The organism is Spirosoma radiotolerans, from assembly GCF_000974425.1.
GTDB lineage: Bacteria > Bacteroidota > Bacteroidia > Cytophagales > Spirosomataceae > Spirosoma > Spirosoma radiotolerans.
In genome coordinates this window covers 461,372-692,057 of record NZ_CP010429.1, presented here as the reverse complement: position 1 = coordinate 692,057, position 230,686 = coordinate 461,372, and the positions used below count along the sequence as shown (strand labels likewise).

The 230,686-nt window shown below is 49.1% G+C and carries 172 protein-coding genes, 1 tRNA gene and 1 riboswitch (2 of these 174 cut by a window edge); of the genes, 81 read left to right on the top strand and 92 right to left on the bottom strand.

Annotated features, from left to right (window positions below):
• The 5 genes from SD10_RS02645 to SD10_RS02625 form a co-directional block, all read right to left on the bottom strand.
• Positions 1 to 1,915, bottom strand: the 5' portion of a protein-coding gene (locus tag SD10_RS02645) for a SusC/RagA family TonB-linked outer membrane protein (protein WP_046375563.1). It extends 1,118 nt beyond the left edge of the window; only the first 1,915 of its 3,033 coding nucleotides appear in the window; the start codon lies at positions 1,913 to 1,915; the stop codon falls past the left edge of the window.
• Between the two features lie 350 nt (positions 1,916 to 2,265).
• Positions 2,266 to 3,900, bottom strand: coding sequence for a RagB/SusD family nutrient uptake outer membrane protein (locus SD10_RS02640; protein ID WP_046375562.1), 1,635 nt, complete (start codon positions 3,898 to 3,900; stop codon positions 2,266 to 2,268).
• A 23-nt stretch (positions 3,901 to 3,923) separates the two neighbouring features.
• On the bottom strand, positions 3,924 to 7,136 hold the full coding sequence (locus SD10_RS02635) for a SusC/RagA family TonB-linked outer membrane protein (protein ID WP_046375561.1): 3,213 nt from the start codon (positions 7,134 to 7,136) through the stop codon (positions 3,924 to 3,926).
• A gap of 737 nt (positions 7,137 to 7,873) precedes the next feature.
• Positions 7,874 to 8,653: a patatin-like phospholipase family protein gene (locus tag SD10_RS02630; RefSeq protein WP_046375560.1), complete on the bottom strand. Its 780-nt coding sequence runs from the start codon at positions 8,651 to 8,653 to the stop codon at positions 7,874 to 7,876.
• Between the two features lie 151 nt (positions 8,654 to 8,804).
• On the bottom strand, positions 8,805 to 9,668 hold the full coding sequence (locus SD10_RS02625) for an MBL fold metallo-hydrolase (protein ID WP_046375559.1): 864 nt from the start codon (positions 9,666 to 9,668) through the stop codon (positions 8,805 to 8,807).
• A gap of 148 nt (positions 9,669 to 9,816) precedes the next feature.
• On the opposite strand from SD10_RS02625, the gene SD10_RS02620 reads away from it, so the two are divergent.
• The 6 genes from SD10_RS02620 to SD10_RS02595 all read left to right on the top strand — a co-directional run bounded on the left by SD10_RS02620 (position 9,817) and on the right by SD10_RS02595 (position 14,436).
• Positions 9,817 to 10,692, top strand: a complete 876-nt coding sequence (locus SD10_RS02620) for a helix-turn-helix domain-containing protein (RefSeq protein ID WP_046375558.1) — start codon at positions 9,817 to 9,819, stop codon at positions 10,690 to 10,692.
• Positions 10,693 to 10,780: 88 nt separating this feature from the next.
• Positions 10,781 to 11,335: a carboxymuconolactone decarboxylase family protein gene (locus SD10_RS02615; RefSeq protein WP_046375557.1), complete on the top strand. Its 555-nt coding sequence runs from the start codon at positions 10,781 to 10,783 to the stop codon at positions 11,333 to 11,335.
• A 50-nt stretch (positions 11,336 to 11,385) separates the two neighbouring features.
• Complete coding sequence (locus SD10_RS02610) at positions 11,386 to 11,985, top strand: peroxiredoxin-like family protein (RefSeq protein WP_046375556.1); 600 nt, start codon at positions 11,386 to 11,388, stop codon at positions 11,983 to 11,985.
• Between the two features lie 91 nt (positions 11,986 to 12,076).
• Positions 12,077 to 12,859, top strand: coding sequence for a cytochrome b/b6 domain-containing protein (locus SD10_RS02605; RefSeq protein ID WP_046375555.1), 783 nt, complete (start codon positions 12,077 to 12,079; stop codon positions 12,857 to 12,859).
• The gene (locus SD10_RS02600) at positions 12,856 to 13,674 is read left to right on the top strand and encodes a molybdopterin-dependent oxidoreductase (protein WP_046375554.1); all 819 of its coding nucleotides are present in this window, start codon (positions 12,856 to 12,858) and stop codon (positions 13,672 to 13,674) included. The genes SD10_RS02605 and SD10_RS02600 overlap by 4 nt, the downstream gene beginning before the upstream one ends.
• A gap of 24 nt (positions 13,675 to 13,698) precedes the next feature.
• Positions 13,699 to 14,436: a DUF1223 domain-containing protein gene (locus SD10_RS02595; protein WP_046375553.1), complete on the top strand. Its 738-nt coding sequence runs from the start codon at positions 13,699 to 13,701 to the stop codon at positions 14,434 to 14,436.
• Between the two features lie 267 nt (positions 14,437 to 14,703).
• Here the strand turns inward: SD10_RS02595 and SD10_RS02590 are convergent, their stop codons facing one another.
• Entirely contained in the window at positions 14,704 to 17,127 is a 2,424-nt protein-coding gene (locus tag SD10_RS02590; protein WP_046375552.1) for a family 78 glycoside hydrolase catalytic domain, read from the bottom strand.
• A gap of 103 nt (positions 17,128 to 17,230) precedes the next feature.
• Here SD10_RS02590 and SD10_RS02585 point away from each other — a divergent pair, with 103 nt between their 5' ends.
• Positions 17,231 to 18,715, top strand: a complete 1,485-nt coding sequence (locus SD10_RS02585) for a xylulokinase (RefSeq protein ID WP_046375551.1) — start codon at positions 17,231 to 17,233, stop codon at positions 18,713 to 18,715.
• 361 nt (positions 18,716 to 19,076) lie between these two features.
• Positions 19,077 to 19,628: a fasciclin domain-containing protein gene (locus SD10_RS02580; RefSeq protein WP_046375550.1), complete on the top strand. Its 552-nt coding sequence runs from the start codon at positions 19,077 to 19,079 to the stop codon at positions 19,626 to 19,628.
• Between the two features lie 63 nt (positions 19,629 to 19,691).
• Here the strand turns inward: SD10_RS02580 and SD10_RS02575 are convergent, their stop codons facing one another.
• The 8 genes from SD10_RS02575 to SD10_RS02545 form a co-directional block, all read right to left on the bottom strand.
• Positions 19,692 to 20,258: a hypothetical protein gene (locus SD10_RS02575; protein WP_148562373.1), complete on the bottom strand. Its 567-nt coding sequence runs from the start codon at positions 20,256 to 20,258 to the stop codon at positions 19,692 to 19,694.
• A complete protein-coding gene (locus SD10_RS29015; protein WP_082111495.1) occupies positions 20,258 to 21,286 on the bottom strand; it encodes an AAA family ATPase in 1,029 nt (342 codons plus the stop codon). Before SD10_RS29015 ends, SD10_RS02575 begins: the two co-directional genes overlap by 1 nt.
• An 87-nt stretch (positions 21,287 to 21,373) precedes the next feature.
• Positions 21,374 to 25,159: a methionine synthase gene (metH, locus tag SD10_RS02565; protein ID WP_046375548.1), complete on the bottom strand. Its 3,786-nt coding sequence runs from the start codon at positions 25,157 to 25,159 to the stop codon at positions 21,374 to 21,376.
• A 106-nt stretch (positions 25,160 to 25,265) separates the two neighbouring features.
• Positions 25,266 to 25,373, bottom strand: a riboswitch (SAM riboswitch).
• A 73-nt stretch (positions 25,374 to 25,446) separates the two neighbouring features.
• A complete protein-coding gene (locus SD10_RS02560; protein ID WP_046375547.1) occupies positions 25,447 to 25,809 on the bottom strand; it encodes an SxtJ family membrane protein in 363 nt (120 codons plus the stop codon).
• A gap of 4 nt (positions 25,810 to 25,813) precedes the next feature.
• The gene (locus SD10_RS29800; RefSeq protein ID WP_012928744.1) at positions 25,814 to 25,963 is read right to left on the bottom strand and encodes a DUF5989 family protein; all 150 of its coding nucleotides are present in this window, start codon (positions 25,961 to 25,963) and stop codon (positions 25,814 to 25,816) included.
• Between the two features lie 18 nt (positions 25,964 to 25,981).
• Positions 25,982 to 27,136: a hypothetical protein gene (locus tag SD10_RS02555; protein WP_046375546.1), complete on the bottom strand. Its 1,155-nt coding sequence runs from the start codon at positions 27,134 to 27,136 to the stop codon at positions 25,982 to 25,984.
• Between the two features lie 16 nt (positions 27,137 to 27,152).
• A complete protein-coding gene (locus SD10_RS02550) occupies positions 27,153 to 29,015 on the bottom strand; it encodes a carbamoyltransferase family protein (protein ID WP_046375545.1) in 1,863 nt (620 codons plus the stop codon).
• A 189-nt stretch (positions 29,016 to 29,204) separates the two neighbouring features.
• Positions 29,205 to 30,170, bottom strand: a complete 966-nt coding sequence (locus SD10_RS02545) for a hypothetical protein (RefSeq protein ID WP_148562372.1) — start codon at positions 30,168 to 30,170, stop codon at positions 29,205 to 29,207.
• Between the two features lie 471 nt (positions 30,171 to 30,641).
• Between SD10_RS02545 and SD10_RS02540 the strand changes: the two genes are divergently transcribed.
• Positions 30,642 to 31,520, top strand: a complete 879-nt coding sequence (locus SD10_RS02540) for a Ppx/GppA phosphatase family protein (protein WP_046375543.1) — start codon at positions 30,642 to 30,644, stop codon at positions 31,518 to 31,520.
• Between the two features lie 66 nt (positions 31,521 to 31,586).
• Here SD10_RS02540 and SD10_RS02535 read toward each other — a convergent pair whose 3' ends face one another.
• The gene (locus SD10_RS02535) at positions 31,587 to 32,288 is read right to left on the bottom strand and encodes a hypothetical protein (protein ID WP_148562371.1); all 702 of its coding nucleotides are present in this window, start codon (positions 32,286 to 32,288) and stop codon (positions 31,587 to 31,589) included.
• A gap of 288 nt (positions 32,289 to 32,576) precedes the next feature.
• Between SD10_RS02535 and SD10_RS02530 the strand changes: the two genes are divergently transcribed.
• From SD10_RS02530 to pfkA, 14 genes are all read left to right on the top strand, one after another.
• Complete coding sequence (locus tag SD10_RS02530; protein ID WP_046375542.1) at positions 32,577 to 33,524, top strand: GNAT family N-acetyltransferase; 948 nt, start codon at positions 32,577 to 32,579, stop codon at positions 33,522 to 33,524.
• A 160-nt stretch (positions 33,525 to 33,684) separates the two neighbouring features.
• Complete coding sequence (locus tag SD10_RS02525) at positions 33,685 to 34,587, top strand: hypothetical protein (RefSeq protein WP_046375541.1); 903 nt, start codon at positions 33,685 to 33,687, stop codon at positions 34,585 to 34,587.
• 77 nt (positions 34,588 to 34,664) lie between these two features.
• Positions 34,665 to 35,681, top strand: coding sequence for a UDP-N-acetylglucosamine 4,6-dehydratase (inverting) (gene pseB, locus SD10_RS02520; protein WP_046375540.1), 1,017 nt, complete (start codon positions 34,665 to 34,667; stop codon positions 35,679 to 35,681).
• Positions 35,682 to 35,762: 81 nt separating this feature from the next.
• Complete coding sequence (pseC, locus tag SD10_RS02515; protein WP_046375539.1) at positions 35,763 to 36,938, top strand: UDP-4-amino-4,6-dideoxy-N-acetyl-beta-L-altrosamine transaminase; 1,176 nt, start codon at positions 35,763 to 35,765, stop codon at positions 36,936 to 36,938.
• The gene (gene pseF, locus SD10_RS02510) at positions 36,935 to 37,624 is read left to right on the top strand and encodes a pseudaminic acid cytidylyltransferase (protein ID WP_046375538.1); all 690 of its coding nucleotides are present in this window, start codon (positions 36,935 to 36,937) and stop codon (positions 37,622 to 37,624) included. The genes pseC and pseF overlap by 4 nt, the downstream gene beginning before the upstream one ends.
• Complete coding sequence (pseG, locus tag SD10_RS02505) at positions 37,621 to 38,649, top strand: UDP-2,4-diacetamido-2,4,6-trideoxy-beta-L-altropyranose hydrolase (protein ID WP_046375537.1); 1,029 nt, start codon at positions 37,621 to 37,623, stop codon at positions 38,647 to 38,649. Before pseF ends, pseG begins: the two co-directional genes overlap by 4 nt.
• Positions 38,650 to 38,711: 62 nt before the next feature.
• Positions 38,712 to 39,233 carry a GNAT family N-acetyltransferase gene (locus SD10_RS02500; RefSeq protein ID WP_046375536.1) on the top strand — a complete coding sequence of 174 codons (522 nt, stop codon included), beginning with the start codon at positions 38,712 to 38,714 and terminating at the stop codon, positions 39,231 to 39,233.
• Positions 39,230 to 40,309 carry a pseudaminic acid synthase gene (gene pseI, locus SD10_RS02495; RefSeq protein WP_046375535.1) on the top strand — a complete coding sequence of 360 codons (1,080 nt, stop codon included), beginning with the start codon at positions 39,230 to 39,232 and terminating at the stop codon, positions 40,307 to 40,309. Before SD10_RS02500 ends, pseI begins: the two co-directional genes overlap by 4 nt.
• A gap of 57 nt (positions 40,310 to 40,366) precedes the next feature.
• A complete protein-coding gene (locus tag SD10_RS02490; RefSeq protein WP_046375534.1) occupies positions 40,367 to 41,866 on the top strand; it encodes a lipopolysaccharide biosynthesis protein in 1,500 nt (499 codons plus the stop codon).
• Between the two features lie 108 nt (positions 41,867 to 41,974).
• Positions 41,975 to 42,781, top strand: a complete 807-nt coding sequence (locus tag SD10_RS02485; protein ID WP_046375533.1) for an FkbM family methyltransferase — start codon at positions 41,975 to 41,977, stop codon at positions 42,779 to 42,781.
• A gap of 181 nt (positions 42,782 to 42,962) precedes the next feature.
• Positions 42,963 to 43,943 carry a hypothetical protein gene (locus SD10_RS02480; RefSeq protein ID WP_046375532.1) on the top strand — a complete coding sequence of 327 codons (981 nt, stop codon included), beginning with the start codon at positions 42,963 to 42,965 and terminating at the stop codon, positions 43,941 to 43,943.
• Positions 43,940 to 45,262 carry a glycosyltransferase family 4 protein gene (locus SD10_RS02475; protein ID WP_046375531.1) on the top strand — a complete coding sequence of 441 codons (1,323 nt, stop codon included), beginning with the start codon at positions 43,940 to 43,942 and terminating at the stop codon, positions 45,260 to 45,262. The genes SD10_RS02480 and SD10_RS02475 overlap by 4 nt, the downstream gene beginning before the upstream one ends.
• Before the next feature lie 57 nt (positions 45,263 to 45,319).
• Complete coding sequence (locus tag SD10_RS02470; RefSeq protein ID WP_046375530.1) at positions 45,320 to 46,090, top strand: glycosyltransferase family 2 protein; 771 nt, start codon at positions 45,320 to 45,322, stop codon at positions 46,088 to 46,090.
• Between the two features lie 233 nt (positions 46,091 to 46,323).
• A complete protein-coding gene (gene pfkA, locus SD10_RS02465; protein WP_046375529.1) occupies positions 46,324 to 47,298 on the top strand; it encodes a 6-phosphofructokinase in 975 nt (324 codons plus the stop codon).
• Between the two features lie 43 nt (positions 47,299 to 47,341).
• Here the strand turns inward: pfkA and SD10_RS02460 are convergent, their stop codons facing one another.
• Positions 47,342 to 48,154: a YdcF family protein gene (locus SD10_RS02460; protein WP_046375528.1), complete on the bottom strand. Its 813-nt coding sequence runs from the start codon at positions 48,152 to 48,154 to the stop codon at positions 47,342 to 47,344.
• 102 nt (positions 48,155 to 48,256) lie between these two features.
• On the opposite strand from SD10_RS02460, the gene SD10_RS02455 reads away from it, so the two are divergent.
• Positions 48,257 to 49,735, top strand: coding sequence for a TlpA family protein disulfide reductase (locus SD10_RS02455; RefSeq protein WP_046578960.1), 1,479 nt, complete (start codon positions 48,257 to 48,259; stop codon positions 49,733 to 49,735).
• A 51-nt stretch (positions 49,736 to 49,786) separates the two neighbouring features.
• Here the strand turns inward: SD10_RS02455 and SD10_RS02450 are convergent, their stop codons facing one another.
• Together SD10_RS02450 and SD10_RS02445 are read right to left on the bottom strand one after the other, a co-directional pair.
• The gene (locus SD10_RS02450; RefSeq protein ID WP_046375527.1) at positions 49,787 to 50,698 is read right to left on the bottom strand and encodes a DUF58 domain-containing protein; all 912 of its coding nucleotides are present in this window, start codon (positions 50,696 to 50,698) and stop codon (positions 49,787 to 49,789) included.
• Between the two features lie 177 nt (positions 50,699 to 50,875).
• A complete protein-coding gene (locus tag SD10_RS02445) occupies positions 50,876 to 51,310 on the bottom strand; it encodes a septal ring lytic transglycosylase RlpA family protein (RefSeq protein WP_046375526.1) in 435 nt (144 codons plus the stop codon).
• Positions 51,311 to 51,583: 273 nt separating this feature from the next.
• Here SD10_RS02445 and SD10_RS02440 point away from each other — a divergent pair, with 273 nt between their 5' ends.
• Positions 51,584 to 51,910 carry a DUF3276 family protein gene (locus tag SD10_RS02440; protein ID WP_046375525.1) on the top strand — a complete coding sequence of 109 codons (327 nt, stop codon included), beginning with the start codon at positions 51,584 to 51,586 and terminating at the stop codon, positions 51,908 to 51,910.
• A 273-nt stretch (positions 51,911 to 52,183) separates the two neighbouring features.
• On the top strand, positions 52,184 to 53,284 hold the full coding sequence (ychF, locus tag SD10_RS02435; protein ID WP_046375524.1) for a redox-regulated ATPase YchF: 1,101 nt from the start codon (positions 52,184 to 52,186) through the stop codon (positions 53,282 to 53,284).
• A 55-nt stretch (positions 53,285 to 53,339) separates the two neighbouring features.
• Here the strand turns inward: ychF and SD10_RS02430 are convergent, their stop codons facing one another.
• Positions 53,340 to 54,614: a type IX secretion system plug protein gene (locus SD10_RS02430; protein ID WP_227699123.1), complete on the bottom strand. Its 1,275-nt coding sequence runs from the start codon at positions 54,612 to 54,614 to the stop codon at positions 53,340 to 53,342.
• A gap of 169 nt (positions 54,615 to 54,783) precedes the next feature.
• On the opposite strand from SD10_RS02430, the gene SD10_RS02425 reads away from it, so the two are divergent.
• Positions 54,784 to 55,728, top strand: a complete 945-nt coding sequence (locus SD10_RS02425; protein ID WP_046375522.1) for a bestrophin family protein — start codon at positions 54,784 to 54,786, stop codon at positions 55,726 to 55,728.
• Between the two features lie 16 nt (positions 55,729 to 55,744).
• On the opposite strand, the gene SD10_RS02420 is transcribed toward SD10_RS02425, so the two are convergent.
• Both SD10_RS02420 and SD10_RS02415 read right to left on the bottom strand, forming a co-directional pair.
• Positions 55,745 to 56,803 (bottom strand): PA0069 family radical SAM protein, encoded by a 1,059-nt coding sequence (locus SD10_RS02420; RefSeq protein ID WP_046375521.1) that lies wholly within the window; start codon positions 56,801 to 56,803, stop codon positions 55,745 to 55,747.
• A 122-nt stretch (positions 56,804 to 56,925) separates the two neighbouring features.
• Positions 56,926 to 58,917 (bottom strand): ABC-F family ATP-binding cassette domain-containing protein, encoded by a 1,992-nt coding sequence (locus SD10_RS02415; RefSeq protein ID WP_046578957.1) that lies wholly within the window; start codon positions 58,915 to 58,917, stop codon positions 56,926 to 56,928.
• A 96-nt stretch (positions 58,918 to 59,013) separates the two neighbouring features.
• On the opposite strand from SD10_RS02415, the gene SD10_RS02410 reads away from it, so the two are divergent.
• Positions 59,014 to 59,086, top strand: a tRNA-Thr gene (locus SD10_RS02410).
• 317 nt (positions 59,087 to 59,403) lie between these two features.
• Here the strand turns inward: SD10_RS02410 and fabF are convergent.
• A complete protein-coding gene (fabF, locus tag SD10_RS02405) occupies positions 59,404 to 60,651 on the bottom strand; it encodes a beta-ketoacyl-ACP synthase II (protein WP_227699264.1) in 1,248 nt (415 codons plus the stop codon).
• A 114-nt stretch (positions 60,652 to 60,765) separates the two neighbouring features.
• On the opposite strand from fabF, the gene SD10_RS02400 reads away from it, so the two are divergent.
• From SD10_RS02400 to SD10_RS29600, 3 genes are all read left to right on the top strand, one after another.
• Entirely contained in the window at positions 60,766 to 61,368 is a 603-nt protein-coding gene (locus SD10_RS02400; protein WP_046375519.1) for a TetR/AcrR family transcriptional regulator, read from the top strand.
• A gap of 81 nt (positions 61,369 to 61,449) precedes the next feature.
• Positions 61,450 to 62,994 (top strand): DHA2 family efflux MFS transporter permease subunit, encoded by a 1,545-nt coding sequence (locus SD10_RS02395; protein WP_046375518.1) that lies wholly within the window; start codon positions 61,450 to 61,452, stop codon positions 62,992 to 62,994.
• Positions 62,995 to 63,013: 19 nt separating this feature from the next.
• A complete protein-coding gene (locus SD10_RS29600; protein ID WP_158500534.1) occupies positions 63,014 to 63,157 on the top strand; it encodes a hypothetical protein in 144 nt (47 codons plus the stop codon).
• Positions 63,158 to 63,293: 136 nt separating this feature from the next.
• On the opposite strand, the gene SD10_RS02390 is transcribed toward SD10_RS29600, so the two are convergent.
• Positions 63,294 to 63,968: a GNAT family N-acetyltransferase gene (locus tag SD10_RS02390; RefSeq protein WP_046375517.1), complete on the bottom strand. Its 675-nt coding sequence runs from the start codon at positions 63,966 to 63,968 to the stop codon at positions 63,294 to 63,296.
• 28 nt (positions 63,969 to 63,996) lie between these two features.
• A complete protein-coding gene (locus SD10_RS02385) occupies positions 63,997 to 64,407 on the bottom strand; it encodes a winged helix-turn-helix transcriptional regulator (protein ID WP_046375516.1) in 411 nt (136 codons plus the stop codon).
• Between the two features lie 105 nt (positions 64,408 to 64,512).
• Here SD10_RS02385 and SD10_RS02380 point away from each other — a divergent pair, with 105 nt between their 5' ends.
• The 7 genes from SD10_RS02380 to SD10_RS02350 all read left to right on the top strand — a co-directional run bounded on the left by SD10_RS02380 (position 64,513) and on the right by SD10_RS02350 (position 72,453).
• The gene (locus SD10_RS02380; protein ID WP_046375515.1) at positions 64,513 to 65,142 is read left to right on the top strand and encodes a nitroreductase family protein; all 630 of its coding nucleotides are present in this window, start codon (positions 64,513 to 64,515) and stop codon (positions 65,140 to 65,142) included.
• A 13-nt stretch (positions 65,143 to 65,155) separates the two neighbouring features.
• Positions 65,156 to 65,452: a putative quinol monooxygenase gene (locus SD10_RS02375; RefSeq protein ID WP_046375514.1), complete on the top strand. Its 297-nt coding sequence runs from the start codon at positions 65,156 to 65,158 to the stop codon at positions 65,450 to 65,452.
• A gap of 48 nt (positions 65,453 to 65,500) precedes the next feature.
• Positions 65,501 to 66,241: an SDR family oxidoreductase gene (locus SD10_RS02370; RefSeq protein WP_046375513.1), complete on the top strand. Its 741-nt coding sequence runs from the start codon at positions 65,501 to 65,503 to the stop codon at positions 66,239 to 66,241.
• A gap of 481 nt (positions 66,242 to 66,722) precedes the next feature.
• On the top strand, positions 66,723 to 67,712 hold the full coding sequence (locus SD10_RS02365) for an amidohydrolase family protein (RefSeq protein WP_052731049.1): 990 nt from the start codon (positions 66,723 to 66,725) through the stop codon (positions 67,710 to 67,712).
• 43 nt (positions 67,713 to 67,755) lie between these two features.
• Positions 67,756 to 68,436 carry a 4'-phosphopantetheinyl transferase family protein gene (locus SD10_RS02360; RefSeq protein ID WP_046375512.1) on the top strand — a complete coding sequence of 227 codons (681 nt, stop codon included), beginning with the start codon at positions 67,756 to 67,758 and terminating at the stop codon, positions 68,434 to 68,436.
• A 369-nt stretch (positions 68,437 to 68,805) separates the two neighbouring features.
• Positions 68,806 to 71,328, top strand: a complete 2,523-nt coding sequence (locus SD10_RS02355) for an outer membrane beta-barrel protein (protein WP_082111493.1) — start codon at positions 68,806 to 68,808, stop codon at positions 71,326 to 71,328.
• A 45-nt stretch (positions 71,329 to 71,373) separates the two neighbouring features.
• Positions 71,374 to 72,453, top strand: coding sequence for a serine hydrolase domain-containing protein (locus SD10_RS02350; protein WP_052731048.1), 1,080 nt, complete (start codon positions 71,374 to 71,376; stop codon positions 72,451 to 72,453).
• Positions 72,454 to 72,456: 3 nt separating this feature from the next.
• Here the strand turns inward: SD10_RS02350 and SD10_RS02345 are convergent, their stop codons facing one another.
• The 14 genes from SD10_RS02345 to SD10_RS02280 form a co-directional block, all read right to left on the bottom strand.
• Positions 72,457 to 73,479: a S41 family peptidase gene (locus tag SD10_RS02345; RefSeq protein ID WP_046375510.1), complete on the bottom strand. Its 1,023-nt coding sequence runs from the start codon at positions 73,477 to 73,479 to the stop codon at positions 72,457 to 72,459.
• A gap of 8 nt (positions 73,480 to 73,487) precedes the next feature.
• Complete coding sequence (locus SD10_RS02340) at positions 73,488 to 74,294, bottom strand: hypothetical protein (RefSeq protein WP_046375509.1); 807 nt, start codon at positions 74,292 to 74,294, stop codon at positions 73,488 to 73,490.
• Between the two features lie 28 nt (positions 74,295 to 74,322).
• The gene (locus tag SD10_RS02335; protein WP_082111491.1) at positions 74,323 to 75,033 is read right to left on the bottom strand and encodes a thioesterase II family protein; all 711 of its coding nucleotides are present in this window, start codon (positions 75,031 to 75,033) and stop codon (positions 74,323 to 74,325) included.
• 32 nt (positions 75,034 to 75,065) lie between these two features.
• Positions 75,066 to 76,979 (bottom strand): TauD/TfdA family dioxygenase, encoded by a 1,914-nt coding sequence (locus SD10_RS28565; RefSeq protein WP_082111490.1) that lies wholly within the window; start codon positions 76,977 to 76,979, stop codon positions 75,066 to 75,068.
• 44 nt (positions 76,980 to 77,023) lie between these two features.
• Positions 77,024 to 78,697 carry a cyclic peptide export ABC transporter gene (locus SD10_RS02325; RefSeq protein WP_046375507.1) on the bottom strand — a complete coding sequence of 558 codons (1,674 nt, stop codon included), beginning with the start codon at positions 78,695 to 78,697 and terminating at the stop codon, positions 77,024 to 77,026.
• A 1-nt stretch (position 78,698) separates the two neighbouring features.
• A complete protein-coding gene (locus SD10_RS02320; protein ID WP_046375506.1) occupies positions 78,699 to 82,568 on the bottom strand; it encodes a non-ribosomal peptide synthetase in 3,870 nt (1,289 codons plus the stop codon).
• Positions 82,569 to 82,572: 4 nt separating this feature from the next.
• Positions 82,573 to 89,001, bottom strand: coding sequence for an amino acid adenylation domain-containing protein (locus SD10_RS02315; RefSeq protein ID WP_046375505.1), 6,429 nt, complete (start codon positions 88,999 to 89,001; stop codon positions 82,573 to 82,575).
• Positions 88,982 to 89,737: an aspartate/glutamate racemase family protein gene (locus tag SD10_RS02310; protein WP_082111488.1), complete on the bottom strand. Its 756-nt coding sequence runs from the start codon at positions 89,735 to 89,737 to the stop codon at positions 88,982 to 88,984. The genes SD10_RS02315 and SD10_RS02310 overlap by 20 nt, the downstream gene beginning before the upstream one ends.
• Positions 89,738 to 89,796: 59 nt before the next feature.
• Positions 89,797 to 97,497: an amino acid adenylation domain-containing protein gene (locus SD10_RS02305; protein ID WP_148562370.1), complete on the bottom strand. Its 7,701-nt coding sequence runs from the start codon at positions 97,495 to 97,497 to the stop codon at positions 89,797 to 89,799.
• Between the two features lie 57 nt (positions 97,498 to 97,554).
• On the bottom strand, positions 97,555 to 110,253 hold the full coding sequence (locus tag SD10_RS02300) for a hybrid non-ribosomal peptide synthetase/type I polyketide synthase (RefSeq protein ID WP_046375502.1): 12,699 nt from the start codon (positions 110,251 to 110,253) through the stop codon (positions 97,555 to 97,557).
• Entirely contained in the window at positions 110,250 to 116,618 is a 6,369-nt protein-coding gene (locus SD10_RS02295) for a beta-ketoacyl synthase N-terminal-like domain-containing protein (protein ID WP_046375501.1), read from the bottom strand. The genes SD10_RS02300 and SD10_RS02295 overlap by 4 nt, the downstream gene beginning before the upstream one ends.
• 781 nt (positions 116,619 to 117,399) lie before the next feature.
• Positions 117,400 to 117,951: a DUF4256 domain-containing protein gene (locus tag SD10_RS02290; protein ID WP_046375500.1), complete on the bottom strand. Its 552-nt coding sequence runs from the start codon at positions 117,949 to 117,951 to the stop codon at positions 117,400 to 117,402.
• A 55-nt stretch (positions 117,952 to 118,006) separates the two neighbouring features.
• Complete coding sequence (locus tag SD10_RS02285) at positions 118,007 to 118,480, bottom strand: SRPBCC domain-containing protein (protein ID WP_046375499.1); 474 nt, start codon at positions 118,478 to 118,480, stop codon at positions 118,007 to 118,009.
• 6 nt (positions 118,481 to 118,486) lie between these two features.
• Entirely contained in the window at positions 118,487 to 118,810 is a 324-nt protein-coding gene (locus SD10_RS02280; protein WP_046375498.1) for an ArsR/SmtB family transcription factor, read from the bottom strand.
• A 456-nt stretch (positions 118,811 to 119,266) separates the two neighbouring features.
• Here SD10_RS02280 and SD10_RS02275 point away from each other — a divergent pair, with 456 nt between their 5' ends.
• The 5 genes from SD10_RS02275 to SD10_RS02255 all read left to right on the top strand — a co-directional run bounded on the left by SD10_RS02275 (position 119,267) and on the right by SD10_RS02255 (position 124,585).
• Positions 119,267 to 119,647: a DUF805 domain-containing protein gene (locus tag SD10_RS02275; protein WP_046375497.1), complete on the top strand. Its 381-nt coding sequence runs from the start codon at positions 119,267 to 119,269 to the stop codon at positions 119,645 to 119,647.
• A gap of 399 nt (positions 119,648 to 120,046) precedes the next feature.
• The gene (locus SD10_RS02270) at positions 120,047 to 120,868 is read left to right on the top strand and encodes a hypothetical protein (RefSeq protein ID WP_148562369.1); all 822 of its coding nucleotides are present in this window, start codon (positions 120,047 to 120,049) and stop codon (positions 120,866 to 120,868) included.
• A gap of 3 nt (positions 120,869 to 120,871) precedes the next feature.
• Positions 120,872 to 121,654 (top strand): response regulator, encoded by a 783-nt coding sequence (locus SD10_RS02265; RefSeq protein WP_046375495.1) that lies wholly within the window; start codon positions 120,872 to 120,874, stop codon positions 121,652 to 121,654.
• Positions 121,654 to 123,624: a tetratricopeptide repeat-containing sensor histidine kinase gene (locus tag SD10_RS28560; RefSeq protein WP_052731046.1), complete on the top strand. Its 1,971-nt coding sequence runs from the start codon at positions 121,654 to 121,656 to the stop codon at positions 123,622 to 123,624. Before SD10_RS02265 ends, SD10_RS28560 begins: the two co-directional genes overlap by 1 nt.
• A 556-nt stretch (positions 123,625 to 124,180) precedes the next feature.
• Positions 124,181 to 124,585, top strand: a complete 405-nt coding sequence (locus tag SD10_RS02255; RefSeq protein ID WP_046375494.1) for a VOC family protein — start codon at positions 124,181 to 124,183, stop codon at positions 124,583 to 124,585.
• A gap of 96 nt (positions 124,586 to 124,681) precedes the next feature.
• Here the strand turns inward: SD10_RS02255 and SD10_RS02250 are convergent, their stop codons facing one another.
• Positions 124,682 to 125,653, bottom strand: a complete 972-nt coding sequence (locus SD10_RS02250) for a GlxA family transcriptional regulator (protein ID WP_046578946.1) — start codon at positions 125,651 to 125,653, stop codon at positions 124,682 to 124,684.
• Positions 125,654 to 125,954: 301 nt separating this feature from the next.
• Here SD10_RS02250 and SD10_RS30420 point away from each other — a divergent pair, with 301 nt between their 5' ends.
• The 3 genes from SD10_RS30420 (at position 125,955) to SD10_RS02240 (ending at position 127,364) form a co-directional block, all read left to right on the top strand.
• On the top strand, positions 125,955 to 126,008 hold the full coding sequence (locus SD10_RS30420; protein WP_394330483.1) for a hypothetical protein: 54 nt from the start codon (positions 125,955 to 125,957) through the stop codon (positions 126,006 to 126,008).
• Between the two features lie 43 nt (positions 126,009 to 126,051).
• Complete coding sequence (locus SD10_RS02245) at positions 126,052 to 126,492, top strand: SRPBCC domain-containing protein (RefSeq protein WP_046375493.1); 441 nt, start codon at positions 126,052 to 126,054, stop codon at positions 126,490 to 126,492.
• Positions 126,493 to 126,578: 86 nt separating this feature from the next.
• Complete coding sequence (locus SD10_RS02240) at positions 126,579 to 127,364, top strand: SDR family NAD(P)-dependent oxidoreductase (RefSeq protein ID WP_046375492.1); 786 nt, start codon at positions 126,579 to 126,581, stop codon at positions 127,362 to 127,364.
• 188 nt (positions 127,365 to 127,552) lie between these two features.
• Here SD10_RS02240 and SD10_RS02235 read toward each other — a convergent pair whose 3' ends face one another.
• A complete protein-coding gene (locus tag SD10_RS02235) occupies positions 127,553 to 128,575 on the bottom strand; it encodes a LacI family DNA-binding transcriptional regulator (RefSeq protein ID WP_046375491.1) in 1,023 nt (340 codons plus the stop codon).
• 621 nt (positions 128,576 to 129,196) lie between these two features.
• On the opposite strand from SD10_RS02235, the gene SD10_RS02230 reads away from it, so the two are divergent.
• From SD10_RS02230 to SD10_RS02205, 6 genes are all read left to right on the top strand, one after another.
• The gene (locus tag SD10_RS02230) at positions 129,197 to 132,448 is read left to right on the top strand and encodes a SusC/RagA family TonB-linked outer membrane protein (RefSeq protein WP_082111487.1); all 3,252 of its coding nucleotides are present in this window, start codon (positions 129,197 to 129,199) and stop codon (positions 132,446 to 132,448) included.
• Positions 132,449 to 132,462: 14 nt separating this feature from the next.
• Positions 132,463 to 134,277 carry a RagB/SusD family nutrient uptake outer membrane protein gene (locus tag SD10_RS02225; RefSeq protein ID WP_046375490.1) on the top strand — a complete coding sequence of 605 codons (1,815 nt, stop codon included), beginning with the start codon at positions 132,463 to 132,465 and terminating at the stop codon, positions 134,275 to 134,277.
• Positions 134,278 to 134,446: 169 nt separating this feature from the next.
• Positions 134,447 to 135,535: an endo-1,4-beta-xylanase gene (locus tag SD10_RS02220; protein WP_046375489.1), complete on the top strand. Its 1,089-nt coding sequence runs from the start codon at positions 134,447 to 134,449 to the stop codon at positions 135,533 to 135,535.
• 115 nt (positions 135,536 to 135,650) lie between these two features.
• The gene (locus SD10_RS02215) at positions 135,651 to 138,158 is read left to right on the top strand and encodes a glycosyl hydrolase 115 family protein (RefSeq protein WP_046375488.1); all 2,508 of its coding nucleotides are present in this window, start codon (positions 135,651 to 135,653) and stop codon (positions 138,156 to 138,158) included.
• A 156-nt stretch (positions 138,159 to 138,314) separates the two neighbouring features.
• Positions 138,315 to 140,261, top strand: a complete 1,947-nt coding sequence (locus tag SD10_RS02210; RefSeq protein WP_046375487.1) for a sialate O-acetylesterase — start codon at positions 138,315 to 138,317, stop codon at positions 140,259 to 140,261.
• 23 nt (positions 140,262 to 140,284) lie between these two features.
• Positions 140,285 to 141,838: a glucuronyl esterase domain-containing protein gene (locus tag SD10_RS02205; RefSeq protein ID WP_046375486.1), complete on the top strand. Its 1,554-nt coding sequence runs from the start codon at positions 140,285 to 140,287 to the stop codon at positions 141,836 to 141,838.
• A 266-nt stretch (positions 141,839 to 142,104) separates the two neighbouring features.
• Here the strand turns inward: SD10_RS02205 and SD10_RS02200 are convergent, their stop codons facing one another.
• Positions 142,105 to 142,926, bottom strand: coding sequence for an alpha/beta fold hydrolase (locus tag SD10_RS02200; protein ID WP_046375485.1), 822 nt, complete (start codon positions 142,924 to 142,926; stop codon positions 142,105 to 142,107).
• A gap of 659 nt (positions 142,927 to 143,585) precedes the next feature.
• On the opposite strand from SD10_RS02200, the gene SD10_RS02195 reads away from it, so the two are divergent.
• Positions 143,586 to 144,803, top strand: coding sequence for a GAF domain-containing sensor histidine kinase (locus SD10_RS02195; RefSeq protein ID WP_046375484.1), 1,218 nt, complete (start codon positions 143,586 to 143,588; stop codon positions 144,801 to 144,803).
• A 222-nt stretch (positions 144,804 to 145,025) separates the two neighbouring features.
• On the opposite strand, the gene SD10_RS02190 is transcribed toward SD10_RS02195, so the two are convergent.
• From SD10_RS02190 to SD10_RS02155, 8 genes are all read right to left on the bottom strand, one after another.
• The gene (locus SD10_RS02190) at positions 145,026 to 145,424 is read right to left on the bottom strand and encodes a T9SS type A sorting domain-containing protein (RefSeq protein WP_046375483.1); all 399 of its coding nucleotides are present in this window, start codon (positions 145,422 to 145,424) and stop codon (positions 145,026 to 145,028) included.
• Positions 145,425 to 145,637: 213 nt separating this feature from the next.
• Positions 145,638 to 146,324 (bottom strand): CAP domain-containing protein, encoded by a 687-nt coding sequence (locus SD10_RS02185; RefSeq protein WP_046375482.1) that lies wholly within the window; start codon positions 146,322 to 146,324, stop codon positions 145,638 to 145,640.
• A gap of 117 nt (positions 146,325 to 146,441) precedes the next feature.
• Complete coding sequence (locus SD10_RS02180) at positions 146,442 to 147,347, bottom strand: alpha/beta hydrolase (RefSeq protein WP_082111486.1); 906 nt, start codon at positions 147,345 to 147,347, stop codon at positions 146,442 to 146,444.
• Positions 147,348 to 147,389: 42 nt separating this feature from the next.
• The gene (locus SD10_RS02175) at positions 147,390 to 148,226 is read right to left on the bottom strand and encodes a TIM barrel protein (protein ID WP_046375481.1); all 837 of its coding nucleotides are present in this window, start codon (positions 148,224 to 148,226) and stop codon (positions 147,390 to 147,392) included.
• 86 nt (positions 148,227 to 148,312) lie between these two features.
• The gene (locus tag SD10_RS02170) at positions 148,313 to 149,854 is read right to left on the bottom strand and encodes a TolB family protein (protein WP_046375480.1); all 1,542 of its coding nucleotides are present in this window, start codon (positions 149,852 to 149,854) and stop codon (positions 148,313 to 148,315) included.
• A 27-nt stretch (positions 149,855 to 149,881) separates the two neighbouring features.
• A complete protein-coding gene (locus SD10_RS02165) occupies positions 149,882 to 150,577 on the bottom strand; it encodes a 3-keto-disaccharide hydrolase (RefSeq protein ID WP_046375479.1) in 696 nt (231 codons plus the stop codon).
• A gap of 253 nt (positions 150,578 to 150,830) precedes the next feature.
• Positions 150,831 to 151,193 (bottom strand): hypothetical protein, encoded by a 363-nt coding sequence (locus tag SD10_RS02160; protein WP_046375478.1) that lies wholly within the window; start codon positions 151,191 to 151,193, stop codon positions 150,831 to 150,833.
• Between the two features lie 112 nt (positions 151,194 to 151,305).
• The gene (locus SD10_RS02155; RefSeq protein WP_046375477.1) at positions 151,306 to 153,594 is read right to left on the bottom strand and encodes a T9SS type A sorting domain-containing protein; all 2,289 of its coding nucleotides are present in this window, start codon (positions 153,592 to 153,594) and stop codon (positions 151,306 to 151,308) included.
• Between the two features lie 107 nt (positions 153,595 to 153,701).
• Here SD10_RS02155 and SD10_RS02150 point away from each other — a divergent pair, with 107 nt between their 5' ends.
• From SD10_RS02150 to SD10_RS02140, 4 genes are all read left to right on the top strand, one after another.
• Entirely contained in the window at positions 153,702 to 155,024 is a 1,323-nt protein-coding gene (locus tag SD10_RS02150) for a UDP-N-acetylmuramoyl-tripeptide--D-alanyl-D-alanine ligase (RefSeq protein ID WP_148562531.1), read from the top strand.
• Between the two features lie 63 nt (positions 155,025 to 155,087).
• Positions 155,088 to 155,708 (top strand): hypothetical protein, encoded by a 621-nt coding sequence (locus SD10_RS29935; RefSeq protein ID WP_227699122.1) that lies wholly within the window; start codon positions 155,088 to 155,090, stop codon positions 155,706 to 155,708.
• Positions 155,709 to 155,712: 4 nt separating this feature from the next.
• A complete protein-coding gene (locus SD10_RS02145) occupies positions 155,713 to 156,372 on the top strand; it encodes a GDSL-type esterase/lipase family protein (protein WP_046375475.1) in 660 nt (219 codons plus the stop codon).
• A 55-nt stretch (positions 156,373 to 156,427) separates the two neighbouring features.
• Positions 156,428 to 158,089, top strand: coding sequence for a beta-N-acetylhexosaminidase (locus tag SD10_RS02140; protein ID WP_046375474.1), 1,662 nt, complete (start codon positions 156,428 to 156,430; stop codon positions 158,087 to 158,089).
• A 680-nt stretch (positions 158,090 to 158,769) separates the two neighbouring features.
• Here the strand turns inward: SD10_RS02140 and SD10_RS02135 are convergent.
• From SD10_RS02135 to SD10_RS02120, 5 genes are all read right to left on the bottom strand, one after another.
• Positions 158,770 to 159,402: an NAD(P)-dependent oxidoreductase gene (locus SD10_RS02135; RefSeq protein ID WP_046375473.1), complete on the bottom strand. Its 633-nt coding sequence runs from the start codon at positions 159,400 to 159,402 to the stop codon at positions 158,770 to 158,772.
• 13 nt (positions 159,403 to 159,415) lie between these two features.
• The gene (locus SD10_RS29310; protein WP_148562368.1) at positions 159,416 to 159,580 is read right to left on the bottom strand and encodes a dienelactone hydrolase family protein; all 165 of its coding nucleotides are present in this window, start codon (positions 159,578 to 159,580) and stop codon (positions 159,416 to 159,418) included.
• 147 nt (positions 159,581 to 159,727) lie between these two features.
• Positions 159,728 to 160,627, bottom strand: a complete 900-nt coding sequence (locus SD10_RS28555; RefSeq protein ID WP_052731045.1) for a helix-turn-helix transcriptional regulator — start codon at positions 160,625 to 160,627, stop codon at positions 159,728 to 159,730.
• Positions 160,628 to 160,804: 177 nt separating this feature from the next.
• Positions 160,805 to 162,208, bottom strand: a complete 1,404-nt coding sequence (locus SD10_RS02125; protein WP_052731044.1) for a DUF1593 domain-containing protein — start codon at positions 162,206 to 162,208, stop codon at positions 160,805 to 160,807.
• A 268-nt stretch (positions 162,209 to 162,476) separates the two neighbouring features.
• Positions 162,477 to 163,877 carry a Gfo/Idh/MocA family protein gene (locus tag SD10_RS02120; protein ID WP_046375472.1) on the bottom strand — a complete coding sequence of 467 codons (1,401 nt, stop codon included), beginning with the start codon at positions 163,875 to 163,877 and terminating at the stop codon, positions 162,477 to 162,479.
• Between the two features lie 484 nt (positions 163,878 to 164,361).
• Between SD10_RS02120 and SD10_RS02115 the strand changes: the two genes are divergently transcribed.
• Both SD10_RS02115 and SD10_RS28550 read left to right on the top strand, forming a co-directional pair.
• Positions 164,362 to 164,784, top strand: coding sequence for a BLUF domain-containing protein (locus SD10_RS02115; RefSeq protein WP_052731043.1), 423 nt, complete (start codon positions 164,362 to 164,364; stop codon positions 164,782 to 164,784).
• Positions 164,785 to 164,834: 50 nt separating this feature from the next.
• Positions 164,835 to 167,381, top strand: coding sequence for an ATP-binding protein (locus SD10_RS28550; RefSeq protein WP_052731042.1), 2,547 nt, complete (start codon positions 164,835 to 164,837; stop codon positions 167,379 to 167,381).
• A 73-nt stretch (positions 167,382 to 167,454) separates the two neighbouring features.
• On the opposite strand, the gene SD10_RS02105 is transcribed toward SD10_RS28550, so the two are convergent.
• From SD10_RS02105 to SD10_RS02095, 3 genes are all read right to left on the bottom strand, one after another.
• On the bottom strand, positions 167,455 to 168,357 hold the full coding sequence (locus SD10_RS02105; protein WP_046375471.1) for a helix-turn-helix domain-containing protein: 903 nt from the start codon (positions 168,355 to 168,357) through the stop codon (positions 167,455 to 167,457).
• Between the two features lie 15 nt (positions 168,358 to 168,372).
• A complete protein-coding gene (locus SD10_RS02100; protein ID WP_046375470.1) occupies positions 168,373 to 169,236 on the bottom strand; it encodes an NmrA family NAD(P)-binding protein in 864 nt (287 codons plus the stop codon).
• Between the two features lie 494 nt (positions 169,237 to 169,730).
• Positions 169,731 to 170,105 (bottom strand): winged helix-turn-helix transcriptional regulator, encoded by a 375-nt coding sequence (locus tag SD10_RS02095; RefSeq protein ID WP_046375469.1) that lies wholly within the window; start codon positions 170,103 to 170,105, stop codon positions 169,731 to 169,733.
• Between the two features lie 84 nt (positions 170,106 to 170,189).
• Between SD10_RS02095 and SD10_RS02090 the strand changes: the two genes are divergently transcribed.
• Positions 170,190 to 171,281 carry a zinc-dependent alcohol dehydrogenase family protein gene (locus SD10_RS02090; protein WP_227699121.1) on the top strand — a complete coding sequence of 364 codons (1,092 nt, stop codon included), beginning with the start codon at positions 170,190 to 170,192 and terminating at the stop codon, positions 171,279 to 171,281.
• Positions 171,282 to 171,534: 253 nt separating this feature from the next.
• On the opposite strand, the gene SD10_RS02085 is transcribed toward SD10_RS02090, so the two are convergent.
• From SD10_RS02085 to SD10_RS02070, 3 genes are all read right to left on the bottom strand, one after another.
• Positions 171,535 to 172,380 carry a sialate O-acetylesterase gene (locus SD10_RS02085; protein ID WP_046375468.1) on the bottom strand — a complete coding sequence of 282 codons (846 nt, stop codon included), beginning with the start codon at positions 172,378 to 172,380 and terminating at the stop codon, positions 171,535 to 171,537.
• 25 nt (positions 172,381 to 172,405) lie between these two features.
• Positions 172,406 to 173,017, bottom strand: a complete 612-nt coding sequence (locus tag SD10_RS02080) for a TetR/AcrR family transcriptional regulator (protein WP_046375467.1) — start codon at positions 173,015 to 173,017, stop codon at positions 172,406 to 172,408.
• A gap of 682 nt (positions 173,018 to 173,699) precedes the next feature.
• Positions 173,700 to 175,379 carry a sulfatase family protein gene (locus SD10_RS02070; RefSeq protein WP_046375465.1) on the bottom strand — a complete coding sequence of 560 codons (1,680 nt, stop codon included), beginning with the start codon at positions 175,377 to 175,379 and terminating at the stop codon, positions 173,700 to 173,702.
• A gap of 363 nt (positions 175,380 to 175,742) precedes the next feature.
• Here SD10_RS02070 and SD10_RS02065 point away from each other — a divergent pair, with 363 nt between their 5' ends.
• Positions 175,743 to 176,516 (top strand): NUDIX hydrolase, encoded by a 774-nt coding sequence (locus tag SD10_RS02065; RefSeq protein WP_046375464.1) that lies wholly within the window; start codon positions 175,743 to 175,745, stop codon positions 176,514 to 176,516.
• Between the two features lie 275 nt (positions 176,517 to 176,791).
• Entirely contained in the window at positions 176,792 to 177,364 is a 573-nt protein-coding gene (locus SD10_RS02060) for a hypothetical protein (RefSeq protein WP_046375463.1), read from the top strand.
• 328 nt (positions 177,365 to 177,692) lie between these two features.
• Here SD10_RS02060 and SD10_RS28545 read toward each other — a convergent pair whose 3' ends face one another.
• Both SD10_RS28545 and SD10_RS30210 read right to left on the bottom strand, forming a co-directional pair.
• Entirely contained in the window at positions 177,693 to 178,106 is a 414-nt protein-coding gene (locus SD10_RS28545) for a DUF3592 domain-containing protein (RefSeq protein WP_052731040.1), read from the bottom strand.
• Between the two features lie 50 nt (positions 178,107 to 178,156).
• Positions 178,157 to 178,282: a hypothetical protein gene (locus SD10_RS30210; protein WP_262507358.1), complete on the bottom strand. Its 126-nt coding sequence runs from the start codon at positions 178,280 to 178,282 to the stop codon at positions 178,157 to 178,159.
• 319 nt (positions 178,283 to 178,601) lie between these two features.
• On the opposite strand from SD10_RS30210, the gene SD10_RS02050 reads away from it, so the two are divergent.
• Positions 178,602 to 179,579, top strand: coding sequence for an amidohydrolase family protein (locus SD10_RS02050; protein ID WP_046375462.1), 978 nt, complete (start codon positions 178,602 to 178,604; stop codon positions 179,577 to 179,579).
• A 188-nt stretch (positions 179,580 to 179,767) separates the two neighbouring features.
• Entirely contained in the window at positions 179,768 to 180,688 is a 921-nt protein-coding gene (locus SD10_RS02045; RefSeq protein WP_046375461.1) for a helix-turn-helix domain-containing protein, read from the top strand.
• 143 nt (positions 180,689 to 180,831) lie between these two features.
• On the opposite strand, the gene SD10_RS30415 is transcribed toward SD10_RS02045, so the two are convergent.
• Positions 180,832 to 181,074, bottom strand: coding sequence for a hypothetical protein (locus SD10_RS30415; protein ID WP_394330461.1), 243 nt, complete (start codon positions 181,072 to 181,074; stop codon positions 180,832 to 180,834).
• A 204-nt stretch (positions 181,075 to 181,278) separates the two neighbouring features.
• Here SD10_RS30415 and SD10_RS02040 point away from each other — a divergent pair, with 204 nt between their 5' ends.
• The 7 genes from SD10_RS02040 (at position 181,279) to SD10_RS02010 (ending at position 186,309) form a co-directional block, all read left to right on the top strand.
• On the top strand, positions 181,279 to 181,608 hold the full coding sequence (locus SD10_RS02040) for an ArsR/SmtB family transcription factor (protein ID WP_046375460.1): 330 nt from the start codon (positions 181,279 to 181,281) through the stop codon (positions 181,606 to 181,608).
• A 62-nt stretch (positions 181,609 to 181,670) separates the two neighbouring features.
• Positions 181,671 to 182,558, top strand: a complete 888-nt coding sequence (locus SD10_RS02035) for an arsenite methyltransferase (protein ID WP_046375459.1) — start codon at positions 181,671 to 181,673, stop codon at positions 182,556 to 182,558.
• A gap of 22 nt (positions 182,559 to 182,580) precedes the next feature.
• Positions 182,581 to 183,006 carry an arsenate reductase ArsC gene (locus tag SD10_RS02030; protein WP_046375458.1) on the top strand — a complete coding sequence of 142 codons (426 nt, stop codon included), beginning with the start codon at positions 182,581 to 182,583 and terminating at the stop codon, positions 183,004 to 183,006.
• 2 nt (positions 183,007 to 183,008) lie between these two features.
• Positions 183,009 to 183,443 carry an arsenic resistance N-acetyltransferase ArsN2 gene (gene arsN2, locus SD10_RS02025; RefSeq protein WP_046375457.1) on the top strand — a complete coding sequence of 145 codons (435 nt, stop codon included), beginning with the start codon at positions 183,009 to 183,011 and terminating at the stop codon, positions 183,441 to 183,443.
• Between the two features lie 11 nt (positions 183,444 to 183,454).
• Positions 183,455 to 184,516: an ACR3 family arsenite efflux transporter gene (arsB, locus tag SD10_RS02020; RefSeq protein WP_046375456.1), complete on the top strand. Its 1,062-nt coding sequence runs from the start codon at positions 183,455 to 183,457 to the stop codon at positions 184,514 to 184,516.
• A 979-nt stretch (positions 184,517 to 185,495) separates the two neighbouring features.
• On the top strand, positions 185,496 to 185,798 hold the full coding sequence (locus SD10_RS02015; RefSeq protein WP_046375455.1) for a DUF2695 domain-containing protein: 303 nt from the start codon (positions 185,496 to 185,498) through the stop codon (positions 185,796 to 185,798).
• 70 nt (positions 185,799 to 185,868) lie between these two features.
• Complete coding sequence (locus SD10_RS02010) at positions 185,869 to 186,309, top strand: hypothetical protein (RefSeq protein ID WP_046375454.1); 441 nt, start codon at positions 185,869 to 185,871, stop codon at positions 186,307 to 186,309.
• A 336-nt stretch (positions 186,310 to 186,645) separates the two neighbouring features.
• Here SD10_RS02010 and SD10_RS02005 read toward each other — a convergent pair whose 3' ends face one another.
• Positions 186,646 to 187,398 carry an SDR family NAD(P)-dependent oxidoreductase gene (locus SD10_RS02005; protein WP_046375453.1) on the bottom strand — a complete coding sequence of 251 codons (753 nt, stop codon included), beginning with the start codon at positions 187,396 to 187,398 and terminating at the stop codon, positions 186,646 to 186,648.
• A gap of 104 nt (positions 187,399 to 187,502) precedes the next feature.
• Here SD10_RS02005 and SD10_RS02000 point away from each other — a divergent pair, with 104 nt between their 5' ends.
• A complete protein-coding gene (locus SD10_RS02000) occupies positions 187,503 to 187,898 on the top strand; it encodes a winged helix-turn-helix transcriptional regulator (RefSeq protein ID WP_046375452.1) in 396 nt (131 codons plus the stop codon).
• Positions 187,899 to 188,179: 281 nt separating this feature from the next.
• On the opposite strand, the gene SD10_RS01995 is transcribed toward SD10_RS02000, so the two are convergent.
• A complete protein-coding gene (locus SD10_RS01995; protein WP_227699120.1) occupies positions 188,180 to 188,428 on the bottom strand; it encodes an RES family NAD+ phosphorylase in 249 nt (82 codons plus the stop codon).
• A gap of 379 nt (positions 188,429 to 188,807) precedes the next feature.
• On the opposite strand from SD10_RS01995, the gene SD10_RS01990 reads away from it, so the two are divergent.
• Both SD10_RS01990 and SD10_RS01985 read left to right on the top strand, forming a co-directional pair.
• Positions 188,808 to 189,143, top strand: a complete 336-nt coding sequence (locus SD10_RS01990) for a PadR family transcriptional regulator (RefSeq protein WP_046375451.1) — start codon at positions 188,808 to 188,810, stop codon at positions 189,141 to 189,143.
• Positions 189,140 to 191,845, top strand: coding sequence for an ABC transporter permease (locus tag SD10_RS01985; RefSeq protein WP_227699119.1), 2,706 nt, complete (start codon positions 189,140 to 189,142; stop codon positions 191,843 to 191,845). Before SD10_RS01990 ends, SD10_RS01985 begins: the two co-directional genes overlap by 4 nt.
• A 278-nt stretch (positions 191,846 to 192,123) precedes the next feature.
• Here the strand turns inward: SD10_RS01985 and SD10_RS01980 are convergent, their stop codons facing one another.
• On the bottom strand, positions 192,124 to 193,020 hold the full coding sequence (locus SD10_RS01980; protein ID WP_046375450.1) for a helix-turn-helix domain-containing protein: 897 nt from the start codon (positions 193,018 to 193,020) through the stop codon (positions 192,124 to 192,126).
• Positions 193,021 to 193,171: 151 nt separating this feature from the next.
• Between SD10_RS01980 and SD10_RS01975 the strand changes: the two genes are divergently transcribed.
• Positions 193,172 to 194,185 (top strand): aldo/keto reductase, encoded by a 1,014-nt coding sequence (locus SD10_RS01975; RefSeq protein ID WP_046375449.1) that lies wholly within the window; start codon positions 193,172 to 193,174, stop codon positions 194,183 to 194,185.
• A gap of 297 nt (positions 194,186 to 194,482) precedes the next feature.
• On the opposite strand, the gene SD10_RS01970 is transcribed toward SD10_RS01975, so the two are convergent.
• The 13 genes from SD10_RS01970 to SD10_RS01910 all read right to left on the bottom strand — a co-directional run bounded on the left by SD10_RS01970 (position 194,483) and on the right by SD10_RS01910 (position 205,562).
• Positions 194,483 to 194,908, bottom strand: a complete 426-nt coding sequence (locus tag SD10_RS01970) for a VOC family protein (RefSeq protein ID WP_046375448.1) — start codon at positions 194,906 to 194,908, stop codon at positions 194,483 to 194,485.
• Between the two features lie 98 nt (positions 194,909 to 195,006).
• Positions 195,007 to 195,774, bottom strand: coding sequence for an AraC family transcriptional regulator (locus SD10_RS01965; protein ID WP_046375447.1), 768 nt, complete (start codon positions 195,772 to 195,774; stop codon positions 195,007 to 195,009).
• Positions 195,775 to 195,798: 24 nt separating this feature from the next.
• Positions 195,799 to 196,983 (bottom strand): DUF1624 domain-containing protein, encoded by a 1,185-nt coding sequence (locus tag SD10_RS01960; protein WP_227699118.1) that lies wholly within the window; start codon positions 196,981 to 196,983, stop codon positions 195,799 to 195,801.
• On the bottom strand, positions 196,964 to 197,383 hold the full coding sequence (locus SD10_RS01955; protein ID WP_052731039.1) for a VOC family protein: 420 nt from the start codon (positions 197,381 to 197,383) through the stop codon (positions 196,964 to 196,966). Before SD10_RS01955 ends, SD10_RS01960 begins: the two co-directional genes overlap by 20 nt.
• 99 nt (positions 197,384 to 197,482) lie before the next feature.
• Positions 197,483 to 197,842, bottom strand: coding sequence for a nuclear transport factor 2 family protein (locus tag SD10_RS01950; RefSeq protein ID WP_046375445.1), 360 nt, complete (start codon positions 197,840 to 197,842; stop codon positions 197,483 to 197,485).
• A gap of 199 nt (positions 197,843 to 198,041) precedes the next feature.
• On the bottom strand, positions 198,042 to 198,875 hold the full coding sequence (locus SD10_RS01945; RefSeq protein ID WP_046375444.1) for a hypothetical protein: 834 nt from the start codon (positions 198,873 to 198,875) through the stop codon (positions 198,042 to 198,044).
• A 250-nt stretch (positions 198,876 to 199,125) separates the two neighbouring features.
• Positions 199,126 to 199,698 carry a dihydrofolate reductase family protein gene (locus tag SD10_RS01940; protein ID WP_046375443.1) on the bottom strand — a complete coding sequence of 191 codons (573 nt, stop codon included), beginning with the start codon at positions 199,696 to 199,698 and terminating at the stop codon, positions 199,126 to 199,128.
• Between the two features lie 161 nt (positions 199,699 to 199,859).
• Entirely contained in the window at positions 199,860 to 200,333 is a 474-nt protein-coding gene (locus tag SD10_RS01935) for a hypothetical protein (protein ID WP_046375442.1), read from the bottom strand.
• Between the two features lie 351 nt (positions 200,334 to 200,684).
• The gene (locus tag SD10_RS01930) at positions 200,685 to 201,398 is read right to left on the bottom strand and encodes a LytR/AlgR family response regulator transcription factor (protein ID WP_046375441.1); all 714 of its coding nucleotides are present in this window, start codon (positions 201,396 to 201,398) and stop codon (positions 200,685 to 200,687) included.
• Positions 201,370 to 202,434, bottom strand: a complete 1,065-nt coding sequence (locus SD10_RS28540; protein WP_148562367.1) for a sensor histidine kinase — start codon at positions 202,432 to 202,434, stop codon at positions 201,370 to 201,372. Before SD10_RS28540 ends, SD10_RS01930 begins: the two co-directional genes overlap by 29 nt.
• 102 nt (positions 202,435 to 202,536) lie before the next feature.
• Positions 202,537 to 203,415: an MBL fold metallo-hydrolase gene (locus SD10_RS01920; RefSeq protein ID WP_046375440.1), complete on the bottom strand. Its 879-nt coding sequence runs from the start codon at positions 203,413 to 203,415 to the stop codon at positions 202,537 to 202,539.
• A 290-nt stretch (positions 203,416 to 203,705) separates the two neighbouring features.
• Positions 203,706 to 204,491: a carboxylesterase family protein gene (locus tag SD10_RS01915; RefSeq protein ID WP_046375439.1), complete on the bottom strand. Its 786-nt coding sequence runs from the start codon at positions 204,489 to 204,491 to the stop codon at positions 203,706 to 203,708.
• Between the two features lie 291 nt (positions 204,492 to 204,782).
• Positions 204,783 to 205,562 carry a hypothetical protein gene (locus SD10_RS01910; RefSeq protein ID WP_227699117.1) on the bottom strand — a complete coding sequence of 260 codons (780 nt, stop codon included), beginning with the start codon at positions 205,560 to 205,562 and terminating at the stop codon, positions 204,783 to 204,785.
• A gap of 687 nt (positions 205,563 to 206,249) precedes the next feature.
• Between SD10_RS01910 and SD10_RS01905 the strand changes: the two genes are divergently transcribed.
• A complete protein-coding gene (locus SD10_RS01905) occupies positions 206,250 to 206,819 on the top strand; it encodes a carboxymuconolactone decarboxylase family protein (protein ID WP_046375437.1) in 570 nt (189 codons plus the stop codon).
• Positions 206,820 to 207,712: 893 nt separating this feature from the next.
• On the opposite strand, the gene SD10_RS01895 is transcribed toward SD10_RS01905, so the two are convergent.
• Positions 207,713 to 208,969: a hypothetical protein gene (locus SD10_RS01895; RefSeq protein WP_046375435.1), complete on the bottom strand. Its 1,257-nt coding sequence runs from the start codon at positions 208,967 to 208,969 to the stop codon at positions 207,713 to 207,715.
• Positions 208,970 to 209,219: 250 nt separating this feature from the next.
• Between SD10_RS01895 and SD10_RS01890 the strand changes: the two genes are divergently transcribed.
• The 5 genes from SD10_RS01890 to SD10_RS01870 all read left to right on the top strand — a co-directional run bounded on the left by SD10_RS01890 (position 209,220) and on the right by SD10_RS01870 (position 214,934).
• The gene (locus tag SD10_RS01890) at positions 209,220 to 210,110 is read left to right on the top strand and encodes an alpha/beta hydrolase (protein WP_046375434.1); all 891 of its coding nucleotides are present in this window, start codon (positions 209,220 to 209,222) and stop codon (positions 210,108 to 210,110) included.
• 71 nt (positions 210,111 to 210,181) lie between these two features.
• Positions 210,182 to 211,819 (top strand): carboxylesterase/lipase family protein, encoded by a 1,638-nt coding sequence (locus tag SD10_RS01885; protein ID WP_046375433.1) that lies wholly within the window; start codon positions 210,182 to 210,184, stop codon positions 211,817 to 211,819.
• A 192-nt stretch (positions 211,820 to 212,011) separates the two neighbouring features.
• A complete protein-coding gene (locus SD10_RS01880) occupies positions 212,012 to 213,307 on the top strand; it encodes a CitMHS family transporter (RefSeq protein WP_046375432.1) in 1,296 nt (431 codons plus the stop codon).
• Positions 213,304 to 214,626, top strand: a complete 1,323-nt coding sequence (locus SD10_RS01875; RefSeq protein WP_046375431.1) for an acyclic terpene utilization AtuA family protein — start codon at positions 213,304 to 213,306, stop codon at positions 214,624 to 214,626. Before SD10_RS01880 ends, SD10_RS01875 begins: the two co-directional genes overlap by 4 nt.
• Complete coding sequence (locus SD10_RS01870; protein ID WP_046375430.1) at positions 214,623 to 214,934, top strand: AtuA-related protein; 312 nt, start codon at positions 214,623 to 214,625, stop codon at positions 214,932 to 214,934. Before SD10_RS01875 ends, SD10_RS01870 begins: the two co-directional genes overlap by 4 nt.
• A gap of 97 nt (positions 214,935 to 215,031) precedes the next feature.
• Here the strand turns inward: SD10_RS01870 and SD10_RS01865 are convergent, their stop codons facing one another.
• The 12 genes from SD10_RS01865 to SD10_RS01810 all read right to left on the bottom strand — a co-directional run.
• The gene (locus SD10_RS01865) at positions 215,032 to 216,147 is read right to left on the bottom strand and encodes an endo-1,4-beta-xylanase (protein ID WP_046375429.1); all 1,116 of its coding nucleotides are present in this window, start codon (positions 216,145 to 216,147) and stop codon (positions 215,032 to 215,034) included.
• A gap of 257 nt (positions 216,148 to 216,404) precedes the next feature.
• The gene (locus SD10_RS01860; protein ID WP_046375428.1) at positions 216,405 to 218,330 is read right to left on the bottom strand and encodes an alpha/beta hydrolase-fold protein; all 1,926 of its coding nucleotides are present in this window, start codon (positions 218,328 to 218,330) and stop codon (positions 216,405 to 216,407) included.
• A 76-nt stretch (positions 218,331 to 218,406) separates the two neighbouring features.
• Positions 218,407 to 219,516: an alpha/beta hydrolase-fold protein gene (locus tag SD10_RS01855; protein WP_046375427.1), complete on the bottom strand. Its 1,110-nt coding sequence runs from the start codon at positions 219,514 to 219,516 to the stop codon at positions 218,407 to 218,409.
• A 135-nt stretch (positions 219,517 to 219,651) separates the two neighbouring features.
• A complete protein-coding gene (locus SD10_RS01850) occupies positions 219,652 to 220,731 on the bottom strand; it encodes an alpha/beta hydrolase (protein ID WP_046375426.1) in 1,080 nt (359 codons plus the stop codon).
• A 12-nt stretch (positions 220,732 to 220,743) separates the two neighbouring features.
• On the bottom strand, positions 220,744 to 221,904 hold the full coding sequence (locus SD10_RS01845; protein WP_046375425.1) for an esterase: 1,161 nt from the start codon (positions 221,902 to 221,904) through the stop codon (positions 220,744 to 220,746).
• A gap of 56 nt (positions 221,905 to 221,960) precedes the next feature.
• Positions 221,961 to 222,914: an alpha/beta hydrolase gene (locus tag SD10_RS01840; RefSeq protein WP_082111483.1), complete on the bottom strand. Its 954-nt coding sequence runs from the start codon at positions 222,912 to 222,914 to the stop codon at positions 221,961 to 221,963.
• Between the two features lie 182 nt (positions 222,915 to 223,096).
• The gene (locus SD10_RS01835) at positions 223,097 to 223,954 is read right to left on the bottom strand and encodes a sialate O-acetylesterase (protein WP_046375423.1); all 858 of its coding nucleotides are present in this window, start codon (positions 223,952 to 223,954) and stop codon (positions 223,097 to 223,099) included.
• Positions 223,955 to 223,993: 39 nt separating this feature from the next.
• On the bottom strand, positions 223,994 to 225,577 hold the full coding sequence (locus tag SD10_RS01830) for a glycoside hydrolase family 43 protein (RefSeq protein ID WP_046375422.1): 1,584 nt from the start codon (positions 225,575 to 225,577) through the stop codon (positions 223,994 to 223,996).
• 33 nt (positions 225,578 to 225,610) lie between these two features.
• Positions 225,611 to 226,144, bottom strand: coding sequence for a VOC family protein (locus tag SD10_RS01825; RefSeq protein ID WP_046375421.1), 534 nt, complete (start codon positions 226,142 to 226,144; stop codon positions 225,611 to 225,613).
• 16 nt (positions 226,145 to 226,160) lie between these two features.
• Positions 226,161 to 228,446, bottom strand: a complete 2,286-nt coding sequence (locus SD10_RS01820) for a glycoside hydrolase family 127 protein (protein WP_046375420.1) — start codon at positions 228,444 to 228,446, stop codon at positions 226,161 to 226,163.
• 134 nt (positions 228,447 to 228,580) lie between these two features.
• A complete protein-coding gene (locus tag SD10_RS01815) occupies positions 228,581 to 230,263 on the bottom strand; it encodes a glycoside hydrolase family 43 protein (RefSeq protein WP_046375419.1) in 1,683 nt (560 codons plus the stop codon).
• Positions 230,264 to 230,343: 80 nt separating this feature from the next.
• Positions 230,344 to 230,686: the 3' end of a glycoside hydrolase family 95 protein gene (locus SD10_RS01810; RefSeq protein WP_046375418.1), read on the bottom strand. Its footprint extends 2,117 nt past the window's final position; 343 of the gene's 2,460 nt are visible here — the last part of the coding sequence; the start codon falls outside the window, past its right edge; the stop codon is at positions 230,344 to 230,346.

Below are 230,686 nucleotides of genomic sequence, written 5' to 3'. Positions count from 1 at the left end.
TTAGATCGCTCAGGAACCGGAAACGTTCCATAAACTTTTCGCTCGAAATACGCCAGGCAAACGATGCAGATGGAAATACGCCGAACCGCTTACTCTGTCCGAAACGCGACGAACCATCGTAGCGAGCGGTTATTGTTGCCAGGTATTTCTCATCGTAGCTATAGCGAACTTCACCAAACGACGAGAACAAGCCATTATTTACTACAGACGAGCCCCCCTGATCAACAATACCGGCTGAGCTTATGTACGTGAAGTCATCGCTGGGAAATAACCTTCCCTGAACATCCCCACTCCGCTGTGTACGCTCCAAGATTTCTACCCCTGCCAGTGCATTAAACTGATGTTTTTCGGCTAGCTGAAAATTGTAGGTTAATGTGTTTGTATTGACAAAAGTTGATGTAGCTGTATTTATAAAAACACCGTAGCCCTGCCCACCGACACTGGTCAGAAAACCACCAATAGCCGTCGTCGAGGGTTCAAACTGATCTTCAGTTACGTTATTATAGTCAATACTTACCTTCGAGCGGAAGCGTAGATTCTGTAGAATCTCATATTCAGCGTATAGCCCACCAAGAAGTTTCACAGTATAGGCATTAAAGCGCGGTAACAAAGCCTGAGCCACCGGATTGAAATTAGGAAACCCCGGGTACTCGGCATCAGTCGGGACATACAAACGGCCCTGTTCATTATAAGGTGAGTAGTATGGAAGACTCTTCACTGCTCCAGAATAGACACCGTCCAGAAAATTATCGCCCTTGACGCGCTTGTTCAGCACCCTAGATAAAGTCAGGTTCGTTCCAAATGAAAGCTTATCCGTAGCCTTATGATCCAGCTTTAATTGACCTGTAAGACGGGTAAACTGATTATTCAATTGAACGCCCTGTTCGTTGCGATAGCTACCACTAAGGTAGAACTGAGTACGGTCATTACCACCCTGGGTCGATACCTGATACTGCTGGTAAACGCCTTTCCGAAGCACAGCATTCACCCAGTCGGTATTTTGCCCATCGGTAACGCCTTTAATCAACCCCAACTTATCCGGATCCAGTCCAGCATTAGTGACAGCCTCCCGTTGTAGATCAAGCAATTCCGTGGCATTCAACAGGTCGGGCCGACGAACCACGTCCGTTATTCCTCGCTGCACATCAGCAGTGAAGGTTGTTTTCTGCGCTTTACCCCGCTTAGTCGTTACCAGTACTACACCGTTAGCTGCTCTTGACCCATAAATGGCTTTTGCAGAGGCATCTTTTAATACTTGGATAGACTCAATATCGTTGGGGTTAAATAGGGCAAACGCGTTATCCGTCTGGCCACCAAAATCACGACCAGATAATGAACCATCTTCCACGGGGACACCATCGACAATGAACAAAGGACGGTTGCTGGCCGAAATGGATGTATTCCCCCGCACCCGAACAGTAAGTCCTCCACCCGGTGTACCAGACGATTGTGTTACCTGCACACCAGCCGCCTGCCCTTGTAAAGCCTGGTCGAAACTGGTTACGGGAATATCTTTAAATTTGTCAGGCGAAATAGACGCAATAGAGCCAGTAATGTCTTTACGCTGAGTTGTGTTGTAACCCGTAACGACTACCTGTGTCAACTCATTGACGGCCTCCTGCATTTTCACATTGATAACCGTGCGGTTACCCACCGTTACCTCCTGCGATACTAGGCCAATAGAAGAAAGCAATAATACAGCCGTCGGACCAGGGGCCGTAATGCTGTACTTACCATTCGCGTCGGTGCTGACGCCGTTTGTTGTTCCCTTTACGATAACATTGACGCCGGGAATGGGCAAGCCATCCTGAGCCGATGTAACCGTACCTGTTATACGCTGACTTTGGGCGAGCAAATAGCCCGGCAGCAGGAGCAGCCATGCTGACCAGATAATACCACAATAAAATTTCCTCATGTATACGTTATACTCCAAGTAAAGTCTTTTAAAGTTCTGGCACCCAAACAAACAAAACAATATACTAGAAAACGTAGCAAGCTACTATTTTTTCAAACGCAAAAATCACCTCCATCGTATAAATATACGGCCTCAGTCGGGTAGTTTACTGAACCTGTCTCCATCCTGATCTGGCGTGTTAGTTTACCTGATTTTACTGCCTATACGTCAATTTTCTCCTGTTCGATTCAGAACCGTTTCTGTTTTACAAACAATATGCATCTTAGTATACCAAAAAGGCTCCCTGCCAGTAGCAGAGAGCCTTCGTAACAGTATAATCTATGTATTATTGAAACAGTATGCTTTTTGTATTACTTCGGGTTCTTTATGGGTGCACTACCTGCAGCAGCCGGATTGTACGCTAACTCGTTATCCGGAACATCCCAATAATCGAGGAAGTTATACTGAATGGTGGCATTGGTGTTCACTTTACCAGCTTTGTCAACCACAACAGCCCCTGTGCGACCCTTGGTGATGACCTCCCAACGACGTGCATCGTAAAAAGACAATCCGCGGAAGACCAGACCAACCCGACGTTCTTTGCGAAGAGCCTCCTTAGCGTCGGCGAGAGACAGGCCACTCAGCGGTGCCAAACCAGCTCCCTGAAATGACCGTACAGCATCGATAGACGCCAGCCCACCAGCAATATCACCCGTGTAGATTTTAGCCTCGGCCTTCATCAGTTCATTTTCTTCGTACGTGCTGGCCAGGTAGAGTTCATACGCACCAACCGTTAAGTTACTCAATACAACTACACCTGCTTGTCCTTTGCCGCCACTTACTAACTGCCAGCGCGTGTTGAATGAGTTACCACGGTCGGAGTTGAACAGCGCCGGAGCAGCCAACTGCGTAAAATTATTAGTCAACCGTTTATCGCCCGCGGGGAAGTCCTGTATCAAGCGTTCGCTGATTTTATACGTAACCGTACCCGGTACGCCGGTCGATTTAGCGGCCATGCTGCCATTTACGCTGGAGATAAAATCGGCGTTATCGGTCGACCGGCCCGTAAATACATTGTCCGTCGATTTTACGCCATCATTTGTCAACGTCAGAATCTGCCCCCATTGAGCGGCCGTCATAGCAGCGGCCGTTGTATTCACCAGAATGTTACGGGCTTTGAGCGTATTGATGCTCCGTTTCCACATGTCTGTTGTTGGCGGAACACCTTTGCCAACTTGATTAAACTGCGGAATCAGGGCGGTAATCGTGGCGGTATAATTTGCATCTGTACCCAGCGCGGTCAATAACGCGGCCGCCTGATCGAGGTTTTTGTTGGCTTCGTCAATGATTTTCTCTTTTGTGACATAGTTGGCATTCGTAGCCGCCGTTTTGTCATTGATTAAGCCCGCGTAGTAAATCGAACCAATCCGCGAATAGGCATAGCCTTTCCACCAGTAAGCCCAGGCCAAAACCGTATTCTTTTTGGCTGCCGAGCTAGTTGCATCACCCGAAAACGTCGTTGTCTTGGCAATGTCAATCACGTTATTCATGGCGTTATTCAGGTTGTACATATACCCCCATTCATAGAATAGCGGGTTGGCACCTGCATTGGCGTTCGTATTGATGGTCCGGATCAGCGCAATCTGACTGTTGATCGCACTGGGGTTAAGTACTTTTGTGCCGTCATCCAGGATTACAACATCGGGCATGCCAATCTGATTGCCATATACGTTGGCCGCTTCTTCGCCAACCACATCGCCCATCATTTCATGGAACCCAACAGCACCTGTCCAGAAATAACCAGGGATACCGTCGTAATACTTAATTCCATCTTTGAATCCGTTGATGTACACACTACCCTGAGCCAGGCCAATGACCCCTGTTTCGGTGGAGGCACTCGACGGCGTAGGCTGATTGGGATTTTTTACATCCAGTTGCTCCTTACAGGCACCCAAAAGGCTAACCAGCGCAAGAGACAAAACCGTATTTTTTATATATTTTTTCATGAGTTGTTCGTGCTGAAAATGAATTAGAAACCGAAGTTGAGGGAGACCTGGTACGAGCGGTTGTTTGGCGTCGTGTTGTGATCTGTGCCCCGGTCCCATGCGGAGTTTTCGCCACCACCACTCGACAAGTTGCTACCCGTTGTCTGGCCTGAGCTTATTTCAGGATCAAAGCCGGTGTACTTCGTAAAGGTCAGGATATTACGACCGCTAAAGACGACCTGTAGGCGACGCATAGGTAACTTGATGAGTTTCGTCAGCTCGACCCCTAAGGCTACGTTACGCAGCCGAACAAAAGAAGCGTCTTCGTAGAAGTAGTCCTTCGTTCCATTGTTGGCACCAGCCTGATAAATACCCCGATAGAAAGCTGTCCAGGCACCTGTTTGACCGTTGATCGTAATTGGCGTTGTGTAATCCTTATGGATACCATCACGATACATCCATTCTTTCGTTTGGTTGTACAAATGGCTTCCCTGGGTCCAATCGAACTGGAAATTCAACGTCACGATGTCACGGAACGAAATATCATTGATGAACGACGAAACAAACGTAGGATTCGGGTCACCAAAGCTGTACTGACCTGAGCTAAAGAGCGGCTGCTTGGTCGCTTTGTTGACGACATATCCATTGCTGGCCACTTCGTAGTTAGGTTTGTTGGCTTCCGAAATGGCGGGGGTGCCGTCGGGCAGAATCTGATCGAGGCTGTGAATGCCTAAATAACCGAACAACTGTCCAATTTTCTGGCCTGCTTTCAGCACGTAGTTGGTGCTACCGGCGCTGGACGTAACAACAATTTGCTGATTCCCTTTTACTGCGTCGATCTGTGAACTCTGGTGCCCAAAATTGGTCGTAAAATTCCAGGTGATGTTGTTACCCCGGTAAACCGTTGCGTTTAACGAGATCTGTGTTCCTCTGGAAGACAGTGAGAACGCATTATCTTTAACCGTACCCACCCCTGTCGATGGAGCCGAGTTTACGTTATAGATAGCGTTATCGGTCGAGCGATTCCAGTAGCTGAACGAAAAATTGAGCCGTTTGAGCCAGTCGCCGTTCCCGCCTTTCACCGTAAAGTCAGTGCCTATTTCGAGTTCTTTCGAGACTTCTACACCCAGATCCGGGTTGCTTTGCGTAGTGGTATTATAAAATACGTTATTAGCACCAAATGTCCGGGTACCTAATGTCACGTAGCGGTCGAATGGTTTTGGCTGAATACCCGCTTCACCATATGCTGCCCGTAGCTTGAATTCGGGTACGTATGTTCCTAAAGTGCTATTCTGCCAGAACTTAAGCGACGAAGGACGAATGTATCCATCGGCGTGTGGGAACGTGAACGGTGTTGACCCGCGACCAAAAGCAGATGAATAATCCGAGCGAAAACCAGCCGTAACGCCCAGGAGTTCACCATATTCGATATGCTGATTAATCAGGTAGCCATACGTGACAAACGGCGTGCGGTTATCAAGTGATATCCGGTAAGTACTAGCCTGCGCACCTGTATAGGGTGTATAGGTAGGAAGACCAAGACCGTATGTATCAAACTCACTGTAGTTATTTTGCCGGTAATCGAAAGATACCTGCGTCGATGTCCGAATGGGAACATTCAGTTTGAAATCTTCCTGGAAATCCGTTTTGATGAACGCGCTGGCCAGGAAGTTCTGGAATACCGTTTTGTATTCGTACGTTGAAACCTCACCTTTCGCATCACTGGCATTTGTGCTCGTAGCATAACCTGCTCCGTTGGCAATGATATTCCGATTCAGGGTCTGGTTTGCGTAATTATACCGTTCTTCCTCCTGCGTATAGTTCAGGCCATATTTAGCGTTGAGATCCAGGTATTTAATGGGCTTATAATCCAATTCCACGCTCTGAATAACATCGACCTTATTATCAAAATGGTTCCGGTACTGCAGGCGATAATTTGGATTATAGCCGTTTACGCCTGAAGCACTACCATAATAAGCAGCATAGTTTCCATCGGGATCCTTGTAATCGTAATTGTTGAACGGACGAGTATTGTTGATGTCATACCATACGGCCCGGTCGTAGGTGTTAATCGTATTTTTGGTATAAACCAACTGCGTAACACTGCGTAGGGTCAGGTTCTTAGCCAGGGTCATGCCTATGTTGCTGACGAGGTTACTCCGGTTGTAGGCTCCGTTATTTTTCAGAATAGTGGTCTGATAACTATTTGAGGCCGTAATGCTGTAATCAGCCCTTCCACTTCCGCCCGATATGTTCAACGAGTTGTTGATCGTTTCGGAAGGTTTGAAGAACATGCTATAGTAATCGTAGAACTTCAGATTTTGATCGTATGGCTTGTTGGCCTGGCTGTTAACATCCAATGCATTGTATTGAACGTTTTCACTCCAGGTACTAGTCGCCGGATCGAACGTAAGTGGCTTGCCGGATACACCGATAACATTGTTGCTGGCATCCGTCACGAAAGCATGCTTGTCGGCCTGTCCAACACCGCCCTGATTGATATACGAGTTCGTGGCATAGCTGTTAGAAAAACTAATTTGGGCCGGGCCATCTTTACCCCGTTTGCTGAACAACTGAATAACACCGTTGGCGCCCTGGGCACCATAAAGCGTACCGGCGGCTGCTCCCTGAATGACCTCTACCCGATCAATTGTATTCAGATCCAGCGAGTTAAGGTCAGTAGAACCAACCTGTACACCATCCATCAGGACGATAGGCGCCGTACCACGGTTGATTGTGTTGATTCCCCGAAGCAGAATATTCGCTTTTGAGCCGGGTGTACCGTTGGCGCTGACAATCTGAGCGCCCGCAATTTTACCAACAAGCGCCTGGTCAATGGAGGCTGTTGGCGCGGCTGGCAAATCTTTCGCCGAAACGGATTCGACGGCGATACCAAGTTTAGCCTTAGAGGTGGCCACCCCGACGCCGGTTACGACGACTTCGGATAACTGACGGGAGTCGGATACCAGACTTACGTTTATTTCCGACTCATTACCAACTTTTACTTCCTGTGTGACAACGCCCACGAAGCTAAATACCAGCGAGATACCTTTCGTGCTCGGTATTGAGATGACGTACACACCACTTGCATCCGTGTTTGTTCCTTTCGTTGTTCCTTTTACGACAACTGAAACCCCCGGTAGGGCTGATCCGTCTTCGGCCGATATAACCTTACCGACGACTTTCCTTTCCTGCGCCCACGCGGTGGACAATACTGAGTTAACTAAAAGGAAACTCAATAATAGAATTCTACTCATAAGTGTTGTTAGTTAGGTTAAAATACTTTTCCGTGTCTACAAAACTATAGCCAAAAAAATGCAATACAAAATTCCTAATATTGTAAAGTATTCAGCTTTTTATAGTGACTACTCATAGTAATGCAGAATATAATTTTACATATATCAAAATAAGGCTATTAACTATATGCCCACATGATAAATTTTTCGCTGATTCCAGAACAAAGTATAACTGAGTATTTTTAACATAGTATTAGTAAATAGAAGAATAATATAAAATATACACACTTAAATACAACTTATATGAGTATTACAAAAAATCAATAAATAGCATTTTTATTATATGCGAATCAACCGTGTCTCACTGGTTAAAATGTAACGCTACTTAGAATGAGGCTTTTCTACACGTGCTTAGTTAACTTCATGACAAGTGTAATTTAATTATTACCTTATGTATCTGCGAGTTGCTTGTTACTCCTTTAGAAAAACAACTGCCTATACCACAGGAATATTACCTAAGTAATATCTGTAGCCATTAGTAAACGCAGGCCGAATTGGGGCAAGGTATTTCGCTATTACTGGTAGCTGTGGGGACTTTAAGCAGACCGCTACGGGTTACAAGCGGTTAAGCAATTGTAACCCGTAGCGTCAAGCAGCTGTTGGTGAGCAACCTACTCCCCTTATTAACAGGCTAGTTAACAAGGGAAACAAGCGTAAGGATTATATAGGAGGCTTTGATGAGTGTATCAGATGATACGCTATGAGAGTTCGAGCGTTGTTCGCTCCAGGGCTTTGCTAATATCTGCCGCCATCGAGCGGGTATATTGATGACCGATCCGAAATAACTCGCGGGCTTTGCTGATGTCCGTTGTTGTATACTGCGAAAGTTGGGGCGGCTCAATCAGCACGTTACACTTGGCGAAGCGGTCTCTTGTTTTGCTTTGCACGGCAAGCACTAAGCTACGCTCAATAACTCCCCGCATGGAGGTAATCGGTTTACGGGGACCCAATACATTGCAATGCGATCCGATCAGGAAATCAACTTTGTTTTCGATCACATCAACCGGCAAGTTATTCAAGACACCTCCATCCACAAACTGGCGTTTGTGAATGAGCATTGGCTCAAAAATACCCGGTAAACAGCATGATGCCAGTACAGGTCGGATCAGTTCTCCTTTCTCGAAAACGACCTGTTCGCCAGCATTCAAATCGACCGCAACCACGTGTAACGGAATTTTAAGCCCTTCAAATGAGTCGTGCGGAATGTACTTTCTGTATAAGTCGACGACCATGTCCAGACGCAGCAGGCCCATTCGGTTCCAGGCAGGGCGCAAGTGGCGCATAAACGAAGACGATTCAATGATTTTCAGACTTTCGTCGGGTGTGTACCCCTGAGCCAGCAAAGCACCGGTAATGGAACCGGCACTAGTTCCGGCAATCTGGTCGAACGGTATGCCCATTTCCTGCAAGGCTTTTATGACCCCCAGATGAGCAATGCCACGAGCCCCTCCCCCTGATAACACCAACCCTATTTTCATATATTTCAGACTATTGATTAGATAACGGTCTGTCTACTTTTTTGGTTTTTGTCAGGTAGACGACTGGTCCGCCAAGCCGCAGGTGAGCAGGACATAGGTCTTAACAAGCCAGGCGTCATTGGTTTCCGGCTACGCGGACCAGTCGTCTACCTTACGACAAAAATTCCGCTAATGTTCCGGTATCTTTTACCCGGACGCCCTTGTCGGTGCGCTCCAAGGTGGCGGCTTCGACGGTTGGGTCGTGATCGAAAACAAGCACCCAATCTTCCGCAACAGCCCGGTTAAGAAACTCCGTTTTTTCATTGAGTGTCAGGAGCGGGCGCACGTCATACCCCATTACATAGGGAACGGGAATGTGCGCCACCGATGGTATAAGATCGGCACAAAAGGCTACGGTACGCCGTTGTCCCGTACGGCCCGTAACCTGAAACGTGGGCAACGTCATTTTTTCGGTGTGTCCATCCACATAAAGCAAGTCAACACCGGGTATAGCCAGGTCTTCCTGATCGATAAACCGAAGCTGGTCGTTCTCGTGCAAGGGCATAAAGTTTTCGCGCAGGTACGTGGCCCGTTCACGGGGATTAGGGTTCGTTGCCCAGTCCCACTGACCACTATGGCTCCAGTAGCTTGCCCGCGGAAACGTTGCTTCGAGCTTCGTGCGGCTGGCATCTGTGTACTGCACAGCCCCACCCGCGTGATCGAAGTGCAGGTGCGTCAGCAGGACATCGGTAATATCATTGATGGAGTACCCGGCCTGTTCAACCGCCCCAACCAGCGTTTTCCCGTTGGGCAGGTCATAATAGGCGAAGAATTTAGCGTCCTGCTTGTCGCCCGCACCGGTATCGACCAGCATAAGCCGGTTGCCTTCCTCAACAAGCAGGCAGCGCATGGCCCAGTTGCATAGGTTTCGCTCATCGGCGGGACTTTGTTTTTGCCAGATCGACTTCGGAACCACGCCAAACATAGCGCCACCATCAAGTTTGAAAAGTCCGGTATCAAGGGGTTTGATCAGCATACAGACAGGATAAAGTTACCGGACAAATATAAATGCATTCCCTGACAACCCGGAACGGCGGGCGAATCAGGGACTGTAGGCTTATGCCCTAATTCATGTTACTTTTGGAACTGGATATAGGTTCAGACCGAAATTACTTATCGTTTGTATGCTACATACGTATCAGGACCCAAAAACGGCGGGCATACTGAACCTGATTTGTCAGGAGCCTGGCTTCGAACGTTACTTCTTCCGGGAACCACAAAGCCGTCTACTGACCATTGCCTGGAACGTTGGCGACGACCAGGCCGTCCTGATCGATGGCATCAACTATCTGTTTCCCCGGCAGACTATGCTGCCCCTGATGGTCAGCCAATCGGTCAGTTTTGAACACCCCGACACCATTGTTGCCTGGCAGTTTGATCGGGCCTTTTATTGCATTGTGGATCATGATAAGGAAGTATCCTGTGTTGGTTTTCTGTTTTACGGCGCTAAAGACCCCCTTTTCCTGGCGCTTAGCTCCAGCGAGCAAACGAAGTTCGATGCCTTGCTGACGGTATTCCACGATGAATTTTCGACCCATGATGCCATACAGGGCGAAATGCTCCGCATGCTGCTGAAGCGGCTGATCATCAAACTTACCCGGTTGGCAAAAGAGCAATACCTTGATCCAACCCTCAGTGAGAAAGACCTCGACCTGGTTCGGCGATTCAATCTGCTGGTCGAAATTCATTACCGGAAGCTTCACGCCGTTAGTGACTACGCGGAGCTGCTTAATAAATCGCCCAAAACGTTGTCTAATCTGTTTGCGATCTATAATCAGAAAAGTCCGCTGCAACTTATTCACGAACGAATCGTACTGGAAGCCAAGCGGTTACTACTCTATACCGACAAATCGACGAAAGAAATTGCCTATGAGCTAGGCTTTGAAGAAGTCCCCCATTTTAGTCGTTTTTTCAAGAAGCAGGTCAACCTGCCCCCATCCGAATTTAAGGAACACATAAAAAGTAACCTGTCAATACCGTTACCTCTCGGGAAGAATTGATAATAGGTCGGGCAGTACGGTCATTTTCGACTGCGTTTAGGCGCTGCACCTTTGCATTGTCAAAACGACAACGTAAACCAACACGAAAATGGCAAGTTTCACAGTACCAACACGAGATCAGGTTTCAGCACAAAATCAACAACTATTCGATACGTTACAAAAAGGGCTCGGTTTCGTTCCGAATCTCTATGCTACCTTCGGCTTGTCTGACAATGGCCTGGGCGCATATTTAGCTTTTCAGCAGAGTCAGACAAAAGGGGCGTTCAGAGCGAAAGAACGCGAAGCGATCAATTTGGTCGTTTCGCAGGTCAACAAGTGTGTCTATTGTTTGGCGGCCCACACAGCTCTAGGCAAAATGAACGGTTTTTCAGACCAGCAAATGCTGCAACTCCGCGCTGGGTATGCTGACTTTGACCCGAAACTCGATGCTCTGGTTAAACTAGCGCAAGCCATTACCGAAACCAAAGGCCATCCGGCCACTGAACTGGTTGATGCCTATATAGCGGCTGGCTATGCACAGAGCAGCGTCATTGATCTGATTCTGATGGTTGGCGATAAGATCATGTCAAATTATCTGCACAGTATGACTAACATTCCTGTCGACTTCCCTGCGGCCCCCGCTCTCGAAAGCATTGAGGCCTGATTTCAACCAAAGTCCTTACTATCAGCCTATTCTATTCATTCTCAGGAATCATGAAAAACAGTCTTTTTATTGGCTTATTTATCCTTTTACTTGCCTTTACAACAGGAGATTCCATTCCCCAAAGGCCAGAAGACATCAGCCCGCTGTTGATTGGCGAGACAATCCCCGACGTTCGCCTTCAATCCGTTGACAATCAAGCCGTTTCTCTACTATCGGAGGTCGCTAAAAAGCCGACGGTTTTGGTCTTTTACCGGGGCGGCTGGTGCCCTTATTGCAGCCGACAGTTAGCGGAACTGCGCACGCTGGAACCGGATCTGAACAAAAAAGGGTATCAGCTTATTGCTGTCAGTACGGATAGTCCCGAAAATTTAAGGAGCACCCTCGACAAAAATCAACTTCCGTACACGCTTCTTTCCGACTCCGACGTAACCGCAGCCAAAGCATTCGGACTGGCTTTCAAGGCACCAGCTGCCTATGGCTCGACACTGGAAAAAGGGAGTGGCGGAAAAAATGTCGAGAAGTTATTACCAGTACCCGCCGTTTTTTTGCTTAATCGACAGGGAGTTATAAAATTTGAATACATTAACCCCAACTTTAAGGAGCGGATGCCGGGCAACTTGCTGAAAGCCGCGATTGAATCGGTTAGCTAGCTGACCTTTTGCGCATGAACTTTGTTATAAAGTTGATCATCGATCAACTTTATTTTGTATACTCGACTCATTCCTTCACTCACCTAACTATATGAAACGCATCGTTCACAAACACCCGCTGGCTATCCGGTGGTTTCACTGGATCAACTTCCCGGTTCTGTTCGTCATGATCTGGAGCGGTCTGCTGATTTACTGGGCGTATGATCCGTATAAAATTACGATCGGTGGCTATACGCTTCTTTCCTTTTTCCCGGATGGCTTTTACAAATTCCTGAACGTTCCGCGCCGGCTGGCCGAGGGCATGGCCTGGCATTGGGTATTCATGTGGGTGTTTATGCTGAACGGGCTGGCCTACGTCATCTACACCTTTGCCTCGGGTGAATGGCGGCACCTGGTGCCCGACCGTCGCTCCTTTCGGGAAGCCATTCAGGTGACCTTGTATGATTTGGGGCTTCGCAAAACGCAACCGCCTTTTATCAAATACAACGGCGCGCAGAAAATAGCCTACTTTGCCATCATGCTCATGGGCGTGGGGTCGGTACTGACCGGCTTTGCCATTTACAAACCCACCCAGTTTTCGTGGCTGACCCGTTTGTTGGGCGGATATGAAGCCGCCCGGCTGGAACACTTCGTGCTTACCGTTGGCTATGTGTTGTTTTTCTTTGTTCATATCGGTCAGGTAATCCGGGCAGGCTGGCGCAATTTCCAGTCCATGGTAACGGGTTTTGAGGTCGTTGAAACCGTTGCTCCGGCCAAAAAACAGGCAATGCCCGAACCACCCATAACACCCGTCCTACCCACGCCCCAACCGAATGGGACACAACCCGTCGGACCATCGGAACCCTTGTTAACGCCTAAACCCTCTCTGTCGTGAGCCAGTCAAACGAACCTAAATTACCCGAAAGCGACGTGCCTGAATCAGCCGTTCGTCGGCGCATGCTGAAATCATTTGGCTGGTTTGCGCTGGCCGCTGCCGTGCCCGTCGGTATCTACGAATGGATTACGAATAGCCCTAAATTGCTAGGCGTTAAGAAGCCGTTTCGGCGGGTACTGGACGCCAATGAACAGGTGGCCCGAACGTATTTCAGCAATACGCACTTAGTCCGTACATATCCTGTAAATCAGGCAGCCAAGAAAGCCAGGGTCAATGGCTATGATGGTATAAAAACGCCCGTTGCCGAAGACTGGAAATTACAGATCGACCGAAAAGCGGGCGCTCCGGCCGAGCCAAGTCAGCCGCTCCTGCTGACCATCGATGACATCAAGGCGCTGCCAAAGCATGAAATGGCCTACGAATTCAAGTGCATTGAAGGCTGGAGCCAGATTCAGCATTGGGGCGGAGCACGGCTATCTGATTTTCTGGTGGCTCACAAACTCGGCACCAAAAGCGGCAATGCGCCCAATCCGGATAACACCGATGACCTGTTCAAGTACATCGGCATGGAAACGCCCGATAAAGGGTATTACGTCGGCATTGATATGGAGAGCGCTATGCACCCGCAGACGTTGCTGGCTTATGAACTGAACGGCGAACCGATTACCGCACCGCATGGTGCCCCGCTCCGGCTGATTATTCCGGTGAAGTATGGTGTTAAAAACCTCAAGCGCATTGGCCGGATCTTCTTTTCGGATGAGCGTCCCCGCGACTTCTGGGCCGAACGAGGCTATGATTACTACGTAGGACTTTAGGTAAACAACCCTCTTCATTTTCTTATGAATTACCTCCTTTTGCTCCTGACCGCTTGTGGGATGGCCTTTTGGGCACCCGACAAAAGCCCGATAAAACCCGCCCCTCAGCCGGTTGTTGTGCTGGAATTATTCACCTCGCAGGGCTGTTCCAGTTGCCCGCCTGCCGACAGAGCCTTGCAGGAAATAACCCGGCAGGCCGCCAGTACCGGGCAGATGGTTTATAGCCTATCGTTCCATGTCGACTACTGGAATCGCCTGGGCTGGCAGGACCCTTTCAGCAATAAGCTCTTCACCGACCGCCAGCGCCAGTACGACCGCGCTTTGAACAGTCAAACCTATACGCCCCAACTGGTTATCAATGGGAAACAGGATGTGATTGGTGGGCAAAAAGCGAAAATTGAGCAAGCGATTCAGAGCATTCAAAAACAGCCTGCTTCGGAGTTTATTGGTGTGGAGGGAAGCGTAGCCCGCGAGGCCGGACAGGTGACCATAAAATACGAGCTTTCGGCTGCAGGGCCTTACCGGGTCAATGTGGCGCTGGTCCAGAAGGAAGCCCATACGGCGGTAAAAAACGGGGAGAATGGCGGCCGTACTCTGACTAATACGAACGTTGTCCGGCAATTTAAAACCATTGACCAAGCGAGTACATCGGGCCGTTTATCCCTTCCTCTACCTACGGGTCTTTCGGCCGATCAGACAGCCGTGCTTGTGTATGTCCAGCGAACGGACAATGGGCAAGTCGTGGGTGCCAAACAGTTATAGCAGGCAGGCTATCATTATAGGTTCAATGGCTCGAAATCTGTTACCTAAACCTATATAACGAAGTCGCTCAACACTATTGAATACATAGTTATAGCACATAACATCGCTCTATCATCGAATTCGATACACAACAAATTCGCGAAAGCCATTTGGTGGAGCTTCCGAGCGTGGAGCACATCCCGCCTGTGCAGTCGCGGGATGTGCTCCACGCTCGGAAGGCCATTTTAGCCTTTCTGGCAAACTGAATTTCAGTTACAACCAGCGTCCTTACAAGCTTACCGGCTGTTTTCCCGATTTAAGCGGCAACGATTTTCCTTTCCAGCGCAACGTCCCCGTCAGGTTATTGGGCAGGGTAACCGTGCCGGTTAGGCCGCCCGTTGGTGTCTTCTGAAACTGAACGGCTATCTCGCCTAACGGATGCGGCATTTTCCCATCGACCGTTGTCAAATCAGCCATAAATGGCTCAATCCGCACCGACTTGAATCCGGGTTCAGCGGGTCGAATGCCGCAAGTAGTCGACATAAATTCATAGAGCGGAGATGCGCTCCAGGCGTGGCAATCGGAGCGCGTCGGCTCGGGGTTTTCGGCAAACGTGGTTAGCCCCATGGCCAGCATATCGCGCCAGGGCTTCAGTTGGGCAATAAACTGATCGCCGAGTCCAGTCTTTTTGAGGGCTTCGAACAAATAGAACTTGAAGTAAAAGGTAGCCTGGGTCAGGGACGTATCCGCGATTGTTTTCTGAACCAAACCAGCCTGCTGGGCAACGGGTACAGCATCGGTCAGAACAGCCAGGATATTGGCATGCTGACTGAAGGACGTTTTATCGGGTGTGTCGGCGAACAGTCCACGCCCGGCATCCCAACACTGCGCAAAAACCGCTTTATTTAACCGACGGCCCAGCTCGCGGTAGTGTTCGGCGAGCTGATTCTGGCCATAGTGCGCCAGTAAATCACCCGCCCGGAAATACGTGTAGGCCTGCTGCAACGACAAAATACTCGAACCGCCCTTGCGTGCACCCGCCGGAACGCCACCCGCAATTTCGTCTTTCGCATTCTTCCAGGCTGACCAATCTACGAAATTCCACCATTCGAGCGGGCCGTTCAGCCCCGTTTTGGCAATCCGTTGCTCGTGCCAGTTCAGTACGCTCAGGATGCCCGGCAACATCGACTTCACAAAGGCATCGTCCTGCCGATGCATCCAGTAATCATGAACCATGCAAACCCAGAACAGTGAAAAGGTTGGGATCACCTGAAAATCGGCCGATGGGTAGCGACTCTGCGTCAGACCGTCGTTGAATCGACTATGGTCATAATCGAGAATGGCCTTACGCATCAGCCGGTCATCGCCCGTCACATACAGCGAAATCAGGGATTGAATCCGGGTGTCGCCGGTGTATTGCAGTTGCTCGTAGTACGGACAGTCGTAATAGGTTTCGCCCGCACACAGCCGGGCCGTTCGCCAGCCCACCTCCCAGATGGCTTTCAGCGTTGTGTCGCCCGGCATGGACGTGCCCGGCATGGAGGTGCCCAGCATGGAGGTGCTGGTAGCAAACTGTGCTTTTTGCTGGAAAGGATAGCCCGTAAACTGCCCAGCCAAATCCTCCAGAACAAGCGGTTCTCCCTTCGTCTCGACCGTGACCTGCAAATAACGATACGTCCGAAACCAGAGCGGCCGGAACGTTCGTTTGCTGCTGCCGTCGGGCAGGAACTGATCCTCAAACCCGAGCAATGTTCGTCCCTCTATGTCGTTCCGATTGCCTTTTTTGTTCTTAGCATCCACCAATGCCTCAGCATAGCCCAACGTTATGGTAGCTCCTTTGCCCTGGCTCACCGTCAATTCGGGATAGGCATTGGTCAGATGGCCCTGGTCGAACAGAAACACAGCCTTTGTGTTGGCCGGCACCGTAACCGGCGATTTTCCCTGAAGAAAAGCAGCGTCCATCTTCCCGTTTTCAGTGCGCCGAACGCTCGCCAACCGAACGGTACTTTCTTCCATCATGGGAATAGCTCGCGGCACGAGCCCCCAGTTACCATCAGTTCCCAGACCACGGGGTTTCGTCGGGAAGCCCAGCGGTTTGGCGGCTACCCAGGCTTTATCATCAAAGTTGGGTTGCTCCCAGCCCCACGGATATTGAGCCGCATCAACCCGATCGCCATCCCCCGCAACGATGTAGGTTTTCAGTTTCGGAATATCATTCTTAACGGGCGAATAGGCGGGGTTATGGAAGATTTTCCAACTGGCATCGGTGTTGACGAGTTTTTCGGCCTCACTGTTTCCCTGTACCAGAAACCCAAGCTGGTAGCTCATCTGCGCGAAAGGCGCCCCCTCCCCCATATACCACACCTGAGCGGCCAGCACATTGCGGCCCGCCTGCAGGTAAGGCGCCAAATCGATCGTTTCGTAATTCCAGTTTTGGGTATCGCTGCGAGCGGGTCCTATAGCCACCGATTTGCCATTCACGAACAGCCGATAGCGGTTATCGGCCGAGACATGCACCACAAAGCGGCCGGGCTTTTGGACCAGGTCAATGGCTTTTCGGAAATGATAAATACCATATTGACGAGCCGGTGCGGTTGGGTGAAGTATCCAGCGGGCCGTCCAGTATTGATTTGTCCAGTCGGGGGTAGTTGATTGGGCATAGCTCGCCGAGAGCGTTACTAAAAAGAGGGCCGTAAACAGAAACCGTTTCATAGAAGCAGAATAATGTGCAAGATAAGGTACATTTTTTCTTGACTTACTGATTATCGCCTTCTGGTTGTACTTTCGTGGTAGATTTCCTAACTCGGATAACCACATGTATCTTCTTGGATTTGACCTCGGCAGTTCGTCCGTCAAAGCGTGTTTAGTTGATGCCGATAGCGGCAAGGCTGTTGCGTCGGCCTTTTTTCCGGAAACGGAAATGATTATTGAATCTCCCCAGGCCGGTTTTGCCGAACAACAACCGGAAAACTGGTGGAAGAATGCCTGTCTGGCCAGCAAAGCCGTTATGCAAAAAGCGAATGTGCAACCCGCTGATGTAAAGGCGATTGGCATATCCTACCAAATGCACGGCCTGGTCGTTGTCGATAAAGACTTTAACGTCTTACGGCCCTCGATCATCTGGTGCGATAGCCGGGCGGTTCCCTATGGCAACCAGGCATTCGATGCGCTTGGCCACGACCGTACGCTGCATCACCTGCTTAATTCACCGGGTAATTTCACGGCCGCCAAACTCGCTTGGGTAAAAGCGAATGAGCCGACTATATACGCGCAGGTGGATAAGTTTATGCTTCCCGGCGACTATCTGGCGGCCCGCATGACGGGCGATATCGTCACTACGGCATCGGGTTTATCAGAAGGCGCTTTCTGGGATTTTCAAGCGAACCAGCCTGCCCAGTTCCTGCTTGATTATTTTGGCTTCGATGCCTCGTTGATCCCAACGATCAAACCAACGTTTGCCCCCCAGGGTGAATTGATGGAGTCGGCGGCTAACGAACTGGGCCTTGCCGCCGGAACGCCCGTCACGTACCGGGCAGGCGATCAGCCGAATAACGCGCTTTCGCTCAACGTCCTGGAACCCGGCCAGATTGCCGCCACGGCTGGTACGTCGGGTGTGGTCTATGGCGTTAGTGACCAGGCCAGCTACGACCCAAAATCGCGCGTCAATACTTTCCTGCACGTTAGCCATACCGTCGAAGCCCCGCGCTATGGCGTTCTGCTATGCGTAAATGGCACCGGAATTTTGAACAGCTGGCTGCGAAATCAGATGCTGCAACGATCGATCAGCTACCCCGACATGAACACCCTGGCGCACGAAGCCCCGGTTGGTGCCGATGGACTGGTTTGTCTGCCGTTTGGCAACGGTGCCGAACGCATGCTCGAAAACGCTGATCTGGGGGCCTCTTTTCAAGGATTGAATCTAACACGGCATGGCCTGCCACACATGATTCGGGCGGCTCAGGAAGGCATCGTTTTTGCCTTGTATTACGGCATCCAGATCATGGAAAGTGTTGGGGTAGGTCTGCAAACGATCCGTGCTGGCGAGGCCAACATGTTTCTCAGTCCACTCTTCCGCGACACCCTGGCCAACCTGACCGGCGCTACAATAGAACTGTATAATACTGACGGTGCCCAGGGGGCAGCTCGGGGTGCCGGACTGGGCTTGGGTCATTATAAAAATGCGCAGGAAGCCTTCGCCGGACTTCAGGTAACCAGGACAATCGAATCTGACATGCGCGCTCAGGAAGGCTACCGGAATGCCTACGAGCGTTGGCTAGACCTGTTACAATCCAGAAACTGAAGTAAATAAACGCCATCGGCATTCTTAAAAAAAGTGGGCTACAAACTGAAAACTTTCGGTTTGTAGCCCACTTTTTTTAACGCAATAAATAAAATAAGCGAGTCTTATAAACTCTCTGCATCCTGTAAAAAATACTTACTTCCTACGAACATTTTCGTTAATCATTTATAGTGAACCGTGCATGCATTAAGTTCCGTCCCTCAACAATAACCCTGATCAACCTACTCATAATCAATAGACTAAAAATATTTTCAATTAAATTAAATCCAAATGATATAGTACTGCCGTAAGTCTTCATGTTGTCGACAAACAGAGTAAAAACATTCAGTACACATTTCAACTTCTTAAAAAGAATAGCAACATGAAGACGCTTAAATTATTATTTTCTATAGTCGCCTTGTCGGCAATTAGTCAAGTTTCATTTGCACAGGAAAAAACAGTAATGGTTGGTGGTGCTCCCATGTACCCATCGAAAAATATTATTGAGAATGCTGTAAACTCGAAAGACCACACTACTCTGGTGGCTGCTGTTAAAGCGGCTGGTCTGGTTGAAACGTTGTCTGGCCCAGGTCCATTCACGGTCTTTGCTCCTACCAATAAAGCGTTCGACAAACTGCCTAAAGGCACCGTTGAAACACTAGTGAAACCAGAGAATAAATCAACGCTGACGGGTATTCTTACTTACCACGTTGTACCGGGTAAAATGAGTGCAGCCGACTTGATGAAAGCCATCACCGACGGCGGTGGAAAAGCTATGCTGAAAACAGCATCGGGTGGTACACTGACCGCCATGATGAAAGGTAAGAAAATCGAATTGATGGACGCTAAAGGCGGCACGTCTACGGTTACGATTGCCGATGTGAACCAGTCTAACGGTGTTATTCACGTTATCGACACGGTATTAATGCCTTAATAAGACATTACTCTTTATCCAACTGCCAAAAAAGCCCGACCAGACGGTCGGGCTTTTTTACGTTTAGGCCTGATCTAATAATCGGTTTGTTTCTTCTCCAATAAACTTTAAATCAACCAAATAAGGGGTTGACTTTAAATGGCGAATCCAGAATGAGAGAACCAGCCAACTGCGAGGCTCTCTACGTCCTATTTCTTTGAACAGTTGCTGAAAATTTGGTGAGTATGGATCATCATTTTCACTTTTCGACGTTTTCGTAATTTTACTAAGTTTTTCGAAGTCATGCGGAAGACCAAAATCTGTAAGGGATAAACCTGCCTCTTCTGCCGTAGCGATCATCCACTTTTCAGGGGCGGGACAGATAAAAATTAAATAATGGTGTCGCGTTGGATGTTTAAATAGCTGAAGATTATTAGGTACATCAACAATAAGATCAAACTCCGATACATATTTCAAAATCACCTTATCTTTATCAATAATACCCAAAGCGAAATCATTATGCAGTTTTTCCTGCATTAGTTTCACCACATTTGGACATCCTTTCTGGTGGTTGTATCGCCCTTTCGGCGGAACAGCTATTTTGAGGAGTTTAGTATCAATGTAACACTCAGGAATAACGTGCAAGTCCATTAGCTCAAATAGGCTTCATTATTGAAAAACAAATCGACGCCATACTTATGTACGTCTTGGATTTCATCCCTAGTTAGTGGTTTTGCTACCGTTTGCCCATCTTTGAAATCCACCATAAAAATAGCCAGATCATCGATAGCTCCCTCCAGGAAATCATTGACTATCAATGGGCTATGGGTAACAATGAAGAATTGATTTGTCTCTGACTTAATAACTTCCTGCGTAAATTCAACAATGTACGGAGGATAAGCATGAGCCTCTGGTTCTTCAAACAGCAACACTGAATTTTCATTGGAAGCAACGGCCGTTTTATAGAAAATGATCCGTTGTAACGTATCGGCTACAGATGAGTAGGGCAGCTGGAAAACCTCATCATCCCCTTTCTCTTTTTGTATTTTTAAAGATTGACTTGCAGTATCTAATACTAAACGTAAACCGTATTGCCGGAACCATTGGGCAAATTGTTTTCGTAACTTAGGCATCAACTCTAGCACATACAAGATATTATTTCCAAAGGGTGGTAATAGAAATGACACATGCTTCTCAAAAAGCTTAACATCTGACTTAAACGTGTATTTCTTTATCTCGTCAATAAAGATAGCATTAAAGCCACTGGGCTTAAACACATCAAATTTATCGTTGATTTGATAGGCCGACTTATCATTGATGTGAATGTTATCTGGCTGAGAAGTACTCTTTCTTGATAAGCCAACGGTGGTTATTCCCATCGACCTTAGAAATACTAATTCACAAGTCTCTACAAAGTCTTTACTAACCTCTCTTTTTATGCTTACAACTACTTTTTCATTGACCTCACCGTTGTAGTGAAGCTCGCGTAGATTCTCAACGCGAATTATGTCAGTCAACTTGCTCCAAGAAAAACTAAACAGCGATAACGCTTCCAGAATATTAGACTTACCAACATTCGGTCTACCAATAAATAAATTGATGCGCTTGAACCCACTTACGTTTAGCTCCCGAATGGACTTGAAATTACGGATTTCGATATGGTCAATAAAGTGATCCATGTGCAGTTGACGATTACACGCTAAAGTTAATAACAAAAAAGATGGTCGCTTGCACAACCATCTTTTCACTTGTCGGGCTAGTAAGCCCTACACATCATAACTCAGCACTGGGCTAAGCCATTTTTCAATCTCTTCGACAGGCCTATTTTTCCGTTGTGCATAGTCCAGTACCTGATCTTTGTTGATTTTCCCAACGGCAAAATACTTCGATTCGGGGTTTGAGAAATAGAAACCGCTCACCGACGAAGCCGGATACATGGCGTAACTTTCGGTCAGTTCAATATCTATTTTATTGGCATCCAATAGATCAAATAAGGTTTGCTTTTCCGTATGATCGGGGCAAGCGGGATAGCCCGGCGCGGGCCGGATTCCTTGGTACGCTTCCTTGATCAATTGCTCATTGGCCAGATTCTCGTCGGTTGCATACGGCCAGAATTCTTTCCGAACGCGCTCGTGCATCCGTTCAGCAAAGGCCTCGGCCAGCCGGTCGGCAATGGCTTTTACCATAATGCTGTTGTAATCGTCATGGTCACGCTCGTATTTGTCGAGCAGAGCTTCGATGCCGATTCCAGCCGTTACGGCAAATCCGCCGATGTAATCTTCCCGACCACTTTCCAGGGGAGCAATAAAGTCTGCCAGGCAGTAGTTCGGCAAACCCGGTGCTTTTTGATTTTGCTGACGCAGGAAATGAAGCACCGTCTTTGTGTCGTAAATTAACTCACCAGCCGGACTCACTGCCGTTTGAGACTGCGCTTTGCTGATTTTATACTCGATATGCTGGTGAGAGCCATGCCGTTCGCAGGGAACGTCGCGAGTGTACTCTTCGAAGTCGTGTAACAGCACATCATCGTCGGCCGAGTTAGCGGGATAGAATCCAACCACCGCTTTAGCCTTTAACAACTTCTTATCGATGATTTCCTGCAAAAGCTGATTGGCATCGTCAAACAACTGCTTCGCTTCTTTGCCAACAATAGCGTCGTCAAAAATAGCGGGGTATTTTCCATGCAACTGCCACGTCTGAAAAAACGGTGTCCAGTCAATATAATTGGCCAGTTCGGCAATGTCGTAATCGTCAAAATACCGATTGCCCAGGAAGGCTGGCTTGGTTGGCTCGAAGGTCGTCCAGTCTATTTTCGTACGATTCTCCCGCGCTTTCGAAATGGTCAGACTAGCCTTCTCTTTTTGCCGCTTCGCATGGTCATCGCGAAGTTTGACGTATTCAGCTTTGATTTCCGTGAAGATTTTTTCCCGCGTGCCATCGGTTTCACTAACGAGTTTGCCGGCAACGGGCACGCTCCGGCTGGCATCCAACACATGGACCACCGGCCCTGAGTAATGTGGATCAATTTTAACCGCGGTATGAATGCGCGATGTGGTAGCGCCACCAATCAGCAGGGGCATGGTGAAACCCTGCCGTTCCATCTCCTTAGCGACCCCAACCATTTCGTCCAGCGACGGTGTAATCAGGCCGCTTAACCCAATAATATCGACATTGTGTTCGCGGGCGGCATCCAGAATTTTCTGGGTAGGCACCATGACCCCAAGGTCAATGATTTCGTAATTATTACAGCCCAGTACCACGCCAACAATGTTTTTACCAATGTCGTGCACATCGCCTTTAACGGTTGCCAGCAGGATTTTCCCGGCAGAAGAGGACCCCGCGCCCGACTTTTCCGCTTCGATAAATGGCGTTAGGTAAGCGACCGCTTTTTTCATCACCCGTGCCGATTTAACAACCTGCGGAAGGAACATCTTGCCCGCGCCAAACAGATCGCCCACAATGCTCATACCATCCATGAGCGGCCCTTCAATGACGTGTAGCGGCCGTTCGACCTGTAGGCGGACTTCTTCTACGTCCTGATCAATATAATCTGTGATTCCTTTAATCAGTGCATGTTTCAGCCGTTCGCGAACGGGTTCGAGCCGCCAGCTTTCATCCTGTACTATCTCTTTCCCTTTCGCTTTCACCGTTTCGGCAAACTCGACCAGGCGCTCGGTGGCATCCTCCCGGCGATTGAGCAATACGTCTTCACAACGCTCCAGCAGTTCTTTAGGAATGCTATCGTATACTTCCAACTGGCCCGCATTCACGATGCCCATGTCCATACCCGCCCGGATGGCATGGTACAGAAAGGCCGAGTGCATGGCTTCCCGGACAACATCATTGCCCCGGAAGCTGAACGAAATATTCGATACACCACCGCTTACTTTAGCCAGCGGCAGGTTCTGCTTAATCCACCGAGTAGCATTGATGAAATCAACCGCATAGTTATTATGCTCTTCGATACCCGTGGCAACGGTCAGGATATTGGGATCGAAAATAATGTCCTGCGGAGCAAACTGAACCTTGTCGACCAAGATCCGATAAGCGCGTTCGCAAATTTGGATACGCCGTTCATAGGAGTCGGCCTGGCCACTTTCGTCGAAGGCCATCACAACAGCAGCGGCCCCATAGCGCTTCACCAACTGAGCCCGTTCAATGAAGGCCTCTTCGCCTTCTTTGAGCGAAATGGAGTTGACAATCGCTTTCCCCTGAACGCACTTCAGACCCGCTTCAATGACTTCCCATTTGGACGAATCGACCATGATGGGCACACGGGCAATATCAGGTTCGGCGGCAATCAGGTTCAGGAACGTGGTCATGGCCTCCACCGAATCCAACATGCCTTCATCCATGTTGATGTCAATCACCTGAGCGCCCCCCTCAACCTGCCCTCGGGCAATGCTGAGGGCTTCATCGAAGTTCCCTTCTTTAATGAGCCGGGCAAATTTCTTGGAACCCGTTACGTTGGTTCGCTCGCCAACGTTCAGAAAGTTGGTCTGCTCCGTAATTTTTAGCGGCTCCAGCCCACTCAATTTCTGATAAGGCTCCGGCTCCGGTAACTGCCGGGGTGGGTATTTGGCGGCTACAGTGGCAATAGCCCGAATGTGATCGGGCGTTGAGCCGCAGCACCCCCCAACGATGTTGACAAAGCTACTTTTAATAAAATCTTCGATTTGTGACGCCATCATATCCGGCGTTTCGTCATACTCTCCAAATTCGTTGGGCAAGCCCGCATTTGGGTAAGCTGACGTGAAGAAAGGTGCTTCTCTGGAAAGCGTTTGTATATACGGCCGCATCAGAGCTGCTCCCAGCGCACAGTTCAGTCCTACGCTAAGCAGCGGCAAATGCGAAACAGAATACAAAAAGGCTTCCGTTGTTTGCCCCGATAAGGTCCGACCACTGGCATCCGTAATGGTGCCCGAGATCATGATCGGAAGGGCCGTCTTCTGCGGATTTAAGTTGAAATACTTATCGATGGCGAACATAGCCGCCTTCGCATTGAGTGTATCAAAGATGGTTTCGACGAGCAGCAGATCCGAACCGCCATCAACCAACCCACTGACCTGTTCATAATATGCATTCACCAGACCATCGAACGTAATGGCACGGTAAGCGGGGTTGTTTACATCGGGCGACAGTGACGCCGTCCGGTTGGTTGGCCCCATGGCCCCGGCCACAAAACGTGGTTTGTCGGGTTGCTGCCCGGTCATCTCAACCGCTACCTCTTTAGCCAGCCGGGCCGACTCATAGTTGAGCTCGTAGGCCAGTTCCTCCATGTGGTAATCGGCCATAGCGATGGACGTAGCACTGAAGGTATTGGTTTCAATAATGTCAGAACCGGCTTCGAGGTACTGTTTGTGAATCGCCTGAATGATATCGGGTCGAGTCAACGACAGCAGGTCATTATTTCCCTTCAGGTCATGCGGCCAATCCCGGAATCGCTCGCCCCGATAGTCGCCATCCGTCAGGTTATACCGTTGAATCATCGTTCCCATTGCCCCATCGAGGACAAGGATACGTTCGTGAAGAAGTTCGTGTATCGTTTTCAAAGGCAGTAATAGAAGGCATGATTCGTAGTGTACCAACAGTTGATACCCTAAAAAAAATCCAATGAACAAAACAGCTTAGATACAGCCAGACAGATAGCGCAGAGCTAACTTATCTATCCCGCTATAAAGCGGGAGGAAATTGGCACCATTTCCTTGGGGTGGTTGGTTGCCAAGACATCATCGGGTCCGTTCCCTCCGTCTTTCTGGATAAGCCTACACAAAATTAAACAAAAAATCGGGCACCCCGACAATCGAGACGCCCGAAATCAATATACGCTTCTTCGTAATTACCAGGCGTCTTCCATATCCTCTTTCGTATACAGATGGTTACGCTCGGTATAAAACGACGTGTTGCCGGTGCGTTTGATTGCCAGCGGATTCTTGGCCGTCATGCGATACAACAGGGCGATGGGAAACAGAAAGACAAAAAACAGTACCGACAAAATGATTTTGCCGTTTATATTTCCCAACACCTCAGCCAGTTTGAACCACGCTTTTACGATAAGGTCACCGACGGCCGGAACAGCCAGACTCAGCACCCCTACAGCCGCAGCTCCATACAGAAACCAGGGCGACTTGGTTATAAAATACAGCACTACCAACCCAGTTACGATAACGAGCTGGGCTTTTACTTTTTCGGTAATATCCATGTGTTTAGAACAATGTGTAGATAAACGGAGCTACCGCCGAACCACCGCCAATGACGATCAGAACCCCAATGAGCAGCAACAGAATAATCATTGGAGCCAGCCACCATTTCTTGCGCTGCTTCATGAACTTAAAAATATCCTGTAAGAATTCCATACATTTATTTGAGTTTACTTACTTAATACTAGTTACCAGTTGACCCGTTCCTGGATTCGATTGTACCAATTTGAATAGCGCATCGCCTACCCGTTGGTTTACAATCGAACTGGCATGGCCATCATTTCGGCCCACAACCCGATCCTTGGGGGCAATATCGACCATTAGTTTTCCTACGTCTAGCATCGGTACGTTGTTGGTCTGAAAAAGATTCACAACCGGCTTAACATACTCAGCTGTTTTCTCGATGTTGTGCGAAAACGGGAACATAACCACGTAGAAACGGCAATTGTGTTCTTTGGCGTAGGTAATAAACTTTGTGAGATCACTCAGGTGGTCGTTGATGATTGCCGGTGTGCCATAAGCCGTCCGGGCATACACATCAAACGGGGCAAAGTTACCGTGCGGAAACTGCCAGTACAGGTAATTTAGCAGATACGACCGCATGAACAGCGACTGAATATAGCGGGGCAGATCGGAATAAGGTCTAAATCCCTGCGGGATCAGGCCATGCTCCAGCGCCACTTTTTCGATATCGTTTGGAAAATACTGTAAAATCAGTATATCGGGCGTTTTCCCAAACTTCAACAGCCGGGCATATTCATCGCGGGTGTCAGAACCGGATATGCCGAGGTTGTAGGTCACGTATTGTTTGGTACCCAACTTTTCGCCCAGAATATTGCCGTAACGCTCTTCGGCGGTTTTCAAACCGTGTCCCGCGCTGAACGAATCACCGACGATAAATACTTTCTTTTTCCCCAGCGTATCGGTTTTGGGTGCGTCGCGGTAATCGCCCGTCATGGGCGGCCAGTAGCGTTCAAACCAGATATGCGACGCCAGCGTAAGTCCGCCTTCCTGGCTTTGCGAAATGAACATAAATGCCATCTCGACAAAGAACATCAGCACAATCAGGGGCACAAACAAAGTGGCGACGTTACCGAGTAATTTAGGTGGATTCGGGTTTTTGACAACACCGTAGTAATACACACGCAACAGCTCGATAGTCAGCAACAGAAACAGACAGCACTTGATCAGACGAACGTATATGTTGTCGAATAACCCTTTGTGAGGATAGTCGAAACTTACCCCGAAATGGTCGCCGTAGAAAACAAAGAAAGTTAAAAACCCCAGCAGAAACAGGCGAATGGCACTGGAAACAAGTTTTGATTGCATTAAAACAGATCGTTCGTTAGTCTAAAACAAATTCTTCTTTCCAGTTATCTTTTTCCTGCCATTCGGGCTGTTTGCGTTTATCGAAGAGGTAATTACCGACAGCCAGATAATCCATTTCGGTACGCATAAAACAGCGATAGGCATCGTCGGGCGTACAGACAATTGGTTCACCACGCACGTTGAAGCTAGTATTGACGATGACGCCATATCCCGTTAATTTCTTAAATGAATCGATCAATTCGTAATACCGGGGATTGGTATCTTTATGGACAGTCTGAATACGAGCCGAATAATCGATGTGCGTAATGGAGGGTAAATCTGACCGCTGGTAGTAAAGTTTTTCACGCAGGGGGAAGCTGGCGTAATCGGCCGGTACCGGTGTCCGACGCTTCTGCGCAACCGGATGAACGAGTAGCATATACGGCGAGATGCCATCGTAGTCGAAATACTCGGCGCAATCCTCTGCTAATACCGACGGCGCAAAGGGCCGGAACGATTCGCGGTACTTAATTTTGAGGTTCAGTTTCTTCTGCATTTCGGCGTTGCGCGGGTCGCCCAGAATGCTACGGCCGCCCAGAGCCCGTGGTCCAAACTCCATTTGTCCCTGAACCCAGCCCAGCACATTTCCTTCAGCCAGCAGTTTGGCGGCATCCTGGGTCAAGTCCGAGAAGTTGGTGTAATGCGTAGCAACAGCTTTGTATTTTTTAGCCATCAGCTCCACATCCAGGTCAGAGAAGGTTGGCCCCAGATAAGAGCCCCGCATGGCATCCCGTTCGGTTGTGACAATCCGCTCCTTGCCAAAATAGATATGGTAGGCAGCGAGTGCGGCACCCAACGCGCCCCCGGCATCACCAGCGGCCGGCTGAATGAAAATATCCTTGAACAGACCCGATGCCTGTAGCTTTCCGTTCGATACGCAGTTGAGAGCAACCCCGCCGGCCAGTACCAGCGCATCGGCATTGGTCAGGCGCTTGGCCTCTTTGCCCATATTCAGCACCACCTCTTCGGTTAAATACTGAATGGCCAAACCCAGGTTACAATGCTGAGGTAATAATTCGTCTTCTGGCTGACGTTTGGGAAAACCAAACAACTCGGCCCATTTAGCTTCATTGACCATTTTCAGGCCGGTGGCGTAATCAAAGTATTCCTGATTCAGCCAGACAGAGCCGTCGGGTTTAAGGTCGGCCAGTTTGTCTTTGATAATGGCCATGTAACGGGCTACGTCAGGCGAATTTGGATCGCCATAGGGAGCCAGTCCCATCAGCTTATATTCGCCGGAGTTGACCCGGAAGCCCAGAAAATAGGTGAAGGCAGAATACAAAAGGCCCAGTGAATGCGGGAACCGCATTTCCTTGAGAATGGAAATATTTTTGCCTTCGCCTAAACCAATTGAGGCTGTTGCCCATTCGCCTACACCGTCGATGGTCAGGATGGCCGCCCGCTCGTAAGGCGACGGATAAAAGGCACTGGCACCATGCGAGAGATGGTGTTCGGGGAAAAGCAGTTTTACTTTACGGGATGGGTCATAACCCAGTTTCTCCAACTCCTGTCGGATCAGCCGCTTCAGGAACAGCTTTTCTTTAAGCCAGACCGGAATCGACATCAAAAAGGACCGTAATCCCTGAGGAGCAAACGCATAATACGTTTCGAGCAACCGCTCGAATTTGAGCAATGGCTTGTCGTAAAAGACAATAGCATCTAACTTATTGAGGTCTGCTCCACTATACTGGAGACAATATTTAATGGCTTCAGCCGGGAAACCGGGATCATGCTTTTTACGGGTAAACCGCTCTTCCTGAGCAGCGGCAATGATACGTCCGTCTTCAATTATTGCGGCTGCTGAATCGTGGTAAAAAGCAGAAATGCCTAATATGGTCATGAACTATGTTACTGGTCAAACAAGGCCAAAAGTAACGGTTTTTTTTGGCATACGAATCATTTGACTCAGTACCAATTACTTTCCGGCCCACTAGCAGAGTATATTAATCGCAATTTCAGTTACTTAAAAGAACAAAAGCGATCAACCAATACCTTTTATCCAAAGAAAAAGCAAAAAGGGATAAAGCGCTTAAATAGACTTGATGGGCAGGTCGTTGGCCAGCTTTTCGGCTACTCGCTTATAAGCCTCTCCATCCGGATGCATCCCATCATAGGTTGTTTTCCAGGAAAGTAAGGCCGAATAATCAATTACTTTCAACTGAGCGCGCTGGAAAAGTTGGCGCAGTTCGGGAGCCATCGGATAGGCCGGAAAAATAACCACGTAGAAATTGTCATTCCCAAACTGATTGCGATACAGTTGCTCCGATTTTTTCACAATCGTAACAAATTGTTCATACTGCTCGGTGCTATACCGCCGGGGAAAGTTGATGTTGAAGAGGTTAACGATGTTGCTTTTATACATGCCGTTAATCAACTGTAGGTTGATAGGATGTTTTTCTCCGTAAGTTCCTTCGACGGCCACCGTTTTGGGGTTAACGTAAGGCCAGTATCCGTTCGAATTATAAATCCATTTGGTACTGGGCGCGACTCGGGCTAAATGATCCTCGATGTACGTATAGATGGCGATTCCGTCTTTTTCAGCAATCTCGTTCCGCATATTCACCGATTGCTGAAGCGCGATCATGTGGGCAGGTGAATATCCTGATACGCCGTAATTGTAGGGCCGAAAACCGGTTGCTTTACCAAAATAATAGGGCATCGTACTTGTATCCGAGACCGCTTCGCCATAGGTGAACGAGCAGCCCAGAAACAAAGCGTATTTACCAGCGGCCCGCTGGTTATCAAAAGGGGTAATCCGGCGCGACAGGCTGTCTATGTGGTAGGTAATAGACACCTGTTTCGCGGATTGAGACAGATGGGCGCCCCCCGTGGCCGGTTGCTTTATGCGGTAACTTACCTCATACGGACCGGGAGCCGGCCGAACAATGCCCAAGGCGTCATTTCGCACTAACACGAGCGAGTTTTTCAACGGCTCGGCCTTGTCTGCCTGTGTATTATACTCAGCCTCCCTTTGGTACTTTTGTTTCCAGTGCAACAAAAGACTGGCTATTCCTTCAAGAGCTAACCAACTAAAAATGAAAGTTAGAAATGATACTGCAATTCCTTTAACCCATACTTTACCGTAGAGCATAATATATTACCAACGGAGACTCCTATACTACTATTTTACAGATGCACAAAGTGCTTTATAAATGAGCTAATGCTATTTTGTGTAATCTATTAACTAAATCTAACCCGAACCGCTTCGTCTTTACTTACAGTGGCAAAAATAGCAAGAAAATGGTCCGCGCGAATGAGCTAATGATTCAATCGTTTATCTAGTGATCCATAGTTCACGGATAAGATAAACCGTTTATCAACCTGAGTCTACTCATTACACCCCTGATGTTTACACCAAAGGATATTTGCAGGGATAATGGTCTGGCACCGTCGAAAATAAAGGATAGCGCTTCGCTCATATACGCAAAAAAATTACCTTTGGCCCATTCACAAAGCTCTATTGATATTGAAACTAGCAGCTATTGATATCGGCTCAAACGCAGCTCGTCTGCAAATCTCGACGGTATTGCACAACGATGACCTGGTTAGCTTTAAACGGGTTGAATACGTACGGTTCCCCCTTCGGCTCGGTCACGACGTATTTAATTACGGATCTCTGACACCCGAAAGTGAAGCACGGACAACCAAACTCATGCAGGCCTATAAGCTTCTTATGGAACTGCACGAGGTTGAAGGCTATATGGCCTGTGCTACCTCAGCCATGCGGGAATCGTCTAACGGGCAGGAGGTCGCCAAACGAATTGAAGAAGTAACGGGCATCAAAATTCATATAATTGACGGCCGCAAAGAAGCCGAGTTGATTAATGACGTCGTTGTACATGCACTCGACGACCGGCAATACTTACACATTGACGTTGGTGGCGGCAGCACCGAGTTGAACGTATACCTAAACCGGGAAAAGATCAATTCTAAATCCTTCAAAATCGGGTCAGTGCGCTTACTGGAGGGCAAGGAACACAAAGGAGCCTGGCGAAAAATTGAAGATTGGGTCGAAGACAATATCGATTCTTTTCAGGAGGTAACCGCCGTTGGTACGGGTGGCAACATCAGCAAGCTGTTCAACCTGGCCTCTAAAATTTCGGAAACCGAAACTACCCGGTCTGAAATCGAGCGCATCCGTGATTTCATTGCGGGCTTTAGCCAGGAGGACCGCATCAACAAACTTCGCCTGAACGCCGACCGAGCCGATGTGATCGTGCCAGCCGCTGATATTTACATCTCTGTCATGAAGTGGGCGGGCGCTAACAAGATTATTGTTCCTGATCTGGGCCTGAAAGATGGCATTATTCAACAGGTCTACGCGCAGGTGAAGAAACGAAAGTAGTTTTACCCCATATAAGGAACCCCGGCCTGAGTTCGTCAGGCCGGGGTTTTCTGTAAAAACAAGAGTTTATTTCGAGACTCTGCCACTTTTTACTTTTACAATGACGATGGGTACGCAGTGTGTATTGGCACAGGTGCACAACGCATTTGTCATGGTTGTCGAACGATCGGCATAGCACCCCAACGAATTATAGATTCGCACCGTGTATGTTTTGGGAATTCCCGTTCGGCTGATACCACCAACGATCACACCATCAGCCGGTATGGCGCTCCCCCGGCCTGAGAAGGTCCCATTGACGGCCATCTCATACGTTTCGGTTGGTTGATATCCGGTTATTGACACTTGCCCATCGCGTTGCGTTTCTGTAGCATAACAGGTGGCCTCTTTGATAACGACCGAAGCCATGGGATTGGCTCTGATGAATACCGTAATTAAGGCAAACGGGGTACAATTGGGGTCAGCAGATGCCGTTTTCAGGCGGGCATACACGTAGTAAATCCGGTCGGGGAGGTCAAAGTGTGCGGGGAAAATCACATTCCGTAACGTGGCCTTTCCCTGTCCAGGCATGACTTCGCCCACCGGCACACCGCCCCGTTCTGCATAGGGGTTTGCCTGATACGTATCAAACCGCACAAACTGAATGGTATCAGAGGGCAGAACCGTTGTGCTGACCTCTAATTTATCAATGGCACTTTCAGTACAAACCGTCAGGGATGTCGGGCTGGCGTTGGTGATACTCGGGCAAAAACTACCCTGCGCCTTTAGCACGGAGGTAATCAATAAGGCGGATAAGCTCAGAAAACTAATCCGAAGCCATCCTAACCAAGACCTTCGTCCGCCATTCCGTATCATGAGAGCTACCCCCATATTCTTTCTATCGGATATCCAGTCTATATGGCCGGTCAGTGAGAACCCCGACGCCGAATCAGCCTGTATTGATGTATGTATATACTATGTTTCGACTTCAGAATAACCGGTACGTCACGCCGATGCGAAATTACCCTCGTTACTTTTCGTTTGTATAGGCCGTCTGTACACGCATTATACCTGCGCGATATGGCCAACTATGTCTTTTTACATCAACAAAACCCAACTCCGTCCGACGTTCTCCCATTTTACGAACCTGGATTTTTCTTTAATGAGTATGCCCATCTGCGGCAGCAGGCTGAAAATTTTATTCTACTCTCGGCTGTAAACCAGGAAACTCAGCAAACCGAGGCCCGCTGTGCTTTTTTTATCCAGGCTGATGAAGCCTGTAGTCCGGCGGCTGCACCTTTTGGTTCCATCGAATTTTCGGAAACGTTGCCCGATGCGGTTCTGGATAAGTTCCTCTTCGAATTAACAGCAGCCGCCCGCAATGAAGGCGTAAAAAAACTACGAATCGTCAGTTATCCACATTGTTATGCACAGCAACAGGCAGCGCGGCTAATGAACCGGCTTTCCGCCCACAATTTTGTGCAACAATCCGCTCATCCTACCTATTATTTACCCATCGGTCGTCATTCCTTTGACGACCGGATTGTTCCAGCCGAGTGCCGACGGCTGCAACGATGTCGGCGAACTGGCCTCCAGTTTAACCAGTGGGCATCGACAGACGTAGCTGAAGTTGTGGATTTCATTCAGGAAACCCGGCAGCAGAAAGGGTATCCAATGGCCGTCAGCAGTCGTCGCGTGACTAAGTTGTGTCAGCAGTTTCCTGATCAATTCGTGGCCTTTGCAGTAACTGACGGGCCACGGCTAGCGGCAGTGACGATAACTGTACGCGTCCGGCACGACATTTTATATAATTTTCTGCCCGCATCGCACCCCGATTATCAGACGCTTAGCCCCATGGTGATGCTCATCGATGGGCTTTTCGATTATTGCAAGAAAACGGCGATACGGCTACTCGATTTGGGCGTGTCGCTCGATGCCAATAAACAACCAAAACCTGGTCTGATACGATTCAAGCGCAATCTGGGTGCGCAGGAGTCACCAAAGCAGGTATTTGAAAAGATATTATGAAAGAAGTCATAGGATTTTGCTAGCGATTCTATAAGCTGATCCAAAAGTCAGAACGGCTAAATTAACCAGTCGTCAAAACGCTCATTCCGACCTCTCACTTCCGGTCTGCTGTTTTTTTCGTTGTTTTGTAGAAAAAAGCACGCGAATAGGTGCTGTTTGCATGGTCGAAGCTGGTTTTAATCACATTAGTCAATTTCTGGGCGACTTGTTCGCATCGCTGGTATCGTTGCTGAAGGTGGCAATTCGTGGTCGGCATGCTACCCGCTTACCGGATCGTCAACTCCCTGTCTGCTCTGTTTTGGGCAACGGCCCATCGCTCAACGAGTCCTTAGCGGATCAATTCGACTTTATCCGACAAACCGAAATTGTATGCGTCAATAACTTTGCTCACGCGGAGGTTTTTCTCCGGCTTCGTCCGCAGGATTACGTTATCTCTGACCCTAATTATTTCGTCTTTACCGAACAGACCACCGACCGCGACGACATCCGGAAAACCCTGTCGATTTTTCAGGAGCAGGTTACCTGGCCCATGTTTCTGTATGTACCTCATTTTGCCAAAGGCTCTTATCTGCTGAACGTGATTGAACGGAGCAACCCGCACATCAAAGTCGTCTATTTTAACTACACGGTTGTTCGTGGTTTTCGAAAATTGACCTACTGGCTCTATTCGAAGGGGTTGGGCATGCCTCAGGCGCAAACGGTTATCATTGCCGCCCTGACGTTGATGATCAACCGAAAGTTCGATACCATTTACCTGTTCGGGGCCGATACATCCTGGCATGAACAGATCAGGCTGAACGACCAGAACCAGCTATTGATCAAGCAGATACATTTCTACGATACCCCCAAAGATTTAACGCATCAGCCCGTCTATTCCGATGCGCAGCGGCAGCGCACCTTTTCGATGGCCTCGCAGTTCTTATCCTTACACAAAGTCTTTCGGGGCTACGAAGTACTACGCAACTATGCCGACTATCGGGGTGTTCAACTTATAAATGCCAGCGCCAAAAGCTATATCGACGCGTTTGAGCGGACTACTCTAAACCAGCCGATTCGCCACTAAAAGCTGGTCAGCCAGCTTTTAAATTCGCGCTTTCACGCATACCGAACCGCCCAACTTGACTTATTTATTATCAACTCATGCTTGATCTCAGCAATAAATCCATTCTAATCACCGGTGGTACCGGCTCTTTCGGCAAGAAGTTCGTAGAGATGATGTACCAACGTCACCCGAACCTCAAACGCCTGGTTATCTACTCCCGCGATGAACTGAAGCAGTTTGAGATGTCGCAGCATTACCCACAGTCGAAATACAAGTCCATTCGGTTCTTTATTGGCGATGTGCGGGATGGCGAGCGGCTTAAGCGCGCTTGCGAAGGCGTCGACATCATTGTGCACGCAGCCGCGCTGAAGCAGGTCCCCGCAGCCGAATACAACCCAATGGAGTGCATCAAAACCAACGTTTTCGGAGCCGAAAATGTCATCAACGCGGCCCTGGATAATGGCGTACAACGGGTTGTGGCTCTTTCGACGGACAAAGCTGCTGCACCGATTAACCTATACGGAGCGACCAAACTTTGCTCCGACAAGTTATTTGTAGCCGCCAATAACATGAAAGGTAGCCGCGATTTGCGGTTCTCGGTTGTTCGGTATGGCAACGTCATTGGGTCGCGGGGCTCGGTCGTGCCCTTCTTCCTCGAAAAACGCAAAGACGGCGTCCTGCCGATTACGCACCCCGACATGACACGCTTCAACATTTCTCTTGAAGAAGGGGTTGAAATGGTCTTTCACGCGCTCGAACACGCCTGGGGCGGTGAGATTTTTGTTCCCAAAATACCCTCCTATCGCATCACCGATGTCGCTATGGCCATTGGTCCCAACTGCGAACAGAAACTAGTTGGGATTCGCCCAGGCGAGAAACTTCACGAGGAAATGATTACCGAAACGGACTCGCTCAACACCGTCGAGACGGATAAATACTACGTTATCACGCCCTCGACACCTACTTGGAGCGTTGACGATTACATGAAAGCCTTCAACGGGCGTCAGGTCGATATGGGCTTTAAATATAATTCCGGCACCAACACCGAATGGCTCAACGTAGACCAACTCCGGGAGCAAATCCGGGAACATGTCGACCCAGCCTTTTCGGTTTAATTACTTGTTCTCCGAATGAAAGTCCGGCGCCACTGACCCTCTTTGATTAGTTGCGTCGGCCTTGAACTCAGCAAACAAACTATGAATCAACCCATCCCCTACGGTCGTCAACACATTACGGACGAAGATATTGCCGCCGTTGCTGACGTACTGCGCGGTCCATTTCTGACCCAGGGCCCACATATCGGTGCGTTTGAGAGCGCCTTTGCCAAGTACATTGGCTGTCACTATGCGGTAGCCGTAGCCAATGGTACGGCCGCCCTACACCTGTGTTGCATGGCGTTGGGCGTAACGGAAGGCACACGGGTGATCACCACACCCATCACCTTCTCGGCCTCGGCCAACTGTGTTCGGTACTGTGGCGGAGAGGTGTTCTTTGCCGACGTTGACCCCGCAACCGCTTTACTCGACATACATGCCGTTCGTGCGTTGCTCGAACAGCATCCAAAAGGCTACTTCTCGGGCATCATCCCGGTTGATTTCGCTGGTTATCCGGTCGATATGGCCGCTTTCCGTGAACTGGCCGATGAATATGATTTATGGCTGCTGGAAGACAGTTGCCACTCGCCGGGCGGCTCGTTTACCGATAGCCAGGGCGTAGCGCACCGTTGTGGCGATGGGTCGTTGGCGGATCTTGCCATTTTCAGTTTTCACCCGGTTAAGCACATTGCGGCTGGCGAAGGAGGCATGATTACCAGCAACGACGAAGCCTTGTACAAACACTTGCTCCGACTCAGAACCCACGGCATCACCAACAAGCCAGCCGAGTTTACGGAACCCTATCCGGGTGAACCGGAGCGCGGTGGCTGGTACATGGAATTGCAGGAATTGGGGTATAATTACCGCCTGACTGATATGCAGGCGGCTTTGGGAAATAGCCAGTTAACCCGCGTCGACGCGATGCTAGCCCGTCGGCAGGAAATTGCCCGACGATATGACGATGCCTTTGCGGGAACCGCTGTAGACATCATTGTGCCGCCCACGGATGTCGTTCATGCGTATCACCTGTACGTGATTCAGATCGACGACCGGAAAGGGCTGTACGACTTCCTGAGAACCCGAAACATCATGGCGCAGGTGCATTACATTCCCGTTCATTTGATGCCTTACTACCAACAGTTCGGCTGGAAACCCGGCGATTTCCCGAACGCCGAGCGGTACTACGCCCGTTGCCTGAGCCTGCCCATGTTTCCGACCCTTACGGATGATGAACAAGCTTACGTGATCGAGTCGGTTAAGGAATTTGTGGGCGCATGAGTAGCATAGCGATCATCACGGCGCGGGGCGGCAGCAAACGCCTTCCCCGGAAAAATATTCGCCCGTTTCTGGGTAAGCCTATTCTGGCTTACGGCATTGACGCAGCCTTGCAGTCGGGCCTGTTCGATGAGGTCATGGTGTCTACTGACGACGACGAAATTGCCGATATTGCCCGGCAATATGGTGCATCGATTCCGTTTCTCAGAAACTTCGAAACAGCTGATGATTATGCCACTACGGCTCAGGTTCTTGATGAGGTTTTAGCCCAATATGCCCGGCAAGGACAGGTGTTCGACTATGCCTGCTGCCTCTACCCTACCGCTCCGTTCGTCACTGCCGACCTTTTACAAAAGGCATTCACGACCCTTACCGAAAAACAGTTCGATACGGTTTATCCAGTCCAGCCGTTTAGTTTTCCCATTCAGCGAGCCGTATTCCTGCGCGACGACAAGGTGCAGTGGTATCAGCCCGAACATGCGCTCACTCGCTCGCAGGATCTAGAACCCGCGTATCACGACGCCGGGCAGTTTTACTTTTTTCGGGTAATGTCATTTCAGAAAAATCAGCGCTTGATTACCAATAACTCGGGGGGCATTGTTATTTCCGAGATGCAGGCGCAGGACATTGATACGGAAACAGATTGGCAGCTAGCCGAGTTGAAGTTTAACCTACTGACCAGTCAATGACACAACTTCTTTTCCGGGCAGACGGAAACGCGCAGATCGGCCTGGGCCACGTTATGCGCTGCCTGGCGCTGGCCGATATGCTGACAGGACATTACACCATGCGGTTTGCCCTTGTTAAGCCAGCCGCCAATGTTAACGCTATGATCGAGCAAGCGGGGCTGTCCGTCATTCTCCTTCCTGAAAGCGGGCAGCAGGACGCTTTTTTAGCACACATTGCCCCTACTGACATTGTTGTGCTGGATGGCTATTCGTTCGATGAACCGTTTCAGCAGTCCGTGCGCTCCCGGGCAAAGAAGCTGGTTTTTATTGACGACTTGGCAACCGGCCATCAGCTTGCCGATGTATTAATTAATCACGCGGGTGGCATTACGGCTGCCGAGTATGATGCCTCGCCGGATACGCAGTTTTGCCTGGGACCACACTATGCCCTGCTCCGACCCGCGTTTCTGAACCCGGCAGGTTTCGGGCCAGTACCAGCCGACGGCCCCATCTTCGTCAGTCTGGGCGGTGCCGACCCGCAAAACATATCCCAAACGGTACTGGAGGCTATTTGGCAGGTTGACTCAACACTGCCCGTTCATCTTGTTCTAGGGCCCTTTCATCCAAATCGGGCCGCTATCGACGCGTTTCAACACCAGCTTCCGAACCTAACGATTCTGCAAAATCTGACAGCTCAACAAATGGTTGAGGAATTGACGGCCTGCCGTTTAGCCATCACGGCCTGCAGCACGATAGCCTACGAAGTGTGTGCCATCAACCGGCCCCTCATCACCGTCGTGACGGCCGATAACCAAGCACGGCTGGCACAGTTTTTATCCGAAGAAAAACTAGCCTTATCTGTTAATTTCCCGTCGTTATTGACGCGTTTGACGCCAGTTATTGCCCTGGATCAGATGCTGAAGCTCGCGATTCAATCCTTTGAGTTCTCGCCCGAAATCGTGGCCGACTCGTTAGCCAATCAACGCCGTTTTTTTGATGGCCGCTCGCCCGAACGATTCCGGGAGCTATTCCAAACTTTACGTTAAGATTAGTTAGTTGCTCCAATTAAATGCGTAATTCGGTATGTCAAGACGTTCCGGCTACGACTATGCTCACTTACCGAATTGCCCAACCTGCTGATGCCCGACTTTATTTTGATTGGGCAAACGACCCTGATACCCGTCGGCAGTCGTTCCATTCTGCTCCTATTTCGCTGGAAACGCATACGTCCTGGTTTTCGCGCAAAGTAGTCGACCCAAATGCGTTGCTGCTCGTCTTCACGGATGAAACAAAGCAGCCCGTTGGTCAGGTACGTTTTGAGCGCACACCCGTTGCCGATATGCCCGATGAAATCATCATCGGCCTATCGGTCGATGCCCATTATCGGGGAAAAGGGCTATCCGTTCAACTCATTACGGAAGGGTGTCGCGTGTGCCGGAACCAGTGGGGAGCTGTGACGATTCATGCCTACATCAAACCTGCAAATCAGGCATCGGTGCGGGCCTTCGAACGGGCTGGTTTCAGATTGTCGGGGGAAAGCGGTAAATTTGACGTTTCCAACCTGACCAATCCAGGCGGGGCCGCGTCAGGCCGGGATAAGCCGTGTTTGCTTTACGTAAATAGTCAATGAGTAGTAACCAACCGATTCAGGTTGCCCAATATACCATCAGCCCAGCGCATCGGCCGTTTGTGATTGCCGAGATGTCGGGCAACCACAACCAGTCGCTGGAACGCGCGCTGGAAATTGTCGACGCCGTGGCCGATGCCGGGGCGCACGCGCTCAAACTCCAAACCTACACCCCCGATACTATTACGTTTAACGGGGCATCGGAGGAGTTTTACATTCGCGACACTAAGTCGCTTTGGGCCGACAAAAATCTGTACAAACTCTACGCCGAAGCGTACACGCCCTGGGAATGGCACAAACCTATATTTGACCATGCGCAAAAGCGCGGCATGATTGCGTTCAGCTCGCCCTTCGACACTACTGCTGTTGATTTCTTAGAGTCGCTCGATGTGCCGCTGTATAAGATTGCGTCCTTCGAGAATACGGATCATATTCTGCTTAAGAAAGTGGCTCGTACTGGCAAACCAGTCATTATGAGTACCGGGGTTGCTTCCGTTGCCGACCTTGATGAATCCGTTAAAATTTTGCGGCAAAACGGGTGTAAAGACCTGATCTTACTCAAATGCACCAGCACCTACCCCGCTACGCCCGAAACCACCAATTTACAGACCATTCCACACATGCGGCAATTGTTCGATGTGCCCGTGGGTTTGTCTGATCACACCATGGGCATCGGGGCAGCTGTGGCGGCTGTAGCGTTGGGCGCTGTCGTTTTGGAAAAGCACGTAACGCTGCGCCGGGCCGATGGAGGTGTCGACTCTGCCTTCTCTCTGGAGCCGGACGAGCTGAAAAACCTCGTCATCGAAACCGAACGGGCACATCTGGCAATGGGGCAGGTTAGCTATACGCTTACCCCCAAAGAAGCGAAGAGTTTGCAGTTCAAACGGTCACTATATATCGTGCAACCGATGAAGGCGGGTGAGCGGTTCACCCCCGACAATGTCCGCAGCATACGCCCGGCCAATGGCCTGCACACCCGCTACTACGACGACATCCTTGGCAAAACTGCCACCACCAACATTCCCGCAGGCACAGCACTGACGTGGAATTTAATAAAGAGCGAAAGAGTGAAAGAGTGAAAGCGAGGCACCAACCGAAACGCTCTTTCGCCATTCACTCTTTCGCTCTTTCACTACATGGGTATCATTAAACGGCAAACCATTCAGAGTTCGATTTACGCCTACGCGGGTGTAGCCGTTGGCTTTTTTACGCAAGGGCTCTGGTTTCCGAATTTATTCGAAGGAACCCAGGTGGTGGGGTTGCTAACCCTCTTGATTTCGCTGGCGCAGGTGCTTTCCCAGGCATCGAATCTGGGCGTGAATGGCGCGGGAGGACGATACTTTCCGTTTTTCCGTGACGTTGAAAAACAGCATAACGGGTATTTGCTCATTGCCTGCCTAACGACGCTCATTGGTTTCAGCTTGTGTGTACTGGCCTTGTGGCTGGCGCGTCCCTGGGTCATTGACTGGTACCAGAAAGAGTCGGCCCTGTTTGTCGAATATTATTATCTGCTTATTCCGCTCACCTTCTTTACGGTCTATTTCACCGTTTTTGACAATTACGCCCGGTTGCTCTACGACCCCGTTACGGGAACCCTCTTACAACAGTTCGTTCAGCGCATATTGATCCTCCTGGCGGGTGGCCTGTACTGGCTGGGCTGGGTTACGCTGCCCCAGTTTCTGGGCGTTTGGTTAGTAGCGTTTCTGGTTCCGCTACTACTGATGGTTGTTAGCGTTGCGCGGGATGAGGCTTTATTTTTCAACCGTACGTTTGTGTTCGTCAAAGCGGATTTACGCCGAAACATGATACGTTATGCTGGCTTAACTTTCACCTCGGCCCTTTCGACGCAGATTGTCTGGACGATTGACAAATTCATGATCAACAGCAGACAGGGACTTGGCGACACCGGAATCTATGGCACGGCTTCCTACTTTGCCACAGTTATTGCGATTCCGGCAACGACCTTATATAAAGTTTCCGGTACACTGATTGCCGAATCATGGAAAACGAACGACCTGAAAAACATTGCCAGTATTTACCGAAAGAGCTGTTTAAATCAATTGATTGCGGGCTGTCTGGTTTTCGTCGGCGTGGCTGCTAACCTGCCCAGTGTCTTCCGGTTTTTACCCGCCAGTTACGAAGCAGGTTATTACGTGATTCTGTGGCTTGGCCTGGGTAAACTGATCGACATGGCAACCGGCGTAAATGGCGTTATTCTGAATACGTCCCGCTATTACACCTACGACTCGTTATTTTTTGTCGCCCTCGTTTTCATTACGATTGGGGCCAACCTCTATCTGATTCCTCGTTTTGGTATCAATGGAGCTGCCATAGGGGCCGCACTGGCAACAACGCTGTTTAACCTTGCTCGAACGCTGTTTGTGGGATTTGCTTTTAAGATGCAGCCGTTTACCTGGCGAAACCTCGTTGTCATTTTACTGGGCCTCGCCGTATGGTGGATTGCGGTACAAATTCCTTATCCTGCCAAAAATGCACCGACATGGCGCTTCATTCTCGACATTGGCTGGCGGTCGGCACTGATCACCGGTCTGTTTGGCGGGTCAGTCGTTGCGCTCAGGCTGTCATCGGATATTGATCAGACAGTGGCGGGGTTAAGAAAACGTTATTTAAACTAGTAGTTGGTTTATGGTTTGTAGTTTACGGTTGGCTGACGCATTAGCACATTTTGCGTCAGCCAACCGTAAACTACAAACCATAAACCGGACACCGTAAACCGTCTTCCCATGTGGATCTTTCGCTTTTTATTTACGGAAACAGCCCGGCTCCTGCGCTCAGCGGAAGGCCGCCGGTTGCTGGTTTTAGCCTTGCGCTACGGCAGTAAGCCGCGCAATCAGGCTACGGATGTTACGTTCGGAAAATACCGGTTTCGGGTACCGGATGCGCTGTCGTTTGTCTGGCAGTTCCGGGAAATTTTTGTGGATGAGTTCTACCGGTTCTACACCACCAGCCCCGCTCCCGTCATTTTCGATTGTGGTACGAACATCGGCACGAGCGTCGTGTACTTTCATCAGGCCTACCCCAACGCCCGAATTGTGGCTTTCGAAGCCGATGAGCAAATCAGTGCCATTTTGCAGGATAACCTTCGGAAAAATCAGATTTCGGGTGTCGACGTCGTGACCAAAGCCGTCTGGACAAATGACGAAGGCATCTGGTTTGGCAGTGACCAGGCCGACTCTGCGTCGATTTTCTCGCAAACCGACCGTAAGTTGGTTCCCTCTGTCCGGCTGCGGGATGTTTTACTGCGCGAAACCCGAATCGATATGCTCAAGATGGACATCGAAGGGGCCGAAACAGCGGTGCTCACCGATTGTCGGGATGCGCTGGCCCATGTTCAGAACCTTTTCGTTGAATTCCATGCCTACCTCGACCATCCGCAAACGCTGGCTGAGGTTGTTCAGGTGCTGGAAGCCAGTGGTTTCCGGTATTACATCAACACTAGTCAGTACCGCCATGCACCCCTGGTCAACCATCGTTACAAAGGCAACGACAGCATGGATTTACAATTGAATATCTTTGCGTACAGAAAATAGATTGGTGGTTTGTAGTTTACGGTTTGTGGTTGGCTAACGCGACCCACAACCATCCTATTCCATGGCCTGTGTCCTCACAAGCCACACGAGCGTCAGCAACTGTTTCTATTGGCAGGAGTGGCCTGTGAGGATACCAGGCCATGGAATGGAGGCTAATCACAAACCACAAACCACAAACCAAATGATCGATAAAATACTTTCCCGTCCTGAGTTTCAGACAGAGCCGCCTGTGCTCGTGGATATTGGCGCATCGGGGCAACTGCATGGTCGCTGGAAAGCATTTGCAAAATACGCTGTATGTATTGCATTCGATGCCGACGACCGCGATTTTGGCTATGTAGAAAGTGAATCCGGACACTTTCGGAAGCTTTATACGTTTAATAATATTGTTACCGGACCAACGTCGGACGAGGATGAAAATACCGGTTTAGGACACGCAGACTTCTACCTGACGGTGTCACCGCACTGTTCCAGCCTATTACGCCCCCGGCCCGATCTGATTCAGGAGTATGCCTTCGCGCCCAAATTTGAGCCCACTAAAGTGGTTCAGTTAAAAACGCGGAGCCTTCGATCAACGCTCGATAGCCTGAACATAAAGCAGGTTGACTGGTTCAAAACCGACTCGCAGGGCACCGACCTCCGGCTGTTTCGTAACCTCGGCGAAGCGCGGGCAAAACAGGTGCTCACGGCCGAATTTGAGCCGGGTATTGCGTCGATTTACGATGGCGAGGACAAACTCTATCAGGTACTGCAATTCATGGAGGCAACAGGCAGTCACTGGCTTGCCGAACTGATTCCAAAAGGCTCTCCCCGCATCACACCCGCGTTGTTAGACAGCTTCACCAGCCAGCCATTGGTGAAGAAGTTTGTTTTGTTCTCGTTAAAAAACAGCGCCGTTTGGGGTGAAATGACCTACCTGAACCGCTTCGCTGACGAAACGACGCTCACACAGCGAAATCTGTTGCTGGGCTGGGTTTTTGCGACAACGCTGAAGCAGCACGGGTTTGCATTGATTTTAACGCAGAAAGCAAAAAATATTTCTACAGATCCAATCTTCGCTGAAATGGAAGCCTATTCGCGTCGGCGGATTTGGGGACGTGTGTTTGGGCTGGGCTTCTGGCCCGAAGTTGTCAAAAAGTTCGATAAACTACTAGGGCGGTGAGAGTTACGCACCTAAGCAACTACCACTTATTTGGCGGGGCGGCTGTGGCGGCTAACCGGCTCCACCGAGCCTTGCAAAAACAGGTATGGACAACGCACAGCATCGAGAGTACGATGCTCGTGGGCGTTCCCAATCGACTCGAGAAACATCGACCAGCGCCGGGCGTGCTTTATCTGGCTAATAATTTTCTGGCCGAACAAACGGCCTTTGGACGATTCGTGGCCGAACGATTGTATTTCCTGCCTCACGAACGTGACCCTTCGGTACGATTTCAATTTTCGCCCGCTAAGTTTGGCGCTAATCTCAATTTTCATCCGGCCATTCAACAAGCCGATGTGTTGCATCTGCATTGGATCAATTTCGGCTTTTTGTCGATAGAAGGGTTGCGGTCGCTGTTTGCCTTACAAAAACCCATTGTCTGGACATTACACGACCAGTGGGCCTTTACGGGTGGATGCCATTACTCGCGCGGCTGCGATCACTTCCTGAGTCATTGCCGCAACTGCCCTTATCTGAAAAAGCCCGATGAGCATGATTTATCAGACAAAATTTTTGAGCAGAAAAAGGCACTTTTCCAGAACGCCCATGTGCATTTTACCCCGCCCAGCCATTGGTTAGCCAGCGAAGCACAGCGCAGTGCGTTGCTCCGTACGTTTCCGTTCACGGTCATTCCTTACGCTATCGACCAAATGGCGTTTCGGCCTATGGAGCGCACGGAGGCTAATGCTCAGCTTAACCTGCCGGACACAGATCAACTGACAGCCGTTCGCCCAGCCCGGCTTTTATTCGGCAGTGCTAACGTAACCGATGTTCGTAAAGGCTTCAGGCAATTTGCCGAAGCGCTGGCACTACTCAACCAGCAATACCCGGAGTTGGCCCCAGAAATAATACTGTTTGGCAAGGGCCGTTCTTATTTGTTCAATGAGTTGCCCTATACCATTCGGCACCTTGGCCTGTTAACTGCAGAAGACGATATTGTGGCGGCTTACAACGCAGCCGATGCCATGGTTGTCCCTTCGCTGGAAGACAACCTTCCCAATACGGTCATCGAAGCGCTGGCCTGTGGTACGCCGGTGGTTGGTTTTCGTACGGGTGGCATTCCCGAAATGATCGACCACGGGCAAAATGGCTATCTGGCCGATGTGGGGTCGGCGCAACAGCTGGCTGACGGACTGGCGTTCATTCTAACCCACCCTAGTCCCCAGGAATTGCGTCAAAACGCCCGTCAATCAGCCGAAGCTCGTTTTTCAGAAGACGTCGTCGCCCGGCAACATATAGATTTGTACGATAAATTAATGAGTGAAAGAATGAATGAGTGAAAGAGTGGTTCCTTGTAGCGCTCTTTCACTCATTCATTCTTTCACTCATTCACTTTTATGTCGCCAACCATCTCCATCATCACCATTACCTACAATGCCGAGCGGTTTCTGGAGCGCACGATCAGGAGTGTCGTCGACCAGCAGGCAACGGATATTGAGTATATTGTAATTGATGGAGCCTCTACGGATGGCACGCTAAGCATTATTAAGCAATATCAAACCAGCATTACCCGCTGGCTTTCTGAGCCTGATCAGGGTTTGTATGATGCGATGAACAAAGGGCTCCATCAGGCCACAGGGCAGTATGTCTGGTTTATGAATGCAGGCGATGAAATCCACGACCCGGATGTAGTGTCGAAACTACTGGCGCGGATCAAGGCGACTGAGGCCGATGTGTATTATAGCGATGCGCTTTTTGTTCGGGACGTGGTCGATCAGGTCGCTGTTCATACGGTTCCAGTAGGTTTGCGCAGCCAAGTGACTCCCCATGTTTTGCCCAAAAACCTGACCTGGCGCGATATGGCACTCGGTATGAAAGTATGCCATCAGGCCTTTGTTGTTAAACGGGATCTTGCCCCCGACTATCTGCTTACGAACCTGAGCGCCGATTTAGACTGGGAAATCCGTTGTCTGAAAAAGGCCCAAAAAATAGAGTTTTTGCCTTTTGTCTTATGTAGGTACTTAGTTGGCGGGGTTTCCGTGCAGCAGCACCGCCGGTCGCTCACGGATCGATTCAAGGTCCTTGTCCAGCATTTTGGCCTCCTGACAACGCTACGCAATCACATGATGATTCTGTGGCGGGCAGGACGATTTAAAGTCAATATATAATGTGCAGCAAGGTGACAGCCGAAACACAATAATTGGTCAGGGTTGATAACCGGGCATGTTAAAATAGACGCTAAAGCCAGTTTGTTTTAGCCTTTTTGTGAAATTTGTGCGAAAACAATGGGATAATTCCCAGTTCATTGCCCATAGATTGATAAATGCGGATAAATTTGCGGGGTTTAAAACGATACCCTCGTAACCTTTTGTGAAATTTCCCTAAATAATTGATTTAACCTATGAAACGAGTAGCTGTTTTTACCTCGGGTGGGGATGCACCGGGTATGAACGCCTGTATCCGGGCTGTGGTTCGGGGGGCGGTCTATCACGGGCTGGAAGTTTTCGGTATCCGCCGGGGGTACAGCGGAATGATAAATGGCGACATTTTTCAGATGTCTTCGCACTCGGTCAGTAACATCGTGCAACGCGGAGGTACCATTCTGAAATCGGCCCGCAGCAAAGAATTCATGACCCCCGAAGGTCGTGCCAAAGCATACGATCAACTTAAGAAATTTGACATTGAAGGCTTAGTGGCCATTGGCGGCAATGGTACGTTTACGGGCGCTACTCTCTTTTTCGATGAATACGGTATTCCAACCGTTGGTGCGCCCGGCACCATTGATAATGACCTCTACGGAACTGACCACACGATTGGCTTCGATACAGCCGTTAACACGGCGCTTGAAGCTATTGATAAAATTCGGGATACTGCCGACTCCCACGACCGGATTTTCTTCATTGAAGTAATGGGTCGCGATTCTGGCTACATCGCTATTCAGTCGGGCATTGCTGGTGGTGCCGAAATGGTGATGGTACCTGAAGTTCTTACGCCCATCTCGGAGGTCATTGAAACGCTGAAATCGGGATGGAGTCGCCAGAAATCCTCCTCTATTGTGGTCATTGCAGAAGGTGAAGAAGCAGGAAACGCTACAGAGATTGCCGAAAAAATACGTGCGCAAATTCAGTCTGATATCGATATGCGGGTAACAACCCTGGGGCACATTCAGCGGGGCGGCATACCCACTGCTTACGACCGGATTCTGGCCAGTCGGCTGGGGCTCGGTGCACTGGAAGGCTTGATGAATGGTGAACAAAACGTAATGGCAGGTATTATCAACAACGAATTGGTCTATACGCCGTTCCGCGATACCATTCGGCTTCCCAAACCAATCAGTGAAGATTTACTCAGAATGGTAAAGATTCTGTCCGTTTAACGAATACAAATGGCCCTACAGGGTTTTCAAAAACCTTGTAGGGCTAGATATAGCCTGCCAGTTTATACGTCAGGTAACCTACCAACTCCCGAATCAGGTAATACGAGTCGAAAAAGGCGGATTCGTGCGGCAGCAGCCATTCACCCGGCAGAAATGACCGTTCCCGACTTAAAAAACTACCCGCAAAAGGCGTCACCTGAATGCCCTCTTTCTGAAAGCAGCCTACTGCCCGACGCATGTGCCAGGCCGAGGTGACCAACACGCACTGATTGGTTTTAAAACGCTGTCGAAGCAATTGAGCCGTAAACTGCGCATTCTCATGCGTATTTAGCGACTTACGCTCCAGAACAATGTCGTTTGGATTAACGCCCGCCACTATCAGAAATTGAGCTGTCATTTCTCCTTCATCACTCGCTCGTTTAGCCTGTATGGGCAAATCGCCGTTGCCCCCACTAATTAAGATTTTTTGCACGACCCCTGTTTTATACAGAAACAGGGCCTGACCAGCGCGGTCGATTTCCCGACCCAGTAAAAACCGAGACGGGCCGTATTTCGTGGGTACGGATGCCGGCACCTCTTTCAGGCTGTTTATCAGGCTACCCGTCAGGACAACGGCAATTCGATTCGAGGAATCAGTTGACGCAGCCAGATTCGGTTGAATCGGATATTCCCACCACAACGCCAGTTCATTCATCAAAAACGAATTGCCGAATACCCAGAAGATCGCTAGTCCTAGGCCAATCAGTCGGCGTCGATAATGCACTTTTTTCGTAAAGAAAGCCAGTAACAAGGTGGTTATGAGCCACCCAGCGGGCGTGAGCAGATACGTAATCGTTTTAGAAAAGAAATAAAACATAGACTATAGTGGACATGGCAAGCGTTTTGATAGATGATAACCGTACCAGCAAAATACCGTAAATTTGACGCTATTCTGTTGCGAAGATACGTACCACCCTGTATGAAAAAACTCCTTCTAGCCACCCTGTTTGGGTTCGCGTTACTGCCTCAAGCCTGGGCGCAAGCCACTTCGTCAACGACCAGCGAAGGCTTTAAAATTACCGGTCGCATAAAGGGCCTTAAGGATACAACCTGTGTGTTAGCCCATTACTTTGGATCAGCCCAATACATTACCAAAGACACGGCTCGGGTAGATGGCGCCGGAAACATGGTTTTTGAAGGTAAGAAAACCTTACCCCAAGGCCTCTTCCTTGTCGTAATGCCCAAGAAAGGATACATCGAATTTTTGATGACCGACGATCAGGAGTTTTCCTTTGAAACGGATACGGCCGAGGTAATCAAAAATATGAAAATAACAGGGTCTAAGGAAAACGAGGCATTCTACGGCTATCAGCAGCAGCTCGGTAAACTATCAGAGGAAGCTCAGGCGCTGACCATGCAGAAAAAAGTACGCAATGACGCTGCCTCAGTGGCCATGGTGAATAAGCAATTGAGTGATCTCCAAAAGCAGGCAACTGAGTATCGCACGAAGTTTCTGCAGGATAATCCAGGTACGTTTGCGGTCAAACTGCTCAAAGCAACGGCCGAACCCGATGTACCACCCGCGCCCAAAGCCGCAAACGGTCGGCCCGATTCGATCTGGGTATTCAATTATTTTAAGCAACATTTTTGGGATGATTTCGACTTTTCTGACGAACGATTTGTCAGAACGCCCATCCTGCAACGCAAGATCGAACGGTATATCAAAGAGCTAACCGTGCAGGTACCCGATTCGCTCATTAAAGAAGCAGACTTTTTAGTTAATAAAGCCGTAGCGGGGAAAAACAAGGAAATCAAATACTACACGATTTATTACATTACCAGTCAGTATGAGCAACCTAAAGTGATGGGTACCGACGGCCTGTTTGTGCACATGTTCGAGAAGTACTACAAGACGGGCGTCATGACGGTTTCGGATTCGTCGACCCTGAAAAGTATTGGTGAGCGGGTTGCCACAATGAAACCTAACTTGATTGGAAAGACCCTGGTTTCGCCTGTCATTAGTGACACGCTGCGTCGGCCAATTGCTTTCCAGGCTATCAAAGCGGACTATACGGTTGTCTTTTTTTACTCTCCTACCTGCGGGCACTGCCGCGAGAGCGCACCCAAGCTCAAGAAATTTGTGGACGACTATAAAGGCAAAGGCGTTGAAGTCGTAGCCATTGCCATCGACCAGAATCCGGAAGAGTGGAAGAAATTCATTAAGGAATTTAAACTCGGTAATGCCATCAATGGCTACGATTATTCATTCCGCACCGACTACCGCCATCAATACGATGTCTGGACGACGCCAACGGTATATGTGCTCGATAAGGACAAGAAAATCATTGCCCGTAAACTACCGGCCGAGCAAATTGAAGATTTTATGCTGTTCCATAAACGGCAGCAGGCAACAAAAAAGCCGGTCACGGCCTCAGTTAAAGGAAGTGTGAAAAAGTAAAATGGATCGCACGGGCGTTCCACTCTGGGACGCCCGTGCGATCCGCCTTACTTACCTCATTTTCGTGCGCTTCACCAGGTAAGCCTGTAAAATCTGGTCGAATCCCTGCGCAATATCAGCCTCAATGAAGTCGATTTTATATTGACCGCAGCGCATTTTCAATTCCTGAAAATAGGTCTTAACGGCTTGTTGATAGGTTTCGCGAACTTGCCCTGGCTGAAGTTTCACTTTCTCGCCCGTTTCCAGATCGATAAACTCGTAAGGACGCTCATCGAAAGCGAAATCCTCTTCCGTTCTTTTGTCCGTTACGTGAAACAGCAGCACTTCGTGCAGGTTATGACGCAAGTGCTGGAGGGCCGAAAACAGTGCGTCCGCTTTTTCGCTGTTGTCGAACATATCACTAAAGATGACCACCAGCGAGCGTTTGTTGATCTTCTCCGCCACCTGGTGAATCACATCGGCGGCTGAAGTCTTGCGCAGCGGCTTGGGTTGCTGCATGAGCAAATCCAGCTGAGTGAACAACTTATGCACATGCGAAGGCGTCGACTTCACCTGCGTCTGCAAATCAATCTGGTCGGCAAATGTTGTCAGGCTGACGGCATCTTTTTGGCGTTGAAGCATGTAGGCCAGACAGGCGGATGCCATAACGCTAAACGTCATCTTTCCGTAGTTGGCCTCGGGATAATACATTGACGACGAGGTATCAATCAATAAATGACAGCGCAGGTTTGTTTCCTCTTCATAGCGTTTAACAAACAGCTTTTCTGTTTTCCCAAACACTTTCCAGTCGATATGTCGCGTGGTTTCGCCGGTGTTATAGAGCCGGTGTTCGGCAAACTCTACCGAGAAGCCATGGAAGGGAGATTTGTGGAGCCCTGTAATAAATCCTTCGACCAGCTGACGGGCCAAAAATTCGACGTTTCCGAACGAACGTACCTGGCCAAGATTAAGGGGTTGTTTCATATAAGGGTTTGACGTTTGTAGTTTGACGTTGGCTATTGGTACAATCGGCTATTCCTAGGGCAGCTGACTTCAAACCTCAAACTAATATATAAAACGCAAAAAATGAACCGTTCGACATCTCAGGCAGGAATTGCACAGGGAAATATCGAACGGTTCTGATAATGCAGCCAAACCGACTTACATAACGGGCTCCAGCATTGGCTGAAACGCAATCGGTGTTGTAAAAGCAGAGGGTGACATAGCAATAGCCTGGCCTTTGCCAACAACTCGGAGCGATACATTAGCGATTCCTTTAGAAACCATGCCAAGTGCATGCGCTGCGGCAAGGGTAAGATCGATGACCCGGCCTTTGGCAAAAGGCCCCCGATCATTGATTCGTACAATTACGGATCGTTGGTTGTCGAGGTTCGTAACCTCTACCAACGTGTTCAGGGGCAGGTGAAGGTGGGCCCCTTCAAGGGATTCTGAGCTAACGCGCTCGCCATATGCGGTCTTGCGACCATTGAACTTCTTGGAATAAAAAGACGCTTTGCCTTTCTGTATGAGGCTCGGGAGAGCCTCCGCCGGGTTTATGTTGCTAAAGAACAACATAAGGGACATGATTAAACTCATACAGCTCTTGGTTACGTGAAAAAAATAGGCGCAAGGCATGTCTAAAAATTTTCTACATACCGTTCGCCCCCAAAAAGTGCAATTCCTGTAAAACAAAGATAGCTTACACAGGCTTTATAACCAAGCCTTTAGCCAAAAAACTGTGGAATGGCCTCCACAAACCTACCCGTTTTTGAGGTCAAATAGCCCCAAAATATATTTAAGAACATTTTTTTTGTTCTATCCTGATTGAACGTACTTTAGCGCCTGTGAACTGACTAAACCGACAATATTGTGGACGAAAAAGACCGGGAGAAAATTTATTCAAAGCGGGTTCGGGCGGGTAAACGAACGTATTTTTTTGACGTTAAGTCAACCCGCACCAACGACTATTATTTGACTATTACCGAAAGCCGCCGACACCCACAGGGCGAAGGATTTGTGTACGAAAAACATAAGATGTTTCTCTACAAAGAAGATTTCGATAAGTTCGTTGAAGCCCTGCAGGAAACAGTCGACCACGTCAAAACCGAACTTATGCCCGACGTTGACTTTTCACAATTCGTTCAGCGCGAACGGGACGAACAGGATGATTTCGCCAGCGAATTGAAGTGGGAATAAATTAAATCAATGCCTACCGGATGACCGCGAGCGATTCCCTTACCGTTTACGAATGAACTAGACTTTACTCCTGGCTTTTTTACTCAACAATCCCGATTCTTTACCTACCGTGCCTTTAGCCCTCGGCCTATGCCGAAGGCTTTTTTTGTGGTCCGCCGTTGCGGTTGTACTTTTGTAAAAACTAATGATTGACTGTTGACTGGTTGAATGATCGAATAGTTTGTTGATAGCACTTATTCAATCACTCAACCACTCAATCATTCACAATTATTTATGGGACTTCAATGTGGAATCGTGGGTTTGCCTAATGTAGGGAAATCAACGCTGTTTAATGCAATTTCGAGCGGGAAGGCCGAAGCTGCCAATTACCCGTTCTGTACTATAGAACCCAACGTGGGCGTCGTGACGGTACCCGATGAACGCCTGGATACCCTCGAAGGGCTAGTAAAACCCCAGCGCGTCGTGCCAACCATTATTGAGTTTGTTGACATTGCCGGGTTGGTGAAAGGAGCCAGCCAGGGCGCCGGGCTGGGCAATAAGTTTTTGGCCAATATCCGCGAAGTCGATGCCATCGTGCACGTTGTCCGGTGTTTTGAGGATGACAATATCGTACACGTCGAAGGAAAAGTTGACCCTGTGTCCGATAAGGAAATCATTGACGCCGAGCTGCAATTGAAAGATTTGGATTCGGTCGACAAAAAGATTCAACGCATCGACAAAGCTGCTCGTGTGGGCGACGCCAAGGCAAAAGCCGAACTGGAAATCCTGAAACTTTACAAAACGGCTCTCGAAGCGGGTAAAAGTGCCCGTACGGTTCAGATTTCGCCCGAAGAAGCCGAAGCCGCTATTGGCGATATCTCGTTGATGACGGTAAAACCCGTTATTTATGTAGCCAACGTTGATGAAGGATCGCTGCCCAATGGAAATAAGTATTCCGATGCGCTTCGGGAAGCCGTCAAAGATGAAGGCGCTGAAGTTATCGTGATCAGCGCGGGCATTGAAGCGCAGATTGCCGAAATGGAAGATCCGGAAGAGCGTGAGCTTTTCCTGGGTGAATATGGCCTGACCGAATCCGGCTTGAGTAAGTTGATCAAAGCTTCGTATAAATTGCTGGGCTTGATCACCTACTTTACGGCGGGGGTCAAAGAAGTTCGCGCCTGGACAATTCACCGGGGCTGGAAAGCCCCGCAGGCAGCTGGCGTTATCCACTCCGATTTTGAACGGAAATTCATTCGGGCACAGGTTATGAAACTGCCCGACTTCGCGCAGTTCAAAACCGAAGCGGGTGTTCGTGAGGCTGGTAAGTTAGCCGTAGAAGGCAAAGAATATGTGGTGCAGGACGGCGACATTATGGAATTCCTGCATAGCGCCTAACCATAAGGCGGTGGTGCGGCATTCCGACATCCTGTTGGAATGCCGCACCACCGCCTTATTTTCGTTTGTTCACGCCCACACGACGATAAGCAATCAGTTGATCGGCGCGGGAAGCGGGCGGGCGATGATAAACAAATACTTCGTAATCATTTTCGGTGGATGAGAAGCTTCCTTCAATGAAGTTCTCATCCACTTTTGGTTGCGGCCCGGTTGTGGCAACAATGTAATCGTAATTGTAAACACCTTGCTTTAACATCATCGTAGCGCGGTAAGCACCCAACAACGGGTCATACGCCATGCGGTTGCGATCTGTGAGTTGCCAGAAGTTGAATGCTCCATTGACATACACATCGAACCCTGAGATTTCCGGCGTTTTGAGCGTAAAAACCGTTTCAATGTAATCGGCATTTGTGGCACCATTGCCTGTTTCCCGATGATCAATCACGAACTGGCCGTTGAAGTCGTCACTTTGAATATAAACACCCCGATTGCGCGGCTGGTCGACCTGCACATAAGCAATATTCCGGTCGGCGGGACGGTCGATGCGGTCAATGTAATTGGCACGGGAAAGGACAGTTCGGGTGTCGAAAAACCGAAACTCGTTGCCACCCGGCATGGTATTACTTTGATCGATCAATCGGTATTCCAGAACCTGTTCAAATGCCAGCACATTGGTTGGCCGGAGTCCCCGAATCTCCCGGTCGTCGCGGTAGTTCTGACGGATAACCACTTTAAAGTCGTCCTGGGGTGAGATAACCTGATACCCCTTATAATTTAGGGTCATATCGAGTTGCTGATCGCTGAACTGACGGGCCGGATTGGTCGAAAAACGAACATCGGCCGCTACCGTTACCCGGTTCTGGTAGGTACAAAACCGGCGTGTAAACAGGATATTGTTTCGGTTACGCTCATCATAGACGACCAGCACATAATTACCAGGCAGCTTCACCCGCGGCAGGGTAAACCGATAGTGATAATACGGAATTTTGGTGTTGATCGAAATCTGGTAATCGGTGATCGGGTTATCGTTGTATTCGTAGGTAAACTCAATATCGTTCAGAATCGACCGCTGCCAATCGGCGTTACAATGAACCAGACGAGCCCGAAATGAACGGTAGTTGGCCGTCAGGTCATCGAATTCAAGTTGCAGAGAAACGGCCTCATCGAGCGAAATGACCGGCGGATTGAGCGTCAAAGCGGGATCCAGCTGGTTGGCGCTGACCTGCGGAAACAGGAGCACGGTCTCAATCTTAGGGTCATAGATATGGTCGATGGTTTGAAGTTGCTGCGCCTGTAAAGGCAAGGCCAGCATCAGGCAGAACAAAACCATAAAAATTCTGAAGGAATTACGCATCAATCTGTTTTTATTGTACTCCATTAATAATTGAACGCCATGACGCTGTCAGGATTATACAACCGTATCAACATTCGTTGCCACCAACTGTTGATAACGTCAGCAAAATGACAAAAGCTCGTCGTTTACTCAACCAAGGATATGTATGGTCAATTATAATCCCAAAGACTGGTTTCGGTTTATTATCACCTTCAACCGGGCCGATACGGTTCGCAAGCTATTACCGGTTTTGGTCGCAGTTGGCGTCTATTCGTTTATTGTCGTCTACATTATTGAGTTAATGGGATTAAGCGACAACGTCCACCTGAAGAACTTCTCGCTCATGCACACCCTGCTGAGCTTCGTTATTTCGATGCTGCTGGTATTCCGTACCAACACGGCCTACGACCGCTGGTGGGAAGGTCGAAAACTATGGGGCTCTCTGGTGAATAACAGCCGCAATATGGCGCTCAAAATGGATCAGTTGCTGGAGCCTTCGCAGACCGAAGCCCGCCAGTTTTTCCGGGCCATGATTCCGAATTTTGCTTATTCGCTGAAAAATCATCTGCGTCAACACTCTATTGAGCACGAGTTCACAGCCAGTACGTCGTTTGGTATCCACAACCTGCGCCTGAGTGAGCATGTTCCTCAACAAATTGCGCTGTCGATTTTTGGTAAGATGAACGACTTGCAACGACAGGGAATCCTGTTGCCCGAACACCTGCTGTTGCTGAATTTAGAAATTCAATCGCTGATGGACGTTTGTGGCGCCTGCGAACGGATCAAAAACACGCCCATTCCGTTTTCGTATAGCTCGTTTATCAAGAAGTTCATTTTTATCTATTGCCTTACCCTACCCCTCGGCTACGTATCGAACCTCCACTTTCTGGTCGTGCCGCTTGTGGTCTTTGTTTTTTATGTACTCGCCAGCCTGGAAATTATTGCCGAAGAGATCGAAAACCCTTTTGGCACCGACGATAATGACCTTCCGCTGGACACGATCTGCAAGGGCATTCATAAGACCGTTACGCAGACATTTGACCATACCGAACAGTTGGCCCAGGCTGAACAACTGAGCGAAAACCCGAAAGGATTTTCATACGAGAAATAGGAAACCCAGCACGTATTTAGTCAAAAAGACCCAGTTGACCGGCAGGCCTGAACAACGTTGTATTTAACTCAGCGGGTTGGCGTCCAGCCAAATACTTCTGGCAGGCAATTCGGTGTAATTGCGCGATATGCCGGGCGTATGGACCCTCGCCCGACATGCGGGTGCTAAACCGCGAATCATTCAATTGTCCGCCATGACAATCGGCAATCTGATTCAGGACTCGCTCGGCTCGGTCGGGGAAGGTCTGCCGAAGCCAGTCGGTGAATAAAGGGCCAAGCGCCCCATTTAACCGGACCACCGTATAAGCAGCCCAAGAGGCCCCCTGCCCGGCAGCCTGCTCAATCAACTTTGGTATCTCGTGATCGTTCAAACTGGGAATAATGGGGGCCGTCATCACGCCAACCGGTACACCCACCTGATGTAGCATACCCATCGTTTTTAAGCGTTGTGTGCCGGTAACGGTACGGGGCTCCATAAGCAACCGAAGGGATTCGCTGAGCGTAGTGATCGAGATGGCAACGCTAACCAGATTGAGTGCAGCCAGCGGCTTCAGAATGTCCAGATCGCGGAGGATCAGCGCGTTTTTGGTGATAATCGACACCGGATTTCGATAACGCAGGCACAACGCAAGCAGTTGCCGGGTAAGTTGATAGGTTCGTTCGGCGGGTTGGTAACAATCGGTATTCCCCGAAAAATGAATGACGGCCGGCTTATACGAGCGCGCCTGAAATTGCTTTTCGAGCAGGGCTGGCGCATTCTTCTTAACCATTATTTTACTCTCGAAATCCAGCCCGGCCGAAAACCCCCAGTATTCGTGCGAAGGACGGGCATAACAGTAAATACAGCCGTGTTCGCATCCCTGATATGGGTTGATGGAGGCTGAGAAACCAATGTCGGGACTCGTAGATCGACTGATTATTTGTTTGGGTGTTCCCTCAAAAAACTGAGTCTTTACTGACGGCTCAGGGAAATCATCGTCATACGACGCGCTCAGGTTATCTGGCTCGTATTGATGCGTCGAGAATGAATTGGCTGAATTAAACTGCGCGCCCCGCCCTTTTTTGTAGTCTGCCATAGATGTACAAATAAAACATAATTATATTTTACTTGTACGATAAAATGAGTTTACGGTTTGTGGTTTACGACGGACCGCCGTGCTACGGTCCGTCGTAAACCACAAACCGTAAACTCATTCTCTTACGCTAATTTCTTCTCCCACTCTTCAGCTTCGAGCATGGCGTTTTCCCATTCGTCCTGCAGTTGATTGATCTGGGCCATTACGTGTCTGTACTCATCGTTTTTGGCCTGCATCAGTTTATCGTCGCCATAGGTCGCCGGATCAGCCAGTTCAACCTCGAGTTTCTTCTTACGGCTTTCCAACTGACCGATTTTTGTTTCGGCTTCTTCAGCTTGGCGGGTCAGACTTTTATGTGTTTTCTGCCACTCCCTACGCTCCTCCTCCGATGCCCGGCCATTGGTTGCTTTCTGGCCATTGCCGTTCAACGAATGGCCATTGGTAGCGGGTGTCGGACTAGCCACATGCTGGGTCTTTGGATTTTCAACAGGCTGTTTACCGGTGCCAATACCCTGTGCTTTGCGTTCTTCCTGCCACCATTCGTATTCATCGTACGTGCCAGGATACTCTTTAATCTGCTCGTCTTCGATGTACCAGATTTTGTTGGCAATCTGCGAGACGAAATACCGGTCGTGAGAAACAACCACATACGTGCCTTCGTACTGTTGCAGCGCCTGAATCAGGATATTCACTGACTGCATGTCGAGGTGGTTGGTCGGTTCGTCCAACAGCAGAAAATTTGCCTGGGAAAGCAGCACCTTGGCCAGTGCTACCCGCGATTTTTCACCCCCCGACAGCACTTTAATTTTCTTAAACACATCGTCACCCGAAAATAAGAAGCACCCAAGTACACCGCGCAGTTCTCCATCCGACTTTGTTGGATTAGCCTGTTTCAGTTCTTCCAGCATCGAATCTTCTACCCGAAGCGACTCGAGCTGGTGCTGGGCGTAGAAGCTAAATGAGACGTTATACCCCAGGGCGCGTTCGCCATCGATGGGCTCGGAGCCCGAAATGATACGCAACAGCGTCGACTTTCCGCGTCCATTGGCCCCAATAAGGGCTACTTTATCGCCCCGTTCAAGCCGGGCCGTGGAGTTGGTCAGAATTCGCTTCTCGCCGTAGGCTTTTGAAATATTATCTAAATGCAGAATGTGGCGACCGGGCTGCTGCGAGAAGTTAAATTTAAAATTAACCCGCGCGCTGCTGTCGATCACATCATCGACGAGTTCCATCCGTTCAAGCTGCTTCACGCGGCTCTGGGCTTGCTTAGCCTTGGAAGCCTTTGCCTTAAAGCGTTCGATGAAGCGTTCTGTTTGCCGGATTTTAGCCTGTTGGTTTTCAAAAGCTCCCTTCTGAATTTCGTTACGCAGTGCTTTTTCCTCCATGTAATACGAGTAATCACCGGCGTAATAATTCAGCTTACCGCCCGACACTTCAACAATGGTATCGACCACGTTATCAACGAATTCCCGGTCGTGGGAAACGACAATAACAGACCCTTCGTAGTTCTGAACGTATTTTTCAACCCACTGAATAGACGGTAAATCCAGGTGGTTGGTTGGCTCATCAAGCATCAGCAAAGATGGCTTTTCCAGCAATAGCTTGGCCAGCATCACCCGCATCCGCCACCCCCCGGAGAACAACTTGAGTGGTTTACTCAAATCGTCTGTTGAGAAGCCAAGACCTTCCAGAATTTCTTCGGCTCTGGACTGGATCGTATAGCCATCAAGCGCATCGAATTCTTCCTGTGCCTTTCCTAATTTATCGACCAGATCATCCGTATAATCCGTCTCCATTTTGTGGAGCAGTTCCTCAATCTTGATTTGCAGTTCGTTTTGCCGGGCAAAGGCCTGCATGGCTACGGAGAGAATGGAATCATCGGTCTGGTAGGATAGCAAATCCTGATTCAGGAAGCCGATCGACACATCGCCCGCTTTGGAAATGATGCCTCCATCGGGCTGATACTCACCATTGATAATACGGAGTAGCGTTGATTTGCCCGTACCATTGAGGCCGATGAGGCCGATTTTCTGGTTTGGCTTAATATGTAGCGAGGCATTTTCGTATAAAGCCCGGCTACCGAGGTAGTACGATAGGTTCGTAATGGAAATCATGGGTGCAAATTTACCAAAAATAGAACGGATACTTGCGTTCTTAAATTCCACTCTATTATATTTGCATTCCCAAAAGCTGCTGCAGAGCAGTAATAAGCCTCCTTAGCTCAGTTGGTAGAGCACTTCATTCGTAATGAAGGGGTCGTAGGTTCAAGTCCTATAGGAGGCTCTTTCTGGTCAAGCACTTAACAAATCTGTTAAGTGCTTTTTTTATGCGTGCTGCAATACACTTGCTTGAATCAACTCGAATGGTGAGGGAGTTTATACGCTTAAATCCTGTAACGATTCTATTCAGTACAGACACTATTACTTTCTAAATCATTTGGCAAGTAATAGTGTCTGTACTGATGCTAACGGAATGCGTTCGTTCTTTTGAACAACGCGCTAACGCTAGGAATAACGTCACTCCTTTTGCGCAGAGCCACACAAAGTGCGTAAGAGACCGCTTTACATGATCACCATAAAGTATAATTTCAAATCGGGTGGCTATACTTTTTGAAAAATGACAGTGCCATTGTGGCCGCCGAAACCAAAGGTGTTGCTCATTGCCGTATTCACGCGGGCTGGAATGGCGTCGGTTAATACAATTTGCAGCGTGTTGGGAATGACCGGGTCGATGAGTGTGGTATTGATAGTCGGCGGAATAACGCCGTCTCGTATGCTGAGCAGACAAATAATGGCTTCGATAGCCCCCGCAGCGCCCAGTAAATGACCCGTCATGGATTTGGTCGCGCTAATTTTCATCCGAGTTGACTGCTGACCGATCAGTTGGGCAATGGCCTTGGTTTCAGACAGGTCACCGACGGAGGTTGAAGTCGCATGGGGGTTCAGGTAGTCCAAGTCCGCCACCGTCAGTTTCGCTTCTGCCAGGGCCAGTTGCATGGCCTTCAGAGCACCAAGCCCTTCAGGATGTGTGGCCGTCATGTGATAGGCGTCGGCCGTCATGGCCGCTCCGGTTAATTCGCCATAGATGGTAGCTCCCCGCTTGACGGCATGTTCGTATTCTTCCAGTACCAGCGCCCCTGCCCCTTCGCCCATCACAAAACCATCCCGCTCTACATCGAAAGGGCGTGACGCCTTGGCGGGTTCATCGTTTCGGGTCGACATAGCTTTCAACGCACTGAACCCGCCGAATGACGCGGGTGTGATGGGTGCTTCAGAACCACCACTAATGATAATTTTGGCTTTCCCCAGCCGGATGTAGGTGAACGCGTCCATCAAAGCGGTGTTTGAGGTGGCGCAGGCCGAAACAGTTGTATAGTTAATACCCATGTAGCCGTGACGAATGGAAATCATCCCTGACGCCATATTGATGATCAGTTTGGGCACAAAAAAGGGGCTGAAGCGCGGATGACCATCGCCCAGCGTGTATGCCCTGACCTCCTCCTCAAAGACTTCCATGCCGCCCTGACCAGACCCCCAGATAACGCCGACATCGAAAGGATCCATATTGGTTAAATCGAACCCCGAATCGGTAATGGCCTGATCGGCAGCCAGGAGCGCGTACTGCGTAAAGCGATCCGTTCGCTTGATGTCAGCGTGGCTTAAATACCCGGCTGGTGAATAGCCTTTGAGTTCGCTGGCAAACTGTGTCCGGAATAAGGATGCATCAAACCGGGTGATGGGGGCAGCTCCGGAGTGACCGGCCAGTATGTTCTGCCAGAATGTTGGCACATCATGACCCAGGGGAGTCACGGCCCCTAAACCGGTAATAACAACTCGATGTAACATGATACGCGTGGTTAAAAAGATGGGTGATGCTGATGATCGCCGGATCTGTCAATAAAATGTATTAAGATTAATGACAGCAAAGATAGAATTAAAAATACCAATTGGTATATTTGTACCATGAATAGCGAATTATCTAAAGCTGACCGGACCCGTCAGTTCATTATTGAGACGACAGCGGGGGTATTCAATACCAAAGGGTACGCCGGTACATCGATCGCCGACTTGACGGAAGCTACCCGACTTACCAAAGGCAGTATCTACGGCAACTTCGATAATAAGGAAGCCGTAGCTTTGGCTGCTTTTGACTATAATCTCTCGCTGGTTCGAAAAGCGGTTCAGACCCAAATGAGTCAGGCGACCACCTGCCATGAGCAGTTGATGGTCTATGCAAAGGCGTATCAAAGCTTCAATGAGAGGGGCTTTCCTGTGGGGGGGTGCCCCATCCTGAATACCGCTACGGAGGCCGATGACACGAACAGCCTGTTGAAGGACCGGGCAGCGAAAGCCGTTCTGAGCTGGAAGCGTACCATCATCGACATTATCAAAAAGGGCATAGCCTCCGGAGAATTCAGCGCTACCGCCGAACCCGAATCAACGGCATTAGCCATGATTGCCCTGATCGAAGGCGGTATAATGATTGCTAAAGTGACCAATAATCCAGCCAGTCTGAACAAAGTCCTTAAGACGGTAGAAGCCCTCGTTAACCAGTTGGCAACCTAGCCCATTTTGATCCCCTGTTTCTTAAGTATTCAGCCTATGGCTGGCCGTTTTTATTGATTAAAAATATACCGATCGGTATTTATGAGTACTACCCGTTTAATTTTATTGACGACCACCGTGATTGCGGCTGCGGTTATGGAACTGATCGACATTTCGATCGTCAACGTCGCGCTTTCCCAGATGGGGGGCAATCTGGGAGCCACCCTGGAAGACACCGCCTGGGTGATTACATCTTATGCGATCGCCAACGTGATTGTGATTCCCCTGACGGGATTCCTGGCGGCCTGGCTAGGACGACGGACCTACTTCATTGGCTCCATTGCGCTTTTCACGCTAGCCTCTCTGCTTTGTGGTTTATCCACTAATATCTGGGTGCTGGTTGCCTTTCGCTTTTTGCAGGGAATTGGGGGCGGGGCGCTGATATCGACCTCGCAGGTCATTGTATTTGAATCGTTTCCGGTCAACAAACGATCCGTTGCCAGCGCCATCTTTGGTATCGGCGTCTTTACGGGTCCTACCATTGGCCCCACGCTGGGCGGCTATATTCTCGATATAACCAGCTGGCACTGGATCTTTCTGGTCAATGTGCCGATTGGCGTAGCGGTCCTGATTGGCTCCCTGCTACTGGTGAAAGAACCGGCCCAGCGGCAGGTGGTCAAGAGTATCGACTATGTGGGGCTACTACTCCTGGTTGTCGGCGTTGGCTCGTTACAGATTCTGTTGGAGCGGGGTCAGGAAGAAGACTGGTTTCAGACAGCCTACATTAGCTACCTCACCGCCACGACCGTCGTAGCGATCGTTGGCTTCATCTGGTGGGAGTTGCGGGTCAGCCAGCCGATTGTCAACCTGCGGGTGTTGCGCAGTCCGACGTTAGCGGTGGCCTCAGTGCTCACATTCGTCACGGGAGTAGGGCTGTTCACCAGTGTGTACCTCACGCCCGTCTTTGCCCAGCGGCTCCTTGGCTTTCCCACACTGGCTTCGGGGCTACTCCTGCTGCCGGGTGCCCTGCTGGCGATTGTAGCCCTGATCCTTACGGCCCGTCTCCTGCAGACAGGGGTACCCACTCAGCTTATCATCGCCTTTGGATTTATCATCTTCATTGTCTTTAGCTGGCAAATGGGCCACCTCAGCCCGAACGCGGGAAAAGGGGATTTCTATGGGCCATTAATTTTTCGAGGGGTGGGCCTGGCTCTGCTCACGGTCCCGCTGACCGCCCTGGCGCTGTCGGGTCTTAGTCCAGCCGAGGTGCCACAGGGAGCTGCTTTCAACAACATGATGCGCCAACTGGGTGGCTCGTTTGGCATTGCCGGCACCAACACCTATCTGGCTAATCGCATTGCCCAGCACCGAACCGACTTGGTGACGCAGTTGACGGACAATGACCCTGAAACCATCACCTGGCTTACAACGGCCAGTCACCGATTAGTCGGTCAGGGGGCCACTGAGCTGGGGGCTATCCAGCAAAGCTATCGGCTCCTGGATCAGACCGTTACCCGGCAGGCGACTGTTGACAGCTATCTGGATGCCTACCTAGCTATCGGCCTGGTCTTCGCGCTGGCCATGCCGTTAATTCTGCTGGTGGTACGGGCAGCCAAACCGGTCACTGTTTCGTTATCCGACCACTAAAACAGGCGCGTTAGAATCGATGCCTCCCTTGGTCAATACGGAGTTTTCGGCCCCGATCAATGGGAGCACGGGCATCGCTCCATCGGTGGTTACGAAGGCCTTTGTTGAGGCCCTGGCCAACGATACGTATGAGATTCGGGTTGGCAATACCCAAACGATTTAGGGGCTTTACCGACAATCACCGGACACTGCACCAGGATGGTGCTAATGACTATTTCGCTAGCATCAATTCCTCCAAACGTTTAGGCTTGCTGCAAAACCAGTAATGCATAGAGCGCTATCTATTTTTAGCGAAAAAATTATCGTTTTGCTAAAATGTAGATCACCATTTCTGACCGGGTCACAAAGCCCATCTGCTCATAAATCGAATGCGCCCGGCTATTATCTGCTCGAACATGGAGGTAAGGTAGTTTGCCTTCAGCCCGAATCTGCCGAATCTGGCTATCAATCAGCCGCCGGGCATAGCCTTTGCCCGTATGATTCGGGTGCGTACAGACTGCACTGATCTCTACGTGAGCGCCACTATCAAACCGGCGACCCGCCATAGCGACTAACTGGTCGCCAGCAAAAATGCCTTCATACCCACCCAACTCAATGGTCCGCGACAGAAAGGGTCCGGGGGGACTGAGCTTGGTTAAGGCGAGCATCTGATGAATATCGTTATCGGTCAATTTAACCCCAGCCTCCTGCCCTTCGGGTGTCGGCCCTTCAAACAGCATTTGAAAGCCATCGATGCGGTTCACTAGTACCCAGGGCGAAGGGTCAAGTTGGGACTCCTGGGTAAACATAGCCACCGGTTGATCATACGGAATTGTATCCCGTAAAGCCTCAAAGTGCACCCGGGTAGGCTCGGCCACAGCCACAAACGGAGCAATTAGAGGAGGATAGTATTTAGCCTGGTCATTTCCTAGGGCAAACGCCTGGTTACCTGAGGTTAAGGCTGACCAAACCGGATTATCCAGCGGATGAATCATGTAGATAGTGATTAGATAATACGACTCGTTACAGCTTACTTCTCAGGTTCTCCTGGATACGTCTGATGGTACCCTCCTTGTCCTGCTGCAAGGCATTGAGCAGGCGTGGGTTCAGCCCAGGAGGATTAAAATTCGATCCCCACAGGCCAATTTCCAAGATGACCGGTACCAGGGAAATACCCTTCTCGGTCAGGCGATAAGTAAACTTTGATTTTTTATCAACAGCTACCTGCTTGGTCACAAAACCATACGTCTCCAGCATACTTAACCGGTCGGCCAGGATATTGGTCGCGATCTGCTCGTCCGAACTCAGAAACTCGCCATAGGTTGATTTGTCGCCCAGGGCCATATCCCGTAGAATCAACAGCGACCACTTATCGCCAAAGAAGTCGAGTGTATAACTCAACGGACAGCCTGATCGGGGTTTTATTGGTTTCATAAAAAATCAGCAATTTTTACTTGCAATTCAAAAGTGAATCAATCTACCTTTGCTTACTTGCAATTTGCAAGCAAAGTTAATGCGTAATTTATTTTAAACAAAACTATGTCATTGGTACCAGCCCTGGAGTGGCGATACGCCACCAAGACGTACGATCCGTCCAAACAACTCAGTGCAGAGCAATTTGGTGATCTGCTCCGTACGGTTCAGTTAGCACCATCTTCTTATGGCCTGCAACCTTACCAGTTTATTACCATCACCGATCCCGCGAAACTGGAGCAAATCAGCCGGGCTGCTTTTGGGCAGCCCCAGATCACGACGGCGTCTAAACTGCTGGTCGTTGCGGTGGAAACCAACATCAGCGAAGCTACGGTGAAAAACTACATTGACAAGGCAGCCAGCGTTCGACAGACGGACCGTAAAAATCTGGAGCCTCGCGAGCAATTCGTCAATTCAAAATTAAATCTGTTGTCTCCAGCCCAGAAAATTAGCTGGGCGGAAAAGCAGGCGTTTCTGGCGGTGGGCATTCTGGTGAGTGCAGCGGCCGAAGCCGGTATCGATGCTTCACCTATGGAAGGTTTCGACCGGGGCCAAATTGATCAGATTCTAGGTCTTGGGGAGCAAAATCTCCAATCGGCCTTGCTCTTCGCATTGGGCTACCGCTCATCAGACGATGAATTTGCCCGTATTCCTAAAGTGCGTAAAACAGCCGAAGAGCTTTTTCCAACGGTATGAGCGTCGTCGTCCCATGAGTAATTTAAAAATTAGTCTACTGGTTGAAGTTCGAGTAAAGGCTGAATACCTGGACGAGGTCAAAGCCCTTTGTGCGGCCACGCTCATCCCAACCCTAACTGAACCAGGCTGTGAAGTCTTCTATCAGACCAGCAAACAGGGTGATCCCACGATGCTGGTGTTCTTCGAGGTCTTTGTTTCCAAGGAAGCGTTTGATCAGCACCTGGAAGCCCCCTATACCAAAGCGTTTTTTGCGGGTATTCAAGGTAAGCTGGCCGACAAACCAGTCAGCACCCTACTTCAGAAATTATAAGCCCCTTCGGACGAAAATCAACGCATCAATCATTTTTCAAAAATCATCATGAACCTTACAAACAAAACCGCCCTGATTACTGGCGGAGCATCGGGAATTGGCTATGCGATTGCAAGCCTGCTAAAAGAAAAAGGGAATCAAGTTATCCTGGTCGGACGAAATGCCGATAAGCTAAAGAAAGCTGGCGAAGCACTCGGTGTAGGTGTTATCGCGTGCGATGTCAGCAAAGAAGCGGAGATTGAGGCCCTCGTCGCAGAGCTCAACCAGAACTATCCTACCCTTAGCGTATTGGTCAACAACGCAGGTGTAGCTAATTTGTATCAGTTGGGAGAAGGAGCCGATGCGTATAAAAAAGCCCTACATGAATTCGGGGTAAATTATTTCGGTCCCGTTTTACTGACCGAAAAACTGTTGCCACTCCTCAAGCAGCAACCGGAAGCCACCATTGTCAATATTACTTCCAATGTTAGCTTTCACCCATTGGTCGTTTTGCCGACTTACTCCGATTCGAAAGCGGCCCTGCACTCACATACAGTAGCCCTGCGCCTTGGCTTAGCGAAGAATACAGCCATAAACGTGTTTGAAGTCATGCCTTCGCTGGTCGACACCGAGGCTACCAAAGACATGGGCGGCCATACCGGCATGGCTCCTCTTTTGGTGGCCGAAACGATAGCAAAGGGCATTGAAGCTGACCAGTATGAAATCTATGTCGGCGAAACAGCTAATCAACGAACTGCTTATTTCGCTGATCCTTTTCAAGCAATTCAGGATTTCAATAAAGGACTTTAAACCTAATACCAATTAACCTCTTTATTAGCTTTAGCACTGGGCTATTATTTTAAATAAGCCATCGTTTCGTCATTTCATTGGAGAACCGAATTAACTAGAAAAGCGCCGTTAGGGATGTAAAGCCTTGTTGCTGGCTACCTGCCTTAGTGGTATAGCTGATTCGCTGCAGAATAAAACAGGAGTCATCCCGAACTTTTCAGTTAAGTGGTCTGATGCCGGTGGTGCTTGGCAACAGTAGGCATCGGGTAAGTGTTGGCCATAGTCAAAGACTATGCCGGGCATCACGAGTCATTTAGTTAGCTCAACCCATCATCAGGGCCGATGAAAAAGTTCGGGATGACTCCTGTTTTCCTGGGTTGATAAATCGAAAGCGTACTATTTACGATTAATGATGGGCATTAGCCATGTGAGGATTAGTACAAGCGATCAATCTTAATGTAATTTTGATGCATTGACTAATCCTATGTCTAAGCACTTGCTCATGAAAAACACATTACTGCTATTGGCCTGTCTAATTGGCCTCATAACTAGTTTACGGGGACAAAGTACATCCCCCAGGCGACCGCTGCCCATCATTGATGTGCATGTTCACGCCATGAAGGTGAATCCTAGCTTTGCCGTCGAAATGTGCCCCTGGTTTCTTCGAGACATGCCGGGAGGAGACCCAAATCAACAAATGCGCGCCTTTTTGAATACCGAGTGTGCAGAACCCCTGCAACCCGCTAAATCCGACCAGGAAATGCAAACCGCCGTGCTGAACACCATGGAGCGACTTAACATGACTATCGTTGCCTTTGGTGATCCTGTGATTCTGCGAAAGTGGAAAAAAGCCGCCCCAGGACGGGTGATTGCGGGCATAGGCGTTAGTTCGCCCAAGGAGATGACTGTTCAGGCTTTTACCGATTCACTTTCGTCGGGGTTTTATCAGGTGATGGGCGAGGTAGCTCCGCAGTACCAAGGCCTTTCGCCCAGCGATATGAGTTTGGATGGCTATTTTGCCGCTGCCGAAAAGCTGAATATACCTGTTGGTATTCACATGGGAACAGGAGGTAATGGCATGGCAAACCTGACACAGGCAACCTACCGGGCTTCGTTGGGAAGGCCCTTTCTGCTGGAAGACATGCTGGCCCGCCATCCAAAGTTAAAGCTGTGGGTGATGCATGCGGGATACCCCATGATTGACGAAATGATCGCCCTGATGGGCGCTAACGCGTATGTCTATGTCGATCTGGCGGGTTTCATCTGGAGTTATCCTCAAGCCGAAATCCATGCTTATTTAAAGCGGTTGGTTCAGGCTGGCTTTGGCAAACGGATTCTGTACGGAACGGATCTACTAGTGTGGCCCAAACTGATCGAAACCTCCCTGAGTGTGATTGAAAACGCCGACTATCTGTCCTTCGATCAGAAGCGTGACATTTTATTCAACAACGCGGTGCGCTTCTTCCGGCTGGATGCCAGCAAGTTCAAATAGTTGGCATGGGCTAGCTAAGGCTGGGCCCGGTTTGTAGTCAGGTATGACAATCATCCTTATCGGTTCAGGACTACCAAACTTTAAAAGTGTTAACATGCAGCTATACTATGCTACGATCAATGCGCTAAACCCGGAAGCCTATCAATATTATCTCCACCAGCTACCAGACACTGAGCACAGTAAAGTTTTAAAGTATCGTCGGCCCCAGGATGCGTATTTAAGTGTCTTGGGGAAGGCGCTGCTTATGAGAGGGTTGGCCGATAACGGCTATGACGATACATTAAGAGATACGTATAAGGTCACTGAATTTGGACGTCCGTATATGCTGAACGGCCCCAAATTTAACATCTCCCACTCCGGCATTGTTGCAGTTTGTGCCATTTCTGAAACGCCAGTTGGCGTTGATATAGAGAACGTTACCCGTATGGATATCGACGTTTTTGAAGATCACTTCATACCGGAAGAATGGAATCTTATCCAAAAGGCAACAAACCCAACAGCTGCCTTTTATACATTATGGTGCAAAAAGGAAGCAGTCATCAAGGCAGATGGGAAAGGGTTAAGTAACTCCCTAACCGATGTTATCACCCTTACCGATCAAACCACGCTAAACGAAACTATTTATCATACGCGACTGCATTTTATATACCCCGATTATATTATGGCAACAGCCAGTACCTGTGGCCACGAAGTGATAAAGCTGATCCAAGTAGATACCATATAGCTCTTATTGACGATTGTAATTCTTTTTTATTGACTACTTCCTTCATTCAATCTACCCTTAGTTCTTAGCTTACCTCTTCTACAGTAAACGGCTCCCGGCTTGTGGGAAACGCCGATCGTTACCCCTCGATTTTTCACATCAAAGTCCTCCCGTACGCCATTTCCGTCCTCATTATAAACAGAATGACTAAGTTATAACTGCGGGTTATTGATTACCAGGGAATTGAGCAGAACCTTCGCAACCTGTTAGGGACCAGCAGTCGGCCTTGTAAATCGTTGAACAGAATCAGACAATCTATACAACTACAGAATTGTCAATTTGACCGATTTAGAGTCAGTAGCCGCAGCGGAGTGATTGCAAACCTCACGTATGAAGGAAACGATTAGCCAACAGTTTATAAAAACGCCAGGAATGAAACAGGCAACTTATCTCTCGACTTTTCTAAGGAGGTATCTTTCACTAGGCATGAAGTCGTTTACCTGTGTAGCCTTATTTTTACTGATCAGCTTCGAATCATACGCTCAGCATACAATTACGGGTACTGTTATCAATGAGAACGGGCACCCATTCGAATTCATAAATGTCTCGCTTTTCCGTTCCGGCGATACACTGCCTACTCAAATTACACAGTCTACGGTTGAAGGTATCTATCAATTCAGGAAAATTACGCCCGGTACTTATTCAATCAAAACATCGTTTGTCGGGTATGACTCCGCACTATCCAACGTATTCAGTGTATCGGACTCCAACGTAACGGTAGCTGCTATTCAGGTAAGGCCAGGTACCAAAAGTCTGGCCGAGGTTACGATTACAGGAACCAGGTTATTTTTGCAACAGAGCGTCGACAAACTGGTGATCAACGTTCAGAACAGCCCTCTTTCGTCAGGAGCTACGGCCCTGGAAGTATTGCAGCGGGTTCCAGGCCTGCAGGTTACTAACGATAAAGTCCTGATGGCGGGTAAAACCAGCGTTAGCATTCTGATTGATGGGCGCTCGTCTCAATACACCGACATTGGCTCGGTAATCCGTGAATTACCAAGTAGTAGTATTGATCGAATCGAAGTTATCACCAACCCAGGTGCCAGCTACGATGCTCAGGGTGGAGGGTTAATTAATATTATTTTAAAACACAACAGCCTGGCCGGAACCAATGGAACTATTTCATTATCCGGCGGTTACGGTCGATTCAATCATAGCGAAGTAAATGCGGGCATAAGAAATTACTATCGTTACACGCCCTCCGTCTCACTGAATCATAGACGGGGCGCATTCAATGTATTTGGCAGTTATAGTTATTTACATCGGGACATCTTCGAGATCAACCTGATCAAACGTTACCTGAAGGATACTTTTTACGACCAGAAGAATTTCAATCCGTCATCTTACGGCTACCACTCTTACCGCGTCGGCGTCGATTACTACCTGGACAGTACCAACACGCTGGGCTTTTTGATTACGGGTTTCAATCGCTCAGGGAATGGAAACTTCGAGAATACGTCGACTAATTACAGCCAAAGCTCGGGGAAGGTAGTCGAGTCGCTTACCAGCCGGAATAATCAATCCAACATCAACAATACCTATGAAATAAATCTAAACTGGAAACATCAGTTTAAACGGCCCGGCAAGGCGCTGAACATCGATCTAAACAATGCCCATTACTTATTTGATAATGAGAGCACTATTGGGGTTGTTTCGCGAAACAACGGTACGTATACAAACTATCAGAAAGCCCGAAACTCAATCCGTTTTCAGAACCTGAAGGTCGATTATACAAGCCCTCTAAACCGTTTCGCTAAGGTTGAGGCTGGCGCTAAATCAAGTTTTGCCCGTATCACAAACGATTTAAGATTCCGGCAAGATGAACAACCCGATCCTGGTCGTTCGAACCGCTTCGTTTATACGGAGAACATCAATGCTTTATACGTCAATTTTATCGCCAAACTCAGGAGGTGGGACTTTCAGGCAGGCATACGGGCTGAACAGACCATTTCGAACGGTAAAACGGGCGATTCTGTCCTGGTAAACCGACACTATATCAAACCATTCGTTACACTTCTGGCAACACGCCGACTGGATAGCAATCTGGCGATTACATTCCAGTACAGCCGCCGAATTGACCGGCCCACCTACCAGCAACAAAACCCTTTTGAGTTTTATATCGACCCTCAAACGTATATCAAAGGTAACCCTACCCTGTTACCACAATTAACCCACTCGGGCAAACTGAGCTTAACTTACCAGAACTTACCGTTCTTTTCCATCAACTACGACCGCACAACGAATGTAATTTTTCAGTACGCCCCTCAGCAACGCACGGTCACCGAAGCCAATGGAGCCACCCGCTTAATTAGCTATACAATAGCCGACAACATTGCACAAGCGGATGCATTTTCAGCACAGTTGAATTTTCCAATTACTTTCAGAAAGCTGGTGAGTGGTTATGGGGGCGGCATGCTAACCCGGCAACATTACAGAGCTATTTACCAGGGCGACTTGTTTGACCGGTCGAAATGGGCCTATACTTTTTATACTGAAATCAATTTTAAGCTAAACAATACGCTCAGTTCGCAGCTATCAGGCTACTATGCGGGGCCAAGTCAATTTGAATTCATCAGTGCGGGCCGTAATAGCAGTGTCAACATTGCTGTTGAGCAAAAGATCCTGAACAATAAAGGCAAAATCGTGCTGGCCGGGAATGACTTATTTCATGATAACCGGACCATCGGACTCATTCGATTTCAGGACATAAATTTTGCTATCAATCAGTATTCAAGTACGCGCAATTTCAGATTGACCTTCTCGTATTTGTTCGGCAATCAGTCCATTAAAGGCGAGCGAAAACGTAAAACAGGTTCGGAGGAAGAAACCAGCCGGGTGAAACTGACTAATTAAGGAGGTACAATCATGAATTTAAGAACGTTAATCGCGCTATTCCTAATGGTCATTATCGCTTGTCGTAAACCAGGTGTCATTGTTTCGCGGAGTTTGCCCGAACTGAACATACCAGCCCGAATGCAGCACTACAACGTACCGGGTTTAAGTGTGGCCATTATCAGCGACTTCACTATCGATACCGTTTTAACGTATGGCGTTCAGGACATTACAACCAAAATAGCCGTAACAGGCAGTACCCGTTTTCAGGCAGCCTCTATCAGTAAAGCCGTCAGCGCTGTCGTAGCCCTGCGCGAGACAGAGAAGAAATTGAGCCTGACTGAGGACATAAATAATTACTTAACCTCCTGGCACATTCCTCAGGGTAGCGCCAGTGAACCGATCACGCTGGCCCACTTGCTTAGTCATACGGCCGGCATCAATGTACCAGGTTATGCAGGCTTTGATACCGACCTCCCTATGCCGACGATCACCGCTATTTTGAATGGCGCAGCTGGCCATGGCGCTTCGGAGAAAGTACAAAAAACCGGAAAAGTCGGCAAAGCGTTTACGTACTCTGGAGGAGGGTATTGTATCGTGCAGCAGGCGCTGGAAGATCGATCCGGACAGTCCTTTGCCGAACTGAGCGATCAGCGCTTATTTCAGCCATTGGGCCTCAGCAACAGTAGCTTCAGAACGTCGTTTAGCCCGTCGGAGATCCAGCGTATGGCATCCGGGCATTTGAAAAACGGCAACAGAGTAACCGGTAAATGGCGCAATTATCCAGCGGCTGCGGGTGGTTTGTGGACGACGGCCACGGATTTGGCAAAACTGATCATCGAGATTCAAAAATCGTATCATAATCAGTCGAACAAGTTACTGAGCCAGAACATGACCCGGCAGATGCTCACCCCTTTTAACAATCCTATTTACGGCCTTGGGTTTTATCTGGATGGAAAAACGGACAACCTCTATTTTTCACACAACGGCAACAACATTGGCTTTCAGGCCAACTTTATTGCTCATACACAAAAAGGATATGGTGTGGTGGTCATGACGAATTCGGACGCGGGCAATTCATTAATCAAGGAAATATTCACAGCGGTAAGTAATCAGTATGGATGGCAGGGATTTCCATGTAAGTAAACCCTAGTAGTTTTCAATCCGCTGCCCGGCCTGTTCGATCAAATCATCTATGCCCTGGTTAGCGTGCCCCTGATTCATATTAACCTGAATATCGGGTGGCACACCGCCTTCCACATTAAAGCCATCCGGTCCATAGAAGGCACTAGTGGACACACGGTATCGCCAGCCATTTGGCAGCTCATATTCGAGCGGCATGGCACCACCTCCGCCGGTCTTATCACCAAGCGTTGTTACACTCGGCAACTGACGCATAATTTCGGTGAAAATGTTACAGGCACTAAAGCAGGCGCGATTGGTTAATACAACCACCGGCCTGGCCCAGGTCACCCCTTCCGGGTTTACATCCACCTGCAGGGGCTCCGTCAAATCGTCCGGTTCCGGTCCATTTTTAAAGACTGTATACCCTATGTTTATCCGGGCAGGTGTAAACCTTCCGACTAAACTTAACACATTACTGATCTGCCCGCCCCCATTGTTTCGCACATCCAGAATCAATCCCTTTACCTTTTCTTTTTCGAACAGTTGCAGAATATCATCAATAGAATCTACATCCCGGTTAAACGTCCGGTAGTGAACGTAGCCAATACCATTGGCGAGCACTGCGTAGGTAAACCCTCCTGATTGATACGATTGCACCCCTGGTTTCTGTAAATAAAATTTCCGGATCAGCGAAGAGTCGTAGTTGGCTGGGGCATCTGCTTTAAAGTTGTAAGCGTAGTAGTTATCAGGTGTATATACGCTTATATGCCCGTCTTTCAGCTCACTGAGCATGGCCGTTATAACCTCAAAAAGCGCAGCATCGCTGGTCCCTTCGTTAACTTTTGGGCGATATTGCCGGTACACATCATCCCAGTTGACCTGCTTGTAGGAAAAATAAGGGTAATGATCTTTCACTTTTTGCCACAGGCTATCAAAATTCTTAACGGGCTCACTACTGCTACCCGAGTCAATGAGTAATTTTTCACAACCTGATAACAAGAGTATAGTCAGTCCTGCAATTATGTACGTTGAATATTTGGCGATCATAACAGAAGTTAGTGTATATGCTTGACGAAGGATACAATCAGGGATTGATTGCCCTGACTAACGGGCAGCGTAGAGGGTATATGGTAATATTCCCAATTGTAGCTCAGCCGGATGGACTTTGCCTTTGCAAATGAATAGGTCAACGAAGTTGTCGTTTGTGTTCTGAAAAACCCGTCGATGGTTTTGAGTTTACCACTGGTTAACATCGGCCCAACCAATCCTTCGTCCTGGTGGTTAAACACACCGTTTTTCAAAAAGGCTTCGGGATATGGCACCCCATACGCAGGCCTGATCACATAAGCGACCACTGGTATCGATAATTGAAAAGAAGCGGCCAAACGGGAAAACCGCCCCGAAAAAGAATGGTTGGCACGGGTTCCTATGCTGATTGCCGAGCCGGCGTCATAACTAACCGGATTATTTTCGCGGGCACCGAACAGGCGGGCATTCCCCCAGACCTCGGCCGATCCGCCCAGGGCCCAGCGAGTACGGGCCTGAGGATTGATCACCCAATAATGGTGGTAAGCCAGTTGAGCTTTGTAGGCTGAAAGGCCCGACTGCCTCCTTATGCCGTTTTGTACTCCGCCCGCCTGAACCGTGAGCAATACCCTCTGAAAGCTTTTTGGTCGGCTAGTCTCGTAACCCAACTGAACAGTGCCTCCCATGCCGCTGTACCGGAGCGGTGACGATGAGAGGTCTTTAATGGTCATGTAGCCGAAGCCCCCTCCCAGCAACAGTTGTTTGTCGGAGCGGGTGGTTTGCTGCGCCATTACGCTGCTGTAACCGAGCACGAGCAGGAAAATAATACTACGCATTGTCATACAATTGATTTTTTACCTCAGGTTAGGCAAAGGCCATTAATTTGCTGGTCATCATTTTTAGAAGGTAGGGTATCTGCTGATGAATAAAAAAATGATTACCAGGCAGTTGCTTCACAGATACGGCTGCGCTGCTTTCTTTTTTCCAGGCCAGTGCCTGCTCCAGCATAATATCTTCCTGCATGCCTATAATCACATCCATAGGTATATCAAGCGGAGTTTGGTGGGCAGCATATACGAATCGATCCAAAGCATGAAAGTCTGCTTTCAATATCGGCATGTAGAAATCCATGAGATCCTTCTCGTTTAAAATCTCATCCGGCAACCCTCCCAGGCGTTGCACCCGTTCAATAAATTCGGCATCGTCCAGCAGATAAGAAGGCGCCCCAGAACGGCCAACCGATGGCCCCGGCCGACCGGTAAAAAATAAATGAATAGGTTGAGGTAGCCCCGCTTTTATAAGCCTCCTGGTTACCAGATACCCAACCGTAGCGCCCATACTATGGCCATAAATAGCATACGGGTGATTCCAGTCTATGGCCTTAACGAGTTGATTGTATCCGTCTTCAACGATTTCATCGAGGCTGGTCAGCAAGGGCTCATTCATCCGGGCGCCCCGCCCCGGCGGCTCCAGGACTACCATATCCATTAATTGGGCAGACGCGTTTACCATATCCCGATAGGAATATTTGTTGCCACCGGCGAAGGGAAAACAAAACACGGTCATCTTTTTCATAAGCAATAACTAAACTAGCGTTGAGGGGGCTCTTAACGAACATAGGGTTTAAACTGGCTGAATTCCGGATACCGCTTTTCTACTTTCCGGAGCAAGGCATTGAACTCGATGGCAAAGCCAATATCATTGCCTATCCATTCGCGGGTAAGCCGGGCTACATCATCGGCAACAAGGTGCATATTGGGCTGTTCCAACGCCAAAAAATTAAGTCGGTAAGCTCGTTCCGCAGCCACCATTCGTATGATGGCCGCTTCGATGCTTCGGCCACAGGTAATGGTGCCATGATTTTGCAATACGGCGACATCCATCCCGGCTAAGGCCTTCGCCAGATTCCGGGCATCTTCCGGGTCATTTACCGGGCCATTGTATTGTTCATGTACAATATGGTTCTCGAAAAATAGACAGCAGTTCTGGTCAATGGGTTTTATCGGCAGACCCGTAGCGCTGAACAACGTACCCCAGGGAGAATGCGTGTGGGCGACACAGTTCAGGGTTGGCCAGGCTTCGTGAATAGCGGCATGAATGCAAAAGCCTGCTACATTCACCGGATAATCGCCTTCGAGTACGTTGCCGGTTTTATCGACTTTGATGAGATTTCTGGGCGTTACTTCTTCGGCAAGCAGGCCGAAAGGATTTACCCAAAAAGCGTCTGGCTGACCGGGAACACGCATGGTGATGTGCCCGCTGATTCCCCCTTCGTCCAGGTTTTCAGTTACCATCATCCGGTAAGCGGCCGCAAGTTTGTATTTTAACACATCATGATCCTGGCTATCCGACGATTGATTGATAAAAAACCGGGCGGTTTCTTTTCGGGTTTCGGCTACTTCCTTCCTGGCTTCGGTATTGCTGGCAGAGGATTCATACTGGAAAGGTCCGGCCTGGAATGGTCCGGCCTGGAATGGTCCGGCCTGGAATGGTCCGGCCTGGAATGGCTCTGCCATGGCTACCATCACCTTACGCGATCCGGCGAACGGATTTCGACCATGGGCAAACAATACGTTGTCAACCATCAACATATCTGACTTCTCCCAGCTAAAAATCAGTTGGGTTTGCCGGTAGGCTTCCCGAATAGCCTCAAGATACCGATCAGGTATAGTCGTACCATCGCCAAAGCAACTGTTCCGGGGAACATTGTCCAGCCCGCATTGCTCAATCAAAAACTCCTGAACACCGGAGTCCAGGCTGGACAGGTGAAACAGGTGAGCCTGATTAAACCAAACGCTCTCCTGCGTGCGCGGATGAGCAATCGTGGCCTGGCAGACCTGTTTGGTACGCAAACCGCCATCCTTTTTCCATTCGAAGGCAATATGGGCTTTCCGGCAATACGCTTCTACCTGTGCTTTATCTTCGGTCTGGAATACCTGTTGCCAGGGCAGGTCAAGCCCCTCATTGAAATTACGGACATACATTACGCCTTTCCGCTCAAACTCTTCCCGAATGATCGGGTCAATGAGCTGGTACACCCGTCGGCTATCTGAAATGGGCGTTTCGCCACCCCATTCGGCGGGTTGGGCACAGTAAAACCAAACCTTTTGCGGCCAGTGGTTGCTGTAGGAATGCTCATTGTGCATGGGAATGTACTGTTCTTTAGGATACTCAGTCGACGTATAGACCTTATCAGACACTTTGCTTCTGGGGGTCGACGGCTCCGAATAATCCATGAGCTGGCTGGATAAGAGCGCAGTCGTATCCTGGAAGGCCTGATTTCCCTCCACGTCAAACCCTCTAAAAAGCAGCAACCCTTCTTCCGCGTACTTTTGCTCTACGAGCGGTTTGTTGGCGAGAATCCAGTCCTTAAGTACAAGGGGCTCGTGAGCCTGAAAAACCGCTACCTTGCCTTTATCCAGGGTTAAATAATGAAATACTACCTTCGGCTGAGGGGCAACAGCCACCGAAACAGGTTTGGCACTTAGCAAGCCAGGCAGCCCCATTTTCTTTTGTATCATAACTTGAAAGGAGTGAGTTGAAAAGAGAGTGATATACTTATTGACTAGACGAGTAGCTTATCCCGTTTTGCCACGTTCATTGGTCTACTTACCGTTTCATCGTTCACGATGGTACCATAGTCGAATTTGATGATTCGGTCGGCATGGTGGAAATAATGGTCATCATGCGTCACGGCGATAACTGTTTTACCCATGGCTTTCAGGTCGGAAAGAATGACCTCGTAGAAGTAGGCTCTGAACCCAGGGTCCTGCTCAGCCGCCCACTCATCCAGCACAAACAGGTCACGGTTTTCCATTAAGGCATAAATCAGGGCCAGTCGTTTACTTTGCCCTTTGGAGAGGCCTATATCGATCTTATTCGCATCGATTTTAAGTACATGCCTTAGCTGCATCATGTCGACATACTGCATCAACTCATCGTTATCCGTATGCAGATCGAATCCGTCATAATTTTCGCCGAAAAGGTGGTTATTAGTAAAAATGGCTGAAAAGCGATCACTATATGTGCTGTACTCGTTCAGCGGCACGGCACGCCCATTGTAGCCAATCGAACCAGCGGACGGCTGATACAGCCCGATTAGCAGATTCATGAAGGTCGTTTTACCACTGCCATTGCCGCCCGTGATAAAAATGATTTCGCCCTTATTGATGCTTAGACTGATCGGGCCTACCGTAAACGCTTTTTGCTTCAGGTGGTCCGTATAGTCAAAACAGATATTCCTGAAAACCAGGCTTTCAAATCGATCCGTAGCACGTGGTAAAACGGCCGGCTTACGGTCACTGCCGGAAACCGCACTGATTTCTTCTTCGACTACCTGAATACGCTCAACAGCAATATTGATCGTGTTCAGATGCGTCATGATTCCGACCAGCGATGACAAAGGCCCCATTAGGTATAACACGATGACGATGAACGGGCTATACTCCTGCATACGCATGTTCAGTAATGGTGGCAATACAAAAATTACCAGCCCCAGTGTAACGTACCAACTATAGCGGCCGATCAGCTCATTATCAAGGTACCGTACGGCAGTCTGCTGCCCCAGTTCCTTGGCAGTGTCACGATTGGCTTTGATAAAACGAGTAAACAGGTTCTGATTCCGAACCGAACTCATTTTGATCTCTCTGAATCCATTGAGCAGGTCGAGCAGGTATTTATGGTATTTATCCTGCAAATCACGCACCTTACCCAGGTTCTTTCGGATAACATTGTTTCGGGTAGCATAAAAGAAGAGCATTCCCAGCATCAGTCCGAGCATGCATAACCCGCCCGTTACGGAGGTATAAAAAAGATAGGCAAGTGCACAGATAACGATGATCGACGAGTTTACGATTACGATCATCACTTCGGGTACCAGGCCCAGCGCCCGCACATCATTGATGGCCGTATAAATACGTTCGGAACCCAGTTTCTGAAAATCCGACAACGTCGCAAAACGCAATTTATCGACAATGTTCAACTCATATCCATACAAAATCTGCTGGGTGAGTTTGACAAGGTACGTTTGAAAAACCTTGGTCGTAACGACAGAAATGGCCAGCAAGCCGAAGAATATCAGCCAGCTATACTGCGCCCATACCGGAAACGGCTTACCGGCAATTGTCAGATTGATAAAAAGCAGCAGCACACTAAAGGTGAAACTATTGATTAGTCCCAGCCCAATAAGAGCCGTATAAAAGAACCTGGACTGGCTTTGGAATATCTTTAAGAGGTGCATATTATACGGTTAAGAACTTAGGTTCAGGAGTAAGTCTCGTAAGTACTACCAGTTGGATCAAAGCCTCTTCAAAGGCGTCGGCAAGGCTTTGCACGGTTTCGGTGTTAAACTGCCGCTGGCTATATTCAATACGAGCGGCCAGTTTCCCACTTTCGATGTAAGCCGTGACGTAAAACAAGTAAGGATGCCTGAAGTCGTCCGGATGTTGGGTATGCCCGGTCGATTCATCGGCCAGCGGGATTGGTAGTCGGGCTATGTCCTGGTCGAACTGTCCGAAATAATTGAAGCAAATCTGTGGCTTAACCTCGGCCGTACGGATACCGTCAAATGAACTAAGGTGTTGCAAGAGGCCAAACCCGATTCCGTGATTCGGTACCTGCGCCAGGTGCTGATGCGTAGCCAGCAGAAGCTCCAGCGTATTCTCTGCCCTGTTCGCCGATAACAAAACTGGATAGGTACTGGTGAAGTAACCCACAGTACGTGTCGTATTCACATTCGTGATCGGCTGGCGTCCGTGTCCCTCCAGGTCAATCAGCAGGTTTTCTGTGCCGAACGTCCCCTTAACCGCCTGCATGAGTGCCGTAAGCAGCACACTATTCAGGCCGGTATGGTACTGTTTGCTTACATCAGCCAGTAAGTGTCGGGTTTGCTCCGTATCCAGTTCAAAAGCGATTTTTCTGGAATCTGAATTGACCGTTTGCAATGCATTGAAATCCGGGCTGATCAGATCATATGGCTGACGGACTACGTCCAGCCAGTAAGGTGCTTCGTTTTGGATAAAGGCTGGCTCATCGGCATAGTAGGCCAGGCTTTGGGCCCACTCCTGAAATGAGCCCGTTTTTAAGGGAAGTTTTAGTTCGGTACCCTCTTTATACTGTTGGTATAACGTGTTTATGTCTTCAAACAGAATACGCCACGACACGACGTCCATCACCAAATGATGGACAAGCACCAGCAATCGCTCTCCGGCGGGCACCCGAAACAAGGCAAGTTTAAGCAAGGGCCCATGCGCCAGAGAAAAGCTGGCCTGCAACGTTTCGGCCTCGGCTTTAAGCGCCTGTCGATAATCGGTCGCCGAACGCAGATCAATAACATCCAGATACAGTTTCTGACGACCATCCTGATTAACCTGGCGTATTTTGCCATCCACTTCGTCGAACGTCATGCGCAGGGCGTCATGGTGCATAAGGATCTTTTGGAAGACAGCCCGAATCAGGTCCTGATCAAAGCGATCATCGGATGTAAACAGCAGCGAAAAATTGAACTGATTCGGGTACTTCCTGCTGGCTTTGAAAAACGTATGCTGAATGGGCGTCAGCGGCACATCACCGGTTGTCACTTCCTGCAAAGCCTTGGTCTGGACTGGCTGTACTCTGGTTGCCAGTTCTTTAATGGTTGGATACTGTAACAAATCGGCTATATCAACATGCAGATTTTCCTGGTACAATAAGGCCGATACCTGCACGGCCCGGATAGAATCGCCCCCGATCGTCAGAAAATCATCGACAGTACTAATAGCCTCCACGCCTAATACCCTGCACCAGACCCGATGAATTTTTTCTTCCAGCGCATTTTCAGGATGGATCAACTCAACCACTCGCTGCTGACGGGGATCAGGCAATGTCAGCCTGTCGATTTTTCCGTTCGGATTAAGGTCAAACGCGGGCACCTGAACCAGATAAGCAGGAATCACATACGCCGGTAAACGGGAGACCATGTAGGCCTTTATCTCCTCGATACCCAGCGGCTCAGTGGCTACGTAATAAGCGGCCAATTGTTTATCAGCAGGGTTGTTGCCCTGTAGAACTGTAACCACCGCTTCTGAAACGGATTGATAGCCTAACAGGCAATTTTCCAGTTCGCTCAGTTCGATACGATACCCGCGGATCTTGACCTGCCCGTCATTTCTGCCCAGATAGTCCAACTCACCGTTGGGAAGCCAGCGGCCTATATCACCGGTTCTGTAGAGCCGGGCTGTTGGGTAGGCCCGGATGCCGGAAATAAATTTTTGTGCATTCAGTTCTGCTCGTCCCCTGTACCCCCGTGCCACCCCTGCCCCACCGATAACGATCTCGCCCTTTATCCCTAACGGAGCCAGATGGCCGTCCTGATCAAGAATATAAATCTGAGTCTTTGAAATAGGCTTACCGATAGTAATACACTGGCTATCAGTTACTTTTTTAATCATGCAGCCTACCGTGGCTTCGGTTGGTCCATATTCGTTATAAATATGAACGTCCGGGTTAAGGCGTTTCAGGCAATCGACCTGTACCACCGTTAAGTTTTCGCCCCCGGTTATGATATGACTGATGTTGGTTTTTTGGAGAGCCAGATAACCCAGCATACTGATATGCGAAGGGGTGAGTTTGACAGCGTTGATTGGGGTAGCCGGATCAAAGATGTCAGCCAGAATATCGGCTACGGGCATCTCATCTGGATAGATGACGAGGCTGTCACCGCGTAAAAGCGTAGTAAAAATACAGGTAAGCGTAAGGTCAAATGACAGGGAGGTAAACAGCGGGAAATGAATGCCCGACTGCCAGTTGAAGTAATAATGATTTGCCCAACTCAGATAGTGCAAAAAGTTACTGGCCTCTACCTGAACACCCTTTGGCTTACCGGTTGAGCCAGACGTATAAATCATATAGGCCAGATCGGTCGGTTCGGGGTCGTGGAGTATTGTGGCCGACGTTGCGGACTGGCGCTCCCAACAATCAAGATTCAGCATACGGCCTTGATACGTCGTTAAATACGTGTGCTGCGTAGCCGAATCAGTAATCAGTAAGCTACAGGATGCGTTTTCCAGAATATAGTCGACCCGGTCGGCCGGATAATTAGGATCAATCGGAAGAAACGCAGCTCCGGCCTTACAAATACCCAGTAAGGCAACAATCATCTCGGTACAACGCGGTAACAGAATGCCGACGATTTGATTGGCGCCAATGCCGTACTCCGTTCGTATACAGGCAGCCAGTTGATTCGTCGCTTCATTAAGCTGGTGATAAGTCAACGTCTGCTTCTGGTAACGGATGGCAACCGCATCGGGATTGTTCAGGTACGCCTGCTCAAATAAACGGGCGACAGAACGCCCTCGCTCGGGATAATCAGGAACCTGGTTCAGCCTATTGAGCAGCCTGTCAATCTCCTTTGCGGGTACTACGGTGAGCTCGCTAACCAGGCTCTCCAGCTCTGCAAACTCAACCAGCGTATGGTTGACATGCGATGCTATTCGTTCAATGAAATCACGTTCGTAACAAGCCGGATTATAATGAACGTCACACGTAATGGAACCCTGTTCCTTGTTGATTTCCAGGTGAAAATCGTAAGTCCGGCTCCCGCTATCCATACTGTCATGCAGGTTGCTGAAGCTCATAAAAACATTGGAGCCCAACGTTTGTGCTTCATCTTTGCCCAGTAATGCCAACGGAAAGTTTTGGTACCGATATGTATCAGCAACCAGGTGTTTGGCTTGCTGCAACAGTTGCCGCCGTGTAATGTTCGGTTCAGTATGCATTACCAGCGGTACGGTTTGTACCCAGGCGTCAGCCTCGCCATCCACCCGTTTGTATAAAGGTGTATGGATCGTGACATGCCTTTGACCGGTGTATTTTTGCAGCAATACACTGAACACGGTGGTCATCAGGACAAACAGGCCTGAATCATTCCCGCCCACCAGACGATCAATAAGTCGCATACCGGCGTCATCGATCGTGAATACGGAACAGTCCTGCTTTTGATAACGCTCTTCGGAAACGACAGTCCGCTGAACAAACCGGAAAGCTTCACCGCTTTTTGTCAACGACTGCCGCCAGAAGTCGTAATACGGCTCATAATTACTGCTGGTAAATTGCGCTCTATCAAATTTTCTCATTTCATTAAAAATTAAAATTGAACAACTCATTCAGCGCCGAGCTATTGACCAGGTCAAGACTATTGGCATCGTTCAACGACACATCTTCCAGCTTCACCGCGGGGTTGTTCACAATTGCCGTAAGCATGTTCAGGAATCGGTTGCCCAGCCGGACTACCGTATCGGGCAGATACAGATCGGTATTGTAGACCAGTCCTATTTTCAGCGTATTGTTGCTTTCGAAAAATCGGAAAGACAGGTCATGCTTGCTTATTCTGTTGAGGGTATCGAACGGCTGAAGCGTTATACCATTCCACTCCTTCACCTCACCTTCCTGCATAGCAAGGTGCTGGTACTCGATCCCGATATCAAATAGCGGACTACGGCTTCGGTCTCGCTGTAGTTTCAGATCGGTTATTAGCTGATCGAACGGATATAGCTGGTGTTCGTAAGCGTCCAGTATGGTTTGCTTAACGGCCTGTAGCAGTTCGCTCCCCGTACCTTTTCCATCGAATGTGGTCCGTAAAGCCAGCGTATTGACATAAAACCCGATTTGGTTATCGAGCTGATACTGATCCCGGCCTGAAATAACGGTGCCGATCAGGATGTCCTGCTGGCCAGTGTAGCGGTACAGAAGTGCCTTCAAAGCGGTGGTTAACAGGATAAATGGCGAAACACCTTCTTTTATCGCCAGTTCGCCCACCCTCCCGAACAGGTCTTCAGGCACATCCATCAGTTGCGTTGCTCCATTCGTTGATTGCAGGGCTGGCCGTTCAAAATCGGTATCAAGATTCAGTACGGGCAGGGCACCCCCGAGTTGGGTAAGCCAGTACGAACGCAACGTTTCCAGGCGATCCGCGGCCAGTTGCTTTTTGTGCCAGTACACATAATCTTTGTACTGCACCGACAACGGCTCCAGGGCCAGCTCTTCGTCGAGGGTATAGGCGTTATAGGCAGCGGTCAATTCATTGATAATAACCCCCATCGACCAGGCATCCGAAATGATGTGATGAATCGAGAAGAGGAACATCCACTGGTCGTGGCTCAGTTGGATCAGGGTTGCTCTGAGCAGCGGGCCAGTTTCCAGGTCAAACGGCGGCTGCTCTTCGGCCATCTGGATGGCTTCGGCACGTGGCTGAGGGGCTAGCCGCAGGTCTACCTGCGTTAACGTAAAGCCTAAAGCGGTGCGGTCGAGAACACGCTGCCGGGGTTGCCCTTCCCGAACGACAAATACGGTTCTCAGTATTTCATGTCGGTCGATCAGGGTGTGGATGGCTTTTTCAAAGGCCGTTACGTTTAAATCCCCCTGCACCTCAAAAGCAAACGGGATAACATAAGAAAGGTCCTTTTTGCTGGCCTGATTTAATAACCAGAGCTGTTTTTGGGCATGTGACAGTTCGTAGCCATCCTGCACAGGAACTGACTCAATCAAATCAGCGCTTTTTCCCAGAGTACGATCAATTTCCTGCGCCATTGCGGAGATGGTTGGAAACAGGAACATGCTCCGCAACTCCATACGTACACCAAGCTCCTTCTGTATTCTCGAAAGCACGCGGGTTGCATTCAAAGAATGACCACCGACACTGAAAAAGTCGTCTGTACTGCTGATTTTTTCACTACGCAATACCTGTTGCCAGATCGTTAACAGACGAGTTTCGGTCACGGTCGATGGCACCGTAAACGCGACTTCGTTCAGTCTGCTCTCATCCGGATCGGGCAGGGCTTTATGGTCAATTTTCCCATTGGCATTCATGGGCAGTTTGTCCAGTTGAACAAAGAAGGCCGGAATCATATAATCGGGCAGAAAGCCGGAGAGATACGATTTTAGCTCCCGGGTATCAACCAGACCACGACTGGCGTAATAGGCAATGAGGTACATGGCGTTCCGGTCGCCCTTCGCCACCACGATGGCTTCGGTAATAGCCGGGTGCTGCGCCAGGGTTGTGTTGACTTCCCCAATTTCAACCCGGAAGCCCCGGATCTTGATCTGGTGATCTTTACGACCCAGAAATTCCATGTTCCCATCCTCCATCAGGCGCCCAAGATCGCCGGTGCGGTACATTCGTTGCATGGGCGATGGCAGGAACGGATTGTTCAGAAAGGCCTTCGCGGTTTTTTCCGGGTCATTCGCATAGCCCCGGGCTACGCCCACCCCGCCGATAAACAATTCTCCCGGTATACCCTGCGGAACCGGATTTAACTGCTCATCCAGAATATAGAAGTAGTTGTTGTCCAGGGGACGGCCGTAAGGCACACTGGACCAGCCTTTCATGGACTGCATCACCGGATAATAGTTTGACCAGACAGTACCCTCTGTGGCACCACCAAGGCTGACGACGCTCGCGTTCGGATGGTATACGTTGATGCGTTCGGGCAAATCAACCGGTATCCAGTCGCCACTCATAAACACGACGCGCAGAAACGGCTGACTATAGGACTCTCCACTATCCTCCAGAGCAGCGATCAGATGGTTCATGGACGTTGGAACGGAATCCCAGAACGTAATTTGCTCCCGAACCATCAGGTCCTTCAGCCGATCCACGTTCCGTATATCATCCTGCGTAGCCATGACAACGGTCGCGCCGACAGCCAGTATGCCAAAGATGTCGTAGACCGACAGGTCGAAACACATAGACGTGATAAAGAGCAGTCTGTCGTTCTTCGTAACAGCATAGGTGTGATTAACCCATTCGATCAGATTGATGGCCGAATGATGCTCAATCATAACGCCCTTGGGCCGGCCCGTTGAACCAGATGTATAGATGGTATACGCTAAATCACGGGTAGATTTTCTGATATTGAGGTTAGTGCCCTCGTAATGCCCATATTCACGGGTAGATAGCGGTAATTGCACCACCTGCTCCGGTAACGAGTCAAGCACGGCATAGGCGGCATCTGAAAGCAAAAATTTTACATCCGAATTCTGGCAAATGTAAAGCTGCCGGTCGACCGGATAAGTCGGATCGATGGGCACGTAGGCGCCCCCCGCTTTTAAAATACCCAGCAGCCCAACCAGCATCAACGGTGTCCGATCAGCGATCAGCGCTACGTTATCGCCGTTGTTCATCCCGCCCTTCAGCAGGTGCCGTGCCAGCTGATTGGCGAATTGATTCAACTCCTGATAGGTCAATGACTGGCCGTGACAGGTCACCGCTACGTGCCTGGGGTTCAGGGATGCCTGTTGTTCGAATAACTGGTGCAGCAGTTTCTCCTGAGCATACGGTTTGTCGGTATAGTTCCAGTCGTAAAGCAGATGCTGCTTTTCCCGGGCCGTCAGATAATCGATTCCTGAAACAGGGGCGCCGGGTTGCTCGACAACGATCTGCATGAGCTGCGCTAAATGCAGCAGCATACGCTCCATACGCCCCCGGTTGAAGAGGCTGGTATTGTAATCGATGCTGAGTGTCAGGCTATCCGCTACCGCGTAGAAATTAAACTGTAGATCATATTTGCTCACCCTTACCTGTGGTTTGAGCGGCTGCACCTGAATGGTATTGATCTGGTTAACCTCTTCTTCCCGGATGGAGGTGTTGTGCAGGATAACCGCTACGTCAAACAGGGGGGATCGGCTCAACTCCCGAGTTACCCGGAGGTCTTCCACGAGTTTATCAAACGGATAAAGCTGGTGTTCGTAAGCTCCAAGGGTCGTATCTTTAACCTGTTGCAGCAGCTCTGCAAATGAATCGGTCCCCGCGAAAGTGGTCCGCAACGCCAGCAAATTAACGTAGTAACCGATCTGCCCTTCGAGCTCTTTATGCAGACGCCCGGCCGAGGGTGTACCCAGGATAATATCCGACGACCCCGTATATCGGTAGAACAACGCATAGACCAGCGACAGAATACCCATGTGCAGGCTAACCTGCTGTTTTTGGCACAGTTCGGCAAAAGCCGCTACGTTACGGCCAGGAAACGAAATGTCGACAGTATCCCCGTCAAAGGTTTTCAGAGCTGGTCTGGGCCGATCAGCGGGCAGCTCTAAAACGGGCAGCGGGCCCGACAGCTTGGTTTGCCAGTAGGCTTTGTGCCGGAGTAGCCGATCACCGCTTAGCTGCTCATTTTGCCAGGCGGCAAAATCTTTGTACTGCACGTTGAGCGGTCTTGGCAGCGGTTCAGAGCCGGCGTCGGCAGCCTGATAAAATGCCAGCATTTCTCTGATCATTACTTCCATAGACCACCCGTCGGTAATAATGTGGTGTATGGCCAGCATCAGTCGGTAGGTTTGCTCCGCTGTTTTGATAAGCGCAACTTTCAGCAGGGGGCCCTGCTCCAGATCGAATGACGTCAACGCCATCTGCCTGATCCGTTCATCAGTAACGTCCGTTGAGGCATTGGCCAGATCAACGTAGTCGACCGCGAACCCATTCGTATCCTGATGAATTTTTTGTTTTAGCTCCCCCTGGTGGAAAAAGAACGTAGTGCGTAGGCTTTCGTGCCTGGCAATGACCTGGTCAAACGCCTGCTGTACCGCCGAAATCGTCAATTCACCCCGGATCTCGTAACTAGCCGTCATGTTGTAAGCCGCACTATCGTCTTCAAGCTGGGATAATACCCATAGGCGACGCTGGCCATGCGATACATCATAGTAAGGCTGTTCGGCAATCTTCCTGATCGACGTGTCCTGTTCCAGAATCAGGTTGTTGATGTGGTTGGCCAGTTCAGCGATGGTTGGTTTAGTAAACAGGTCTTTAATCGATACCGAAGCTTTCAGTTTCTGATAAATACGGGTTACAATTTGTGTGGCCTTCAGGGACGTACCACCTACTTCAAAGAACGAGGCTTTACGGCCGATTCGCTCCAGCCCCAGGACTTCCTGCCAAACAGCCTCCAGCGTTTCTTCAATACCACCCTGGCAGGGCTCATAAACGAGTCCTTTTAGGACAAGTTCATTCGGCTTGGGCAATGCCTTTTTTTCAATTTTTCCGTTGGCATTCAGCGGAAAGGCTGGCAAATGCACGAAGTACGCCGGAATCAGGTATTCGGTAAGGCTTGCTTTCAACTGCTGACGCAGTTCTACATCTGCATACGGATGCCCGGTATAGTAGCAAACCAACTCGTTTACATTATCTGTATTTTTGACTGCAGTTACGTATGCCTCAGTAATACCCGGCAGGACAAGTACGGTCTTGCGAATTTCTTCAGGCTCTACCCGTATCCCGTTTATTTTAACCTGATCATCAATGCGGCCAAGCAGTTCAACACTACGGTCGGGCAGATAGCGGCCCAGATCGCCGGTTTTATAAACGATGTCTTCAAAATCCGATACCAGTGGGTTTTGTACAAATACCTGTTTGGTTAAGGCTTCATTTCCGTAATACCCTTTGGTCATGTAAGGCGTGCGGATGAAGATCTCCCCTTTTTCGCCAACTTTACACAGCTTGTTGCTACTATTGATAATCGCAATGAAGGTATTGGCAATGGGCAAACCGGCCGGTATGCTTTCGGTTGGCGAAATGGGCCGATGGCCAACCCGGTGAAACGTTTTGACCATTGTTGTTTCGGACGGCCCATAAAGATTGACCAGCTCGGTGGTCGTGTTGGCAACATGGCGCCAGTTCAGGATGTCCGTTGCGAACAGAGGCTCTCCGGCCAGCAGGTAGTAGCGTAGCTTTTCGAAACGGGGGCTGATCGACCCCTGCGACAGTTCTTTAACAATCATTCGGAACAAGGAAGGAACCGAATGCATCAGCGTGATTTCAGAACGACCAATCCAGTCAATCAGCCGGGCATAATTCAACTTTATTTCGGCGGAAGGAATACACAGCGTTCCACCCGCACAAAGCGGCACGAAAATATCCCGCAGTGAGGCATCAAACGTAAACTGAGCCAGTTGGCTTACCCTGCAGCTACTGTCCAGCTTAAATTCACCCATTTCCCAGTTGATGAAGTGGGTTAGACTTTTGTGGCAGCCTAAAATAGGTTTTGGTGTTCCTGTAGATCCCGACGTATAGAATAGGTAGTTCGCATCATCGGGTTGCACATCCACATCTGGACTGGCCGTACTGACCGGGTTCATACTCACCTTTTCCCACTGATGGTTAATCACCTTAAAACATACCGGTCCCTCCTCTTCCATAACGATCACCTGTCTGGTTTGCGGACTGTACAGGCGTAGCATTATGTCGACTTCCTCTTTATAGTCAGCAGATGTAATGATGGTATGGCAAGGCGACTGCTGAAACATGTCGGCCAGTCGTTTTGAGGCAAACTCCTTATCGATCGGAAGGTAGATCGCACCCGCTTTAAAGATGCCGATCAGCGATTGAACCAGGTCTATTCCAGGCGACAAAACCACACCGATAATAGCCTGATGTTCAGTAGCTGATTGCAGCAGCAGATGGGCAATCTGATTACTTTTTTCATAGATAGCCCGATACGTAGCCGTGCCATCCTGGGCTTCAATAGCTACTTTATCAGGCATCTGGATTGCCTGTTCGTCAATTAGTTTGTAAACCATGATAAAGTAAGGGTTTGTGAGTAGTTGATTGATGTCCGTAACACACCCGGACTGAGGTTTTAGCCATCAGATCCATCGTATCAATATAGGGCAGCGGCAGTAAGTCAGGCTGCAGGGCAATGGACACTTCTGAACAGCCGCCCACAATAAGATCAGCCCCTCGGCTGATGAGCAGGTTGGCAGCCTGGTACATCAGGTCGATAGCTTCCTCAGAAATAACCGAGGATTTCAGCCCATTTTCCATGTAAACCGATCTCATGAAAATGTTTTCCTGCTCCCACTTGCTGAGTCGCACTACCCGGCGATTAATGGCTTCCAGTTCATTGCAGAAGATTCTGGAGTTCATCGTGCCGGTGGTTCCTAAAAGGCCAATGCTCCTGAAGTCGTTTTCTTCAACAAACTGACGCAGCAGGTGGGCAGGGTTAAGGATCGGCGCATCTGAATGATAGATAAAATCTCTATAATAGAAATAAGCCGTGTTGCAGGTTAGCACAATCAGATCCACCTCACACGCGTTGAGCATCTTAACCGACCGGATCAGCTCATTCAAAGGCGAACATTCATCGTAAGCAATAGCCCGGGTCCGGTCGGGAATCATGGAATTGCTGTGCATAATGACTTCGATGAAGTCCTGGTCTTTGGCGGCAGGTGAATAATCGATGAGCTTTTGAAAAAAGTTGGCCCCGGCCCTGGCGCCCATTCCTCCAATGATTCCAAGCTTTTTTTTAGATTGCATAAGGCTGCGCTGATAAGTTACAGCAGTGCTCTCCTGAGCGATAAGCACCGCGTAGGGTTCTATTGATTGAACATGGACTCAAGAAATGCACGATCTTCGCTGAGTTCTTCATCCAGCAGGATATCCGCCAATGCGACAGTCAGATCGCAGGTAACTCCTTCAGCAAGCGTCACAAAGTCAGCCAGCATCTTATCGATGGTTGCCGCGTTAAACAAATCAGTACTGTAGTTGATAATCAGGCTGATTTGCCCGTCGGCATGCATGAAGTTAAAAGTGAGGTCGTGTTTGCAAAATGCATGCTCCAGGGTAAACTCGCTGATTGTCATGCCTTCGATGGCAGCAGATTCCTGGGTTAAATCATTCGTAAACAAATGCATCCAGACATCGGTAATGGGCGATCGGCTCCGGTCATAATCCAGGTTTAAATCGTCGATCATGCTTTCAAATGGATAAAGCTGATGCTGATAGGCCGATAGTACCGTTTCTTTTACCTCATTGAGGTAATTCAGGAACGTTTGGCCAGCTTTCGGATACGTTCTGACCGGAACACTGTTTACGTAGAAGCCTATCTGTGAATCCAGATCCGCGTGTACCCTTCCAGAAACAGGCGTACCGATGCACAGATCTTCCTGACCCGTGTACTTGTACAGGAGGACCTTTACGGTAGCCAGCAACACCATGTACAAGCTTGCGCCCTGCTGTTGGGATACCTGATGCAGTTTGTCGGCCAATGAACGGGCCACCAGTAGGCTGCCGGTGCTGCCCCTGTATGATTTCTGGAGCGGTCGTGGCCGGTCGGTAAGCAGGTTTACTGGCGTTAAATCGCCCGACAACTGCTGTTTCCAGAAAGCCCGAAGCTGCTGTAGCTTCTCGCCATCCAGAACGGTGTTATGCCAGGCGGCAAAATCTTTATACTGCAGCTTTAGCGGTGCCAAGGCACTGGACTGCTGATTTAGACAGGCATTGTAGAGCGCCAGGATTTCCCGTATCAACACGCCAGACGACCAGCCGTCCGAAATAATGTGATGCATGGTCAGGACAAAAACGTACTTCGTTTCGTCAAGCCGGAACAGCAACGCCCGGAGCAACGGCCCCGAATCAAGCTCAAATGGCGTCTTTACACAGTTTTCAGCCAGCTCTTTTACCCGGTCCCAGCGAGCAGCATCTGCACGCAGATCGTTGTACACTACGGTAAAACCGATCTCTGTGGCATTCCGGATAAACTGCCGGGGTTCACCAGCCTGAATGCTAAAGACTGTCCGCAAACTCTCATGGCGATTGATTAACTGCTCAAAAGCGACGCTCATGGCCTCGCGGTTCAGGTCGCCGTCGAACAGATAGGCATCTTTAATCGTATAAGCTGCCTGTCCTTCGCCAATCTGGTGCTGTAACCACAGCCGCTTTTGCGCATAAGAAAGCGCATAATGGTCCGCTGGGGCGACGTTTCGGATTGCGTCAAAAGCCGTTTTGCCAGAGCGTGAAATTTCACGGGCAAGATCTGAAAGAACAGGATGGGTGAAAATAAGACGCAGCGGCACGGCAATGTTCAATCGCTTGTGAATCTGGCTTATTACCTGCGTAGCTTTCAGTGAATGGCCTCCCAGGTCAAAGAAATTGGCATTGGCCCCAACGGATGATTGGTTCAGAATATCCTGCCAGATAGCGACTAACGTTTGTTCGATACCGTTTGCTGGCGCTACATATTCCGCAGCCTGTCCCGTTTCTTCGACAGCGATCGAGGCTAACGCTTTATAGTTAATCTTACCATTGGGCGTCAGGGGTAAACGATCCAGCGCGTTAAAAGCTGAGGGGACCATATAGGCAGGCAATTTGCCGGAGAGGGCGTCTTTTACCTCGGCAATACTGAACCCGTCGTGTAGCACACAGTACGCGACCATCCGGTTCTCTTTAGTACGATCCGTATGCACGACCACGGCCGCTGATTTTATCATGTCCAGCCGTAAAAGCGTACTTTCAACTTCGCTGGGCTCAATTCGATAGCCTCTTATTTTTATCTGGCTATCCGTACGGCCCAAAAAGTCCACATTGCCATCAGGCAACCAGCATGCTTTGTCGCCGGTTTTATAGACAACTCCGCTGGCTAACGCCGGAATCTGAATAAAGCGCTCCGCGGTCAGTTCTTCCCGATTCATGTATCCTTTCGCCACGCCCGCCCCACCAATATACAACTCGCCGTTTACACCAACCGGAACCAGCTTCCGGCTTCCATTGAGGATGAAATATTGGGTGTTAGGCAGCGGTTTACCAACCGGCGTAGCCCCGCTTTGCGGTATGCGATCCAGGTCCTCTTCGTAATAGGAAGAGTCGATGGTGGTTTCGGTGGTTCCGTAGCTGTTCAGGATGCGTGTATGCCCGCCAAATCGTTCTACCAGTCTTGCAAAATCAGTAGCCAGACACGTATCGGAACCCAGAATCAGCAGCTTCATAAACGAAACATCGCACTGGCTATCATATACATAGTCCATTAAGGGCAGAACGATAGCCGGTGTGGTTTCCAGGATATTGATACGTTCCTGAGCGATGAGGTCATACAAACGATCTGGTTGCAACCGCACCTCCGCCGGACAAATGATGAGGGCTCCTCCGTTAAGTAAACTCCGGCATAAATCGCCCATAAACACATCGAACGACAGGCTGGCCAACTGAAGCAATCGGGGCGTAAATGTGTCCAGCCTGTAGCTCGAACGCCAAGCCATCGCTACGCTCGTCAGGTTCTGGTGCGTCACCGCAACCCCTTTCGGTGCACCTGTCGATCCGGAGGTATAAATGACATAGGCCAGACTTTCCGGAGCAATATTGCGGGTGACATTATGTAACGGACAGGCTTTAAGTTGAGGAGCGATTGCGGATAGATTCACCACTTCAACAGACCCCGGATTAGGAATCGGACTGCCTGCACCATCGGTTAGCAGGAGCTCAATTTCACTGTCGTTTATCAGAAATTCAATACGCTCGGCGGGGTAGTCGGCATCAATCGGTACGTAGGCCGCCCCTGATTTTAGAACAGCCAGCACGCCGATAACCATATCCATCGATCGGCCCATCATTAAACCGATTCGGCGGTCAGTAGTACCAGCGTTTTTACATTGCAGGTAAGCCGCCAACTGATTCGCCTGCTCATTCAATTCCTGATACGTCAGACATTTGTTCTCGAAAACGACTGCCGTAGCTGATGGCGTTTTTTGCACCTGATCCTCAAAAAGCTGAACTACCGATCCGGCATATACGTCATTTAAGTCAGTCGGATTAAACTCATTCAGAAGTTGGTTCACTTCGTCTTCGCTTAGCATGGAATATTGTTTCAATGCCTGATCCGGATTGTCGAGCATTACCGTCAATAACCGGGCATAATGATCAAGCAGTTTTTCGATACGACAAGCCTTGAACAGATCCGTATTGTATTCTACACCAACCCGCAGGCCACTCGCTGTTTCCTGGAAATCGAACGAGAGATCAAATTTGCTGATGGTATGCGAATAGGTATATTCAGCGATATTCAGGTCCTTCAGGCGCAGTAGGTTATTCGAAGCGCTTTCCGGGTTCGATAAAGAAACCATCACATCGAAAAGCGCGGATCGGCTCAAATCCCGATCCAAGTTCAAGTCATCGACAAGGCGGTCAAACGGATAGATCTGATGCGCCTGCGCCTGAAGCACACGCTGCCGGGTAGCCTGCACCAGCGCCGTAAACGTGTCGGTCCGGTTGAATGTGGTACGAAGCGGTAACGTATTTACAAAAAAACCAATCTGACCGTCAAGTTCCGGATGATCGCGCCCTGCCATCGGCGTTCCGATAACCATATCCTCCTGATCGGTATAGTGATGGAGTAAACTAGTTACGGAAGCCAGCAGGGTCATGTACATAGTCACCGAGTGCTGCCGGTTAAAGCGACTCAACTGATCTGAAACGTCCTTTTTCAGTTCGATACTGATTCGGTCGCCCGTGAAGGTCTGAACGGCCGGACGTGGGTAATCAGCCGGAAAATTCAGCACTGGAATTTCATCGCCGAACGTATCTAGCCAGTACGTCCGGGCCGGGTCTACATCTGCACTGGTCAATTTTTGATTTTGCCAGGCCGCAAAATCTTTGTACTGGATGGCAAGCGGCTGAAGCGGAACAGTTATCCCTTTCTGATACGCTTCATAGCAAGTCAATAGTTCGTTGATCAGGATTCCAAGCGACCACTCATCGGATATGATGTGGTGAATAGTAAACAGGAAAAGAAACCTGTGGTCTTCCAGTTGCAGTAAATGAGCCCGAACCAGCGGAGCTTTTTCCAGGTCAAAAACCGTGGCCACCTCCTGCCTGACGTACGCGTCTGCCTGCTGCTCCTGATCTTTCTCGTTTCTCAGATCAATAAAGTTGACCCGCAACGCGACCTCATCGGGTTGATGGATGTACTGCTTCGGTTCGCCATCGACCGTACAAAAAGATGTTCTTAAACTTTCGTGGCGGTTTGTTACGGTTTCATAAGCCTGGTTAAACGCGTCTATATCCAGATTTCCCGTCAATTGAAAGACAGCAGGCACGTTGTAAGCCGTCTGATTCGCTTCCATCTGGTGGAGTATCCACAAACGATGCTGGGCATGCGAAAGCTCGTAACAGGGTTTCTTCTCAAGAACGGGTATCGGCTCGAATACCGAAACGCCTTTTTGTTGGAGATGCTGGGCAAGCTTTTCAATGGTCGAATGAACGAATACGTCCTGAAGAGCAATCTTAACCCCCAGCCCTTTCGACAACTGAGTCACCAGTTTAATGGCTTTCAGGCTGTGTCCGCCCAGTGTAAAAAAGTCATCCTGCAGGCCGATGTCGTTTTTCTCAAGCACGACACTCCAGATGCCGGCCAGCTTCTTTTCGAGGGGCGTACGGGGTGCTGCGTGCGCATGGCCGACCTTCGATAGGTTTGGATCAGGCAACGCTTTTTTATCTACTTTCCCGTTGGGGGTAAGCGGCAACTTGTCAAGCTGCACATAATACGAAGGCACCATGTAATCGGGCAAAACCTGCAGCATCGCTTCCCGCAAGTCTGCGGGGTCCTGTTGACTGGTGGCCAGGAAATAAGCGGCCAGTTCCAGACCATACTCATCCGACGGACGTGGTATCACTACGGCCTCTTTTATACCGGTTAACTCCAGCATTACTTTCTGAACTTCGTCCATTTCAACCCGATAACCCCGGATTTTCACCTGGTCATCTTTCCGGCCTTTGAACAGAATTGTTCCGTTGGGCAACCACGTGCCCACATCCCCCGTCTTATACATGAATTGTCCCGGATAAAACGGGTCAGCGATGAACTTCTCTTGCGTGAGCGCATCCCGATTCAAGTATCCCTGAGCCAGCCCCATACCCGCTACCATCAGTTCGCCTTCTACACCGGGAGGAACCAGTTGTCGGGCTTCATTCATGACGTATATCCGGTTGTTGGTCACCGGTGATCCGATGACAGGCAGTTGGGCGTATGCGTCCAGATTAGCCAGATCAATGCGGTGCGCAATCGTCCCGATGGTCGATTCGGTAGGCCCGTAATGATTGACCAGCGTAATGGATGGTTTGAGCGTGGCCACTACGGTTAAATCCCTGACATTGATGGGTTCACCGCCCAACAAAACGAGCCGTAAGTTGGCATGAGCCAGATTCTGCACGGAATCCGACGCCACCAGCGTATGAAATAAAGACGGCGTCGCTTTGACGAAGCTTAGCTTGTTTTCGGTTATATAGTCAATAACCCGCTCTGGATTTTTCACCAGTTCATCATCCACCAGGTGCAGTTCAGCACCGTTGAGCAACGTACCCCACAGGCTGGTATAGCCCAGATCGAACGCATACGAGCCCAGCAGCAGGGAACTATCCAGATCATCGATCCCGAAGGACCTCCTGAACCAGCTTACGTAATTGAGCAGTGCCCGGTCCTGTATGATCGTGCCTTTGGGTTTACCCGTCGTTCCCGACGTATAAATTACGTAAAGCACACTCTCCGGCGATCTTTCCTCCAGGCCCACATTTTCTCCGGGCGTTGACGAAATCTGACTTATGCCTACAACAGGTACGGTGCTTGTCGTGGCAGCATACGTTTCATCGATCAGTAAAAGCTTTACGCCACTATCCTGCAGGATGAAATTCACCCGATCGGCCGGGTTGGAGGGGTCGATCGGAACAAAGCCGGCTCCTGATTTAATAACGCCCAGCAAGGCAACTGGCAGCATTTCGGTTTTGCCACACATCACGCCCACTAAATCGCCTTTTTTAATGGCGTGAGCCCGATTTAAATGTTGGGCAATAGCCGTAGCACGCTGGTCAAGCTGCTGATAGGTTAACCGTACGTTGCCTGCAACAACAGCCCCCTGGTCAGGATATTGTTCCACGCACCGCGCAAACAATTCACTAACGGTTTTCAACTGGCTGCAACTATGGTCTCTACGGTTAAAGACATGGATTAACCTGTCTTGATAAGTCGGGCTCAACAGGCTCACGTTGGTAATGGCACTCTCGGGGCTTTGTACTACCTGCGTCAGTACGACGGGCAGTGCATCCGTCAGAAAGACAATATCTTCGGGCGAGAAGCTGCTGGCATTGTATTGCAACTCCATGACGAGCCCATCCGTTTTCTGCTGGCATACCAGTTTAAGCCTGGCTTTTTCCCAGAAACACTGGCGGCTCAATACGTTGACTGGCGAAGTAGACGCTACGTCGTTTGCCTCCAGATTTACGTATTCAAAGCTGTAGGGAATTGTATAGTCAGAACCAGCATCAGAATGGCGACTAAAAAAAGGCTCGTGCAGAAATACGTCTTTATGGGCGCTTACGTCTTCGATCTCCTGTTGGGTCGCCTTCAGTAAATCACGGATCTGCCACTGCGCATCCCATGTCCATTGGGTGGGCAGCGTTTTAGCGCAGAAGCCGCAAAGTGACTGCAGTTCTTCATATTCCCGAAAGGCATGAACGTAGCCCGAAACAAAAGGCATCTGCTTTAGCAGCCTCCAGAGCAGCAGATTCCAGGCCGCGTACAGGATCACCTCGGGTGTATAGTCTGACTTGTCGGCTGTTATCTGACCTATGGATGTCTTGTTCAGATTCAGCATTACGCTCGCCGGAGCATAATCTTTCCGGTTTCCGGCATCCTTGTCGAAGAGCAAGGTATTGCGGAAGCCGCTGACGGGTTTGGTACGCCAGTAATTTACACTATCGGCATTGTCCTCATCCTCCAGAAGCTGGTTTTGCCACTCGGCAAATTGCAGATAACTCAATTTTTCGCCTGCATCTGACGCAGACCCTGTGTCATACTGCTCCGTTATCCGGTTGCCAAGTATAGCCAGCGTATGCAAATCAGCTATGATGGACGGCATACCAATGATGACTAACCCCGTTTTATCTGGCTGCGTAACAACGGTCACCCTCACCATGGGTCCGGTTAGTAAATTGAAATCCCGGTGCCGTTCGGCAGCAAGCCACTTGTTTAGCTGAGTATCATCGGCAAACGTGCCTTCATGGGCAGACAATTCGATTTGTATCTGGTCATCAGGCATTTGCAGGGCCGATGATGGCTCTTCGACCCGGTGATACGTCGTTTTGAACAGTAGCTCGCCGTTAAGAACATCGGTGATGGCCTGGTGCAGACGTGCCGTATCTATATCGGCAGAGCCTTTGAGGACAAGTTGCGCATTAAGCGTTGACGTAGCATTGTATACGGATAATAAATGCCGTTGCTGGGGCGATATGCGATAACCTACTAATGTATTCATGCGCTGAAACAAATAGATAGTTGAATAATAGGTTTGTCTGGTTTCTGATGCGTCCTCTTAGAGCATCCCGATGGAGGGAATGCTTTTGAGCTTAGTTAGCGCAGCGGCCTGCTTTTGCTTCGCATCCCGGTTAACAATTGGGGCCAGCAACTCATGAACAGGCAGGTTGTCGTTCGCGGTAATAGCCTGTAATAAAGACAGATACTGGCTACAGAGAGTCTTTATCGTAGCGGGTTTGAACAGATCGCTCCGGTACTCAATCTGTCCGGCCAACATAGTGCCTTCGCGAGTCAGGCGCATATCGATTTCATACTTAGCCCCCAGGCTCGGCAAACTGATGTTTGAAACCTGTAGCGGGGTATCACCACCGCTGAGCTGATTATTCAGGCGGGCGACACTGCTCTCAAAATCACTGTAAATAAAGCGCGTCTGAAATAAGGGCGTTTTCCCGGCTATACGTCCCACCTGAATTTCTCTCAGTAACCTGTCAAACGGCAACTCCGCATGAAACAGATCAGCGGTAAAATCGCGGCTGGTCTGGTTCAACTGTTGGGCAAACGTCTGTTGTGTGTCAACGCTGCACTTAACCGGCACTACATTGACCAGATAGCCGACCATACTTTGCAGATCCAGACTTGGCCTGCTGGCTACTGATGTGCCCACGATCATGTCCGGCTGTTTCGTAATCCCATGCAACAGCACGGCATAAGCCGTTAATAAGGTCGCATACAGGGTTGTATTCTGTTTTTTAGCAAGCGCTTCCAGTTGGTCGTTGAGTTCTTTACCGATCATGAACTCAAAAATGCTGGATGACGTGCCCGACGATAGTACGTTGAAATCGGCCGGCAGGGCCAGCACCGGATTAGTCGTCCCCAACCTGTTTTTCCAGTACACGACCAGTTGCTGTAAGGGTTCGCCGGTTAAGTGTGTGCGTTGCCATGCTGCATAATCTTTATGCTGAACAAGCAAAGGTTTGAAGGCATAGGTCTGCTCGGTAATCAGAGCCTGATAGGCCAGCAGCAGCTCTGAAATGATGATATCCATCGACCAGCCATCCGCTATGATGTGATGAATATTCATCAGAATGACGTATTCATGATCCGCTATTCTGAACAAATAACTAACAATGAGCGGGTCTTTTTCCAGATTAAAACACTGGTTTGCCAGTTCATTGATGGCCCGTATTGCTTCCAGATAAGGCGCTTCTCTACCCCGCAGATCCGTCAGGACTACTTTGCTTTCAGTCGCGGCCTGGATTTTCAGGCGGGGCTCATCATCGACCAGGACAATATTGGTCCTCAGGCTTTCATGTCGTCTGATAATTTTATCCAGCGCCACGCTGTAAGCCGCGTGGTTGATATCCCCTTTAATTAGGTAGGCACCGGCAATATTATAGGCGGCTGGCTGGGTATCAAACTGGATGGCAGTCCACATACTTTCCTGCGGGTACGATAACGCATAAGAGTCCTGTTGCGGGAGTGGTACAATCACCTGATGTGTCGATTGACCCGCAAGGTTTTCTAGTTGCTTTGCCATATCCGAAAGAACAGGATAGGTATAGAGCGCTTTCAAATCGAACAGAGGGGCCAGATTACTGTTGATTTTCGCCAACAGCCGCATCGCTTTCAGGCTATGTCCGCCTACGTCGAAAAAGTTATCGGTTAGTTGAAAGCCCTCTCTTTCCAGCACGTCTTTCCACAGAGAAACCAGCGCTCTTTCCGTAGGAGTTTGCTCGTTTTCCTGCGAACTACAGGTGTCGACACGTGTTTTTGTCGGCGCGGGTAGTGCCCGCAGATCGGCCTTGCCATTGGCGGTTAGCGGCACGTCGCTGATCTGTACCCAATAAGCCGGAACCATGTAATCGGGCATTCGGCTTTTCAGATACATCGCCAGCGCTTTCTCTTCGACAGGAACTGTTGCGGTATAATAGGCCACGAGTTCTTTGCTGCCATCCTCGCGGGTCAGGGCGGTAACAATGACCTTTTCTAATCCAGGATGCTGCAGTAAAACAGCTTCGATTTCACCAGCCTCGACGCGGAAGCCTTTTATCTTCATCTGAGAATCATTGCGCCCCATGAACGCCACTTCGCCGTTGTCGAGCCAGCGCCCTAAATCGCCCGTGCGGTATACTGTTTCGCCGGGTAACGCAGCGATGGATACAAACTTGCTGGCCGTAAGCTCAGGCTGATTCAAATACCCCAGCGCCAGACCATCACCCGCCAGGTAGATTTCTCCCTGTACACCAATGGGGCATAGCTTCTGATGTTTGTTGATGATGTATGCCCGGCTGTTGGCAATCGGCCTGCCCAGGGGTATATCCGTTGTGTAGTATTCGTTTATTGTATGGCAAATGGAGAACGTAGTGTTTTCGGTAGGGCCATATCCATTGATGATACGTAACTCCGGATAAGCCGTTTTAAGCAAGTTTACGTGCCGTGGCGACAGTTTGTCTCCGCCGATAAGCAAATTTTTAAGCCCCGAAAATAGCGCCAGATCCAGATCCACCAGTTGATTGAACCAGGACGCGGTAAACCACACAGTACTGATCTTATGCTGCAACAGGTTTCGCTTCAGAACGCTTATATCCATCAGCTCATCGAGGCTGGATACGTACACGCAGCCTCCGTTCAGCAGCATACCCCATAGTTCGAACGTGGTGGCATCAAACGATATAGCGCCGGTCAGCAGCAGTCTCTCCTCCTTCCGGAAGCTGATATAAGTAGTGTTTTTAACCAGCCGAACCACACTGCGCTGGGTAACCATCACGCCCTTGGGCTGCCCGGTTGACCCCGATGTATACATGACGTAGGCCACATCCTCGGGCTTACCAGTAAAGGCAGGATCTGAGTCGACATAGGCAACCAGTTCCGGCTCGAGTGAGGAGAAGTTAACGGCCGGGATGTCCAGCCATATACTGGCCCGATCAGCCGTCCATTCATTAAACAGCACGACTTTCAAGGATGTATCGCCAATGATGAATTGCAATCTGCTTTGCGGAAGAGTCTCATCCAGCGGTACATACACCGCCCCGCATTTCAGAATAGACAGAAAAGCCACAATCGTATCGGAGCTTCTGCCTGTGATCACCCCTACCCGATCGCCAGCCCGTATCTGATAAAAAGTAGCCAGATGATTCGCCAGCTGATTCGCTTTCTGATTCAGGCTTTCGTAGGTGAAACGGCAGTTGTTGAACACTACAGCCAGTGCACCGGGCGTTTGCCTGACCTGCTGTTCAAACAGCCGGGAAATCGTTTCCTGAGCGGGATAACTAGTCTGCGTATCGTTGAACTGATGGATAATCTGGTGTTTTTCCGGCTCCGTTACTATGTCGATTTCACGGATAGCCTGGTTTGATGCCGTTAAGATGGTCGTCAATATGTTGGCGTAGTGCTGCATCATCCGTTGCATGCGGGCTTCCGAATACAGATCGCTACTGTACTCAACTCCGATCAGCAGGCCGTTGCTGTTCTTGGTAAACTCGAACGAGAAATCGTACTTGCTCGTTGACGACGGCAGTGGATGCAGCTCAACTTCCGTGGCGTTTGATGCCCCACCGGCCGACGTATCCAAAGTCAAGGCACTCTTTTGCGTTCCGACCCATGATTCGTTATAGCTCACCATGACGTTAAACAGGGCTGTGTTTGTACGCTCTTGCTCCTGCGGTAGCCATTCAACAATATCTTCGGAGCTGTAAAGCTGATACTCAATCGCTTCGATTACATTCTGCTTTACCTGGGCCAGCACCTCGTCAATTGACTGACTAGCGGAGAACGTGGTGCGTATGGGCAACGTATTCACGTAGAAACCGACCTGCGCCTGCAAATCCGGGTGCTCGCGACCGGCCAGCGCAGTCCCCACAATAATGTCTTCCTGACCCGTATACTGATGCAGCAGCGCATTTACGGCCGTCAGCAGGGTCATAAACAACGTAGCATGCTGGTTCTGGCTATAGGCGGCCAATTGCTCTGTTACCTGTTTATCCAGTTGCAGGTAAATCGTTTTACCCTCGTACGTTCTTGTTCCCTGACGGGAGAAATCGGACGGCAGTTCAAGCACGGGCAGATCGCCACTTAACTTTTGTGTCCAGTAAATTTTGCTGGCGCTGGCCAGTTCATGAAAGCGCTGATAATGCCAATACGCAAAATCTTTGTACTGGATCGCCAGTTTGGGCAGGGTCGCTTCCTGTCCTTTCAGTTGGGCCATGTACAACGTCAGAATATCCGACAGAATCACGTTTACAGACCAGCCATCGGCTATGATGTGGTGCATATTGACGTACACCAGGTGTTCGGCAGTTGCAAGCCGGTAGACCTTCATTCGGATGAGCGGCCCGGCTGTAATATCGAATGAAGTGGTCACATCTGCCTGCATCAGTTGCTGGGCCCGCAGCAGCGGCTTGGCTAGTTGCGATACGTCTTCGGTGGTAAAATCTATGGCCAAAGCCTCAATAGGCTGCACAGTTTGGCGGGGTTCGCCCTGCAAAAAATGGAACGTGGTGCGCAGACTTTCATGCCTGTCAATCAACTCCGTGAAGGCTTTTTTCAGCGCTTCCTTTTCCAGTTTACCTACCACCTTGAAGGCCCCCGGCATGTTATATACGCTATGGTCAGCATGGATTTGCGAAAACATCCACAGTCGTTTCTGCGGGGCCGATAAGGGGTACGATGGTAGTTCGGGCGCCTTTGGCAACGACTCGACCCGCTCGTGTTTGTCAGCCTCGTTCAGATAGCGGGCAAGACTGCGTATGGTCGGTTGCTCAAAGAGCGTTTTGAACTCGATTTTCGTGTTTAAAACAGTCTGTATTTTAAAGATCAACTGGCTGGCTTTCAGCGAATGGCCACCTATTTCGAAAAAATTATCCGTAACACTAATGGCGTTTATCGCCAGAACTTCTTCCCACAATTCGAGCAAGGTCTGCTCTGTCTCAGAGCCTGCCGATACCATTTCCCTTGCCTTTCCGGCCGTAGCCAACGGCGCTGGCAATGCCTTACGGTCGATCTTTCCATTCCCACTCAAAGGCCATTCTTTTAGCTGGACCATAAAAGAAGGGACCATATAGCCCGGTAATGAGTTCTCCAGAAACCGTTTTAAGTCGCCAGTTTCAAGCGTATGTTCGGCCGTGTAATAAGCTGTCAGAAACTCCGTCTGCCCTACGGTTGACACGACCACGATTGCTTTCACAATCCCGGTATACTTTTCAAGCGTTTTTTCAATTTCGCCCAGTTCTATTCTGAAGCCTCTGAGCTTCACCTGGTAATCATTCCGTCCCCTGAACTCGATTGTTCCATCGCTCATCCACCGCCCCAAATCACCCGTACGGTACAGAATCGTGCCTGGTTCGAAGGGGTTGTCGATAAACTTGAGTTCGGTTAAGCCTGGGTTATTCAGATAGCCTGCCGCAACGCCATCGCCTGAAAGGCAAATCTCACCGATAACGTTGTGCGGCAGCAGATTGAGGTCTTCATCAACAATGTAAGCCTTTGAATTGGCGATTGGTTTCCCGATGGGGATGATGGTTTCGTCGCCCACAAGTCGGTAGTAGGTACTGTAGGTTGTATCTTCCGAAGGGCCATACAAATTTCGAACTTCGATCCGCTGGCAGTCCAGGCTTTTAACGATGCGTTCGGGCAGAGGCTCACCCGCCAGATTGATTACCGTAACCGTGGTAAGGTCTACCTTTTCTTTCTGTAAGTTTTCAATCACCGACGGAACGGTATTCAGTAACACCTTATGATCCTGGCCGACATACTTTTTTATATCCAGCGCCGATGACAGTATCCGGACACGTTTACCGGTCGTTAAGGTGAATAACAACTCGAAAACGGACAGGTCAAAGCATACAGAAGACGTAGCGTATACTACCTCATAATCAGACGTTTTAAATTCCTCCTGGGCCCAGTGAAAGAACGCAGCTGTATTAAGATGACGGATCATCACCCCTTTGGGCTTGCCGGTCGAACCGGAGGTATAGATGAGATAAGCGACATCGGCGGGTTGATTGATAATCGCCGGATTTTCAGTTGAACATTGATTAAGGGCATTCACTTGCTCATCCATCGACATGATAGCCGATGGGCAATCAGCAGAAATAAGCGAGGCCAGCCTGCTGTCGGTAATGATAACAGCGGCATTACTGTCTTTACAGATGAAGTCGATACGTTCAGTCGGGTACCTTGGATCAATCGGAACGTAAGCCGCCCCTGATTTCAGCACCGCCAACATAGCAATCAGCAAGTCGGAGGAGCGATTTAACAGAATGCCACCAAAGCTACCGGGCCCTACTCCGTGCTGTGTTCTGAGGTACCAGGCCAATTGGTTGGCCTTCTGGTTTACGTCTTCATACGATAAGGTTTTCTCTCCATCCATTACGGCCACCGCGTGGGGAGTTCGTTGCACCTGCTTTTCAATAAATTCCTGAATAACAAGGCCTTTTTCGTAATGACGCACGGTATCGTTGTATCCGTTCAACAGCAGGTCTTTCTCCGCCGAAGGCAGGTAGTCCAGCTGGCGGATTGGCAAAGTAGCCTCCGCACATAAGTTCACCAGGATTTGTTCGTAATACGTGCAGAACCGCTTTACTGACCTGTCGACGAAAAGATCAGCATTATAATCACAATCGAGCCTATAGGCACCGTCACTCTCGGTTATGTCCCAAAGCAGTTCGTAAGGCGTGTACCCAATTTTCTTATCGATAACACTGGTTTCCAGCCCTTCTAGTTCAGGCAACACCAGGTTGCCGGGGTTTACATTGAAAAGCGTGCTCACGATCGGCGTGCTGGCGGCATCCCCCTGCCGCTGTAAGCTATTCAATAGATCAGTCAGCGTGAAGGCGCTATTGTCAAAAGCCTGCAACAATATGTTCCGTACGTAACGTAAGAAGGCTTCGATCGTTTGTGACTTATCAATCTGTAAGCGTATCGGCAGAACCTGGGCATAGTAACCAATCGACGTCGCTTCCTCTTCCAGATTCCTACCGGCTACCGGTATACCAATTACTAAATCGCTCTGACCGGTAAGCTTGTGCAAAAGCAAGGCGTATCCACCAAACAGCATCATGAACGGAGTTAGGCCATGTCGCTTCGCGACTCTTTTTATCATATCGGTCAGCTTAGGCTGCAACGTCGCCTGGCTACTGTCGCCACAGTAGGTCTTCATCGCCGGACGCGACTTATCCAGAGGCAGTTCCAAAGCTGCTAACGGCTTAGCATATACGTCTAACCAATAACGGGTTGGTGTGTCATCTGAAACAGCGGGAAGGGATGTCAGCCAGTTGCTGAACTGGGCAACAGGGACGACTTCCAGAGCCTCGTTGTTTACCAGTTTAGAGTAAAAATCGCCAAGCTCAGCAGACAGCACCCCCGCCGACCAGCCATCGTATACGCTATGATGAGCAACGAACGTAAACAGATGTTCGTCATCACTTATTTCCAGGAGCGCAGCCCGAAAGAGCGGACCCTCTACAAAATCGAAGAAAGGGCTATTGCTCGTTTTTTGCCAATTCTCTATGGCTGTTTCGGCGTTATCGGCCTGCGTGATTCGGCTAACATGGATGTCAACGGGAACTGTATTGTGGATAATCTGCTGGGTCCCATCCGCACTAAACGTAGTCCGCAAGGAATCGTGCCGTTTAACAATACATTGTAGCGCCTGCAAAAGATGTTGCTGATCAAGCCGACCTTTTAACCGAATGGTAATCGGAACGTTATACGCAGCCCCTCCCTCTCTGCTCAAATGAGCAAGTACCCACAAATGCTTTTGAGCAGCCGTTACCGGCAAAATGCGTGCATCGGCCAACACTGCTTCCGACGACGCTGAGCCGTTCGTTTTCTGCGTCTGCAAATGCCCTTCCTGCTGCGCCACCGCATGGCCATTGACCTTCACCACCCCATTGATTGGGTAGCCTTGCGGCCGTTTCGTTGCCTCGGGGAAGAAACCCCCAGCAATCATGTCGTTGATCACTTCTTTGACTTTGGCAACAATAACCGTAACGTCGTTTTCCGTGTGAGCTACCGACAGAAAGTTGATTCGTCTCTCCCAGGTATACACGCCCTTGGCTATCAGCGAGAAGAAGAAGATATCTAACTCGATAGGCTGCAATAGCGGGTTGTATTTACCGAATGGTTCAAACCTGAACAATGAGCCGAAATGTACCACGCGGATCGCTATGTTCATGCGCTCAAAAAACTCGTTTATCTCCTGAGCCAGCCGGTTGGTCCGGTTGTTCACCTGATCGTGGAGCGCCTGGCCTTCGGTTTTGAGCTTTAGGAGCACGGCCTTTGCCGCAGCCAGCGCCAGAGGATGTTTGCAGAATGTTCCTCCGAACAGCGTCATCTGCGTTTCGGGATAGGAGGCATCCCCAAACTGCCACCAGCCGCCATCCACGGCATTTAAGTATTTTGACCGGGCGGCAATAATCCCGATGGGCATGCCACCGCCAACAATTTTACCGTACGTCGTGATGTCGGCTTTAATGCCCAGCATGGCCTGTACACCACCCGTATGACTTCTGAAGCCAGTTATGATTTCGTCTAAAATAAACGTAATGCCATACTGCTCAGTAATCTCGCGAACCTTCAGCAAAAACTCCCTCGGGAAATGGCCAGGCCTGCGGCTTTGCACGGGCTCAACCAGCACGGCCGCCAGTTCGCCTGCATGATCGATTATATACTTCAACGACTCCTCACTGCCGTAATTTAACGGGATCACATCCTCAATCATACCAGGCGTAGTGCCCGGCGCGGCTGGTTTGCTGTATATCAATCCGCCATCCTGCACCGCTTCTGCCAGATAGCCATCGAACGTTCCGTGATAGAACCCTTTAAAAATGACTACCTTTTGCTTCTGCGTGACCGTACGGGCAATACGAAGGGCGTTCATGACCGCATCGGTACCCGTATTGGAAAAGGCAATGCGTTCAAACCCCGTCAACTCACTGATGAGCGTAGCAACTTCGCCGGCAAGGTCCGACTGGACGGCCAGTTCGAAGCCTTCTTCCAACTGGCGGGATACGGCCTTCTTAACGAATTCAGGGCTATTTCCAAAGAAATTGACGCCAAACCCGATCGCCAGATCAATGTATTCGTTTCCGTTCAAATCCCAGAATCGGGAACCCGCCGAACGCACGGAGACGATCTGATAGATCATTTCTTTGATCGACAATCGGAAACCCAGCGAGTTGATCCAATCGGCAAGAACGGGGCGGTATTGTTGGGCGTACGTTTTCGATTCAGACGTTTTTGCGTTGTATCGTACAATCAGTTCGTCGAGGTAGCGCTGCTGAGCAGGTGTTAACTCCCGGTCTTCCTGCAAACGGATCGCATTGAATTTACTCGTTGATTCAGCAGCACTGATTTGACTGGAGTTACCTTTTGTCCGCTCAGGCTGAGCTTGTTGCACAACCGTGTGCTCCCTTACTACGGGCGCTGGACTGTTCTGCGGGGCTTGCGCCGGAACCTGGTTGAGCATCTGTAATTGAGCCGCCATGGTTTGCTGCAAAACATCGAGTTGCTTCATCAATACCCCTTGCACGCTGTGCTCTACCGGCCCTTCTGAAACGCGATGCCCATTGAGCTGGTCAGTTGCCGGAGACGTCGTGTGACTCACCGCTGTATAGTCGGCTGATAAAGCTGGGCTGGTCGGTTGGCTAACCGAATTGGCGGGTTGTTTAGCAGGCTGGCGGGCAGCTACGTAGTCACTTAAGCTGTCCAGCGTAGATAATTCCTGAAACAATTGGCTTATCTTCAGCTGGACATTAAACGTAGTCTCAATCTTTTTGAGGGCTTCAACCAGCACAATGGAGTCGGCGCCCATATCCAGAAATGGCATGTGGATATCGAGCGATTCCGGTTTTTCATGAAGAATCTCACCTAAAATTGTTTTAAGAGTCTCCAGACTTCCAGCTTTTGATTCAGCCATTGTGGAAAGTTCTGAATGTGAGTGAGTAGATGTTCCCTGCATAGGTTTGGAGATTTGATCATCGCGTCTGTCTGAAAAACTTTGGGTAAGGATCGAATTGCCTTCGTTTTGCGTACTGGGTTTGTTAAACCAATGTCTTTCCGGTTGAAAAGGATAGGCGGGCAGCGGGACTTTGCGCAGTTGAAAAGGTTCGTAGAGCGCCTGCCAGTTCAGGTCGATCCCGTTCAGATAAAGCTGCCTTACGCTATCCAGTACACACGTCCAGTCCGGTTTCTTTGGATGCAGACCGTACAGCCATAGCTTATCCTCGCCCGTTACGTAGTTGCGAACCATGGCCGTCAGGTTTGGCGTAGGGCCGATCTCAAGATGAATCTTCGTCTGATCCTGCAGGAGGGTCTGTATGCCTCCATAAAAGTTCACCGGCTCCAGTAGGTGTCTGCACCAGTACGCTGCCGTTGAGATGTCTGAATCGGCAACGTTGCCTGTAAGGTTGGAGATGATCTTAATCTGGGGCCGGTTATACGTTATCGTACTGGCAACGGCTCTGAACTGATCCAGTATGGGCAACAACAACGGTGAGTGAAACGCATGAGACACGACCAGCCGGCTGGTACGCACGCCCTTGGTTGAAAACGTTTTGGCAATCTGCTCCACTACGTCTTCATACCCCGATATTACGGTTAGCTCAGGTCCATTTATGGCCGCTATCGCTATTTTATCGCCATAGGGCGCTATGACCGCACGGACTTCCTCTACGGCAGTAAACAGGGCAGCCATGCCACCGCCAGCGGGCAGGCTCTGCATTAGGCGTCCGCGTTCCGTAATCAGACGCATGCCCTCTTCCAGACTGAACACGCCCGCAAGACAAGCGGCCGTATATTCCCCTACACTATGCCCAATCAGTACAGATGGCTTAATTCCCCAGCTTTTCCATAATTCAGCCAGTGCGTATTCTACCGAAAACAATGCAGGCTGGGTATATTGGGTCTGGTTGATCTTTTCCTGAAGTTCTGGTTTGTACAACAGATCAATCAGCGATTCGCCCTGTAGCTTTGCAAAAAGCGCAGCGCAGTGCTCAAGTGTTTTCCTGAAAACGGGTTGTGTTTCGTACAGCTCCTTTCCCATCTGGGCATATTGCGAGCCCTGACCCGTGCATAAAAAAGCTATTTTTTGCGGTGTCCCCTTTACTACCCGAGCCGTACGTTGCTCAAGCAGCGCTTTATTACCAAGTGCCTCGCTAAGTTCCTGCCGGTTTGCAGCCGTGATTGCCAAACGGCTTTCAAAATGATTTCGAGCGGTATTAGCCGTATAACACAGGTTACTGATGGCATCATCGGCCGTATTACTGACCAGCGTTGCATACTGCTGTACCAGTTTATCCAGCGTCTCAGGGTTTTTGGCTGAAATCGTTAACAGGTTTATTCCCGAATTGATGCGCTGTTCGGCAGGTTCCTGTACAGAAGGTTCCTCAATAATCAGGTGCGCATTTGTACCGCTGAAACCAAAACTGCTAACCCCTGCAATCCGTTTTTTATCGAGGGGTGTATCCCAGACCTGATTGGCGCGGGGCACCATCACCGATAAACTATCCCAGGCTATTCTTGAATTAGGTGTATTGAAATGGATAGGAGCCGGAATCAACCGATGTTTCATCGACAGCACTGTTTTAATGACACCTGCTACGCCCGCGCAGGCCTCCAGATGCCCCGTATTAGTTTTCAGGGCGCCCAGCAGCAAGGGTTGGCTGGCATCGCGGCCCTTTCCATAAACAGTGCTCAACGCATGTACTTCAATGGGGTCGCCAAGCGGGGTACCGGTGCCGTGTGTTTCCACTAAACGCACATCCGCCGGATTGATACGGGCCGAGGAAAGCGCTCTTTCAATTAACTGCTCCTGTGCTTTACCGTTGGGTACTGTTAAGCCTCCGCTGGCGCCATCCTGATTAACGGCCGAACCTTTTATCACTCCCCAGATGCAATCTTTATCGTTTATTGCATCCGACAGTTTCTTCAGGACAATTACCGCACAGCCCTCTCCGCGTACGATTCCGTTGGCCCGATCGTCAAACGTTTTACATCGGCCATCCGGCGAAAGCATGTTCATCCGCGACATACCTACACTGGTTACCGGCGATAGCAGGAGGCTGACGCCACCCGCCAGCGCCTGCGTGCAATCGCCATTACGTAAACTCAGGCAAGCCTGGTGAATAGCGACCAGCGACGAAGAACAAGCCGTATCAATCACCATGCTGGGCCCGTTGAAACCAAAGGAATAGGAGATGCGGCCAGCGGCAACATTGAGGGCATTGCCGGTATTGAAATAGGCATCTACCTGCTTCGACTGGCCTGTCTCAATGATCTGGTGTGAGTAATCGTTGGTAGTCATACCAATAAAAACCCCCGTATCACTTCCATTAAGTGCTTCCGGCGCAATGGCCGCGTTTTCCAGGGCTTTCCAGCTCACCTCTAAAAGTAACCGTTGCTGAGGGTCAAGGCTTTCGGCTTCCCGGGCCGAAATATTGAAAAAGCGAGCGTCGAACTTGTCTACATCTGCCAGAAACCCGCCGTATTTTGAATATATCTTTCCGCCACTGGCTGGGTCAGCGTCAAAATACTCGGCCAGATTCCATCGGTCTGCCGGTACTTCGGAGATCCCGTCAAAGCCCTCTTTGATCAGGTTCCAAAATGTTTCGGGATCGTTGGCACCGCCCGGAAAGCGGCACCCCATGCCAATGATAGCAATCGGCTCATTGGCTTTCTCTTCGGCTGCCTGAAGCTTAGCTTCCATGCTCCGGATAGCTAAAATCGCCTTGCGAACAAGCTCGGGATTCGTTGCGCTCATAAAAATCTGTTGATTTGTTCGTTGAGAATTAACTCCAGTTCCGTTTCAGTAAGCGTCTCCAGGTCATCGGTTTGCCGACGTTGGTGATCAACCCGATAATGATCCGTCTGCACAGCTTCCACAACGGCGGGCTCTTGGTCGAAGTAAGCCGCCAGCGGTTCGCTCATCAGGTAATTCGCCATCCGATGGATCGTGGGATAGTTGAACGCGACCGTCTGCTTTAACTTGACCTGGAATTCTTTTTCGAGACTTTCTTTCAGGCTTAGCGCCATGATTGAATCCAGGCCCAGGTCAAACAACCCAATATCCAGAGGTACACGCTGCCCGGTTCGGTAGCCTAATACGTCGGCTACTTTGTCATTCAGAAGTTCCAGCAGGTACGTATGTCTGTCGGCTGGATACAGGGCTTCCAGTTTTTTTAACGACTCCGAGGCCATTTGTCCGCCTTCGTCTCTGTGCTTAGGCTCAGGCACTTTTGCCATCATGAGGACTGGACTCACCGCGTGCATTCGGTAAACAGCGTCGAATTTATCCCAGTCAATTCTGGCTAGTACAGCCTGTGACTCCGCCGACGCAATGAGCTTACTTATCACGGGGAATATGGCCTCAGCATCCATAGCCTGAATGCCAACCTTCTCGAACATGGTGGTACTGTCGCCAGCCATGCCCCCACCGGCAATTGGCCCAAGATTAACGGTTAAGCCCGGCAATCCCAATGCTTTTCGATGTATGGACAACCCATCCAGAAACTGATTGGCCGCAGCGTATAAAGCCTGGTTTTTCCCACCCCAAATGGCCGTAATGGAGGAAAGGCAGATAAAAAAGTGCAGATCTGCATCTTTTGTTACCTGATGCAAATTCCAGCCACCAACAATCTTGGGTTGCAGAATTCGGCTTATAGCCTGTGGATCAATGGTTTCAATAGACCGATATTCGCTGTCCCCGGCTGTGTGTACTACGCCTTTCAGGAGCAATCCATCCAGCTTAACGGATGCGATGAACTCACGTAGCTGATCGTGGCTGGCGATGTCCAGCGTTACTACTTTTACGTCGATCCCTCCCTGTCTGAATGCTTTTACCTGCTTCAGGGCAGCAAGCCCCTGGAAATCCTCGGGCAGGGTTGCCCACGTTGCCTCGGGTGGTATGTTTTTGCGGGTGGTCAGCACGATATGCTGTGCTCCGTGGGCAACCATCCATTGCAGGAACTTGATACCCAGAAAACCAAGTCCTCCGGTAATGACATACAGACCGGTACGATCTAATGTCAAGGGTGACTCCGAAAGGGGTGACGCTTTTTTCAGCCGATACACCCGTCGGTTTTCATCGTCAAACCAGACACTATCTTCACTTTGCTGGCTTACCAACTCGCTAACGATCCTGTCAACAACCGCCGGGCCATGCTGACTATCCATGGTAATGATGCCACCCTTTAGTTGCGGATATTCCAGCCAGGCCGATTTAGCAAAACCCCAGTAAGGCGACTCAGAAACGCTGTCATCAACCGAAGAAACAGGCTGGGTAACCACCCAAAAAGGAGTATGGTCGGTACAAGGCAGGTGGCCTACTACCCGTATTATGTTCAGGAATTGGGCATAAGCCGGAAAAGCCGTTTCAGAATGGCGGGCATTCGTATCGGCATCGGCAGCCCAGAGATAAATAAAGCCGTTCGGTTGCTGGTGGATTACGCCGTCCTGCAGAAGAACCTGTAATGCGTCGGGGTTCTGACCATCGAGCTGATACGTAGACTCATCAATTTTAAAGGTGCAGTTACCGTTGAACACCTTTATGGTTTTGTGGCCATTCTGTTCAAATTTTCTGGCTAACTCCGTTCCTACTCCCTTTTTATCCGCAAAAATGAGCCACGTTCGTTTAGAGGGGTTGGCCGGCGATTGCAGAGGTTCGCTGACCCACTGTGGTAGATAGACATGCTCATCCAGCGAATCCTTGATACCAACCTGCCCATCATCCGCAACGGGCAGGTCTGAATGAAGCCACTCGATGCGCTTTTTTAGGTCTACCCAATAGGGCTTGCGCTCGAATGGATAGCCGGGCAAACGCACGTTTCTTCCCCCGACATTTTCAAACAAGGCAGGCCAGTTTATAGTGGCTCCTTTCTGATACAAACGGGTCAGTAACGCAACGACCAGATTCCGGTCAGGCTCATTCACTACATGACTCGTCTCATCAACTGCCGCCGAATTGGTAGTCGCGCTAGTTTTTATTCGGGCTATGTCAATATTGATTTCATTCGGTTGCGCATGGTCTTCTACAGCGACCACAGATGCAGCGTTAAGCAGACGCTCTGCCCAGTAAGCTTTGGTTAAACCATCGGCGTTGAGGGCATCCGCTGTTCCGGCTGCTTTCATAGTCAGCTGAGGCTGGTTTAACGTAATCGTCTCTAAGGCAGTAGCCAACGCTTGTTTATTCCCATCGGCGAGCTGGCCCATGGCCGTGGCCAGGTAGTAGCCTTCTTTTACCGAGATGACCTGGGCGGTACAGGCGGCCAGGATTTCACCCAGGCCAATCCCACTCACCGAATTCGGGCTTATACCCAAATCACACAGGTAAGTCATTAGTGCATACGCTTTTGAAAAAGCCGATTGCCACACGTGCTCACTACTTGAATTTCCTTCGCCCGTCAGTATAGCCGCAACGGGTACGCCAAGCGTTTGACTACAGCGACCCACCACGCTGCGAAAAGAGGGTAGCTCTTCGTATATGTCGGTTAGGTTCAGTTTAGCGAACGTGGGGCAGTCGGAGAAGAAAAAAGCAATCGGAGCGTCAGGAGAAACGGGTGTTATGTTCAGATGGCGAAGCTGTTCGATGGCTTCTTCTTTTCCTGATGCGATGAAACTGGCCCGGTATGAAAAATGAGTTCGGTTGCAGGCCAGCGTATGACAGACATCGCTGAACGATAAAGAAGTCGTCCGAAGAAACTCACCGTATTGCAGCACCTTTGCCCGCAGGGCCGTATCGGTCTTAGCGGACAGTAAAAATGGATAGTTACGCAGAGGCTCACTCGCAGGGTTTGCGGGCGTATAAGAATCGGCCTCTTCCAGAATTATATGCGCGTTGGTGCCCCCAAAGCCAAAGGAGCTTACACCCGCTTTGCGGGTTTCACCTTCCGTAAGCCAGGGAATGGGTTTGTCGGCTACTCGTAAGAACGACGCTACGTCATAATTCAGGTAGGTATTGGCCATCTCAAAATTGAGATGCTTCGGAATCTGTTTCTTCGTAAGCGCCAGTACGGTTTTGATCACCCCAGCCATGCCTGCTGCCGACTCCAGATGACCGATGTTTGTTTTCACGGATCCTATCCAGCACGGTTTATGGGCAGATCGCCCTTCGCTGAGCGCTTCTTTCAGTGCCTGATACTCTACCGGATCGCCAAGCGGAGTACCGGTGCCATGCGTTTCTACATAGGAAATTTCGGATGCCTCTACCTTAGCAACTTGTAACGCTTTCTGGATTACACGCCGTTGCGACAGCCCATTTGGGGCAGTTAGCCCGTTACTTTTACCATCCTGATTGACCGCCGATCCTCGTATAACCGCCTGAATTCTATCCCCATCCTTAACGGCATCCGAAAGTCGTTTAAGAATAACAACGCCACACCCTTCGCCCCGGCTGTAGCCATCGGCCCCGTTATCGAATGTTTTGCAAATACCATCTGTGGACAGCATGTTCGCCTGCGAGAAGACAACATTGAGCGCCGGGCTTATGATCAGGTTCACCCCGCCAACGATGGCCATGCTGCATTCATTTAGTCGTAAATGCTGGCCGGCCTGGTGCAGGGCTACCAGAGATGATGAACAAGCCGTATCAATCGCTATGCTCGGACCGGTTAAATTGAATACGTACGAAACCCGGTTGGCCACAATACTCAGGGCATTTCCAGTACCCGAATACGCGTTCAATGCGGCCAGGTCATTCATGGTAAAACCGGCATAATCCGAATGGCTAACGCCGATAAACACCCCGAAATCACGACCGGACAATTCGTTTTCGGGCACACCGGCATCTTCCAGCGCCTGCCAGGTGGTTTCTAACAGAATCCGCTGCTGGGGGTCCATAGCGCAGGCTTCTTTAGGGGAAATGCCGAAGAAGCTGGCATCAAACCGATCAATTCCGTCAAGGTAGTTGCCCCGGGTGATCGTTTTATTTTTATGTGGCTGGGTCAGCCTTTCCACGGCTACCGCATTCCATCGCGTTACGTCGGCTTCCGAAGCGGTGTTTCGGCCACCCTCCAGTAAGGTCCAGAAGTCGTCTATAGTGTCGGCGCCCGGAAAACGGCAAGCCATTCCTACAATAGCCAGGGGCTCGTGCACATACCCTTCAGCTAAGCTGCTGCCGGTCAGTTCGGAATGACTCTGGCTAGTCAGGTGTTTCGAGAGCTGATCAATAGTCGGGTAGTTCCACGCACTTGTGCGATCAACCACAAGTCCATGCTCAGCTTCAAGGCTTTGGGCCATTTCAACGGCAATCAGCGAGGTGACGCCCTGCTCGGCAAACGACTGATATACGTTTATTTCCTGAATACCAACCTCCAATCGTTTGGCAAGCCACTCGGTGAGCCATTGGGCGATACGCTTTGCCGAAATAGCCTCCGTAGCCAGCGGTTTGCCAGCCGTGGAGGGCATAGGTGATCGGGCCTGCTCATCCAGCAATGCCAGGTTTTTTAGTTCACTATCGAACGTTCCTGCCATAAATTCATCGGCCAGTGCCACCCGTTTGATTTTACCGCTTGTAGTTTTCGGAACTTTTTTGATGGGCACGACATACTTCACCTCAATCCCGGTTTGTGAAGCGATATGTCTTTTGAGCTTTTTGGCCAGTGAATAGAACTCGTTACCGTTCTTTTTGAATAGCACGAACAAGGCCAGGCTATCCGTTCCGGTGACCGCATCCGGAATCCCGCAGGCAACTACTTTACCGGCGTCGATACCTTCAATCTGCTGAGCGATGCGCTCGATATCATGCGGATAAATGTTTTGACCAGCGACGACGATTAGCTCTTTCATCCGGCCAGTTACATATAAATCCCCCTTGTAAATGAAGCCTAAATCGTCTGTGTTTAACCAGTTGTCCTGACCGATTACTTTTTGTGAAGTTTCAGGATTACGATAATAGCCCCGGGTTACGTTATCGCCTTTGATGTGTATATACCCTACCTGGCCGTCTTCAAGGTTCTCTCCCTGGCTGTTTCGAATAGCAAGCTCACAATAAGGGACTGGTTTGCCGCAGTTTATTAGTTCGCAACTATCGGTATGGCCAGGTTCTGTCAGCCTAATTCTGTCACTGGGACCCAGGCACTTCTGAGAGACAAAAAGAGTGGAAAGCGGCTTTTCAGGTGTGGGGAACGTGACCGCTAACGAAGCCTCCGCCAAACCATACACCGCAAACATGACATGCCCGGATAAGCCATAGGGAGTCAGCGCTTTGGTAAAATTTCGGCATACATCAGCCCTGATTGGCTCTGCCCCATTGAATATTAATCGCAGCGACGACAGATCGAAATCGTACTGAGTTGCGGCATTAAACTGATTTAAAAAATGCTGATATCCATAATTCGGCGAAGACGTAACAGTACTACGATGTTCGGAAGCTTTACGCATCCAGAGTACTGGGTACCTGACGAATAAATCCGTCGGCATCAGAAATGCCTGTATTTGAATTGCCAGCGGAACCAGATGGAAGCCAATTAACCCCATATCGTGCGTCAGCGGCATCCAGCTAAGCGCCCTGTCGGTTGGCTTAAGGGCAGCCCCTTCCACAATAGCGGCAATATTTGTCAGGAGATTCTTATGACTGAGTACCACCCCCTTAGGAGATCCGGTGGAACCAGATGAAAACTGTATAAACGCAGTATCATCCTCCTGTGCTTCATACAGTTCACCTGCTACTTCCTGGTTTCTGGTATCCTGATAGACCAATACATGAACACAAAGGCCATGCTCAATCAGTACTTTATCTACTTTATGACGGAGCGATTGAGACGTGAGAATGAACGGATGGGTGAGAATAGAACAGACCCTTGCCAGCTTGGCTTCACTTTCCGCGTGCTGCCCGGGTGGTAGCGGTATAGCCGTAAAGCCCCCCAGCAAACAGGCCCAAAATGAGATCAAAAACGCTTTGTTATCATCCACCTGAAAGATGATTTCATCCTTCGGCTTTACACCACTAAGCTGTAAATAATGAAGCATTGACAGGGCCTGTGTAAGCAATTCGCTATAAGCCATTGTTGCCTCGTTCTCAGCCCCCGAAATAAATACAATGCCCTTGTCATTTTCATTTTTCAAAGACAATAGCAGCCCTGACAGGGTGTTCGTCAAGTTCACCCCATCGATACTTCTGGTAAACGCCATAGTAACGATTTATGTAAGTACGTGTGAGTTGGTCAGCGCGACGGTTGAACTAGCGGTGTAGTATGTTGAGTTGCGAAAAAAGATTTACAAACGCCTGACTGAAAGACGAATATGACGGAGCGTGTTACGTATAAAATGAACTGGCACATCTGTCTTTTGGCGGCCTTTGTATGACAAATGTCCCCTATACGACATCGTTTCTCAATAACACCCGGTTTTACTTTATTACGGTTCGTTATACTTTATTCAACCAGATAAACTGTACGTCTTCAGGCTTTTGCTTTTTACAGTTGCTTACAGAATAAACAGGATCGACAGTAGTCCGTAGAACAGGCTCTACTGTATTATTGATATGGCATGGACAGTCGTCCAGAGCAATTAAACAGGAAGTGAATTTCGAGGGAGCAAATGTGGACTTGACTGCGGAGATCTGAAAGAGATAGAGGAAAAGCGGGGCCGGGTAAGATCGTTGTCGATCGTGCAACAAACCATCAACCGGTAGCAACGGGTTAGGATGGCAGGCTATAGTTTATTGCCTTCCCTGCACGATAATTCATTTTTAGCCAGCTTAATGCAAACAGAGCTATGATCCGACTATGATATCGAGTGTATACGGGTAAATTAACTTCCACTTAATGGCCTTAAATGCTGGCAATTGGTCTGTTTGATCTAATCCTGTTATAAGTTAACGCCCGCCAAACTATCCAGCCAATTCTGTGATCAGACGGGATAGTTTGGCGGGCCATTTTTGAACTCGGTTGTAAATAGTCCTGAACAACAGTTAAACCCGTAGTACGCCACGGAACCCCCGGCCACCATAGTACGATTCTGCACCGTTGTGATACACAAAGACACGACCGAAGCGGAAATCAGCAAAGATAGCCCCACCAAGTTTTCTGACTTCATCCGGCGTTTTCAGCCAACTTGATGTTTTTGTATCAAAGCTCCCAAATGTCTGCAACTCCTGATATTGTTCTTCCGTCAGCAGGTCGATACCCATATCGGCCGCCATTTCAACAGCGCTGTTTTCTGGTTTATGAGCCTTTCTTGACTCCAGCGCTTCATGATCGTAACAAATACTTCGGCGCCCTTTCGGACTTTCAGCGGCACAATCATAAAAAATGTATTCGCCCGTCTTTTTATCCTGACCAACAAGAGCCGGTTCGCCACCCGAACGTTCCATATGATCGAGTGACCACAACTTTTTCTCATTCGCTTCCAGCTTTGCCCGAACGTTGGCCCATGTAATACCTTTATGGCGATTCCTGTTTTTCTCAAACCGGGCTTTTAATAAGCCAAGTAGCGCTTCCTGTTGTTCGATCGAGAGTTCCATTTTATGCTCGTTATTAATTAATGCCAACGATTTTTCTAGCTGGGGCTGGTTCGGTTTAGTTGTTAAAAAAATCCTGTAATCGGTTGTGGGCCATGGTTAACCCTTGTGCGAAGGGTAACTGTAGCATCTGGTCTCTGAGCGCGACCGACCGATACACGATGTGCATACGGAGTTTGCTGGTTTTGTCCGTAAGTTTTTCAAATTCCAGAAATTCAAGTTGAGCAGGAAACCGGACGGCCGAAGCGAGGGAGTTCTCCATTTCAAATGTCCGGGTGATTTTCTGGTTCGGGACAAATTCGTGAATGACCCCATGGAAATCGTGTTTGTTTCCTTTGGGATCGGTGGTTTCAAAGTGCCAGCTACCATGCTTTTTATTGTCAAGCTTCAGCACTTTGGTGCCCATCCACTGCTCCACAATGTCAGGCTCTACATAGGCTTTAAAGAGCAGCTCCACGGGCAGATCGAATTCCCGGGTAATGACCAATTCCTGTTTGCCAGCTTCGGCATGAACCCTTGTTTTTAGCTCCATAGTAGTCTACTCCTTGGGTTGGTGTTGTTTCATGATCGCTTCTAGTTTGTTAAATCGGTCATCCCACATCGTGCGGAAGGGTTCAATAAAATCGGCTATCTCCTTCATGTTCTGCGCATTTAAGTGATAATAGATTTCCCTGCCCTGTTGCTCCTGTTCGAGCAATTCGCACTCGGTGAGTATGTGCAGGTGCTTTGACACGGTCGGCCTGGCAGAGTCAAAATTGGCGGCTATGGCTCCGGCGGTCATGGATTGGGAAGCCACCAACAGCAGAATAGCCCTTCGGGTCGGGTCTGCGATAGCCTGGAATACATCTCGTCTTAAATTCATTGCGTAGCTATTTGGCTACAAATATACATGTAGCTATCTGGCTACACAAGTCATTCTTCGGTTTTTCAGTATCGATTTACGGAGGGCTGTGCTGTATCATACGTAGCTTGTCTCAAGCGATGTATTGATTGAATCGGCTGTACACAGGCAAACAAGTTGCAGAGCAAATTGTGGCGGCTTTCCATCAGCTAACCGTGGTGGTGTGTAATCTAGCGCGTTTCCATTTCAACATGCGCAATATATGGTTGATGAGCGCCAAAGCGACTCATTGGTCATTGCCTACGATTCAACAACCAAACGGGTACCATTCAGAGCGAAATAGTTGATAATGAGGCCATCAGAGGGTCACTTTTGCCATGTAATCGCGACGGACATCTCATCCGGGGATAAACATTCAATATCCTGATTACCAACCGAATCAAAAACCAACAAAAACAATTACGAACAAACACGCGTATGAACACCTCTCTCAATTCTGCCACAACTATTTCGATTCTGAGCAATTATGTTGCTGTAGTAAAGAAGTACAACGACTTTACTGGCCGCGCCCGACGTAGCGAGTACTGGTCTTTCGTCTTGATTAATTTTGCCGTCTCCCAGGCAGTAACCTATACGAACGTGTTTCTCTTCAACGGATCAACGCTGATTGGCTGGCTGGTCATGCTGTTAAACCTGGTCATTCTTGTCCCATCAGTGGCCGTGGCCATCCGCCGGATGCACGATGTAGGGAAGAGTGGCTGGTACGCGCTTATTCCGATTTACAATTTGATTCTGGCCTGCACAGAAGGCACCAATGCGAACAATCAATACGGTGCCGATCCTAAAGGAAAGCCGTGATAAGATCGTATGAACCAGATAGGCGCATTTATGCACCATTACCTTAGTTCAGTTATACTCCTTTTGTAACTTGTAGCGCATCGTTTATTTTATTCAACGGCAAGTCAATGCCAGCAGTGAATGGAACGATGCGCTATGGCATAGGCATTGTTCCATTCACTGCTTTAATTTAGTCGTTTACGAACACATATCGGTCGTTTACTACCATTCGGCGGAATAGCTTTCAACAACTCATTATCTTTTAAGGATTGAATCGATGTCCAAACCGGGTTAAGCACTACTCAGACGTATTTCGGTCTGAAAAATGACTTACTTTGAGTAGAATTGAAACTCCTATTCCCGGTAAGTACAGTGAATAAACGCGTGTTTGGCCATTTACCTCTCCTCTTTCTGATAACCATGTTTGCCTGTACCACTACCGACCGACAGCCTCAAACGTTGGGAACGCCTAATCGGCAAGCGGTTCAGGACGCGCCAACCACCAGCCTACAATGCCAACAGGTTATGTGGCAGGACAATAACGCCAATCGGTATGACTATCGGTTCGATGCCAACCAGCGACTGACTCAGTGCACCGCCTTTGAGCAGACCAGCAGCTACGGAGTATATCCCTTCAACCAGTCCCTGACCTATACGAAAGAAGGCTTACTGGAGCGGGTGCGCGACCAGGAAGATTCGAGTCGATATCACTACCGCAATGGGCGGCTGGCGTCCATCGACTTTTTTCAGGAAGGGAAATCCATCTATCGCTACCTGGTCAGCACCAATGAACAGGGAATTATTGTCGGTCTGCGGGGAGTGCCGCTCAACGATAGTGGCCTGCTGGGCTACACCACGCGCTACCAACTCGACGAACAGGGGCGGTATGTGCAACTCGATGTGGAAGACGACCGGGGTAAGCTTTATTACCGGGTGAAGCAGACGGACTTTGTGTCTGCAAACGGCCATCTGTACGGGTTAATGCAGGGTGTTCCCTACGATCTCAACCGCTATCCGTGGCTAGACTGGGGCGAGGGGTTTCCGCTCAGTCCCTACCTGGCCAGTCATACGGAAACATATCGATATGCCGCCCCGGAAACGCCCTCTCAACTGATTAAACGCGCGGACGAGTCGGTTACCTGGCAGCGGGATAAATTAGGCCATGTAACCGGCCAGTTCCACACCGATGTTCTCACCACTATTCAGGATACGGTGCTCATTCACTACATAAACTGCCATTAGCGTATGTCTGATGCCATTAACATTTTGATTGTCGAGGACGAAGCGGTGCTGGCCATGGATCTTACTGATCTGCTGGAGGAGGAAGGCTACACGGTAGTAGGCACGGCCAACAATGGCCCCCGAGCCCTGCGGCTGCATGAGCAGAACCGGCTTGACCTGGTCCTTTGCGACATCAGCATTAAAGGGGATTGGGATGGTATCCAAACGGTGGAGCGCCTGCTGGCCCATCGACCCGTTCCCGTCATTTTTCTGACGGCGCTGACTGACAAAGCAACCCTGGAACGGGCGATGACTACCCGACCCGCAGCTTATCTGATCAAACCCGTGACGGTGCCGGGTCTGCGGGCATCTGTCGAATTGGCTCTGCGTAATTTCGCTCAACCGGTTCCGCCCCAGCCCTCGTCAGAGCTGGCTGACCCGCCCGCTACCCCACCCGCTGAGGGACCTTCGGGATCGGAGCCGATTCTGCAAATCGACGACGCGGTGTTCATCAAACACAAGTCCCAGTTTGTCAAGATCCAGCTCGATGCCATCGACTACCTGGAAGCCGATAGTACCTACACCATTTTGGTGACGGCTACGCACCGGTACGCCCTGCGGCTGACGCTGGGCCACGTGCTGACGCGGCTCAACTTTCCCCGTCTGGTGCGCATTCACCGGTCCTACGCAGTAAATCTGGGTCGGGTAACCATCTTCAATGATCGGGAGGTGTGCCTGCCGGGGCTGAATTTGCCCCTGGGGCGGCTGTATAAGCCTGATTTTTTGCGCCACTTTGCCATTCGCTGATGAGTATTCGTGCTGGACTGTTGCTTTTGCTGCTGCTGATGGGAAGTTACTGCCCAGCTCAGCCTACCAAAACCGGGAACGACATGGCCCGGTTTCGCCGACGTATGGCCGCTTTGGGGAGTATGCAGCGCCTTGAGCCGACAATTGATTACTGTCGTCAGTTGTTGGAGCAATCCCAGTTCGACCAGGCCCGGACACTGCTACAGGAAGCTTTAGCAACTGCCCGACAGGCTCACGTGTTATCCTGGGAAGGTCGATTGTGTTTACATTTAGGTGGTTTAGAATCAACAGCGGGCAACAATACCAAGGCGATTGACTACTTCCTGCAGGCCTTGGCTATCTTCCGAAAAACTCATGAATATGACCAACAGCAGGATGCTTGCTATAGCATTAGTAATGAGTACTATACGTTACAGAACACACCTAAAAGCCAGGACTATCTACAGCAGGCAAACCAGTTGGCGAGCGTATACAAGAGAACGAGTATGTTATCTTGGATCTATGGAGCGGAAGGCGATAAGGCGAGCAGGCAGGGAAGCCAGGATTCGGCGCTGCTTTATTACCGAAAATGTTTAACAGTGTTTCGGGCCACCCGGCAGTGGCTTAACTTCTACTCCTTTCTGGATGGCATAGGCGTCGAATTAGGAAAGGCGGGCCGCTACCGGGAGGCTGAGCAGACCTTTCATCGGTGTCTGGACTATGCCCGTCGGCAGGGCGACAAACGGCGGGAGATGTATGAATACATGCACCTGCCCGAACCACTGCTCCACCTGGGCCAGCCAGATGAAGCCCAGCGGTACGCTAAACTGGCCCTGAGCCGTATCGAGCGCGATCCCGAACGACAAAATGAGCACAAGATAGAGGTGTATGAGGTGATGACCCGGATTGCCGAGGCCCGGGGTGAGTACCAGCAGGCTCTGGCTTACGAGCGGCTTCGCAACCAGTATGCGGGTCAAGTGCAGAACGCCGATAAAAGCCGCCAGGTGGCCGAAGTGGAGTCGCGCTTTCAGGTGGCTCAAAAACAAGCCCGCATTGACCGACTCGACCAGGATAACCGACGGCAACTGAATCAGATCAGCTGGCAGGCGGGCGGGTTGGTGGCCCTACTGGCCCTGCTAGGGCTGGCTCTTTGGCAGTACCGCCAGATACGACGAGTAAACGCCCGGCTGCAAAGCACCAACCAGACCATCTCCCGAAATAATGAGCAGATCAACGAACAGGCCGAGCGGCTGGCGGTACTGATGCGGGAGCTACACCACCGGGTGAAGAATAACCTGGCCATCGTCTCCAGCCTGCTGCGGATGCAATCCAGGCGGCTGGACGACCCACGGGCCATGCGGGCGGTGCAGGACGGACAACGGCGGGTAGAAGCCATCTCCCTGATTCACCAGCAGTTTTACCAAACCGAAAACCTGGCTGAAGTGGCCATCAAAACCTACGTGACGGAACTGACCGAAGGGTTACTGTTAGGCTACGGCTTTGACCCCGAAACGTTCGACTGCCAGATCGAAGTGGCCGATTTACTGCTGGATGTGGAGGTAGCCGTGCCACTGGGCCTGCTGCTCAACGAAGTGCTGACCAACGCCTTCAAGTATGCCTATACCGACATGGTAGCTGGTAACCCAGAGCGGCCGAATCTGGCAACCAGCGGCACGGTTATGAAAGGCCGCGCCAATCCAGGCCGCGCCACGTCAGGCCGGACCGCTCGTACTCTGCTCCGACCATCGCTGCTGGTCAGACTCCAGCCCGCACCAGAAGGTGGCCTGTTAGTCGAAGTACAGGATAATGGTCCCGGACTGGATAGGCCCGGACTGGATGGTCCGGGCCTATCCAGTCCGGGACCTACTGGCCAGAGCCAATCATTCGGGCAACGGCTGATCCGGGAATTGACCGGCCAGTTAGGGGGTGAGATGACGCTGACCAACCGGCAAGGCACCTACTTTCGGCTGTGGATTCCAGCCCAGACCTAAGGCCACCGCCTGATTGCTGCGGGTACTAACTCGCTCTTTTTCTCCCAATCCAGCCGTTCACGGATAAGAGTTGAGGGATGTCATTTGTGTATAGTCGAGGTTTTTAGGCCCCAGTTTTAGGGTAGCCATTCCCTGTACATGAACGTCATAAAACGATTAGATCCGGAACAAATGCTACTTCCCCGAAAAAGCGGAACCGTAGGTTAACGCCAAGAAAGTGACTCGCCATAATCAAGTCTATGGCCATCCTACTGATCCGCAGGGCCGCTTAGCCCCCGGCCGAATAAGGCCTTTCGGCCTGGGTTACTTCAAGGGTTGTCTCATTCAAAAGAGGTTAGTGGCTTAATTGCGTTTATCGGCGAAGAAAAATTGATTGATAAGTACCCATTGACCACTCACAAATGTACTCTACTCAACGCAGCTAATTCCCCCAACCATTCGACCAACTGAATCAAGATTTTGTAAAACCGGGTTGTGTACGATACAAGTACTACTGACATAGGGCTGTCAGTGGGCATGCTTTATTTTGTAGCATTCAATCAAATACACAAGCCTTATGAAGTTTGCCTCAGTTCGAATTATTACAGCAGATATCAAACCTCTTGTTCAGTTTTATGAGCAGGTAACAGGGGTGACCTTAACGCAGTATACAGCTGATTTTGCGGAGTTGCATACGCCTTCGGCCACGTTGGCCATTGGCAGTACACGCACGTTACAACTATTTGGCGGGGAACAGGTAGCAAATGCGGCTGATAATCGCTCGGTTATTGTGGAGTTTCGGGTCGACGATGTGGATGCCGAATATCGCAAATTGGCTGACCTGATCAGCGGCAGCCTTGTACAGGAGCCAACAACGATGCCATGGGGCAACCGCTCACTCTTATTTCGTGATCCTGACGGCAATCTGGTAAACTTCTTCACCCCCGTCACGCCGGAAGCGGTTAAGAAGTTCGATCAGTAAGCAACTAGTTGCCCCTGCCGAATGACGTAAGCAAACGTCCTGCAAACTCATTCGGCAGGGCCTATAATTTATTGACTCAAGTGCCGCCTTCGATACCTACCTGATTTCCTTCGCGTACCTGGCTTTGTAATCAAGTGGCGATACGCCGGTTATTTTTTTAAACACTTCCCTGAACGCTTTATCATCTGAATAACCCACGTCGTTCATCACCTCGAAAATACTTTTTCGGCCCTTCTCCAATGCATTTTTCGCCACTTCTACTTTCACCCGCTGCAAATACTCCACGGGCGTATTACCGGTCGCTTTGGTAAACCGTCGGTCAAAATTGCGTCGGCTAATGGCTAGTTCAGCGGCCAGTTCTTCAAACGAAATTTTTCCAGTCAAGTGCTGCTCAATATACGTTTGCGCTTTACACACTAAATCATCGCCGTGGTTCTTCTGAATTTGAAAGATAAAAAAAGGAGATTGCGATGTCCGATCCATGTCAATTTGAAAAATTTTTGAACAGTAGATAGCCGTCTGCCGATCAAAATATTTCTCTACCAAAAAGAGGACCAGGTTCAAAAATGAGTAAGCGCCCCCATTGGTATAGATTCCATTTTCAGCGGTAATTAGCTTATCAGGCTGTAGATTAATCTTAGGAAACATCTGCTTAAAACTGGCTTCCGCACTCCAATGCGTTGAACATGTTTTTCCATCTAACAAGCCCGTAGCGGCCAAAAGAAAAGCACCGGTACACATACTCGCTATTTCAGCCCCTTTGACATACTGTTCTCGAATCCAGCTAATGAGTTCAACGTTTTCCCGGATCAATTGAGCCGCATACGGAGCGGAAGGAATAATCAGCAAATCCGTTTTTTCCAGATCATGGATGGGTGTAGGATGCACTGTAATAAACCCGGCATCCAGTTTCAGTTCAGACACAACGCCGGCTAACGTAATGTCGATCATGGATTTATGACCCTGTTTTTGCCAGTACGCATTGGCACTGGTCAAAATCTCATACGAACCGGTTATACTGCTCAGGTTAGCGTTGCCTTTCGGCACAACGATAGTCACATGTTTCATGGCCCGTTTTTTAGCCAAAACTACAGTGCATAGTTGGCTAAATCAACCCGGCAGAATGTCTATTTTACACCCTACTACTACGAGATTAAGACTGTACGTTTGTATTGTCCATTCGATACGTACCTGACAAGTGAAATAGAAAAACGTAATGGAAAAACAAGTCATTTTGATCACCGGAACTGTGCGAACGGTTGTCGATTCCGCTACCGGCAATTGTGCCGAACTGACCAATAAATCAGGGGAACGAATAAGACAATAACTTCTTGAGTGCCTTCTGTATCGAGTCCAAACCAATCAGGCCATGCTGTATGAAGTAAAAGATGGCCTGATTAGTATGGAGCAGTTCTTTTATTAGAAAATCGGTTTGCGACTCCCAAGCCACTTTACTGCTAAACAAAATGAACGAACCAGATTACTCAGCTAAACTGACCGTGGATGCAGCACCGCATCAGGTCTTCGAACACATCAGGAACGTTAGCGCTTGGTGGACAGATGATTTGACGGGCAGTTCCCAAAAGCTAACCGATGAATTTACCGTGCATTTTGACGATATTCATGTGTCCACCCAAAAAGTAGTGGAGCTTGTTCCCGATCAAAAAATGGTGTGGCTTGTCACGGACAGCAGGCTCACGTTTGTCGAACACGAACACGAGTGGACGAACACCAGAATCAGTTTTGAACTGTCTGTTCTTGGCCATAAAACCCAGCTTCAGTTTACCCACTTCGGGCTGGTTCCCAGCAATCAATGTTATAACGGCTGCAGCAAAGGTTGGGACTATTACGTCAAAGGAAGTTTATTCAAGCTACTAACAGAAGGAAAAGGAACGCCCGGTTTATAGCGCCAATCCTAACAGCCTCCTCGTATGTATTTCAGCAGTACTACCTCATTCACCTTTCATGGGATGAGCTTACCACCTTATTGTCTATGAAAAACCTAGCAGGAAAAAAAGTAGTGGTCATTGGCGGGAGCCGTGGCACGGGTCTAGCCATCGTTAAGGCCCTACTTCAGGAAACGGCCGATGTGCTGGTGGTAGGTAGAGACCCCAAATCGCTGTCTGACCTGGTCAGTGCATTACCGACCGTACGTACCCTACAGGCCGATATAACAGATGCGGCCACCATCGAGACTGTCTTTAACGACGCGCCCGATGTGGTCGTTCTGGCAGCGGGTGCCCCTCCGCCAACCAAACCCGTCTATGCCTTAGACTGGGAGACCTTTAGCACCAATTGGCATACCGATGTAAAAGCATCGTATCTGCTTACACACTATGCCCTCACGATGCCCGTTAAGGCGGGTACGACGATCCTGTTCCTTTCCAGTGGAGCGGCCATTGGCGGCTCTCCTATTTCTGGCGGTTATGCAGGTGCCAAGCGAATGCAACTGTTTCTGGCCAATTACGCACAGGACGCATCGAATCGCCTGGCACTTGGGCTGCGCTTCCTGACGCTGGTACCCTGGCGCCTGATGAAAGATACCAGTACCGGCGACGCCGTTGTACCCAAATATGCGGCTTATCTGGGTGTTTCTGAAGACGATTTTGTCGCTCGGATGACGTTGGCCCAAACGAAAGAAGATGTGGCTGAAGCTGTTGTGACAGTCGCCAGTCAATGGCCCGCGCCGGAAGAAGGCAATGTATTCATCGTTTCGGGAAATGGCCTGGTCGCCGAAGCGAACGTACAGAGTCTGCTATCCTTCTGGGGAAACCGTTGACCACTACCGTACCTAAAAATGAATGATGATTTGACAGGAGACAACAGTCTCATTGCCTAGTATAGTCAGTAGGTTACAGATCACTTTGTTGACAACCATTTAGTCGTACATAAAGCGGTCACCGTTGTTCTGGCTATAAAATGCACTAGGGTCGTACCGATGATAACCGTCTCCTTAAAGAGGGCGGATTAGCTGTATCGTTGCGACGAACCTCTGACAATCAATTCGTAATTCAATAGAATCGTATTAGTTGTACTCAATCGTAATAAGCCGGTCAGGTGATTAATTAAGCTTTGCGCTGCTATTTCGCCCATCTCCTGGCCGGGATAGTGAATGGTTGTCAGGCCTGGGTCGATGACTAGTGAAACGGGATCATCGTTGAATCCCACAACTGCAAGATCATTCGGAATAGAGAAGCCACTTTGCTTTAAGGCACCCATGCAGGTGACGGCGCAAAAGTCACTGGCGATGAAAAGACCATCGGGTGGATTAGGCATGCTCTTGATGTATTCAGCGATGTCAAGACCATCCTGACGGGTTAAATTATTGGCCCGTTCGAGTTCCCTTCCTCCCGGCAAGCCATGGTCAAGCAAAGCCAGTCTGTAGCCCTTGAGCCGGTCGGCATACACATTCCGCTTGAGGCTACCCGACACATGCATAATCCGCCTACAGCCCTGCTCTATCAGATGATTGGTAGCATCGTAGCCAGCTTTCAGGTTGTCAATGACAATGCTGGTGCAGTAATTCTGAGTCATTACCCGATCAAATAGAATCAGGGGAATCCCTTTTTTGAAAAAAGTACTGAAGTGATCGAGGTTCTCGGTGTCGGATGCCAACGAAACCAGCAACCCATCTACCCGGCTATCGAACATGGTTTTTGCATTCGCTACTTCCTTTCTTATCGACTCAAGCGACTGGCTGATAATCAGGTTGTAGTTGCCTTCATTAGCTACTTTCTCCATGCCCGATAATACCGTTGACATAAAGGCGCTATCGAGTCGGGGTACAATCACACCAATCGTATTCGTCCGTTGCCGACGCAGGTTACTGGCAAACATATTGGAGCGATACCCCAGCTCCAGGGCCTTACTGGTAATAATAGCTTTCGTGTTATGATTAATGGCCGGGTGGTCATTTAAAGCCCGGCTCACCGTTGCCGGGGAGAGTTGCAACTGTTTGGCTATATCATAAATGGTAATATCCTTCTGCATGGTGGAATGGTGGCTCCTTGTGAACGGGAAAAATACGTTTTAAACTACTAAGAGTTAATGCAATCGATTGATTTTATTTACCTCAATGCCAAAATCCTTCCTGCTCATACATATATCGATCAACATTTAACGACAAATCAATCTTAAAAATGGCTTAAAATAATAAATATCCTCCACAATAATACTGAATTAATGCATAAATTAAATTATACTTTACTATGATTAAATTGTTATGCAACCGATTGCTTTATACATTTAATAAATAGAACTTTACAACTGATTTAGTCAGTGCAATCCTTATTTGTCAGTCAACTAGTCCCCTAAACTACTTCTCAAGCATGTATACACTCTTCTTCGTCAACCTGTTAAGCGGATAGCTTACCTCTTCAACGTTCGCTTCGCATTCCGATACTACAGCTCCAGTAAAGATGAAAAAGATCAAAGAAGGAGATGTGTCAGTACATGTGAAGTCAAGCAAATCAACCAGCACCTGTAGCCCTGACCCAGGATTAATGGCCCCGCCATAAACCACTGTGCTACTTCGGGCGCCGTTCCCTCTGATCGGGGGACGTTTTCTCAGTGTTATTGCTAATCGATGAAACTAATAAATTCAGCAACCTTATGCACTCTATTGTACTGAACCGCAACCTTTGGGTCAGGCTAATGAAACTGTCAGGCATTCAAATCGTGCTTGCCCTTGTTCTATCCTACGCAGGCTTTGCCTTTGACGGCCCAGCGAAGGCTTTCAGCCAAATCAATACGAAAACCAGCGTAGATAAACAACTAACGGGCCGGGTTACGGCTGAAAATGGGGAGGGTTTACCGGGGGTCAATATTCAACTAAAATCTACTCAGCGCGGGACAACTACGGACGTGAACGGTAACTACAAACTTACCATTCCCGACGAAGCGGGGGCAGTACTTGTCTTTTCCTCCATCGGCTTTACTACGCAAGAGGTGACGGTAGGCGCTCGGTCTGTCATCAATATTACGCTGGCTACGGATGACAAGACCCTGAGCGAAGTGGTCGTTGTCGGGTACGGTACGCAACGCAAACGCGATGTGACGGGGGCAGTAGCTTCGGTCAATGAAGCTACCCTGAAAGAGGTACCTGCACCGAACATAGTGAATCAGTTAAAAGGCCGGGCCGCCGGGGTTACTATTACCAGCAATGGTTCTACGCCGGGTTCGCAGGGGCAAATTAGAATTCGGGGAAACCGGACGCTCACCAACACGACCACGCCCGGCGTGGCCGATGCCCTGGATGGCCCGCTGGTGGTGGTGGATGGAATACCCTACAATGGCCTCAACGACCTAAACCCCGACGACATCGCCAATATCGAAATTCTGAAAGACGCATCGGCTACGGCCATCTACGGTTCGCGGGGAGCGGGTGGGGTACTTCTGGTTACCACAAAGCGTGGAAAAACCGGCAAACCTGTCATTAGCTACGATGGCTATCAGAGTGTTACGTCCATCATGGGCAAATACAACGTTATGAACGGCCAGGAGTATGCGCAGTTTAAAGCAGATGCTACCACGTACAACCGGGCGGCCCCCGGCACGACGGCTTACCCCTTGACCCAGGCGGAGAAAGACGCGCTGGCCGCTGGCGTTTCGACGGATTGGCAGGATCTGATATACCGGAAAGGGTACACGACCAACCACCAGTTGGGTGTGCAGGGTGGTACTGAGACGACGACGTATGGCATGAATATTGGCTATTTCCGGGAACAGGGGATTATCCCCAACCAAAACTTTAGCCGCTTCAACATCCGGGCAACCATCGATCAGCGAATAAGCAGCCGGATAAAAGTTGGTCTGAATACCCTGAATACGCTGACCTACACGAATTCGCCCGGCGGTGGTGGTGTTCCGTCGGGTTTGGTACGGTTGACCCCGCTGGCTTCGCCTTATAATACGGATGGAAGCTTGAATCTGACCCCTGCTATTGGCTCTATCGATGCCGCCACGATTACCCCCCTGACGCTGATCACCAAAAGTAGCTCTATACTGGCCCAGTCCAGAAATCTCCGAACCTTTAATAGTATCTACGCCGAGGTAAATATCATCGACGGTTTGCGGTATCGATTCAATGCCGGATTAAACTATAGCCAGGGGGCGGGTAATAACTACGGTGGTCCGCTGACCTACGTAAACACAGCTACGGTGCAGTCGTCATCCAACGCCAGTATCAATAATACGGAAACCTGGAATTACGACTTACAACATTTGCTGTACTACGACAAAACCATTGCCCAGAAGCACAGGATCGGCTTTACGGGCTTGTTTGAAGTCGTGAAAGACCATTCGATGGGTAGTAATTTTAGCATAACCGGCGTTCCTGCTGATTACATTGCCAGTTCCAATTTCGGGCTGGCCAGTGGCACACCCGTTGCCGACCCGACGTTGCAATCCTTTACCGAGCAAGGGCTGATTTCCTACATGGGTCGGGTAAACTATAGCTATGCCGATAAGTACCTGCTTACGCTCACAGTACGGCGCGATGGATCGTCTACGCTGTCGCCAGGGAATCAATATTTTAATTACCCCGCCATTGGTCTGGGATGGAACATCGCTGAGGAAGGGTTCATTAAGAACATCCAGGCCATTACTAACCTGAAACTGAGAGGTGGTTTTGGTATATCGGGTAACCGAAACGTGAGCCCATATTCCACCTTAGGCGCTTTAACCGCAGGCTATTATAATTTCGGGCTGGGCACTGCTGGCCAGCAACTGGCCTACACAGTTACCAGTTTGCCCGCTACCAATCTGGGATGGCAATCGACGGCACAGTTAGATCTTGGTATTGATTTTGGCTTGTTCAGCAACCGGTTAACGGGTAGCATCGACTATTACCATCAAAAAACGAAAGACATCCTGCTGTCTGTACCGCTGCCAGCCAGTAACGGGGCTGGGTCTACCTTGAAAAACTTGGGAAAAACAGAAGGACAGGGCATGGAGATTTCAATAACCGGCGATATTATTCGGAATCCAAAAGGGTTTAACTGGAGTGCAGACGTGGTTTTCTTTTTCAACCGGGAAAAAATTACCCAGCTCACCACACCCGACGAGCAATCCAACATCGGGGCGGGCTGGTTTGTAGGACAACCCCTAAGTGTTATTTACGACTACAAAAAAATTGGCATCTGGCAGACGGCCGATAAAGAAAATGGTACGCTGGCCAAACAAACGTCGCCGGTTCAGTATCCAGGTCAAATCCGGATAGAAGACATTAATGGCGATGGAAAAATCGACCCAAATGACCGCCAGATTCTGGGTAATTTCCAGCCCAAGTGGGAAGGTGGCATAACCAACCGGTTCAGTTATAAAGGGTTCGACCTGTCGATTGTTACGTTTGCCCGCATGGGTATGAAGGTGGTGGTGCCATATCTCACCGGCAACTCGGGTGGTGCTGGCGGTTTCCCCTTCTTCAATCAGGGTCGGGTAAATCAGGTGAAAACCGATTACTGGACCGAAACCAACCCAACGAATGCCTTCCCTGCACCAGATGCGGGTAACTCGGTCGCCTATTTTGCCTCAACGCTCGGGTACTACGACGGCTCATTTGTTAAGATTAGAAGTATCAACCTGGGGTATACGTTCGCCAGTCAGCTGGTCAAAAAAATCGGGTTTAGTTCAGCCCGGATTTATCTCAACGCAACGAATCCGCTTATTCTGTATTCGCCCTTGGTTCACGACCACCTGGCTATTGACCCGGAGGGGAATGGCTACGCCGGTAATGCTGGAGACAACGGAGCAACGGTAACTACGGGAGCCGGTAGTGCAGGCACGCCAGCCCGTGCGATTGTTGTCAACATGAATAATCCGCCCGTGCGGCAATTCACCCTTGGCGTAAATCTTAAATTCTAATTGTCATCACGATCATGAAAAAAATAAAGGTTGGGTTCATTCTCGGGCTGATCGCTTTATCTGGCACTGGCTGCGAAAAATTACTGGAAGAGCATCCACAATCACAGGTTGTTCCTAGTTATTTCAATAGTCCGGCTGGTGTATTGGGAGGCATTGCCGGTGTGTATAACGACATCCGGTCGGATTGGGGTACCGAAGGGTTCACCGTAGAGATGCAGGCAGGCACCGACGAGTTTGTGCAGGGAGCCAGCTCAGGGGGCGGGCCCGCCTACACCTACAATGGGCTTAACGGGAGTAATTTCGGGGCAGCCTGGGGCGTAGCTTTTCAGGATATCAACACCATAAATGGCGTGCTGCAATACGGTCAAACGGTTGATTTACCGGATGCGACCCGTAAACAATATCTGGCACAGGCCAAGTTTTTACGCGGCTTCTGGTACTTTTATCTGGTGCAGACCTTCGGCGATGTTCCGTTGCATACGACCTTCATTACGGTTCCGTCTCAGGCCGATTCACGCCAACCGGCGGCTCAGGTGTATGAACAGATCATTAAAGATCTGACCGAAGCCGCTGCCGATTTGCCCAATCAGCCAACGGCTCCGTTTCTGGGTAAGGCGGCCACTAAGTCTGTAGCCCAGTTGCTGTTGGCCAAAGTGTATCTGACCCGTGGCTGGCTGAACAATACGGCGGCTGATTTTACACAGGCGGCTGCTATTTGCGACGCTATTATCGCCAATAAAGCAACCTATGGCCTCGATTTATGGCAGGATTACGGCGATGCCTTTGTACCGGCCAACGACTACGGTAAAGAAACAATGTTCGTCAGCGATCACGTGCTCGACCCCAAATATGGTTACTACACGGTGGGGGGCGCTGCGGGTGGAGGAGCCGCTCAAAACCTGACCCCCTGGCTGACCAACTGGAATTATCCAAACAACAGTGGTGTCAACTCCATCAAGAATGCGTCAGGCGTGCTAATCAACAGCGGCACATCGGGCATGATCCGCGATTCGCAGTATGGACGCCCCTACGTGCGGATGCGGCCCAACAGCGACAAACTGAAAAGTGGCGATAATGCCGGGAAGAGTTATTTCCTGGACCAGGCTTTCGTCAAACGGGATGTAGACTCGCGCTATGCTAATTCGTTCTATACGGTTTATATCGCCAATACGTCCGTAACAAATCCGGCTAATGCCGCTAACAACCAGCGGGGTATTAGTTATACGACGGTTGTGGGTGCTGACACCGCTGTCTGGTTACCCGATTTTGAAGTAGCCGGTGCCCCCCAATTTATCGGCACCCGGCCCTTCAAAGGAATTGTGGTACCACCCAGCCTGTGGAATAATGGCATATTCCCGGCGCTGAAAAAATTCATGGACCCCAGCCGGGGCGCTAACTTCAACGACCCATCGACCCGGCCCGTCGTTTTATACCGCTTCTCGGATGTGTACATGACCGGAGCCGAAGCCTACTTTAAAGCGGGCGATGCAACAAAGGCAGCCGCTTTAATCAACGTCGTTCGGCAACGGGCAGCTTATCGAAAAACCAACACGGCGGCTCAGAATGCCGCAGCAGTAACTGCCATGACCATTACGCCGGCTGACGTAACCGTAGATTTCATCCTGGATGAGCGGAGCCGCGAATTTTTCGGTGAATGGCAGCGCTGGAATGACCTGGTACGTACCCGTTCGCTGGTTCGGCGCGTGAAAGCCTGGAATCAGGAGGCCGCTCCCTATGTGCAGGATTTTAATATGCTGAGACCCATTCCCCAAACGCAGATCGATCGGGTGGTTGATGGACCTAAATTTCCGCAGAACACTGGTTATTAAGGCAATTTTTGTCATGCTTCGTAACGAAGCATCTTAGTGTACCCCTACTTATGTGTTAGGATATACTAAGACGCTTCGTAACGAAGCATCGCAAAACTGTCATCTCCTACTTGTTTTCAGAAGAGCAAGACCGTTTTACTTAAATCTGAGCCACCTACGCTGATTACTTATGAAAAAATTAACCGGATTCGCTGTTCTCATAGGCAGCTTTACTGTCCTGGGGGCAACCTTGCGGCCCGTCAATCCGCTGGCTCAGCCGACCTTAAAAGAAGCCTATAAAAACTATTTCCCAATTGGCGTAGCCGTCAATCCGCGCATGGTGCAGCCCGGCCCGGATGCTGAATTGATTAAAGCCCAGTTCAGCAGCATGACACCCGAAAATGCCATGAAAATGGGGCCGATTCACCCTGAAGAGAACCGCTACTACTGGAAAGATGCTGACGCTATCGCCGATTTTGCCCAGCAGAACAAGATAAAATTACGGGGTCATACGCTTTGCTGGCATAACCAAACGCCCCGCTGGTTTTTTACCGATTCGACAGGCAAAACTGTGAGCCGGGACGTACTGTTGGCTCGCTTGAAACGGCACATTACCGATGTCATGAGCCGGTATAAAGGGAAGATTTACGCCTGGGATGTCGTGAACGAAGCGGTTCCAGATACCGGGAAGAGTATTTACCGCAAATCGAAATTTTACGAAATCATTGGCGAAGACTACATCGAAAAGGCGTTCCAGTATGCGCACGAAGCTGATCCCTCCGCGCAACTGTTTTATAACGACTACAACACTGAAAACGCATCGAAGCGGGACCGTATCTATCAGATGCTGAAGAAACTAACCGATAAGGGTGTTCCCATCAACGGCATAGGCTTGCAGGGGCACTGGTCGATCTACGAACCCACTGCTCAGGAAATGGATGAGTCGATTAACAAATTTGCCAGCCTGGGCCTGAAAGTCCAAATCACCGAGCTCGATCTATCGGTGTATCCCAAAGAACACGAACGGCGGGCGAAGAAGGCAACCGATAAAAGTGAATTTACACCCGAGATGAATGACCGACAGGCGGCCCAGTACAAAATGCTCTTCGAGGTATTTCGCAAACACCGCAACCAGGTCACGGGGGTCACGTTCTGGAACCTCTCCGACCGCTACTCCTGGCTCGACAATTTTCCCGTTCCTGACCGCAAGGATTATCCGTTGCTGTTCGATCAGAACGGCCAGCCTAAGAAAGCGTTTAACGGTGTTGTGAACTTCTAGGTAACAGCCGTACCCGCAGTATCCTCGGCCTGTGTCCTCACAGGCCGAGGATTCATGCTTGTACCCATGGGTACAAGCTGATCCACGAATACAACGATACAAATTCAACGGAAAGATGAGAGTAAATCTGATTGTTGCCTTATTTATATTCACTTTCTCCGTGCCGGGTCGGGCTCAGGGTATCGTTACCAACCACTCGTCGTTTGCGGTTACTACGGCGGTGATCTATGTAGATGATCATGAATCTGAACTCGTAAAAACAGTCGCAACGCTCCTCCAGCAGGACATTGAACAGGTAACCGGGAAAAAGATACCCATTGTTGCGGAGATCAATCAGGTCCGTAGAAACGTCATTGTGATCGGCACCCTACAGCAATCGGCCTTTATCAAGCAACTGGTTTCTCGAAAGAAAATAAACGCGAGCACAATCAGTGGAAAATGGGAAGCCTCGTTCACACAAACCATCCGTAACCCGGCTCCGGGTATAGCCCATGCGCTTATCGTTGCCGGTAATGATCGGCGGGGGGCAGCTTATGGTGTATTTGAAGTATCGAAACAAGCTGGCGTTTCCCCCTGGTATTGGTGGGCCGACGTACCCGTGGTCAAGCGAAAAGAAATTTACATTAACGAGAACATCACCCTGACCGATGCGCCGAAAGTAAAATATCGTGGCTTATTTATTAATGACGAAGCCCCGGCGCTTTCCGGTTGGAGCAAAGAGAAGTTTGGTGGCTTCAACCACAAATTCTATGCGAAGTTTTTCGAACTGATTCTCCGCCTGAAAGGCAATTACGCCTGGCCCGCTATGTGGGGCAATGCCTTTTATGCGGACGACTCGCTAAACATCAAGGTAGCGGATAAATATGGTATTGTCATTGGCACGTCGCACCACGAACCTCTGATGCGAGCACACGACGAATGGCGACGAGTGAGTGGTGGCCAATGGAATTATGAAACCAACAAAGAAAAGCTGCAACAATTCTGGCGGGACGGCATCAAAAGAGCCACCAATGAAAAAATTGTGAGTGTAGGCATGCGCGGGGATGGCGATGCGCCGATGTCGAGAGAAACAGCCACGGCACTGCTGGAACAAATCGTGACCGACCAGCGAACCATCATCAGCGACGTAACGGGCAAACCGGCAACCGAAACTCCACAATTATGGGCGTTGTACAAAGAGGTACAGGACTACTACGACAAAGGAATGCGGGTACCGGACGACGTGACCCTGTTGCTTTCCGACGATAACTGGGGCAACCTCCGCAAACTTCCCCGGCTGACTGAAAAGCCGCGAAAAGGAGGATATGGAATCTATTATCACTTTGATTACGTTGGTGGCCCACGCAATTATAAATGGATAAATACCAACCCATTGCCCCGCATCTGGGAGCAAATGCACTTAGCCTGGGCGTACAAGGTACGAACCATCTGGATTGTCAACGTAGGCGACATCAAACCGATGGAATTTCCAATTTCCTTTTTTCTGGACTATGCCTGGAATCCCGAAAAGATCGACGCTGATGACCTCGGCAGCTACACCGAAAACTGGGCAGCTGCCCAATTCGCGAAACCGTATGCCAAAGACATTGCCACATTGCTGGCCAAATACGGCAAATACAATTCCCGACGAAAGCCCGAATTGCTCGACGCCAATACTTACAGCCTCCATACGGGCGAATGGAAAACAGTAGTTACCGAGTATACGGACCTTCTCAAAAAAGCAGAGGCCATCAACAACGTATTACCCACGGAGGATAAGGACGCTTATTTTCAACTGGTTCTGCATCCGATAAAAGCCTGTGCTAATCTGTATTCGATGTATTACTACGTAGCCCTGAACAAAGATGCCTACCAGCACAAGTGGAAAGAAACGAATCTATATGCCGACAAAGTAAACGAGCTATACGTCAACGATTCGTTGATCACCCGGCAATACCATCAACTGAATAGCGGCAAGTGGAATCACCTGATGGACCAGACGCACATCGGCTATACGTACTGGCAACAGCCGGAGCGGCAAAAAATGCCCGCCGTCCATTACCTGCCCACCGATTCGACGGTAGCGCATGAGGCTATTCCCGTTCAGCAGGCCAAACGAGGAATTTCTATTGACGCCGATCATTTCTCTAAAGCCGTGAATACCGGCGGCATCACCTGGAAAGTTTTACCGGATCATGGCAGAACCGGATCGGCCATTACTCCTTTCCCCGTGACGGCCGACGCGCAGAAGCCAGGCGGCAATTCGCCCCATTTACAGTACGATATCGTCACGGCTAGTGAGGGTGAGTTCACGATCAACGCCTATTTCTCACCCACGTTGAATCTGTTCAGAGATGAAAATGGGCTGCAATATGCCATGTCGGTAGATGATGAAACTCCGCAAATCATCAGCCTCAACAAAGAAGATAAAACCAGCGACAAAGGCATCTGGAATAAATGGGTATCGGAGAATATTATTATCAAATCCACAACCCATAAAATCATCAAATCAGGAAAGCATACCGTAAAATTCTGGATGGTAAATTCCGGCGTTGTTTTGCAGAAGCTGGTACTCGACTTTGGTAGCACCGAGCAAAGTTATCTTGGCCCCCAAGAAACCTCTGGGCGAATTTCCAGCAATTAATACACAAGTAAATTTTATCGAATTCGCATCGGCTTTCTTTGTCATGCTGACGAACGAAGCATCTTAATATATCCTAACGCATAAGCAGGGATACACTAAGATGCTCCCTTCGTCAGCATGACAAAATCAATCTAAATTTCATTGACCTTTAACTCCATGAAAATCAGCGTTATTTCTGTCCTTAAACTGTGCCTCATCAGTCTACTCTTAACAAGTAGTCGTGTTGTACAGGCCCAGCTTCGTTTGCCCAAATTAATCAGCGATGGTATGGTGCTGCAACGGGATGTCACGCTTACGATTTGGGGATGGGCAACGCCAGGCGAGCGAATCACGGTGCGGTTTAAGGATAAGACTTACAAAACGGTAACCGACGCCCGTGGACAATGGCAACTAAAGCTGCCACCTATGACAGCAGGCGGGCCGTTTACGATGGAAATTGCGGGAAAATCACGGCTCGAACTAAAGGATATTCTGATTGGTGACGTGTGGTTTTGTAGCGGGCAAAGCAACATGGCCCATCAATTGAATATTCATGACGTAACGTACGCCCACGAAATCAAACAGGCCAATTATCCACAAATCCGGCAGTTCTGGATCCCTACCTTAACGAACCTGCAAGCTCCCCAAAGCGATCTGCCGAGCGGTCAGTGGAAAGCAGCCGTAGGCGAAGACGTACGACCGTTCTCCGCCGTAGCTTATTTCTTTGCCAAAAAACTGTACACAAAATACAAAGTCCCCATTGGGATTATTAACGCCAGCGTGGGTGGAACACCCATCGAAGCCTGGACGAGCGAAGAAGGCCTGACCCGCTTTTCGACCTTAAAAACGACCATCGATAAGAACAAAGACACGACCTACATCAATAGCCTGACCCAAAGGCCGTCCGTAACTGCCAATCGGCCAGCCCCGCCTGTTGATTTAGGACTGGAGGGAAGCCCAAAGTGGTACGAAGCTTCGTACATCCCCAAAGGCTGGCGTCCAATTAACATTCCCGGTTACTGGGAAGATCAGGGAGTAAAAGATCTGAATGGGGTGGTGTGGTACCGAAAAGAAATCGACATTCCCGCTGCGATGGCGGGAAAGCCCGCTAAAGTTTTTCTCGGACGAATCGTTGATGCGGATGAACTGTACATTAACGGTAAGTTAGTCGGAAGAACTACCTACATGTATCCCCAGCGTCGGTATCCGGTGCCAGCCGATGTTTTGAAAGCAGGCAAGAACGTATTCGTGGTCCGGGTCACCAACAACGCCGGTAAAGGCGGTTTCGTACCCGATAAGCCGTACTGCATTTTCGCAGGTGCCGACACGGTCGACCTGAAAGGAACCTGGCAGTATAAAGTAGGTACCGCTTACAGGCCAATAGAACGTCGGCCTGGCGGTGGCATCAATGCGCAGAATCAGCCAACTGCACTGTACAATGCCATGGTAGCCCCGGCAACCAACTATGCCATCAATGGTTTTTGCTGGTATCAGGGCGAAAGCAATGCCGGTAAACCTGAGGAATATGAAGCCTTACAAACTGCATTAATTAATGATTGGCGACACCATTGGAATCAGGGGAATTTACCCTTTCTGTTCGTACAGCTTCCTGGCTTTATGGACTACAGTTATCAACCCACCGAAAGCAGTTGGGCCGTGCTGCGGGAAGCACAGCTCAACTCACTGACCGCTCCGAACACGGCTATGGTCGTCGCGATCGACCTGGGTGAATGGAATGATATCCACCCCGATAATAAGAAAGATGTAGGTGAACGGCTGGCCCTGGCAGCGATGAAAACCGCATATAAGGAAAGCCTCGTTTATTCAGGTCCATTGTATCAATCGGCTACGGTTGATGGCAATAAGGTCGTGGTCAGCTTCACCAATACCGGCAGCGGATTGATAACTAAAGACGGTGACGAGTTAAGTGAATTTGCCCTTGCAGGGTCTGATAAAAAATTCGTCTGGGCCAAGGCCAGAATAGCCGATGGTAAAGTGATCGTGTGGAGTGACGAAGTGCCCAATCCCCGATACGTGCGTTATGCCTGGGCCGATAATCCAGTCAATCCGAATCTGTACAACAAAGAGGGGCTACCAGCCTCCCCTTTCCGAACCGACAATTAATCCTTTCTTTATCCCTGACTTCCATGCAAAAATACCTGGCGTTCGTGCTGTCGATGTGCCTTTCATTCACGAGCATGGCTCAACAGGCTATCATTGATAGTAGTAAGTATCCTGCGCTTAAAACATGGACGGCCACTCAGGATCAGGCCAATATGATGCAGCAGCTCGGCATCAAAAAATTGAGACCCGGTCCAAGTCCCAACGAATCAGAGCCTAATCATGCTAATTACGACGAAGCCCAGGCCGACCCCTGTCCACAACTGCCGGATGTTCTTACCACGAAAAATGGCAAAAAAGTAACTACACCAGAGCAGTGGTGGAAAGTCCGCCGTCCTGAACTGATCGAGGATTTTGAACGGGAAATGTATGGCCGAGTACCGAAAAGCGTACCAAAAGTAACCTGGATAACGAAAATTACCGATACTGAATTGGTCGGTCGCGTTCCGGTAGTGGCCAAACAGCTGATCGGCCGGGTTGATAACAGCGAATACCCCTTGATAAGTGTAAACATCAACATGGTGCTGGTTCTGCCGCAGAACGTGAAAGGCCCGGTTCCGGTCTTGATGATGTTTGGTTTCCTGCCCCCAACGTTGCCAGCACCCGCCCAGCCTTCGCTCGCCGATATGGAAAAACTCAATGCTACGTTCAAGGAGATGATGATTAAGCAAAATCCGGAGATGAAGGCAATTTTTGACCGATACCCGGCTTATGCACCCATAACCAGGCTGCCTGGCCCTAATTTCTTTGCTCCCGCGCCAACTGGTGATTCACCGCCAACTGAACAATTGCTGGCGGCTGGCTGGGGTTACTGCACAATTGAAACAGGTAGCATTCAGGCTGATAACGGTGCTGGTCTGACCAGGGGAATTATTGGTCTGGTCAACAAAGGCCAGCCTCGCAAACCCGACGACTGGGGTGCGCTGAGAGCCTGGGCCTGGGGCGCATCGCGTGCGCTGGATTATTTGGAAACCGAACCCCAGGTGAACGCCAAACAGGTTGGTATTGAAGGGGTTTCCCGGTATGGGAAAGCGGCCCTGGTCGCTATGGCCTTCGACCAGCGTTTTGGTTTGGCCTTGATCGGTTCATCGGGAAAGGGGGGCACTACCTTGCAGCGCCGGGTATTTGGGGAGGCTGTTGAAAGTCTGGCCAACAGCGGAGGTTATCACTGGATGGCTGGTAATTATCTAAAATACGCGACAGAGGAATCATCATTTGGCCGCAAGACAGGTTGCGATCTCCCGGTCGACTCGCATGAATTACTGGCCCTGTGTGCCCCACGCCCTACCTTCGTCAGCTATGGCATACCCGAAAAAGGTGATGCCAAATGGCTCGACCAAATGGGTAGCTACAAGGCCGCCGTGGCCGCTGGGCCCACATTTAAATTACTGGGAACAAGAGGCTTAGGGGCGAGTAACGACTATACAACCGAAAAAATGCCGCCTGTACTGACAGGGCTGATGGACGGCGAACTGGCTTGGCGGCAACATAATGGTGGCCATACCGACGCGCCCAATTTTCAGTATTTTATTCCCTGGGCTGATAAGTTGCTGAAGTACGAACGTAGTGCTAAGCAATAACCAAGAAAATAGAAGCCTGACACGGATCATTTACAGGTAAATATCAACCAGCTCGCTCTATTCTCGTACAGCTCAGAAGCTGTGCATGGGTTCTTTACAGGAAACGGCGCAAGCATCGAAGATAGTTTAAACAACAGCTGAAACGGTAAAATATCAGTAAATGATTTGCTAATAAATCCTCTTCAGACATTAACCAACCCAAAAAGCTGTCAATAGAACGAATGACAGCTTTTTGGGTTGTTGACTGGCAGTAAGCCATCGGTGCATTACGAATTGATAAAAGCCAGTAGGTCTGCGTTAATGGTGGCCGCTTCGGTGGTGGGCATTCCATGAGGAAAGCCCGGATACGAGATCAGTTTCCCATGTTTTAACAATTTTACCGCCTTTGCGCCGGAAATAGGGAATGGAACGATCTGGTCATCCTCCCCGTGCAGCACCAGAACAGGTACATCAACGCTTTTAAGATCTTCTGTAAAATCAGTTTCTGAAAATGCCTTGATACCATCGTGATGGGCTTTTATACTACCCATCATGCCCTGTCGCCACCAATTATCCCGAATGCCTTGCGAAATTGTGGCCCCTTCCCGATTGTAGCCATAAAAAGGCAACGTGAAATCCTGAAAATATTGGGGGCGGTGGGTAGCCGTACCTTCCCGTATTTCATCGAATACCGACAAAGGAATTCCGTCGGGATTCGCTTCGGTTTGTACCATTAGTGGCGTAACGGCACTAATCAGTACGGCTTTGGCAACCCGGCCCTGGCCATGTCTGGCCACATAACGGATCACTTCGCCCCCCCCCGTCGAGTGGCCAATATGAATCGCATCTTTTATATCAAGAAACGCCATAAGCTCCGCCACATCAGCTACATACGTGTCCATATTATGGCCCTCGGAAGTTTGAGACGAACGACCATGTCCTCTACGATCATGGGCGATGACTCGAAATCCCCGACTTACGAAAAACATCGATTGTGCGTCCCAATCATCACTTGATAATGGCCAGCCGTGATGAAACACAAGAGGTTGGCCTGTTCCCCAATCTTTATAATAAATCTCGGTCCCGTCACTTACTGTGATCTTGCTCATGTTTTTAAGATTAACTATTGGACGTAAATGAAAAAATTATAGGTGCGTAGTTCCCGTTTTCACAGTCATTACCCTACTATTCACTGGTTGATTGCCCTTGTAACTACCGATCGTTTCAATCAATCAAAAATCAACCGCCTGTTCATGCTTTGTTGACGATTGCTGGGACAAACCTACGGGGTAAAGGACTGGAGACAGCGGTAAAAACAGATGGAAATACGGTAAAATGAGGAGATTTTAACTGTAGTTAAGCCGGAAACAGCCGGACATGTGCATCCACCGAATCGTTCTGGTGACCGCATCCACAACATGAGCCTTTCTGGCTCTGAGCCTAAACGATAAAGTAGTTAACTACCCGTTCAGATATCTCAAGTCGGCTGACTGTGCAGATACGTTTCATTTACGGCTGGTTCTGGAGGAAGGTGCCAGCGAATTGGGATTCAAGTACCTCGTGACCACCAGAGCCGATTACTATGTATCCAGAAGGCGATTATTCAACACAGAAAGAAGCTCTATTTACCACATATCAAATATATGAAAATATTAAATTACCATAAATCAATAAACAGTAAATTGCCGTCTAGGTAATTAGTGAGGCTGAACGATGCGTTTGCACACGTAACAAAACACAAAAACGAATTTGTACTTTTTCGAATTATATGAAACCTGGCTATCCAATTGCCGAGAACGAATTTCAACGTCTTGTTGACCTGGCCGACTTTGACCTGGATTACACATCCTTACAGGACAAGTTTAAAGATCTGACTACCCTGGCGGCCAAAGTTACGGGAACGGATATTTCCTTAATCAATCTGATTGACTCCTACACGCAGTGGACAATTACTAATCACGGGCTGGATTTACAGTTTATGCCCCGTGAAGAATCAGTTTGTCAATACACCATCCTGGAGGAAAATAGCTTTGAGGTTAAGGATTTGCAAAGTGATGAACGATTTGCCAAACAGTGGTATGTCGCCGAAGACCCCAAGCTACGGTATTATTTTGGCATACCCCTCAAGTCGAGTAAAGGCAATTCACTTGGCGCGCTTTGCGTACTCGATACTACGCCCAAAGAGCTTGACCCCGAGAAAATTGAACTCTTACGGATTATAGCCGCGGAGATCGTTAGCCGACTGAATACCATCCGGGAGATTCACTACCTGAAACGGCACGCGTCTGAACTGAATGAATCACGTAAACGGGTAGCACATGACATTCGGGGGCCTTTGGGTGGCATCATCACCATGGCTCAACTGGTCACCAGCAGTGGCGATAGTATCAAACTGAAAGAGATACTGGAATTTATCGAGCTGATTCAAATGAGCAGTAAGTCGCTGCTCGAACTGGCGGATGAAATACTCGTCCAGGACGATAAATGGAAAAACAAAAACGAGACAGCCGAAGAGGTTTTCCATCAGTTGAAATTGAAGGACAATTTAGAAAAGCTATATGCACCTCAGGCACTGGTAAAAGGGGTTCATCTCTCTGTTACCACAGATTCCTCCACCGAATTAATGCCCTTTTCGCGCAATAAAGTGCTTCAGATAGTGGGCAATTTAATTTCAAATGCCATCAAGTTCACTCCGCAGGAAGGCCGTGTTGAAGTCAACACCAAGCTGACCATGGAAGGCTCACACAATATGCTCCTCCTTACGGTTCAGGATACGGGCGTGGGTATGACCGAAGAAAAAGTCAACCACATTTTAAACGGCCAGGGCCAATCCAGTCAGGGCACGGCCGGGGAGTCGGGCTATGGGTTTGGCTTACCCCTGGTCAAACACCTTGTCGACACCCTGAACGGATCACTAACGATTCGCTCATCCCCCGGAGATGGAACCTGCTTTAATGTTAGTTTATCGCAGCCAAAAAATAACTGACGCGTTTTTATAAGGTCAGCCACTAAAGAAATGGTTCGTTCACAACCTGTTTCGAGTAGCTAAAGCACACGGTGGTGTTTCGCTGGAAGAACGAGCCTTTTTGGGCGGGAAATTCAGCGACTATAAGTCCGTCTGCACTCGATTCTTGTTCAGCAAAAAAGGCAGCCACTCTTCCGAATGGCTGCCTTTCTCTAATGTAGGTAAGGGTAGGAAAAACTGAACTTAATTGATGGCCACCAGACGACTGGGTGCACTGGGCTGGTTGGTCGATAACGTCACCGAGTGGGTCGTCGTATCAACTCCATTACTAACCCGAACCTGATAAGCTCCGTCGGGCAGATCACTCAATGTCAGCCGAAGGCGGGCTATCGTTTCTTTCTTGGCCACCCGTTGAGCGAACAGTACTTTGCCGTCTGCATTTACTAGCTGAATGTCGACCGCACCCGTCGCTTCTTTATCCACGGCAATCTGAAGTTTACCTTCTGCGGTGGTGTACATACCCGTTTTGTAACTAGCCACCGTGGCTGGGCGTCCGCCGGGATTGGTGTTGGCCAATGAAGCCGAAAAAGTAGCCAGGGTTAAGGCAAAAGCAATGACGAGGGGATTGATGAGGGCTTTCATGATGTATGTGTTTTTATGATTTATTTTCCGTTTTGGATAGGTCAAAGGTCGGCAGGTTAGCGGCCAGGGGCTGTCACAAATGAGTCAATCGCTGACACTTTTGAGAATAGGTGCCTCAACAACCTACACTAGTGCAGGCAAACCTGACGCCGTGAGGCCAAAACGGGTAATAAAACAATTAGTAGAAGAGGCTATGCTGGATACAGCAGCTTGCTATCGACCAACCTGAGTGGTCGTAAAGGGTGTGCCAAAATTTTGGACCACCTGACCGAACGGCGGGCGACGCTGTTTGAATGGATGGGTCGATAAACGCGTAGCACATCCAACGTGGGTGTATAGCGGATTCAGCAGGTTATCCCGGTGGTGGGGCGAATTGAGCCACTGTACCACCGCATAACGGGCATAACTCGCGTAGGTATACGGCCCGTACAATTGCTTACTCTCCGAACTCAGGTATTCGTATTGCTGACGCCGGGCATTGAAACGTGCACTAAACCACTCGGGCGTATCGATGGTCTGGTATCTGCCGATGTTCTCGGCTAAGCGGCCAAATCGGTTTGTCTGTTTTTTAACTCGATTCAGCAGCGTCAGATCGGATAGCTGGTAGAGGTTTTCATGACTCGTATAATCATGCTGAATCATTGATTCGGCGTGGCTTCGGGCGGCCTGATACAGAGCCCAATCGAACTGGAGTATGGATAAGCCTGCCACACGGCGAGCCTCGTTGGTCGCCTGAAACAGAGCAACATCCAACAAGGCGCTATCAGGTTTCTCCAGAACCATCACCTGCTGACTGATAGGCTGCGCAAAAAAGGCTTCATCCGATAGCAAATAGGCTTCTGACAGGCCAGTTATGCTGGTCACCCAACGACCTACCTGAAGCACGATCCACCAGTTCATCGCTACCCGATTTAAAATGAGTTTATCAAGTTAAATTAGTTAATCATTCGTTCCAAGAAGGCTCCTAATTATTTTATAGCTACTGGTAAGGCACAGCTTTGAGCGAACGTGCTACATTCATTTACTGGTGCTAGCGGCTGGGCTACTGGTGGCTGGTTTTAAAAAATTGTTGTCGACCAGCCAATCGGCCATTCGCTGTGGCCAGGTGTTGATCGACTTTAACGTAGATCGGTCGCCCATATTGAAGCCGTGTTTTCCCTGTGTATAGATATGGGCTTCCACCGGCACCTTGGCCGCCCGATACTTCTGAAGCAAGGTAACAACAGGTCCAGAACAGCACATATCGTCATTGGCGGCTAGCATAAAGGCGGGTGGTGCGTCGGCGGGAACGGTTTCTGGAACGCCCAGTGGGCCAGGGTAAATCAGCATCTGAAAAGCGGGCTTCCCGTCGAGCCGGTCAATGGGGTCGGGTGCGTCGGCGAGGCCTTTACCGGGTGCATACGCGACCATTTCTACCACTTCGCCACCCGCCGAAAAACCGAGCATCCCCAGCCGATTAGGGTCAATACCAAACTCTTTCGCTTTGCTGCGCACAAGCCGCATGGCTCTATACGCATCCTCACGCGGGTGTTTGTCGAGCGAATAGGGCGAATTTTCTTCCCGGGCCAGCCGATATTTGAGGACAAAAGCAGCTACTCCGATGCTGTTAAGGTATTCGGCTGGCTGGCGCCCTTCGGCATTAAATACGAGTTCACGATGCCCGCCACCGGGACAAATAACAACGGCAGCGCCCGTGGCTTTCTCTTTGGGCGGCAGATAGACGGTTATGGATGGGTTATTGATGTGCCGCACCCAGTAATCTTTAGCCTGTTCAGGTTCAGTGCGCCGGTCTTCGAAACCAGGAGCGCCTTTCGGCCAGAGGGGTATTTCGGCCGGACTTCCCTGCGCACAAACCGTAATAGGCAACCCACCTATCAGCGCAACGACAACGAATCGGTAAAAGAGAGCGGTAGCGTTTACCATGGTCGGTTCGATTAAATAGGCAATTTAGGTAGCAATCGTCCGTTAGTAGTCGAGCCGGGCCAGGTAGTCGTAGTCATATTTGGCGCTTTCCAATGCCGTTTTCGGGTACTCTTCCTGCTCGACAAAAAAGTATTTCACCCCCGACTTGTCCATGTTCTGCAACATCTGCTTCACGTTGATCTGCCCTTTCCCAAATTCCGTACTTTCCTTTTTCGCTTTATCCATATCCTTGAGGTGCCATAACGGAAAACGGCCCGGATATTTCTTAAAATAAGCCAGCGGATCATTGCCGGTTACGATAACCCAGCCTAAATCCATTTCCATTTTGACGAGAGTGGGGTCGGTGCGATCCAGTAAAATATCGTACAACACCTTCCCGTCAACCTTGTCGAACTCGTACTCGTGGTTGTGGTAACCAAACACCAGATTGGCTTTCTTGCAGGCCTCAGCCGCTTTCGAAAAAGCATCGGCACAACGCTGGTAATTGGCTACGGTCTGGCCTTCCGATGGCAGTGATGAGCATACGAGATAGGTTTGCCCCGCTTCGGCAGCCATGTCGATGGAGCGTTGCCAGTCCTTGTCGATGTGCACATGCCCGCTGCGAACGGTCATTCCCAGATCACCGGCAATCTTTTTGATTTCTTTGGGTTGCAGGCCATAAAAATTTCCCTTGTCACTGCGGGCCGACTCCAACTGTTTGTAGCCGATTTTAGCCAACTTTTTTAATGTACCCGTGGCATCTTCCAGCATCTCCTTCCGAACGGTGTACAGCTGGATACCAATATCCTTCACCTTCGCGGCTTTTGCCAGATTGGGCGCGAGCAGGGCACCGGCGGCTAAACAGCCTGATGTTTTTAAAAACGTACGTCTTGTCTGCATAAACTTGTTCTGGTTAAAATAGCCACTCCTACAGGATGCAGGAGCAGTCACGAAATGCAGACGAGCAACGGCCTGTCTGCTGGGTCTTATTTCCCGGCCACATCAGCCGGGCTAATGGCCTGTACATCGGTATTGCTCACAAAGGCGATCCGTTTGCTATCGGGCGACCAGGAGGGCGTATTGATAGAGCCCTGTCCACCATACACATAGGCAATAACTTTGGGTTGCCCTCCGGCAACAGGCATGAGTCGCAAATACACGTGCTTGTAAGGCGGGTGAGCGCCAGCCTCTACTTCCTCTTTCAGGAAAGACAGAAAGACCATCCATTTACCGTCCGGCGAAATATGCGCGAACCAGTCGTGAAACTCGCCTTTGGTTACCGCTTCCTGATTACTGCCATCGGGCTTCATGCGCCAGATTTGCATAGTGCCGGTGCGGTTGGAGTTGAAATAAATATACTTGCCGTCGGGCGTGTATTCCGGGCCATCGTCGAGCCCCTTGGCGTCCGTCAGTCTGATTTCAGAACCGCCCCCGGCTGGTATTTTGTAGACGTCGAATTCGTTGTTGCGCGACCCGCAAAACACCAGATCCTTCCCATCCGGCGACCAGCCATGCAGATACGATGGACCTTTGGGCGTAATCTGCTTGGGTGTTCCGCCCGAAACCGGTACCGTATAAATAATTGATCCGCCAAGTTCGCGAACAGTGCTGCTTAGCCCAATCATTTTCCCATCGAAAGCCAGCACATGGTCGTTGTTATTTTCTTTGATCGTACCCGTATTCAGCACAGCAGGCCGACGGCGCGCCAGGTCAAAACTATACATCAGGCCTTCGCTATTGTAAATCAGCGTTTTGCCATTGCGCGTCCAGTTGGGTGCCTGAATGGAATTCGGCGCGGTAAAAATCACATCCCGTTTGCCCGTAGCCACATCCATCAGCTCCAGACGACTCCCTAAATCCATTTTGCCGGATGGAGCCCCCACCTTCGCCGGTATGGTGATTCGAACATCCTGAAAATCCGCCTTCTCCACAACGTCTTTGTTATGGGCGCAGACAAACAAGCCGACATACACTTCGTCGCCCAGGTTTATATCGGTCACTTCCCGCACCTGAAACGGCTCGCCAAATTTGGCTGCCCACAGCGTAAAGGTATTGCCCCGGCGTTCGAGCTGGATGATGTCGGCCCCGGAAACCGCCGAGCGATTTTCTTCTGTGGTGGCCCCAACGGTTCGACGGTACTGGAGCGACGTAAGGCCGTCGCCGTGCACCGTAGCGCTCACCTGGGGCGAATTGGCATCCAGACTGGCGCGGGCCATCCAGCCAATCTTGCGGTGCGGATCAACACCTTTGCCAACCAGATTGCCTCGTGTGTAGACGATAAAGTCACCTTTTATGCGCTTCCACAGAAACTGAAATTCATCGGCTGTGCCCCAGATATTCGTCCCGGAGCCAGTTAATGCATACGACTGGTGGGCCGAATTAAACGTACTTGTGCCGGCATGTAAAACGCTGCCAATATCACCCTGCCCATCGAACACCCCAACGGCTTTCGATTGGGCCCAGACGGATTGGCTAAGGAGAACCAGCAGACCGCCCCAGCAAAGTGATACCAAAAATTTCCGGTTCATAAGGTAAGGTTTAGGAATAGTGTACGCTTATAATCGTCTGACTTTAATGTTTTTCAGCCACACTTTTTGGCCATGATGCTGAAGCATCAGCAAGCCATCGGTCGATTTAGCAAACTTGGGATTGTTCCTGAATTTACTCTTATTGATCCGCTCAGTCAGATCGGGTGACCCTATCTCATACTCAACGACTTTGCGGCCATTTAACCAGTGTTCTACATGCTTATTGTTCACGATCAGCCGGGATTCATTGTACTCGCCAACCGGCTTGAGGTGTTTGTTGACAGGCACGATCAGGTCGTAGAGCGAGCCCGCCGACCGGATGGGTGCTTTGTCATTGAAGTTGATATCGTCCAGCAGCTGCATCTCAAAATTATCCAGCCAGTTAGGGCTATTGCCATTCCCCGACTGTTGATCAGCCTCTTCGTTCATGTAGTAAAATACCCCGCTGTTTCCAGCGACGGACACTTTCCAGTCCAGCGCGAGTTCAAAGTTTTTGTAACTATCCTTCGTCACCAGATCAATGTTGGGTACGCCCGTTTGAGCCACCAGAGCACCGTCTTCAACCTTCCAGGCATCCGTTGGGAATGAAGTCATTTTGTACCCTCTTAACTTGTCTGTCGATTTGCCATCGAACAGATACTCCCACTTGTTTTTCGATTGAGCATTACCGATCGTCGTCCACAAAGAGAATAGAGCAATCAGGTACAGAGGTATGTTTTTCATAAAGCGGGGAACAAGCAATGAGCGACTATAGAACGTCAATATGTACGAATAACATATAAAGGCAAATCAACGCATTCTCTACGGTTCATTTCTCAATTATATTTGACGCGGTTCGAACTTTGTTTTCAAAGTGCTTTTTGTCATTCCGCCGATAGAAGCAATAAACACCTACCCGGCGCCAACCCAGCTGCCGTTTTCGGCAACAAAAAAGTCCCACTCGGTTGAGGGGGACTTTTTTGTTGGTACGTATTGATTAATAACGCTCATTGCCTTCATCTTCTTCCTCGGCGAGCTCAGTGATTTCAGCATCCAGTTCATCGTCCGACAAATCGTCGCTGGCATCATCCACAAACTCGTCGAGTTCTGCATCGTTGGAGAGTTCATCGGTAGCATGACGTGCCGTAGCCGTATCTGTATACAGCAGCGTATCCGTAGCTTCGTCGTCTCCCTGATTCATGATGTCAGGTTCGTTGTTGACGCCCAGGCCGGCATACACGACCGCATCCTGCTCCGCATCATTTTCGGGCATATTGGTATTTTGGGGCGACATGCCTTCCAATGGCCCGCCCGTACTTTGGTCAACCTGTTGCTGACCGGAGCTACTCGTATTTTCCATAGTGGTTCAGTAACTGGTGGTCACTGACGGGGCTAGATACATACCCATTTCCGGCCACCAGATGTTCCTCTCTAACCACCGGGACTAAAAAGAGTTTTCAGAAAGTCCAGTGTTATTTCCAGACAACTACTTTCTGAACCAGTATTGGGCGATTGTCCGTCATAAGCCGCAATAGATAGGTACCATCGGCCAGATTACCCAGATCAAGGATCGTCTCAACATCGGTCTTGACGGCTTGTATGGGCAACATGGATTGGCCCGATAACGATACCAATTCAATGCGCCCATCGTAGTGCGGACGCACCGTCAGGTAACGGTCTGTTGGATTTGGGAACACCCAGGGGCTGGTCGGCTCGTCCTCAATGACGCCCGTTACGACTACTTTCTGTGAGGTATTTTTGAGGTAGCGTACTCCACCGGCTGTGCTGCCCAGCATCAGATCGGGAAGCTGATCCCCATCGAGGTCGGCAACGGCGGCAATCAGCCCCTTACCGGGTAACCCCAGCGACGCCAGCGAATCAATCAGGGTAAACGACTGGTCAGCGCGGTCAGGAAACTGATACACCCGAACCGTGCCATTGTCGGCGGCAGCAATCAGTTCATTTTTCTGATCGCCGTTAAGATCGGCAACAACCAGCGAACGCGCTTTTGCGTACACGAAATCGTCGGTAGTGAATCCGCCAAAGGTCTGGTTCTGCAACTGGAATACCGGATTGGTAGCCGTTCCGGTGTTCCGGTAATACAGAATCGTACCGAAGTTATAGCGACCAATCAGCACATCAGGTTTGCCATCTTTATCGACATCCGTTACGGTTAACAGATCAAGTGAGCCCATCAGATCAGGTTTAGGCCAGCGGATAGCCCCAGCCAGATTATATTGAGCCGCAGCCCCTTTAGCTGCCGAATTGACCAGCACACGAATTTCTGTGTTTGTTGCCGAAGCACCGGTAATCACCAGGTCCATGCTTCCGTTATTATCGACATCGACGAAGGAGGGCACGATGTTTGTCAACGCCAGCGATTGGCCTATACCCAGGTAGTCAGTGGTCACGAGTGCGAAGGCCGGGTTTTGCGTAGTGCCTTTGTTTTCGAACTGCCAGATACCCGCGCGGTAACTGGAGCCCAGCCCTACCCCGCCATAGCCCACCAGCATATCCATATCGCCATCGCCATCCAGATCGGCCAGCGCGGGAGCGGCTCGTTCGCCCAAATCGAGCATATCACTTTGCAGAAAATCTTTCTGAATAAGCTGAAACGCTGGCTTTTGGGTTGTCCCCGTATTTTTATAAAACCAGCCCGATGCCCGAAAATCAAAGGCATACCCATCGTTGAAGTTGACATTGGGCGAAGCCAGTAAATCTTTCTGCCCATCGCCGTCGACGTCTTCATAATACGTCGCCGGGAAGGCAGGGAACAGAATCGGATTTGTCGCGGGGAACAAACTATCGTAGCTTACAAAATTCGCTTTGGCACTGTTCGGGCCGGCATTGTGCAGCCGGGCAATATTTTCGCAACTCACAAAGCCGAACAGCAGGTCTTTATTACCATCTCCATCGGTATCGACTACCGTCAGCGTGTTGCCCGTATGCATAGGCCTGGCCCCGGCTGGCTTGCCACCACTGGGTTTGGCAGCATTAGGCTTGGCATCACTTGGATTGGCAGCAACCCGCCCCGAGCCATCGGCACATTGAATACCAAACGTAAAATCGTTGCAGAATTCTTTATGAAAATGACCCCAGCACTGGTCGCCCGTTCGCATGAAGTCGAGCCCCCCTTTTGTGCCTGTTTTCTCCACGCTCATGTTTTGCTGGTAAGCAATGATGTTGCCGTCGGCATCGAACGTAATAATATCAATATCTCCATCATCGTCGTAATCGGTGATGGCCGGCAAATCGACGGAGGTAACATAAAGCGTCTGGAAACCGCTGAAGCCAATGGTTTTGAGCGGATCGACCGCAACTTTGAACGATACGGCTCCGCCCTGCGATTCATTGTGGTAGACGACTACCCCCTTTTCACTGTTGGTAAATATGTCTTTGCGACCGTCGAGGTCATAATCGACCAGCAACATCCAGCTATACATGACGGGCGGAAATGCCTTTTCGTACTCAGGCGCATACTGCCAGGCAATGCCACTGCCAATTGGGTTATCAATGGCAATAAAAGTGCTGACTTTATTGGTTGTCCGGTCAAACACCGCCAGATCGTCGCGCGAATCGTTGTTCAGCCGGATGGTTGAGTACTGGGTGGTGTTGAGGCCACCTACCCACGGATTGAGCAAGGCCCGCCCATTTATACTCACCGTTGGGCTTTGCTCATAGCGAAAGGAGATTTTTCCGGCCGACTGCGCGAACGTAACGAGGGGAATTACTAAAAAACAAAGCGTAAACAGCTTTTTCATCTAATTTTGGGTATCGCTTAATCAGAAAGTGAGCCGTAAGAGAAGTAAATCTTTCAGCTTCTTCACATCCGTTGCGTTTAGAAAACGTTGAAACCGACCCGAATATGATGGTCACCATCGAACAACTCTATCATAAATTTCAGGAATGCGCGGGCGTGTCGACTGATACCCGCCGAATAACGCCCGATTGTCTGTTTGTCGCCCTCAAAGGGGATACTTTCGATGGCAATAAATTTGCCGAACAGGCCCTAGCAGCGGGTGCCCGTTATGCCGTTGTCGACGATCCTGAGGTGGCCAGCCGGGTTGCGGGCTGTCTGCTGGTAGCGGATGGGTTAACGGCCCTTCAGGGTTTAGCCCGCCATCACCGCCAAACGTTTACCTTTCCGGTCATTGCGCTGACGGGTTCGAATGGCAAGACCACGACAAAAGAACTGATAGCGGCCGTTTTGTCGAAGAATTATCAGTTGTATGCTACCGTCGGCAACCTCAACAACCACATTGGCGTGCCCCTCACGCTCCTGGCGCTTAACGAACAGCATGAACTGGCAATCGTTGAAATGGGTGCCAATCACCAGAAAGAAATTGAGTTACTCTGCTCCATCGCCCAGCCCACCCACGGGCTGATTACAAATGTTGGCAAAGCGCATCTGGAAGGGTTCGGTGGTATAGAGGGGGTCAGAAAAGGCAAGGGAGAACTTTACGATTACCTCGCTCAAAACGCAAAAACGGTCTTTATCAACTCGCGCGACAAGACCCTGACAGCCATGTACCGGGAACGATTAAAAGCGATCCGTTCCGAAACAAGCTTCGCCGAAGTCATCTTCTATCCGGCTGCCGAATCGGATCAGGAACCGATTACCCTACTCAGTGAATCGCCCGTGGTCGTTTACCGGGATAGCTCGGGGCACGACGTCACGACTCACCTACCGGGTCGCTATAACTTCGAGAATATGCTGGCGGCTCTGGCTATTGGTGCGTATTTCGGCGTCTCGTCCGACGATGTCAACCGCGCCGTGGCAGATTACAATCCAACCAATAATCGTTCACAACACATTACAAAGGGCACGAATACCGTATTGCTGGACGCCTATAATGCCAATCCAAGTTCGATGGCAGCGGCTATTCAGCAATTTGCTGCTACACCCGCCAAACGGAAAGTGGTGATTCTGGGCGATATGTACGAACTCGGTCCGGAAAGTGAAGCGGAACACACGGCCCTCGGGAAACTCATCGCCGAAAGCAAGTTCGACCTGGTCATTCTGGCGGGAAAAGACATGCACTATGCGCTGGGTTACCTTCCCAAAGCGTATTATTTTCCCGACAAATTTTCACTACATAACTGGCTGATGGACAATCCGATGACGGATACACACATCCTGGTAAAAGGATCGCGGGGCATGAGTTTGGAGTCGGTTGTGCCTTTCTTATAAAGATTTCTTTGTGGAATGTTGTCTTGCGTGAATCTCTTGATTAAAACATAATCTTATCGAGAGATGACTCGCCCTTATACGCTCCTTTTAGTCTGTTTGTTTGCATGCTTTACTTCATGCAAATCTGTAGATTCGTCAACTGACCTGATCGACGAAGATTACAGAATTTATTCTGCTTACTTAACTGATTTTCCGTTTTACAAAAACGTCCCGTCAGCGGGAGCCATTATTATAAATGACTCAACCACATTTAATCCAAACAACATACATCCGACAACTCCCTGGTCGTGGGTTGCTAAATTGGGCGATCGTTGCCATTACTTAAAGAATACGGTAAGTTGCAAGAGAGCTCAGGACCCGGCTTGGGCATCGCTTTTCGAGACGATCAAGCAAGCAAGCTCCCTTAAACAAGAGCGCCTGTTCGCTCATAAATTTACCGTTCGTTGTCCTATTATAATGCGATCGCAACAGGCAAAGACTCCATCAGAACGACAAGGTGATAGTTTATCAACTCACTATCTTTTTGGGCTGTCAAGAATTTCATTTGACCAAAACAAAACGAGGGCCTTGTTTTTTGCTAGTTTTTATTGCGGTGGTAAGTGTGGACGAGGAGAATTAGTTATGCTTGAGAAAGTTAATCAAACTTGGTTGCTCATTGATACATTTAGATTCTGGATTTCTTAGCCAAATGAACAAACTTCCCCAGTCACTTCGCGTGCTTCTTTTCATCCTGTTACCCTTTTGCTTAACTGCTCAAGACCGTCCATTCGAGGCCGAAATTCGGGCTTTTGAGCAAGCTGATCTTACCTCGCCCCCACCTCAGAACGCGATTGTTTTTACAGGAAGCTCATCCATTCGGTTGTGGGAAAACCTGTCCACTTATTTCCCACACAAAAAGATACTGCAACGTGGTTTCGGCGGTTCCGAACTGAGTCAGGTGCTGCTCTACGCCGACCGGATTATTGTTCCTTATCACCCAAAGCAGGTTGTGGTGTATGCGGGCGAGAACGACATTGCTACAGGCAAACAAACCGGTAAACAGACCTTCGATCGGTTTGTGGCTTTATTCGAGCACGTTCGGCAAAAATTACCGAAGGCGACGTTCACCTTTATTTCGATCAAGCCCAGCCCCTCGCGTCGGCAATATTTCCCGGAAAATGACGTGGCTAATCAACTCATCAAACAGTATTTGGGCAAACAGAAAAACACGCAGTTTGTGGACATCCGGCCCGTTATGCTTGGGCCAAACAAGCAACCGGTGCCCGCTTTGTTCAAGCCCGATAGCCTACATATGCTCCCCGCAGGCTACGAGCGTTGGGCGACCGTGCTAGGGCCTTATTTGAAGTAAATAGTGTGCCCCTGACTACTTTTACCTCTGCCGGTCTACTAAACCAGTTCCATTCATGAAAAACGTTCTTCTCTGTGCAGTCGCCCTGCTGGTTTCGGTTCAGGCCATCGTAGCGCAAACGGCTACGTACGCCATTTTGCCCAAGCCTACCCAGTTGGAAGCGGGTAAGGGCAGCTATACACTACCCACTACACCAGCCATTAGCGTCCAATCAGCGAATCCCGAAGTACGCCGAATTGCGCAGGTGCTGGCCGACCAGCTAGCGAAGGCCACTGGATTCAGCCCGCTGATTACGACAGGAAACGCATCGAAAGGCATTTCCTTCGTAGATGCTAAAGGAAAGCAACTAGGGGCCGAGGGCTATACACTGGTTGTTTCGCCTAAACAGATCATCATTGCTGCCGAACAGCCACAGGGCTTTTTTTATGGTGTGCAATCGCTTATGCAACTGATGCCTGCCGCGATCTTCAGTCCGACGAAAGTGAGTGGTGTAGCCTGGACGGTGCCCGCCTGTACCATTACCGATCAGCCCCGTTATGGTTATCGCGGATCGATGCTCGATGTTGGCCGATACTTTTATCCGGTGGCATTTATCAAGAAGTACATCGACCTGCTGGCCTTGCACAAAATGAACACTTTTCACTGGCACCTGACCGAAGATCAGGGCTGGCGGATTGAAATCAAGAAATACCCTAAACTAACCGAAGTTAGCTCGATTCGTAAAAAGACAATGGCGGGTCACTACCGGGATCACGCGTATGACGACAAGCCCTATGGTGGTTTCTATACTCAGGATGAGGTGCGGGATGTGGTCAAGTATGCGCAGGAACGCTATATCACCGTCATACCCGAGATCGAAATGCCCGGCCACTCGGTAGCCGTGCTGGCCGCTTATCCCGAACTGGGAAGCAATCCGGATAAGATTCTGGATGTATCTTATAACTGGGGCGTTCATGACGATGTGCTGTTTCCGCGCGAAGAGACCTTCACCTTTCTGGAAAATGTCCTGACCGAAGTAATGGGTTTATTTCCGAGTCAATACATTCACATTGGTGGCGACGAATGCCCGAAAACGCAGTGGAAACAGAGCCGTTTCTGTCAGGCGCTGATGAAAGAAAAGGGACTCAAAGACGAGCACGAATTACAGAGCTATTTTATTCAGCGCATCGACAAATTTGTTACGTCGAAAGGCCGCCGGATCATTGGCTGGGACGAGATTCTGGAGGGCGGCCTGTCGCCCAACGCCACGGTGATGAGCTGGCGGGGCATCAGTGGCGGCATTGCAGCGGCCCGTCAAAATCATGATGTCGTGATGAGTCCCACCACCTATTGTTACCTCGACTATTACCAGGCCGACCCCAAAACGCAACCTGTAACCATTGGTGGCTTACTACCCCTTGAAAAAGTATATAGCTTCAATCCATCCGTATCCGACAGCCTGACCGCCGACCAATCAAAACACATTCTGGGTGTACAAGGCAACGTCTGGTCAGAATACCTGCCGACAACGCACTCGGTCGAGTACATGGCCTACCCACGCCTGATTGCCCTGGCCGAAACAGGCTGGACCCCGCAGGCTAGCCGAAACATCGACGATTTCAAGCAGCGGCTGGAAATTCACAAGAAACGACTGGACTACCTGAAGGTCAATTACTTCGGCGCCCCGATCAACAACACCTTCCAGTACGTGTGGCCGAAGGAAACAGCGAAAAAGTGAAGAGCATCTAAAGCATCGCCTTGCCAAAGCGGAAGGGTATACTGATCGCTCTAATTGCCAGTATCATTACGGACAGTGTACTTATTCAGGTACCTCCACCGCTCGGCTTATGCTGGCTTTTTTGCAGTCAGGCTTTGTATTTATTTGGCACTCGTTGTATAACTACTGTGGCTGTTGCAAAAGTCTGGAAGTCCCCTATTCCTTAGCCGTTTTGCTTCTGTAAGGGTCAGAAAATAGCTCACAAACTCGTTTTGTTAATCCGTTTTTGGGCTTTTGCAACAGCCACTACTCTTATGTTAGCCTCGTTCTTCGCCCAGATAGTTCGAAGTTGTCTTTGGTTATTTCCTGGGTTTTCGTTTCATCCCATTCATCCTTGCCGTCAGGCTCTTCTAAACTGGAATATACTTGAGGTTCAGCAAGTTGAAATCGTCTTGATTATCTTCAGAGACATATAAAATTCGGCCAGCCAAAAGTTAGATTTGAGCCTGACATCAATTCTCTTTGATCTTACCAGCTGTTAATCTGTCGATGCCCGTCATACGGCTCTCGCTGTGGACACAAAACGAGTTGACCAGGCTAAGGGGGCTGCTACAAATGCTGGTTACCACGCCTGCTGGCTGGGTTGGAATGCTGAACAGAGAGGCTATAAGCTGGTGCTCAGTTGACAAAAATCGGCTTATTCAGTATCCGATGGCTGGCGTCTTGTGAACGTATTGGGGTATATCGAGTTGGTTGAGGATAAAATCCGCGATGTCGCTTCGGGCAATCGAACCAGCATCGTCTAGCACACCATTGGCGGCTACGCGGTACTGTCCCGTTCGGGGGCCGTCGGTAAGCCGAAAAGGACGCACAATTGTCCAGTCCAGCCCACTGTGTCGAACCGTCTTTTCCAGTTGCCGCATGTCTTCGTATTTGTGCTTAAGTAGCGGTTTAATCAGCCAGAGGTAAAACAACGGGCCAATCGGTTTATCCAGTACGCCCACACTGGTCAGGCAAACCAGGCGGCTAACGCCTTGTCGTTTCATTTGCTCGATGATGTTGTGCGCCGTTTCGCGATGAAACGTCATGGGTTTGAGTGACTCCCGAAAGCTACTGACTCCCAGCGCCGAGATAACGGCATTCTGCTGTTTGAGTGCCTGGGTAAACGTGTCTGGCTTCATAGCGTCACCCGCCGTCACGCGCAGCCGCTCGTGGGTCAGCCTATACGATTCTGGTTTACGGACGATGGCCGTTACCTGGTGTCCTCGTTCGAGGGCTTGTTTGACAAGTTCGCTTCCCGTGCCGCCGTTCGCGCCAAAAATGGCAATATTCATGATCGATCCGTGTTTAACAGGGTTGTACATAGCTCATTGAGGGCGATGAGCGACAGAGATGGGCGTCAAAAAACGTCAGTGTCTGTTGCCAAGCATCGGCCGCTGGTTCGGCCCTGAACAACGAGCGGCTCTCGTTCATAAACGAATGACCCCGCCCCTGGGCAAATTTTGATGTCATGGCGTATCCCGGCCTTCGTCAGGTTGGTTGCTAACTGGCGTCCGTGTTTAGCCATAAAGTCGTCCTCAGGAAATGAGCCCGCCAGCCCGATTGATGATAGGCACAAAGGTCACCAGGATGACCAGGCTGAGGGTAGGATCAATGCGGTTAAGAACCGGACAAATCGTGCTGAATCAACTGCCGGTACCCGGTTGGTGTCAGTGTCGTGTGCTTCTTAAACAGGCGCCCAAAGTATGACGTGTCCTCGATACCCAGGCCATTGGCAATGGCATTGATGTCGAGGGTGGTGTTCTGTAGCTGAACCATCGCATGAAGTACGAGCGTTTCGAGCAGCACCGTCTTGGGTGCTTTACCCGTTACCCGCTTCACACAACGAAACAGGTAATTCTCCGATACGGCTAACTCGTTGGCGTAATACTGCATGTAATGGTACCGACAGCAGTGCTGACCGACCAGTTGTTTGAAACGGGTTGTCAGCAGTTGGTCGCGGGAGAGACCAGTTGTGAAGTCAGTGGCTTTCGGTAACAACTTGACAATCATTGCCGTTAGCAAATGTAGGGCCGACTCGCTCAACTTGCTCGTCGTCAGCATCCGCTCCGCCATTAGCAGTTCACACAGGCTTTGCAGCCACACCTGTTCAGATGACGTAAGCGGTAAAAGAGGGGGCATACTGTACCACTGTTGCCGCTGGTAAGGCGTAAGCAACGGGTCGATTACGGGATTAGTGAACCCGATAAAATAACCGGCTATGTTGGAGCTAATCGACTGAACAGCCGTGATTGTATCTACCCGCACCAGAAGCAGGGTATCCGGACTGGTTTGAATCTGTTCGGTGTTGTAGAGATGCTGGCTTTGCCCTTGGGTAGGCAGTACTAAGTAGTTGTAAGCCGTTCGGTGCATCAGCGTGGGCACCCGAAGCTGGGGAGCCATATCTTCGAGTCGGCCGATCTGGCTGAATGTGTCGGGGTCGGCTGTAGCAACTGGCTGCTGGACAAAGGCCTGGCGGAAGGCATTGATGGTAAGGTGCGGAATTGAGGATGCCATCATCGTGCCTTGTTGATTTACTGTATGCTACGGATCAGCGTTGACAGTTATTAAAAGAAAAGATACCTCTCTATTACTCAGAACCGCTCAGAAAAACGTCGGGTAGATAAGAACAAGATGTATCCTACTATGGCTAGTCTTTTTTTACAATAATGGACAAACTACAGCAGGATACTTGATTTATTTAGGAATTACATTCACGATAACCCGCTGGTAGCGGGTTAAACTTGGTGTACCATTGTCGGTAACTTCTAAAATAAAATGCATTGTTTTTACTTCCGACACCGTTGGCGCTCTAAACGTTACGGCGCTACTCTTGGGATTTTTCAAGAGGAGTTGACTCGCATTAAGTGAGCCTACCTCTTTATAGAACAGCCAGTTATACGCCAATGTATTGTTGTCGGGGTCAGTGCCAGTACCCGATAGAACGACTTCAGTCCCAGATTTGACCGTAAGCTGATTTGGGTGATTGAGCAGCACGGTAGGCGGGTGATTTGCTTTTGCATAGGCTTTCGCGACGCACCAATCCATTCGGGCAAAGAAATCCTGTTGGAAGGCGTTTCGCCACCGCCAGATCGTTGCCTGATTGCTAGTGTGATAGCTTTGGGTTATTTCACTGTATACTTCATCTGCTGTATCGGTCCAGATCGGGCGGGTTTCGGGTTCGTACATATACTTTTTGTAGGGCGGAATAGCCAACTCATACCGTCCTCCCCAACTCCCATAATTAGGGTGTTCGGCATCATTTAACCCGTTGTTGATTAGTCCTAAAAAGGAAGGGGTATCGCCTTCCATCAGAACCGCCACTTGAGGGTATTTTTCGCCTAGCGGACCATGATTCCGGCGCACGTGCTCCTCTAGGGTTTTATTGTCAACCAGCGTTGAGTCAGCGCCCAGGAAACGCCCATGTATCCGGTCGCCTGAAATACCTGTCCAGGTAGCGTAGTGATATTGTCCACCCCCATTTTCTTCAAAGCCTGGACTCACAATGTAAAAGAGGGTGGGAAAGGTTTTCCGAATCCACGGACCCGTATCATCCTGATCAGAAATGGTATAAACTCTAAGGTTGGCGATCACCTTCGAAACCGTGTTCTCTGGCTGCGTTCGCTGGAGTTTCCAAAGGGCCTGCGCCAGGACGTTGGTGCCACCCCAGGCCTGGATGAAAAGCGGCCGGCTCTCATTTTTGAGCATGCTCTTCAAGAGCCAATCCGACCCTTCGGAGTCTTTTCCATCGCCTAATCCCTCTTTGCCAAAAACGGGTAATCCTTTTTTGATCACCGAATGCATGTAAGCCTCGGTCGGAAAGCCTTTCTCATGGATTTCCAGATTATCCCGGACTTTTCCGTAAGCCTGAACGATCTCGTGCAAACGCCACTCGGCGGTTTTAGTTCGCTGCCAACAGGAGGTGGTAGCGACGATGCCTTCGGTGTCAAATTGATTGGCATAGGTTAGAAATCGAACAAAGGACATGGCATCGTCTGGTTCGTTTTCAATGTCGGTTAGCACAAACACGCGCGGATGTTGGGCCTGCGAATAATGCCAAAGCAAGGCGAATAGTATAAAAAAACTAATTCTGTTTTTCACTGGAGTAGTTTAGTAGTCAGGAAGGTTATAAAGACAACTTAGCGCCCATTTATAACCTTCTCGGTGAGCCGAGAGAAGGCAGGGAGGGCCGTCGATGAGGTTTTTCCCCGAAAACTAAGGAAAGACGGCCAACTTAATGAGGACAAGTACTCACTTCCTCTGTAAAGCGATTGATGGACTAAGGCCAATGAACGGAGATTAAGTAACTTCGTTCATTGGCCTTAGTCCATCAATCACCACCCCTACCCGCTGAGTAGAAGCACCAATCTTACGTCAGCTTCATGTTAGCCGGATCCCACCTGACGATCTGTTTGCTGAAATAACTTTCGTTACAAGCTAGTGCCGGAGCAGCCGCCCGAAAGCCAAACTGAGCATCCTCTACCACCGGCTTGTTCAACCGGATCGCATCAAAAAAGTTGGTGAAGTGATCTAAATGGTCGCTATAACCTTCAGGCGCTTTAAACGTAACATCCATTTTAACGGGGCGTTTCCGCTGATCGGCCGTCCATTTGGCATCATACGCCTGCTGCATCTGGTCCTGCATACTCTTGGAGAAGGTAAACACCGAATCATAGCCGCCAAAGCCGGGGGCCTGGGGCAAAATGCTGTGTTTAATGCTCAGGTTATTGCCCATCACGTCGATGATACCCTCTGACCCAACTAGCCGGATGACTTCCTGGCCGCCCGTGCCGCTGATAAAGTTCACCTGCAAGGTCAGCTGAAACGCAGCGTGTTCGGGGCTGTCGGGATATTGCATAACCCCCGACATCACATCGGGCAGGTTGCGCCCATCCTTCCAGTAGCTGAACTGCCCCGTGCTATAAATGCTTTGGGGACCTTTGGAGCCCGTGATCAGGTGGGTGCCGCTCAGCAGGTGAATAAATAAGTCGCCCGCTACGCCCGTCCCTACTTCCTTGAAGGCCCTCCACCAGAAAAATTTCTTTGCATCGAAGGGCATTTTGGCCGTCACTTCGATAAAACGATCCCAGTCGGTCGTCGACGCATCGGCATCGGCCGGAATGGTGTATTCCCAGGCCCCAATCGAGCTTTGTCGGTCATAAACGGCATTGACCATGTTGAGTTTGCCAATTTCACCGGCCGCCAGTAATTCTTTCGCTTTGGCATACCCAATGCTGCTGACCCGTTGACTGCCGACCTGCAATACTTTGCCCGCTTTTTTGGCCGCTGCCATGACCGGATAGCCTTCGCTGATTTTGTAAACCATTGGCTTCTCGCAGTACACATGCTTGCCTTTGGCCAGGGCATCCTGGGTCATGCGGGCGTGCCACACATCGTGGGAAGCAATAATGACCGCGTCGATGTCCGGACGGTCCAGGAGCTCTTTGTAGTTGCGGGTCGTGTATAGCTCAGGCCCGAATTGTTCTTTGGCGTTTTCAAGGCGCCCCGTATACAAGTCGCAGATACCGGCCAGTTCGACCCCCGGTACTTTCAGAGCGGTGCGCAAGTCAAAATGGCCCTGGACTCCGTAGCCGATCACCCCCAATCGGATCTTATCCGTGGACGAGATGGGTTTTTCGTAGTGTAAAATGCGTTCCTCTGCTTTAGCCTGGGCCGCTAGGGATGATAAAGGGGAGGACGCAGCGACCAGGCTAGTCGCCCCAATCTGTTGTAGAAATCGTCGTCTTGAGGCCCGATTGTCTTTTTTCATGAACGAGGTGATTGAGTAATCAAACGGTTGATGACTAAATAACTCACAAAGGCAACTTTTCTACTGCTAAGTTCCGCGAGCCGGTGGGCCTATTTTCGGTTCAGATTCCTCATCTCTCCGCCCGAATGCCGAACAGGCCATCAGCGCCTTTGATGAGAAAGGTAGCGAATACGTACGAAAACCCATGACCATACCGCGCTAAGCCCCTTAGGTTCTTTTACCCGCAGCACGTTTTACAGCCCATGAGTGAACGAAGAAAATCAATCCGTTGAAAAGCCGCATACGCTTTATCTGGGTACGGCTTTTTGCGGTTATCGATTGTGCTGCTACAATCACCTGCAAATAGTACCCAAACTCATCCTGTCTGCGAAAACGAGGTAAAGTGTTCTACGAAAGCAACCGCTATAATTAAAAACAGGGACTTTGAATGACCAGAATGTTTCTGTTTAGTGAACAAATCGACTAAACCGGTTGTCTACTACGGATGGATTACTGTATTACTTATTTTAGTACCGCCATCGAAACGACTACCGAAGACAACATACAAGAAATTGTCACTTTCAGTCGAGAGAGGAACGCACGACTGAACATCACGGGGGTGCTGCTTTATATTAACGGGCAAATCGTACAGGTGCTGGAAGGCCAGCAAACGGCCGTTACAAAGTTGTATAACAGTATTCAGCAGGATCCTCGCCACACCCAGGTACGGACGGTCATCAGCCGGCCAATCAGCCACCGTTTGTTCAGTCACTGGTACATGGGGTACGAGACGCTAACTACACAACAGTACGACGAGGTGAGCAGCATCATCTCCGACCACCCTCAACCCGAAGGCTCTTTTGCTGCCGATCAGCCAGTCATTTTACGCATGCTACAACGGTTCTTTGAGCTGAATCACCAGTCGTAAACCTGAGCCCTGGATTTTGTTATTCCTCAACGTGCTAGTTTCTGCGTTTTATGCCAGGCCCATTTAAACTGAATCAGCCAGATTCCTTTCCTTTTCTGCTTAACCTCCAGGCCGAGCAGGAGCGGTTGCGGTATGCCATGCAGGCAGCCCAGGTTGGCACATGGCATCTGGATATTAGCCAACAGGAGGTCTGGTTGGACGAACGTAGCCAGGAGTTGTTTGGCTCGCCGGGAAAAGAAGTGGTGGCTTACTCCTATTTACTGGCGCTTATTTATCCAGACGACCAGCATCTCGTCGATCAGGCGCTTAAAACCGCTTTCGACCCCTCCTCAACCGGATATTACGACGTTCAGTTTCGGATCAGAAAAGAGCCGACAGGGGCGTCTCGCTGGCTCCACTGTCAGGGCCGGGCCTACGTCGATGTGCTGGGGGCCGCTTACCGGTTGTCGGGAGTAGCCCGCGATATTACCGTACAGGTGCAGGTGCAACAACAGCTGGAAGCGAGCAAAGCCCGCATCCGTAGTATTGTGCTGAATTCGCCTACACCAACAGTCCTGTTTGTGGGCCGGGATCTGGTGATCGACACCGTCAACGCGCCCATGCTGCAGATCTGGGGAAAAGATGCCTCTGTGACAGGTCAATCCCTGTATGGGGTCCTGCCGGATTTAATTCCTCATCCCTTGCTGGAACAACTACAACAGGTCTACGATCGGGAAGAAGCAGCTCCTCATGCGTTCGATAATCCCAAAGTGGTAATTGACAAGCAGTGGAATGAGTCCTGGTTCAACTTTTCCTATAACCCGGTGTATTCGCCTGAAGGAACCGTCTTTGGCATCATTCATACCGCTACCGATGTTACCCGTCAGGTCACCGCACTTCAGGAGTTGCAACGCAGTGAGCTTCGCTTTCGGGCGCTGGTAGAAGAAGCACCGATAGCCACCTGCCTGTTGGTGGGGCAAAGCCTCGTAATTCAGGTGGCCAATGAATCCATGCTGGCTTTTCTGGGCACCCCCAAACAACTGATTGGTCAGCCCTTGCTGAGTGTGCTGCCTGGACTGCAGGGCCAGCCTTTATTGTCCAGATTAAGCGATATCCTGGAAGATGGCCAGATGTATTCGGCTCAGGGCGCACGGGCCGACTGGTTAATGAATGGGGTATCATCAACGTACTACATCGATTTCACAGCTAAACCTTTATCCACTGAACAGGGCGAAGTTTATGCAATTCTGGTCATGGCGACCGATGTAACGGAGCGAGTATTGGCTCAGCAACTCATTCAACGCAGCAACGAGCAGAAAACAATTATTCTGCAACTAGCTGACCAGCTACGAAACCTGACTAGTCTGGATGATATTTACGAACATGTCGCCAGGCAGTTGGGCGTCTCTATCGGCGCCGACCAGACGGCAGTGGTTTACTCGGTAGATGACCAGCCTCGTGTGGTGTTATGGCCTACACCAGAGCTAGGAGAAAAACAACCCATAGAGGCTAATTGCGCGCTAATACTCAATGAGATAGACCGGGAGCAAACGAGGATCTTCTCTGATGTTGTTCATGACCCTACCCTCACGGTGGAACAGAAAGAGCGGTACCAACGAAGCCAGATTGGCGCCGTAATTACCAAACCGCTGGTCCTCAACAATGGGTCGGTGCTCATCTTGTTTATCATTCATCGGCAGGCGCACCAATGGCCGGTTGCTGAACTGGCGCTGGTGGAGGAGGTCAGCGAACGGCTGGTCAACGCCGTAGAGCGGACCCAGGCTGAGATTGAGCTGCAGCAAAGCGAACAACGTTACCGGCTTTTGGCCGAGCAATTAGAGCAGCGGGTAGCCGAGCGCACGGGCGAATTGGCGCTGGTCAATCAGGATCTGACCCGCTCGAACGAAAATCTGCAGCAGTTTGCCTATGTAGCCAGCCATGATTTGCAGGAGCCACTGCGCAAAATACAATCGTTCAGCACGTTGCTGGCAGACCAGCTCGATCCGCAACTGAATACAAGGGCAAAAGATTACTTGCAGCGCATCCAGTCAGCCGGCGCGCGCATGTCCGTATTAATCAGGGATCTGTTGAGTTACTCGCGCATTGCTACCCGTCAGCAAGTATTTGGGTCTATCTCATTAAGCGTGGTGGTCGCCGAAGTATTGGACACCTTATCGCTGGTGATCACCGAACGCGAAGCTCAGGTTCAGCTCGAGGAGTTACCACTCGTCAACGGAGACGCCTTGCAGTTAGGCCAGTTGTTTCAGAATCTGGTATCTAACGCGCTCAAGTTCACCCCGGCGAGCCAGACGCCTTTTATACGGATAACGTATTCACAACGACCACAAAATGAACTTCCTCAGGGAGTAAATCCGAGTAAATCCGCTTCCTTTTATCATCAGATCAATGTCAGCGATAATGGTGTGGGGTTTGACATCAAGTATCTGGACCGAATCTTTCAGGTCTTTCAGCGGCTGCACAGTCAAAGTGAATATGTGGGTACCGGCGTTGGGCTGGCCATTTGTCAACGGGTAGTAGAGAATCATGGCGGTGCCATCACGGCCGAGAGCGCACCGGGGCGGGGAGCTACCTTTACGGTATTCTTACCCCAATATTGAGACGTCAAATCTGCATCTTACATAAGACGTTTAGCGCCCCAGCACTAGACGAACAGGCTACACCACTGGGCGTTTAATTAAATGAGGTTCTGAAGGCAAGCGGAGTGGTGTTGGTTTTTGCTTTAAAAAGCTTGTTGAACGATTGCGGGTGCTCGAAACCTAAGGCAAAGGCAATCTCGCTCACCGACAGGTCGGTGGTTGTCAATTTTTCTTTCGCCCGCTCAATCAGCTTTCCATGAATGTGCTGCTGTGTACTTTGGCCGGTGAGTAATTTCAATACCCGGCTCAGATAGCTGACCGATATGTTTAACTGATTGCATACTGTCTGCACTGTGGGCAAACCGTTGTAGGTAATCTCCTCCCTGTTAAAGTAGTCATTAAGCAGATCATCCAGCCGGTTAAGGAGTTGATGGTTGCTGATTTTGCGTGTAATGAACTGGCGATTGTAGAAGCGCTCTGCGTAGTTGAGCAATAGCTCGATTTGTGCCAGGATAATCCCTTGGCTATAAGGGTCAATAGCAGCCTGATACTCCTGGCTTATCTGGGAAATAATTCCGTCAATGGTCTTCTCCTCTTTTTCTGAGAGAAATAACGCTTCATCAGCACTGTAGTTAAAAAATTCATACTTCTTTATGGTTCTTGCTAACGGTGTTCCCCACAAAAAATCAGGATGAATGAGCAGCAACCAGCCAGTCGGATCAGTAGGTAACTTAGCCATTTCAAAGCCAATCACCTGACCTGGCGCGGTAAAGAACAAAACACCTCCCGTGAAGTCATAGACTTGCTGTCCATAGCGGTATCGGGCGTTTGGAATGCGTTTAATGGAAATACAGTAGAAGTCGTTAACGCTCAAGCGATCTGGTGCAATGGTTATGTCCTTGATATTGACGACACTAATCAGCGGATGCGCCGACTGGGGCAAGCCTCTGCGCTGGTGAAATTCCTGGATGCTTTTTAGGCGGATTGGCTGGCTCATAGTGCGAGTAGTCTGTTATTGTTGATAATACGCTTTGGCAAAGTCCTTGGCAAACCCTCTCAGCTTTGTTTTACCCAGAACCGGCCGATGACGAAGGTAGTTTTCGTACACCACACCACTGTGCATGGCTGCCTGCATTTTTACCAGTTCATCCGCTAATTGCGCAGGCATGCCCATCTGTAGTAAGCCATTTCGTAACGCTTCATCCGAAATAATAACCCATTGTAGGTCAGGCCTTCCAATCGCTTCGCCCAATATACCGGCCACTTCGTTACAGGTAAGTTCTTCACTGGCTACGTAGCGTACCCTGTTCCCGTTTGATGAATCCGTTAGTTCTTCGGCTGCCGCAGCCGCAATGTCTTCTGGGGCAACCACCGCAATTCGGTCATTACCGCCGTAGTTCCCCACGATAGCTCCCTGCTGTTTTATCATCGGAATATAGCCGTAAAAGTTGCTGTAAAACACACTGGGACGCAGTTCGGTAAAGGCGAGATGGCTCAATTGGTCTGCCAACTGAGTGGCTTCAAACGAGCCTGTGAGACCAGCCGCCCAGCCCGTTAACAACACCACTTTTCGTACACCCGTTTCGTTTATCGCCTGCACATAATTGGTGGCTATTTTTTGAAAATACGCCTTCTGGTCGGTCGCAGAAAGATCAAATGGGATCATGCAATACACCGCATCGGCCCCCGTGAAGGTACTTGTCAGAAAAGAGGCATCTTCTAATCGACCTATAGCCGCTTTGGCTCCCAGTTTTTCAATGGCTTGCTGCTTGTCGGGCTTGCTGCTGATAATGGTTATCCGGTGCCCGTTGGCGATGAGTTGAGTGGCTAATGGTTTGCTGATGTTACCTAGCGACCCGGTTATGATAATGTTCATGTTTCTGGCTTTTTATACCGCAAATTTCATGGTAAGGGAGCGGATACCTGTAGGCTGATTTTGCTTTATTGTAGCCGAAAATGACCAGGGTAATTTTTAGATACGCTTACGTAGTAAGTGCCGCTGGGCGCTCCATCTCAACGAGGGATCTCATTTGAGACGAAGAAGTCTTCATGCATATGAATCACTAATGGAGGATTTACTGAGCCCTTACAACTGACAATTATAAAGTCATATTGAATAATCAATCTGTCAGATTAAGTCGTGGCTAACACAGTTTATGCCTGTATGCTTTTCAAAAAAACTTGGATTTTCCCGATGGTATAGGTATCTCCAAGGTGAAGCACTGTTTGACGAGCTTGTAGGTAAGAAGCTGACCAGGTTAGGTTTAACATGAATGGCTAATCGATAACATCCTTTCTCAGAATGTCAGCATTGCCCCAGTTGTAGCCCACCTTACGAATCAGCCATCCTTATCTAGTTGGTGAGACGGGTTAGTTACCGATAATCTTTTTTCGGTGCTGGTTGCCCCAATCCCGTAATTCATTAATCACCTTGGAAAGGGATCTCCCATGCTCAGTGATCGAATATTCGACCCTGGGTGGAAAGCTATCATAAACCTTTCTTGTAATTAATTGATTGGACTCCAGCTCTTTAAGTTCTTTCGATAAGCTTTTATCGGTAAGACCTGGAATTTCTTCGATGATTTGTTTGAAGCGCCTGCTGCCAAAGGTGAGCGAGATGATAATTGGTAATTTCCATCGTCCATATAACACATCCAGGGCATCTCTAACCGGAATTATATACTCCGCACATTCGGATTGGTACACATTTTTACTACTGGCTAAACGCTGATCATTGGTACTCATAGAGACATGTCTTGTTTGCTTTCCAACTGGATAGCGCTTTCCAAACGAAAAGTGCTGTAAAATGGAAAGTAAAGGTAGATAATTTTGAAAAACAAAAATCTGAGTATGATGAATACCAATTCCAATGCGGTGTCTGAACCGCAAATCACGATGATGAGAAGATGGGTGTTGAAAGCCGGAGCTACCAGTTTGGACGATCTTATTATGGAAACCGTGCCGATTCCGCAACCAAAAATCGGACAAGTGCGGGTCAGAATAAAGGCGGCTTCAATCAATTACCGGGATCAGATTGTACTCGCTGGAATGTACGGGCCGGTAACTACCAATATCATTCCGTTATCTGATGGTTCAGGAGAAATTGATGCTTTAGGGGAAGGGGTAACTCAATGGCGAGTGGGCGATAAAGTTACAACAGTCTATGCCGCGGAGGAATGGATTGATGGCCCCCCAATCCCCGGGCTTACGTTTGGCTTAGGGGCTGAAGGAATGGATGGTGTTTTGGCCGAATATGCGATCCTAAGTGCAAAGAGAGTGACTGCTGCACCATCGAACTTGTCGTTTATAGAAGCCTCGACACTGCCATGCGCCGGTCTGACGGCCTGGACTGCCTTACATGGCGACAGGCCCTATGTCAAGCCAATTAAAAAGGGCGATAAAGTACTGGTATTGGGCACTGGCGGTGTATCCTTGTTTGCTTTGCTTCTTGCCAGAGCGGTCGGTGCAGAAGTAGTGGGCACATCAAGCCATGATGAAAAACTGCAAAAAATGAAAGCGTTAGGAGCCGCCAATGTTGTCAACTACGTTGAGGTTGATAACTGGGGAGAGGTTGTATTCAATCAAACAGGAGGAGTTGATCGGGTAATTAATGCCGTGGGCGGCTCGGCCATTGACCAATCCGTCGCAGCTGTAGGCTATGGCGGAGAAATAGCCACCATGGGCCTGTTTGATTTAGAAGGAAAGCCACTTAATTATATTTCCTTGATGATGAAAGGGGCATCCATTCGCGGAACCGCCGTTGGCAGTCTGGCTGCACACAAAGATTTGGTTAAATTTATTGAAACCAACAATATCAAGCCGCCTATTGACAACGTGTATCGTATTGAAAACGCTAAAGAAGCTTACCAGGCCGCAGCCTCGCGTAACTTATTCGGCAAAATTGTAATTCACTTAGCGTGATAAGTAGAGGCCCCGCTAGCGGTCCAGGTTGCTTCATTTCCTAATACTACCTGATTTTCCTTCGCTTAACTCTTTGTCCCTGTCGCTCAAAGGGTGAGTGCAGCTCGACAAACGCAAGTAGACCTCAACGTGTCCAACTGACAATAAGTGTCAGAATACCGCTTATTGTAAGTTGGACACGTTGGGAGTAATGGATGCCTTGGATTAGTCGCATACGCCTGCGGTGATCCTACCTATTCTGGCCACCTTCGCTTCATTGTTCAAGCTTTGCTAATTGTTCTTCAAGTTCATGAAGTGCTAGTTCACCGCGTGCAAAACTGATTTCCAATAACGTACTTTTCTCATTTTTTGTTAAGGCCCTATCTTGTATAGTGACGATCAAATCTAATTCGTCGGGAAGCGGAGATAAAACACTTTTTCTACCATGAAAAGCGTCAAAATAACGGATCCCGAATTTGCGTTGTGACAGGGCATCAAAATGAAGTCCGTCGGCATTTGCAGTAAGTCCGTTCGAGGTTACAAAATAAGCGTTCGGCTTGGTCTGTGCATACGTTTGCAGCGCCCGATTGACCTCGTTATATTCCGTAAAATAGTTGCCATACCTGCCGCTACTCAAAAAGTCGCCGAGCCCACCTGCGATAAAAGGAATTTCTGGCGTGTTTAACTCCAGCCGAAGCGCATCCACGATAATGCATAGCTTGTCGTAATAAGCATCGGAACGCCCGGCCACACTATCATTCTCTCCCTGATGCCACAAGATCCCGTCAAGTTCGCTTGTTCGCTGGGCAAGTTTGGCCTGGACTACCGCATTGTCGAAAAGTGCTCCGCCGACACCCCAGTCATCCAGACTGGTGCCCCCGTCAGCGCAGGGAATGAGACCGATCTGCTCAGGCTCATTTTTTAATCGCCAGGCACCTGCAAACGATGCGGCAAGCCCTACACCCGCGGTAGGCCTGTCGTAATTAATGGGTTCAGTCATCGTCTGCCAGCGTCCGTTGACCAACATCCTGATCTGTTCGTCGTAGATCCGTTTTACATCCTTCAGGTATCCTCTTCCGGCCATATTTGATTGTCCGATCATTAAAAAGGATCTTGTCATAAGGTATATGTTGTGTAGTGAAACCTTAGTTTTTTAGCGCTTTTATTACCCGATCAAAAGCCGACCAGATCAATTCTTCTGTAACCTTGAACGGTAGGCCTGTTATACTGCGACCCTGGTGGTGGAACCGCATAAGCGTGTACAAAGGGCCGAAAGCGATGGCCCAGTAAACGTCAATGGTCATGTCATCTATTTCGCCCCGCTTTACCGCATTGCTGATAAAACGCTCCATATTGCTTTTGAATGGTTGAAGAAAGCCATCCGACCCGGAAGTGAACATGTCAAGAAATTGATGATGATAGGTTGAACTGCTGATCTGGTCAAAGAACTTTCCCAGCAGGGGGTTCTTCATCATATAGGCGAACCGGTTTCGCCATTGAACCCGTAAACCGTCTTCCAGCGTAGCGTCTGGATCAAAGTCCTGATTCATGGCTGCTTCCATTAATGTACCCTCTTCAAGAACGATCTTTAAAATAAGGTCGTCCTTATCCTTGTAATACACATAGGGCGTCCCTACGGATATCCCACACGCCTTTGCTAACTTATTGATTGTAAAACCTTCCAGGCCATGCTTAACTATGATTTCGATGGCCTTTTGTTTCACCAGCTGCTCCTTACTGACATCTCTTGTACGCATATCAAATAAAAACACAAAACTAAATGATTATTCATTTAATAATAAGCGTATTATTATTTTTTTAAGCGGTAATTGAGATCCTTTTTCCAAACGCGGGGCCGCCCGTGTGGGCGAACTTACCTGGCAAGCAACTAAGTATTGTTGGGCGCAGTAAACATAACCCACCCCCATGCGCAATAGCGTTATTAGGCTTGAGCTATGATATTGTCACCAATGGTCAGAAGAGGAGCCTGACGGTGGAAAGCCAGGAAGAAGCAGATACCGCGTTTGTGATTCAATTACCTGCTTTGAATTCAGCCAGTGTACTATCTCAAAAAACGCCCGGTTTATGGAGCAACCGTTATTTTACTTTTTGCGATGCCGTTAAGCTTCCAAACACTGACTGGATCACCTTCTCGCAGAATTCCTGGTAGCTTCCATAAGTGTGTGACATTCGTTTCTACTAGCTTTTCAACACAATCAGTCGTATAAGGCCAGTTGGTTGGGTCGACATTTGTCCAGCCGTCAACAGACAAAGGAGTAATCCGTACAGTGATTTCGTAGGATTAGTTACGGTTTGTAGACGACCGGCCTGGTGTGTATATGTCGTTAACTACTGTTGAATCAACCATTCTGTAGCTTTTTCGGGCTGAAGCGAGTAAGGCCAATGGGGCGACATTGTAACCCCAACTGGCCATCTTCGCTACTGTGGCGCACTTTCCATTAACTTAAGCGCATCCCCATCCTGGTACTTGACGATTTCAGCCTTCAGTTGTTGCTTCAAGCCAGCAGTAATAGTTTCATATCCCTTCTGACCATACAAATTGTGCAGATTATGCGGGTCTTTCTGAATATCATACAATTCCCAAAAGTTGTCCGGACCATAAAAGCGCGCCAACGTGTATTGTTTCGTGCGTAAGCCAAAGTGGGGCGATACGTGATGTGGCTCTGGATATTCATAATAATGGTAATAAGCCCTATCCCGCCACGCTTTCTTGGAGCCGGTCAATACAGGTAAAAACGACTCACCCTGAATATAAGCAGGAATGGGCGTACTGGCCAGATTCAATAGCGTGGGTGCCCAGTCCACATTCGAGACAACCTGCTTGACTTGGCTGCCAGCTTTGATCACGCCCGGATACCGAATCACAAACGGCGTTTTCAGCGACTCCTCGTAGATCCACCGTTTGTCGAACCAGCCATGTTCGCCCAGGTAAAAGCCCTGATCGGAGGTATACACCACGACCGTGTTTTTGGCCAACCCGCTTTTATCCAGATAGTCCAGCAGCTTGCCGATGTTGCGATCCAGCGAATTGGCCGTCGATAGGTAATCTTTCAGATACCGTTGGTACTTCCATTCCGTCAGGGCCCTGCCCGTCAGCTTCTTCTGGTCGAATTCTTTACTGATTTTGGCATAGTAGGCCGAAAAGGCTTTCTTCTGCTCGGGGGTAAGCCGTTTATAGGAGCCCTCCCGAACGTACATGTCGAGCTGTTTATCCTGCTCGGGGGTAGGCTCTGCATTGCCGTACAGCATCTTTTTCAACCGGCCCTTCTCCTGGGAGACCTTGGCTTCATCGACCTCATACTCAACATGCACTTTCAGATCGGCTTGCAGGGTCATGGTTTTTTCAATACTCATATCCTGCTTCTGGGCCGCCAGACGGCCGGTATAGGTATCGTAAAAGGTAGGGGGGATGGGAAACGTAACGTTATCATAGGCACCTAGGTCCTCCAGTGCCGGCATCCACTCGCGGTGTGTTGCTTTGTGGCCAACAACCAGAAAAAAGGGCTTCGTCGCATCCCGCTTTTCGAGCCACTCCGTCGACAAGCCCGTCACCACATCGGTCACATAGCCCATGTGGCGGGTTGTCTTGTTGTTGGAGTCGACAAAATCAGAGTTGTAATAACTACCGTGTCCGGGAAGAATATTCAGGTAATCGAACCCGTGGGGCAGGCTTCCCAAGTGCATTTTACCAATCCAGGCAGTCTGGTAACCGTTCTTCTGCAACTCTTCGGTAAATACTGGCTGGTTTATATCGAAGACCTTCTCATTTAATTTGTAGCCGTTCCGGTGCGAGAACTGGCCGGTTAGTAAGGTCGCCCGGCTTGGCCCGCAGATGGAATTGGCCACCACGTTGTTGTAAAGAATGGCCCCTTCTTTAGCAATGCGGTCGATGTTTGGCGTTTTAGCCAGTTTGCTTCCATACGCACTGATGGCCTGAGCCGTGTGGTCATCAGAAATAATGAATATGATGTTAGGTCGAGCGGGCTTCGCTGGGGGAAAACGTTCTTCGTACGTAACGACATAACTGGGCAGCGCTAGCAATAAACCTACCAGTGCTATTAAGCCAAGCAAGGTGCGGATAATAAACGGTCGAATCATAAAGTAAGGGTGATGAGATACAACTGCTTAAATAAAGGTTTGTCAGAGAATAATGATCTTTCTAACTTACTTGGATAGGGAACACATTTACTAAAATGAGCAGGAATACGGGCGAAGCTATTCCCTGGCAGGGCGATACTAACTTCAGCCATAAGGCAGATAAACGCGATAAACCATCGACAATCATTAACGTTATGTGGGCCGTTCAACGAAGTCATCGGTTCACATCAATAGCCTGTCGCCTTTTCATCTGGCTTACTTTACCTTTGCTTATCCAAGTTAAGAGAACAATTTATCGCTTATTGAGTCATTTTGACCCAATGTACAAATAAATTGAACGATTGCCAAGAAAAGTAATCATTTATGATCAATCAGTTCTCACCAGGCAATGATCTGCAGAATGGCTCCGGCCACTTTTTACCGGCGGTCTCCATTGATAATGTCATTTTTGGTTTCCACCAAAATGAGTTGACGGTGTTATTACTCCAGGCTAAAAGCAATCAGCGATGGATGCTACCAGGTGGGTTTATCGGCAAAGAGGAAGATTTGGATGCCGCTGCGGCAAGAATTCTGACTGCCCGCACGAGCTTGACCAATGTATTCCTGCAACAATTTCATGTTTTTGGCAGTGCAAAACGGAACCGTAAGGAACATTTAGGGGAAGTACTGCGAACGCTGGGCATTGAACTAACGGCGGAGAGCTGGTTTATGCAACGCTTTATCACGATTGGCTACTATGCACTGGTTAATTATGAGCAGGTAATTCCCCAACCCGATGAGACCTCACTAACCTGCTGCTGGCAAGATGTCCGTAAACTTCCCCTGATGCTATTTGACCATGAACACATCATTGCCAAAGCCTTGCAGGTCCTGCGCTTACAACTGAATTACCAGCCTATTGGCTATACGTTATTACCCAAAGAATTTCCTCTGAAGAGTCTACAAACGATTTATGAAACCATTCTTGGCCGAAAGCTGGACCGCAGTAATTTCAATCGTAAGCTTTTGTCCTATGGCATATTAGAGAAAAAAGAGAAACACTATACCGGTGCTGCTCACAAGGCCCCCTTTCTGTATTCGTTCAGGGAAGACATGTATTTCAAAGCATTAGAGAACGGGTTGGAAAAAGATTTCTAGCCGCCACGATTCGAATAAGGGCATTTGCCATGAAAGATATCCGGCACGAGTCACAGGTGATAATTTATGAATCCAGGCAACAATGGCTCTCCGATTGGCCAGGCGTTATGTGGTATGAAGTAGATACATAAACGTTGCTTCGTCTCAGGAAGGAGGATTTATATAGGCGATGTTATATGAATAGCTAAACTGCCATTTCGCCCTATAAACATACACACTACAGGCTATTCCAACCCTTTTCACTCAATCTTGGTCTAGCTTAAAAAAACAGTGCTATGAAGACGCTTAAGTGGCTTTTGATTGCAGTAGTTGGGCTAGTAGGCTGCTCAAAACCTACGCCAGACCCTCAAGTTGCTGAGGATACAAAGGCTACCCTGAATGGACAAGCCTGGAGTGGTTTTTCGACTGCCTGGAAAACCCCGAGTGACTCTTGTAGCATGAATACTATCAATCTGAGTATTCAAAACACATTACCTTACCCCAGAGCTCGTTTATTAGCGCCGGCTAATTGTGCCGGTTATTGCGGGGATCAATTACTTAGCTTCACCAGAATACCGCTAGCGGTTGGCGTGTACACGCTTTCAGCCCATCAGCCTTGCTCAGCGAATCCCACTCAAGTAGGCGTGAGCTTCATGACCTTAATTGGAGGAGACGTCCTTCGAGATCAATACCAGCCCCAATTAACCAAGGCTGGCACCATTACAATTACTAAATATGACTCCCAGGGTGGTGAAATTGAGGGGAGCTTTGAAGTTACTTTGGTAAGAGACGATCGGTGGCAGCCTACATCCGATGCTGCAGAAACGGTTCAATTTCAAAATGGCTCGTTCAGAACCAAGTTACCTTAATTACTCTAACTACTTTTTTCAAGAATTAGCTAAAGGCGTTTACTTGTTGATTAAGCCGCAGTGGCGGGTGCTCGGGAGCAGGACCAATGAACAGATAGTAGAATCAGCGTACTTCGAGATTGTTGGCAGCAATGCGATTACTTCGAGGACGAACGGGCTTTGTTTTAGGAGAATAGGATCAGCGTATTTTCTGCCCAACGTTTTCTGAGTTACCATCTATTTATTGGCCCGATACAGGACGTGCATGTCCCCTCGTCTTACTGAGGAGCATTATTTGATACGAATAACTAACCGTTAGTATACGCTTTCTTCGTGAAGGTGGTTTACGTTAATTTCTACGAATAGAGGCCTGTGGCTTTCCCCAGCCTAGCACCTTCAGGCCAAACCAACTGAATAGAACGCCCAGTCCCATGGAAAAAAGGGCTCCCTGGATCAAGCTGAAGAAATTGCCAATAAAGGTGTTGGTCGGTTTAGCAGGGTCGAAATGAACCGTTACGGTATCATTTACTTCGTATTCAGCTGGGGATGTTCCAGATTGCCCTTTGCATCTATAAGTCTGACCGCCCAGTGTCTGAAACTCCACGATGGGATAATAGACACTCGATTTACCCAAACTCCTTTCATTACCAACAACCCGGCCCTCAACCGATTGCCCATTGAGGAATAACCAGCTCCCCCGATAAAACTGATAGAGGGCTCCTATACTACAGAGTAGACCAAGAATGAGCGGTAAATACTTCATAAGCGCCAAGGGTTGAACCCGCGTTTAAGTTTGATTCAAAACTACTTGCTTCAACTTCCCCAGTCAATCGGATAAACATACGATGTAGGTGGTCCGCTGAATTGGACCACCTCAATACATTGTCCACGAAGTCGGTCATCGGGATGAACCAGCTTCAGCCGGTCTTTCCGTTTCATGCTCACCAGTTGTAAAGGACCGTTGGTTACGGCTAAAGTTCTAGGGAGCAGCAGGTGGATGGCCGTTTATGGAGTAATGGATTCACGTCAGCCTGCCCTCACTTGAATCGCTCATTTTACAGACAGGCAGCTAGTCTTCGACTCATAAGGAGCCTTTTTTTGAAATAGTTATTATCAGAATTGCCATTGAATAGGTTACTAGATGTCTAGTAGGATCGCCCAGGATCATACGTTTCCTTTTAGACTACAACAAGCTGATGTTTGGCTACAGTTGTTGTTGGACTGAAGATGAATTTTGTGTCAACTAAAAAACAGTAAGATGAAGCTAATCGCCATCGAAGAACATTTTCTGACTAAAGCCGTCAAAGAGGCCTGGAGCAACTATGCCGACCCCAACGACCCAACCCAAAAATTACACGTCGGCCAGATCGAAAGCCGCCTGGAGGAGATCGGCGATACCCGTCTTCAATTGATGAACGAAACCGGCGTTGATGTGCAGGTGCTTTCGCTCACCAGTCCAAGTTTGCACAATCTAGGCCCTGATAGCCTAGCCTTAGCCAGACTAACTAACGATTACATGGCCCAACTGGTCAGAAAGACCCCCGAACGATTTCAAGGGTTGGCCGCCTTACCCATGGCGGTGCCCAACCAAACCGCCAATGAATTAACCCGTTCGGTGACCCAGCTTGGCTTAAAAGGGGCGATGGTATGCGGCCGGACTGGAGAGAAAAACCTGGACCATCTTGATTACTGGGAACTCTTTGAATGCGCGGAAGCCCTCGGGGTTCCCTTATTTATTCACCCCCAAATTCCCCAGAAATCCGTCCGGGATGCGCTCTATTCAGGCTTTGACGAACTGACCGATTTGGCCTTTTCAACGTTTGGGCTTGGGTGGCACTACGAAGCGGGCGTTCAATTTGTCCGCTTAGTACTAGCCAAGGTGTTTGACCGCTTTCCAAACCTTCAACTTATTCTTGGCCATTGGGGTGAAGTCATTTTGTTCTACGCGGAACGATTAGCCTCCCTCAGTCGAGTCACCAAGCTTGACAAACCCTTTATTGAGTACATTCGTCAAAACGTGTACGTAACGGCCAGTGGCATGTTCAGCCAATCTTACCTGCAGCGGTCTATTGACATTGTCGGAACCGACCGCATTCTTTTTTCGACCGACTATCCCTATCAGTACCGGCCAGGCCGAGAAGCCCGTAGCTTTTTAGAAGCAACACAATTAAGTCAGGAAGACAGAGAAAAGTTTGCGTTCGCCAATTGGGAACAGTTAACCGGAAAAGCAACTTAATGACCAGGCCGTGTAGCCACAGTTTGAAATGCGGATCGGCTGTCGAACCGCTTTTTATTGAATCAAGAAAAATCTATGTTGTCCGTGCCTGGAATGGTGGCAGGATAAAGTCAGTAGGCGCACGTCTACCGACTGTTGGTTTTGACCAACGGGATCAAGCGCAATAAACATCAAGTCTTGACTTTACTATGGAACAACGGCCGATCCAACGCATAAAAACCATTAGCGACTTTCACCGTTTGAGAGGTTTACCCCAACCCGAGCACCCGCTCATCAGCGTGGTCGATTACGCGTCGATTAAACGACCAACGGCTATTGGCGACGTGAATTTGATTTTTGAATTCTACCAAATTTCCATAAAACGAGGCATGAACGCTCGATTTCGATACGGACAACAAGCCTACGATTTTGAGGATGGCGTTCTGTTTTTCGCGGGCCCCAATCAAGTATTCCGTCTTCAACCCAACCGTATGTCAACAGTTGATCGTTCAGGGTGGATTTTACTCATTCACCCTGATTTCTTTTGGAACACACCGCTCGCCAAAACGATTAAACACCATGCGTTTTTTGATTATTCGGTGAATGAAGCCTTATGGCTTTCCGAGAAAGAAGAAGCCACGATCAATCGGATTATTCAAAACATTCACCAGGAGTATCAGGCAAGTATTGATGCGTTCAGCAAACAGATTATCATCTCACAGATTGAGAGTCTACTTAGTTACTCGACGCGGTTTTACCATCGGCAGTTTATCACCAGGGAAAGAGCGAATCATCAACTTTTATCCCAACTAGATACTCTATTGCATAACTACTTTATTACGGATAATTTGGTGGCAAATGGGTTGCCGACGGTTCAGTACGTGGCCGACCACTTGAACGTGTCGCCGAAATATTTGAGCAGTCTACTAAACGTACTGATCGGGCAAAGTACCCAACACTATATCCACGAGAAGTTGATCGAGTTGGCTAAAGAAAAGCTTTCGACCACCGATTTGTCCATTAGTGAAGTCTCCTACGCATTAGGATTCGAGCACTCTCAATCGTTTAGTAAGTTCTTTAAAACGAAAACAAATCTGTCGCCTTTGGCTTTCAGACGTTCCTTCCAGTAATGGGGTAATCTCGACTTGTTTTTGTCAATAAGCGCGCCTTCTTTATTCCTACAAAAAGCGCCTATTTGAGATAACGTAGCGTTTATAATAATGCATACTTAATTGATTGGCCTTCAGCCAGCTAGCATCCCCGTCGCGAAGGATCATACAACCGGGCATTGATTCCGAATACATCCGACTTGACAACTCGAAAACAGCTCATGGCGGGGGTTGATTAAGTAGTTTGCCATGACCGGTACCACTGAACTGGGCACCTGGACGGCTAAGCGGTCCGGCCTTTGCAGCCAATTCACTAGAAAGCTTTGAGAGAACAGGGGGCCACTCCCCGTGGCTCGCCAATCAGTGGGCAGTTCCTGTTCTTGAAACGAACGTATCAAGTCCGGCACTTCAGCAGAGATGGTTAGATCCTAGGCTATTGATTAGCATGAACAGATATTAAAAACACCGTCTCTAAAAAAAACTCCCCTTTAAGACGAAGGATCGTTCATAGATCTGCTCCAAAAATGGGGCGAATATTGAGACGAAAAGTCTGTTCTTAAAAATATACATCGTAATATTGCGATTAATAATTGTTGTGTTACCTTTGCATCATGGGAGTGACGAAAACCGAAATATTCACCGAAGAACAGAATCGCATTGCGGATCTGGCAAAAGCTTTCGCACACCCGGCACGGGTAGCTATCCTGCAATTGCTGGCTCAGAAAAAGGCATGCGTTTGTGGTGACCTGGTCGATGAACTACCCTTGGCCCAGGCAACAGTTTCCCAACATTTGAAGGAACTGAAACGCATCGGCATCATCCAGGGCGAAATCAACCCGCCCCGCGTTTGCTACTGCATCAACGAAACCGTATGGGAAGAAGCACGGCAAACTTTTGGCTCGCTGTTCGATACAATCGTAAGTGCTGCGACTTGCTGTTAAGTTCGCAGCTATTTTTTTATCCTAATCAATCGTAATATTACATTTAACCAATAGGTAAATACATGGAAACTGCCGAGCAAATCAAAGAAACCGTGCGCCAGAAATACGGCGCGATTGCCGAACAACCGGATGCGATTGGCTGTTGTGGCCCAACTTCATGCTGTGGGCCTGAAATTGAGTCCAACGTGCCGATCATGATGGCTCAGGACTACCAAGAGCTGAATGGTTATGTAGCCGATGCCGATCTAGGTTTGGGTTGCGGCTTGCCGACTCAATTCGCTCAGATTAAACCCGGCGATACCGTGGTGGATCTGGGTTCGGGTGCGGGCAATGATTGCTTTGTCGCTCGTGCAGAAACCGGCGAAACAGGTCGCGTGATCGGTCTAGATATGACTCCTCGCATGATCGATCGTGCCCGCAAGAACGCGAAAGCGTTAGGGTTTACCAATGTTGAATTCGTCTATGGCGACATTGAGGAGATGCCCTTGCCGGAAAATTTAGCCGATGTGGTGGTGAGCAATTGCGTGATGAACCTGGTGCCCGACAAGCAAAAAGCATTCGCCGAAACCTTCCGTATTTTAAAGCCAGGTGGACATTTCAGCATTTCTGACATTGTGCTGAAAGGCGAGCTGCCCGCAGGCTTGCAGCAGGACGCCGAAATGTATGTAGGTTGCGTATCGGGTGCCATTCAGAAGGATGATTATTTGCAGCTCGTTAACCAAAGCGGTTTCACCAACATTCAGGTTCAGAAAGACCGCGAAATCAATCTGCCCGATTCGGTGCTGCAAAATTACCTGTCTGCCGAAGAAATCGCTGAGTATCGCCAGCAAGACAAAGGCATCTATAGTGTAACTGTCTTTGCTCGCAAACCCGTGCGCATCGCCGATGCCAAACCAGCCGCCACCGCTTGCTGCGACCAATCCAAGCCGGGACCTGATTGCTGCAACTAATATTCATCCAATCCCCTTCGATATGAAACGTATCCTAGTTCTTTGCACGGGCAATTCTGCCCGCTCGCAGATGGCCGAAGGCTATCTGCAAACCTTTGCCGGTGATCGGGCCGAAGTCTTTAGTGCCGGTGTTGCTCCCCACGGGGTCAATCCATTGGCGATTCAGGTGATGGCCGAAGATGGCATTGATATTTCGCATCACACCTCGAACCATGTGGACGAATACACCGACAAGCCGTTTGATTACGTCATTACTGTGTGTGACAATGCCCGTGAGCAGTGCCCGATTTTTCCATCGAGTGCCGAGAAAATTCATCATAGCTTCCCCGATCCGGGTCATCAGCCAGGTATCAATGCACTCACCTCGTTCCGTCAGGTGCGTGATCAGATCAAAGCGTACAGCCAAGAATTTGTCGAAAATCGTTTAGGCGAAACCATCCCCCATTAAGTATGGCTATTCACATTGAAACAGCTAAGCCGGACGAGAAAGAAACCATTGTGGCTTTACTTGAACAAGGCGATTTGCTTACCGAGGATCTACCGGCGGGCCTGCCCCATTTCGTGATTGCGAAATACGAAGAAACCCCCGTGGGTGTCGCGGGCCTGGAATCCTTCGGATCGGTGGGCCTACTGCGTTCGGTGGCTGTCGATCCCGCCCACCAGGGCAAAGGCATCGCAGCCCAACTCATTGACCGGTTGCTGGCCACTGCCGATGCGTCGCATCTTGCGGAACTTTACCTGATTACCAATACCGCCGATGGGTATTTTACGCGCTACGGTTTCGCACCCGTGAGTCGGGAAGCCGTGCCCCAAGCCATTCAGCAAACTCAGCAGTTCAGCGGCCTTTGCCCCTCATCGGCCATTGTCATGAAACGCACGCTTTAAATTACCGGCTTATGAATTCCCCCCGTTTATCCCTTCTCGACCGCTTTCTGACGCTGTGGATCTTCCTGGCTATGCTGATCGGTGTGAGCATCGGTTACTTTTTCCCCCAGTCGCAGACCTTAATTAATGGGTTCAATTCTGGCACCACTAATGTGCCGTTGGCCATTGGGCTGATCCTGATGATGTACCCGCCTTTGGCGAAGGTGAAGTATGAAGAACTGCCGAAGGTGTTTGCCAACACGAAAATACTGGGGCTTTCGCTGCTGCAAAACTGGATTGTTGGCCCGCTGTTGATGTTCGGCCTGGCGGTGATTTTTCTACCCGATAAGCCCGATTATATGACGGGCCTGATAATGATCGGTATTGCCCGCTGCATCGCAATGGTGATCGTCTGGAACGATCTGGCAGGCGGGGATCGGCTCTATGCGGCTGGCCTGGTGGCTTTCAACAGCATCTTTCAAGTGCTGTTTTACTCCGTCTATGCCTGGCTATTCATCACTGTATTGCCGCCCCTGTTCGGGTTGCATGGCTATGAAGTAAATATCACCATCGGCGAAGTAGCCAGAAGCGTTTTCGTCTATTTGGGCATTCCGTTTTTGGCGGGCCTTTTTTCGCGGATGATCTTCACCAGAATGTTTAGTCGGAAATGGTACGAGCAGACGTTTTTACCTGCTATCAGCCCGATAACGCTCATCGCCCTGCTCTTTACAATTGTGGTCATGTTTAGTCTGAAAGGTCAGCTCATCGTTTCTATTCCGCTCGATGTGCTGCGCATCGCCGTTCCATTGTCGATTTATTTTGTCATTATGTTCTTTTCTGCCTTCTACCTTTCCAAACGGGTGGGCGCTGATTACAGCAAATCAACGTCGTTGGCCTTCACTGCCGCAGGTAACAATTTCGAGCTGGGGATTGCGGTGGCCATCGCTGTATTCGGTATCAACTCCGGGGCTGCTTTTGCTGCGGTGATTGGCCCCTTGATCGAAGTGCCGGTGCTGATTCTGCTTGTTAATTTTGCGTTGAAGCAGCAACACCGTTTTAAGCCCCATTACAAGAAAACCCACCATGCACTATAAATCTCAGGAAAGGTTCTCAAGTGAGACGATGGGAGTTTTCCTGTCCGAAAAGGGGGTGTTTCGCGAAACGGTTAATTTGTAAGTAGTTAGCCCGACGTTTCGTACTTTGGCTACCATAAAGCGGAGTATTCAACGTAATGAACACCACTTTCAAAGACATTATTCTGACGACAATCGTTGTCGTTGTACTCATCTATGGCATTGAACATACTATCACTCTTCTACTAGGTCACCCGTTTCAGCAGCCATCATTAGCGGCTATAATTGCCGCTGGCATAGCCGCTAATGTTAGTCGACGACCAAGAGTAAAATGCTGGTTAGGTTTTCATATTGCCACTTATACAACAGAAATGAATGTCAATTTCAACTTGAGCTGATCCGCTATATTTATATTTAATAATTATTTAATTACATATATTTCTTTTTTTAGCTATATTGATATAGTTCCATATATGAGGCTTGTAAGAACTCATAAACTCATCGTATATGCGACCACTCACTTACCTTATTGCTTTGATCGTTTGGCTCTCAGGAAGTGGGTTGCTGATGACCGCCTGTCACCAAGATTCCCAGCCAGATCAGCCTGCGATTCCATCAACAGTTACTTTCAGCCGTAGCTTCAATGACGCACTGGCTAACCAGACTCTAGTTGCTTCGTATCCACTTGACAGTCTAACAGTCAGTACGACTCGGTTCCATAACGATCTTCGAATTCAACTGTCTCCGAAAAAACAACACCAAGGGGCTGATGATATCACCATTCGGTTAGATTCAACGGCGTTGTTACCCGGTCTGGTAGGTGACTATACTCTTCCGTCACTGGATACAACTAGCTATACCCAACACCCAAGTTCTCTGCTAGTTTTCTACATGTATACGACCACGTATAACTCATCTCGACAGGAGGCTCAATCGCAAAGTTTGTATAATTTTTTACCGGGTAGCTTACTTAACATAATCGAGATTACACAACAAGAAAATGGCTTCAAAAGAAGATAAGCAGAAGAGAAAGCAGCTTTTGCAGGAGTTTAAGGACAAGGAGCAAGAAGCTAAGAGTGCACAGATGCCTATTTCTAAAGCAGAGCTGAAAGATTTATTTGTCCACTTGGATTCTTCGTTACAAGAGGAAGATTGTGATGATTCGCTAACGCTAACTGAGGCTTTTTTGCTAGAAAGGCATCTGCCAGTTGATCAAACAAAGGCTTGGCTGGCTCAATACGGTGGTTACTGTGACTGTGAGGTATTAGCCAATGTTGAAGACGAATTTCCTAAGATTATCTGACCTAGATTAACATAAAGGCACTTATACAACTTCCTAGAAAGGGCTACTATAATCCATTAAACTCAATCCCATGAAAAACTATTCATTATTAGTTTACCTAAGCATTATTTTGCTTAATAGCTGCAAACACGATGAGCCTAATTTAGACGCTGGTCAAGCGGTTTCAGGGACTTTTACGGCAAAAAGTACAGAGTCTTTTGGTGAATCGAAGCTCTATCCCATCAATGGGAAAACGATTACGCTTCAAATTGAACGTGTTTCAGCAGATACCGTTCGTGTACGCGTACAAGCTCCCGCTAATGGTTTTTATTCGCCCGCTAAGGATACTACTTACGCCAAAGCCTATGTGTTAACGAAACCCCAAGGGTACTATATTAGCTTAGAGCCGCCAGTACATCCTGGTACGGCTGAAAATCAGATTACAGTTTCTTCAGGAAGTGCACTTTACACCTTTATTCCACCTAGTTATACGTTAGGGGCAGTTACAACTGTATTCACCAAAGCCAATTAGCCGATTTAAAACTAGTTTAAGAACTGACAATCTCTCGATAGGGGCCTTTCTCTAGAAAAATTGAATAATATAAAGCTAGTGTACAACTTGCTTAGGGAAAGTGCAACACGGATTCTTTTATTTAGTCTCGGATAATCCTCCTACTCGAGACAAAAAGCGGTTTATACGGCTGGCTTTAAGATAGGAAGCTGAGTGAAACAGGCTAGAATAGAGCTCAAAAAGTACGGATGACGCCTGAGCGTGTATCCGTCTGTGTAACTAGATCAGCTTAGAGATAGACTAACCTACCCTCGGCGAAGTTTATTTTGGGTACCCGTCGCTGATCAATGGATTCATTTAGCGCATTCCGCCCGAAACAGCTAAGGTTTCACCAGTGATCCAGCCCGCCTGATCCGATGCCAGGAAAGCCACTGCGGGGGCTATCTCATCCGGTTTGCCGAATCTACCCATGGGTATAGCGGCAATCATGCCCTGTTCGATAGCTGTGCCTGCTAGTCCCAGCGCCTTTGAGCCTTCGGTATCGGTTGGGCCCGGTGCCACCGTATTGACCCGGATGTAGCGGGTCACCAGTTCTCTTGATAAAGAAACGGTTAAGGCGTTCAGAGCCGCTTTCGATGACGTGTAAATACTGGTGTAGGGCCCTGGGTTCTGTCCGCCTACTGAACTGACATTGACAATGCTGCCACCTGTTTGAGGAAAATACGTCAACGACTCCTGGATCGCCAGCATGGGACCCAACACATTGACCCGATATTGTTCCAGGAAATCATCCTCTGTAACCGCTTCGATGGGGCCAAATCGGGCGATGCCAGCGTTATTCACCAGCACATCCAGCTGGCCAAACTGCTCCTTCACCTGTTTAAACAAATTAATGATATCGGTATGGCGGGCTATGTCAGCTTGAAGGGCAATGGCCTGCCCGCCTGCTTCCCGGATTGTGTTGATCACGCGGTCTGCATCGCTTGCCGCTGAGTGATAGGTGATAACTACAATGGCGCCACAGGCGGCAAGTTCCTTGGCTATGGCAGCGCCGATACCCTTTGAGCCGCCAGTAACGATGGCAACCTTCTGAGTTAAATCTATTTTCATGATCTGTATTTTTTTTGCAAAGCTAAATCAACGAGCTTTACGCCAGATATGGGTTTCCCTTTAGAAAGTAGTTTCCTGCCAGAAACCAGGTTGCGTAAAGACGGATGGAAAAGAAAGTATTTATTGATCAAAAGCCCTTGCAATGTCCCAGTCAGCTGAAGGCTATCCACGATACGATGGATATTTTGAGCGGCAAATGGAAAATCACCATCATTGGCTGCTTAAGTTTCGGTAACAAACGGTTCATGGACTTAATGCGGGAAGTAGAAGGGATTGGTTCCAAAATGCTGTCTAAGGAGCTACAGGAGTTGGAGATCAACGGGTTGATCAGTCGCACGGTGCAGCCTACCAAACCGGTGACGGTGGAGTATGCAATTACCGCTTATGGTCAGACCTTACGGCCTATCCTGTGGGAAATGGCTGATTGGGGACAACATCACAGGATAAAAGTAAAATCAAGCTTCAAAAAGGAAGTTGAGAATGGATTGGAAATGGATTGAACCCGTCTGATTTGTTCGTTGCCTCACTGAATCTGATTTGTGTACAGACTTGGTCGAACCGACTTGGTCGAAAGGATGTCTCATGTTGGGACGAAGTCGGCTAGTGCCCTGAATAGGGATGAACTTGACAGGTATGATTAGGGGAAAGCTCACTTGACAACAAGCCTATGGCGCGAACACTGCTGTACAAGTCAGCCTTATTAAGACTACGTACCTACCACACTTTATATATTCTCAAAATACGCTCCCAGTTAAGACGAAGGGAATTGCCGTTTCCTTGGCTACTTCGACCATAGGCGGGGATCCATCGATAGAGGCTTCTCGTCAATTACTTCTATAAAGCCATAGCCACTATGGGCCGGATGCAATAAGTAGTTGATGCCATCTGGCATCACTGAGGAGGGCACACCTAAGGCTAACACATCCGGCTTAGCTAGCCAGTCGGCCAGAAGATGCTGACTCCGGTTATAGGTATTCTCTTGCCAGTAAGGCAGTAGCTCAACCGCGCCCACTACCCGCTGGCTATCCATGGGTAGCGTTTAGCCTAATCTGGCAAACAAATTGAGTACACTGAAATTGTCTTTCCTAGAACGACATACGTATATCGATCTGTGCCACAAAACGGGCGATTATAGAGACAGTGAAACAACAAGAATTTAGCGAAGAAAATGCTAACTACCTTCCTGTGATGGGTTCGAGCCTTACCAGATGAGATGGGCCCTATACGCAGCTCTATTCTATGAACCGTCCAAATTTGGACAAAATACAGTCCGAAATCGGACGATAAAAGCGATGAGCAAAGCCTAAAACAAGCTTTTTAAGGATCTGAAGCCGATTGGGGCTATTGGCCTTTTATTTGCTATGCAAAAGGAAAACATAGTTTTTACCTTACCTATACATCTACGACCCATGAAAGGGACTCAACTGGGTGAGTTCGAAGAGATCATTCTGCTGACGGTCGCCCTACTCTACGATGACGCCTACGGGGTGGCTGTTTTGGAAGAATTAAGCAGCCGTTTGGAGCGGCCTATAAGCTTAGGCATGGTGCATCGGACTTTGCAACGCTTAGAAGAAAAAAAATTGCTTCATTCCCGGTTTAGTGAGCCTATTGCCGAACGGGGGGGACGAAGCAAACGGCTATTTACGATAACCCTGGCTGGTGATCATGCCTTACAGCAAGCACGACGCATCCGAAATGAATTGTGGGACGGTATTCCAAAAACTGCTTTTGATCACCTAACATGAATCGGAAAAATAGAATCCATCTGGATAATCATTCGGAGCGGTCGGTGGTCCAGCCGCCCCGCTGGGCTGAGCAGCTACTCATTCGAATTACGGCTCCTTATATCCGGGACGAAGTGCTAGGCGATCTGTATGAATTGTTTCAAAAACGAGTCCACCGGTACGGGGTTAGAACAGCCCAACTACTGTATGTGCTGGAAATGCTGTTCATGTTGCATCCCCGGCTATGGCGACGCAAACCCGAGGCCAGTTTCAAACCCCGTTATAGTAAATTCAATGACTTCTCTACAATCTCAATTTTCCACCCGGCCATGATCCGAAATTATTTAAAACTCGCTTTTCGCAACCTAGCCAAACACAAAGGATATTCAGCGATCAACATTGCTGGACTGGCTGTGGGTATGGCCGTTGCGATGCTGATTGGCATCTGGATACAGGACGAAGTATCCGCCAACAAGCACCATAAAAACTACGAAACTCTTTATGAAGTTAGACTGAACCAAACCTTCGACGGCAAACGGGGTACACAAAGTGCATTACCGTTTCCAACGGGCGAAGAACTACGATCTAAGTTCCCCGATTTTAAGGCTGTAGCAACGTATCAGCGGTCGGATGGTAATCGTTCGTTGATGGTTGGCGATCAGAAATTCATCAAAAATGGCATTTTCATCGGTGAAGATGCTATTGATATGTTCTCCCTAAACATCCTGAATGGCGATAAAAACCCATTTAAGGAGCCCTACTCGATCGTGCTGACGGACGAAACCGCCCAAGCTATTTTCGGCAATCAGGACCCGATTGGTAAGATCATCAGATTGGAAGATAAGGCCGATTTAAAAGTGACAGCTGTGGTTGCCAAACAACCAAAGAATGCTACGCTTCAATTTGAGTATTTGCTTCCCTGGCACCTGATGGAGAATATGTATGACTGGGTAAAAAAAGCAAAAATAGATTGGCGGAATAACGATTTTGGCCTTTATGTCCAGCTTAAAGACGGCGTCGACCCAGCACAAACCAACGCCAAAATAAAAGACGTAGTGTTAAACCATCAGGCCGATGATGCCAATATTAGAAACCTCGTCAAGCCCGAATTATTCCTGCATCCCATGTCAAAATGGCGGCTCTATTCGGAGTTCACCGAAGGGCAAAACACGGGTGGTTTTATTAAGTACGTTCGCTTATTTGGCATTTTCGGACTATTTATTCTGGTAATAGCCTGCATCAATTTCATGAATCTCTCCACGGCTCGATCTGAAAAACGGGCGAAAGAAGTGGGCGTTCGTAAAGCTGTCGGCTCGGGTCGTGAGCAACTCATCGGGCAGTTTTTAAGTGAATCAACGTTGATTGCTGGTCTAGCATTGGTACTGGCGCTGGTTATTGTCATGGCCTCACTGCCGTATTTCAATAGGCTGACCGAGAAGGCGATGTCCATTGAATTCGGCAATCCCGTTTACTGGGGCGTTATCCTTCTGTTTACTGCATTCACAGGTTTATTGGCAGGCAGCTATCCGGCGTTTTATTTGTCGTCGTTCAACCCCGTCCGAATTTTAAAAGGCGGAATCCATGTTGGAAAAAATGCTACGTTGCCTCGAAAAATACTGGTAGTTGTTCAGTTTACGTTTTCCGTAGTGCTGATGATTGGTACCATCATCATTTATCAACAGATTCAGCATGGCAAAAACCGACCCCTTGGTTTTACCAAACAAGGGCTCATTTCGGTCAATTCCTCGACAGATTTGCTCGAACATTTTGACGCGCTTAAGGGCGAATTACTGGCAACGGGAGCAGTGATGTCTATTTGTAAGACAAATGCCCCACCCACACAATGGTGGAGCAGCAATAGTGGCTGGAAATGGAAAGGAGCAGGTCCGGCAGATGAATCCGTCATTTTTACGACCATTGCCACGAGTTATGACTACGCCAAAACGATGGGAATTCGACTCAAAGAAGGACGCGATTTTTCGAGAGATTTTGCCACCGATTCCACCGGAGTTATTCTAAATGAAGCGGCTGTTAAGCGCATGGGATTAAAACATCCGGTTGGTGAAATCATAAAATGGGCGAACCGGAACTGGACTGTCGTCGGAGTAATTCCTAATATCGTCCTGGAATGGTCCCCGTATCGTGATGTCGCCCCAATGACGGTAATTTTTGCCGAAAACTGGGTTAATTTCATTGATTTACGACTTAATCCAGCCTTATCTCCTTCGGTTGCTATCCAAAAAATTCGACCCATTTTTGATAAATACAACCCTGCCTATCCATTCGATTACAAATTTGCGGATACGGAGTACGCCAAAAAATTCAGCTATGAAGAGTTGATTGGCAACCTGTCGGCCCTGGTCTGTATGCTGGCCATTTTTATTTCTTGCCTGGGCCTGTTTGGGCTGGCTTCGTTTATGGCCGAACAGCGGGTTAAGGAAATCGGCGTCCGGAAGGTATTAGGTGCTAGTGTGGTCAGTGTGTGGGGACTCCTCTCAAAAGACTTTGTGAGCCTCGTGCTTATTGCCTGCATCGTGGCTTCGCCCCTAGCCTGGTACGTAATGCAGGAATGGTTGGAAAGCTATACCTATAAAATCAGTATCCAGGCGGATGTCTTTGTCATCGTGTTCGTGCTGGCCTTACTCATCACCTTGCTGACGGTGAGTTATCAGGCCCTAAAAGCGGCTTTAGTCAACCCAGTAAAAAGTTTAAGAAGTGATTAGAGACGTTGAATCGTCCTGTTTAGGTAGGTTTAATTATAGGTTGGTAGTTTGGAAAGTATAGCCGAGCTTCGGGTATACTTTTTCGTGTTTTGCTGAGCAAGCCAACCAAATGGATCATCTGGACTCAATACGCTTCAATCTACTAGTTGATTAATAAATTGAAACGTATTGATCGAAACGGCTATTCGATAATCTATTCGTATAAAACCCTCCCGCTTGAGACGGATAAAAGTTCACATGACGTCTTACCTAACAGGGCGTACGTTGCTATTGAATTGTTAGTTTATTATCCGGTAATCATTCGGCGTAACACCTGTTTTTTGTTTAAACAAACGGGTAAAATGCTGTGGGTATTTAAACCCTAATTCATAGGCAATTTCGCTCACCGATTTATTCCGGTCAAACACGCGCTCTTTGGCCATATCGATCACTTTGAATTGAATGTATTCCTGGGCCGATCGGCCGGTTTCTTTCTTCACCAGGTCACCAAAATAGTTGGGGGATAAATGCAGGGCTTCGGCACAATAAGCAACCGAAGGCAGGCCTTCGTTCTGCGGTTTATCGGAGGAAAAATAGCCTGTCAATAAGGACTCAAACCGTTCCAGGATTCCTTGGTTGGCATGGTCGCGGGTAATGAACTGGCGGTCGTAAAAACGGATGCAGTAATTGAGCAGCAACTCGATGTTGGCCGCAATCAGTCCTTTGCTGTGCTTGTCTATGTTTTGATCGAGTTCATACTCGATTTTTGAGAAGCAGTCAATCACGATACGCTTCTCTTTTTCCGACAGATGAAGCGCTTCATGAACAGCATATGAAAAGAACGAATATGCCTGCATGTGTTTGCCCAACGGAGTGCCAGCTATCAGGTCGGGATGAAAGAGCAAGGCCCAGCCTTTGGGGGCCAATAGGTCAACGCCGGGTTGCACACCTACCACCTGTCCAGGCGATATGAATATCAGACTTCCTTCCTGGTAGTCATAGTGCTTTCTTCCATAGCGCAATGGGCCATGGTTCAGTTCTTTCAGACCCACCGCATACAACCCAAAGTTGAATGACCCCGAGGGCATCGGTTGCGCTTTCGAGAGGTCAATCACCGTAACCAGCGGATGTTTGGTCGGTACGCCCCGCATGGTATTGTACTGGGCAATGCTGCCAATTTTGATAATCTCCTCCATACCTTATTGGTTTATCACTACAAACTTACCCGTTCCGGCAATCTCTTCTGATACCAGCCCGCCCAATCAGTAATAGTGGTAGGAAACCCCGTAATCTGTATACAAAACGGTTCTCGCTTCCCCCTCACTTTTGCTACATAAAACAGACAACATGAAAACACGACAATTAGGAACCTCAGGATTAGCCGTGTCCGAACTTGGCTTCGGCTGCATGGGATTAAGCCATGGGTACGGTCCGGCAACTAACGAAACCGATGCCATTGCACTCATTCAAAAAGCGTTTGAATCGGGCATTACGTTCTTTGATACCGCAGAAGTGTATGGGCAAGGCGCTAATGAACAGCTGGTAGGAAAAGCATTGCATGATGTACGGGATAAAGTAATCATCGCTACCAAGTTTGGCTTTAACAACGGCCGGAATACAGACGGGTTGAATAGTCGCCCGGAACGCATCCGGCAGGTGGCGGAAAACTCACTCCGGTATCTGCAAACCGATTATATCGACTTGTTTTATCAACACCGCGTGGACCCTAATGTGCCTATTGAAGACGTTGCCGGAACGGTAAACGAATTGATTGCCGAAGGCAAAGTAAAACACTTTGGTATGAGTGAAGCCGGCGTGCAAAGTATACGCCGAGCGCACGCGGTACAACCCGTGGCCGCTTTGCAAAGCGAATACTCCATGTTTTGGCGCGAACCGGAAAAGGAAATTATTCCCTTGCTGGAGGAATTGGGCATTGGCTTCGTTCCGTTTAGCCCATTAGGCAAAGGGTTTTTAACGGGTAAGATGACTGCGGCCACTGAATTTGACAAGACCGATTGGCGCAATGTCATGCCTCGTTTTAGCAAGGAAAACCGTGAAGCAAATCAAATCATTGTTGACCTTGTGGTCAAGATTGCCGGAGAACATAACGCAACCGGAATGCTCCGGCGGGAAACCGCGACCACACCCGCGCAGATCGCCTTAGCCTGGCTGCTGGCTCAGAAGCCCTGGATTGTACCCATTCCGGGAACCACAAAAATGACTCGCTTAGCCGAAAATATAGGTGGTGCAGACATTACCTTAAGCGATGATGATCTGGCCACCATCAACCAGGCTTTAGACAACATCAGCCTTCAGGGAGAACGCTATCCAGCAATCTTGGCAGATCTACAAGGCAGGTAAGCATAGCCTTCTCCCAATAATATCATGGCACAAACCTAGAGGCATACGCTATATCCGTTATCTAGAAGCTATTATGGGTGAAGGAAAGGATTAAACTAAACACGCATTTGAGTTGAACATACTTATTAACGTAAAAACGCGAAGTGAATTCCTCGCGTTTTTACGTTATTCTATGATTTGAAAAATGATATTGTGTTGCTTGAACAAAATTTCCGCCACACCGAAATGAATAGATATAGCCATTTAAGTTAAAGAAGCCTCTATCGGTACAGCGAGTCACTTATACATCGCTTTCAGTTAGGCATTCTCCAATGCGTGAATGTCAAACTTATTCATTTTCATATACGCCTGTACGACGCCTTGTGCTCTATCCGGGTTACTCAATAGTTTAGCCAATATGGTAGGAATTACCTGCCATGAAACACCAAACTTATCCTTTAACCAGCCACAACGGCCTTCTTTACCCCCGTCCGAGATTAATTGTTCCCAGTAGTAGTCAATTTCCTGCTGGGTTTCACAATCAATTACAAACGAAACCGCTTCATTAAATTTGAATTCCGGCCCCCCATTAAGCCCCATAAATTTCTGACCGTTTAATTCAAAAGATACGGCGACTGAATTGTCAGTGGTGATTTTTGAGTTCTTGAAAATTGAACAATAGAACTGTGCTGCTGCCTGCGCTTGTCCGTCAAACCATAAGCAGGGATAAATGGAATTTGTCATGTTAGTCGATTGTAGTTAATCCTGAATAACTCATTACGACACAAAGCTAGAAAGGGGGCATATCCTAAAATAGAATGAAACCGACAACGTATTGTCATTCAGGGCCTGCCAAAATTTAGATAATCGGTTGGTCTGATACCTGTGAACTCTTTAAATGAACGTATAAAGTGACTTTGATCAGCATACTCGTGCTTAAAGGCGATGTCGGCTAAATTGTCAAACTTTCTTTGTTGTAATTGTTGAAAGGCGGAGTTGAATTGACAAATTCGACGGTATTGATTTGGCGAGATACCGATATGGTTCTCAAACATTCGCTGAAAGGTTCTTTCAGTCAGACCGAGTTTATTCTGTACCGTTTGCAATACAGCCGGATTAGTGTTTTTCAGGATAGAAGCTGTGGCAAATTCTATTAAACGCAAATCCATCTTTGCCTGAACCACTAAACTATAAATGTAATGGTCAATCAATATTAACATTGCCCGCGTTGACGGAGCGTGCAGTAACTGTTCCATTAAGGTAGCTACTTTTGATGATTCCAATAAGTCTAGCGCTATTGGATGATCGGTTAGTTCTTGGGCAGCAACACCAAACAATGGCCCTAATACGAAGGGCTTAAAAAAATAGGCAATCAGCGTAAAATCGTTCTGCAAACTCAATGTTTCAGGACGTACTGTTTGGCCAAATAAAGTTAAATGAGTTGAATATCCTTTAATTTGCCCCTTGGCGGTCTGAAAAACTAAAGTTGGTGTGCCGTTTGCATAAAGGGGCAGTTTAAAAGGGGTTACTACCCGAACATTTTCTATAACCAGTATTCGCTGGACAAACTCAGTAAGGTGAGCCGGGGGTAAGGGAAATGTAACGTTCATGGTATAAACCGGAGGAATTAAAGATTACAAGTAACTCAGCCACCAGAATTTATGAACGGCTTTATAGTGACCAAACCATTTGCAGGGTTTATACAAAAGGGCCAGAATACCCAGCCATACTAAATAAACGGCTCCAAGCGAAATACCACTCTTAACTTCTTTCAGCCGACCGAACGATCCAACCGCAAAATTCAAATCAGACCAATGAAAGCCCTGCATAAATAATATTGCCAGTAGTAGCGTGTGAATGAGGTAGAAATGAATGACGAAATAAAACAGAGGAACCCGCCCATATGTACTGATGATATCGGTCAATTGATTGCGCTTCTGGGCTAAGCCCCCCAATAGGAGAAACATACTGCCTAAGGTAATCAGACAAAACAAGAGTGAGGGCGGGTATTTGGTGATGTTTATAAACGACAGGAACGTGTAGATGCCTGTTGGCTGAGCCGACCAGGGCGCAGGATCACCATAAGCGTTGAGCCACCGCAGCCCGATAAAAAGCATCACACAAACAGCTCCAATAGTCAGAAAAAGGTGATTACGTCTTTCTTCAGGTAAAGTAAAAAATTTACCTCCGGCAAACCCCACAAGTAGAATTCCAAGCCACGGAATGGGTGGGTAGGCCATCACAAAAACCCGGCTTGTCCCAATGGGAGTGACTGTCAGGGTGAAGAGTGGCGACAGGATCGCTTTTATAGAAGAGTCTTTTTCAAAAGCTAATAGAGGAAACAGGTCGTGTAACAAAAGGATACTAAGACCAATGGCCCCAATTGTTTCGGGCGATAGCCTGAGCAGGAGCGAAAGCACAATAAAGCTAATCCCAATCGTTGCGATTACCTCAAAAAGGATGGTATGAAACCCTGAATCGAAAAATAAGCCAAAATTAACGAGGGTAAATTCTAAGAGAATAAGCCAGATACCCCGCTTAACCAAGAACTGCCTGCTTTTTCTTATATTGTTTCGCTTCTCAACGACGATAAAAGCAGATGTACCGGCTAAAAAAACAAAAATGGGTGCACACAGATAGGTAATCCAGCGGGTAAAAAACAACAGCGGAGTGGTTGTCGCTAAATCGGTTGGACTTTGAGCAATCGAATCCACATGCATTAGGTCACGTACATGATCCAGCGCCATAATGATCATGACGATTCCCCGAACAAAATCGATACTATAAATTCGCTTCAACTTAGTGCTTGCCTGTCTCATTAAGTATCATCCAGGAGGTCCCGAATTTATCACGAAGCATGCCAAAGCGAGTTGCGAAAAAAGTCTGTTCCATTTGCATAAAAACCTGACCATCGATAGAAAGCAGATTAAAGGTCTGTTCTGCTTTTTCAGGCGTATCAACTCTTATGGTTAGATAGGCACTGCGCATGGGTTCGGCATTTGGAATATCGGCGCCCATAAGTGTTATACCGCCTATCTCAATTCGGGCATGAAGAATGGGATTCTTCCAATCCGTTGGAAAATTGGAAGTTAATTGTTCATGAGCAGTCATCATGGTTATCTTACCCCCAAGATGCTGCTCGTAAAACCGGAATGCTTCTTCGCAATGACCAGCATAATTAATATAAATATCTACTTTCATTAAATTATCTGTCGGCATAAATTATATTTCATTTTGCTTGTGTACTAGTTGAATGTTTCATGTGATGGTAAACCATAAATTATAACCATAGAAATTTGAGCCTTTTGTATAGGCTAATTATTCTGCATAAATGGCAATTGATTTATGCACTTTCATGTCGCTATTGAAACACATTAATTCAATAGATTTCTTGTTGGAAGAGGCATTAAACAGATGAATACCTAAGCTATTTACGCCAACCAGGACATCTAACAGTTCAAATCGCAGATGAGGATTTTTTTTCAAACCGATAGCCCAATACTTGCTGACCTCACTTTTACCGACAACCGTTCCACCACTTTGTGGGTAAAGAAGCAGCGCCATTGGTGTTTCGATGATGAAATCTTCGGAGTAGAATGATAGGGTTTTCTCCAGGTCATGCGCATTCCAAGATTCCACCCAGCGCTGAGCAAAAGCAGTCGCAAATTCTTTAGTCATACTCGTGGGTTTATTCAGATTCATTCATACTGGGTCACACTAATAGAATATGATGCAACACCTGCCCGGTATAGAGACTAATCAGCCATAATTGCAGCCTACAGACCATTGATCCTACTTATCACATCTCTGTATGGACTGTTCCGGTTTGCAGCAGGTGCAAACATTTGAATCCCAGTATTTTCCCATTTTAAATTTTTCAAACCATAGCCTTTTCTGACATTAGGTGGCTCTTCTGTTTTTTGGATTGGGAGAGTACCAATGCGGTCCCACAAAATAATAATGCATCAAACGCACTGACGACTGCGTTACCTCTACCGGCATATGGATTGGCGATAGCATTGGGTATATGCAACATTATAAACCATAAAAACAGCATGGTTGCCAGCAGTAAGGAAACTGGTTTAAGCCAAATCTGCAATAAAATGGCAGCTCCGGCTCCGATAAGGGCGGCCCCACCGAAATAGCTCCAAAATGTTAGGGGGCCAAACCATTTAGGCACCATCGCTGAGATGTCGTAGACAAAATGATTACATCCGAATAAGATGATTGTGGTACAATAAAATAGTCGGCCAAGCGGGATAAGTTTCTCCAATGGAGCATTAACATCATTGGAAGAAGTAAAGGAAAAATCTTCATTTGTCCAGGAACCAGCCATGATAAATGCTCCCCCCGAAAACGCTAGTCCTTTGAGTGCATCGCCCCACGAACCCAAATGACTAAGCTTATGTGGATATACGAAAAGTAAGTAAGGAAGGTGACTAACCAGGAGAAGGACAAGAAAATAAAAGCCTAAATACAGAAATATCTTTTTCCTGATCACAGCCCTGACTTTTAACAAGCCCGTGGTGAGAAAGCCGGCCCCAATCATGAAGATTCCTGAAAGAATAGCGAAGACACTCCACTCATGTACCCAGGCAGGAAAACCAGGCAATATCTGCGGCCGAAAATCTTTTATGATAATCTGTTGTATTCCGTAAGCAATGATGCCAAGGCTGTAAAACAACCGCCCAACGGACCGAATGTCGCTCATACTCAAACTAGTTTTATTCCTTTTGCATAAAGTTCAATAAAATAGTAAAGCAGAGATACGAAAATCAACGGACGACAGGTATAGACAAACAGACAACCGTTTATTCCCTTACCCAGCTGAATTAATAGGCTGATTTGGCATTAGTAGAGTCGTTTAAATGGAACAATGGTGATTGAATGATGGTGGTTATAAAGCAAGGTTGGGCTTGATGAAACGATAGTAGCCTTGGCCTTTAATTAGCGGTTCATTGTTATTCTCTATCCACTGAATAATTCAGTTCAGTTACCCCGCAGGCAAATTGCCGACTAGTCAATAGGTGCAGTTTTGTTTTGTCCCCAACACCTGCAAAAAGTGGCACGCCTTGTCCAAGAATAATCGGATTAATCAATAAACAGTAGCCGTCAATTAATTGCTGTTGCATAAGTGAATGGGTCGCTGATGGGCTACCGAAAAGCAGTATTTCATGACCAGCCTGTTGCTTTATTTCATTTATGTTGTCTACCAGATTATCACTAATAATTGTTGTATTCGTCAAACCCGCGTCTTTCATTGTTTTTGATAAAACAACTTTATGAACGTTTTTATACCACCTTGAATGGTCAATGTCATGCTTGGACGCGGTGGGATTTTCGCCTGCGGTAGGCCAATAGTTTTCCATCATTTGATAAGTTACTCGGCCGTATAATGCAGTATTGCTTTTCTGTATCCGCTTGTCGATATGATCAAAAATTTCCTCATTAACGTTAATCCAGTTCATTTCGCCGTTCGGTCCTGCAACAAAACCGTCAAGGGAGATGTGCATCAATGAAATTATCTTTCTCATTTGGTTGTAATTTTTATTGTTGTTTATGGTTTAAAAAAGTCATTTTACAGTGACCCAGGAGTTTTATGATTCAGTACATCCACGTACTCTTTAGTTTTAATTTCATATTTTGCAGTTGTGAGCATGAACACATACTTTTCTGGAAATTTCATTTTGCTAGCTTATAATATAGTTATCTGACGAACCGGAATCGTTGGTTTAGAGGTAGCTATTTTAACTTGCCGTGACTCCATCTCAAGCCCATTGGAAACTTTGAGCACATAATCACCATCATCCAACTCGGTTAGATTTAAATTAAACCGCACCACTGTGTCTTGGGGCAAAAGGGTTAGTTGATAGTGCGCATCACCTACTGAATTTACAAATTGGATAGTCACCTTGCCGCCCATTTGCTTATCTACACTCACTCTGAGCTTAGTACCATTAGCCATTAAATACGCAGATACTTGGAAATGAGCTAATTCAGTATTCCGATTATTGCTGACTCTTTGTAATGTATGAGTTGATACGGCTGTACAACTAAGCATCGAAGCGATAATTAGAAGCAATGTTACCTGGCTTAAACAATTTACGAATTTTACTAATTGGGTTGAATCAATATAATATTGTTGACTTTTATGAAGAGACTTTTCCATCACTGATTTTCATATTTAGATGAGCAATAAAAATCAGTAATAAATCAGAATTAATTAACTGAATTCAATAAACGACTGTTTGAAACGGACAGACAGCCAATAGTTAAACAACGGTGTTTTTAAGTATTTACTGGTGATAATAAGTCAAAATTATACCTTTTGTAAGTTTGATGCGGTCTTATAAACAAGTACTGGCAATCCTCTTATATAGACGCCTGGAGTTGGAATTAGCCATAGCTAAGGAAAGTAAATAAGGTCCACCGATGCAGTTAAATTACTTTATCGTTGACACTGTCAATATGAATTGAAACGTATCAAGCTAGGTTTGTAAGCTCAACCCTAATCCTGCTTTTAATTAAAACTTTCCAGATGAGAATAGACCAGGTCTTTATAACTTCTGCCAATTGGAATAAGCTTACCTTTAATTTCAACGTCCGTCGCCGAAAAGGCATCGATTTTATCCATGGCAACTATAAAGGAACGGTGAATTCGGAGCATATTTCTGTTTAGAAGGTATTCTTCTATCAGATTTAATGAAAGCTTCGTCAGTATTGACCTATCTTTGGTTACAATTTTGATATATTCCCTTAAGCTTTCAATATAAAGAATCTCTTCAATAACTATTTTTTCTTTTTTCTTACCCACATTAAAAAAAAGATAATCTCTTTCAGCGGTTAATAACTTATTATTCTTTACTCTTGAGTCACTTATTTGTTGACAAGCCTTGTTTGCAGCAACAACAAATCGCTTAAATTCAATTGGTTTAAGTAAATAGTCTACTACATTCAATTCGTAACCTTGTAGCGCATATTCCTGATAAGCCGAAGTGATGATTATTTTGGGAGGGAAGTCAATCGCTCTGATAAAATCTAATCCTTTCAACTTGGGTAAATGAATGTCGAGAAAAATAATATCAACAGGAGTATTTTTTAATATATCTATAGCCTGAATCGCGTCGGAGCAGATATTAGCCAAGTGTAAAGAAGGCATTTGGCTAATGTATTCTTCTAAAATTTCGGCAGCTAAAGGTTCATCCTCAATGATGAGACAGGCTATTTTTTGCATAACTCTTGAGATTAATTGTCAGTAATACGCTGTAAACGGATGGTTCATTCACTACGCGCATATCGTATTCGGTATAGAGCAGTTCTAACTGCCTCTCAACATTCCGCAACCCAATGTTAGCCCCTTCCCGGCATTTATCTTCTTTGGAATTGCTGACACTGAATGTAAGGATATCTTCCTGGAGTTTTATATCTACATGGATAAACGAGGCAAACTGGCTTTCGCTGGCACCGTGTTTGAACGCATTTTCAATAAAAGGTAATAGTAGTAATGGTGAAATTGACGATGGACCACCTCTTAAATCTTTTGAAAATCGAATAGTTAAGCGTCCATCATAGCGAATTTTTTCGAGATCAATGTAATCTTCCAGCATCTGAATTTCATCTCCAATCGTTATTAGTGGTTTTGCCGTTTCAAAAAGCATAAACCGTAAAATTTTTGACAACTTCATAACGGCATCAGCCGTATCATCTGACTTTTTTCTTGCTAACGCATAAATGTTATTCAAGGTATTGAATAAAAAATGGGGATTGGTTTGATTGCGAAGATATTTTAATTCTACCTCTAATTTTTCTCGTATTAACTGTTGCTCTATCTGAGCTCGTTTTAGTTGTTGCCTGATTTGCTTCAATGCAATCGCAGCGCCTGAAACAAATCCAATATCCATAAGTGCAACTGGAAATGCCAGAGGATAAAAAAAAGCAGAAGTGGGGCTAACCAAGCCGTACACGATTGGATTCACTACATAACTAACCAATCCCCGGTAACATAATATGGCAATGATCAACGCCAGAATAGTATATAGGATACCTTTAGTCTGAAACTCCTTATCTACTAATTTATCTAGTGTTACATACAACATAAAGTAAGTAAAAAACATCTTGGGTAACAGCAATACTAAACAGTTAGTAAACGACAAAAACAGATTGATCGAAGTCGATTGCTGAGTACGAGTAGTATTTAAAAGAAATACCAGCAGAACGTCCTGAAATAAATAGACTAACCAGAAAGCAGAATGAAACAGAATTCTTTTCATACTCTGTAAATTTCTGAAAAAAGCGTCTTCAATCCGCAAAAATCTACGGGTAGCGCTTTCCTACGTACAAACAACCGTCTTAGGCATAGTTAACGAGTCCGTTTAGTTAATCGGATCGCTTCGCAAAATATCCCAATGCGTTTGCCCCGGTAGAAGGCGATGAACCGGAATCGTTACGTGAAAGGCGGTGCAGAAACGACGAATGGCTTGGTCTATTTCTTCCGCAGAATACCGTGACGAGAAATGGCCTAGAATCAGCGTCTTGATGTTAAGATCAGCAACAGCCGCCAGAACATCTTCCAGCGTACTGTGTTGATTCCGGTTGGTTTCTAATGTAGCAAATTCGGCACGGGTAAGGAATGTCGCTTCGTGAATTAAGGTCTGCGTGTTGTTCCACTGATCAAAATTTTCGGCGGGTGTGTCGCCGGAATAAGCTAGTAAGTTTGTCCTGACTTCATCCGTGAGAGTTTGCCGCCCAAACTTCTCCGCTAACTGCCGCAACGCTTCTCCTGATAGATTGACGAAATCTGATTTAAGCTTAGTTTTTGTCTCGTAAATCTGATAGCCCAGGCTTTTTATTTCATGCGGTTGGGCTTTGACAACGTGATTGTTGCGGGCCGATTGCACAAATAAGTTTTTACGAAGCTGAACGTGTTGCTGATCACCTATTGGATGCCATACCGTTTTTTTTACTCGCCCATCAAATTGTTTTGAAAAGGTCTCTAGTGCTGCAATAGATCCTGCATCGGCTGGATAATAAACGGTGGGAAAGCCGTCGCGGGCGTTTAGTTCATTCAAGCGCAACAGTCCTGTTACGTGATCGCGGTCAGCGTGCGAGAGGAAAATATGGTCAATCTTACGAGATTTCTGTAAGAGCGTAGGGGCAATGCCATCGCCCGCATCGAGTAATAATCGAAGCTCTTCAACGAAATACCATGTTGAAAATAGGGCGGTCGAATAACCAGTTATCGTCAGTATCATTTACGCACGGGGCCTGCCTACTAATACAGCACTATATCCAGTTTGTTTGGCAGCCATGGTGATTTTCTACGTTTTAGGTCCATGGGCTACTCTACTTTTGTGACGCTTTGAGCTTTTAAACCAGTTTACTCTGTTTCCTATGCGACGGATAAGATTGGACAGCTATTAAATAGTGGTCTTAAGGGTGAGATCTTAAAAATCGCTCTTTTCTACCTTGATTCCCGATCACCTTAGTAGCTACTTTACTATACCCCACTCAACCCGTTTAAGAAGTAGGCCAAATCATCCGTTCAGCGTTTTTGCTGGCGAAACAGCCACTCAAATAGGCCGACTTCTGCGTAGGCCTGCTGGACAATGTTGTGGCCAGCTTCAGGGTATTCCGTATAAATAGGACTTCCCCCCTGCCGACGTAAGGCCCCTACCATCAGCCGGGAATACTCCGCTCGGTTGACGCTGTCGGCCGAGCCGTGAAACAGCCACATCGGTATGCGGTAAATCGATCGGGCCCGAGACGTATCGGAAACCGAGCAAACGGGAATGGCCGCCGTAAATAAACTCGGTCGGCGCGTTAGCAGATCAAAAGCTCCTTCTCCCCCACTCGAATAACCAGTGATATACACGCGATCGGTATCAATGGCTAGTTGATGCATCAGCTCATCCATCAGCGATAAGGTTAGTTGAGCAGGCCGGGTTGGCTCAGCCGAAGTGTGTAGACTCTTGGGAAAGTCGGGGAAGTCGACCCATACCTGGTTCTTGGGACATTGGGGCACGAGAATAAAACAGGAATAACGTTGACGACCGGTAGTATGCGTTAGCGCAGCTGGTAGCCGCAACAGCGGCCTCTGGTTGTCATTGCCCCGCTCCCCGTTGCCGTGCAGATACAGCAGGAGCGGATATTTTTTACGAGCGTCGTAGTCGATCGGATACGACAGGCGGTAGCGGAGTGTATCGCCCTTTGTAACGTAGGTGAGTCGAGCAAATTGGTGCTGGTCCGGATCTGAAGGCGTTGGCTGGGCGCTGCTCGTACCCGTTACATGAAGCAGGAGAACCAGCGTGATCAGGAGGCAGGTATGCATGGAAGGTTGTTGGCTAAGCTTGACAAGTTAGTTCTCCAAGCGAAGTAAAGCGGTTCTGCCTGGCTACCCAAGAAAACCTTGCATTTGGTCTGTCCTGAATGCTATTATATAATAATATGGGCGTCTGTTTGAGATGCGACTTTTTAAATCGTGACCGCAACGGCGGACCTTTTTTAATCGCATGCAATGTTCTCTTTTATCGTTTGATTTAACCCAGTAAGCCGATTACCAGACTAGTGAGTAAATAACCTTACACGTTGGCTGAGTGGCAGATCTTACACGATCTCATCATCAAAACCGATAGCCTATGGTCAGGCCAAAGCGGGGAGTAAAACCTTTACGGCTCATGACTTCCGGCAGGACTGACTTCAGAGGGGGACTGCTGCTCGGTAGTTGATAGTGAAGTCCCAAAAACAAATCGACCACGACACGCGGTGTACTTGTCTGTATGCCAGCCATAGCACCAGGCATCCAGACGTAAAGCTGCCGTGTGGTCCTGACTAACGTACCGCTCGGGTCTCGAATAATAGTACCCTGATTGTCGAACTGATAGTCGTCGAGCGTGAGCCCGGAATAGCGACCATATACTCCTGCGTAAAAGCCAGTGGGAGACAGAGGACGCCGACGGAAGTAGTGCCGATATTCCAACGTAGCCCGCTTATAGTGAAATAAACTCGGCAAGGGGTTGTTGGCGTTGTGGTATTCATATGTTTCTGAACCGAAGCCCACACCACCCACCAGCGATGCCCGTTTGGTCAGCATCCGTTCATAAAACACCGATACATCGCCTAAAACAAGACTCAGTGGGTTAATTTTCAGACTATTTTTTCGGGTAGCTGCTGTGTCTGCCGTTGACTGGGCGAAGGCCGTACACAGGCTGATGGCACTAAATAGAACAAACAGGAATATTTTCATTACGAAATTCAGGTGTCCGTCATGGTCTGTCACCAACAAACTGACATCCGCTATTTTTTGCTGCTGTTGCCTGTTCTGCCATTGCCAGCCTGACGGCTTCGTACCGGTTGACAATATTACCAGTTTTTGAGAGTGCGGCAAAATTAACCTTCTCATTGGTACCAGGTTTCATCAGTTGCGTGTGCTAAACCAGCCCCGACTGCATAATGATGCGCTTTAAATTAGCAGGTGTAAGTTTGGGGAAATACGTATTACTAGCCGGTCGAAGGTGAATCCGTCAGGAAATGGGCGGTCCTCTGCCCTATTGACCGCTTACAGGGTGAATTAAACAGGAAGGGAGCAATTTTTGTTTTGGATAAACTTAACCGTCTGAATACTAAGCCTGGTTACTGTAATTGAAAAAAGCGTTTTGTGCCCCTATTCAGATGCAACCAATACTTTCAGGCACCCTACTAGCAGCCCTTTACCGGGGAAGTCTGTTTTTCCTGGCATACGTGCCGGTTTTATTCATGGACCGTACGGCTGGTTTATCAGGAGTCGGTTAATGCCGGTCACAGTTGACAAAAAAGATAAATAATAAGCATTCGTGTACTAGACATTTCGTTAAAGGCTCGATAAGTGAACGTCTTTTCAAAGCCAATTGACTGATTGGGTTAATGACTTCTGACCTTGAAACCGTTCAGGGTCAAATTAGTCAACGACTCTAAAATTCTACATCTTACCACTAGGGGCAAAAATAAACCACGGCCCCGCAAGATTCATTGATTCTTAACTGATACAGCATTGCCTCTCCCAAAAAGCAGTATTATCTTGCCTGGATCTTTGACTTAACTCGTTGATCCAATGCCCCATATTCAATTAGCCGAAGGACTACCCGGTATTACAGGACCCATGGCTTTTAGCCCCCAGACCGCCAAACCGCTGAACGATTTAGCCGAAGTGCTCTTACGCACTAACGCCAGTGACTCATTGACCCAAGGGGAGCGGGAGTTGATTGCTTCCTACGTATCCAAGCGTAATGAGTGCCTATTTTGTTCAACCTGCCACGGCGCTGTTGCCGACTATGTGCTGGGGCCAGAGAAGCAGACCGTTGCCCAAACCTGGGAGGATCCCACAACCGCTCCTATATCGGCTAAACTCAAAGCGCTGCTTGTCATTGCAGATAGTGTGCGGCAGGGTGGTCAGTGTGTCAGCCCTGAGCAAATTACCACAGCTCGCCAACAGGGTGCGACCGATCAAGATATCCATGATACGGTGTTGATTTCAGCCGCTTTCAGTATGTTCAATCGGTATGTGGATGGGTTGGCTACTTGGGCGCCAGCAGATCCGGCCGCTTATGGCCAAATGGGAGCTATGCTCGCTACGCAGGGCTATGCTGCTCAAACACCGTCGGCTCAGCCATCCTCGATTTAAAGGAGCTACGTGGCTGGTCAACCAAGCGGTTATCCAGTTCTATGTCGACTGCGGGCTTACAAGCCTGACGTTATCCTCACCGAGGCTATGCCTGGCGAGCAGGTTATGGGCCTGGATGGATAGAGGTTTACATTTTTAAATAGTGACTTGGCAGCGATCAACCAAAAACACGATCTCAATAATGAGAAGAGTTAGAGAATAACTAAACAGGCCCGGTGATTTAGCCGGGCCTGTTTAGTTATAGAATCAACTGATTATCTATCATTTACTGCTGCATGGCGGTAAAGTTTGAACTTAGGATAGGGTCAGCCTCATAGGGCCTCGCCTGGTAACCGGTACTAAGCCCGGACGCTATCCACAATATATCGCCTATTGTTAACTCGGTACCCGATAGAAAACCGTACTCGGGGGTACGAAACAGCTCCACGCCGTGGGGGATGAGCCGAAACCACTGCTGCTCGCCAATCTCGTTAAACTCATGCGTCGCAACATAGTGTTGGATGTCTCCTCGAGTAAGGGTGGGGATGAGATTGTGTGACTCGGTAATCATGGTAGTACTATTTAAAGATGTTTTTTAATCATATAACGAAAAAAAGGGGTGAAAACGTTTAATAAAACTTATGAAAGCTAATTAAAAAGTCAAGGCTACAGTAACCTTGACTCTTAAAATAGTGAGTTTTCCTTTAATAGATTATGACCCTGACTGCATGGAACAATGACCAGGGTTCCGTTCAAATCGTTACCTAATAGTTAGTCGCCATAAACCAGAAATATCAGTTTATAGCCTTACTCGTTTTAGAATCTAACAACCTGGAACATACTAGGTAAAGTCGTAGCACTTGCTCATGTTTATGTCAAACAGATAATGAATTCTGTTGGCATATGCCTATCGCCTAAAACTTATCCTTCTGCAGGGCGGGAGTAAGAATAACGCCCTCACGGGGCTCTCGCAAGAGAATACTTTTCTCGTCTATCAGCGCTTTTAAGGATTCGTTGGCCAGGGTATCCAGTAAGCGGTATTTCAACTGAAATGTTTTTATCTGATTGTTCGACTGAACCCATTTCATAATCTTACAATGGCAGTTCGCATTTTCCGGCGTATTGGTAATTTCTTCCAGTGACCCACCTTTGCCTTGCTTAATAAACACATTCCGGATGCCGATCATATCATTGCCGTCACCCATATCGAAACTCCAGGTGGTGGCAATGCTGGTAAGGTAGCTCTTTCCTTTATCTAGGCGTAACAGGGCATGAATGGGCGATTCTACGTTACCACTGTTGTTCTTCACCCGCGAATAAATAGATACCAGCGCCGGTGCTTCGAACTGCATGTAACCGATATGGTCGATGTTGGCCCCGTGTCGGTTAAAAATGAAATACCCATTTTTATAGCTAATCTCCACGAGATTATTGGCCACCTGATGAAACCGGTTGGGGTCGTTGGCCCGTGCCTGGGGCGCCCCTGTATAGTACAGCCAAATCCCCGACAGGCTGTCAATCTCGGCCTGCGTAGGTTGGTAAGGCAGAATATTCAGGTCTTTACGAACGGTAGCCCATTCGTTTCGGTCGGCCACCCAGCGAGCGCTGATAAGGCCGAGTAAGGACAGACAAAGGAGCAAACCGACCAGCAACAGTCGTTTCTTCTTCCTAAAATCTTCCTTTAATTGCTTTGTCGTGGCCAATTGCTCTTGCTGGTAAGTGGCCAACTGCTGCCGAAGGGCTTCCTGCTCATCCAACTGCAACGCTACAGATGCATCGACTCCCTCGATAAGATGGGTATCCCGCGGATTTTGGCTAAATCCTTTTCGACCTACGCCATATAGATAAATGTAGCAGGCATCGACCAGAAACGACCGTGGATTAGCCACGAGTTGATGATAAGCATCTTTTACCTGAACGCCCGTTATGTCATATTTTCGGTGCGGGTAGTCGACCTGTTTCGGATTAGGGTCAGGTGGGTACAGATCGTGGTCCAACTGCTGGGCTGTGTTGGGTAATTCGTTGCTGATCGAACTAAGTAGCCTGGCTATGTCCTCGTAGTTTTTTGGATTTGTATTTCGGATAATCCGTTGACCCGTCGTGCGTTCATGCGTGTCTATGACTTTCTCAAGTAAGTACCCGATTTCCTCCTTACCCGTCTTTATTTTCATTTAATACACTCGTTTCTAGGCGTTTATGAAAATTCCGTAGTCTTACTGAAATTTCCTAAAGATACAGCTTCATTTAATAAACCTGATAACAGCACATCCCTACTCAAAACAGCATGATAAGACTGAGCGCGCACTTATATTTGACCAACTCTTCTTTTTGTACAAAAGAATAACAAATAAAGCTCAATCAGAATCTCCCATCCACAACGGTATTGAACCGGTATCAACGTCAAAAATTTACCAGCCAAGTATGCATGCAGTAAAACAGCCTACGCACTCAATTCGGCAGTTACTCTTTTTCATGAGTTTTCTGCTAACCTTTCCACTTTATGCGGCCAAAGTCGATTCACTGGATGTGCCCAGCGTCGTGATGAAAAAGAACCTGCGGGCAGTGGTCGTTTTGCCCGAGTCTTATTCAACTGCCGGAAAAAGTAAAACGACGTATCCGGTGCTCTATCTGCTCCACGGCGGCTACGGCCACTTTAACGACTGGATTCTCAAAACACCTGATAAAACCCTGATTCACCGACTCGCCGACCAGTACAACCTCATCATTGTCATGCCGGAAGGCGAAGTATTCAGTTATTATCTGGATAGCCCCGTTGTCAGGGACAGCCAGTTTGAAACCTACCTGACCAAAGAAGTTATCGCTAAAATTGACAATACGTACCGTACCATCCGCACTCCAAAAGGCCGGGTGATCACGGGCCTATCGATGGGTGGCTATGGCGGGTTGTACCTAGCCACACGCCACCCCGACCTATACTGTGCAGCGGGTAGCATGAGCGGAGCACTGAATCTGGATATGAACACCTGGAAACTTCCACCCGATGCGGCCAAAAATATCAGGGCAGAATTTGAAAAGATTCTGGGACCGTTCAGCCAGTCGCCCGACGGATGGGCCGCTTATTCAGTGGTGGGTATGGCCGACAAAATGAAGACGAACGGGTTGAAGCTGGTCATCGACTGTGGTGTGGATGATTTTCTGATCGAGCCCAACCGGGAGTTGCATCGTCGGCTGGTTTTCAATCAGACACCCCACGATTACAGCGAACGACCCGGCGGTCACAGTTGGGAATTCTGGCAAAACGCCCTCCCCTACCAAGTACTGTTTTTCAGCAAAGTGCTGAACGGAAATTAAGTCGTCAATCCATTATCACGACTACATCACCCATTCCCAATTTTCAAAATACTAGTCAACCAATACTATTCATGAAAATCAAAACAACCCTTTCGTCCCTGCTGGTGATCATGTTCCCACTGCTGGTTGCTGGACAGGCTAAAACCGAATCGACCGACCCCATTGTGGCCGGTAAAGGCATCGCTACTGTACCCACCGAATCCGGTTCGGTCCGGGGGTATGTCCACAACGGCACGTTTACGTTCAAAGGAATTCCCTACGCCAAGGCAGAACGCTTCATGGCGCCCACTAAACCTGATTCGTGGACGGGCGTTCGCTCGTCGATGACGTACGGACCCGTTTGCCCAATGGACGTAACCACGACCACCTACGATGAGATTGAATTTCCCTTTCATCACAATTGGGGATACACCAACGAAAACTGTCTAAGCCTAAACGTCTGGACGCCCGATATAAATACTAGTAAAAAAGGCACTGCTGGACGCCCTGTCATGGTCTGGCTACACGGGGGCGGATTTACGGCCGGTTCTTCGGTTGAGCTACCGTCATACGATGGCGAAAACCTGACCAAAAAAGGAGACGTGGTTGTTGTTACGGTAAATCACCGCTTAAACGTGCTGGGTTATCTGGATTTGTCAGCTTACGGAGACAAGTATAAAAATTCTGCCAATGCGGGCCTGATGGATTTAGTGGCTGCCTTGCAGTGGGTGCATCAGAATATCGCTCAGTTTGGCGGTGATCCCGGCAACGTAACCATCTTCGGCCAGTCGGGCGGGGGTGGCAAAGTAACCAGCCTGATGAATGCCCCTTCCGCGAAAGGTCTGTTTCAAAAAGCTATTGTTCAAAGCGGCAGTTACATCACCAGCTTCACCGAAAGCGAGCTGGCCCGGAAAGTAGGTGCAGCACTACTCAGTGAACTAAACCTGCAGGCGAATCAGATCGATTCACTGCAAAAAATACCGTACGAGCGGCTGAATGCAGCCAGCAAAAAAGCGATTCGTAAAGTAGCCGACCAATTGAAAGCCGACGGAAAATCAGCCGCCGGACTAGGCTGGGGACCTGTTCACGACGGAAACTTTCTGCCCAATCAACCCAATGAACCAGCCGCGATAGCCTTAGCAAAATCGATTCCATTGCTTGTAGGATCGACCAAAAATGAGTTTACCCCTTTCAATCCAAGTACCCGTGACCTGAACATGGAAGGTGCCAAGGCTAACCTGCAGAAAAAATATGGCGATAAAGCAGACGCGTACATGGCCGCCGTGAAGAAGGCGTACCCCGAAACGGTCAAACCCTCTGATTATACGGACATTGACGTCAACTTCCGGCCGCTTACAGTTCAGCAGGCCAATGCGAAAGCCATTCCGGGAGCTGCCCCAGTGTATATGTATCTGTTTACCTGGCAGTCGCCGGTGATGGATGGTATCTACAAATCCATGCACTGTATGGAACTCCCCTTTGTGTTCGACAACATTGACCTTTGCGAAGAAATGACGGGCGGTGGCAAAGCGGCCCATACACTAGCCGACAAAATGAGCCGGGCCTGGATTGCGTTTGCCAGAACGGGCAATCCGAACCATAAAGGCTTACCAACCTGGCCTGCCTATACGCCCGAAAATGGGGCTACCATGATTCTCGACAATACAAATCAGGTAAAAAACCATCCCGATAAAGACCTGTTGCAGATCGCTACGGGAAAAACGATGTAAAAGAGGCTTAGCAGGCTTTTTGCCATCCCGACAAAGGAGGGTCTTCGGTAGCAGGAGTTTTCAGCCTCACCAGAAGATCCCTGCTTTGTCGGGATGACAAAAGGCTATTCGAATAAAGGTTCAAACAGCTTCCTACCCTAAAAAACCAGTTTATCCAAATAAAAAATAACCTTATCCACCTAAACTCACCCCATGCTTTCGTTACTTGGCTTTACCACCATTGCCGTTTTCCTGGTGCTGATTATCACCAAACGATTATCCGTCATTACGGCGCTGGTGTTGGTGCCAGTTATTATGGGCTTTCTGGCGGGATTGGGCCCGAAGGAATTGGGCGAAATGATTTTGGCGGGTATCAAGCAGGTAGCCCCGACGGGTATTCTGCTCATGTTTGCCGTGCTGTATTTCGGGACCATGCTCGATGTCGGCCTGTTCGACCCCATCATTGCGGCCATCATCCGCTTCGTGAAAGGCGACCCGCTGAAAGTCATTCTGGGAACAGCCGTGTTGACGATGATCGTCCACCTAGACGGCGATGGTACAGCGACCTTCATGATTGTTATGTCGGCCTTCTTGCCAATCTACAAACAGCTTGGAATCAATCGGTTGATTTTGACCGGCATCGTCGCATTAAGTGTGGGACCTATGCACCTGGTGCCCTGGTCCGGTACCTCGGCGCGGGCTATTTCAACCTTAAAAACCGATGCCACGCAGTTGTTCAACCCCAATATTCCGGCGATTGTGGCCGGAATAGGCTGGGTGCTTTTTGCGGCCTACTGGTTCGGATTAAAAGAACGGAAACGTCTGGGTATTATTGACCTGGATTATGTGCATCAGGAAAGCCTGACCGATGAGCAGCGGCAGTTTCGCCGACCCCGCCTGTTCTGGGTCAATGCCGCGCTGACCGTTGCCCTCATCACCACGTTGATGAAAGGGTGGGTACCGGCACCGGCCCTGTTTATTTCAGCCGCCATTGTTGCGCTGTTGATCAATTACCCCCGCTTGCCCGATCAGCAGAAAGTTCTCCGAAGCCACGGCAACAACATTTTCATGGTGTCGAGTATGATCTTTGCGGCAGGCGTCTTTTCGGGTATCCTGACCGGTTCCAAGATGATCGACGCGATGGCCACGTCCGTCGTTTCGCTGATTCCCCAGCAACACGCGGCCTGGCTACCCACCCTGACAGCCATCACCAGTATGCCCGCCAGTCTGCTCTTCACGCCCGACGCCTATTATTTCGGGGTGGTTCCTATCCTGAGCCAGACAGCCACGCAATTCGGTATCGACCCGCTGGAAATTGGTCGGGCCGCATTGCTGGGACAGATGACGGTCGGGTTTCCGGTTAGTCCGCTCACGGCCTCGACCTTCCTGCTGGTTGGTCTGGCCGACGTGGATTTGGGCGATCATCAGAAATTTATTCTTAAATGGGCCTTCGGCACAACCCTCGTCATGACGCTGGTAGCCCTGTTAACCGGTTCCATTCATTTATGAAACCAACCGTCCGAATCGGGTGCGGGGCCGGCTTCTCCGGCGATCGGCTCGAACCAGCGCTTGTTCTGGTGCAGCATGGTGAATTAGACTATCTGGTGCTGGAATGCCTGGCCGAACGCACCATTGCGCTGGCCCAGAAACGGAAACGGCAGGATGCCACGCTGGGCTACGACCCGCTGCTGGAACGCCGAATCGAAAGTTTGTTGCCCCATTTGCTGGAAAAGAAAGTACGCCTGATCACCAACATGGGCGCGGCTAATCCGCTGGCGGCTGCCCAAAAAATTGTCGACATCGCTCAACGCTTATCGCTCTCGGTAACGGTAGCCGCTGTCACCGGCGACGACGTGTTCAGTCTGCTTTCGGGCCGTGAAACGGCACTGGAAACGAGCCAGCCCTTGGCCGATTCAGGTACGCTCGTTTCGGCCAATGCCTACCTGGGTATCGATGCTATTTTACCGGCGCTGGCTACGAATGCCGATATTATCATTACGGGCCGCGTGGCCGATCCCTCGTTGTTTTTAGCCCCGCTGGTTCATGAGTTTAGCTGGTCGGTGGATGATTACGATCAATTAGGACAGGGTACCGTGATTGGGCACTTATTGGAATGCGCCGGTCAGCTCACCGGTGGCTACTTCGCGGATCCGGGCCGCAAAGACGTGCCCGACATGGCGCACTTGGGACATCCTTTTGCCGATGTTTCGTCCGACGGCACCGCCGTTTTCAGTAAAGTAGCCGGTACCGGGGGGGCCTTAAGTCTGATGACTGCCAAAGAGCAGCTTCTTTACGAAGTAATGGATCCCAGCCGCTACATGACCCCCGACGTAGTCGCCGATTTCACGTCGGTTCGGTTGGCTGAAACGGGTCCTAATCAGGTCCGCGCTTCGGGGGGTTGTGGGCAATCCCGACCCAACACCTTGAAAGTCAGCGTAGGCTACGAAGCCGGTTTTATCGGCGAAGGCGAAATTTCCTATGCCGGTTCAAACGCCCTTGGCCGGGCGAAACTGGCCGGAGTTATTCTCCAGGAACGATTAAAAGACCGGTTCACGGATTTACGAATCGATTACATTGGCAGCACATCGGTCCATCGAACGGCCTTTGGACATTATCCGGACCCCTATGAGATTCGGCTTCGGGTGGCCGCAAAAGCAAAAACGGCGCAACAGGCGGCTTTGGTTGGCGAAGAAGTCGAAGCTCTTTACACCAATGGCCCGGCCGGCGGGGGCGGAGCCCGTAAGTACGTTCATGAACTGGTGGGTATCGTCTCGACGCTCCTGGACCGCCATCGACTAACGCCACAGGTAACGCTATTTCAATCATGACCATCAAACTTTATGACATCGCGCATAGCCGGGCGGGCGACAAAGGCAATACGCTGACGCTCTCGCTCATTCCATACAAAGCCGACGATTACCCGTTACTCTGCGCCCAGGTCACAGCGGAAGCCGTCAAACAGCATCTGGCCGACATTGTGGCAGGTAACATTATCCGGTACGAATTGCCCAACCTGCCCGCGCTTCAGTTTGTCTGCCAACAAGCACTGACTGGTGGCGTTACAACCTCGCTCACAATGGACACGCATGGCAAAAGTCTTAGTTATGCACTGCTGGAAATGCAGATTTCTGGCTGACCTTTCGTAGCATGACCGACACGAACCTTGTGGTCAACTAACCGCCAGTTCCAACGGTAGTAAACCCGAGTCCTGCTTGCGCATGTCTTGCAGGCAATTATTTCTTTAGCGCAATGACTTTCTCGAAAGCAGGCTTCGGCTGGTTATTCCGGTCGAACAGCAATGGGTAGTTGGTCCGGCCCCGAATGGGCCAGTTGTTCAGCCAGCTCTGCGCATCATTGACACCCCAGAAGGTTACGCGGGTGACTTTGTCTTTATGCTTGAGGAAGAGTTTAAACAACGCTTCGTAATCAGCGGCCAGTTGCTGCTGTACGCTGTCGGGCAAGCCCGCTGTGTAGGGATTCGACTGTTCATTTGCCGTCATGCGCTGCCCTACATCGGCCCCCTGAACGTTGCGGGGAAGTACTTCAATATCCAACTCGGTAAACATCACCTTGACGCCCAGAGCCGCATACTGAAGAATGCTCTCTTCAATGTCTTTGAATGGCACTCTACCCACATGCCAGTGGCCCTGAATGCCGACGCCGTCGATACGTACCCCGGCAGCCTTCACTTTTTTGATCAGTGCTATACAGCCAGCGCGTTTGGCAGGCTGTTCATTGTTGTAATCGTTGTAATACAGTTCCGTTTTGGGGGCTGCCTGCTGGGCCAGCCGGAATGCTTCCGTGACGAAATCATCACCCAGGTATTGCAGAAAGACCGATTTTCGCATGGTGCCGTCCTCATTGAGTGCTTCGTTGACGACATCCCAAGAGTAAACCTTGCCGTCGTAGCGACCAGCCACTGTTTTGATGTGATTGGTAAAGAACGTTCGCATGGAATCAGCATTATGGATGTCCCGAATAAACGGCGGTAACTGACTATGCCAGATCAGCGTGTGCCCGTTGATCCTGATGTTGTGCTTTTTCCCAAACGCCACCAGTTTGTCGCCCATCTCGAAATCGTAGGAGTCCCACTTGGGGTGGATCAGGGCCGATTTCATAATATTCTCGGGCGTGGCCATATTGAACTGACGCACAATGAAGGCCGTCATTTGCGGATCCCGCTCGTCGATCTGGGCGTTGTTCAGCGCCGTACCAATTCCGAAGTCCTTTTTGAAAGTATCCTTCAGCGACGGAATCTGCTGCGCCAACGTGGTATTTGGCAGCAGCGATAAATTAGCTAGCACGAGTGCGGCCGCACCGGTGGCAAAAACGTATTTTTTCAGAAGCATACAGTATTTGATATTGAGTTGAGTGATGAAGAAAAATAGAGCAGTATTTAATGTGATTCATGGATGAACAACAGTTTAAGCGACTTATAAACAGCTAATTACGATAAAGTTTTTGTCATCCATTATTCACGTTATTTATTAACCACAGAGCCACGGAGAACACAGAGACTTAATTTTTTGCTTACAGCAGCAGTTTACGGCGAAGTAGGCTCTGTGTTCTCCGTGGCTCTGTGGTTAATAAATACTATACTGCCTTGTTACTTGAACAGCACTTGCGAGAACTGCATCAGATCGTGCCGCCAGACGGGCCAGCTGTGCCCGCCCGCATATTCGCTGTAACTGTACTTGATACCCATCTCGTCAAACTTTTTCATCATGACCTGGCAGTTCTGATAGGCAATGTCTTCTTTGCCACCCATCGAAATCCACAGGTTTTTCAGGTTGCTGTTGATGTCAGTGGCATTTTCCTTCATAAACGCATACTGCGGGTCCGACAACTTCGTGTTGTTGGCAAACCAGCCCGAGCTGAACACGCCCAAATTAGAGAACATATTGGTGTTCTTAATGCCTGCATATAGCGTCTGCAACCCACCCATCGACAAGCCCGCGAGTGCCCGGTTTTTTGCGTCGGTTTCAACCCGGAAATTACTTTCCACGAAGGGAATAGCGCCTTGTTTCAATTCATTTTCAAATGCCTTGAGCACATTTTCATTGAAACCCGCCAGACCACCCGACATGCCAACGTTGCCATCCAGCATAGCAATCACCATCGGTTTGGCCTTGCCTTCGGCAATTAGGTTGTCCAGAATGAGGTCTGTTTTGCCCTGTGTGGCCCAGCCGCGCTGATCTTCGCCACCGCCGTGCAGCAGATACAGCACCGGATATTTGTTAGTCGATTTATCGTAGCCCGGTGGGGTGTAGATGTACATTTCACGCCAGCTATTGGTTGCTTTCGAGAGGTAGCGCTTGGTGCGGATGTCGCCGTGGGGTACGTCTTTCATGGCGTAAAAACCACCGTCTTTGTCCGGTATCTCGATACCACTGGCCATGCGACCCATGCCGTAGAACGTTTCACTAGCCGGGTCGACAACGGCGACACCGTCGATCAGGACCGAGTAATAGTGAAAACCGCGACTGATGGAATCCGTCGTTGCCGTCCAGAAGCCGCTCGTATCTTTCACCATGTCGTATTTCTTGCCCAAATCAACCTGCACCTTCTGGGCGTCGGGGGCTTTTACGCGAAACACAACTCGGTTGTCGGGCAAAATCTGCGGATATTTGGCATTCCGGATATTCGTGGCCGCTGGTGTTCCCAGCACGCTGTATTTGGTCAACGAGGCCACATCGACCGGCTTGAACAGGAACTGCGAGAACATATACAGGCCGTTTTTCCAGACTTTAAAATCGTGCCCACCCGGCTCAACATAGTAGATGTGCGGTACGCCATGCTCATACAGGTAGTCGTGGGTGCGTTTGCTGAACGAAATCAGGCCATCGGCATCCCCGCATGAAATCCAGAGCAGCTTCAGCTGCTTTTTGGCGGCTTCGGGGTCGGGCATCAGTTCTTCGGGTCGTTTGGTATTGGGGGCCGATGAGAAGCCGCCTACCCAGGCAAATTTGTTCAGATTTCCCAAGCCAAAATTCAACGACTGCCCCCCGCCCATCGACAGCCCGGCAATGGCCCGGTGTTCGCGGTCGGTCAAGGTCGGGTACTTCTTTTCGATAAAGGGGATGAGGTCATTGAGCAGGTCTTTCTCGAAGGTAGCAAAGGCTTCGACTTTGTCCTTGTCGAAGACATTACCTACGGCCCGGTCGTCTTTCATGGCGCGGCCGTTGGGCATCACCACGATCATCGGCTCCAGCTTTTTTTCGGCGTATAGATTATCCAGAATAACCTGCGGATTCCCTCCTTTAAGCCATTCTTTTTCATCGCCCCCGATGCCGTGCAACAGATACAACACCGGGTATTTGGTCTTCTTGTTAAAGCCCGGCGGGGTGTAGACCAGCGCTTTGCGGGACGTACCTACGGTTTTCGACGCGTAACTGATCGAATCTAATTTACCCGTAGCGATGCCCGCCCGTACCTGATCGAAGCCTTTCGGGGCTTCCTTCTCGATTTTCTGAGCGTAACTACTACCGTAGAAAAAGCCCATGACAGCCACTAATGCAACGAATCGTTTCATCTTTACAGAGTTGGCAAACAGCTGGTTCGTGCCGTTTGGTTGGGTTATTTTTTGACAATCAGCTTGACGCTACCGGTTAATTTTTGAACAGCAGGGGAGCCAGTTCGTGCAGGCTGCGACGCCAGGTCTGAAATTCGTGGGCCGTGTTTTCAGACACATACGAAACGGCATTGTAGCCAGCGGCTTTCAGGTCAGTGGCCGATTTTTTGACGCCGTCGGGCCGTTCCTTGCTGCCGCAGCTGATGAACACAAGCTTCGGTTTGGCCTTGCCGTTAAGGTCTTCCGGTGCGTAGACACCACCGCTCAGCAGGCCGTAGTACCCAAACGTTTCCGGCTTATTGAGCGTAATCATTTTAGTTTCCATGCCGCCCATCGAGAGCCCTGCCATCGCCCGATTGTCCCGGTTGGCGAGGGTACGAAAATTAGCATCCACATACGGAATCAGTTCGTCGGTGAGAACGGCCTGAAACGGATCAATTTTGAACTCTCTTATCTTGCCAAATTTCACTTCATTGGTCATGCCGTAGGTCATGACGATGATGAACGGCTTGATTTTGCCGTCAGCGATCATGTTGTCCATAATCAGATTGGCGTGCCCCTGGTTGCTCCAGGCCGTTTCGTCTTCGCCCCAGCCATGCTGTAGGTAGAGCACCGGGTATTTTTTCGACTTATCTTTCTCATAGCCCGGTGGCGTGTACACAAAGGCCCGACGTGATGTATTGGTGCTTTTCGAGGGAAACAGAATCTGCTGCACCATGCCATGGGGAACATCCTTGAGGGCGTAGAAATCCTGGTCATGGGCCGGAATTTCGATGCCGCTTTCCCACCGGACGGAACCGTAGTAATTCTGGGCACCGGGGTCGTTAAACTTACCGCCGTCAACCGTTACATTGTAATAATGGAATCCTTCGTCCAGTGGCCCCGCCGTGGTGCCGGTCCAGAAGCCATCAGCTCCTTTAGTAAGGATAGTGCCACCCCGGCCACCTAATCCCAGACTTACCCGAACGCTATCCGCTTTGGGTGCATTGATACGGAATCGGGCGTAGCCCTGCGAGTTTACCTGCGGGTATTCCTGTCCCGGCTGGTTCAGCGAGGAAGGCTTGAAATCCTCTGCAATTGTCTGTGCCAGCGAGCCGACACTTGTTAATGCGATGGCGACCAAAGTCGCTACGGTGTTGCGGATCATTTTTATGTTGATTTAGGGTTTAAAAGGTTGATTATTCAGGTACTCAAGCAATTGTTTTGCGGCATTTTTACCCCATCCCCTCCCCTTATTTTCAGGGGGTTGAGGTGGGATAAATACGACAGGATTCACAAGTAGCTATTTAAAAAGCTGCGGCAACGTATTCGCCAGATACAGTTTACAGTTCATCCAGGTGTGCCCACCCGGCACGATGAGTGGTTCGACCTTAATTTTCTTCTCGTTAAACATCGCAATATTCTTTTTCACCGGCTCGTACAGAAAGTCTTCAGTGCCCACGCTGATGGTGAATAATTTCAGTTGGCTGTTGAGCTTGCTGGCGTCCGGCGACCAGTTCGAAAAGTTTTTCTGAAACTCTTCTGTGGCGGTATAAGGCGCATACGAACACACATAGGCAAACGTAGAGGGGTTGGTCAGGCCGATGTTCAGCGTTTGCCCGCCACCCACCGAGAACCCGGCTACGGCCCGCCCTTTGCTTTCGGTAATCACCGGATAATTGGCTTCGATAAACGGAACGATGTCGTTGATCATGTCTTTGGTAAAATCGGGCATGGGCGCCGGGCGAACGTTCCCATAAGGCATTACAATCAGCATGGGTTTGGCTTTTCCCTGCGCCATCAGGTTGTCAGCAATTAAGTTCGCCCGCCCCACTTTTGTCCAGGTCTCTTCCGTATCGGAGCCGCCGTGAATCAGGTACAGCACCGGGTATTTTGTTTTGCCATTAGGGTTGAAACCCGGCGGGGTGTAAACGAGCAACTGCCGCGTGGTACCCAGGGTGCCCGATTTGTAATAGCGGTAACTGATTTTGCCGTGGGGCACGTTCTGCAGCGAATGCACCAGCGGCTGATCACCGGGTACGTCGACGATGCTGCGTTTGAAGCGTTCGTTGGCGAAAATGTACGTGTTACTTGGATCGGCCAGCGACACACTGTCAACCATAAAACTATAGGGATAAATGTCGGGCTTAACGGGCGGCACGGTCACGCTCCAAACGCCCGAGGTGTCTTTGGTCATGGCGACCGGAGCCGACAGAAACTCCCCCGAAACCATCACCTTTTTCGCATTTCGGGAGAAGTACCGGAACGTAATGCTGTGGTCGGGATGAACATCGGGCGAACTGATGGCTGGTGGGCGTTGCTGGGCAAAAACCGTAACACCCGAAAATAGAACGGCCAGTAGACTATAAAGTGTGCGTTTCATGGGCGTAAAGGTTTATTGTTGGAATAACAATGGCGTGGTGGCGGCTACGTAGGTTTTTACATTCATCCAGGTATGGCCTCCGTCGGTAATCAGGCTTTTGTAGTTTACGTTCTTCGCCTTGAGGTAATCCATAAACTCCACCGTGCCCTTATAAAGAAAATCATCGCTTCCCACACTCACCCATAGCAGTTTGAGTTGTTTGTTTGTCTGAGCCGCATTGCTGACGAGGGCTGGATAGCTGCGATCCATTTCTTCCGGCGACAGGTACGAACTATAGGCGCACACCCAGGCAAATTTGTCCATATTGCTGAATGCCGTGCGGAGCGTTTGCCCACCCCCGCGCGAAAAGCCGCCAATGGCCCGGTTCTCGCGGTTGGGAATGGTCCGGTAGCTTTTCTCAGTATACGGAATGACGTTTTTCACCAGATCAGTCGCGAAATCATTGGCCCGTTTTACGGCATCAGCTCCATCGCGTACGGTTGGGTCGGCGGGTTTCGATCCCCCTTTTTGCTCGGCTACCCGCGCGGCAATGTTGCCGTAAGGCATCACAATAATCATTGGTTTAGCCTTGCCTTCGGCAATGAGATTATCCAGAATCAGGTTGGTTTTACCGACCTTAAAAAAAGTCTCTTCGGTATCCGTCGTGCCGCTGATAAGGTAGTAAACGGGGTATTTCTTCGACGGATTCTGGTCGTAACCCGGTGGCGTATACACAACCAGCGAACCGGTTGTCCCCTCCATCGATGGGTAGTATTCGTAGTTGATCGAGCCGTGGGGCACATCGCGCATAGCGTGAATCAGGGGTGTATCGCCGGGTATGTCGACGAGGCTGGCTTTGAACCGCTCGTTCGGGAAGAAGGCAACATTAGCCGGGTCCATGACCGTTACGCCATCTACCCGAAAGCTGTACGGGTAAATGTCGGGTTTGACGGGTCCAACCGTCACGCTCCAGATGCCCTGCGCATCTTTGGTCATGGCAACAGGCGCTTTTTCAAACTGCGCACTCAGTTCCACTGCCTTGGCTTGCGGAGCCTGATACCGGAATGTAACGGTCTTGTCAGCGTTCACCTGCGGAGACATCACCAGCGGACCACGGGGCGGTTGCGCCAAAGCCAGACCGGACAGAGCCGACAATAGCCAAAGTAAGGGTTGAGAAAAAAAGGATTTAAGCATAGGTAAGGATGATTTAGGCGTTACTGATGAATGGAGAAAGAGATGAGTCAAGATGACTAGTTCTTCACCCAGTTATTTACTTTCATCCAGGCAAATAATGGGTCCATCCAGCCGGGGTGCCGGAAGATGAAGCCGTGGTCACCTTTGGGGTAGATGTGCATTTCAACCGGCACTTTCTGGCGTCGGAGCTGTTCGAAGTAGGCAATGCTGTTGTCTACATCCACCAATTTGTCATCGGCCGCGTGGGTCAGGTACGTTGGGGGCGTGTTGGCACGTACCTGTAGCTCGTTGGAGAAAAGATCAACGTCCTGGCGCGACGGATTTTTGCCCAGCAGATTATCGTGCGAACCGCCATGCGTGAGGCTATCGCGCATACTGATGACCGGGTAAATCAGCACTTGAAAATCAGGGCGCAGACTGGTGTTGCTGGCGTTTTCAACATATGCTTTCTCGAAATGCGTAGCTGCCGTCGAAGCCAGGTGCCCACCTGCGGAAAAGCCCATGATGCCTACTTTACTGGCATCGATGCCCCATTTAGCGGCATTCTCACGCACCAGCTTTATGGCCTGCTGGGCATCCTGCAACGGCCCGATTTTTTTGTCAGCCATGATGGCCTCACTGGGCAGCCGATATTTCAATATAAAAGCCGCCACACCTTTTTCGGCCAGCGCTTTCGCGATGTTGATGCCCTCGCCCTGATACACCACGACTCCATAGCCCCCGCCCGGAATGACAATGACAGCGGTCCCGGATGCTTTGTCTGGTGCGGGCTTAAAATACGCCAGTGTGGGTTTGGTAATTCCTTTCAGCACGCCCGTTTCTGCCCCCGACTCCTGTATGTCCGAGACTTTTGCATTCGGCACAGAACCGGCATATAACGGGATGACTTCCTGCCCGTTTGCCACCAAAGAAGAAGCTAATAGGCCGCCAGCCAACGCGACTACGGCTATCGATTTACGGTTGGCAAATCGCATTCTGCCGGTCCGTGTTCGTAAACTAAAGCGGTTCATTTTATTGGGGTTTAAGCCGTATTATATTCTAAAAATTCGTCTTGCTGTCTGGCAAAAAAGCAACCAGCGTTTGTAAACTTAAACCAGTTCATTAGACAACCGTAACCTGACGGCCAGACAGCAAGATGCTGTCTGATACGACGGAGTAGCCAGACAAAATGCCGCCCTGGTTTATATCACACTTAATTCGTCGTTATCGGTTTATAGCCCAGCAACGTGAGCATTTGCGTAGCATATCGTTTGCCTAACTCTCGGTATCCGGCGGCATCGAAGTGCAGGTTATCGGCTGCGTCAGTGCACCCTGCGGATGAGATTACATGCGCATTTTTGATCGTTTGCGGGAGCGTGGCAATGATTTTGTTCATGCTGGCACAAATGCCGTCCTGATCCGCATTGACCGTTTCACCCGCCAGCAACGGTACTTTCCTGGGTTTTAAATCCAGGTCATGCATCAGATTATCATACACGACTTTCACCTTTTTCGTCCATAGCGTATCGTTGGTATTCGACTCGCCCTGATGCAGTAGAATTCCCTTAATGACGCCATCTTTTTGCGCCAGTTTCGCCATCTCGACCAGTCGGGCGTATGGGTTGCCGTCGTATTGACTAATGAAATTTTTCATCCAGCCCGGCACCGTCGTGACATACGATTCGTAATGATCCTTGTCGAACAACTCGATTTTACAGCCGCCAATGGCCACGTTGATGACACCCACCCGGACTTTTTCGGGAAGATTTGCGACTAGTTCGCGGCCAAAATAATCGGCGGGGGTAAGGCCGGTTTTACAGCGGCACAAAGGTGGAACGGCGGTGTACCAATTCCCTTTGGTTCGACCCAGATCGGGGCAGTTGACGGCCTCCATCACCTGAAACCGAGGGTTTACATTGACCGTGTCCTGGGGTTCAATCTTAGCGTTACCCTCCATATTGGATTGGCCAAAACAGAGAAAAATGTAAAAGTTTTTGTCCTGTGCCGAAGCGCTCAGGCCCAACAACAGGAAGCCCAGGAGAAGCGCACCGGCAGAAAAATACGTTTTCATGAAGGATAAAGTCTAGGGTAACGAACGGGTTTAGGGCACTTACTTTTTAGCTGAATCCGAAATCGTGTCGGCAATTCGGAAATAATCGAAGTCGGCAAAACCGCCCGTTTGCTGGGTGGCGTAGTTGAATAATCCGAAGCGGTAACCCATAAAATGCGGGATAGTGTAAGGCATTTTCAGTGGCTCACCAATTGCAACCCAGGACTTTCCGTCAAGGCTGTAGAAAAAATGAGCAGTGTCTTTGCGGTCGTTAAAATCGCATTCGGCTTTCAGGTAGACCATTTTTTGGCTCAGTGGAACCCGCTGTACCTCCACCGGCTTTCCCGACCCGGCGCTGACCATAACAATGACCCGGCTTCCGTTTTCGACCTTCACACCCACCAACCCGTACTTTTTCTGCAACAGGCTCAAACCGGCAAAATCGCCGGGTTTCAAATTCGATGCATCGAGCAAGGTGGAGCCCGTACTTTCGGGGCCGATGGTGCGCTGCGTGAGGGTGTTTCGGGCCATCACAAACGAGGTGTCGGTCCGCCCGGTTTTCAGCCGCAGGTAGCCTTTCCGCTCCGTTACTGACCAGCGGCTGTTGTCGGGGTTGTGGTTCCACTGCCAGACCAGCGGCAACGCAGGCTCCCCTTTTTTGCGGGTAAATTCATCGGAGGCAACAATGCCCGGAATCAGACCTCTGCTGGCGGGCAGGTCGAGCGTTTCGGGCGCTTTGCCGTTTACGCCCAGCACGGGCCAGCCGTCTTCCCAGTTCACCGGCACCAGATACGGAATGCGCCCCACCCCGCCAAAATCGCGGAAGAGGTACGAATACCATTTCCCGTCGGGCGTATCGATCAGCCCGCCCTGTGCCACGCCCAAGTCCTGAAAACCAATTCGTCCTTCCCAGGGCCCGGTAAGCTTATCAGCGCGGTGAATGACCACCGTCCGCATACCACCACGTGGCCAGGTGATGTTGAACAAATAGTACTTGCCCTTCACCTTAAACAATTGCGACCCCTCGGCGGGCAAGCCCCCACCGATTCCTGATGGTGCGCTGGCGTTTTCGATCAAAACTTGTTCGGTGGTGCCGGGCTTCACACCCGACGCATCAGCGGTCAACTCAACAATCCGGAGTTTGCCTGCCCCATAAATCAGGTACGTTCGGCCGTCGTCGTCAAAAAACAGGCTGTGGTCGTGGTACGAAGGGGTAAAGGACACTTCTTTCCATGGGCCTTTTTCGATGTTTTTGGTGGTGTAGATATACGTTTTGCCGGTGGTCTGGGCAAAGGTGGTTACGTAATACAGGCCGTTATGGTAGCGCAGACTGCTAGCCCAAGACCCTCGACCGTAGGTACTTTGGCCGTTGGCCAGGTTTAGGGCGTCTACATTCGCCAGCGTATCGTATGCATAGCTGACCAATTGCCAATTAATCAGATCGGTCGACTTCATAATGGGCAGTCCCGGACTCATGTGCATGGTGGTACTGCTCATGTAGTAGGTGTTGCCCACCCGAATTATAGCCATATCGGGTACATCGGCGAAAATAACCGGATTCCGGGCGGTTTGTGCATGAGTGGATATATACCTGAATAGCAGGCACATAACTAGCAGACTATACCGAAATAAACTATTTTTCATGGAATTCGCTCTTTCACTCATTTGCACGTTCACTTATTGCAGTGGACCGATGAGTTCAATGAAGTTGCCGTCGGGGTCCTGTACAAAAACAAAGTGCGCTTTATCGTTCAGGGGTGTGGGCGTACTGCCCAGAAAGGACACCTTCATTTTAGTCAACCGGTCAATGATGGGTTGCAGGGCCTTCACCTGGATAGTGATGTATTGCATCCCCGTATCGTCCTGAATGTATTTGGGCTTTGGGTGCGACGCTTTTTTACTGAAACTCATCAGCTTCCAGTCGGTGGCTTCGGGGCTGTTTTCCAGCTTCAGCATCGTTACATTGGTTGCTACGCCATTGGTCAGGCCGGATCGTTTGCCAAAATCTTCATTGATGGTGAAACTGCCTGTTTTGACCATCCCGATACCATTTACATAGAAGTCCACCGATCGGTCGAGGTCGGCCACCACAACACCGATGCCGATTACTTTGCTACTGAAATTAGATTGAGCATACGAGCTCAACACACACCCAAACATCAATAGTGTTACTCTGACACATTTATAGGCAGTCATTATCTTTTTGTTCATGTAAAAAACGGGTTATTTAGTTGTTTGTTAAAATTCGGATTTGGTTGATTCGGGGGGTGCTCACCCCATTCTTAGCAGCAATTGTCAACGTTACCACCTCATTATCATCTGCTTTCAGTTGAATCCTCTTCTTCTGATTTAGTAGAAGTTGGGCAGGCTTCGCGTTAACCACAAAGCTTATGTCCTCTGGCTTTACATCATCTAAAGTACTTATTTCAATGTATTTACCCACCAGCCCTTTGTTCTGTAACTGGTACGTGATATATGCCCGAGTACGTCGCCAGAAACGCTCGTCGTCATAGCCTGAATCGCTTTTGTCACCTTTGTACTGGTGATCGACTTCGGGCTGTTGTTCACCACAATTTACTTTGTCGACGGTGTTCGCTTCCAGGGCCAGAGCCTCTGCTTCCTGCTGTTTCAGCCGGGCTTGCTGCTCAGCGAAGGCGGCTTCAGTAAATGTTGGAAAATACATCTGGTAACGGGCATCGTGCACCTCGTAAAACGGTTGTAGCGTCAGCGTGTCCAGTCGAAAACGTAGCTTGTCGACGGGTTTGAGTTTCGACAGGTAAGTTGCCGGGTCGCCCACGAGCGCGTAGGCATTGGTGAGCGGGTACAGTTTGCCCTTTGTTTCGTGCCCCATCCGGCTATCGTCAGCAAAAAGCCCCTTCAAGTCTGCCGTCGACGTTTTGGCGGCCAACACAATAGGGCCATGCACAAACGCCGACCAGTTGGAACCATCGGGCAGCTGCTCCAGATGGGTAGCGGTTGTAAAACGCACCGTAACGGTATCGCCCGATTTCCATTTCCGATTGATGGCTACGTAACTCGACGGTTTGCCGTTAATGGCTTGTTCTTTTCCATTGACCAGTATCACCAGATTTTCGGCCCATTTTGGGTACCGAATGTGTAGAGAAAATTTCTGTGGCTTTGTTGTCTCGACAAGCAGTTCAGATTGATTTTGGTAAGGGAATTCGGTACGCTGGACAAGCCGAATCTTTTTGGCCGCCCAGTCCACCGTCGATGGAACAAACAAGTTGACAAACAAGTCATTCACTGAATGGCTGTAGATCAGCTCACCGTATTTGGTGTGATTTTCCAGTCCCGATCCCACGCAGCACCACATGCTGGTTTCGGGTTGTGAATACACCCGGTAATGGTTGGGCCGAATGGGCGTAAAATAGACGAACCCGCCTTTCTCGGGATGCTGGCTCGATAGGATGTGGTTGTAAAGCGTTCGCTCGTAGAAGTCGAGATAGCTTACATCATTTTTATCCAGAAAGAGGGCTTTGCTCAACCGGAGCATGTTAAACGAGTTGCAGGTTTCGGGCCCCTGATTCGATTTTAACAGTTGGCTAAAGTCCGTTATGGGATTAAAATGTTCCCGGACGCTGTTGCCGCCAAACGCTACACTACGGGTTTGTGATACGTTTTGCCAGAAGAACATCGCAGCCTCCGACCAGTCGGTCTTACCCGTCAGGGTAGCGATTTTTTCGAACCCAATAACCTTCGGAATCTGCGTGTTGGCATGCAATCCGGTTAGTTTATCCTGTTTTTCGAGGAGTGGTTCCAGGATAGCCCGGTGCGAAATCCGCTGTGCCGTTTCGAGGTACTTTTTATCGTTGGTCAGGATGTACAGGTCGGCAAAGGTCTCGTTGATGCCACCGTGCTCGGTGCGTAGTACCTGTTGAATCTGCTCATCGGACAGGGGACGAATCAGTTCCACAAACCAGTCGCCCAAACCAACCAGCACCTGTTTGGCCTGCTGATTACCCGCGTATTCATACGCATCGCGCAGGCCTGCAAACAGCTTGTGAATGTTGTAAAGCGGCACCCAGGTGTTGTTCAGGCCAAAGCTGCTCCCATCAATATCACCTTTGTGAATGCGCTCCCAGAACACCTTTCCCTGCGGAATACCACCCACGTACCCGTTGCCATTTTTAGCCTGACAACGCGCCAGTTGATCGACCATGTAATCGAGCCGTTTTTTCAATTCAGCATCCCCGGTCGACGCATACATCATGGCCAGCGCCGACAGGTAATGTCCACCGATGTGCCCATCCAGGCCCGAGCTTTCCCAGTTACCATAGCGCGGGGCTTTTTCCGGTAGGCCCGCATCGATCAGGTAGGGAGCCAGAAGTTTATCCGGGTTCAGGGCCAGAATGTAGCGCCTGTCAACATCCTGCGCATTTTTAAACGGTCCGCCTGTTAGCCGCACGTCCTGTAAGGCAAACGGCTGCATCTGAGCCAGCGTAGAAAGGCTTAGCAGCAAGAAAAAAGCGATAGGAAAGACGGTCGTTTTCATAGGTAACGTTGTTTTTTGTCATCCCGAGGAACGAGGGATCTTAAGGCTTCCGAACACACAAATCAACATACGTTAAGATTCCTCGTTCCTCGGGATGACAAAGCCGGTTATATAGTAGCTAACTGCTAATGTATCTACTTCTTATACATTGGGTCGTCACCCTTATAGCTCAGATACTGGAAAGAGGCCGAATTGGTCGTTGGTTCGCCCGACGACGTGGCGTACATACCATACAGACAGCCAATGAAACCACCCGCTTCTTTCGTACTCAGGAATCTGGCGTCCACGTTGTCCTTCAGGAGTTTCCAGTTTTTGGCATCTTCAGAAAACGAGAAACTGTACGTGCCTCCCTGAGACGCAATCCGTAAGCCTACTTTCCCGGTCTTCGCCGTCAGCGGAACCTCTGCCAGTACCTCCATTGCCTTTGTTTTCGGGTCGCTTTTGAAAAGCTGTAGCACGTCTTTGCCCTGCGCCGTTGATTTGCTCAGAAAATAGAAATGGTATTCATCCTGGAGAATCAGCAGTCCGGCCTTTTCCTTGTCCGATTTGGGGGAGAAACTCAGTTCGGTTTCTGCCATGCTGTTTAGATGCTGCTGGCGTTTGCCGATAAACGCCGGGTTGCCCATCTCCATAACGGTTTCAGGTTTTAGTTTCATCGTCAGCCCGTCTTTTTTCGATAATGAGAACGCGCTTTTGTCCATAGTCCGCATGAACAGAAGGGCCGGGTCGAGTGCCTTGTCGAAGCGGAGGGTATAAGCGAAATTACCCGATTGCGGCAAGGCATCTTTCTGCTTCACCTCCTTCCAGGCGGCCGGGTATGTGTACTGAATCACCTTGTTGGCGGGGTCCACAATGGGCCAGTCGTTTTTCCACTCAACCGGCGCAATAAAGGTCTCGCGGCCCGTATTATAGTAATCGCCTTCGTAGGGCCGTACGGCCAGAAATACCGCGTACCATTTTCCGTCGGGCCCCTCCACAAACTGCGCGTGACCGGCCGACGTGATGGGCTCTTTCCGGTCGGCGGGTAGTCCGCGCTGGGTTAAAATGGGGTTATTCTCATACGGCACAAAAGGTCCCCAAACTGATTTCGACCGAAAAACTACTTCGGTATGGTTGACCGACGTTCCCCCCTCGGCGGCATAGAGGTAGTACCAGTCCTTCACTTTCATGATATGCGGAGCCTCAATCCAAACGGGCTTTTTGGACAGGTCGACGCCCCCGTTGACCAGTTGCTTTTCCTCGCCAACCACCTTCAGGTTCGTGTAATCAAGCTCGTAGATACGAATCGTGCGATGGCCTGAGTACAACGGCTTGCGGTCGGGCGCATCGCTGTTGTAAATGATATAGGCTTTATCCGTCGCATCGTCGAAATACAGGGAGGGATCAATGCCGTGTACCTGAGGTAGTTTAACCGGATTGCTCCAAGGGCCGGCGGGATTTTTGGCTGTTACAATAAAATTACCGTCGTGGTCGATGTCAGTGCAGGTAACGTAATACGTACCCTTATAATATTGAATGGCGGGCGCAAACAAGCCACGCGTCAGGCGCTCGCCCATGAAGTCCATCTGTGAGGGGCGGTCAATGACATTACCGATCTGCTTCCAGTTTTTGAGGTCTTTGCTGTGCAGAACCGGAATACCAGGAAAATACGAGAATGTAGAGTTCACGAGATAGTAATCGGTTCCTACACGAACGATGCTCGGGTCGGGATAAAAGCCCGTCAGAATCGGATTGACTAATGTGGTTTGCGCTGGAAGTTTATGAGTTAAAACCAGACTAAGTATGGCAAAAAGAGCCGTGAAAAGGCGATTTCTCATCGGAGTATGTGTTAATCACTTTACCTTATTTCATTTTTTATCATCCTTTTGTCATCCATTCGTCAGAATGACAAAAAACGCTATTGAGCCACCAGCGTATATAATTTGCCGGGTTGGGTGGGCAGGTCGTAAAGCCGTGTTTCCTTTACGGTTGGGGCGGCCGTTGTTGCCTTCGCCGACACAATAGGGGTTGCTGTCGGCTCAATCCGGTAGAATGGATTCGGATTCGGACCAGATGCCATCTTGAGCGCGGTTTCCTTACCGATGCTGAGTGCATTTGGTGTCCGCAGCCGCAGGTTTCCGCCAAGATTCGATTTAATGACAACCTTCGACAGCTTCCCGTCTTTCCAATCCATACGTACCACCTCGAATCCGCCGATGGCCCGCAGGCCGCTAATGCTGCCAGTTGGCCAGACGTCGGGC

What these genes read in the sequence shown, in the direction of transcription:
- SD10_RS02640 (WP_046375562.1), bottom strand. Translation starts at nt 3,900, where the DNA reads ATGAAAAAATATATAAAAAATACGGTTTTGTCTCTTGCGCTGGTTAGC.
- SD10_RS02635 (WP_046375561.1), bottom strand. Translation starts at nt 7,136, where the DNA reads ATGAGTAGAATTCTATTATTGAGTTTCCTTTTAGTTAACTCAGTATTG.
- SD10_RS02630 (WP_046375560.1), bottom strand. Translation starts at nt 8,653, where the DNA reads ATGAAAATAGGGTTGGTGTTATCAGGGGGAGGGGCTCGTGGCATTGCT.
- SD10_RS02625 (WP_046375559.1), bottom strand. Translation starts at nt 9,668, where the DNA reads ATGCTGATCAAACCCCTTGATACCGGACTTTTCAAACTTGATGGTGGC.
- SD10_RS02620 (WP_046375558.1), top strand. Translation starts at nt 9,817, where the DNA reads ATGCTACATACGTATCAGGACCCAAAAACGGCGGGCATACTGAACCTG.
- SD10_RS02615 (WP_046375557.1), top strand. Translation starts at nt 10,781, where the DNA reads ATGGCAAGTTTCACAGTACCAACACGAGATCAGGTTTCAGCACAAAAT.
- SD10_RS02610 (WP_046375556.1), top strand. Translation starts at nt 11,386, where the DNA reads ATGAAAAACAGTCTTTTTATTGGCTTATTTATCCTTTTACTTGCCTTT.
- SD10_RS02605 (WP_046375555.1), top strand. Translation starts at nt 12,077, where the DNA reads ATGAAACGCATCGTTCACAAACACCCGCTGGCTATCCGGTGGTTTCAC.
- SD10_RS02595 (WP_046375553.1), top strand. Translation starts at nt 13,699, where the DNA reads ATGAATTACCTCCTTTTGCTCCTGACCGCTTGTGGGATGGCCTTTTGG.
- SD10_RS02590 (WP_046375552.1), bottom strand. Translation starts at nt 17,127, where the DNA reads ATGAAACGGTTTCTGTTTACGGCCCTCTTTTTAGTAACGCTCTCGGCG.
- SD10_RS02585 (WP_046375551.1), top strand. Translation starts at nt 17,231, where the DNA reads ATGTATCTTCTTGGATTTGACCTCGGCAGTTCGTCCGTCAAAGCGTGT.
- SD10_RS02580 (WP_046375550.1), top strand. Translation starts at nt 19,077, where the DNA reads ATGAAGACGCTTAAATTATTATTTTCTATAGTCGCCTTGTCGGCAATT.
- SD10_RS02575 (WP_148562373.1), bottom strand. Translation starts at nt 20,258, where the DNA reads ATGGACTTGCACGTTATTCCTGAGTGTTACATTGATACTAAACTCCTC.
- SD10_RS29015 (WP_082111495.1), bottom strand. Translation starts at nt 21,286, where the DNA reads ATGGATCACTTTATTGACCATATCGAAATCCGTAATTTCAAGTCCATT.
- SD10_RS02560 (WP_046375547.1), bottom strand. Translation starts at nt 25,809, where the DNA reads ATGGATATTACCGAAAAAGTAAAAGCCCAGCTCGTTATCGTAACTGGG.
- SD10_RS29800 (WP_012928744.1), bottom strand. Translation starts at nt 25,963, where the DNA reads ATGGAATTCTTACAGGATATTTTTAAGTTCATGAAGCAGCGCAAGAAA.
- SD10_RS02555 (WP_046375546.1), bottom strand. Translation starts at nt 27,136, where the DNA reads ATGCAATCAAAACTTGTTTCCAGTGCCATTCGCCTGTTTCTGCTGGGG.
- SD10_RS02550 (WP_046375545.1), bottom strand. Translation starts at nt 29,015, where the DNA reads ATGACCATATTAGGCATTTCTGCTTTTTACCACGATTCAGCAGCCGCA.
- SD10_RS02530 (WP_046375542.1), top strand. Translation starts at nt 32,577, where the DNA reads ATGGCCAACTATGTCTTTTTACATCAACAAAACCCAACTCCGTCCGAC.
- SD10_RS02525 (WP_046375541.1), top strand. Translation starts at nt 33,685, where the DNA reads ATGGTCGAAGCTGGTTTTAATCACATTAGTCAATTTCTGGGCGACTTG.
- pseB (WP_046375540.1), top strand. Translation starts at nt 34,665, where the DNA reads ATGCTTGATCTCAGCAATAAATCCATTCTAATCACCGGTGGTACCGGC.
- pseC (WP_046375539.1), top strand. Translation starts at nt 35,763, where the DNA reads ATGAATCAACCCATCCCCTACGGTCGTCAACACATTACGGACGAAGAT.
- pseF (WP_046375538.1), top strand. Translation starts at nt 36,935, where the DNA reads ATGAGTAGCATAGCGATCATCACGGCGCGGGGCGGCAGCAAACGCCTT.
- pseG (WP_046375537.1), top strand. Translation starts at nt 37,621, where the DNA reads ATGACACAACTTCTTTTCCGGGCAGACGGAAACGCGCAGATCGGCCTG.
- SD10_RS02500 (WP_046375536.1), top strand. Translation starts at nt 38,712, where the DNA reads ATGCTCACTTACCGAATTGCCCAACCTGCTGATGCCCGACTTTATTTT.
- pseI (WP_046375535.1), top strand. Translation starts at nt 39,230, where the DNA reads ATGAGTAGTAACCAACCGATTCAGGTTGCCCAATATACCATCAGCCCA.
- SD10_RS02490 (WP_046375534.1), top strand. Translation starts at nt 40,367, where the DNA reads ATGGGTATCATTAAACGGCAAACCATTCAGAGTTCGATTTACGCCTAC.
- SD10_RS02485 (WP_046375533.1), top strand. Translation starts at nt 41,975, where the DNA reads ATGTGGATCTTTCGCTTTTTATTTACGGAAACAGCCCGGCTCCTGCGC.
- SD10_RS02480 (WP_046375532.1), top strand. Translation starts at nt 42,963, where the DNA reads ATGATCGATAAAATACTTTCCCGTCCTGAGTTTCAGACAGAGCCGCCT.
- SD10_RS02470 (WP_046375530.1), top strand. Translation starts at nt 45,320, where the DNA reads ATGTCGCCAACCATCTCCATCATCACCATTACCTACAATGCCGAGCGG.
- pfkA (WP_046375529.1), top strand. Translation starts at nt 46,324, where the DNA reads ATGAAACGAGTAGCTGTTTTTACCTCGGGTGGGGATGCACCGGGTATG.
- SD10_RS02460 (WP_046375528.1), bottom strand. Translation starts at nt 48,154, where the DNA reads ATGTTTTATTTCTTTTCTAAAACGATTACGTATCTGCTCACGCCCGCT.
- SD10_RS02455 (WP_046578960.1), top strand. Translation starts at nt 48,257, where the DNA reads ATGAAAAAACTCCTTCTAGCCACCCTGTTTGGGTTCGCGTTACTGCCT.
- SD10_RS02450 (WP_046375527.1), bottom strand. Translation starts at nt 50,698, where the DNA reads ATGAAACAACCCCTTAATCTTGGCCAGGTACGTTCGTTCGGAAACGTC.
- SD10_RS02445 (WP_046375526.1), bottom strand. Translation starts at nt 51,310, where the DNA reads ATGAGTTTAATCATGTCCCTTATGTTGTTCTTTAGCAACATAAACCCG.
- ychF (WP_046375524.1), top strand. Translation starts at nt 52,184, where the DNA reads ATGGGACTTCAATGTGGAATCGTGGGTTTGCCTAATGTAGGGAAATCA.
- SD10_RS02430 (WP_227699123.1), bottom strand. Translation starts at nt 54,614, where the DNA reads ATGGTTTTGTTCTGCCTGATGCTGGCCTTGCCTTTACAGGCGCAGCAA.
- SD10_RS02425 (WP_046375522.1), top strand. Translation starts at nt 54,784, where the DNA reads ATGGTCAATTATAATCCCAAAGACTGGTTTCGGTTTATTATCACCTTC.
- SD10_RS02420 (WP_046375521.1), bottom strand. Translation starts at nt 56,803, where the DNA reads ATGGCAGACTACAAAAAAGGGCGGGGCGCGCAGTTTAATTCAGCCAAT.
- SD10_RS02415 (WP_046578957.1), bottom strand. Translation starts at nt 58,917, where the DNA reads ATGATTTCCATTACGAACCTATCGTACTACCTCGGTAGCCGGGCTTTA.
- SD10_RS02400 (WP_046375519.1), top strand. Translation starts at nt 60,766, where the DNA reads ATGAATAGCGAATTATCTAAAGCTGACCGGACCCGTCAGTTCATTATT.
- SD10_RS02395 (WP_046375518.1), top strand. Translation starts at nt 61,450, where the DNA reads ATGAGTACTACCCGTTTAATTTTATTGACGACCACCGTGATTGCGGCT.
- SD10_RS29600 (WP_158500534.1), top strand. Translation starts at nt 63,014, where the DNA reads ATGCCTCCCTTGGTCAATACGGAGTTTTCGGCCCCGATCAATGGGAGC.
- SD10_RS02390 (WP_046375517.1), bottom strand. Translation starts at nt 63,968, where the DNA reads ATGATTCATCCGCTGGATAATCCGGTTTGGTCAGCCTTAACCTCAGGT.
- SD10_RS02385 (WP_046375516.1), bottom strand. Translation starts at nt 64,407, where the DNA reads ATGAAACCAATAAAACCCCGATCAGGCTGTCCGTTGAGTTATACACTC.
- SD10_RS02380 (WP_046375515.1), top strand. Translation starts at nt 64,513, where the DNA reads ATGTCATTGGTACCAGCCCTGGAGTGGCGATACGCCACCAAGACGTAC.
- SD10_RS02375 (WP_046375514.1), top strand. Translation starts at nt 65,156, where the DNA reads ATGAGTAATTTAAAAATTAGTCTACTGGTTGAAGTTCGAGTAAAGGCT.
- SD10_RS02370 (WP_046375513.1), top strand. Translation starts at nt 65,501, where the DNA reads ATGAACCTTACAAACAAAACCGCCCTGATTACTGGCGGAGCATCGGGA.
- SD10_RS02365 (WP_052731049.1), top strand. Translation starts at nt 66,723, where the DNA reads ATGAAAAACACATTACTGCTATTGGCCTGTCTAATTGGCCTCATAACT.
- SD10_RS02360 (WP_046375512.1), top strand. Translation starts at nt 67,756, where the DNA reads ATGACAATCATCCTTATCGGTTCAGGACTACCAAACTTTAAAAGTGTT.
- SD10_RS02355 (WP_082111493.1), top strand. Translation starts at nt 68,806, where the DNA reads ATGAAGGAAACGATTAGCCAACAGTTTATAAAAACGCCAGGAATGAAA.
- SD10_RS02350 (WP_052731048.1), top strand. Translation starts at nt 71,374, where the DNA reads ATGGTCATTATCGCTTGTCGTAAACCAGGTGTCATTGTTTCGCGGAGT.
- SD10_RS02345 (WP_046375510.1), bottom strand. Translation starts at nt 73,479, where the DNA reads ATGATCGCCAAATATTCAACGTACATAATTGCAGGACTGACTATACTC.
- SD10_RS02340 (WP_046375509.1), bottom strand. Translation starts at nt 74,294, where the DNA reads ATGCGTAGTATTATTTTCCTGCTCGTGCTCGGTTACAGCAGCGTAATG.
- SD10_RS02335 (WP_082111491.1), bottom strand. Translation starts at nt 75,033, where the DNA reads ATGAAAAAGATGACCGTGTTTTGTTTTCCCTTCGCCGGTGGCAACAAA.
- SD10_RS28565 (WP_082111490.1), bottom strand. Translation starts at nt 76,979, where the DNA reads ATGATACAAAAGAAAATGGGGCTGCCTGGCTTGCTAAGTGCCAAACCT.
- SD10_RS02325 (WP_046375507.1), bottom strand. Translation starts at nt 78,697, where the DNA reads ATGCACCTCTTAAAGATATTCCAAAGCCAGTCCAGGTTCTTTTATACG.
- SD10_RS02320 (WP_046375506.1), bottom strand. Translation starts at nt 82,568, where the DNA reads ATGAGAAAATTTGATAGAGCGCAATTTACCAGCAGTAATTATGAGCCG.
- SD10_RS02315 (WP_046375505.1), bottom strand. Translation starts at nt 89,001, where the DNA reads ATGGTTTACAAACTAATTGACGAACAGGCAATCCAGATGCCTGATAAA.
- SD10_RS02310 (WP_082111488.1), bottom strand. Translation starts at nt 89,737, where the DNA reads ATGCAATCTAAAAAAAAGCTTGGAATCATTGGAGGAATGGGCGCCAGG.
- SD10_RS02305 (WP_148562370.1), bottom strand. Translation starts at nt 97,497, where the DNA reads ATGAATACATTAGTAGGTTATCGCATATCGCCCCAGCAACGGCATTTA.
- SD10_RS02300 (WP_046375502.1), bottom strand. Translation starts at nt 110,253, where the DNA reads ATGAGCGCAACGAATCCCGAGCTTGTTCGCAAGGCGATTTTAGCTATC.
- SD10_RS02295 (WP_046375501.1), bottom strand. Translation starts at nt 116,618, where the DNA reads ATGGCGTTTACCAGAAGTATCGATGGGGTGAACTTGACGAACACCCTG.
- SD10_RS02290 (WP_046375500.1), bottom strand. Translation starts at nt 117,951, where the DNA reads ATGGAACTCTCGATCGAACAACAGGAAGCGCTACTTGGCTTATTAAAA.
- SD10_RS02285 (WP_046375499.1), bottom strand. Translation starts at nt 118,480, where the DNA reads ATGGAGCTAAAAACAAGGGTTCATGCCGAAGCTGGCAAACAGGAATTG.
- SD10_RS02280 (WP_046375498.1), bottom strand. Translation starts at nt 118,810, where the DNA reads ATGAATTTAAGACGAGATGTATTCCAGGCTATCGCAGACCCGACCCGA.
- SD10_RS02275 (WP_046375497.1), top strand. Translation starts at nt 119,267, where the DNA reads ATGAACACCTCTCTCAATTCTGCCACAACTATTTCGATTCTGAGCAAT.
- SD10_RS02270 (WP_148562369.1), top strand. Translation starts at nt 120,047, where the DNA reads ATGTTTGCCTGTACCACTACCGACCGACAGCCTCAAACGTTGGGAACG.
- SD10_RS02265 (WP_046375495.1), top strand. Translation starts at nt 120,872, where the DNA reads ATGTCTGATGCCATTAACATTTTGATTGTCGAGGACGAAGCGGTGCTG.
- SD10_RS28560 (WP_052731046.1), top strand. Translation starts at nt 121,654, where the DNA reads ATGAGTATTCGTGCTGGACTGTTGCTTTTGCTGCTGCTGATGGGAAGT.
- SD10_RS02255 (WP_046375494.1), top strand. Translation starts at nt 124,181, where the DNA reads ATGAAGTTTGCCTCAGTTCGAATTATTACAGCAGATATCAAACCTCTT.
- SD10_RS02250 (WP_046578946.1), bottom strand. Translation starts at nt 125,653, where the DNA reads ATGAAACATGTGACTATCGTTGTGCCGAAAGGCAACGCTAACCTGAGC.
- SD10_RS02245 (WP_046375493.1), top strand. Translation starts at nt 126,052, where the DNA reads ATGAACGAACCAGATTACTCAGCTAAACTGACCGTGGATGCAGCACCG.
- SD10_RS02240 (WP_046375492.1), top strand. Translation starts at nt 126,579, where the DNA reads ATGAAAAACCTAGCAGGAAAAAAAGTAGTGGTCATTGGCGGGAGCCGT.
- SD10_RS02235 (WP_046375491.1), bottom strand. Translation starts at nt 128,575, where the DNA reads ATGCAGAAGGATATTACCATTTATGATATAGCCAAACAGTTGCAACTC.
- SD10_RS02230 (WP_082111487.1), top strand. Translation starts at nt 129,197, where the DNA reads ATGCACTCTATTGTACTGAACCGCAACCTTTGGGTCAGGCTAATGAAA.
- SD10_RS02225 (WP_046375490.1), top strand. Translation starts at nt 132,463, where the DNA reads ATGAAAAAAATAAAGGTTGGGTTCATTCTCGGGCTGATCGCTTTATCT.
- SD10_RS02220 (WP_046375489.1), top strand. Translation starts at nt 134,447, where the DNA reads ATGAAAAAATTAACCGGATTCGCTGTTCTCATAGGCAGCTTTACTGTC.
- SD10_RS02215 (WP_046375488.1), top strand. Translation starts at nt 135,651, where the DNA reads ATGAGAGTAAATCTGATTGTTGCCTTATTTATATTCACTTTCTCCGTG.
- SD10_RS02210 (WP_046375487.1), top strand. Translation starts at nt 138,315, where the DNA reads ATGAAAATCAGCGTTATTTCTGTCCTTAAACTGTGCCTCATCAGTCTA.
- SD10_RS02205 (WP_046375486.1), top strand. Translation starts at nt 140,285, where the DNA reads ATGCAAAAATACCTGGCGTTCGTGCTGTCGATGTGCCTTTCATTCACG.
- SD10_RS02200 (WP_046375485.1), bottom strand. Translation starts at nt 142,926, where the DNA reads ATGAGCAAGATCACAGTAAGTGACGGGACCGAGATTTATTATAAAGAT.
- SD10_RS02195 (WP_046375484.1), top strand. Translation starts at nt 143,586, where the DNA reads ATGAAACCTGGCTATCCAATTGCCGAGAACGAATTTCAACGTCTTGTT.
- SD10_RS02190 (WP_046375483.1), bottom strand. Translation starts at nt 145,424, where the DNA reads ATGAAAGCCCTCATCAATCCCCTCGTCATTGCTTTTGCCTTAACCCTG.
- SD10_RS02185 (WP_046375482.1), bottom strand. Translation starts at nt 146,324, where the DNA reads ATGAACTGGTGGATCGTGCTTCAGGTAGGTCGTTGGGTGACCAGCATA.
- SD10_RS02180 (WP_082111486.1), bottom strand. Translation starts at nt 147,347, where the DNA reads ATGGTAAACGCTACCGCTCTCTTTTACCGATTCGTTGTCGTTGCGCTG.
- SD10_RS02175 (WP_046375481.1), bottom strand. Translation starts at nt 148,226, where the DNA reads ATGCAGACAAGACGTACGTTTTTAAAAACATCAGGCTGTTTAGCCGCC.
- SD10_RS02170 (WP_046375480.1), bottom strand. Translation starts at nt 149,854, where the DNA reads ATGAACCGGAAATTTTTGGTATCACTTTGCTGGGGCGGTCTGCTGGTT.
- SD10_RS02165 (WP_046375479.1), bottom strand. Translation starts at nt 150,577, where the DNA reads ATGAAAAACATACCTCTGTACCTGATTGCTCTATTCTCTTTGTGGACG.
- SD10_RS02160 (WP_046375478.1), bottom strand. Translation starts at nt 151,193, where the DNA reads ATGGAAAATACGAGTAGCTCCGGTCAGCAACAGGTTGACCAAAGTACG.
- SD10_RS02155 (WP_046375477.1), bottom strand. Translation starts at nt 153,594, where the DNA reads ATGAAAAAGCTGTTTACGCTTTGTTTTTTAGTAATTCCCCTCGTTACG.
- SD10_RS02150 (WP_148562531.1), top strand. Translation starts at nt 153,702, where the DNA reads ATGGTCACCATCGAACAACTCTATCATAAATTTCAGGAATGCGCGGGC.
- SD10_RS29935 (WP_227699122.1), top strand. Translation starts at nt 155,088, where the DNA reads ATGACTCGCCCTTATACGCTCCTTTTAGTCTGTTTGTTTGCATGCTTT.
- SD10_RS02145 (WP_046375475.1), top strand. Translation starts at nt 155,713, where the DNA reads ATGAACAAACTTCCCCAGTCACTTCGCGTGCTTCTTTTCATCCTGTTA.
- SD10_RS02140 (WP_046375474.1), top strand. Translation starts at nt 156,428, where the DNA reads ATGAAAAACGTTCTTCTCTGTGCAGTCGCCCTGCTGGTTTCGGTTCAG.
- SD10_RS02135 (WP_046375473.1), bottom strand. Translation starts at nt 159,402, where the DNA reads ATGAATATTGCCATTTTTGGCGCGAACGGCGGCACGGGAAGCGAACTT.
- SD10_RS29310 (WP_148562368.1), bottom strand. Translation starts at nt 159,580, where the DNA reads ATGACATCAAAATTTGCCCAGGGGCGGGGTCATTCGTTTATGAACGAG.
- SD10_RS28555 (WP_052731045.1), bottom strand. Translation starts at nt 160,627, where the DNA reads ATGATGGCATCCTCAATTCCGCACCTTACCATCAATGCCTTCCGCCAG.
- SD10_RS02120 (WP_046375472.1), bottom strand. Translation starts at nt 163,877, where the DNA reads ATGAAAAAAGACAATCGGGCCTCAAGACGACGATTTCTACAACAGATT.
- SD10_RS02115 (WP_052731043.1), top strand. Translation starts at nt 164,362, where the DNA reads ATGGATTACTGTATTACTTATTTTAGTACCGCCATCGAAACGACTACC.
- SD10_RS28550 (WP_052731042.1), top strand. Translation starts at nt 164,835, where the DNA reads ATGCCAGGCCCATTTAAACTGAATCAGCCAGATTCCTTTCCTTTTCTG.
- SD10_RS02105 (WP_046375471.1), bottom strand. Translation starts at nt 168,357, where the DNA reads ATGAGCCAGCCAATCCGCCTAAAAAGCATCCAGGAATTTCACCAGCGC.
- SD10_RS02100 (WP_046375470.1), bottom strand. Translation starts at nt 169,236, where the DNA reads ATGAACATTATCATAACCGGGTCGCTAGGTAACATCAGCAAACCATTA.
- SD10_RS02095 (WP_046375469.1), bottom strand. Translation starts at nt 170,105, where the DNA reads ATGAGTACCAATGATCAGCGTTTAGCCAGTAGTAAAAATGTGTACCAA.
- SD10_RS02085 (WP_046375468.1), bottom strand. Translation starts at nt 172,380, where the DNA reads ATGACAAGATCCTTTTTAATGATCGGACAATCAAATATGGCCGGAAGA.
- SD10_RS02080 (WP_046375467.1), bottom strand. Translation starts at nt 173,017, where the DNA reads ATGCGTACAAGAGATGTCAGTAAGGAGCAGCTGGTGAAACAAAAGGCC.
- SD10_RS02070 (WP_046375465.1), bottom strand. Translation starts at nt 175,379, where the DNA reads ATGATTCGACCGTTTATTATCCGCACCTTGCTTGGCTTAATAGCACTG.
- SD10_RS02065 (WP_046375464.1), top strand. Translation starts at nt 175,743, where the DNA reads ATGATCAATCAGTTCTCACCAGGCAATGATCTGCAGAATGGCTCCGGC.
- SD10_RS02060 (WP_046375463.1), top strand. Translation starts at nt 176,792, where the DNA reads ATGAAGACGCTTAAGTGGCTTTTGATTGCAGTAGTTGGGCTAGTAGGC.
- SD10_RS28545 (WP_052731040.1), bottom strand. Translation starts at nt 178,106, where the DNA reads ATGAAGTATTTACCGCTCATTCTTGGTCTACTCTGTAGTATAGGAGCC.
- SD10_RS30210 (WP_262507358.1), bottom strand. Translation starts at nt 178,282, where the DNA reads ATGAAACGGAAAGACCGGCTGAAGCTGGTTCATCCCGATGACCGACTT.
- SD10_RS02050 (WP_046375462.1), top strand. Translation starts at nt 178,602, where the DNA reads ATGAAGCTAATCGCCATCGAAGAACATTTTCTGACTAAAGCCGTCAAA.
- SD10_RS02045 (WP_046375461.1), top strand. Translation starts at nt 179,768, where the DNA reads ATGGAACAACGGCCGATCCAACGCATAAAAACCATTAGCGACTTTCAC.
- SD10_RS02040 (WP_046375460.1), top strand. Translation starts at nt 181,279, where the DNA reads ATGGGAGTGACGAAAACCGAAATATTCACCGAAGAACAGAATCGCATT.
- SD10_RS02035 (WP_046375459.1), top strand. Translation starts at nt 181,671, where the DNA reads ATGGAAACTGCCGAGCAAATCAAAGAAACCGTGCGCCAGAAATACGGC.
- SD10_RS02030 (WP_046375458.1), top strand. Translation starts at nt 182,581, where the DNA reads ATGAAACGTATCCTAGTTCTTTGCACGGGCAATTCTGCCCGCTCGCAG.
- arsN2 (WP_046375457.1), top strand. Translation starts at nt 183,009, where the DNA reads ATGGCTATTCACATTGAAACAGCTAAGCCGGACGAGAAAGAAACCATT.
- arsB (WP_046375456.1), top strand. Translation starts at nt 183,455, where the DNA reads ATGAATTCCCCCCGTTTATCCCTTCTCGACCGCTTTCTGACGCTGTGG.
- SD10_RS02015 (WP_046375455.1), top strand. Translation starts at nt 185,496, where the DNA reads ATGGCTTCAAAAGAAGATAAGCAGAAGAGAAAGCAGCTTTTGCAGGAG.
- SD10_RS02010 (WP_046375454.1), top strand. Translation starts at nt 185,869, where the DNA reads ATGAAAAACTATTCATTATTAGTTTACCTAAGCATTATTTTGCTTAAT.
- SD10_RS02005 (WP_046375453.1), bottom strand. Translation starts at nt 187,398, where the DNA reads ATGAAAATAGATTTAACTCAGAAGGTTGCCATCGTTACTGGCGGCTCA.
- SD10_RS02000 (WP_046375452.1), top strand. Translation starts at nt 187,503, where the DNA reads ATGGAAAAGAAAGTATTTATTGATCAAAAGCCCTTGCAATGTCCCAGT.
- SD10_RS01995 (WP_227699120.1), bottom strand. Translation starts at nt 188,428, where the DNA reads ATGGATAGCCAGCGGGTAGTGGGCGCGGTTGAGCTACTGCCTTACTGG.
- SD10_RS01990 (WP_046375451.1), top strand. Translation starts at nt 188,808, where the DNA reads ATGAAAGGGACTCAACTGGGTGAGTTCGAAGAGATCATTCTGCTGACG.
- SD10_RS01985 (WP_227699119.1), top strand. Translation starts at nt 189,140, where the DNA reads ATGAATCGGAAAAATAGAATCCATCTGGATAATCATTCGGAGCGGTCG.
- SD10_RS01980 (WP_046375450.1), bottom strand. Translation starts at nt 193,020, where the DNA reads ATGGAGGAGATTATCAAAATTGGCAGCATTGCCCAGTACAATACCATG.
- SD10_RS01975 (WP_046375449.1), top strand. Translation starts at nt 193,172, where the DNA reads ATGAAAACACGACAATTAGGAACCTCAGGATTAGCCGTGTCCGAACTT.
- SD10_RS01970 (WP_046375448.1), bottom strand. Translation starts at nt 194,908, where the DNA reads ATGACAAATTCCATTTATCCCTGCTTATGGTTTGACGGACAAGCGCAG.
- SD10_RS01965 (WP_046375447.1), bottom strand. Translation starts at nt 195,774, where the DNA reads ATGAACGTTACATTTCCCTTACCCCCGGCTCACCTTACTGAGTTTGTC.
- SD10_RS01960 (WP_227699118.1), bottom strand. Translation starts at nt 196,983, where the DNA reads ATGAGACAGGCAAGCACTAAGTTGAAGCGAATTTATAGTATCGATTTT.
- SD10_RS01955 (WP_052731039.1), bottom strand. Translation starts at nt 197,383, where the DNA reads ATGCCGACAGATAATTTAATGAAAGTAGATATTTATATTAATTATGCT.
- SD10_RS01950 (WP_046375445.1), bottom strand. Translation starts at nt 197,842, where the DNA reads ATGACTAAAGAATTTGCGACTGCTTTTGCTCAGCGCTGGGTGGAATCT.
- SD10_RS01945 (WP_046375444.1), bottom strand. Translation starts at nt 198,875, where the DNA reads ATGAGCGACATTCGGTCCGTTGGGCGGTTGTTTTACAGCCTTGGCATC.
- SD10_RS01940 (WP_046375443.1), bottom strand. Translation starts at nt 199,698, where the DNA reads ATGAGAAAGATAATTTCATTGATGCACATCTCCCTTGACGGTTTTGTT.
- SD10_RS01935 (WP_046375442.1), bottom strand. Translation starts at nt 200,333, where the DNA reads ATGGAAAAGTCTCTTCATAAAAGTCAACAATATTATATTGATTCAACC.
- SD10_RS01930 (WP_046375441.1), bottom strand. Translation starts at nt 201,398, where the DNA reads ATGCAAAAAATAGCCTGTCTCATCATTGAGGATGAACCTTTAGCTGCC.
- SD10_RS28540 (WP_148562367.1), bottom strand. Translation starts at nt 202,434, where the DNA reads ATGAAAAGAATTCTGTTTCATTCTGCTTTCTGGTTAGTCTATTTATTT.
- SD10_RS01920 (WP_046375440.1), bottom strand. Translation starts at nt 203,415, where the DNA reads ATGATACTGACGATAACTGGTTATTCGACCGCCCTATTTTCAACATGG.
- SD10_RS01915 (WP_046375439.1), bottom strand. Translation starts at nt 204,491, where the DNA reads ATGCATACCTGCCTCCTGATCACGCTGGTTCTCCTGCTTCATGTAACG.
- SD10_RS01910 (WP_227699117.1), bottom strand. Translation starts at nt 205,562, where the DNA reads ATGAGAAGGTTAATTTTGCCGCACTCTCAAAAACTGGTAATATTGTCA.
- SD10_RS01905 (WP_046375437.1), top strand. Translation starts at nt 206,250, where the DNA reads ATGCCCCATATTCAATTAGCCGAAGGACTACCCGGTATTACAGGACCC.
- SD10_RS01895 (WP_046375435.1), bottom strand. Translation starts at nt 208,969, where the DNA reads ATGAAAATAAAGACGGGTAAGGAGGAAATCGGGTACTTACTTGAGAAA.
- SD10_RS01890 (WP_046375434.1), top strand. Translation starts at nt 209,220, where the DNA reads ATGCATGCAGTAAAACAGCCTACGCACTCAATTCGGCAGTTACTCTTT.
- SD10_RS01885 (WP_046375433.1), top strand. Translation starts at nt 210,182, where the DNA reads ATGAAAATCAAAACAACCCTTTCGTCCCTGCTGGTGATCATGTTCCCA.
- SD10_RS01880 (WP_046375432.1), top strand. Translation starts at nt 212,012, where the DNA reads ATGCTTTCGTTACTTGGCTTTACCACCATTGCCGTTTTCCTGGTGCTG.
- SD10_RS01875 (WP_046375431.1), top strand. Translation starts at nt 213,304, where the DNA reads ATGAAACCAACCGTCCGAATCGGGTGCGGGGCCGGCTTCTCCGGCGAT.
- SD10_RS01870 (WP_046375430.1), top strand. Translation starts at nt 214,623, where the DNA reads ATGACCATCAAACTTTATGACATCGCGCATAGCCGGGCGGGCGACAAA.
- SD10_RS01865 (WP_046375429.1), bottom strand. Translation starts at nt 216,147, where the DNA reads ATGCTTCTGAAAAAATACGTTTTTGCCACCGGTGCGGCCGCACTCGTG.
- SD10_RS01860 (WP_046375428.1), bottom strand. Translation starts at nt 218,330, where the DNA reads ATGAAACGATTCGTTGCATTAGTGGCTGTCATGGGCTTTTTCTACGGT.
- SD10_RS01855 (WP_046375427.1), bottom strand. Translation starts at nt 219,516, where the DNA reads ATGATCCGCAACACCGTAGCGACTTTGGTCGCCATCGCATTAACAAGT.
- SD10_RS01850 (WP_046375426.1), bottom strand. Translation starts at nt 220,731, where the DNA reads ATGAAACGCACACTTTATAGTCTACTGGCCGTTCTATTTTCGGGTGTT.
- SD10_RS01845 (WP_046375425.1), bottom strand. Translation starts at nt 221,904, where the DNA reads ATGCTTAAATCCTTTTTTTCTCAACCCTTACTTTGGCTATTGTCGGCT.
- SD10_RS01840 (WP_082111483.1), bottom strand. Translation starts at nt 222,914, where the DNA reads ATGAACCGCTTTAGTTTACGAACACGGACCGGCAGAATGCGATTTGCC.
- SD10_RS01835 (WP_046375423.1), bottom strand. Translation starts at nt 223,954, where the DNA reads ATGAAAACGTATTTTTCTGCCGGTGCGCTTCTCCTGGGCTTCCTGTTG.
- SD10_RS01830 (WP_046375422.1), bottom strand. Translation starts at nt 225,577, where the DNA reads ATGAAAAATAGTTTATTTCGGTATAGTCTGCTAGTTATGTGCCTGCTA.
- SD10_RS01825 (WP_046375421.1), bottom strand. Translation starts at nt 226,144, where the DNA reads ATGAACAAAAAGATAATGACTGCCTATAAATGTGTCAGAGTAACACTA.
- SD10_RS01820 (WP_046375420.1), bottom strand. Translation starts at nt 228,446, where the DNA reads ATGAAAACGACCGTCTTTCCTATCGCTTTTTTCTTGCTGCTAAGCCTT.
- SD10_RS01815 (WP_046375419.1), bottom strand. Translation starts at nt 230,263, where the DNA reads ATGAGAAATCGCCTTTTCACGGCTCTTTTTGCCATACTTAGTCTGGTT.